The organism is Anaerotruncus rubiinfantis (genome assembly GCF_900078395.1).
Lineage (GTDB): Bacteria > Bacillota > Clostridia > Oscillospirales > Ruminococcaceae > Anaerotruncus > Anaerotruncus rubiinfantis.
The window spans coordinates 848,223-1,078,908 of the sequence record NZ_FKLA01000009.1 but is presented as its reverse complement, the minus strand read 5'-3'; the positions used below and the strand labels follow the sequence as shown (position 1 = coordinate 1,078,908).

The following is a 230,686-nucleotide window of genomic DNA, read 5'->3' as shown; positions in this document are numbered from 1 at the left end:
TGGGCAAGCACCTGATTGATTTTCTGCTGCGGGACATACCGCCTTGCATAAAAAAGCACGTTCTGCAAAGGCATATTGCGCGCGCGCGCAAGCATCGGGCTGCCCATCACCATCGGGAATTCCCGGCTCAGAAGCGTACGCGCCTGTGGATTTGCAAGGATCTCGCCCACCGTGATCTGATTGTTGCGTAAATTCATCTTGAAGCCTCCATAAACACAAACTGGGATACTCCAGTTTATGCCGCTGCGCCCCAAAAGATACCGGTCAGGCAGCCTGCCGCGCTTCCATCGCCACCGCTTCCAGATGCGCGCGCAGCTGATCCGGCGTGATGTTGTAGTTGCCGTCCAGATCGACCTTGAGGGTGACGTTGTATTTGTAGCTTACCTCGTCGATCACCTTCTGATACTCCGCGTCGCTGTAATGCCGCATACAGCCCGAAAGAGCCGCTGCCGCCAGCAGAACCGCAAATGCCGCCAATACTTTTTTCATGCTGGCTCCCTCCCACAAGTTACACTCTGCCGGAACGGGCGCATCATATCCCCCGTCACACGGCGCAGGCGTCTTTCCACAATCCAGCCGGGAAGCCCGACAATCTTCGCGATCTCCGGCACGGAACAACCCTGCACCAGTGCCAGGACAATCAGCTTGCGATCCCCGAAGGTGAGCGCCGCGAGCGACTGCACCACCTTGGCATTCCCGGAAGAAATGACCTTCTCGCTGATATAGTGCGTATCCTTCTCGATCTTACTGCATGCATCCACCAGGTTTTTGGAGAATTTCAGCGGCAGGGACGCATCCTCCTGTCCGCTTTCCTCCGAACAGCTCTTTGCAAAGGCCTGCACCACCGCTTGTTCAGCGGCCTCCTGACTTCCAAGCAGGTAAAGCGCGCTTTTATAGAGCCCCGGCACCATCCGCTCGTATAAAGCCTGATACTGCGTGTCCGCCAGCCCGGCTTTTTCCATAGCGCTCCCCTGCCTTTCCAGATTTTTATTCTATCGTGTACTAATCATAACCATACGGTTTGCCGTTTGGGGACACATTTCGCACAAAAATTCTTGAAAATTTATTTTTGTGCAATTTTCCTCCCTTTTTCCGCCACGGTTTGGTTATATAAACCATCGTGCAGGCCATCGCCCATTGTTTCAACATATAAAAAAACGAGCGTTTCCGCCCGTTTTCTTCAATAGAAGGAAATTTTATGATAAAGCTTCTGCCAATCCTGCCGACGTTTTCATTTCCTGCAGCGTTCACCGCCCGTGCATCCGCCGTCCTTTTTCTTATGCCTATTTTTCCGCCTTAGCAACTCCCGCAGCGTCTTATCCCCGGATTTTACCTGCCGGAAGCCTTCACCGGAGATTTCACCCGCGTCGCCCACAATGACGAAGGCGTTCGGATCCAGCTCCCGTACAATTGCGTTTGCCTTGCAGACCTCATACCTGCGCACCGCGCAGAGCAGCAACTCGCTTTCGCGGCCGCTGTAGGCGCCGCGGGACTTCAGATAGGTCACGCCGCGGTCGAGATCGGTGAGAATCTGCGCTGCGATCTGCTCATTTTTCTCGGAGATGATATAGAGCAGCTTGCCGGTGCCCGCGTCGGTACCGTAGAGCACCGCATCGATCAGCCGGGTGGCGACAAAGATCACAATCAGCGCGTACATCGCGCTCTCAAGGCTCTGATAGACGAACGCGGCAAAGGTCACGACCAAGGCGTCCAGACACATCATCAGCCGCGCCATCGAGATATGCGGAAAATATCTTCCCAACAGCCGCGCCACCATATCGGTGCCGCCAGTTGTGCCTCCGCGCATAAAAATGAGTGCCAGCGCGAACCCCTCGACCACGCCGCCGAACACGGCGGCCAGCATGAGGTTATTCTGGTACGGCGGGACCACAAGGCTCAGAATATCGATCGCAGCCGAAGATACCGCCGTGGCCACGATCGTCTTAATCACCAGCTTATAGCCAACCGAGAGGATTGCCCAGAGGAACAGCGGGATATTGAGCAGGAAAATCACGCCGCCGATCGGCGTGCCCCACAGAAAATTGAACACGGTCGAAAGGCCGGTGAGCCCGCCGGGCGCGATCTGGTTCGGCGCGGTGAACAGGTTGACCGACAGCCCGTAAAGTACCCCGCCGACGATAAAAAAGCCGAAGTCAGTGGCCCATTCCCTGAATTTTGCAGAATTTCCCCGCCGCATAAAAGCGCCTCCGTAGAATTATCATCCAAACTCCGAAAGGACCAGCTCCTTGTTGCGGTCGGTGGCCCACCGGATGTTCCATTCGTCTGTAAAGAGCAGCAGGTAGTTGTCCTTAAAGTCCTGCACAACCTTTGTGTCGGAGCTGAGATCGAGCGTTTTGGGGTCAAACTCTTCATTCTCGATCCAGCGGATGTATTGGTACGGCAGCCCCTCCATACGGATTTCCACGCCGTATTCATTTTGCAGCCGGTACTGCAGCACGTCAAACTGCAAGGTGCCCACCACGCCCACAATTACTTCCTCCATACCGGTGTGCGGCTCGTGGAAGATCTGGATCGCGCCTTCCTGCGCGATCTGGGTGACCCCTTTGACAAACTGCTTGCGCTTTAGGGTGTCGGTCTGCCGGACGCGAGAGAAGTGCTCCGGCGCGAAGGTCGGGATGCCCGCAAACTGGAATTTTTTGTTTGCGGCGCACAGCGTGTCGCCGATCGAGAAGATGCCGGGATCGAACACGCCGATGATGTCGCCCGCGTAGGCCTTCTCGATGATCTCGCGGTCCTGCGCCATCAGCTGCTGGGGCTGGGCGAGCTTGATCTTCTTTTGGCCCTGCACGTGCATGACCTCCATGCCCTTTGTGAATTCCCCCGAGCAGATGCGCATGAACGCGATGCGGTCTCGGTGGGCCTTGTTCATGTTCGCCTGGATTTTAAATACAAAAGCTGAAAAATCCGGCGAAAACGGATCGACAACCCCTTCGCTCGATTCGCGCGGCAGCGGCGGAGTGGTCATCTTGAGAAAATCCTCGAGGAACGGCTCGACGCCGAAGTTGGTGAGCGCCGAACCGAAAAAGACCGGTGAGAGCTTGCCGTGGCGGACCTTTTCAAGGTCAAATTCATAACTCGCGCCGTCGAGAAGCTCGATGTCGTCCGAAAGCTGCGCGTGCAGCGCCTGGCCGAGCGCCTCGTCCAGGCGCGGGTCGCCAAGCGCGTATTCGGTCGAAGCGACCGCCTTCTGGCCGTTGGCGTATTCCCCCGCCTCAAAAGCGATGATCTCCCGCTTGTGGCGGTCGTAGACCCCCTTGAATTCCCGCCCGGAACCGATCGGCCAGTTGACCGGGTAGGTCTGGATACCGAGCTCCTGCTCGATCTGTTCGCACAGATCGAAGGGGCTTCTCGCCTCGCGGTCCATTTTGTTGATAAAGGTAAAAATCGGGATATCCCGCAGAAGGCAGACCTTGAAAAGCTTGCGGGTCTGCGGCTCGACGCCCTTGGCCGCGTCGATGACCATGACGGCCGAATCCGCCGCCATCAGGGTGCGGTAGGTGTCCTCCGAGAAGTCCTGGTGTCCCGGGGTGTCCAGGATATTGATGCAGTAGCCGTCATAGTTAAACTGCATGACCGACGAGGTGACCGAGATTCCGCGCTGCTTTTCGATCTCCATCCAGTCGGAAACGGCGTGGCGGGAGTTCTTTTTGCCCTTGACCGAAACGGCGTGGCGGGAGTTCTTTTTGCCCTTGACCGCGCCCGCCAGCTGGATCGCCCCGCCGTAGAGCAGGAATTTTTCAGTCAGGGTGGTTTTACCCGCGTCCGGGTGCGAGATGATTGCAAAGGTACGGCGTTTTTCAATTTCGCTTTTTAAATTCGACAAAGATGATTCCTCCAGATGCTATTGAGACGGCCTTTCGCCGCACTGCGCGCCGTTCGCGCTCTAAGTTTTAATATTACCATTTTTGCCTGTTTGACGCAATAGATTGTAGCTTTGCGGACAAAAATTTTCTTTCCGCGCACCAAAACAACTTCTCCGGGCGGTTCCCGCCTTGCATCCCGGCTTCTGTACGGTTATAATAGAGACTGTTTGAAACAATTCGGGAGGGACATCCAATGGATCAGCTCATTGTACTCGGGACGGGCAACGCAACCGTCACCAAATGCTATAACACCTGCTTCGCCATCCGCGGGGGCGCCGGCACGCTGCTGGTGGACGCGGGCGGCGGCAACGGCATCCTTGTGCAGCTCGAAAAGGCCGGGATTGGGATCGGCGACATCCACGATCTCATCGTCACCCACAAGCATTCCGACCATGTGGTCGGGGTCATCTGGATCGTGCGGCTTGCGGCCACGCTGATGAATAAAGGTAAATACGAAGGCGACCTGCGCATCTACTGCCATGACGGCCTCATTGATCCAGTCGTCACTCTTTGCCAGCTCACATTGGACAAAAAATTCCTAAAGCACATCGGGCAGCGCATCCACTTTATCCCGGTCGCGGACGGCGAGACCCGGGAAATCTGCGGATACGAGACCACCTTCTTCGACATCCACTCCACCAAGGAAAAGCAGTACGGCTTTTCGCTGCTGCTTTCGGATGGGCAAAAGCTCTGCTGCCTGGGGGACGAGCCTTATAATCCCGCCTGTGAGCGTTATGTTTTGGGCGCGGATTGGCTGCTCTGCGAAGCATTCTGCCTCTACGCAGACCGGGAACGCTTCAAGCCCTACGAAAAGCACCACAGCACAGTCAAGGAAGCCTGTGAACTCGCCGGACAGATGAAAATTCCGAACCTGGTGCTCTGGCACACCGAGGACAAAAACTACGACCGCCGCAAGGAGCTTTACACCACCGAAGGCCAGAACTATTACCAAGGCAATCTCTTCGTGCCGTACGACCTGGAAACCATAACCCTCCGCTAAAAAAAAGCGAAAGCCATCTTGGCTTTCGCTTTTTTCGTATTATCCGCGCGGGTGGTCGAACTTTTTGAAGAGGGTCACCGCAACCGTCCGCTCTCCGATCTGCACCTCAGCCTGGTCAATCATCTGGCCGATCAGGTGGATTTCGCTGTCGCTGCCGGAACTGCTCACCCCCGCTACCTGCCAGAAAAACTCTTCAAGCCCCTCGTCCTTCTCCTTAACTGTCAAAAACCGGTTAAGATCCTCCAGCCGCTCGCGCTGACCGGGCAGATAGTTGCTGGTAATTTTCAGCTGAAATCCCTCGCTGAGCTTCCGCAGCTCCATCTGGATATCATCCGCTCCCATTCGCAGGAAGAAACCCGTCATCTCATCGATGATCTTTGACATTTTTTTCGCCGTGTAGTTCATCTCTCTAACCTCTTTTTTCCTTGTCCTTGTTAACCTGTAAAGGCGTCTTTCTTTTGCAGCGCTTCAATCAGCGGGATCAGCACGATGCACACCAGGCCAGCCGCAAACCCGTTGTTATACAGGTTCAGCCCGCCGTGCAGGAATCCCACATTGAGCACCACCGACGCATGTACGACGCCCGCTATAACGCCCCATTTCCATCCAAACTGTCCCGCGATCGGCGCGAGCCCGGTGGAAAAAAGCGCCGCCAGCAGCACATCCGGATCGCTGAGCCGCCAGACCATAAAGAAAGAGCTCAGCACTACGCCCGCCATCACCGGGATGATATTGCGCAGATGTTTTCCAAACGCGCCAAACCCGCAGATGCTCAAAATACCGCCGATGGTCGGCCCGTTAAGCGAACCGCCCACCACCAGCACATAGACGGTGGCGAATGCCCCAACAATCCCCATGTTGATCAGCGTCACCGGGTAGTCGTCCAGCAGCACAAAGTCCGCAACCGCGCGGCCGGAGTGCCGGGTGACCGCAACCACCCCTTTAAAACTGCAGCCATTGTGCGCCCAGCCGCTCACGACCATTAAAAGGAACAGGGTGAACAAAAAAATGGCGAGTATCGCGTTGTTCCCGCTGCTCCATTCAAAGCGAGTTTCGAACACCCGCCCCATCGAACGGAAGAGCGACGCCATCACCATGCCGATAAGCCCGGCCGTAAAGCCGACGTTATAAAGGTTATAGCCCTGATGCACCCGCATGGTGAAAGCCGCGATCGGCGGCAGCAAAAATCCGATCAGGATCCCCATCCCGATGGTCAGCAGAAAACTCAGGGTAGGATCGGCGGTGATGGTCCGCATTTCAGTGACAATCGGCGCGAGCGCCGTGCCAAACAGCGAAATGTAGATATACCGTCCAAAATGTTCATGCTGGTAGCGCGAATAGAGAAAACCGCCCAGGATGATGGGGAAAATATTGTACACATCCTTGCCGAAAAGCGCAAAACCTGCCATCAGGAAAAGCGCGGCCACACTGATGCCGGAAAAGGTCAGTTTACAAAGCCGCAGCAGAACAATCGAGATCAGGGTCACCAGGCCGGAATTCACAAATGCCGCCCCCAGGCCTCCGACCACGATCGAGTCGGTGATAAGCCCCGCCTGCGTCCTGACAATGGCAATCACGCCGTCAAAAATATTGCGCGGCGTATCACACACGAAACCAAATGAGATCAGCAGCAATGAAAAAATCACCATTGTCCCATAAACGAAATCTCCCTGCTTATTTTTGTCGTAGGTGAGATATCTATACAAATTTTTGCTCCCTCCTCATTTTATTCCGTTTTGCCTGTTCAGGAAACGCTTTTTATACTTGAGCCCCGCCATCCGGCCCACCTGCCCGATCATTACGCTGTTGGTCACGCCGCCGACCACGCCGACCACCGGAAGCCCCTGCACCGATTTCGCGGCCAGCATCCGGTCGGCGAGCAGCGCGGACGCTTCCCGCAGGAGGTCATCCGGCTTCTGCGGGAATACCTTTCCCGTATCGATGGCATATCCGATCCGGTCAGCGCGCGCTGACCACTGCTGTTTCTCGTCCCCTTTGCTCACGCCCGCGCAAATGACCGCCAGCACAAACGTCCGCTCCGCTTCGTCTTCATAGGAAAAGCCATAGCTCACCGCTGCTTCATAAACCGTTTTAAGGATCACCCCAATGAACACCGGGACATCCGGCAGCCCGATCCCAAGCACGCCCAGCAGCGCGCCTTCCGCCGCCGAAAGCGCCTGGTTTCCGAGCGCCGCCCGCCCCGCCGCGCAGTCAAACCGCTTAAAATTTTTGCGGCTGGGGTCCCTTTGCAGCGCAAACGCGTTCAGCTCGTAGGAGTCGCGCTTCTTTTGGGCTGCGCCCGCCTTTTCAATGACGCCGGTGCCGTTTTGGAACACAAACGCAAACCCCTTCTCAAACGCGGCCCGCATGGCGTCGAGCGCCGGCTCCGGCAGCTTCTGCTCCACCTTTTTCCCAACGGCGGAAACCTTTTTCCCCAGCGGGGATTCTTTTTTTGCAAGGAGTTTTTGTTCCTGCTTTTGCACCTTGGCAAACTGTTTGGCAATCGTTTTGTTTTCCGGTTTCATCGGTCTCATGTTTTCTTCACGAACTGGGTTCTGCAGTTCGGACAGGTGATGCTGAGTTTCCCTTTCCCGCGCGGCACGCGCAGCTTCTGCCCACAGGAAGGGCATTTGAAATGGCAGTGGGTGCGCGAATCCTTCACGGCGCTCACCGCGCTCGAAAAGCGCCGCCGCACCGGCCCAAACACCTGCAGGAAGCGCTGGTTTTCCTGGTAGCGCCGCGTGATATCACGTGAAAACATCCGCAGGTAGCAGACGGCCAGCGCCAGGAAGGAGAACAGATAGAGAAAATGCCATTCCGCCAAACGTTCCAATAACATCAGCGTCAACGCGAGCGCCAGCAGCGTGTAGTTGAGCTGATCGGTCCCATAGCGTCCCATCATAAACCTTCGCAGCCAATTCATCTTTTGAAAATCCCCTTTATACCGGTATCCTCTGTGCCGGTTTTTGTATAGATATTATTATTTTAACATACGCGCGGCAGCCTTTCATGAACGTAAAGTAAATACCATATTCTTAAGGTATCCCATTTATGCAAATTCCGAAATTCCTATTGTGTTTTTATGAAAAGTAGGTTAAATTAATGATATGGAAATGAATTCAGGGGCAAAGCGGAAAGGAGGACGTCCGATGGAACTTTTAGAAACCAGCGCTGTATCCTTCGTGCAAAAACTCTTGCACAGCTATCTGGTTTCCCGTGATATCCCGGCCGTCCTGTCCGCGTTGGATGACCGGATCACCTGGATCGGCACTGGCAAATTCGAAATCTGCCACAGTATCCAGAACGCCCGTGAGCTGTTGTTTGCCGAACGGGACGATTGGGGCGGTCGGTTTTCGATCACACGGGACTGGTATAAGGCCGTGGCTTTCGACTCGAAAATTGTGATTGTGTATGGGGAATTCTCCGCCGAACCCGATCTTCCAAATTCGGAAACCAGCGGGATCGATACCCGTTTTTCGGTTGTTCTGCGCGTTTGCGGGGATTCCTTCCGGGTTTTGCACCTGCACCATTCGGTGCCGAACCCGGAGCAGATCGCGGGGGATTATTTCTCCCGAAGCCTTGCGGGATTCAACGATCAGGATCTGCGCGAAAAAATTGAAGAAAAGGTCGGCGAGCTTGAACAGATCTATGCCCAGGCGCATGAAAATGAAGCGCGTTACCGGCTGGTACTGGAAGCAACCAACGATGTGATTTTTGAGATCGATTATGAAAAACTGCTCATCATTTGCAATGATTCCCCTTTGAGCGTCGAAATCGGCCTGCAGCCGGTCTATAAGATCACACCCGAAGACCCGTTTCCCTATCAGGCGTGCATCCATCCGGACGACCGCGAAAACTTCTACTGGACACTCTCCCGCCAGCAGATTTCCCAGATGGCCGCTGAAGACAAACGTTCGCTCACCTTTGAATGCAGGGTGCTCAATTCCCATAAGAAATATATCTGGATCAGTGTTACCATCGTCCCCATTGAAAATTCCCGTGGTCAGATCGTGAAGCTTATTGGAAAGGTCAGGGACATTGACGAACAGAAAAAGAAACTGCTTTCCATCGAGATGCAGTCAATGCGCGATCCGCTGACCGGGGTTTATAACAAGGCCTGCACCGCATCCCTGGTGGACGAATACCTGGCCGGTGAAGGCAAGGATCTGCTCGGGGCGCTTTTTATCATCGATATCGACGACTTCAAATCGATCAATGACAATTTTGGCCACCTGCTTGGCGATGCGGTGCTCAGCGACGTTGCGGCAAAAACCCAGAGCCTGTTCCGTTCCGACGATATTGTCGGGCGGATTGGCGGGGACGAATTCCTGGTCTTTATGAAGGGCCTGAAGGATGAATCGGTTATCCAGCAGAAAGCCCAGGCGCTGACCGAGATCTTCCGCCGCACTTTCACCGGGCGGCAGAGCGATTATAAAATTTCCGGCAGCATCGGCATTGCCATAAGCCCACGGGACGGCAGTTCTTACAGCATGCTCTTTGAAAACGCTGACAACGCCCTTTACCGCGCCAAAGACGGGGGAAAGAACCAGTATGCGCTTTACGACAGCCAGGTGGACCGGGAGTATGTTTACCGGGAGCGCACTCAATTGGAGCCGCCGCACAGCGGGCACAAGCTTCTGCGGGAAAATATCTCGGAATATATTTTCCACATCCTCTATGAGGCCAAGGATCTCGACAGTGCGGTCAACATGGTCCTGGAAATTATCGGGCGGTATTTCGGTGTCAGCCGGGTCTATATTCTGGAAAATTCCGATGACAACCAGCGGACCACCAACACCTTTGAGTGGTGCAACGACGGGATTTCTCCCGCCATGCCCATGCTGCAGGACATCCCGATCGCACCCGGTTATCTCGATTACTTCCGACCGGACGGCGTTTTTTACTGCGAGGACATCACCCGGCTTTCCCGAGCGGTGCGCGATGTGCTGGACCCGCAGGGAATCCATGCTATGCTCCAGTGCGCGCTCAAGGACGAAGGGGCGTTCAAGGGCTTCGTCGGATTTGACGAATGCGGCGGGCAGCGGTTCTGGACCCAGGAAGAGGTGGACACCCTTGCTTTCATTGCCAAAATCCTGAGCACCTTCCTCATCAAGCTGCGCACCCAGGCGCGGCTTCGGAAATCTTTCCAAATCGCTCAGTCAATACTCGACCACCTCAATACGCTGGCCTATGTCACCGCGCCAGGCAGCTATGAACTTCTTTTCCTCAACCGCAGACTGCTGGAACTGCTCCCCTATGCGCGGGTAGGGGATCTCTGCTACAAGGCCCTGTGGAACCGGCAAACCCCTTGTGAGCAATGTCCGATGGCTCTGATGCTCCGCGACCAAGCCGGCAATTACACGCGGGAGATGTATAATCCTTACCTGAACAAATGGGTCAATGCCACGGCGTCTCACATGCCGTGGCTTGACGGAAGCAATGTCGCACTAATCTCCTGTTACGATATTACACGTTTCCGAAAAGCATAAACGAAAAGGGCGGCTGCAAAAAATGCAGCCGCCCTTTCCTGTGTTATCCTGAAAAGAGCCTGTTTTCAGTCCGCTTTCCTCGAAAAGATAAAGTTGACAACAGTCAGCAGGAACAGGATCACCAGCGCGACCGAAATCGCCGCCATGCCCCCCGCGATGTCGGTGTGCTGAGCGATCGCGCCCACTACCATCGGCATGAGCACCGAACCAAGACTGGCCAGCGAGATGCAGGTGCCGACCGCCGCCGTGGAGGATGTGTGGCTGGGGTCCATGCAGGAAAGCGAGGTCGGATAGAGTCCCGCCATACTGATACCAAGGCCCATCAGCGTCGGAAAAATGATCCGGATATCCCGCGTGGAGATCATCAGCAGGTAAAAGCCCGCGATCGCGGCGCTCATCACGACCAGGAGCTTGTGCTTATCCACCTTGTAAGAGAAAGCCGCGCAAAGCAGACGGCCGGCAAGCATCATCATCCACAGCACAGAGGAGGTGCTCTGCGCCAGTGTCCCGCCCATAATACCGCTGTCCTTGAAATAGGTGATGAGCCAGCCCATAATGGTGGCCTCGGTACACAGGTAAGCAAACAGGATGGCGGTGACCAGCCAGAAGCGCGGCGAACGCACAAAGCTCTTACCGCCCTCTGCGGCCACCTTGGGGGAAGGCGTATCCGAGAGGGACGAACGCCCAAAAACAACAAGCATCAGAAGGCCAGCGGCCGCAACCAGCCACGCCGCGCTGCGCCAGTCAAGGCGCATGGGGCCGGTGAACAGGATGGTCAAAAACGGCGCCAGCAGCGCTCCAACCGCAAAGGTGGCATGCAGAAGGTTCAGGGAGCTGGTTTTGTTCACCGTGATCTCCGAAACGACCACATTTGCGATATTGCTCATCGTTCCGCGCCCAATCCCGGTGGCGGCGAACGCGATGAGCATCAGGAGGGGGTTTCCGGTGACGCTCATCAGCAGCATGCCCACCAGAATTCCCGCACCGAGCGAAATGGTGGATTTTTTCCGCCCGAGCAGGTACGGCAGGAACCCCGCGATAAATACCGCGGCCTGGTTGCCGATCTGGTGCGCCGACAGCACCATGCCGCCCAGCGCGTAGCTCATCTTATATTCGGCCATCATGAACGGCAGAAGCGAGCCGAGCATGGTGCTCATCATGCCATTGGTAAAAAACGCAAAGAAAATGACAAGCAATAGCTGCGGATCGCTGGTTGCATTTTGCAGTTTTTCTTTTAACAGGTTCAACGGAATTGTCCTCATTTCTCAGATTCCCAAGGGCACGGAAACGGGATGCCAAATGGCACCCCGTTTCGTAAAATTGGGAAAGGAAGTTGTCGTATTCGGGTTTAGACGGCGGCCGGCATAACCAGGTTCGGCAGCCACAGAGAAACCTGCGGGACAAAGGTGACGACCATCAGCATGAAGAGCATGCCCAGATACATTGGAATCATCGCCTTGACCGTCTTTTCCACCGAAATGCCGCCGATGCCGCAGCCCACGAACAGCGCGGAACCGACTGGCGGAGTGCAAAGCCCCACCGCCAGGTTGAAGATCAGCACTACGCCGAACTGCACCGGGTCCATGCCGAAAGACTGCACAACCGGGACCAGGATCGGGGTGACAATCAGGATGAGCGGGGCCATATCCATGATGCAGCCGAGGATCAGCAGCATCAGGTTGATCAGCAGGAACACAACAATCTTGCTCGAGCTGACCGAAAGAAGCATCCCGGTGATCATTTTCGGTACCTGCAGGTAAGCGAGAATCCATCCGAACGCGCCGGCGGCGGCAATCAGGCTGAATACCATCGCAAGCGTCTTGACGCAGTTCATCAGGATACCGGGGATCATTTTCACCTTGAGTTCCCGGTAATAGAGGAAGGAAATGATCAGCGCATAGATGCAGGCGATTGCCGCGGATTCGGTCGCGGTAAAGATGCCGGCCGAAACGCCGACCAGAATGATAATTGCGGTGAAGAGCGCCGGGATCGCGTCAAGCGACATTTTGAGCGCCTGCTGCGGGGTGAGTTTTTCCCCCTTCGGGTAGTTGCGCTTGATTGCGATAAAGCCGCAGATGATCATCAGCACAATGCCCATCAGCACGCCCGGCACCAGCCCGCCCATGAAGAGGCGGCCAACCGAAACGCCGCCCGCGGCGACCGAATAGATGATCATGTTGTGGGAAGGCGGAATCAGGACGCCCTGGCAGGACGAGGTGACCGTGATGCCGACCGAGAAGTCCTCATCGTAACCGGCTTTTTTCATCATCGGGATGAGGATGGTGCCAAGCGAGGAAACGTCCGCGACAGCCGAACCGGAAAGGTGGCCAAAGAACATCGAAGCCAGGCAGTTGACCTGCGCGAGCCCGCCGCGGAAGCGTCCCACAAATACGTTTGCAAAATTGAGCATACGGGTGGAGATGCCGCCCGCACCCATGATTTCACCCGCCAGGATGAAAAATGGGATTGCCATCAATGAAAAACTGTTGATGGCTTTTGCCATCTGCTGCACCATGGACATCAGCGGAATATCCAGATAGAGCATGGTCATCGTCGACGAGGCAGCCAGTGCAAAGGTGATCGGCAGTTTGCACAGGATCATCACGAAAAAGCTGCCCAGAAGGATTGCTATGGCAAGATTGGTATCGATCATAGGTATTTCTCCTTCATTCATCTTTTCTCAGCGTGTATCCTGCGAAGATGAACGTCTTGCCACTGACCGAAAATTCTGTTCTCTATTGGAAAACCTGCCGTCGGACCCCTATGCCGGTTACACCGCCGCAGGCATGATCCACTGCGGGATCGCCAATGAAAGCGACGGAACAAAGGTCACCAGCATCAACACAACCACCATGCCCGCATACATCGGGAGCATCGCCTTGACCACCTTTTCCACCTTGATCTTGCCGATTGAGCAGCCCACAAAGAGCGCGGAGCCGACCGGCGGGGTGCACAGTCCAATCGCAAGGTTCAGGATCAGCATGACGCCGAACTGAACCGGGTCCATGCCGAACGCGGTGACAACCGGCAGGAGGATTGGCGTGGTGATCAGGATGAGCGGGGCCATATCCATAATGCAGCCGAGGATCAGCAGCATTAGGTTGATCAGCAGAAAGACAACGACCTTGTTGTCACTGATCGTAAGCAGCATGTTGGTGATGAGCGACGGCACCTGCAGGTAGGCGAGGATCCAGCCGAACGCGCCAGCGGCGGCAATCAGGCTGAATACCATAGCGAGGGTCTTGACGCAGTTCATCAGGATCGCGGGCATCTGACTGATTTTGAGCTCCCGGTAAAAAAGAAGCGAGACCAAAAACGCATAGATGCAGGCGATCGCGGCCGATTCGGTCGCGGTGAAGATCCCGAACGAGACACCGCCCATGATGATGACCGCAGTGAAGAGCGCGAGCAGCGCGTCTTTGGTGATTTTCAGCGCTTCCCGGAAGGAAACGGCCCTTTCACGCGGATAATTTCGCTTCACCGAGATGACCGCGCAGACGATCATCAGGGAGATTCCGACCAGCACGCCCGGCAGAAAGCCTCCCAGAAAGAGTCTTCCGACCGAAACGCCGCCGGCCGCCAGCGAATACATGATCATATTGTGGCTTGGCGGGATGAGCACGCCCTGACAGGAACTGGTGACGGTGATTGCGACCGAGAAGTCGTCGTCGTATCCGGATTTTTTCATCATCGGAATGACGATCGAGCCGAGCGACGAAACGTCCGCCACGGCCGAACCGGAGATCCCCCCGAAGAACATGCTGTCCAGGCAGTTGACCTGTGCAAGCCCTCCGCGGAACCGTCCAACCAGGATATTCGCAAACGCCACCATGCGGTCGGAGATACCCCCGGCTCCCATGATCTCGCCCGCGAGAATAAAGAACGGAATTGCCATCAGTGAAAAACTGTTGATTGCCTTTGCCATCTGCTGAACCATCGCCATCAGCGGGATGTCCAGATAAAACATCGTAGACGCGGTGGCCGCGGCCAGCGCAAAGGTAATCGGCATCTTGCAGATGATTAAAATAAAGAAACTTCCAAGTAAAATTGCAATCGCTAAGTTCGTATCAACCATCGTTCTATTCGTCTCCCCCTTCAATGTTCTTATGCCGGAACTGATCCAACTTAAAGAAATCCAACAGGGTGAAATAGGAGATGAAAAGGCCGCCGACCGGCATCATCAGGTAAAGCATGCCGGCTGGCCATTTGGTGGCCGGAAGCGTCGAATTCATGGTGCTGAGCACCAGCTGCGTACCGTAATACATCAGTACAATCCCAAACAGGAAGATGATGATGTAGTTGATCTTTTCGAGGATCTTCTGCAGCTTTTTCGGGAACATGTTAAAGAACATCGAGATGGCGATGTGCAGTTTCTTCTCCACGCCGATCGCCATCGAAATGAACGCCATCCAGACCATGAGCAGCAGCGCGACTTCTTCGGACCACCGGATAGACTGGCCGATGAACTTGCGCGCAATGACCTGTGCGCTGACGATCAAAACGATGACCAGAAGCACGATCTTCGAGTATTCAAGCAGAATACGGTAGATAAAATCGAAAAATAAGGTGATCGCATTGAGTACCTTTTTCAAATTGCTTTCCTCCTCATAGATTTGTTGCTGCTGTACTGTCGCAAACCCCTTTTTGTTCGCGGCAATACAGCAGACTCAGCAATCCGGCAGCAAACTTCCGTCCGGATAAAACGGAAACGGCCGTCGGATGAAAACCGTATCATAATTTGTCAAGGATCGCCGGAGGCCCTGACGAACGGATAAAACGCCAAAGCTTCCTACTCTGAAAGCGGGAGCCGCCCGCCAGCGGGCGGCTCCCACACCGATGCTAGATTCTGTAAAGGGTTTTGCTTATTTGGTTTCGAGGATCTGGTTGACGATATCCATGTAGTCGGCCGCGAACTTCTCATAGAGCGGTTTGCAGGCATCCTGGAATTTCTGTTTCTCTTCCGCGGACAGCTCGGTGATGGTCGCGCCGCCGGCACGGACCTTTTCCTCAGAAGCTTTCTCACGCTCAGCCCAAGCTTCGCGCTCAAATTTCGCGGACTCGAGAGCCGCTTCTTTGATGATCGCCATATCTTCGTCAGACAGCTTCTCGGCGGTCTTTTTGCTCATCAGCTGCATCTCCGGAACACGGGTATGCTCGTCGAGGACGAAGTATTTCGCAACCTCATAGTGGGAGGTGGACTCATAGGAGGGCCAGTTGTTTTCAGCGCCGTCGATGGTGCCGGTCTGCAGGCCGGAGTAAACTTCACCGTAAGCCATCGGGGTCGGGTTCGCGCCAAGGGCGGAAACCATATCCATCATGAGCTCGGACTCCTGAACGCGGATGTTGAGGCCCTTCATGTCTTCGAGGGTCTTGACCTCACGCTTGGAGTTGTAGAAGGAACGGGCGCCCGCGTCGTACCAGGAAAGGCCGATCATGCCGGCTCCGTCGACCGAAGCGAGGAACTGGTCGCCAACTTCGCCTTCGAGGACTTTCCACATGTGCGCGCCGTCACGGTAGAGATACGGCAGCTGGAGCACGTTGAGGCTGTCGGCAAACTCTGCGAGCGGGGAGAGCGAAACGCGGGTGAAGTCGATGCCGCCGAAACCGAGCTGCTCGATAACCGACTTTTCGTCGCCGAGCTGCGCGCCGTGATAAACTTCGATCTGGATGCGGCCGTTTGTTTTTTCTTTTACGATGTCCGCAAATTTGTAAGCGCCCTGGGTGGTCGGATAATCCTGCGGCTGGTTCTCAGCATAACGGAAAACAAATTCCGGAGTGCCCGCCGCGTCGCCGGTGGAGGCAGCGTCACCGGTGGAAGCCGCCGGTGTGGAAGCCGCCGGCGCGGTGGAAGAGGCAGGAGCCTGGTTTCCGCCGCCGCAAGCCGCGAAGGAAGCCACCATGGCCGCTGCAAGTACGAGAGTGAAAATCTTTTTCATTTCATTTCCTCCATAACGTTCGTTCTTTAACGGGAGCGCCGAATTGCGATCCCCTTGTGAGTCTTATTATATCGGAAAAGATTTATTCAAGAAATCGTAAAATTTTGTGATTCGTAGTAAATTTTTAACCAGATTCGTTTCAATTTGCCCCGAAAAATAAAAATTATACCCAGAAGTTATTCAACTGGGTATAATTTCTTGTGCGCTATTTCCTGTCAGAACGCTTATCCGGTATTCGGACGGGCTCTTCCCAGTCGCGCGCCGGAACACCTTGGTGAAATAATTCGAGTCCTTATATCCCACCTGCGCGCCGATCTCCTTGATATTGACCGTCGGGTTTTTGAGCAGGTCCTTGGCCGCCTCGATACGCGCCTCGGTCAGGTAGGTAACAAAATTCTTGTTGAAGCACTGTTTAAAAAGCTTCGAGAAATACGCGTCCGAATAGTTCATCTCCCGCGCCACCTGCTGCAGGAAGATATCCCTTCGGTAATTTTTGCGCATGTAATCCTCAATTTCCTGCATGATCTGGGTCATCCTTCCGCCGCGGCTGCCGCTCACGTCGGCGGTCAGCTCCCGCAGAAGGCTCCCCGCCGCCGCGCGCACAGCCACGATGTCCCCCACACTGGAAAACGCCTCGTGCGGATCATACCGCTTGCGGTAATCGATTCCCGACTCATCCTGAAGGCAGGTGAGCACCCGCCGGAGCCTGCGCTCCATCTTTTCAACGATCGTACCGAAGTCGAGCTGCTGCGCACATAACCCGTCCAGCGCCATGTTGATCGTGTTTTCCGCGCCTTCCGCATCTCCCGCCAGCACATAGCGGCAGATCGTCTCGGAAAGATTTTTGCGCTGCGCGGGATGTACCTGTCCCTCTTTTTCGAATAGACTGATGCGCCTTTCGTCGCTGCACCGGCCCAAGGCTGCCTGCGCTTCAAAAAAAGACTCCTGCGCGTCGCGCAATTCATAAAACTCGCTGCCAAGCGCGAAATAAAGACGTTTTTGCAGGATCAGGCCCAGTTTTTCGGAGAATTCCCATGCGAACTCCTTCATTCTCTGGGCGCTCGACCGTTCTTTTGCAGAACTGATCATCAGGACATAAAGCCGGTCGTCATAAACATAGGGCAGCAAGTGCAGACAGTCCGGCAGTATCCGCCCTTTTAGGATCTCACGCATCCGTTCCGGGTCCAGCCCGTCCGGGCTTGTCAGGATTGTGAATACGCCGTTTGCAAATTGAATACCCAGTTCCGCCAGCTGGCCCTCCACCCATTCCGGGCGCAGATATCCGCCTATGACGGTCAGCACAAGCTGCTCCTCCAGCCATTGGGTCAGATTCTCGATCTTCTGGCTGGAAAGCTCCCGGCTGCGCTGCTCCTGGCGCTGCCGCTCGATCTGTTCAACCACCTTGCCGACCACTTGGAACAGGTCCTCATCCGAACAGGGTTTGAGCAGATAATTCACCGCGCCCATCTCGACCGCCTGCCGCGCATAGGCAAATTCCCCATAAGCGGTCAGGAAAATAATCCGGCAGTCCGGCGCCTCTGCGCGTACGGTACGGGAAGCCTCCAAGCCGTTCATACCGGGCATCTCGATATCCATGATGGCGATGTCCGCATGCAACCGCCGCACCGCCTCAAGCGCCTCGCGGCCATTGGCGGCAAGCTCAATAAAGCAATTTTCTCCGAAGAACTTCTCAAGCGCACATTTCTGCGCTTCACGTTCAAGCTCCTCGTCGTCCGCAACTACGATCCGGTACATGCCGTTCCCCCTTTCTCCGCTTTGATCGCTGTTTCATCCGGCAGTTCCATCCGGATGGCTGTGCCCATCCCGACACGGCTGAAAATCCGGAACGTGCTGCCCGGGTGCAGCGTTCCAATCCGGGTGCGCACATTCCCCACACCAATCCCGGAAAGATGTCCCCTGTGGTTCTTGCCGCCGCGCATCAGGATCGCAAGCAGCTCAGGGGGGATTCCCTGCCCGCTGTCGGTCACAGTGATGACCGTCCTGCCGCCGCGCATCCGGATGCGGATGCGGATGCGCCCGCCTTCTTCCTTTGGCGCGACGCCGTGGATCACCGCGTTTTCCACCAGCGGCTGCAGGGTGAAGGTGGGCACCATCACCTGGTCGGTATCCACATCCCGGCAGTCCACGACATATCCCAGGCGGTCGCCGAACCGCTTGCGCTGGATATACATATAGTCGCTGATGATGTTGAGCTCGCGCGTAAGCGTCACACGTTCGCTGGCAGTCTGCAAATTGTAGCGGAACAGGTTCGCAAGCCGCCGGATCAGTTCCTCGGTATCCGGGGCGTGCTCAATCTTTGCCATACGGGAGATGATGTTCAGAGTGTTGAACAGGAAATGCGGGTTGATCTGGCTTTGGAGCAGCGACATCTGGGCCGTCTTGAGCATCTGTTCGGCGTTGATGCGCTGGACCTCCTCCAGATGCAGGCGGGACTCGATTTCATTTTTCTCCCGCAGAGTGGTGATCGACTGGTACATCGAATGCTTCATCACGTTGAAGGTCTGCACCAGTTCGCCGATCTCATCCCGGTTTTGGACCCTGAGGTCCGGGACGTACATATCGTTGGCGGCAATCCGTTTGGCGGCGCCGGCAAGTTTCAAAAGCGGGTTGATGATCTGCCGCACGGTCAGCGAGCAGAGCAGCGTGGCAAGGATCACGGTGAGTAAGCTCACGCTCACCGCGAGTACCGGCAGGATGCGGAAAGTCTCAACCTTTTCATGGTAGCTCACATTTCCCTTTGCCACGGTGGTCTGCAAAAGCTCTTTCGCATATCCTTCGATATAGTTGCCGATCTTCACCACATAATAGTACTGGGTGATGTAGGAATCGGTGTCCGGAGTCATGCGCAGCAGCTTGGTGCATTCCTCCCGGTAGGTGAGGTGCGAAACCTTCAGGCCCTGGGTCTGCAGATAGCGGTGTCGGTCCATTGTCTCCAGATCGAACCGCAGGTTCTGCATGCTCTGGTTCGTTTCGGACATCGCCATTGTATAGTTCTGCCGGTTTTCGGTTGTCCGGTAATTGGCATAGGCAAAAAAACTGGTGTTCTCCGCCTCAAAGTCGCTGAGCACCGCATTGACCGCATAACTGTCCCCGAGGATCACATTGAAATCGCGCAGATAAAGGTTCACCATGCCCACACTGAACAAGGTGACAAACAGTACCATGAAGATCACGGCGCCGGTGAAGAGGAGCATCTTGCGGCGGATTGAAACCGAAAGCCACCAGTCGGCGCAGCGCCTGCAAAAACGGCGGATTGCTTTCACGGGCGACGCCCCTTCCCAATAGCTTTTTGCCGCAGCACGGCGGTATTCCTGCAATAGTTTCAGTATAGCATATTTTACAGGATTTTAAAATGGGCATGTTTATCCTCCGGCTCTTTTTCTCACCCGCCGGCGTGTTTTTGCATAGCCTAATAGTGGAAAAATGCAACCGACAGGAGGATTTTTATGCCGAATATCTACTTAAGCCCCTCCACGCAGGAGTGGAACCATTTCGTGAACGGCGGCACCGAGGAATACTGGATGAACCTCATCGCCGACGCCATGGAACCGTACTTACGTTCAAGCGGGATCCGTTTTACCCGCAACACCCCGCAGATGACCGCTGCAAGCTCAATCCGGCAGTCGAACCAAGGCAATTACGACCTGCATCTCGCGCTGCACTCAAACGCCGCGCCCGAAGGCGAAGCCGGAATGCGGCAGGGTTCCGAGGTCTACTACTACCCCACCAGCGTTCGCGGCCAACGCGCCGCGGATATCATCGCGGAAAACCTCAAAGCGATCTATCCCTACCCGTGGCTGGTCAAAACGGTGCCGACCACCTATCTTGGCGAAGTGGCAAAGACCCGCGCCCCAGGCGTGCTGATCGAGTTCGCCTATCACGACAACCCGGAGGACGCCACCTGGATCAAGGAACACATCGGGGAGATCGCTGAGAATGTCGTGCTCTCGCTCACCGAATACTTCGATATCCCATTTATTCCGGCGCAGCCCTCCAGGCAGGGTACCGTTACCCTTAACTGGGGATACCTCAACATCCGCCAGAAGCCGTCCACCGATTCCCCGGTGATTGGGCGCGCCTGGGACGGCAATCCCATCACCGTGCTAGGCCAGTGGGAAAACTGGTACGTGGTCGATTACTACGGCACCATCGGCTATGTGGACGACCGCTACGTGAAGCTCAGCCCCAAACAGTAAAAGGTAAAGGAGAACCGACAACATGTATGAACACTACCCGTTTGATCTCGCGCCCCTGCCCTACCCCTGCGACGCGCTCGCGCCCTGCATCAGCCCGGAGACTGTAAAGCTCCATCACGGCAAGCATCAGGCCGGCTATGTCGAGAAGCTGAACGCCGCGCTCGAAAACTGCCCCAAATACCACTGCTGGCCGCTCGAGCGGCTGCTCTGCGAATGTCCCCAGCTGCCGAAGAACCTCCAGCTCGCGGTGCATCGCAACGCGGGCGGCGTCTATGCGCACGAGCTCTATTTCGACGGCATGACGCCTTCACCGGTCACCTCCTGCCCGACCGGCAGGCTCGCAAAGGCCATAGACTGCTGCTTTACCTCGTTTGAATGCTTCAAAGACGTGATGACACAGACCGCCCTCGACCAGTTCGGCTCTGGCTGGTGCTGGCTGTGCTGCGAGCCGGACGGCAAACTGCGGGTGCTCTCCACCGCAAACCAGGATACGCCGCTTTCGATGGGGCTGCGGCCGGTCATTGCGCTCGACGTCTGGGAGCACGCCTATTATCTCGACTACCAGAACAAGCGCAAAGACTATGTTCAAAACTGGTGGAACCTGGTCGACTGGGAATTTGCAGAGCAAAATTATCTGCTGGTTTTTGAAAAAAACAGTTGACTTTAGCGATTTTACCTGCTAAAATAACAACAACGCTTTTAAGCAAAGCAAAAAATGGCAGTGACCGGAAACCAGTAGAAGGATCGCCGCCCGACAGAAAGCAGCCGGTCGATGAGAGGCGCAGGGACAGATCCTTTGAATACATTCCGAGAGCCGCGCACCCAAAGGGTCCGTCCCGAGTAGGCTGCGCCGGTCGCGCCCGTTACAGCGCCAGGGTATCCGCGATTCTTTCGCCTGTACCTGCTAAGGCCGTTTCCCGCGAGGGGGCGGTAAACCGAGGTGGTAACACGGGTTCATCCCCGTCCTCTGGAGAAATTCGGAGGACGGGGTTTTCTTTGTCCTCCAGCAGATTGAGGAGGCAAATTCCCATGTTCGAAAAAATCCTGATGATCGTCATTTTCTTTGCAGTCACCGTTTCGATCGGCGTCTACTGCAACCGCAAGGCCCAGAACGTCGGCGACTTCGTGCTCGGCGGGCGCAATGTCGGCCCGTGGGTCACGGCGTTCGCTTACGGCACCTCCTACTTCTCGTCGGTCGTGTTCGTTGGCTACGCCGGGCAGTTTGGCTACAATTTCGGCGTCGCCGCCACCTGGATCGGCATCGGCAACGCGCTTATCGGCAGCCTGCTCGCCTGGGTCGTGCTCGGACGCCGCACCCGCGTCATGACCAAACACTTCGAATCTGCCACCATGCCCGACTTCTTCGCAAAGCGTTACCAGTGCGACGCACTGCGGGTTGTTTCGTCGGTCATCATCTTCATCTTTCTGGTGCCATACTCCGCGTCGGTCTATAAGGGCCTTTCCGGGCTTTTCGCAATGGCGTTCGGCATCGACTTCAAGTGGTGCGTCATCGGCATCGCGGTGCTCACCGGCATCTACGTCGTGGTCGGCGGCTACATGGCGGCCGCGCTCAACGACCTGGTGCAGGGCGTCATCATGATCGGCGGCATCTGCGTGGTCATCGCCGCGATCCTCAACGGTCGCGGGGGGTTCACCGCCGCGCTCGAACAGCTTTCACAGGTGCCGGTCGAATCAGCCCCGCAGCTTTCCGGCGCGCTCGTCTCCTTCTTCGGGCCGGACCCGCTCGGGCTGCTCGGCGTCGTGATCCTCACCAGTCTGGGCACATTGGGACTTCCGCAGATGGTACATAAGTTCTATACGATCAAAAACGAAAAATCAATCAAGGCCGGCACGATCATTTCGACCGTGTTCGCGCTGATTATCGCGGGCGGCAGTTACTTTATGGGCGCGTTTGGGCGGCTTTATTACACCCTGCCCGAATCCGGCAAGCCGGTCTTTGACAACATCGTCCCGGAGATGCTCGGCAGCTGCCTGCCCGACCTGCTCATCGGCGTGGTGATGATCCTGGTGCTTTCCGCCTCGATGTCCACCCTCTCCTCGCTGGTCATCACCTCCTCGTCGACCTTCACGCTCGATTTCCTGAAGCACCTCTTCATGAAGGACATGACCCATAAAGTTCAGCTTCGCTGGATCCGGCTGCTCTGCATCTTCTTTGTGGTGCTTTCGGTCGTGCTGGCGCTCAACCCCAACAACCTCATCACCACCCTGATGTCGCTTTCGTGGGGCGCGCTCGCCGGTTCTTTCCTTGGCCCGTTCATCTATGCGCTCTTCTGGCGCGGCGCGACTAGAGCGAGCGTCTGGGCCTGCTTTGTCACCGGCATCGGCATCAATCTCTGGAACTTCTTTGCGCCGTTCGCCCCGCCGACCACCGCGGGCGCGATTGCAATTGTGGCGTCGCTTTTCGTGGCGCCGCTCGTCAGCCTCTTTACCCCGAAGCTTTCACAGGCGCATCTGGATGTCACCTTCTCCTGCTATGACCAGACCGTCCCCGCGCCGCACAAGTTCATGCTTGATCAGGTGTCCGAATAAAAACAAACAAAAAGAGGGCCGCTGCATGGCAGCGGCCCTCTTTTTGTGCCAATCAGAAATTCTGCTGGAAACCGGTCAGCTCATCCGGGCCTGAAAAGCCCATTGTAAAGGCCTTTTCACGCAGCGCGGTATAGAGCTCCGCCCAAGATGCCTGGTAATATGGATTCACGAATAGGACGCCGATCCCGCAGCAGAGTCCGCCGAGAATCCACCAGCCGATGAAGGACAGGTCGAGCACAAACATCTCCATCTTCTCACCGTCGGTCATCTGCTTGCTCAATTCGAACGCCCGCTGGTACGGCATATCCGGACGCTCCGCGAGAATGTAAGGCACCATGCGGTACTGGTATCCCTTGATGATGCCTGGCACAACCAGCAAAAGCGTCCACAGAAAAACCCACAGGTCCCGCAGAAACAGGCAGAACACGATGTTTCCATAATTCTTAGAGCCGCACTGAAACCCATGGAACAGCCGCTCGAAACGGCTCGGTGCAAGCCGGCTTTCCATAAAGAACCGGTACTGGCCGACCTCGACCACATTTTTGAGAAAGACGGTGATCGCCAGCGAGACAAGCCCCACCACTCCGGAAATCAACCCCAGAATCATCAGGGCGCCCGCCCGGACGGTCGGATCCTCAATCAGGTATTCCACATCCGATACACTGCCGCTTCCGCCGGAAGCCACCCCCATAATGATCGAGTAGCAAAGGCAAACCACAAAGCCCATCCAGTAGTAATTTCTGAGGATACGCTTCGCTTCCTCTTTGATTTGCGCACGCCGCCACATAGGTATCCCTCCTTAGTAAAACTATGGGAACAGTATAACATGTTTTCTGTGAAAAAAATATCTATTTCATTGAAATTTTACACTTGACAAACGGGAATTTCTGGTGTATCATAAAAACAAATCAGTAACGATTATCGTTATTGTTACTGAAATCGTTTTTCAAGGGTTGATCGCATGAAATATTCCAGGCAGAGGGAGCTGATCTATCAGACCGTTTTGCACAACCCCATCCACCCAAGCGCCGATACGGTCCATGCTCTGGTCCGTACGCAGGAGCCCAATATCAGCCTCGGCACCGTCTACCGCAACCTGAATCTCCTGGCTGACCAGGGAAAACTCCTCCGCATCCGTGTTCCAAACGGTTCCGATCGTTTCGACGGCTGGACCGAAGGCCATACGCACATCCTCTGCACCCACTGCGGACAGGTGTTCGATATTCCGTTTCAGGATCTGCCCGGGCTCGAGAAGCAGATCCACGGCATCCCGGATTTTACAGTGACCGGTTATCAGCTCCTTGTGGAAGGGGTCTGCGGGAACTGTATGGATAACCAAGACAAAAAAGCGTAAAGAAAGAGGTATGCAACATGAAAGAACTCAAAGGCACCAAGACAGAAGCCAACCTGCTGACCGCATTTGCCGGCGAATCCCAGGCTCGCAACAAATACACCTACTATGCTTCCAAAGCCAAGAAAGAAGGCTTTGTCCAGATCTCCAATCTGTTCCTGGAAACTGCTGCGAACGAGAAAGAGCACGCGGAAATCTGGTTCAAACTGCTCGGCGGCATCGGTGACACCGCTTCCAACCTCGCGGATGCGGCCGCTGGTGAGAACTATGAGTGGACCGATATGTATGCCAACTTTGCCAAGGACGCAAAGGAAGAGGGCTTTGATAAGATCGCTTACCTGTTTGAGATGGTCGCGAAGATCGAAAAAGAACATGAAGAGCGTTACCGCGCCCTGCTCAAAAACGTCGACACCAAGCAGGTCTTTGAAAAGACCGGCGTCGTGATCTGGCAGTGCTCCAACTGCGGGCACATCCATGTCGGCGAAAAAGCTCCGATGGTTTGCCCGGTTTGTGACCATCCGCAGGCATATTTCCAGCTTCAGGCGAAAAACTATTAATTCTTTCTGTTTCCCCATCTTGTAAATAGAACGAAAAAAGTCCGGCGCAGCGGATCATGCGCCGGGCCTTTTTTTATATGCCATGCCGCAGAAAAAGGCGGGACGCCTCATCGGACGCGCCCCGCCTTCACCTGTTTTTCCCATTTCACTGTTCGATCAGACGCAGCAGGATCTCCTCCGCTTTCGCGGCGTCAGCTTTGCCCCGGGTGGCTTTCATCACGCCACCAATAAGCGCCTTCATCGCCTTCTCCTTGCCCGCGCGGTAATCCGCGACCGCATTGGGATTCGCGGAGGCGACCTCTTCGCAGGCCTTTTGCAGCGCAGCATCATCCATCCCGGCCATGTCGCTCTCGCTGACGAGCTCCAAGACCGGTTTCCCGGTGTCCAACATCATTTCAAAGGTGGACTTCGCAAGGTTCATCCGGAGTTTTCCACTTTCGATGAGCGCGGCGAGGTCGTGCAGCATCCGGGGGGAAATACCCGGTTCACAGGCCTCCTTTTCGGCGTCGGTCGGCATCCGGCGGAACATCTGCCCGACAATCAGATTGGCTGCGGTTTTCGGGTTTTGCAGGCCTTGGGCCGCCTCGTCGAAGAATTCCGCTACCCTGCGGTATTTCACCAGCAGTGCCGCGTCAGACGCGGGCAGGCCGTATGCGTCCACATACCGCGCGGACTTCGCGCCTGGCAGCTCGGGCAAACTGGCACGCAGCCTCTCCACTTCGTCCGGATCGATCACGATGGTCACAAGATCCGGATCGCGGAAATACCGGTAGTCCTGCGCGTCCTCTTTTCCGCGCATCCCTTCGGTCGTTCCTGTGGAATCGTCATAGCGGCGGGTCTCCTGGAGGACTTTCTCCCCGCTTTCGAGGAGATCCACCTGGCGTTCGAACTCATATTCCATCGCCTTCTGCATAAAGGCAAACGAGTTCATGTTTTTAATTTCGGCGCGGGTTCCAAGCGTTTCGGAACCCTGCGGCCGCACCGAAATGTTCACGTCGCACCGCAGAGATCCCTCCTGCATTTTACAGTCGGAAACGCCGATATATTTCATGATGAGCTGCAGCTTCTCGACATATTCGCGCGCCTCATCGACGCTGCGGATATCCGGTTCGGTCACAATCTCAATGAGCGGCACGCCGCCGCGGTTGTAATCGACAAAGGTGTCCCCGCGCTGGTGCACCAGCTTGCCCGCGTCCTCCTCGATATGGATGCGGTGGATACGGATACGTTTGCCGCTATCCAGTTCGATCCAGCCGTTTTTGCAAAGGGGCTGATCGAACTGGGAAATCTGGTACGCCTTGGAAAGATCCGGATAGACGTAATTCTTGCGGTCCATTTTGGAGATATGAGAGATTTCGCAGTTGGTGGCAAGCCCCGCCCGAATCGCGTAATTTACAACCTCACGGTTAAGCTTTGGCAAGGTTCCCGGCAGCCCAATGCAGATGGGGCAGCAATGGGTATTCGGCTCGGAACCAAATGCGGTGGTACAGGAACAAAAAATCTTCGTCTTGGTCGAAAGCTCGACATGGGTTTCCAGCCCCGCTACCAGTTCGTAGTCTTTCATAACCGCACCCCCATTTCACATGGTTTCACACAGGCGGCACTCTGCTCGTAAGCGTATGCCGCCGCGAGGATTCCCGCCTCGTCAAACGCCCTGCCGATCAGCTGCATACCGATGGGCAGGCCCTTTTGGTCCTGCCCACAGGGGACGGAAACCGCCGGAAGCCCGGCGATGTTGACCGGCACGGTGCAGATGTCGGTGAGATAATCCTCGGTGGGATCACTCTGTTTTCTGCCGCGTGGGAAAGCGGTCATGGGGACAGTCGGCGCGAGGATCACGTCGCAGGTTTCGAATGCCTTTGCAAACGCCTGCACAATTGCGCCGCGCAGGTTCTGGGCCTTCTTGTAATAGGCGTCGTAGTAGCCGGACGAAAGCACATAGTTTCCCAGCAGAATACGGCGCTTGACTTCCGCGCCGAAACCCTCGCTCCTCGTTTTGCAGATCATCTCATGGATGCCGTGATAATCCTTCGTCTGGTAGCCGTAACGGATTCCATCGTACCGGCCGAGGTTCGACGCCGCTTCGGCACAGGCGATGATGTAATAGACCGGCAGCGCAAATTTAAGCTCCGGCAGCGGGAAACGCACCATTTCCGCCCCCAAGCTTTCATAAGCTTTCGCGGCATCCCCGAGCGCCGCACGCACGCTGCTGGTAAGGCCTTCGTAATATTCGTCCGGCAGGCCGATCCGCAGCCCCTTCACACCGTTTTTCAGCGCGCCGGAAACCGGCTTTCCGCCCTGCGAGGTGGAATCCATCGGGTCATAGCCACAGATCGCGTCATAGACGAGCGCGGCATCCTCCACCGACGCGGTGATCGGCCCGACCTGGTCAAGGCTCGACCCATAGGCGATCAGCCCGAACCGGCTGACCGCGCCGTAGGTGGGTTTGAGCCCCACAAGCCCGCAGAAGCTGGCCGGCTGGCGGATCGAGCCGCCGGTGTCCGAGCCGAGCCCATAGGCGGCAAGGTTACCTCCAACCGCGGCCGCGACGCCGCCCGACGAGCCGCCCGCGACATAGCTGGTGCTGCGCGGGTTGGCCGCGCCGCCGTAATAGGACGTTTCGCAGGAGGAGCCCATTGCGAATTCATCCATGTTGCTTTTGCCCAAAAGAACCGCGCCCTGTTGCCTGAGCTGTTTCCAGACGAACGCGTCATAGATGGGGCGGTAGCCGTCCAGGATTTTCGACGCGCAGGTGGTCAAAATCCCTTTGGTGGAGATGTTGTCCTTTAAGGTCATCGGGATACCTTCGAGCGGGCGCAGACTTTCGCCCGCCGCGATCCGCGCGTCCACCAACCGCGCCGCCTTTTTCGCTTCCTCCGAAGCGACAGTGATATAAGCGTTCAAATTCGCATTTTCGTTTTCGATCGCAGAAAGGTATTTCTCAGTCAGTTCAGCGCAGGAGATTTCCCTTGTTTCGAGCATCCGGTGCAGCTTTCCAATCATTCCGGCCTACCCCCTTCTGCGCACGACAAAGCAGCCGTCCTCGCCGCCGCCGGCATTTTTAAGGATTTCAGCGCGGTCGCTGGACTGGACAACTTCATCCTCGCGAAAAACATTCTGAAGGCCGCTGATGCTGTCAAAACCGGTGTCCCCCACATTGGCGGCACTGATCATGTCGGCAAAGCCAATCATCTTCTGCATATCCGCGGTGAGAGCGTCGAGTTCGTCCTCCGGGACATACAGCTTTGAGAGCAGCGCGATGTTTGCAATTTCTTCCCTGGTAACCATCTTTTGGCCTCCTTACCGCAGTTTGATATGCACCTCGCGCAGCTGCGCTTCGGTGACTTCTGCCGGGGAACCCATCATGGCATCCTGCGCGTTTGAATTCATCGGAAAGGCGACAATTTCCCGGAGGTTCTCCTCCCCGGTGAGCAGCATAACCATCCGGTCGACACCCGGCGCCATACCCGCGTGCGGCGGCGCGCCGTACTGGAATGCCTGGTAAAGCGCCGAAAATTTTGTTTTCAGGTCTCCGTCCGTGTATCCGGCCAACGCAAACGCCTTACGCATGATAGCAAGGTCGTGGTTGCGCACCGCGCCGGAGGAAAGCTCCACGCCGTTCACAACAATGTCGTACTGATAGGCGAGGATATCGAGTGGGTTCTTTGTTTCAAGCGCTTCGAGGCCGCCCTGCGGCATCGAAAACGGGTTATGGGTAAAGACGAGCGCGCCGGTCTCTTCGTCCTGCTCATACATCGGGAAATCCACGATAAAGCAGAATTTGAAACAGCTTTCGTCGATGAGGCCAAGCCGTTTGGCCGCCTCAGTGCGGATAAGCCCGGCCAGCTTCGGCGCTTCGCGGGCGGTGTCCGCGATGAAATAAAGAACGTCGCCCGGAGTAAGCCCGGCACGGGAGGCAATTTCCGCCCGCTGTTCAGGCGTGAGGAATTTATCAATCGGTCCCTGGTAGGAGGCGTCCTGTGCGACCTTCACGTAGCCGAGCCCCTTCATGCCGGCCGAAAAGGCGAATGTTTCCATCCCCTCGAAGAAACTGCGCGGCTGCTTCGCCGCGCCCGGGACATTGATCGCCCGCACGCACCGGCCACAGAACGGCTTGAAGGCGCTCTCAACGAACAGATCCGAAAGGTCGATAATTGTGAGCGGATTTCTCAGGTCCGGCTTGTCGGTACCGTACCGAAGCATCGCGTCGGCATAGGTGATGCGGGGAAACGGCGCGGCCGAAACCGCTTTGCCGGAAAATTTCGCAAAGGTCTCTGATAAAACCTCCTCCGCGACCGCGAACACATCCTCCTGTCCGGCAAAGGCCATCTCAAAATCGAGCTGGTAGAATTCGCCCGGCGAACGGTCGGCGCGGGCGTCCTCGTCCCGAAAACACGGAGCGATTTGAAAATACCGGTCGAAGCCGGAAACCATCAACAGCTGTTTAAACTGCTGCGGGGCCTGCGGCAGCGCATAGAAACGGCCCCTGTGCTTTCTTGACGGAATGAGATAGTCCCGCGCGCCCTCCGGCGACGAGACGGTGAGGATCGGGGTCTGAATCTCCAAAAAACCCAGCGCGGTCATCTTCTGCCGCAAAAATGAAATGATCTGCGAACGCAGCACGATCCTGTCGTGGACTTTGGGGTTGCGCAGGTCGAGATAGCGATATTTCAGCCGGATGTCCTCTTTGACATCGGTGGAAGAAGCAATCTCAAAGGGCAGGATATGATTCGCTTTGCCAAGCACGGTGCAGGTTCCGGCATTCACCTCGACCATACCGGTTGCAATTTTCGGATTCACGGTTTCCTCGTCACGACGGACCACCAGGCCCGCAAACGTGACAACGCTTTCCCTGGTAACGCCGGAAAGCAGGGCGTCGTCCCGCACGACCACCTGTACCACGCCGTACTGGTCACGTAGATCGACAAACTGGATTCCACCGTGGTCACGGATATTTTCCACCCATCCGGCCACGCGCACGTCCTCTCCGATATGGGATTCCCGCAATTCCCCGCAGGTATGGGTACGATAGCCATTGCTCCTTTGCATATAAACACAACCCTTCTTCAATTAAAGGGAAATATTCACACGCCTTTGGGCAAATATTTCTGCCTAAAATCTTACCACAATATTTGTGCGCATTCAATAATCATATTTTACAAGCTTCTCTTGCCCTCGCATCTCCTTTTTGCGCAATGAAACCGTTTTGTCTATTTACCGCCCCGGTTTCGGATGGTATACTGGGAAAAAGAAAAACTTAGGAGGCATCTATGAACTGGGTAACTCAGTCCATTTTCTATCATATCTATCCTCTCGGCTTCTGCGGCGCGCCGCCGCAAAATGACAATGGTGAAACTGTCAGCCGGATCGAAAAGCTCACCGAATGGATCCCGCATCTCAATGCGCTCGGAGTGAACGCCCTCTATCTCGGGCCGGTATTCGAATCGACCGCTCACGGTTATGACACCCGCGACTACTACGCGGTCGACCGGCGGCTCGGGGACAAGGCGTCTTTCAAAAGGGTTTGCGATCAACTGCATAAAAATGGCATCCGCATTGTGCTCGACGGGGTCTTTAACCACGTTGGCCGCGAATTCTGGGCGTTTCGCGACGTGCGGGAGCACGGACAGGCCTCCCGCTACTGCGGCTGGTTCCAAAATCTCAATTTCGGCGGCGGCAGCCCGATGGGCGACCCGTTCTGGTATGAAAGCTGGCAGGGCTGTTACGACCTGGTGAAGCTGAACCTCAAAAACCCGGAAGTCGTCGACCATCTGCTCGGCGCTGTCGGTATGTGGATGGATGAATTCGGCATCGACGGGCTGCGGCTGGACGCTGCCGACTGCGTCGATCCGGAATTTTTTAAGCGCCTGCGACAGTTCTGCAAGGGCAAAAACCCGGATTTCTGGCTGATGGGAGAGATCACCCACGGGGATTATAACCGCTGGGCCAATCCCGAGATGCTCGATTCGGTCACCAACTACGAATGCGCCAAGGGGCTTTATTCGTCCCACAATGACCACAATTATTTTGAAATTGCCCACTCGCTGAACCGTCAGTCCGGCCCAGGCGGCATCTATCAAAATCTCTGCCTCTATAACTTTGTGGATAACCATGACGTCAGCCGCCTTCTGTCGGTGCTGAAGGATCCGGCCCACCGCTACAACATCTATACCCTTCTCTATACGATGCCCGGGGTGCCGTCGGTCTACTATGGGAGCGAATGGGGCGTCAAGGCGCAAAAACAGAACGGGTCCGACGCGAACCTGCGCCCCTGCCTTACATTGGGACAGGTTCCGGACGCGGATGAAGCCCTCTGCGCGCATCTCGCGCGGCTTGGGAAAATACGTTCGGCTTTCCCCGCACTGCAGCATGGGCGCTACGCGCAGGCGCTCGTCAAAAATGAACAGTTCGCCTTCTGCCGCGCGGACGGTGGGCAAAAAATCTATGTCGCGCTCAACTGCGCGAATCATCCGGAGTTTGTGGAATTCCCGGTGGAGGTTCCCGCGCTTACCGACCTTTTCTCCGGCGTAACGTTTGAGACGAACGATGGGAACCTGAAAATCGAGCTGCCTGCCTGCGGCGCGCGCATCCTGGTCCCGGCAGGGGATGACCGGACGCTCGCGGATTTGGACGAGCCTGCGGACCATGCGCAGAAGTCTTCCGAAACACCGTCCCGTCCCGCGCCCGGCGTGGTCTGGCTGGGCCGTTACCGCCATTTCAAGGGCAACGAATACGAGGTTCTCGGCGTGGCCAGGCACAGCGAAACGCTGGAGGATTACGTTGTCTACCGTGCGCTTTACGGAGAGGGCGGGCTCTGGGTACGCCCAGCCAGCATGTTCACTGAAACCATTGAGCGAAATGGCAAATGTATCCCGCGCTTTGAATATATTGGCGAATAGAACAGCGAATCGAAAAAGCGGCCCGCAAGGCAATGTCTTGCGGGCCGCTTGGTTTTTTCTTTTATCTTCTGGGAGGAGCCGCGTGAATGGCACGCCCATCCGCGGCCTCGACCGCTTCGGTGAAGCTCTCGCAGAAGGTTGGATGCGGCCGTACAACCGAAATGAGCTGTCCGGTGGTCAGCCCGTTTGCAACGGCGGTGGCCGCCTCTCCAATGAGGTCGGTCGCGCGCGGACACATCATCTGCACACCGATCAGCTTTTCGCTCTGCGCATCAAAAACCGTCTTTATAAAGCTGCGTTCACACTCCTCGATCAATGCTTTTCCGGTTGCGGTCAGAAGGAACTTCCCGGTCTTGACATCCATCCCACGCATCTTCGCTTCGTCCACTGTCAGCCCCACGCTGGCAATCTCAGGGTCGGTGTAAATGCAGGCCGGAATCACATCGAGGTTGACCGAACGCGGCTTTTCAGCCAATGCGTCCGCGATATAGATCCCCTGCGCCGACGCGGCGTGTGCGAGCTGGATTTTTCCAATGACGTCCCCGATCGCATAGACACCCTCCACATTGGTTCGGAAGGCATCGTCCACCTGGATATGTCCGTGTTCGCACGCGACCGAAAAGCCTTTGGCAAAGAGATTTTCCGTGTTGGCCCGGCGGCCGACGGCACAGAGCACTGCGTCCGCCGAAATTTCCTGTGCGTTCCCCTTCGCCGTAAAACGGCAGGCAAAACCGTCCTTCTCTTTTTCGATTGCTTCCACCCTTGCTCCCGCAAAGATCCGCACGCCGCGTTTTTTGAGGATCATCCCGAGGTTTTGGGAAATCTCCCTGTCCATGGTGGGCAGGATGCGGTCCATCGCTTCAATCACGGCGACTTCGCAGCCAAACGCACTGTAAAGCGAAGCAAATTCCATCCCAATGACGCCGCCGCCGATGATCACGAGGCGTGGATAAAGCCGCGCTTCGGCAAGCAGGCTGTCGCTGGTGAGCGCAAATTCGATCCCTGGGATATGCGGCAGAGCGGGCTTCGAGCCGGATGCAATCAGGATGCTCTTGCAGCCAAGCGTTTCATCTCCAGCCCGCACCCGGCCCTGGCCCAGAATTGCGGCCCGCGCGCGGATCAGATCAATTTTATTCGCCTTCAGGAGCTGTTCAATCCCGTTTTGCAGCTGGGAAACGACCGCGTCCTTGCGCGCGTGGATTTTCGCAAGATCAAACCGGACATTGTCCGCCAGAATCCCGATGAAGGACGCGTTTTGCAGTTCCTGATAGGCTCGCGCGCTGTGCAGAAGCGCTTTTGTCGGGATGCAGCCCCGGTTGAGGCAGGTCCCGCCAACCGCATCCGCCTCGCAGACCGCAACGGCAAGGCCATTTTGCGCGGCGCGGATCGCGGCCACATAGCCGCCCGGGCCCGCGCCGATCACGATCAAATCGTATGTTTTCATAGAATCTCCTTCCTGTAACTCCGGCGAAAACTGCGCGGGACCGGTTTTCCGCCGGCGAATGCCGGCGCGCCGCTTTGCGGCGGCGGGAATGCGCAGCGTTTCCCGCGAAAACCGGCTGTCTCTGCCTAAAGCTGCTGCGCCCGGATGAGCGAACGGATATCGCACAGTTCCGGCGCGTCCCCTGTCAGGGCTGCGCAGAGCGCGTCGGTCGAGCAGACCGCGCCTTCAAGCATCCGCGGGATCGAATCTATCAGGTCGGCATCCATCGCATCGGAAAAGACTTCACAGCCTGCTACCTGTCCATTTTGCACCGCAAGCCGCAGGTCGATATTTCCCCAGCCGAACCGTTTGCCAAAAGAACAGGTGAACGGAAGCGGCTGTCCGAGCCGCCACTGCCAGGAAGCATATTTCTCCTTCAGGCCTACCCATTCATCCGGATCGAACTGCGCTGGACGAATTTTTTGCGGGATGCCGCCGTAAACTTCTCCGAATGCACGCAGCAATGCGTCACGCATCGTGTCCACGGTGATACGCCTCTCCAGTGAATGCAGGTTCACCACCCGCGACCGCACCGAATCAACCCCTTTTGCGGCAAGCTTCTCGACCGAAACAGACAGATAGTCGGACAGGTGCGCAAGATCCACGTCGATGAGCAGCGTCCCATGGTGATAGCAGCCGTGCGCAGTCCGGTAAAAAGCGTTGCCGGAAAATTTCCGCCCCGCGGCAGTCACATCGTTGCGACCGGATTTTTCCGCCCGCAAGCCAAAACTTTCCACCGCCCGCAGGATCACCGCAAGCTGCCGGTCAACATCGTAATCCGGCCGGTTCGCCAAAAAAGTGAAGTTGAGGTTCCCAAGGTCGTGGAACACCGCGCCACCGCCCGAAAGCCGCCGCGCAAGCTTGCCGCCGTCCGCTTCGAGCGCGGCGATCCGGCATTCCTTCCACGCGTTCTGGTTGCGCCCGATAACCACCGTCTTCTGGTTCTGCCAGAGATAGAGGATCACAGTGTCCCTGGGTATCCGACGCACCAACAGCTCCTCAAGCGCCAGATTTTCATACGGATCATAACCCGCCCCAATCAGATAGCAGAGCCGCTCAGCCATCGTTTTCTCCAAACCGGTACCGCAGGCGCGGATTGCGGGCAGCACCTACCTCATCCAGCCGGCGCACCGGCGTGTGCAGCGGCAATTCATGCATGCAGTCCGGATTTTTCCGCGCCTTTTGGATGCTGTCCAGGAAGATCCGGGACGCTTCATCGAGCGTTTCCGGGCTTTCAGTTTCGGTCGGTTCGACCATCAGAGCTTCATGCACGATGAGCGGGAAATACATCGTGGGCGGGTGCATTCCTGCGTCAAGCAGGCTCTTGGCGATGTCCATCGCGGTCACGCCGCATTCCTTTTTCAGTGGTTCGAGCGTCATGACGAATTCGTGCATGCAGGGGCGCCGGTAGGCCATCTCGTATTGGGACGCGAGCTTGTGCATCAGGTAATTCGCGTTGAGCACCGCGTTCTCACTCGCTTCGCGCACCCCTTCAGCGCCCAGCGTCAAAAGATAGGCAAGCGCTTTCACCACGACAAGGAAGTTCCCATAGAAAGATTTTACCTGTCCAATGCTCTGCGGCGCGTCATTCGAAAGTCCACTCGGTGCGATCTGCGGTTTTGGCAGGTACGGCGCGAGAAATTCCTTACAGCCGACCGGGCCGGCGCCCGGACCGCCGCCGCCATGCGGAGTCGAAAAGGTCTTGTGGAGGTTGAGATGCACGCAGTCGAAGCCCATGTCGCCCGGCCGCACCACGCCCATGACCGCGTTGAGGTTCGCGCCGTCATAATAGCACAGGCCGCCCGCGTCGTGGACAATTTTTGTGATCTCCAGGATATTCTGATCGAACAGGCCAACTGTGTTGGGGTTGGTGAGCATGAGCCCCGCCGTATCTTCCCCCACCGCTTCGCGCAGGTCGGAAAGGCTGACGCAGCCATCCCGGCCGGATGGGACATTCACAATCGACATACCTGCCATTGCCGCCGAGGCAGGATTGGTCCCGTGCGCTGAATCCGGCACAATGATCTTGGTGCGTTTTGTGTCGCCGCGCAACTCGTGGTATTTCTTGATGAGCAGCAGCCCGGTGAACTCGCCATGCGCGCCAGCCGCGGGCTGGAAGGTCATCGCATCCATACCGGTGATCTCACAGAGATATTTCTCCGCAAGCTGCAGAACTTCAATGCAGCCGCGCGCCGTTTCCGGCGGCTGGAGCGGATGGATCTTTGCAAAGCCCGGCAGCGCCGCCATTTCATCGTTCAGTTTGGGGTTATATTTCATGGTGCAGGAGCCGAGCGGGTAAAATCCGTCGTTCACCCCGTGGGTGCGCCGTGCGAGCGCCGAATAATGCCGCGCCAGGTCGCATTCCGCAATCTGAGGCAGACGCGGCGGGGCACTGCGCCGCATGCCCTCCGGCAGGCTGACCGCCGGGGTGCTGCTTTCGGGCAGATAGTCGTTTCGGCGTCCGGGGCGGCTCTCTTCAAACAGCAGTTTCATGCGATCGCCTCCTTTATGAGCGTTATCAGACGGTCGATATCCGCTTTGGTGTTCTGTTCAGTCGCGCACCAGAGAATGCCGGAATTTACCGGCAGCCCGCCAAGCACACCATGCGCCGCGAGTTTTTCATTCAGCAGAACCGGATCGACGGGACATTCGGTGACGAATTCGTGGAAGAACCGCCGGGCGTACCGGCGTTCAAAGCCGGGGACGCGCCCGAGCTCGCAGGCAAGATAATGGGCGTTATCCATACACTGCCGCGCGGCTTTCATAAGCCCTTCCGGACCCATCGCCGCCAGATAGACCGATGCGGTAAGCGCGCACCACGCCTGGTTCGAGCAGATGTTCGAGGAGGCCTTCTCACGGCGGATGTGCTGTTCACGCGCCTGCAGGGTGAGCACAAAGGCCCGCCTGCCGTCCACGTCGGTGGTTTCGCCCACGATGCGGCCGGGCAGTCTACGGGTCATGGCCGCCTTGCAGGCCATAAAACCGAGATACGGCCCCCCAAACGCGAGCGGAAGCCCCAGCGGCTGGCCTTCTCCCACAGCGATGTCCGCACCGCAATCAGCGGGCGTTTTGAGGATTGCCGCTGCAATGGGGTTCACATTGAGAACGAACTTCGCCCCTGCGGCGTGCGCCGCCTGCGCGGCAGCTTCCGCATCCTCCAGCACGCCGAAATAGTTCGGCTGGGAAAGGATCACACAGGCAGAGTCTTCCCCAAGCAGCCCGGAAAGCGCCTCCAGGTCGGTAGCGCCGTCCTTTTCCGGGATCACCTGTATTTCGCAGTCCGCCGCCCAGCAGTAGGTCTTGACCGTTGCAATCACATCCGGATGGCAGGCGGCCGAGATGAGCGTTCTCATGCGTTTGCGGTCGCGGCACATGGCCGCGGCTTCAGCGGTTGCGGATGCGCCGTCGTAGACCGAGGCGTTCGCGCTGTCCATGCCTGTCAGTTCGCAGATCATCGTCTGGAACTCGAAAATTGACTGCAAAATGCCCTGGGAAATCTCCGCCTGATAAGGCGTATAGGCGGTGACAAACGCTTCTTTCGCGGTGATCTGTTTCACGATTGACGGGATATAGTGGCTGTAGGCGCCCGCGCCGCGGAAGATGCTCCGGAAGGCCACGTTTTTCTCTGCGAGAGCTTCCAGTTCCCGGCGGACGTCAAATTCGCTCTTCCCGGCCGGAATACCGAGCTTCGGGTATTTCGGGACGCTTTCGGGGATCATCCCGAAAAGCGCCTCCATATTCTCACAGCCGATGCTTTCGAGCATTCTTTGACGCTCGGCGGCTGTAGACGGTACGTAACTTCCCATGGGCTTACTCCTCCGACGTGGCGATAAAGACTTCGTATTCGGACGGGCTGAGCAGCTCTTCCTTCGCCGTCACATCCGAAACCCGAAAGAGCCAGGACGCATATGCATCCTCATTGATCTTCTCGGGCGAATCCAGCAGCTCCTCATTGACCTCACAAATGGTGCCGGTCACCGGGCTGTAAATATCCGAAACCGCCTTGACGCTCTCGACATCTGCGATCGTTTCGCCCGCGACCGCTTCGTCTCCCACCTGCGGCAGATTCACAAACACCAGGTCGCCCAGCTCCTGCTGTGCGTGGTCGCTCAGCCCCACCTCAACGATTCCGCCGTCCAATTCTCTGACCCATTCATGAGATTTGGTATACATTACCTTATTATTTACCATAATTATCCTCCTTGTATAGAATCATTCTTGTTATACCGTGTTTTTCTTGTAAAAGAAAGAACCAAAAAATTCGCCTAAAGCAGGGCTGCTGCCCAAACAGGATTCCACTTTCTGTGGAAAGCGGCCAAAGGCGCTGCCTTTGGAAACCGCAAGCTTTTGAAAAAGCTTGACGAAAACTTTGACTATTTCGCGCGCTTATAGAATGGCAGTTCGACCACCTCGGCCGCGATCCGCCGTCCGCGCACGTCAACCTCCAGCGCGTCGCCAAGCTGCGCCGCCTCCGTTTCGACCAGCGCCATTGCGTAGGCACCGCCAAGATACGGGCAGTGGGTTCCAGACGTTGTAAAGCCGATGGGCTTTCCATCCTGAAAGACTTCACAGCGCTCCCGCGCGATGCCGCGCCCGGTCATTTTAAGCCCGATCCGTTTACGCGGCGGGGGATTTTGGGTTTCCAGAGCCGTCTTCCCAAGAAAATCCGCTTTCTTCAGCTTCACCGCGAAGCCAAGTCCAGTCTCGAGCGGCGTCACCGTTTCATCCATCTCATGCCCATAAAGCGGCATCGCGGCTTCCAGCCGCAGGGTATCCCGCGCTCCCAGCCCGCAGGGTATGAGACCGTCCTCCGCACCCGCCTTGAGCAGCGCGTCCCAGAGGAACACCGCGTCCTGCGCGTCGCAGTAAAGTTCATAACCATCCTCGCCGGTGTATCCGGTTTTTGAGATGATGCAGGTGACCTCGGCGGGCTTCGCCCGCTCGGATTGCCCACCGCTTGTAAATACCGCGATGGGGCCGTCTCCACCCATGCCGCCGGGAATTTTAACCGCCGCGTTTTCCACAAAGGAATAATATTTCTGTGGAATGCTGCCTGGCGCACAGAGTTTTGAAAGGATCATATGCGCATGCGGTCCCTGGAGCGCGACCTGCGCGACCTGGTCGGAGATGTCCTCCATCCGCATGTCGCCCCCGATATGCGCACGCATCCAATCGACATCTTTCTGCCGGTTTGCCGCGTTGACCACCACAAGGTATTTCTCTGCTTCCACCCGGTAGACCAGCAGGTCATCGATCACGCCGCCCGCGTCGTTGCACATCGGGCTGTATCGCACCTGGCCGTCGTACATATTGGTAAAGTCGTTGGTCATGAGGTTGTTCAGATTTTTCAGCGCGTCCGGGCCGCTGAACGTGACCTCTCCCATATGGGAAACATCGAAAAGCCCCGCCCTTTCGCGCACCGCCAGATGTTCGGCAATCACGCCGGTCGGATACTGCACCGGCAGAAGATACCCCGCGAATGGCACAATTTTGGCGTCACGCGCAACATGGGCCTCGTAGAGCGGCGTTTTTTGTTCCATTTCGATTCCTCCTCACTGATTGACAAAGAATAAACAAAAAACAGAGGCATGCTGAAAATTCAGCATGCCTCTGTTCGATAACCTGAAAGATTCGCCCCTAAGGGAGCTTGCTTCTTCGGTGCCTTGCGGCTTTCCAGAGTTTCGTCCCAATCCGGTCCTTTTGCCTGAGAGTTTCTTGCAGTACCCCTTCGGCGCCTTGCGGTCTCTCCCGGATTGATCATCCGCATATTCTTTTGTTCAGTATACCTGAAGTTTCCGTCAATGTAAAGATCTGTTAAAAAATAAACAGTTTAAAAGGTGATATCCGCGGTCTTTGCCTTCACGAGCGGCAGCAGGTCAGACGGCGCGGCCTCGATCTGGCATCCGATTCTCCCGCCGCTCACGATCACCCGCGGCAGGCTGTTTACCGCCTCGTCAAAAACTGTCACAAAGAGCTTCTTCATCCCAACCGGTGAGCAGCCGCCCCGGATATATCCGGTCGTCTTATTGATTTCATCCACATGGATCATCTCCACCGATTTTTCCCCAACCGATTTTGCGGCCTTCTTAAGATCCAGCTCCTTTGCCACCGGGATGACAAAAACATAATTCGCCCGGCTTGCGCCGCGGGTCACCAGCGTTTTATAAACCGTGTCCACATCCTGCCCAAGTTTTGCCGCGACGCTCACGCCGTCAATCTTTCCGTCGCTGTGTTCATATGTGTGAATCTGATACGGGATCTTCGCTTTATCCAGCATCCGCATCGCATTCGTTTTTTGTTCCGCCATAATAACGCTCCCCAAAGGATACCAAAAGTCCAAAGGCTTAGATCAAACTTTCGAGAAAGTTTGCAGGGGCGCGGCCCTGCCTGAATATGAAAGCTGCTTACATTCCCAAATATGCTTTGCGCACCTTGTCGTCCGCGAGCATCTCTTTGGCGTCGCCGCTCATGACGATACGCCCGGTTTCAAGCACATACGCCCGATTCGCGATCGAAAGCGCCATCTTCGCATTCTGCTCGACGAGCAGGATGGTCATGCCGGTGCGGTTGAGCTCCACAATGATGTTGAAAATCTCTTTCACCAGGAGCGGAGAAAGACCCATCGACGGCTCATCCATGAGCAGAATCTTCGGGCGGGACATGATCGCGCGGCCGATCGCCAGCATCTGCTGCTCGCCGCCCGAAAGGGTCCCTCCCGCCTGTTTGCAACGCTCCCGCAGGCGCGGGAAATGACTGTACACATTCTCGATATCCGCTTCGATCTGGGATTTATCCTTCACAATGAATGCTCCCATCTCGAGGTTCTCTTCCACCGTCATCTGTGAAAAAATCCGTCTGCCCTCCGGCACATGCGCCATCCCAAGCCCGATGATCTTCGATGGGTCGGTGGCCAACAGGTTCTGCCCGTTCAAAAGCACTTCACCCGAGGTGGCTTTCTTAAGCCCGGTGATCGTATGCAGCGTGGTCGTCTTGCCCGCGCCGTTCGCGCCGATAAGCGAAACGATCTCCCCTTCGTTTACTTCCAGGCTCACATCGTGGATGGCATGGATCGCGCCATAGGAGACGTTCAGATTTTTGACATTCAGCATTGCGTTTCCTCCTATTCTCCGCCGAGATATGCGCCGATCACCTTCGGGTTGCGCGCAATCTCCTGCGGGGTCCCGGTCGCGATGATCATGCCGTAGTCGATGACGACCAGCCGTTCGCAGATACTCATGACAAGGCTCATATCGTGCTCGATAAGCAAAATCGAGATCCCGAATTTCTTGCGGATGATCGAGATGGTCTCCATCAGCTCGGCCGTTTCGGTAGGATTCATGCCCGCCGCCGGTTCGTCGAGCAGCAGCACCTTCGGATTGGTCGCAAGCGCGCGCGCAATTTCCAATTTCCGCTGCTGGCCATACGGCAGGTTTGCCGCCACATGGTCGGCCAGATCTTCCATATGGAAAACCGCCAGCAGTTCCCGGGCCTTACGGTCGATTTCGGCCTCCTCCCGCCAAACGAGCGGCGTGCGCAGGATCGACGAGAGCACCGAATATTTCATATTGAGATTAAAAGCCACCTTGACATTGTCAAGGACCGTCATCTTCTTGAAAAGCCGGATGTTCTGGAAGGTGCGCGCAATCCCGGCCTTGGCCACCTGATGCGGCTTTTTGCCGTTCATGAGCGTCCCGTCAAGATAGACCGCGCCCTCGGTCGGCTGGTAGACGCCGGTGAGCATGTTGAAAACAGTGGTCTTTCCCGCGCCGTTCGGACCGATCAGCCCGACCAGCTCGCTTTCTCCGATCTCCAATTCGAAGCCTTCGACCGCCTTGAGGCCGCCGAACGCGATACCGAGGTTCTCTGCCTTAAGTACCGTTTTAGCCATTCTGCGCACCTCCCTTCTTCACGCGCCTGGGCTTATTGGGATTTCTGAGCCAGCACAGAAATTTGGTGAGTGAAAACTCATAGGTTCCCAGCAAACCGGATGGCTTGAAGATCATGACCGCGATCAGCGCGACCGAATAGATGAGCATCCGGTATTCGGAGAAGCCGCGCAGCGCCTCCGGCAGCACGGTGAGCCCGATCGCCGAAAGGATCGAACCGGTCAGCGAACCCAGTCCGCCGAGCACGACGATCACAAGGATATCGATCGAGCGCATGAAGTTGAAGGTTTTCGCGCCGAGCACCTGCATCTGTTGGGCGTAGACCGCGCCCGCTACACCCGCGAAGAAGGCGGACATGGTGAATGCGAGCACTTTATAGTAGGTGTTCGGGATGCCCGACGCCTCGGAAGCGATGTCGTCCTCACGGATCGCGATGATCGCACGGCCATGGCGGGAACGCCCGAACGCAAACAGAATTGCAATGGTGAGCACCGTCACCCAGTAGACAGTGTTGAAACTTGAAAGCTTCGGGATGCCGGAAAGGCCCTGCGCGCCGCCGGTGAACTCGACGTTCTCGATGATGACGCGGATGATCTCCCCAAAGCCAAGGGTAATGATCGCCAGATAGTCGCCTTTGAGCCGCAGCGCCGGGATGCCGACCACAAGGCCGAACAGCGCCGCCACAGCGCCCGCCACCATGAGCGAAGCCAAAAAGATACCGGTTCCCATTGCTGTGGGACCGTCCGCGTCAACCAGCACCATACCGCTCTCTGCGATCTTCATCGAGAAAAGCGCGGCAGCGTACGCGCCGACCGACATGAACCCCGCGTGGCCGAGCGCAATCTGCCCGAGCACACCGGTTGTCAGGTTTAAAGAGGTTGCCAGGATAATATTGATCATGACGAGCATCATGACGCCCGCCCAATACTGGTCGATAATCCCGGTCTTTATCAGTGCGGCCAATGCCGCAAACAGGAGCACCGCGGAAACGGCGTTCACCAGATAGGACTGTAAAGTTTTCTTATTTCGATCCGTTGCCACCGCGCTCACCTACACTTTCTCTCCGACGTTTTTCCCAAGGATACCGGTCGGCTTTACCAGCAGCACAATGATCAGGATGCCGAACACGACCGCGTCCGCGAGATGCGAGGAGATATACGCCTTGGTCAGGCTTTCAACCAGCCCAATCACAAAACCGCCAAGCATCGCGCCCGGGATGATGCCGATGCCGCCGAGCACCGCGGCGATGAACGCCTTGAGGCCGAGCATCGAACCCATATATGGGTTGGCGAGCGGATAGGCCGAGCAGTACATCACCGAGGCCACCGCCGCAAGGCCCGAGCCGATCGCAAAGGTCATCGAAATGGTGGTGTTGCTGTTGACCCCCATCAGCATCGCGGCGCCAGCGTCCTCGCTGACTGCCCGCATCGCCTTGCCCATCCGGGTCTTTTTGATGAAGAGCTGCAGAAGCACCATGCACACGACCGACAGCACGATGGTCAGAATGGTCACCATATTGGTCTGGATCTTCCCCAAAGAGATAGTTTCCGCGGAAAAGACCGCCGGAAACGGCTTGGACGCGGATGAGAAGAAGATCATGAAAAGATTTTCCAGGAAAAGGCTCACCGCAATCGCCGTGATGAGGACCGAAAGCGACGGAGAACCGCGCAGCGGCTTATAGGCGATCTTCTCGGTTACCACGCCCAGAAGCGAGCAGGCTGCTACCGCAATAATGATGCAAAGCCATGCGGGGATTCCCATCCCCACCAAGACGGGAATACTGAACAGGGACACATAGGCTCCCACCATGATAAAATCGCCATGTGCGAAGTTAATCAGCTTTACAATGCCGTAAACCATCGTATAGCCCAGTGCGACGAGAGCGTAGATGCTGCCAACCTGTATTCCATTAATAACCTGATTGATAAATAGAATAAGATTGTCCATTTGGCACCTGACCTTTCATTCGGAATAAACCGCATCGCCGCCGTATGCTGCCAGACACACGGCAAACGGTTCGGGCGGTCTTTTCGCCCATAGAGTCTATTTTACACGATATCTGCCGGAATTGCCAGATCTTTGTAAAAAAAAGAAAATTTCTCGGGGCCAAAAAACGCCCCCCGGATAAACGGAAAAGGGAAGGCGGGGCAAGCTTAGCCCCGCCTTCCTGTAAATCCTTCGTAAAAAAGCCCTGTCTTTGTGTATCCCGGATTATTCAGCGGTCAGAAGCGTCTCCAGAGAAGTCTGGCCATCCTGCAGCTTGATGATCGCGGCGGTTTTGACCGGATCGCCGTTTTCATCGAAGGTCATGTGGCCGGTGACGCCGGAATAATCAGTGGCTTTCATCGCTTCCACAACCGCAGCTTTGTCGGTCGAACCGGCTTTTTCCATCGCGGCCTTCATAATGTAAACCGAATCGTAACCCAGTGCGGAAAACGCGGTCGGCTCATCGTTGTAGGTGCTTCTGTAGTTCTCAACGAAGCTCTTGACGGCTTCCGCTTCGTCGTTCACAAAGTAATGGCAGGAGAAATAGCAGCCGTCCACAGCGGAGGCGTTCGCTTCGCCGAGCGAACCCAGCACGCCGTCCCAGCCGTCCGCGCCGAGCATGGTGCCCTGGAAGCCGACCTGGCGGGCCTGGGTCGCGATCAGCGCGATCTTTTCATAGTAGTCAGGCAGCATCAGGACATCCGGGCCGGCCGCATTGATCTTGGTCAGCTGGGTCTTGAAGTCCTGGTCATCAGCGCCATAACGCTCGTCTCCGACAACCTCCAGGCCGAGCTCCTGCGCCTTGGCAGCGAATGCCTTCGCAATGCCGTCCGAATAATCGTCAGAGGAGTTTGCCAGTACCGCAACCTTCTTGGCGCCCAGGTTCTTCGCGGCAAAGGTGGCCATGACTTCACCCTGGAACGGGTCGAGGAAGCAGGTGCGGAAGATGTTTTCGCCGTTTTGGGTGACCGAAGCGGCGGTCGCGGTCGGCGCCAGCATCGGGGTTCCGTCGCCCGGCGCCGCGGCAATCTTCGCAACCGCGTCGCACGGTTTTGAGGTGACGTCGCCGATCAGAAATTCCATCCCGGCGCTTTTCAGTTTGTTGTACGCGTTGACCGCGTCCTGAACTTCGCCCTTTTCATCTTCGGGCATCATCTCGATCTGACGTCCGAGCACACCGCCCGCCGCGTTGATCTCATTGACAGCCATCTCAATGCCGTTTTTGGTGGTGATTCCGTAAACCGAAACGCTGCCGGTCAGCGGCGCAAGCACGCCGAGTTTGATCGGGTCGGTGGAAGCGGCCGCGTCGCCCGCGGGGGCACTTGCGGCAGAATCGCCATCCGCAGCCGGTGCGGAAGAATTATTGCTGCCGGAGCCGCCGCACCCGGTCAGCACGCTGGCGGCGAGAGCTGCCGACAGCGCCAAAGCAAGAAACTTTTTCATTTTTCTTTCCTCCATCATACGCGAAAGCGCCCGGTTTTGGGGCGCTATCGCTTTAAAGTAACATATGGTTTCCATAAAAGTATATTGCAAATCAGCATCAAAATCCATTGCCTTTTTCGCCAATGATGCTGTGGGAATTCCTGCAAGTTTTAGAAAGAATTATGAATTTTACCTAAATTCCATACGTTTTATAGAAGTTTTCCAAAATATATCCACAAATTCAGCAGATCCGGCAACAAAATCGGCATTGTCCATAGAATTTTTTCTCCGTTTTTTTCCCTCACTCCTCCCATCGCGCACAGCCGTAGCCCTATCAAAGTTTCCGCTTCCTTGCATGCCGGGCCACGGGCGGCCGGTTCCCGCGCCGTTTGCAGGAATTTATCCAGCCTCCCTGCAAAACCGGCGGTAAAAAAACCGCCGTCCAACGGACGGCGGCCATTTTTCCAAGTGAACGAATCACGCGTGGGCAGGTACCAGGGATTTGGTCATCCCGATCACCAGATCTACACAGGCGGTCAGCGAAAAGACAAAGTCCACGCCATAGGACGGCGCGACCTGCGAATATTGCTCGTGCAGCTCGTTGATCTGCTCATAAAGCGCCAGACTGTGATCGATTTCCGCCGCGTTCGAGATCAGATCGACCGCATGTAGCATATCACGGCGGCGGTAGCCATAAAACTGCATGAAAATTTCATATTTCAGATGCCCGATCTTGCTGCCGTCAAAGTTCTCGCTGTGCGCGTAGCAGAAAAAATCGGACATGAAGTGGCAAAGGATCCCAAGCTGTTTGCTGAACTCCTCGGTCGACATGTTCTCCCCTTCCCTGGCGAGATAATCGGCCTTTTCCATCACAAGGTCATAGATATCCTTTTTAAAATGGGAAAGTTTCAGCAGGCTGGGCGCGACATCCGGCAGGAAGTTCCATCGGACGAACGTACCCTTATCCAGCTTCAGATTCATATTCTCCGTGAAATAAGCGTAAAGATACCTGCCCATTGTGATGTGGGAAAATAGGTTCATGGGACTCACCACTTTCTAAAAGATCAATTTATTCTATGCCTCTACCGGTGGCGGAGGATTCCCGCGCCTGCGCCGCCTGCCGGCCCGCAGCATACGCAGCGGATGCGCAAACCGAAAGCGGACGCGGTGGTAAGAGATGTGCAGCACCACCGCCAGCAGCACGAAATAGAGGACAAGGTTGACAAAGGAAAGGCTGCGCAGGATTTCATCGAAATGGACCATCCATGCGTGTTTTTCCGCGCCTGCGAACACCTGCTCGAACACGAGGAAATGGTTGAGGAAGGTCATGCCCGTGAGCGCGAGATAGCCCGCGAAGAGCGCTCTGCTTTTATGGCAGACGCTGGCGATCAGCGCAAAAATGAGCACCGGGATCTGATACCGCTCGTGCATCCGGGCGGTGAACAGGAAGATGGTCTGCATAAATGCGAAGCCCAGAAGCCACACGCTTTTTTCGGCGGCGGTGAAATACCACGCCACCAACGCAGCCAGCGAAGCGGCCAGCATAAACGCGGAAAGCCCGCCCGCGGTGACCGGCTGGTAAAGGACCGTGTCCACATGCAAAAAGTTCGCGCCAAGCGCTGAATAAAGGTTGAACGCATTGAGCGCCGCGCCCGGGTATTGTTCAAAACCGCCGAAATAGATTTTCCACGGCAGATTCCATCCGGAACGCACCATGAATGGGAAAAATACGGCCAGCGCGGTTCCCATCCCCGCTCCAGCCGCAAGGGCCACCCGTTTCCACGGGAACCGCATGGTCAGCAGCGCAAGGGCAAAAAGCGGCGCGAAATAGAGAGATTGAAATTTCATCAGGCAGGCCAGCGTCATTACCACGCCCGCCGGCACCGGTCTGCGTTCGGTCAGCAGCCAGAAAGCCAGCACCAGAAGAAACATCATGATGCAGTCGGTCTGCCCCCAATAGGAGGAGTTGAAGATAGCGGTCGGATTGACCGCCCAGAGCGCCGCGCATCCAAGCGCCGCCAGCCGGTCCACCTTTTTGAGTACCAGGTAAAGCAGCGGAATAATTGCGAGATCAAAGAGCATCTGCCAGCCTTTGAGCGCCAGCATGGCATAAGGATCGAAGGAGGCGACCGCATCCAGCGCCAGAAGCTTCCCCGTCAAAAAAAGCGGAAAAAGGAACAACGGGGGGTAATCGAGATTTCCAATGTTGTTGTAGGCGCCGAAGAAATCCTCCTCCACCCCCGCCGACCATCCGACATAATAGCTCAAGTCGAAGTAGTGTACGCTTGTGTAAGCGATCATCAGCCGCAGTACCAGCGCGGATGCAACCAGCGCGAAAAGAAACCAGGCCTCCTGTTTTTTGCCGAGGGTGAAGCTGTAACCGGGAATGCGACGATCCATAAAAAGCCTATACTTCCGATCATACAAATTTTATCACATTGCGCCAAAAGAGTCTGTTAGAAGTGTGATAATTATGTAAACTTTCTATATTTTCGTGGATTTTTCATAAATCGTCATGTGAAAAATAGCAGTTGATTGTGAACTCTTGCCCATTTTCTTCACGATTGACGGAAAGTTCCGTCTCACAAAAACACCCGGACGCACCCAGGCTTTCCTGAAAAGCCTTTGCCGCCTGCGGCGCGCCCCGCGCTTGCACCGACAGCATCTGCAGCCGTCCCGCCGGATCGTCGCACAGAAAGCTTTCGATTTTCACCCCTGAGGCCTCCTGCGCGGCCAGGATCGCTTCAAACTGCTTGAACTGCTCGGCCGGCGACTGCTCAAGGTTTGTAAGCACAGCCGCCATCGCGTTGACATATTTCAAAAACAGTTCGGAACTTTCCGGGTCGGCCAGAATCTGCGTGATCCTGCTCTTTTCTCCGGAGGCGGTCAGAGCCGCAACAAACTGGCTGTTTTTCAGTTCTTCCTGCATTTTGTCCACCCTGTCCGCAAGAAAAATCCCGGCTCCAACAGCCACCGCCACCGCCACAAAAGCGGCCGCAACCATTGTCGCCCCGTTCCTGCCGCCGATCAGCCGGGTGGCCTTGTTCGCAAAGGCAACCTTATCCAGCGGCGCCACCTCCTATCTGTCGAGATATTCTTCGAGGCAAATCCCCGCGTCCGTAATCTCCCGCGCGGCCGTTTCTCCCACATAGCGGAAATGCCACGGCTCATAGGCAATCCCGGTGATTTCGGTCTTATCCTTCGGGTAGCGCAGGATGAATCCGTACTCGGCCGCATGCGCGGCCATCCATTTCGCAGCTGCAGTCTCGGCAAAACCGCTGTCAAGCGTCTGGTAGGCCGGCGTCACAATGTCCGCCGCAAGCCCGGTTTGATGCTCGCTGTAGCCCGGCACCGCGATATACGCCGCTGTCATCGCGTAGGCATCTGCCTGGCTGTAGCCCTGCGCCAGATAGGTCTGGATGCTGTTATTGAAATTGCGTTCCTGCGAAGAATACGGCCGGTAGGCCGAACAGACCAGCAGATCGACCCCCTCCTCAGCTGCATCCGCGATCATCCGCTGCAAAGCCGGGACAGCCCGCACATCCATCCGGTAACCGTTCTGGACCTCGGCGAGCTCCGGTTCGTAATCCGCATCAATGCCATTCTGCGCATTGACCAAAAGCAGCATCCAGTCCTCCGTCCCTTCTTCCGGCTTTGCCGCGGACGGGACAGCTCCTTCCGGCAAGCTTCCGACCGTTTCGGAAGAATCGATCTCGGATATCCGGCTTGACGGCTCCGATCTTTCGGAAGAAGCCGCCTGCTTTTCAGGCTGCGGCGCCGAATGATTCGGCGTGCCGGCGCTGCGCGGCGTGCAGGCCGCCAACAGCGCAACCGCCAATGCCATCGAAACAATCCGTTTCATAACTATGCGTTCACCTCATCTGTTAGTATCCCGCGCGGCTGGTTAAATATCCCCCGCCTGATAAAGGATCGCGGTGACTGCCGCGAGCGGCGCAGTTTCGCACCGCAGAATCCGGCTGCCAAGCGAAAGCGAGACCAGCCCGTTTTCCTTTGCATAAGCGGCTTCGGACGGCTCAAAACCGCCCTCGCTGCCCACCAGAACCGACACGCTTTTCCCAAGCCTGCGTTCCAGCAGAGCCTTCAGCGGTTCGTCCGCATTCTCATAAAACAGGATCGCAAGCGCGTCCTGTTTCATGCGGGCAACCGCCTCGGGAAATTCACAGAGCGGCTCCACTTCCGGCACGCGGCCGCGGCCGCACTGCTTTGCGGCTTCGGCCGCGATCTTGCGGTACCGCTCCAGCTTCTTTGCCATCGATTTTCCATCCGGCCGGGAGACGCAGCGCCGGGTCAGCACCGGTACGATCTTTCCCACTCCAAGCTCGACCGCTTTCTGCACAATCGTTTCAAATTTATCGCCTTTGGGCATCGCCTGATACAGTGTGACAAACACGCCCGGCTCGCCTGCAGACGGTTCCACCGCTTCCACCGTGAGCTCCACCCGCGCCGGCTGAACCGACGCGATCCTGCACTGATAGTCCCGGCCGTCCCCGTCGCAGACGGTAAGCCTTTCTCCCACCTTCATCCGCAGCGACAACGCGATATGCCGCGCGTCCTCGCCGTCGATGACGGCATTCTGTTCATTCACCTGTCCTGTAAAAAATCTCGGCATAATTCTCACCAAATCAAAAGTTTTATGCGTTTTTTTCAAAAAAACGCAGGGAATTGCGCGGTACAGCTTCCCCGGCCCGCACGGCTATCCCCGTTGTTTGGCGGCCAGCGCCACCCATCCGCCCGATTCCCGGCGCTCGACCACTTCGTAGCCCGCGGCGGCCAGCGCGCCGGTCACATCTCCAGCGCGGGTGTCGATGATACCCGACGCGATAAAAACGCTGTCCGGCCGCAGGAACCGTTCCAGGTCGGGGATCAGCCGGATAATCACATCCGCAACGATATTCGCGGTAACAACCGCAAATTTTCCGTCCACCTTCGCGGTCAGATCCCCTGCCAGAAATTCCACCCTGTCCGCCACACCGTTGGCTTCGGCGTTCTCCTTTGCGACCCGCACCGCGACCTCGTCAATGTCGATCCCCACCGCGCTTTCAGCTCCCAGCAGCAGCGCCGCCACCGCCAGAATGCCGCTGCCGGTGCCCACATCAAGCAGATGCGCACCCGGTGAGACGTATTTTTCCAAAAGCTGCATACAGAGCCGGGTGGTGTCGTGGGTTCCGGTGCCAAAAGCCATGCCCGGGTCCATCGTGAGCACCACCTCCCCCGGTTTTGGCGCGTAAGTCTCCCACGAAGGGCAGACAACCAGCCGCTCCCCGACCTTGGTGGGGTAATAATATTTTTTCCAGGCTGTAGCCCAGTCTTCCTCATCCACCTTCTCGCTCTCCACCGAAAAACCGATCCCGGCCGCGCCGAGGCGTTCGCTCACAAACGAAACCGCTTCCATCGGGTTTTCCTCGGGCGCGATGTAAAAATGGATCACCGCGTGTTCGCGGTCGCGTTCCAGAAGCTCCTGTTCGATCAGATCGACGTGCGCGATCTGCGGCGCGAGTTCTTCGATGTCGCTGTAATCCTCGATATATAACCCGTACGGCACCACCAGGTTTGCGATCGCCGCCGCTGTTTCCGCATCCCTGGTCGCAATTTTCAGCTTGACTTCGCTGTACTGCATCCGTTTTGCCCTCTCTTTCTTTTTGTCCTTGCGCAAGCTACTTCATGATACATTATATAATAATGCGCGGGTAAAATCCACCCGTAAAATCCGGATGGATTTTATCCAGTAAAAAACCGCGTGAAACGACTGTTTCACGCGGTTTTCCATTTATTTCATCGCATCTTTGAGCTTATCGAAAAAGCTTTTGCGCTTTTCATAGTTTTTGTCGCTTGAAAGCTTTTCAAATTCCTTAAGCGCGTCTTTCTGCTTGCCGGTCAGGTTACGCGGAACCTCGATATTCACCTTGACATACTGGTCGCCGCGTCCGCGCCCGTTCACATACGGAATGCCCTTATTGCGCAGGCGGAATACCGTTCCGGACTGCGTGCCCTCCGGCACGTCATATTTCACTTTGCCGTCGATGGTGGGAACGGTGATCTCATCGCCCAGCACCGCCTGCGAGAAGGTGATCGGGATGTCGCACCAGACGTCGAATCCGTCGCGCTCAAAGAGCGGGTCGGGCCGCAGGTTTACCATGATGTTCACATCGCCCGCCGGGCCGCCGTTGAGGCCGTGGTCACCCTGTCCGCGCAGCACAAAGGTCTGCCCGTCGTCGATACCAGCCGGGACCGAAACCTCCAGCGTCCGGGTGTGGCGCACGCGCCCCATTCCGCGGCAGTCGCTGCACGGCTCCTTGACGACCTTACCCTTGCCGGAACATTTTGTACAGGTTCGGGTGGTCTGGATCACGCCGATCGGCGTACGCTGCTGGACGCGCACCTGACCGGTGCCGCCGCATTCCGGGCAGGTTTCCGGGGCGGTGCCCTTCTTGGCGCCGGTACCGTCGCAGGTATCGCACTTTTCAAGCCGCTGCACCTGCACCTGCTGCTTGCAGCCCTTGGCCGCGTCCATAAACGACAGGTTGATGGTGATATTGACATCGTTGCCGCGGATCGGCGCATTCGGGTTGCGGGTGCGCCCGCCCCCGCCAAAGCCGCCGAAGCCGCTTCCGCCAAAGAAGCTTTCGAAGATATCTCCCACGTCGAAACCGCCAAAGCCGCCTCCAAAGCCCGCCCCGCCGGCGCCCGCCCCATAGGACGGGTCGACGCCCGCGTGCCCGAACTGGTCGTAGCGCTGGCGTTTTGCCGGGTCGTTTAAGACCTCATAGGCCTCGTTAACCTCTTTGAATTTTGCCTCGGCGGTCTTATCCCCCGGATTCATGTCGGGGTGATACTGCTTTGCAAGCTTGCGGTATGCTTTTTTCAGGTCGTCCGTGGATGCGTCCTTGGACACGCCCAATACTTCATAATAGTCCCGTTTTTCAGCCATATGCCTCACCCCTGTTTATCTGCGTTCACAGGTTCAGGCGGGAGGATTACCCCCGCCTGAACGCACCTGCTTATTGTATTATTTTTTGTCGTCCTCGTCAACCTCTTTGTAATCCGCGTCGACATAATCGCCGCCGGGAGCCGCTCCAGCGCCGGCGTCCGCGCCGCCCATGTCCGGGCCGGCCGCGCCCTGGGCGCCCTGCGCCTGCTGGTACATCTTGGATGACATCTCATAGAAGTCCTTCTGCAGCTCTTCCTGTTTTGCTTTGATTTCTTCGACGTTGGTTCCCTTGAGGGCTTCCTTCAGCGCGTCGACCTTCGCCTGCACGCGGGATTTTTCGTCGGCGGAAACCTTGTCGCCCAGGTCGGTCAGCGCCTTCTCGCACTGATAAACCATCTGATCCGCACCGTTTCGCACGTCGATCTCCTCGCGGCGTTTCTTGTCCTCTTCCGCAAATGCTTCCGCATCTTTAACCGCTTTGTCAATGTCGTCCTTGGACATATTGGTCGAAGCGGTGATGGTGACGTTCTGCTCCTTACCGGTGCCGAGGTCCTTCGCGGTCACGTGCACGATGCCGTTGGCGTCGATGTCGAAGGTGACTTCGATCTGCGGCACGCCGCGCGGAGCCGCCGGGATACCGTCGAGCCGGAACATGCCGAGGGTCTTGTTATCCTTGGCCATCTCGCGCTCGCCCTGCAGGACGTGGATCTCGACCGAAGTCTGGCCGTCCGCGGCGGTGGAGAAGATCTGCGATTTCTTGGTCGGGATGGTGGTGTTGCGCTCGATGATCTTGGTGCAGACGCCGCCAAGGGTCTCAAGGCCCAGGGAAAGCGGGGTGACATCGAGCAGCAGCAGGCCTTTTACATCGCCGCCGAGCACGCCGCCCTGGATCGCCGCGCCGACCGCGACGCACTCATCCGGATTGATGCCCTTGAACGGGTCTTTTCCGCAGAACGCCTTGACCGCTTCCTGCACAGCCGGGATACGGGTCGAACCGCCGACCAGCAGCACCTTGTCGAGGTCGGAAACCTTGAGGCCGGAGTCGGCCATCGCCTTGCGCACCGGCACCATGGTCGCTTCGACCAGGTCGGCGGTCAATTCATTGAATTTCGCGCGGGACAGGGTCACATCGAGATGTTTCGGGCCGGTCGCGTCCGCCGTGATGAACGGCAGGTTGATGTTCGCCTGGGTCATGCCGGAAAGCTCGATCTTCGCCTTTTCCGCTGCTTCTTTCAGGCGCTGCATGGCCATCTTGTCGCCGCGCAGATCGATGCCGTTTTCTTTCTTAAAGGAATCTGCCAGGAAATCGATGACGCGCTGGTCGAAGTCGTCGCCGCCCAGGCGGGTGTTGCCGTTGGTGGCGAGCACCTCCTGCACGCCGTCGCCCATCTCGATGATCGAAACATCAAAGGTACCGCCGCCGAGGTCATAAACCATGACCTTCTGATCGGCTTCCTTATCGATGCCGTAGGCGAGCGCCGCGGCGGTCGGTTCGTTGATGATGCGCTTTACATCAAGTCCCGCGATGCGGCCCGCGTCCTTGGTTGCCTGGCGCTGCGCGTCGGAGAAATACGCCGGGACCGTGATGACCGCTTCGGTGACCTTCTCGCCGAGGTAAGCTTCCGCGTCATCACGCAGTTTCTGCAGGACCATCGCGGAGATTTCCTGCGGAGTGTAGTTTTTGCCGTCGATCGACACCTTAAAATCGGTGCCCATGTGGCGCTTAATCGAAGAAATCGTGCGGTCCGGGTTGGTGATCGCCTGGCGTTTTGCAACCTGGCCGACCATACGCTCGCCGGTTTTCGAGAATGCAACGACCGAAGGGGTCGTGCGATTGCCTTCCGCGCTCGCGATGACGACCGGCTCGCCGCCTTCCATAACCGCTACACAGCTATTTGTAGTACCAAGGTCAATACCGATGATTTTTCCCATAATGAATGCCCTCCATATATATTGGAATAAATTTTAACGTGGTGAATGCCTGCTTTCTTTTCCTTGAAAAAGCAGCAAAAAAACCGCCTGAAGCAGGGCCCGCGGGAAAGGCCGGCCCCCATGTCCCCAGCCTTTAAAAAGGTCGACAAAACACTTTAAGATCTTCGCGGCGCGGCAGGACCGAAAGCCCCGAGGGGCTTCAAAGGGGACTTTTCAAAAGCGCCCCCTGGTCAGTTTGCGACCTTGACCATCGCGTGCCGGATGATCCGGTCGCCGATTTTATATCCCTTCTGAAACACATCGGTGATGATGTTCGTCTCAAGCGATTCATCGTCAATGTGCATCACAGCGTTGTGCAGATCCGGATTGAACTGCTCGCCCGCAGCGCCGAACGCTTCGACTCCGAGCTTTTCGAGCACATCCTTAAAGTTCTGCAGGATCATCTCCACGCCCTTTTTAAACTCCGCGTCCGCGCATTCCACCGCGAGCGCACGTTCAAACGTATCGATGATCGGAACGAACTGCGCCACCGCATTTGCGGTTGCCTGCGGGTAAATCGCTTCCTTCTCCTTCTGGCTGCGCTTACGGAAGTTGTCATACTCGGCCATCGTGCGCAGCAGCTTGTCACCCAGCTGCGAAACCTGCTCTTCCAGCAGTTCCGTCTCGGTCTTTTCAGGCTCTTTGCGCTCCGCTTCCGGCTGTTTTTCTTCCCCGGTTTCCTCGGACGCTTCCGGAGTCTTTTCTTCCGGCTGCGTCTGTTCCTGGACCTCGTCCGCCTCGCCTATGGGCTGCTCATGCTTATGCTTCTGAGACAATCTGTTCCCTACCTTCTATGTGTTTTTATTACGCATCCTGTTCAAAAGTCTCCGCCAATAATTTCCCTAATGTCTGCGAAAAATATTCAAGATGCGGGATAATCTTTGCGTAATCCATCCGGACCGGGCCGATTACGCCAATCGCGCCCGCGTTCTGCTTTCCGATGGAGTAACGGGTGACCACCACAGACGTGTCGGCCAGCTCGCTTCGGCTGTTTTCCTTGCCGATGGTGATGAAAACGGCGTCGTCCTTCGAGCCGATAACGCCAAGCAGATGGTCGCGGTTCTGCATGGTGAGCAGCAAATCGTGCGCCACATCGGAAAACTCCTTATATCCCAGCAGGTTGGTCCCGCCGGAAGTATAGAACTGGCCTTCATCGATCTCTTTGCAGAGCTCGTAAACGGTGGCCAGAATCGGGGTAAACAGCCGGGAATATTCGCCCAGCGTGACCGCAACCGAATTGATGTACCACTGGGAGATGTCGTTGACCGATTTGTCGACCAGACGGCCGTTGATAAACTTATTGATAAATTCGAGCAGCTCCGCGGTGATGCCGAAATCCACCCGGCAGACCTTGTCGCGGATGACGCCGTTCGAGGCGATGACCAGGATGACCACCGTGCGCACGCCCGCCGGAACAATTTCGATATGCTTGACGCGCACTGTTTTCGGTGTGATCGTGGTGGAAACGGTCGCGCAGTTGGTGTAATCCGCGAGCGCCTGCGCGGCATCCTCCAAAAGCCGGTCCGGGTCGGGGTTATGCACATTGAAAAGCGCGTCAATCTCGCCGCGCTCCTCATCAGACAGCGGTTTGCAGTGCATCAGCTGATCGACATAAATCCGATAACCCAGGTGGGAGGGGACGCGTCCGGCGGAAGTGTGCGGCTGCTCAAGGAATCCCATATCAAAAAGCGCCGCCATGTCGTTGCGGATGGTCGCGGGCGAGACGTTGATATCAAGTTTCTGCGCCAGCATCTTGGAGCTGACAGGCTCGCCGGTATCGATGTAAGTCTCGACGATCGCGGTCAGGATTTTCAGTTTTCTCAAGTCGAGCTTCATCGCATACACCTCACATTCCACAACTGAGCAAAGTCCGCTTAGCACTCATAATCTCCGAGTGCCAACAACTATAATGTACCACATTTTTTCAGGATGTCAAGAAAGGGAGATCGGAATTCATGAATTGTTTACAGAATTTTTAGCACTCATATATTTCGAGTGCTAATTTTATCTATTTTGCGCAAATTCAATTTTGTTAATTGTGTATATTGACATTTTAATCCCGATGGTGTTTAATGATATCAAGAAATTGATAAATATTTAACAGCTTTGACGCAAAAGGAGGCTATCAAAATGACCACAAAAGAAGTAATGCTCCAATCCGCGGAGGACCTGCGCCAGTTCATGTTCCTAGCGATGCAGTCCGCACAGGATATTGGCGTGCACACTGTTGACGGCAGCATCGCAGATGCAAAATCCGTGCTCGGTCTCATGGCGCTCGATTACAGCAAGCCGGTCAAAGTCGTCACAGACGACCGCACCTTCCTGCGGGAACTGCGCAAATGGGCCGTGGCGTAACCCGCCCAGCAGATCCGGACCTTCGCCCCGCCATTGGCGGGGCTTTCCTGTTGTCATATAATTTTCCGTTTTTCTTACAATCCCCGTACAATCTTTTCACACGCTCCCGAAGCGAATTGCCGGGGCCGTTTTTCTTTGTTCAAAATCGACAAATTTCGACAAAATTTTCCTTCTGTTCCCAATTTCAGAAGCAATTGGGAATATGGGAAATCGACAGCAGCGCGGCGCTTTTCTATACTGATCTGGACAATATCACAAGGGGGATTTTATTATGGTCCGGCTCAGACAGCATCCTTTCTTCCGCGGCCTGCTCATGCTTGCCGCCATTTCCTGTATTTTCACAGGCGCTTTCAGCCTTGCCGTTGCCGCCGCGGCAAGCTACCATCCTGGCGGCCTCTCAGCCGGGCAGATTTTGCAGCCCGGCGATACGGTTGAAATCGGCGCGGGCGGTTCCATCTCCTACTATTACCGCGACGATATCATCGGCGACCCGATAGCAGACCGCACGCTTTATACCCTTGCGCAGGTTGAGCAGCTCGGTTCCTGCGACCGGGTGGAAGACGAAACGGACTTTGACGGCTGGGAAGTTATGTCGGTGAACGGCCTGGGCGGCGGAAACTATGAGGTTTCCGTCCGGGAGCATTTTTCCGTTTCCGGACCGGGGCCCGAACCTGTCCCGGATACCGCCGAAGCGAAACTGCGCGCATATCTTGCGCCGACCTCGGACGCGTCCAGCCTGTTCGTGGACAAAACGTCCAAGCTCCTTTCCGCCGCGTCCGGCAACGACGCGGTTCGTTCGGACAACAAAGTGTACTATTATCCGTTCTCGGCCACGCTGAACGATGCGTTTTTCTCGGTCAGGATTGCCAAAGAGAAAGGCGGCAAACAGGTTCTCTCCGCCAAATGGCTTGAGAAGAAACTCGATAACGCCTACAGTGTTTTTTCGGGGGCGCAGGAGTCCGCGCTGAGCGGCACACGCAAATCCTTTGCGGAAATCTCTCTGCGGGAAACGAACGACGACAGCGAAACCAAAATTCAGATAAAGGTGACGGTTAAGGCCAAAAAGGAAATTCGGGAAAACGGGGCGGTGATCGTGCCAAAAGGCGCCGAAGCCACCTTTCTTTCCCCCGCTTTCTACCTCACAAATGAAACGCTTCGCGGGGACCGGGACTTTTCAGCGGGCGACGGCGGCATGGTTGCAAAACCTGTGAAAAATGAAGACAACGAAGTCACCTGGACGGATGAAAACAACACCCTCGCGGTACTGTACTTTACCGCAGACAGCAATGTAAAGATCTACTATCCGAAGCTTTCCACCAGATGGAACCATTCCGATTACGCCGGCCGGTTCGCGGGCCAGGACGCTTTTATCCGCAGTTTTGTGGGCAATCCGGAGATTTCCGCTGTGTCCCGCGCGACGCTCGATCTGAACGTCCCCTATCTCAATGAGGACGGAGATCCGTCCATTGAAACGGAGGCCATCGCCGTCTACGAAGAGATTGATGGAATCCTCACCGACATCACAGGCAAAGGCAAATTTTGTGAAAATGAAAACGACGAGCTTGTCTTTCGCCTCAAGGTGCGCCAGCTCGGCACCTATATCTTCGCCAGCGCACCAGCGGCCAAAACAGCCGTGGAAAACACCTAAAACACCGGCACATCTAACGCGCCATTCCCAAAACGGGAATGGCGCGTTTTTCTTTTTCCTTTCGTATTCAAAATATTTATGGAAACGACACAATTTATTCATAATTTTTTGTACTTTCGCCCACATTCAAGCTCAAAAATAGGTGAAGTGATTTTCGCCGGGAGGTGATATGCATCAGGATTCTGATCTTTGAAAGCCATATGGCGCTTTGCCGCCCGCTTGCGGTATGTCTCTGGCGGCAGGGCTTCTTCCCCGTCTTCGCACAGGGGCTCGGTCAGATCCCGCAGGCGCTATCCCCGCCGCCCGCCGCAGTCGTATTCGGCGCCTCGCTCGGGTTGCGCCCTTCGTTTGACGCCAGTCGCGGTATCCGAAGGTTTCTGGAAGTTCCCACGATCATTGTCGTTTCCCCTGCGGAAAACAAGCGATGGATCCGCGACCTGCGCAACCGTTCCGGCGTCTACTTCATTGAAAGCGGCAAACCGGGCCTGCTCGCGGCAAAACTTTCCGCACTGCTCGAACGTGCCGGGCGGGGGGAAGCCGCTCTGTGCGCTGGCGGATTGTGCCTTTTCCCGGATGAGAGGCGCGCCCTGTGCGACGGCAAACCGCTCGCCCTGACGCCGCTCGAATTCGGCCTGCTTTGCTGCCTTGTCAAAAACCAAAACCGGCCAGTGAGCTGTGAACAGCTGATGCAGGCCGTTTGGGGACGGTCGGACGAAACGCTGCTGCACACCCTGCGCGCTCACATCACCGCTCTGCGCGCAAAGCTTGGACCCTATCGCACATCCATCGCCGCGGTACGCAAAACGGGATATCTGTTCCGCTGGGACGGGGAGTATCCCCGGCAGACCGTCCCGCGGGCAATCTGAGAAACCCTACATCATCTGGAGATTGGAGCGTTTAACATGAAAATATCGTTGAGCAAAAAGAAACTTGCCTCCGGCATCGCGATTCTCACACTCGGCGCGGTCGCTGTATCCACGGTCGTTTTCGCTGCGGGCGGCGGCCCCGGCGGCGGGATGGGCGGTCCCGGCGGAGGAAATATGGGGCAAGTCGAGCTCTCCGAAAGCGTCATCAGCGTAAAATTGCAGACGCCCACCACCGGCGGCCTCACCCGGAGCACCGAGTTCATCGGTAAGATCGAGCCAGCTGAAAGCGTCAGCGTCTACCCCGAGACCAGCGGCAAGGTGACCGAAATCTATTTTGAAGCTGGCCAAACCGTGCAGAAGGGAGAACTTCTCTTCACAATCGACGACACCGACGCGCAGCTCGCCTATCAGATCGCGCAGGCCAGCTATGAACAGAAACAGATCAGCGCCGATACCACCCTCGGCAGCAACTACGAATCGAAGGTTGCTTCCGCAAAGTCGCAGCTCGAATCGGCGCAGCAGAACCTCAATAATGCCCGTCTGAAACTGAAGGACTATAACGATGGCTATGACGACAGCCTGCTCTCGGCCGAACGCGCCGCGCAGAAAGCGCAGGACAATATGCAGGCCTACGACAAGACGATCGACGAGCTGAAGGATAAGCTCGCCGGAGCGGGGGAGGCTGAAAAGGAGGCCATCGAAAAAGAAATCGCCGATTATGAAGAAAAATACAGCCAGGCGTACCAGGATTATTCGATGTATTACAACGCTGTCAAGGATCTCGAGGCAGATGAGGACAGCGAGGCCCGTGATCTGCGCAACTCCTATAACACCGCCAAAACCAACTACCAGCAGGCGCTCGACAACTACAATCTCGTGACCGGCGGCTCGTATGAGGACACCGAGAAGGCCACCGAGGCGGAGCTCAAATCCGCGCAGCTCTCGCTCGAGCAGAGCGCCTCCTCGCTCGATAAATACAAGGTCTACGCGCCGATCTCCGGCGTAATCGAATCAAAAAACATCACTGCCAACGAACCCGCCTCCACCCAAAACGCGGCCTTCGTCATCTCCAACAAGGACACCCTCACCGTCAAGTTTAACGCGTCGGCCGACGCCGCCACCGCCCTTTCGATCGGCGACGAAGTCACCGTGACCAAGGGCAGTAAGGAATATACGGCCACCATCATCGAGATCGATTCCAAAGCGGACGATTCCACCGGCCTGTTCCCCATCAAGGCCCGTATTGAGGATGGTGACGGCAGCTTGCTCACCGGCGTTTCGGTCAAGGTGGCCGCGGCCACCCAGAAGGTGGAGGACGCCATCCTCGTCCCGATCGACCTGGTCTATTATGACGACGGCCAGGCTTACGTCTTTACATATGCGGACGGCAAAGCCCACCGCACGGATTTTGAAACCGGCATGTCCAACTCTGAAACGGTTGTTGCCGTGTCCGGGCTTTCGCTTGACAGCGAGATCATCACCACCTGGCATCCCGACCTGAAGGACGGGGCGGCTGTGGAACTTGCAGAAGGCCAGGAAGCCCCCGCCGCCGCGCCCGACAGCGCCCCTGGAGCCGAGCCGACTGAAAGCCGGTCCGCGAAAGGCACTGATGCGCCGGACGCCGCCGCAGCCCCCAACGCTCCCGAAATGCCCGCACAGGAGGATTAACCGCCCATGACACTTCCAAAATTATCCGTCACGCGGCCGGTTTCGGTCCTGATGTGCGTGATGTGCCTGCTCTTCTTTGGGATTTCCTCGGTTTTTGACATGGAGATGGAATCCACTCCGGAAATGTCAATGCCTGTCTTTATGGTAATGACCCGCTATGAGGGCGCTTCCCCGGAGGAGGTGGACAGCCTCGTCACCGACGTCGTCGAATCCGCCCTTTCCACTGTCAGCGACGTGGACAGCATGACCTCCCGTTCTTCCGAGGGCTCTTCCATGACCATGCTGGAATTCGGCTACAGCACCGACATGGACGAAAAATACGACGAGATCAACGAAGCACTCCAGCGGCTGCGGCTGCCGGACAGCTGCGACGATCCCACCATTATGGAGATGAGCATGGACTCCTCTTCCATCATGGATCTTTCGATCTCCACCAATGCAAGCGACAATATCTATACTTATATTGAAAACACCGTTGTCCCAGAGATTGAGAAGATCTCCGGCGTATCGGAAGTCAGCATGCGCGGCGGTAAGCGCGAATATGTCCAGGTGCTCCTGCGCGAGGAGGAAATGAACCAGTACGGCCTTTCAATGACCGACGTTTCCTCCGCCATTGCCAGCGCGGATTTCAACACCACCGCCGGCACGATCAACCGCGGCCAGATCGAGCTGACATTGCAGGGCGGCGTCAGCTACGACACCTATGAAAGCCTTGAAACCATCCCGATTTCCCTTCCCTCCGGCGACATCATCCATGTATCGGATGTGGCAACCATCTCTATGGCGGAAGAAACCAGGTCCTCCATCAGCCGTTATAACGGCATGGACAACATCTCCCTTTCGGTCTCGAAAAACCAGAGCGCCAACACAATCGAAGTCTGCGACGAGATCGTGGAGGTGGTTGACGAGCTGAACCAGCAGGGCCTGGGCCTTGCGGTCACCATCACGAACAACTCCGGTGAAACCATCTTCGAAAACATCATGAACGTTGTGCAGACGCTCGTCCTGGGCCTTACGCTTGCCATGCTCGTCCTGGTGCTCTTCCTCGGCGACTGGCGCGCGGCGCTCATCGTCGCCACCTCGATGCCGCTTTCGGTTTTCGCGGCGCTTGTGCTCATGGCCTGCTTCGGCATGACCATCAACATCATGTCGCTCGGCGGCCTGGTCGTCGGCATCGGCATGATGGTGGATAACTCAATCGTTGTGCTCGACAGCTGTTTTCGGGCGCGCGACGGTGTCCGCTCGTTTGAGGAGAGCGCCATCCAGGGCGCAAACCTTGTCAATTCCGCCGTCATCGCTTCCACCCTCACCACCATCGTCGTTTTCCTGCCGATCTCGCTGATGGAAGGCATGTCCGGCCAGCTCTTCAAGGAGGTTGGCTTCACCATCGTCTTCTCGATGACCGCTTCGCTCATTTCGGCGCTCACCATGGTGCCGCTCCTGTTCGTACGGATGAAGCCGGTCGAAAAGGAACATTCCTTCGTCAACACACAGCTGCATCAGCTCGAGCGGGTTTACGCAGCATTCCTTGGGCGTGCGCTCAGCCACAAGATCGTCGTTATCATCGTCGCGATCGCATTGCTCGCGAGCACGGCTGTGATGTTTACCCAGATCGATATGGAGCTCATGCCATCGAGCGATGAAGGCTCGATCAGTATTTCAGTCACGACCAAAACAGGGCTCAACATCGACGCGACCGACGAAATCATGACCCAGGTCGAAGAGATTGTCTCTGGACAGCCGGATGTCGAAAGTTATTCGATGCGCGGCAATGGCGGTTCGGCAAGCCTCACCGTCTATCTGAAAGACGACCGCTCGATGAGCACTGCCGATTTTATCACCCAGATGCGAAAACTCACCTCGGATATCGACAACGCCTCGGTCGAGGTGGAGGAACGCAGTTCCATGTCCTTTGGCTCCAGCGGCGTCACCATCAACCTGAGCGGTTCAAACCTCGACGTACTGGAGGAAACCTCCAATCAGGTGAAAGCCCTGATGCAGGCAACCGAGGGGATCGATTCGGCCTCCACCAGCCTGTCGGACGGCAGCCCGCGCGCCGAGATCGTGGTCGACCCGGTGCAGGCCGCGGCAATCGGCACCACCCCATCGGCCGTCGTATCAACCGTCAAAAACATGCTCTCCGGCATCGAGGCGACCGATCTGCAGACCAGCGACGAGGAGTACTCCGTCAAGGTCATGTACCCGGAAGACCGTTTCCAGGACGTGAGCGACCTTTCCGGCCTCATGATCGACACCCGTTCGGGAGGCCAGGTCCCGCTCACCGACGTGGCACAGATCGTCTATAACAACTCCCCCGCCCAGATCCAGCGCTACGACGGGGATTATCAGGTTTCGGTCACCGGCCAGACCGCGCAGGGGGCTTCCGCCACCCAGCTGTCGAACCAGATTGTGGCGCGCGTGCAGCAGATGGACCTGCCGGACGGCGTGACGGTGGAAGCCGGGGGCAGCATGCGCACGATGAACGAGGAGTTTGGCAACATCTACGGCGCGCTTGCCACCGCGATCTTCCTGGTGTTCGTGGTCATGGCCATGCAGTTTGAATCGATGAAATTCTCGCTTGTGGTTATGCTGAGCGTCCCGTTCTCAATGACCGGCGCGTTCCTGGCGCTGATCCTCACCGGCATGTCGATCTCGATGACCAGCCTCATCGGCCTCATCATGCTGGTCGGTATTGTGGTCAACAACGCCATCGTGCTGATCGACTATACCAATACGCTGCGCCGTGAGCAGGGTATGCCCGCGCGCGACGCGCTCATCTTCTCGGGACGCACAAGGCTGCGCCCGATCCTTATGACCACCACAACGACCGTCCTCGGCCTCCTGCCAACCGCGGTCGGCATCGGCGGCGAGGTGGAGATGATGCAGAGTATGGCGGTGGTCGTCATTGGAGGCCTGACCGTTTCCACCCTGCTCACCCTCATCCTTATCCCGACCATGTATCTGCTGTTCGACGGCGAGGACCGCCGCCGCAAAGGAAAAAAGACCGGCCGCAAATCGCTTTTCAAGCGCAACCTGCGCGAACAGCCCCAGGTGAGCGGCACCGATGAAATCCCCGAGGAATTCCGCTGACGGCGATTCTCCTCCAACCGGGAATGCGTTCCATAAAATCCCGCCTGCATTTTGCAGGCGGGATTTTTGTGTATGATTTGAAGTCATACGGTCTGCTGGATCGTTCTATTGACAGGGAACGCTTCCCCTTGAAAGAAAGTTTAGATTTCCTTGATGCACGCTTTACCCATTGCGGGTAAACTGGTTTATGAGATCGGATACGGTTCGACCGGAAAGGAGCGGTTTATCATGACAAATACCGGAAAATATATTATAAACGTACGCTCGCACGCCGACATGGTGGAAGGGCACGGCGTCCTCTCCGCCGGCAAAGAGCAAATCCGACTGGTCCAGGAGGGCCTCGCAGACCGGTTCACAGTGATCGATAACTGCAAAAAAGGCGGGGATATCACCCATTACCACACTGTAAACCTTGGTTATTTCCTCACCCTGCCGCTTGCAAAACTGCACGGCAGGACAGTGGGATATGTCCATTTCCTGCCCGAAACAATCGACGGCAGCCTGCAGCTGCCCCGGGCGGCCAAAGCGGTCTTTTACCGCTATTTGATCGCTTTTTATAAGAGCATGGACGCGCTCGTGGTGGTAAACCCCGTGTTTATTGAGAAGCTCGCCGCCTACGGCATCCCGCGCGAGAAGATCACCTACATTCCAAATTACGTCGACGACCGGGAATTCCATCCCGTTTCCGCGGACGAAAAACGGACGCTTCGCAAAAGCTATGGGCTTGATCCGGATCGGTTTACAGTAGTCTGCGCCGGTCAGCTGCAGACCCGTAAGGGCGTGCTCGAATTCGCGGATCTGGCCGCAAAAATGCCGGACATCCAGTTCCTCTGGGCAGGCGGTTTCTCGTTCGGGAAGATGACCGACGGATATGAGGAAATTTCCAAACTCCTGGAACAGCACCCCAGCAACCTCATTTTCACCGGTATCGTCCCGCGCGGCGCGATGAACGGCATCTATAACCTGGGGGACGTGATGTTCCTGCCGAGCTATGACGAACTGTTCCCGATGACGATTCTGGAAGCAATGAGCTGCCAGATTCCCCTCCTGCTGCGGGATATCGAAGTCTACCCGGACATCCTGTTTGACTTCTACTGCAAGGGCAAAACGCAGAATGAGTTTGAAAGCCTGCTGCGCCGCCTGCAAAATGATCCCGCCTTTTACGCCGCTGCCAAAGACGGTGCAAAACGCGGACATGCCTTCTATGGCAAGGCGCATGTTCTTTCGATGTGGGACAGCTTTTACACCGCGCTCGCCACCGCCCCGGTCCTGCATCCTGCCCGGCACGGAAAGAGGGTCCCGGCATGAAAAAGCAAACCCGCAATATTTTGGTGATCATCGGCCTTTCCGCGCTGGTATTTATCTATATGCTCAAAACCGACGGCGCCGCAAATCTCTGGAGCGCGCTGCGGTCAGCGCGCCCGGCCTGGCTCATTGCGGCCTGTGGCCTGATGGCCGCTTACTGGCTGCTCGAATCACAGATTCTGCATCTGGCGGTACAGAAATTCCACCCCGGTCAGAAATTCGCCTGCACCCTGCAAACTTCCATGATCGGACAGCTTTTTAACTGCATCACCCCATTTGCAAGCGGCGGCCAGCCGGTGCAGGCCTATCATCTTGTAAAATCCGGCGTGCCGTTTGGCACCGCCTCCTGCGCGCTGATGATCAAATTCATCGTCTATCAAAGCGTACTCACCCTCTATTCGCTCGTCACGCTCCTGTTGCGTTACAAAATGTTCTCGGCGCAGGTGCGCGGGCTGGGCCTCCTGGTGCTCCTGGGCTTCGGGGTGAACGCCGCGGTCATCGCGGGGCTTCTGTCCCTCTGCTGCTTCCCGAAAGCGACCCGGCGGTTTCTCCTCTGGGGCGTTCAAGTGCTTACGAAACTGCGGGTCCTCAAGGACCCGGACCGTGCCCGCGAACAGCTCGAAAAAGAGCTCGCCGGTTTTTATGAGGGCTTTGCCGCGATGCGCCACCACGCGGCGCTCATCTTCCAGATGGCGGCGCTCACCGTCGTGCAGCTCACCGTGTTCTTTCTGATCCCGCTTGTCCTCTACCATTCATTCGGGCTCACCGGCGCGCCTGCTTTTTCCATCCTCGCGGCCGGCGCGTTTGTTTTAAACCTCACCTCATTCATTCCGCTGCCCGGCGCGGCGGGCGGCGCCGAACTCGGCTTTCACCTGCTCTTCGCCATGTTTTTCCCCGCACGGTTCCTGGCGGCCTCGGTGCTGCTCTGGCGCGCCGCGACCTTCTACCTGCCAATCTGCGCGGGTTCCCTTTTCACCGCAAATTTTACCTCCGGCGCCGGGCGGCACGGCGGCTGTGACGCCGCCTGACCCGCGCCTGGCCAAAGAGAACCGGCCCCATAAAAACGGGGCCGGTTCTCTTTTTTTATGTTTGCTTGGCGGGTTGATTCAGGTAATCGGAGCCAAACATCTGGTCGTATTGCAGCAGCCAGTGGTCGTTGAACCACTGTTCCTGCTCCGCGGTCATCTCCTGGGCGGTGGAACCGTCTGGATTGATGGTGACGCCGCGGGTGCGGGCGCGGAATACCTTCATCTCCTGCAGGAGAAAATCGAACATCGGCGGCTTTTTGATGCCGTAGAGGTCCATCATCACCGGGGTGATATTATAGGAAGCGACGGTGCCGATATCGACCGGCTTCTGGTAATAGTTGCTCCAGATGACCAGCGGCGTGGCGTGCAGCTTTGGGGATTTGGTATCGCCCGGCTCAATGAATCCGGTTTTTTCATAGAGCTCGTAGCCTTTGCCGACCGTGTTGTAATGGTCGCCCCAGAAAACGAGGATGGTCGGCTCCTCCACCTGGGAGAAATAATCCACCAACGTGCCGAGCATCGCGTCGTTTTCCCTGATGCCGGTTGCGAAATCACGCAGCTGGGATAGGGTGTCCTCCGAGATGCCCTCCGGCGCGCTCACAATATTCACAAGCTCCTCTTCCGGATAGTTTTCCGCGTTGTAGCTCGAATGGTTCTGCATGGTCACCGCGTGGATGAAGAGCTTCTCCCCTTCGCCCTTATTTTCAAACTGATCGATGATCATCCGGCCCATTTCCGCATCGGAAATGAGGCCACCTTTCCAGTAATGGCTTCGCTTCTTTTCCGGATTTACGAAGTCGTCCGCCGCGATAAAGGTGTCGATGCCAAGATGCGGATAAGCCTTGTCGCGGCTCCAGTATTTGCGGTAGTAGCCGTGAATCGCGACGGTGCGGTAACCCTGATCCTTGAGGTAGGAAGGCAGCGCAAACATGTCGCGGGTGACGTGCTGCTGATAGGGCTTGCAGCCCGCCGGCAGATGTTCGACCGAATAACCGGTCAGCGCCTCAAATTCCACGTCGCAGGTGCCGCCGCCAAAGCTTGGGGAATAGGATTTTCCGGTCGCGGCGGTTTCTTTCATCCGCTGCAGATTTGGGGTGACCGGCTGGTCAAAGACGATGCCGGGCAGTTCCTCCACATCATAGAACGCCTCGTTCATGATGTAGATGATGTTCGGTTCCCTCTCTTTTTTGCCGAGCGTGGCGGCATAACTGTCAAAGAAAAGCGGGCGGTCCGGTTTGTTTGTTTCTATCCGGGTTTTCAGCGACTGGACCGCGCCCGCGCTGTAGCCTTCCGGCTTCGCGATATTGAGCGACTGCAGGTTCGACATGAAGCCAGTGATCACGCCGTAATTGCGGTAGTAACGGTTCTGCATCCACATGTCAGGGATAATGTTCAGCTTTTCGGTTGCCACGGGCCGCAGGTAAATTCCAAAGACCACAAACGCGAGCGCCGCCGTGGCGCCCGCACCGGCCGCCATCCGCCTCCAAAAAGCACGGGGAGCCTCGCTGCGTCGCGGAGCGCGGACAAAAAAGCTCATGGCGGTCAACAGCACGAATATCACGATCGTCCAGGCCATCGAGGGCTGCATCTCTAGGTTTGCCTTGCCCATGACGTTCGAGGCTTCCGCCGCTTGGGAAATGTCCCATGGCAGAAACGGCTCACCGCGCAGCTGAAGTTTGAACCAGGTCACAGCCGCGGGCAGATTGCCCAGCAGGCAGACGGTCAGTGTCGCGAGCGGATAACGCCCGGTGAGCCGGCTGACCGCGATATAGAGGAGCAGCAGGAACAGCCACGCGAGCAGGAAGCTCTCGGGATGCTTTTCGAAAATGGTGAAGAACCCGGAAAGGGTTCCCCGGTGGATCCATTCCACGGTAAAGAGGGTAATGGTCGGGATCAGCAGCGTTGCTGCGAGCCGCAGGACCAAATTGAGCGAAAACACACGGGACTTTTCCGCCGTTCGAGTGTACTTCAGGCTCTTGGCAGTGGTATCTATCACGGTTATTTCCTCCGGTTTATACAGTTGGTTTCACAGGTCTCATCACATGAAAATTACAGGCTCTTTACAGCCAGTTGCCATTTTACCTTGTTTCCTTGCACGAATTGTGAACAACCGTGAAAATCCTAAGGAATTTTACAAATTCGTTACAATTGCGCATTATTTTCCTTCATTTTCACCTGTGCTTTTTCCAGATCTGTACGATTTATGCAGCAGTTTATTCATCCCGCAGGTTCTTTGCGGCAGCAGGATTATGACAGGGGAATCCCGTTCTTTTTTTGCCGCTCCCATATGTACCCGGCCACGCGCCCAATTTATTCCGCCGTTATTCCTGCAAAATCTTTTTTGCAAAAAAGCGCTTCAATCCAGCATAAACAGCTGGTTTTTTAGCCTTCCAGCAAAATCCCGCGAATCCAGAAGGGCTTATTTAGACGGATTTCTTTCATCAAATTGTTATTTCATTTTCAAAATGAGATATTTTTATCCCACCCCAAACGGCAATTCGGATTTTGGAAGGATTCTGTTTGATTCCGGGTTTTAGGTGTGCTAGCATGAGAACTGGAAACGGGGGCTGGCACCCCTTTCCGAAAAAAGCGGCGATAAAAGCGGCGGACGGTTCCGGCCTGGTGCGTCCCTGCTTTCACAAAAGAAGGAAAAGAATTTAGATCAGGAGGAGTTTGTCATGGCAAAAGCATATAACCCATATGAAAACATGCTGGAGGTCCTGGACGAAGCGGCAAAAATGCTGGGACTGGAGGAAAATGACTACATCGCGCTCAAACATCCGGAACGGGAACTGAAGGTGTCGATCCCGGTCAAGATGGACGACGGATCGGTGGAGGTTTTCGACGGCTACCGTGTCCAGCACAGCAGTTCCCGCGGCCCGTGCAAGGGCGGCATCCGGTACCATCAGGAAGTGGACATGGACGAAGTCAAGGCGCTGGCGGCCTGGATGAGCTTCAAGTGCGCGGTGGTGAACATCCCCTACGGCGGCGCGAAGGGCGCGGTCAAGGTCGATCCCCGCAAACTCTCGAAGGCGGAGCTTGAGCGCCTGACCCGCCGCTACACCGCGATGATCCTGCCGATCATCGGACCGGAACGCGACATTCCCGCTCCGGACGTCAACACCAACGCCGAAATCATGGGCTGGATCATGGACACCTACAGCATGTTCAACGGCCGGGCGGTACCTGGCGTTGTCACGGGCAAGCCGATCGAGATCGGCGGCGCGCTGGGCAGAAGCGAAGCGACCGGCCGGGGCGTCATGATCATTGTAAACGAGGCGATCAAATACCTGGGCATGCACGACGGAGGCGACGTACGCGTGGCAGTACAGGGCATGGGCAACGTGGGCGGCGTGGCCGCGCAGCTGCTGCATGACTGCGGACGCAAGATCGTGGCGGTCAGCGATATCTCGGGCGGCTACTACAACCCCGAGGGGCTCGACATCACCGCGATGCGCAAATACATTGCCGAAAGCGATTCCCACACCCTCGAGGGATACACCGCTCCTGGCTGCAGGAAGATTTCGAACGCCGAGCTGATCGCCTGCGACTGCGACGTGCTGGTTCCCTGCGCGCTGCAGAACCAGATCACGGGCGACAACGCGGACACGGTCAAGGCGAAGCTTGTGGTCGAAGGCGCGAACGGCCCGACGACGGTTGAGGGCGACGAGATCCTGAACAAACGCGGCATTCCGGTTGTGCCGGACATCCTGGCGAACGCGGGCGGCGTGGTTGTTTCCTACTTCGAGTGGGTCCAGAACATCCAGCGGCTGATCTGGGACGAAAGCCAGACCAACGAGATGCTCGAGGGCATCATGCTCCGGGCCTTCAAGGAAGTTGCCGAAGCCAAGGAGAGCAAGAATACCACCTTCCGCATGGGCGCGCACATGGTTGCCATCAAGCGCCTGGTCGCCGCCAAGAAGATCCGCGGCATCTTCCCCAACTGATTATCCAGAGCAATTGCCTTTCATACATGGTTCCGGTGTTTTTCACACTTTCGCCGGAACCCCCTGCCCCTTATCAAGCGGGCGGTGCGATCTCTCCCGAGTCGCGCCGCCCGCTTTTTCTCCGTTTTTCCGGAAAATGACACCGCCCCGGAAATATTCAGAATTGTTTCTCGATCCGCACACCATTTTGTCACAAAGACCGGCGAAAATAGAAGCATCAACTGAAAAGGAGTGACGAAACGTGTGCAAACCAAACTTTCGGCACGAATACAAGCATTATATCAATTATGCCGATTATCTTTCCCTGCGCCAGCGGCTGCGGCAGGTTGCCGCCCGTGACCGCCACGCCGGGCCGAACGGCTCCTATACGGTGCACAGCCTCTATTTCGACAATCTTGACAACAAAGCGCTTCGTGAAAAACTGGATGGGGTCAACCACCGGGAGAAGTTCCGTATCCGGTATTATAACAGCGACACCTCCTTTCTGCGGCTCGAAAAGAAGAGCAAACACAACAGCCTGGGCTGTAAGCAGTCTGCCGTCATCACCCCGGAAGAGTGCGGACGCATTCTTTCCAGAGACATCGAATGGATGCAAAGCGACCGCCGCGAACTGGTGATGGAACTTTACCGCAAGATCCGCTGCCAGCTTCTGCGCCCCAAAACGCCCGTCGTCTACGATCGGGAAGCCTACCTTTATCCGGCCGGAAATGTGCGGATCACGGTTGACAGCCGGATCCGCATGGGGCTCTCCTGCGCGGATTTCCTTTTTCCGGACGCTCCCTGCATCCTCGCGAAAAGCCCGATGATCCTCGAGGTAAAATATGACGCTTTCCTGCCCGATCTCATCGGCAGCATCGTACAGGAACGCAACCGTCAATCCTCCGCTTTCTCCAAGTACGCCGCCTGCCGTGCCGCCGGCGGTTACCTTTGAGCCTGTAAAAAAATAGAAAGGGGTCGATTTCCATGACCTTCAACGATATTTTTAAATCCAGTTTTCTTGAAAAAACCGCCTCTTTTTCGATCCTCGACATGTCATTGGCCTTGCTGCTTGCCTTCGCGCTCGGGCTTTTTATCTTCGCGGTCTACCGAAAGACCTTCAACGGCGTGATGTATTCCGCCTCGTTCGGCGTCTCGCTGATGGCCATGACCCTCATCACCACCCTCATCATCCTTGCGGTCACCTCAAACGTCATCCTTTCACTCGGTATGGTCGGTGCGCTGTCGATCGTGCGTTTCCGCACGGCCATCAAGGAACCTATGGATATCGCCTTCCTTTTCTGGTCGATTTCCGCGGGTATTGTCACCGGCGCGGGGCTTCTGCCGCTCGCGGTGCTCGGCTCGCTCTTCATCGGGCTTATCCTCGTGCTCTTTGTCAATAAAAAAAGTTCTGATAACCCCTATATTCTGGTGGTCAGCTGCGAAAATGATGAAGCGGAAGCCGAAGTCAATCGTTTTATCAATGAAGCGGTGAAAAAGTCCCTGCTCAAATCGAAAACCGTTTCGGCAGGCGGCATCGAACTGACTGTGGAAGTGCGTCTTCGCCAGATGGCCACCCATTTTGTCAATGAGCTGAGCGCTCTGCCCAATGTGACCAGCGCCGTACTCGTCAGTTACAACGGCGAGTACATGTCCTGATGGTGACGCAATGATGACCGAAAAACGGTTCTGGGTCCTGTCCGCGGCTGTGACGGCGCTGGCGGTTCTGCTGGTGCTGCTGATGTTTTTTGCGCCGCGGGAGATGACAGAGCGGCTTTCCACCGGCCAGCCCGCCTATGTGGAAAAACTTTTCGGGCAGGATATCCTGACGGTGGATATCCGGATGGACCCAAACGAATGGGAGGCGATGCTCGAAAACGCCCGCGCGGAAGAATATACGGCCTGCGATGTAACCGTGAACGGCACGCTTTATACTTCCGCGGCGATCCGTCCCAAAGGCAACACAAGCCTCACCGGTGTTTCAAACATGGATTCCGACCGGTACAGCTTCAAGATCAAATTTGACGAGTATGTTGATGGCCAGACCTGCCAGGGGCTTTCCAAACTGGTGCTCAACAATCTTTACGCAGACGCAACCTATATGAAGGAATTTCTCTCCTACGATCTGCTCGGCTGGATTGGGGTGCCTTCCCCTTGCTTCACCTACGCTGAGATCACCCTCAACGGCGAGCCCTTCGGCCTGTATCTGGCGCTCGAACCTCTGGAGGAGGAATTTGCCGAGCGTAGTTTTGGAAGCGATTACGGCGCGCTCTACAAGCCGGAGAGCGAAGGCGGGGGTAGCGGACTCGGCGGAAGCGGAAATGACCTTGTCTACACCGACAATGACCCCAACAGTTATTCCGCAATCTTCAAAAACGCCGTTTTTAAAACGCGTGAAGAAGATGAGATTCGCGTGATCGAAGCACTCGAACATCTTGACAAAGGCGAAGATTTGGCGCAGTATATTGATGTTGATGAAGTGCTTCGGTATTTTGCCGCGAACGTCTTCCTGGTCAATCTGGACAGCTACCTGAGCAACCTCAAGCATAACTATTACCTCTATGAGCAGGATGGGCGGCTTTCGATGCTTCCGTGGGACTACAATCTCTCGTTCGGCGCGCACCAGATCCATTCGGCATCGGACGCGGTCAATTTTCCCATCGACACCCCTTATTCCGGCACTTCGGCGGAGAAATCCCCGATCCTGGCCAAATTGCTCGAGGTGGAGGAATACCGGGGACTTTATCACCAGCATCTGAAAAAGATCGCCAACGAATACTTCCTGGGCGGCCGGTTCACCGATCAAATCAGCCGGATTGACAAGCTGATCGCCCCGTATGTGCAGACCGACGCAACCGCTTTCTACTCCTATACGGAATACCAAAAGGCGGCCGACACCCTCAAAGCTTACGGCCTTTTGCGCGCGCAGAGCGTATCGGGCCAGCTGGACGGATCGATCCCCTCCACCACCGAAGGCCAGCAGGCGGATTCTTCCGGTCTTGTGGACGCTTCGGCCATCACGCTGTCCGATATGGGCCAGATGAATATGGGCGGCAGGGGCGGCGCACAGAATCCAGACTGGCGCGGGGAAGCAAAAAAGCCTTCCGATGCGCAGCCGCCATCCCCCGATGAAACCGCGGACAGGCAAGCTCCGCCGGATGGCGGCGCGGCAGGCTTGGAGTTTCCGGGCATGCCGCCCAAAAGTATGCCGGAAGGCGTTATGGGCGGGCAAAGCGGTAAAAACGGCGTTCTGCCGGACTTTTCCGCGGCGGATGCGCGGGCGTTCGCAGATAAGGGCGGTGTCCGCCGGATGGAAGAAGGCCCGCAGAATGGCTGGCCGCCGGACGGCGGAGGCTTTCCCGGCGATCCGGAAGCATCGCGCGGACAGCCTGAAGCTGCCCTTTCCCGGGAAACGCTCATGCAGGCAGGCCTCTGCCTGGGCATTCTGCTCATCGGTCTCTGTTTTGTCTCGTGCTTCCGGCGCAGGAAACTGGGCCGGCTGAATTAAACCTTTGGAAAACTGGAGGAAAACACCCATGTGGAAAAAGCTTGTTTCATGCACCTGCGCGCTGATGTGCGCCTGCCTGATTCCGACGGTATCCTTTGCCGCGGACGGCACGCCGGTCCTGTCCGGTGAAAGCGAAGCTTGCGCGCTCACCAAGATCTATTACTACCAGCCGCTTTCTGACGGAGGCAGCGGGAACTATTCGATCCGCAGCGATTCGGTCTATTGCACCGTGACCGAACGGATCACCGATGACGGAGGGGACTGCTACCGCGTGGCGGACAGCACCCCGCTTTCAGACACTTCGCTTTTCCGCCGCAAGAGTGAAATCAACATCGGCGCAAACTATGTCCGGCAGATCTCCGCAACCGACCGCGAAAACGAAAATGCCACCGGCAGCAATTTCTGCTTGAAGCTCACAAAGGATTATTCCGGGCAGGACACGGTTATCGAGTTTCAGAACACCTATACCGCGCTGCAGGATGCAACGCTGCAGGTCTATTCCGCCGCCAATCCCAAAGACCTGCGGGAGATGACCATCCGCAAAGGCGCACAGTTTACGGCAGTCAGCCGGATTTCCCTCAACGACCGCACCACATCGGTCAGCAACTACCCGGTGGAAACGCTCAAGGACGCCCGCGGCACAAAATAATAAAACAGACAAAAGGAGCTTCCCGATCCGTGGGAAGCTCCTTTTTTTACTTGACCGCGCGCCGCCGCGGCCCTACAATAGGGTCAGAACCTTTTATGGAGGCGCCGATATGAAAAATTCCACCTTGTGTTATATCGAACGGGACGGCCAATACCTGATGCTGCACCGCGTGAAGAAAGAAAACGATGAGAACCACGATAAATGGATCGGCATCGGCGGGAAATTTGAGGATGGGGAAAGCCCCGAGGATTGCGTCCTGCGCGAGGTGAAGGAGGAAACCGGCCTCACCCTGTCCGCGTGGGAATACCGCGGCATCGTGACCTTTGTTTCCGACCGCTACGAAACCGAATATATGCACCTGTTCACGTCCGGCGCCTTCACAGGGGAGCTCATCACCTGCGACGAAGGGGAGCTCGCCTGGATTGCAAAGGAAAGGCTGGCCGAGCTCCCTCTTTGGGAAGGCGACAAAATCTTCCTGCGGCTCATCTCCGGGCCAGGGCCGTTCTTTTCTTTAAAGCTCGTCTATGAAGGGGATCGGCTGCTTTCCGCCACGCTCAATGGAAAGCCCATCTGAACAGCGCGCTCACCCCTGCATTTTCGCCTGGTATGCCGCCTTGAGCGCCTCGATACGCACGTCAATTTCCTCCTTTGAGACCTTGTCCCACAGGCTTCCATCCGGCTCTGTGGAGGCCAGCTCGCCTTCCAGCACAAACGGCGCGGATTCCGTGAGCCTCTCCCCGGCAAAATACCAGCCATATTCGGAAGTCTCGGCTGCTTCCCGCGTTTCAAAGGTATCCATCGTTTCATCGTTGCAAAGCACAGCAACCTCTGTTGAGGACGTTTGCCGGTCCTGGGAAAAGCATTCGGTCCAGCGCTGCTCCCATACTGTAAACTCACCGTCTTGGCCGTATTGGAAGCTGAGGCGGATTTCGTAATTTTCGAATCCGTGCCCGCCGGCGCCCTCCATCCCAAGGAGCGTTTCACCGGTCGCCCCGGTGAACAGGAAGAATTCGTTCGGTCCGTTTGCCGTTTCATAGCCGCCGAGAATTTCCGAGCAGTCACCGGAAAGGCCCAACACCGTATGGCTACCGCCCCAGTTGCCCATACTTTCCACCACCAGTTCGGGCATACCGTCAAGATTGTAATCCGCCAGTCCGAGCTCATACTGCATCAGCGGGAACTGCCCGCTGTTGAGAAACGCAAAGGCCGCCGCGGACGCGCGTGCAAAAGGATCTGTGATGCCGCGCAGATCGGCGGTCATGCCGTCGGGAGCCGCCGCGCCGGCCTCCTCTGGCGGCTCTGGATCGATGCTGTCCGGCTGTGAAACTTCCAGGTCCGCCGATTTCAAGCCGCTCGCTGCGCTTTGCACCTGCACATAGGTTTCGGGAGGCCTGGTTTTCACGCTGCAGCCGAATGAAACCAGCGCCGCCAGCAGCGCCAAAAATCCCGCGATCCACCTTTTTCCCATGACGGGTCCTCCTCATCCAGTTCTTTTTCGTTCAATCAGTGCCGGTTTGAAACGGTTTTCATGCACGATAAAAAACAGGACTCATTTTTATCCAAAAATGAGTCCTGTTTCGTGGAGGCGCCACCCGGAATCGGACCGGGGAATGGGAGTTTTGCAGACTCCTGCCTTACCGCTTGGCTATGGCGCCAGATTCCATATACTATAGTATATGGAAAAAGAGACATTGTGATACACAATCGCCTCTTTTTGTTGGAGCGGGTTACGAGGTTCGAACTCGCTACCTCCACCTTGGCAAGGTGGCGCTCTACCAAATGAGCTAAACCCGCGAATGGTGCCTTCGGTCGGAATCGAACCAACGACACGAGGATTTTCAGTCCTCTGCTCTACCAACTGAGCTACAAAGGCACATCCCAAAAAGGGAAAATGGCGACCCGGATGGAATAGGCTCTACCCGCGATCTAAAAACATGCCCCCGGCATGTTTTTGCTGCTTTCGCAGCCGACCTGTTCTCGCCCCATTCGGGTCGAAAACAGTGGAAGCACCTGCGGTGCAAAGAAAATGGCGACCCGGATGGGGCTCGAACCCACGACCTCTAGCGTGACAGGCTAGCGTTCTAACCAACTGAACTACCGGGCCATAAAACATCTGAAACGGCTGGTGGGAACTACAGGGCTCGAACCTGTGACCCCCTGCTTGTAAGGCAGGTGCTCTCCCAGCTGAGCTAAGCTCCCGTACGTCTTTCCGAACAGTGCGTTATTTATTATAAATGCTGGGGGCATATTTGTCAATAGTGTTTTGCATCTTTTGTAAAATTCTGCCCCAATTTTTCCATATATGGGGGATGAGTTCAAGCCCCATCCCCCATATTCAGCTCAGTCTCCGAAAGAAATCCCCAAATTGCGTGCGGTGGCAACCATTTGATTATCAACCGGCACCAGTTTGGTTTTGCCCGCTACCTCCTCCAGAGGGTTATGCATCACCATATTGTGCTGTTCGGCAACCGTTACGCCGAAAATTCCGTCAGCCACCAACCCCGCCGCATAGACGCCGAATTGGGAGGCCAGCACCCGGTCGTAGGCGCTCGGCGCTCCGCCGCGTATGAAATGTCCCGGAACCACCATCCGGGTCTCAAAACCCGCTTGTGCTTCGATGGTGCGGGCAATCCGGTTGGAGGCGGTCACCTCCCCCGCCGCCGCGCGGCGTTCGGCCCGTTCCTTCTTTTTCAGTTTCGCCTCTTCCACATCAAACGCGCCTTCCGCTACCGCCAGGATCGAGAACCCGCGTCCCCGCTCCGCGCGGCGCTCAACCGCCTTGATGACCTTGTTGATGTCATAGGGGATCTCTGGGATCAGGATCACATCCGCGCCGCCCGCGATCCCGGTATAAAGGGTCAGCCAGCCCGCCTTGTTGCCCATCAGCTCAATGACCATCACCCGTTTGTGGCTGCTCGCGGTCGTGTGCACCCGGTCGACCACCTCGGTGCCCAGATCGACCGCTGTATGGAAGCCGAAGGTCACATCGGTGCCCCAGATGTCGTTGTCGATTGTTTTGGGCAAGCCGATCACATTGAGCCCTTCCAGATGCAGAAGATTCGCCGTCTTGTGTGTGCCGTTGCCGCCCAGCGTCAGAAGGCAGTCAAGCTTCATCTTTTTATAGTTGCCCTTCATCCGGGCAACCTTGTCCACATCATCTTCGACAACCTTCATCATCTTGTAAGGCGTGCGTGCGGTGCCCAGGATCGTGCCGCCCTGCGTCAAAATCCCGGAAAAATCCGACTGCTTCATCTCATGATATTCGCCCTCGATCAGCCCCTTGAAACCGTCCACGATCCCCACAATCTCCACATCGTCCAGCTTCTGATAAAGCGCCTTGGCAACGCCCCGGATCGTTGCATTCAATCCGGGGCAGTCCCCGCCCGCCGTCAAAATACCCACTCTCATTGCCACTTTGTTATTCCTCCTTGTATTACGCCCTGTTCCAGGAAAGCCAGAAAAGCAGCCCGTATTCCGCCACGGTAATGAACGGGATACCCCAGACGAAATACCAGTGTTTCGTCTTGTGACGGAACAGATACATCCCCGCCCATACGCCAGGGCCACCCCCCAAAAGCGCCGCGGTAAAAAAGGTTTTCTCCGCGACCCGCCAGGCATGATGTTTTGCTTTCCATTTATCGATCCCCACTAAGATCAGGACGGCCACGTTTACGATTGCCAGATAATAAAACAAATATGTCTGCATAGTGTTCCCTTTCTTTGTCTTTTTATCTGCATTCATTATAGCACCAGGTTTTTTCAATTACTATCCTTTTTTATGGATGCAAAAAGGAAGCGGCCAGCTGGGGCCGCTTCCCTGGATTTCAAAAACGTCTTTCAATAACGGTTGTCGAAGATGCGGGTGGACTTCTTTTCGCTGCGCGGCAGATCACCGACGCCCACCGGCTTCGGAACAATTGTGATGCCGATCTTCACTTTAAAAGTATCGCGCAAAAGGTCTGCAAACGACGCGCGGTCTACGCCGGTTTCGGTTTCCACAAACAGGGTCATGATGTCCTTGCCGTTCAAGTGGTCGATCATCACCTGGTACTCGCTCGACGCGCCCGGAATATCGCGCAGAAGTTCGTCGATCTGGCTGGGGAAGATATTGACCCCTTTGACCTTGACCATATCGTCGGTGCGGCCGACCAGCGTGTCGATGCGCGGATAGTCAAGTCCGCATTTGCAGTCGCCCGGCAGGAAGCGGGTGAGGTCGTGGGTGCGGTAACGGATGAGCGGCGCGCCCTCCTTTTTGAGGGTGGTGATGACCAGTTCGCCAACCTGTCCATCTGGAACGACTTCGCCGGTCTTGGGGTCGATGATCTCAAAATAAAGGTAATCGTCCCAGTAGTGCATCCCGCATTCGTAATCGCAGCTCATGCCGATGCCCGGGCCATAGACCTCGGTCAGGCCGTAGATGTCGTAAAGCTGCACGCCCAGCTCGGACGCAATCCGTTTGCGCATCTTTTCGCCCCAGCGCTCGGACCCGATGATCCCCTTCTTCAGATGAATCTGATCCGCAATCCCGCGCCGGGCAATCTCCTCAGCCAGCAGCAGCGCATAGGAGGAGGTCGCGGTCAGAACCGTGGACTTTAAGTCCACCATCATCCGCAGCTGCTTGTCGGTATTGCCCGGTCCCATCGGCACGACCATCGCGCCCAGAAGCTCCGCGCCCGCCTGAAAACCGATTCCCGCCGTCCAGAGTCCATATCCCGGCGTGATCTGGATGCGGTCGAGACGGGTCACGCCAGCCGTCTCATAGCAGCGCTTAAACATGATTGCCCAGTCTTCGACATCCTTCCGGGTATATGGGATAATGACCGGGGTTCCCGTCGTGCCGGAAGAGGAATGGATGCGCACGATCTCCTCATCCGGGACCGCCTGCAATCCGAGCGGATACGCTTCGCGCAGGTCGCCCTTCCAGGTAAACGGGAGCTTCTCAAAATCTTCCTGCGACTGGATGGCGTCGATATCGACCCCCTCCAGCTTGTTTTTATAAAAGCCCTCCTGGCCGGTCAGCTTTTTGAGCTGCGCCTTGATCAGGTCGAACTGCTGCTGCTTCATCTTCATAACAAACAACTCCTGTCATATTAAAAACTGCTGGATAAAAACAAAAACACCTGTCCTTTTGCAAGGACAGGTGTAAAACCTGCGGTACCACCTTGATTGATGTCAGAGACATCCACCTCATCAGAACGCCAACACGCTCCTCGCCCTGTAACGTGGGCCAACGTCGCGGGATACTCAGGTTTGAACCTTTTCATCGCGCCCTCGGGAGTCCATTTGTCCGCCCCGCGTTCCGTCCGGGCTCTCAGCATTCCCGGCTCTCTGTGCGTGCGCCTGCGGTTTTATCTCTCCGTCAACGGTTTTGTTTTCTCTATTAAAGCACCAACTTTGCCGGTTGTCAAGAGGTAAAATGCAGATTGCGCCCTGCGAGCGTCCCGCTTTTGCGCCTGTCGGCGCGGGGTTGCTCCGCAGGGGCAGTTTCTTGTGCGCACAAGAAACCGCCAAAAGAATGCGCGCAAGGGGACTAGCCATCCCCTTGCGAAACCCCGGCAGATGCCTTGTCAAGTCCCGCTCCGCAAGCGCACCCCACAGGCAGTCAGCTCAAGGCTGAATCCGACGTTTCATGCCCCCTGCGCCGCAAAGGTGCAAGCAGCGTGGTGCGCGGCATGGATTTCCCGTTCATTTTGCGGGCACCGCCCGCGCGCCGAGCGAAAGCGCCTTACGGTTTAATTCCAGGTATTTTGCGGGCACGCGCGCCTCGACCGTCTTTTGCATCTCATCCATCGTCACGCCCAGCTTTCCGGAGGCGACAGCCGCGCCAAGCAGCGCGACGTTCAGCACCTTTGGCGAGCCGCACGCGGCGCAGATCGCCTCCCCGTCGACCAGGATGACGCCCGGAACATTTTCCCTGAGGTAGTCGAGCATTGCGGCCCCGTCGTATGCCGCGCCGCCGAGCGACGCTGTCACCGGCATGATCGCCTTTTGCGCGGCGATGACCGTGCCGCCATTTTTTAGATACGGCAGACAGCGCACCGCTTCGCCCGGTTCAAACCCGATGAGCAGGTCCGCCGTGCCGAGCGGGATGAGCGGGGAATATACTTCCTCCCCGACGCGCACATGGCTCACGACACAACCGCCGCGCTGCGCCATGCCGATCGTCTCGGCGGTGCGTGCAAAAAAGCCTTTGTCCATCGCGGCCTGGGCAATCAGGCGGGAGGCGAGCACCGTCCCCTGTCCGCCCACGCCGGCAAGCAATACATTCAGCTCCATCATCTTGCACCTCCCACAGCGATCGCGCCGGCCGGGCAGACCTGCGCGCAAATGGTACAGCCGTAGCACATCGACGGCTCAATCACCGCTTTGCCGTTCTCCATTGAGATTGCCGGGCAGCCGAGCTCCCGGATACATTTTTTGCACCCGATGCAGCGATCCGCGTCCACCGTATGTAAAGTCAGAGGCTTTGCCACCGCGATACAGGGCGATTCAAAGATGACTGCCGACACCCCATCCACTGCGGCTGCTTCCCTTACGGCCTTCACCGCCGCGTCGAGATCGAGCGGGTTCACCCGTGTGACAGACTTCACGCCGATTGCCCCGAGCACCTTCGGGATGCTCACCTTTTCCACCACGTTGCCCATCATTGTGCGCCCGGTGCCCGGGTGCGGCTGGTGTCCGGTCATCGCGGTGGTCGAATTGTCAAGTACAATCAGGACGATATTTGTTTCATTATACACAGCGTTGATAACGCCGGTGATTCCAGAGGCAAAGAAGGTCGAATCCCCGATAAAAGCAAAATTGACCGTATCCGGTTCGGCGCGGTGCAGTCCCTGGGCGATGGTCACGTCCGCGCCCATGCACAGGCAGGTGTCCACCATATCGAGCGGCATGGCGTTTCCAAGCGTATAGCAGCCGATATCGCCGGAGAATGCTGCTTTCCTGCCCTTCATCGCCTGCTTGACCGCATAGAACGAAGCCCGGTGCGGACAGCCCGCGCAGAGCACCGGCGGGCGCACTGGCAGCGGAGGCGTTTTGCACGGCTGCTGCGCCGGAAGTGGGATTCCAAGATAAGCAGCAAGCGAAATTTTTGCCAGTTCTGTGGAAAGCTCGCCCGCATTCGGCGCATCGCCGGTCAGCTTGCCGCGGATTTTCACATTGAGATGGTGCTTGCCGCACAGATAGATCAGTTCCCGTTCGATGACCGGATCAAGCTCCTCCAGCACCAGCACCTCGTCAAGCCCCGACAGGAATTCGAGCGCCAGCCGTTCCGGGAACGGATATGGGGTGGCCACCCGCAAAAGCTTCGGGTCAATTCCGAGAAGCTTTGCGGCCTCACGGGTATAGCTGTAGCTCACGCCGCCCGCGGCCACCCCTTTCCGACCGCTCCCCGTGACCGTGTTGTAGTGGTAGTCGGAAAATTCATCGCAGAGCGCGGCGTTGCGCGCCTCAATCTTTTTATGGTTCTCGAACGCGAGCCGCGGGAAGATCACCCAGCGCGGGTCCTTCACAAAGCCTTCCGGATTCACACCGCGGCGCTGTTCCTCCACTTCGACCGCGGCACAGCCATGACAGACGCGGGTAGTTGGGCGGAACAGCACCGGTGTGCCCAGCCGCTCGGAAAGCTCGAACGCGTCTGCAATCATCAGGTAGGCTTCTTCCGGCGAGGCCGGGTCAAACACAGGCAGCTTTGAAAACTGCGCGAAGTGGCGGGTATCCTGTTCGGTCTGCGACGAGATCGGTCCCGGGTCGTCCGCAACCAGCACAACCATACCGCCCTTAACCCCGACATAAGCAAGGCTCATTAGCGGGTCGGACGCGACATTCAGCCCGACCTGTTTCATGGTGACCATCGTGCGCACGCCCGCGTAAGCCGCGCCCGCCGCGACTTCCATCGCGGCTTTTTCGTTGACCGACCATTCGACATAGATCCCATCCGGTTTATATTTGGCGACCGTCTCGAGCGTTTCGGTCGATGGAGTGCCGGGATAGCCCGCCACCAGGCCGACCCCCGCACGGATCGCCCCCAGGGCAATCGCTTCGTTGCCCATCAGTAGTTTTTTCACTGGATCGTCCTCCCCGATTCATTATATGGATGATATTATACTCCTTTTTACAGTTGTTTGCAAAGGACTGGCACAAAATCCCCGCAAAACAATATATATAAATAGTACCGGGTAACCCATACCCGGTACTATTATTTTGCCGGGCAACGCACGCACCGGCAGAGGAGGTCCCTTATGCTGTCAATGTTTGTCTGCCTGTGCAATCTCATCTATTTCGCCCTGCACGTCACCGGCTCCGGTTCCTTTCCGCGTCCGCTCACCGCAAAAGAGGAGCGCGAATGTCTCGAGGCGATTGCCGCGGGCGATCCCGATGCGAAGGCAAAACTCATCGAACACAATCTGCGGCTGGTCGCACATATTATTAATAACGATTGATGCGGAAGGAGGAATTTTCCCGGTCAAAAACGGCCCTATAAGGACCGCCAAATTTCAGATAGATATCCAGATATACTTCTTCGCGGGTAGATCCTTTTTTGACCACCATGTGGTCTAAAATGGTGGTCACCAGTTCGGAATTGATGCCATTGGCGAATGATAACTCCTGTTCGAGGACGGTTTTGATTTTATCCAGCTGCTCCACGGAGCTCTTGCTCTTTTGCTCCTCAGTTTTTATGTGCTCCAGCCGTTCCTCCAGCTCTCGAATTTGCTCATTGAAGCCGTCGTTGCGGTGCTTGAACTCCTCGATGGAAATTGCCTCCGCCATGCTCATTTCCAGCAGACGGTCTTTTTTTGCGTTGATCGCGGACAGGTCTTCCTCAATGCGCAGTACATCCCGGCCATAGTCGTGCTCATCAGGAACCGATTTGATCACCTTCACCACCGCGTCCACAATGGCTTGCTTATTTTGGGCCAGTTGGTCAAAGATTTGAGCCATGATCTGATCCAGCGCGGCGGTGCGCAGCTGGGGCGCGGAGCAGGCCGCCCGGCCCCGGTTGCGGTAGACCCGGCACTGCCAGACCTCCTTTTCCCCCCTGGCGCTTTTGAGCACCTGCCGGTGGAAGCTGGTTCCGTGCTCCTCACAAATGATCTTGCCGCTGTAGGGGTAGCGGTTGTGGAATTCGGCCGCGCTCTGGTGGGCCATCATCTGCTGGCTGCGCCGCTTATAGAGGGCGTTGGCCCGGTCCCACAGCTCCTCCGATACGATGGCTGGAACGGCCGAGTCGGGGTACATCACCCACTCGCTCTCATCCAAAAAGATCTTGCGCTTGCTGCGGTAGTCCACCGTCTGGGACTTGTTGGCGCAGTACCAGCCCTTGTATTTGGGATTTTGCAGGATGTTGCGGATGGTCAGCACATTGAAGGGGTTGCCCTTGCGGCTGGTGAAGCCCTCATCGAATAATGTCTGTGAGATGCGCCGTATCCCCATCTGCTGGTTGGCGTAGAGATCGAAGATGCGGCGGACCACTTGTGCTTCCCCCTCATTGATGGTCAGCGCACAGTCCTTTTTGTCATAGCCCCACAATCTGTCGTTACCCAGCACGTGGCCGTTTTTGATAGCCTGCCGGAATCCGAATTTGAGCCGCTCGGAGAGTTTTCGCACCTCATCCTGGGCCACGCCGGCCATGACTACCAGCCGGAATTCGCTGTCCGAGTCGAGGGTATTGATATTGTCGTTCTGGAACAGCACCCCGACGCCGTGCTCCAGCAGTTCCTGCGTATACCGGATGCTGTCCAGGGTGGAACGGGAAAAGCGGGATATCTCCTTCGTGATGATAAAGTCAAAGCGCCCCGCTTTGGCATCCGCGATCATCCGATTAAAGCTGTCCCGCCTTTTGGTACTCGTCCCGCTGATCCCCTCGTCAATATATCCCTCAACGTAGGTCCAGTTTGGCTTCGACTGAATCAGTTCGGTGTAATACTGCACCTGGTTTTCCAGGCTGTTCAATTGTTCGTCCCTGTCGGTGGAAACTCTTGCGTAAAAGGTCACCCGCAATGGGAGGTCGAAAACCGGCCTTCCCAGCCGCATCTCACCGCGCGCCCTGCGTATATCCATCCCCGCCGGCCTCCTTTTCCTGGCGCACAGGCCCCAGCAGCTCCGGCAGGCCTTTTCCGGAATACAAACCGTCCTCGGCGTTTAGATAGGTCGTTTTTGAGATCAGGCCGAGCGAATGGATCTTCCCCAGCAGGACGCTCATGAGTTCGCGCTGTACGCTTTCCAAAATTCATCACCTCTTTTCATGGATATGCGTGGGACAGGGACAAAAATGCCGGACGGCTGAAACCGTCCGGCACACGGGGGCTATGGGATCCGACTGAAATCAGTAGTATTTTTCGACCTCACGGAACGCTTTGTCAAAGACCTCCTTGTCCTTGATATTATACTTAAGCCAGATCACATTCCGGAGCGCTTTTTTGACCTCCTGCTTCCCGGTGAGCGTCTCCTGCCAGCCGTCAAACCGCACCGTTTTCACAAAGCTGTCGATATCGGCTGCAATATGATCCACGGCGACCGGCGTACCGCGGGCCTTCAGCCCCTCGAACAGCTGCGCCAGTGACCGCCGTCCCCGACCAGGATCTTCCCTGGGGGCCTCTTTCTTTTCCACCCGCGCAGTCTCCTGGGACAAATCCAAAAGCTGCTTCAGGAATTCGATGCTGGTGATGATCCCCTGTTCATACTGCATGCGCAGATTCTCCAGTTTTTCTCCGAGCTTGACATATCCCGCTTCCTTGCTGTGCTCCAAAATCGTTGCGGCCAGATGGATTTCCACCTGTTTGGCAGCCCGTTTCACATCCTTCTGCTTCGCAATGAAGTCATCGATCATACCGGCGTCCAGCGACAGGATTTCCGTGTCGTCATGGATCTGGCCGACCGACAGGTTCTCATGTACCAGTTCCATTGTTTTGGCACCCAGCGCCGCCCAGATCAAAGCGCCGCTGCCGTCGGCCGGTTTGACCGACTCATAGACACGGGAAAGCCACCGGTAATCCGCCCGGTACGGGCGCAGGAACAGATCCGGTGACAGCGCGTCCCAGGCGCGGTTGAGCACGCGGTAATCGGCGGCGAAGGCGTCTTTTTCTCTGCTGGCCGGCAAGCATTCCTGCGCCGCCATCAGGCCTTCCCAGCCTTCGGTCGTCCGGTCGACACCCATAAAATAGCTGAGGCATTTTTTCAGCAGGGCCGGGAACTGTTTTTTGACCTCTTCAAGGTTGGTGATAATCCGCTTCATGCTGCTTTCGTCGAAATCCAGCGTCTTTGCAGCGTTATCAAAGATCCCGATATAATCGACGACCAGCCCATAGGTTTTTCCCATGTCATAGGTACGGTTGGTGCGGCAGACTGCCTGGAGCAGACTGTGATCCTTCATGGGTTTATCAAGGTACATCGCCTGCAGGATCGGCGCGTCAAACCCGGTCAGCAGCTTTGCGGTCACAATAACCAGCTTGAGCGGGCTGGATGGTTCCCGGAAGTAGTCCAGCAGCTTTCCTTCGCCTTCCCGGTCGCGGCGGTAGGCTTTATATTTATCCCCTTTGTCGTTGTTGGTGTCCATGACGATGGTGGTCGTGTCAGGCCCCAGCAGCCGGTCCAGTTCCTGTTTATAAAGCAGGCAGCAGTCCCGGTCATAGCAGACGACCTGCCCTTTGTAACCGTTCGGTTCTATTTTGGTCTTATAATGGTTTGCAATATGTTCACAGACCTTGCGCACACGATCCGGGTTATACATGATCGCCTTCATATTGACCCGTTTTGAAAGCTCGGCGCGCTGCGCGTCGGACAAATCGGCGGTCATTGCTTCAAATTCCGCGTCCAGCTTGTCCCGGTCAATATGCAGGTCCACCGGCACCGGCTCAAAATGCAACGGCAGAGTCGCTTTGTCCCGGATCGAATCGGAGAAGGAATAACGGCTCATATACCCGCTCTCATCCTCGTTTGCGCCGAATGTCTGGAACGTGTTCCGGTCGGACCGGTTGATCGGGGTGCCGGTCAAGCCGAAGAAAAAGGCATTCGGCAGGGCGGTGCGCATTTTTTCGCCCAGGTTGCCTTCCTGGGTCCGGTGGGCTTCATCAACCATGACGATGATATTTTCCCGTGGGTTGAGCACGCAGTCGACCTCGCCGAACTTAAAGATGGTGGTGATCAGGATTTTGCGCATATCCCCCCGGAAGAAATCCATCAATTCCTCCTTGGAGGACGCGCTGGCCAGGTTCGGGATATCCGAAGCGTTGAAGGTGGCTGTGATCTGGGTTTCCAGATCGATCCTGTCGTCGACAATCACAACGGTCGGATTTTTCAGCCGCGGGATCATGCGCAGTTTCTGCGCCGCAAAAACCATGAGCAGCGATTTCCCCGAGCCCTGGAAATGCCAGAGCAGCCCTTTCTTTGGATACCCGGCGACAACGCGTTCCACGATCAGGTTTGCCCCTTCGTACTGCTGATAGCGGCAGATGATCTTATATTTCCGATGTTTTTTATCGGCGGCAAAAAGGGTAAAAAACTGGAAGATATCCATCACCTTGGCCGGTGTGATCATATCCTCCAGGCTGATTTTCACATCGGACAGGCTGCCTTCAGCCTTATGGCCCAAAGCATGCCATGGCCCCCACAGGTTTGCCGGCATATTGACGGCGCCGTACCGGTAACATTTGCCCTCGGACGCGAAATTGAAGATATTCGTAACAAACATCTGCGGGATGCTTTTTTCATACGCCAGGATATCCTCCGCAGCGTCCAGCCAGGTGATGGCGTTGCGGACGGGCGTTTTCAGTTCGCCGGCCGCCACAGGAAAGCCGTTTATCAAAAGGACGATATCCAGCCGTTTGCCGCCCTCTTTTTTCGGGAATACCCATTGATTGGTTACCACATATTCATTCTGAGCCAGCTCTTCCGGACTCATGGTGCCGAAAAATCGGATTGGAACCATCCTGCCGTTCTTGCCGAACGGAAAAGTATTCTCTTCAAAGACCAGCTTCTTGAACTGTTCATTCTTTGGCACCAGACTATTCGGCTGTACGGAAGAAATCAGCCTGCGCAGCCGGTAAATAACCTCGTTTGCACGGGAAGGTTCCTCTGCAATCTCCGGGTTCAGGCGAATCAGCGCCGCTTTCACCATCGGCTCCACCATGACATCCGAATACTGCCGTTCAAGCCGCTCCGCGGGTATGTAGTTCCATCCGTTCCCCTGCAGGGCGGACAGGGTCATCTGTTCAATGGTATTTTCTTCGTTAAACATTTAAACGCCTCCATTCCATCCAGCTTTGCCGCTCAGCCAAGATTTTCCGCGAGAAGCCTCCGGTATGCCACGTCCAGATCCGAAGCCGCCTGCTGCAGTTCGGCTTTCGACCGGACGCTCTGCCGCATAAAATCTGCGAACCGCTCCTGCAGATCAATCGGCGGCAGGGTGATCGCATAGTCCGCGAGGTATGAGATGGGAACCCTCCGCTGGCCCCCGGTCCCGGTCATGACCTTCTCCGCGTCCCGCCTGAATTTTTCAAAAATAGTGATTGCGTACAGCCAGTACGGGTCCGAAACCCCCGGGATGGGCCGCAGCACATGAAATTCCGTGGAACCGAAGCCCAGCCTGTTGCAGAGCCCCTTTGCCACAGCGCCCTTCCCATTTTCCATACAGGGAGTGATCTTTGCGAACAGGACGTCGTTTTCCGCAAAATAGGTGAACCCTTTGCAGACTTCACTGTACGGTCTTATGATTGAGGCGTCCAGCTCCCCTTTTTCTCCGACCGACGGCATCGCCACAAAGGAGCACCGCGTTTCGGGCGGGATCTTTTTGAACTTTTTGGGCTTTTGAGGGTTCAGCAGGCAGCAGTCCTTCAGCGTTTTGAGCCCCCAGCCGTGCGTGTCGCTCCCCGGGACGCCAAACAGCTCGATGAAGCGGGCCTTGACCAGTTCATCGGTGCTTTGCAGCAGCCTTTTATAAGCTTTCCTGACGCGGTCGACCGACCAGAACATCTGCGCCAGCCTCTTTTGTTTTTCCATCTCCGGCAGCTCGAACCGGTAGTTTTGCAGATGTTCCCATTTCACCCTTGGCGAAAGGGACCCCGCCGATCCCCCGACTGCAAAGTCAAACAGCGCGTCGTTCTGAATAACAAACGGCAGCAAATCCGGATCGATTCTCCCTGGGATCGCTTCGATGACCGTGATATCCCCGGAACAGATCCCGTCGAACGGCGCGACCGCGGCCTTTTTCAAATAGGCGCGCCGTCGTCCGAAGAGGATGTCCCCCTTGCGGAACATTTTGGTGAAGGTGTTTTCCGTTCCTTCTTCCCAGGCGGCCAGCGTGACTTCCCCAGGCGCCAGATGTTCCAGCCCCACGCGCGCAAGGCCCTCCCCGCCTGTCCGGCAGGTCTCTCTGCGTTCTCTGGCAACATCCCCCAGAAATACCTTACCCATCGCCTTCAGCCCCTTTATCCAGCAGCTGATTCAGCTGCGCGTAGCTTTCCCGCATACGTTTTGCCGAGCCGAGCCAGCATTCATAATGCTCCTGCGCCGGGCGCGTATCCAATGCGGCCCCTTCCGCCGGCGCTTTGACGTACAGCGGGATACTCAGTGAAAATTTGTTCGCCTCAATTTCCGGGATCGTTGCCAGCTTTGCAAAACCTTCCTGGTCCGTATAATCCTGGTAGGCGCCGGAAATCCGCTCGATATGCCCATCCTCCAGAAAGCTCTGGGCATTTTTGCGTTTTACCTCCCGCACCGCATTGATAAATAAAATCCTCCCGCGCCGTTTTTTCTTTTTGTTCGTACGGCAGATCACGATACAAGCTTCCATGGGGGAATTGTAAAACAGGTTTGGTCCCAGCCCGATCACACACTCCAGCAGGTCGCTACGGACAAGCTGCTCACGCATCTCTTTTTCTTCTTTGCGAAACAGGACGCCGTGCGGGAACAGGACGGCGCATCTGCCAGTCTTTGGGTCCAGGCTTTTGAGGATATGCTGCAGAAACGCATAATCCGCGCGGCCCTGCGGGGGCAGGCCCAGAAAATTCCTTCCATATTTGTCCTTGCGGAAAGCCTCCCGGTCCCATTGATTGATGGAATAGGGGGGATTTGCAAGAATCAGGTCAAAGCATTTGAGCTCTTCGCCTTCCAGAAAAGCCGGTGCGGCCAGGGTATCGCCGTTTACGATTTCAAAGTCCTTTATGCCGTGCAAAAACAGGTTCATCCTGCCGATGGCGGAGGTCAGCGCGTTGATCTCCTGGCCGTACACGGCCACGCTGCGCCATTCCTTCTTCTGTTCCTTGAGATAAGCGATTGCGGAAATCAGCATCCCCGCGCTCCCACAGGTCGGGTCGTAGATCGATTCGCCGGGGGCGGGCCTGAGCATTTCGGTCATCAGGTGCACAACGGTACGGTTCGTATAGAATTCCTGCGCCGTGTGTCCGCTGTCATCCGCGAATTTTTTGATGAGATATTCGTACCCCTGCCCGAGTTCATCCTCCGGGCAGTTCTGGAGCGAAAGCGTCCGGGAGCTGAAATGCTCCATCAGCTCTTTGAGCAGGCGGTCCGGCAGGCGCTGTTTATTGGTCCATGCGCCGTCTCCAAAGATCCCCTGTAATTTAGCCGGGTTGGCCTCCTCCACCCGCCGGAACGCCTCGGTGATCGCTACGCCCACATTTTCCGAAACCACGCGGACATCTCTCCAGTGGGCGCCCTCCGGCACAAAAAAGGTGTGGATCTCCTTTTGTTCCGGCGCCTGTTTTTTGGATTTCCTGCGAGCGGCCCGCGCGCACTCCTCATCATACACGTCACAGATCCGCTTAAAAAAAAGCAGCGGAAAGATATACTGTTTGTAGGCTCCTGCGTCGATGTTTGAGCGCAGGAGCACAGCGGAATTCCACAGGTAGGTCTGCAGCTGTTCAAGCGTGATCCGCTGGTTCATGCACATATCCCCCTTCCACCAGGAGCTTTTTCAACGCGTCCTCCGCCGCGCGGACCTCTTCAAATGCCGCAAAATACTGCTCGCGCACCTCTTCGGGAGGGACTGTCTCCGGTTCCTTCCGGTCAATATAGGTCTGGATTGCCAGAGTGTATCCTTTGGAACGGATCTTATCCAATTCCACCACTTTCACTCGCTCTACCACGTCCGTATAGCTGGTATACAGCGAAAAGATTTCCTGAATATCCGTTTGAGACATGACGTTCTGCGCCCGCTGCGGGGTGTAGATTCCGGAGGCATCGATCATGCAGATTTTTCCACGGTGCGCGGGAACTTTTTGATTATTCAAAAGCAGGATGCACGCGGAGACGTTGGTGGAATAAAAAATCCCGCCCACCAGCGTGATGATGCATTCAAGCTTGTCGGATTCCACCATCTGCTTTCTGATTTCCGCCTCCTTGCCGCCGCGGAAAAGGATTCCCTGCGGAAGCACAACGGCACAGCGCCCTGTATCGGGGTCCATGGATTTTACCATGTGCTGAAGCCAGGCAAAATCGCCACTGGCATCGGTCGGGCAACCCCAGATGTTGCGGCCGTACAGATCCGAAGCAAACTGCTGCGCGCCCCAGTTTTTCAGCGAAAACGGAGGATTCGCAAGTACGCAGTCGAAGGTTTTCAGGCAGCCGTCCTCCAGGTAGCCCGGGGCGCGCAGCGTATCCCCCTGGGTGATATGGAAATCCCGCGCGCCGTGCAGGAACAGGTTCATCCGCGCCATGGCGGAGGTGGCAAGGTTTTTTTCCTGGCCGAAGATTTTCCCATAGGTGCGTTTATCGTCCTTCATATAGTGGATCGCACCGATGAGCATTCCGCCCGTCCCCGCGGCCGGGTCGTATACCGACTCCCCAATTTGGGGAGCCAGCAGCATAACCATCAGCTTTACAATGGGGCGGGGGGTATAGAATTCCCCGGCATTTTTTTTGGACAGGTCCGCGAACTTCTTGATCAGGTATTCATAGCTGTCGCCCATAACATCGGCGGGATAAGCCTTGTTGCTGACCTTGATTTTTGACATGTGTTCCACCAGGTCTTTCAGGCGCTCATCGGACAATTTTTCCTGATCCGTCCAGTTGGCGTCGTCAAAACTGCTGAATACTCCGCTCAGCGTGTCGGGGTTCGCCCGCTCTATGCCGTTCATCGCCTTTACGATGGCCTGTCCAATATCCGCAGACTTAACCTGAACGTCTTTCCAATGGCATCCGTCCGGAATGATAAAATCGTGGTTTTCAGCGAATCTGGCATATTCTTCGTCTCCGCCGGAATGTTTCAGCAAGGCCTCCATTTCTTCATCATACACATCGGACAACCGTTTGAAGAATAAAATGGGGGTGACATAGCTTTTATACTCGTCCTGGTTGATCGGACCCCGCAGGATATTGCACGCCTCGAACAGGTGCGCGAACAGCTTTTGGCTTGTCGTTTCTTCCGGCTGTTTTTTCCCAATCCCGTCCGCGCCGGGGCCATCCGTGTTTTCAATATTGGTATCCCGCATCGAATCACTTCACATCCTTTATCTCAGTCTTTCCACTTTTTTCAGTAAATTTTTGCCCGGAGCCCGGACTGCGCGTTTTGCCAGGCTTCCTCCGCTGCCGCTACGGTTTTCTGGTACAGCGACAGCCCGGCATTGTATTCCCGGACGATCCCGTCCTGTGTTTCCAGTGGCGGAACCGGCACCGTAAGCCCGTACAGATCGTTAAAATTGATGTTCATAATCCCCGATCCGCGCTGTAGGCCCCGGAGCATTTTTTCGCCGGCCGGCGTATCCAGGAAGAGCTTCAGATATTCGCCGCGCAGGCCCTTGTGGGGGCGGATCACATTTAAATTCGCGGAAGGGATACAGATAAACGGCTGCCGCTCGAACACGGCCGCTTTGATGGTGGTCCCGCGCGATGTGACCAGCACGTCCCCGTCCTCCAGGATATACCGCGCCACTTTCCGTTCTTCCTCATCGATAAAATCAAGCGCCGCGTAGTCAATGCCGGTATCGGTGATATTGGATATATTGATGACGCCAATTTTCCCGGTTTCAGACTTCCCTTTGACCGCTTTGCCGCGGAACACAGCGGCGACATCCCTGAGCGACGCTTTTCTGACCGGGGAAGCCCTAAAAAGGCGCAGGTCGTCGTCATCTTCGGAAAACGCCATATCAAGATTCCAGCCGTTCAACTCGTCGAATTCATCCCGAAACAGGAGGACTTCCTTATCCAGAATCAGTTCTCCGCAGGACGAACCCTTCCGGACAGGCTTATCAGAGATATACCGCTTTAAAACGACATCGTCTGTCACACCGGTTGAAAAGGTAAAGAGAAACGCGTTCATCGTGGTGTATGGAAAAAACAGCCCCGAGGGCAGTTCTGCGATTTCTTTGATCCTGTAGTTGTTCTCGATATAGGTCCGCAATATTTCCGTATTGCCGCCCGCGAAGGTGATCCTTGCGGGAAGGGAAATGACCAGTTCGCCCTCAAAATTCAGATGATAAAGCAGATTCTGTGTGGCGGCCAGATCCAGTTCCCGGCAGATGAAATCCTGGCCATCCGCTAAATCGCGGACACCGAACGCGGGGACGGCAAAGATCAGGTCGAATTTCTGATCTGTGAAACCATCGGAATAAATATCGGCGGTGAGGAAGGAAACATTGAAAAAGGCTTCATAGGCGCAGCGCAGGACCCGGGAGATCTGCTCATCCTGACAGGACAATGTAAAATGGATGTCGCTGTGTTTGCGTATCATATCAAAGATGGCGTCCCCATACTTTTCACACTCTGCAATCAGGACGCGGCGCACCATATGGCGATCGAGATGTTTTTGGAATTCAGCCGACAGCACCTTCGGCACATACAGTTCCTTCCCATTGGAAATATTTTTCAAATAAGCGGGTATTTCTTCCGCCCGGATGTCCCGCAGCGCCTGATATAGACGATAAAACAACGCGGCATCTCCAGGAAAGCGGCGATCCAGATCAGCGGTCACCGACTGCATCGTTTCATAGATGGTATCCGGGTCCGCCTCCCGTCCTTTCAAAGCCGCCTTTGTTTTCCACACCCGGTACAGGTTGGCGTAGGACTCGCCGGAACTTGCATAGTCAAACGCCTGCGCTTCCTGGAAGCCTCTGTTCATAGCCGCGTCTCCTTTTAAAGTTTCCTCAGAATAATGATATTATATCATCTATATTTTAGTATTTCAATACTAAAATTATATTTTTAAAAACCATCTCTAAAAATCATTATACCATCCGAACACTGAGGCCTCTTTCCGTTTCAGCTTTCCTCTGCATATGCGAACCGACCGGCCTGTTCCGAAAAAGTCCGAAGGCAGCCTGTCCCCCCAACCTCTAAAATCTTTCCTTTTGCTTGCTTCAATAAAGAAATATTACTCCGCCTTCAAGGATCAGGATGACCTCATCTCGATCGGCACCATTGGGCTGATCAAGGCTGTCTCAACCTTCAAATCCGAAAAAGGGACCCGCTTTGCCACCTATGCTTCCAGATGCATTGAAAACGAAGTCCTGATGCATTTCCGCAACAAGAAAAAATCCGCTCAGGACGTATACATAAGCGACCCCATCGACACCGATAAAGACGGCAATTCTCTCACTTTGCAGGACATCATGGCCGAGGACGACAATATCATTGACTGCATTGATTTGCATATCAAATCCGAACAGCTCCACACCTTCATCGCTGACGCGCTCGATGAAAGGGAACAGCAAATCATCATTATGCGTTATGGGCTTGGCGGCACCTGTCCGCTTACCCAGCGTGAAGTTGCCAAAAAATTGGATATCTCCCGTTCCTATGTATCGCGCATTGAAAAAAAAGCCATCAACGTTCTGCGCACCAAATTTGAAAAGGAAGGCGCATTCTCCTGAACAGCCCTGATTTCCGGGCGTCAAGAATTGATGGAAACACAAAATAAAAAGGGGCCGCCGTTGGCAGCCCCTTTCATCTATTCCTTGAATGACCAGTTCTCGCTCCCGTTCTATTGCGTCCGTTTCCTTCCTGTCAGCCCAACCGGGAAAGCCACCCGACAACTGACTGATATTCTTTGCTGATTCGCGCAAAATTCTCCTGCACCGCCTGGTCGCGGTCGGCACGCAGATCTTCCACCATTTTGGAGCAGTCTGCGTAAAGCATTTGAAGGCCGAGGTTTGCGGTAACCCCTTTTAGCGTGTGAGCGGCCCGCAGAATTTCTTCCGCATCATTGGCATCCACCGCCGCGCACAGTTCCATATAAGTCTTATCTTCCGGAAACTTTCGGATAAACCGCTCCATCAGCGCGCGGTTTCCCGAAAAGCGCTCCAATACCGCATTTTCATCTAGGTTGATGTGTCCGATAACCTCTTTAAACTCCATGGATCGGATCACTCCTTATCTATTTTTCAGTTTTGTCTATTATATCCCCCACGCCGGCAAAAAGCAATGCGTCCCGCCCAATTTCGTGGTTGCCCCATGGAACTCCCAATCATTTTCCTCTCCAAAAACAGCGGCCTTTCTTTTGCGAAAGGCCGCTGTTTTTATCTGCCCGCCCCAAGCCGTATTGCCGCGCCCAAAGCCGCGGCTGAAAGAATTCCCCAAGCCGCCTGGCCCGTAAACCGCAGCAAAATCAGATCCTGCCTGGTCTTTTGCGCCGCCAGAAATTCCACTGCCTGAACCCGTATGACGGAGACGGTCTCGCTCCAAAAGGAAAAATCCGACCAGCGTGAAGGAATCCATTCAACCGGAAGCACCTGAAAAATTCCCAGCATCAGGAGCGTCACCGCCGCTGCGGATAAGAAAAACAAAAGCGCCCAGCGCGCCGGATAGTCCCGCTGCCGCCGGACTGTGCGCAAAAGTCCCTGGAGCGTCCAAGCCGCCAGCAGCACAACCGGCGTAAGGCACAGAAATTTCGCGGCATAAGCATAAACCTTATGTGAAATCCAAAGATCCGGCGACAGGCCGTGCCGCGTCAAAAAAGCCTGCCTTTGCGCGCCGTCCGCAATGGTCAGGCTGGTAAGCGCCGTGCTGTCCGGCGCACGCAGAATCATCGTCCCAGCCGGGGCTCCGAACACCCCACGCACCATATAGTTTTTCTGTGCGTAGGCGATTTCATTCCCCACAGCGTTTTCGCTGCCAAAAAGCTGACGAGCTGTCTCGCGGTCAATGAGGCAGCCCGTCTGGTCATCATCAGAAAGCGCCTGCGCCACCGGAAGCGCCTGCCGGGAATCCCCGCGAAAAAAGAGCACCGCAGCTTTGCTTTCCCGTCCGGTGAGCGGGCTCTGCACCCGCTGGCCGTTCAGTTGGCTCCACGCGGCAAGCACAGCCGGGTTTTCAGCGCGCTGTTCAAGCTTTTGAAACGCCGGGAAATCCTCCGCCAAAAGCGGCGCGCTTTCGCAGCTAAATGTTGCGCCGCCGCCCAGCAGCGCCGCCTGCCGGTATCCGTCCGCGCCGAGAAGCCCACAGAACAGCGAAACCAGAAGCAACGCCAGCGTCACTCCCCGGCGAAAGCCGCTGCGCAGACCTTTGCAAAAAACCCGCGCGTTCATGCCGTCCCCTGCGGGCGGACACGATCGCCCGACGAAAGCGGTTTATCCGTATCGGTTACGACAAGGTCATCGGACGAAACCGCGCCTGATACCGCCGCCTGCGATTCATTTTGTTCAAGTACAGTTACATCCACCCGTTCGGCGGTCTGTTCAAGCCCCAGTGCCGTTTCCCGCTCCCGCACCAAAAGGAGGTAGGTCTGCGGACCGTCGGCATAGAGGGCCGACAGCGGCACCAGCAGATCATAGTTCTGCGATTTCTGGCGCACCTTGGCCGAACCGGCCATATCGAGCGCACCCTGCCCATCCGGCAGATCCACCGTGAAGGAAAACCGCCCGTTGTTTTCACCGCTCAGCGGCTTCACCGCCGAAACCTTGAGTCCGTCCAGCGGCTGGCGCAGATCTGGCAGGCTCAAGATCACGGGGTCCCCTTTGGACAGGTATTTTTTCTCGTCTGCGGAGATTTCCCCGCAAAAACGCAGTCCGCCCGTACCGGTGAGATAGACGGCCGCTTCGCCGGTGGCACGCTTTCCGACGGCGGCAGAAAGCCCGCTGACAATCCCATCCGCCGGGGAAAGCACCTCTCCGTTCGCCGCGAGCGACTCCTGGATATCCGAAATTTCCAGCTGCTTTAGCTGGCAGTCGAGCGCGAGCTGGCGCGCCTGGGTGTCGGGCTCGGCCCTTTCCGCGTCCTCCAGAGCGCGCTGCGCCGTGAGGAGCAGCTCCTCCTTGTCGTGGCGGGCCTGATCGTACTGGCGCTTCTTCTCACGGTAACTGTCACGCAAGGCGATGTAGGTCGGGTCCTCATCCTCATCATATTCGTCCTCGTCATAGTCCGCATCATCCTCGACTGAGCCGTTATAGTCCCGCAGCTCCTTGCGCGCACGACGCATCTCCTCCGCCGTCTGCCGCACGTTGAGGTCCGCTTTCTCCTGCGCGAGTTTCAAATCCTCTTCAGCCCGTTCGCGTTTCGTTTCGCCTTCCGTTTCAGCCAGTGCATCCTTCTCCTGCTGCTCTTGCAGCCCAAGCTGCAATTTTTGCAGTTCAAGGCGCTTTTGCGCGAGTTGTTTTTCAAGCTCCGCAGTGTCGAACGTGAAAAGCAAATCGCCCGTTTTGACCCGGTCGCCCTCGGCCACCGCCACGCTTTTTACAAGCGCCTCCGGCGCTGTCACAGCGAGCTGGTTCGCCGCCTCGAGCCTCCCGTCAGCCTCTACCGTATGGGTGATCGCGCCGCGGCTGGGTTTTTGCGCCTGCACCCGCGCGACGGTCATCGAATCCGCCGCGCGCGAAACAACGGTACAGCAGAGCATCACCGTAAAGAAAACGAAAAGCGACCGCAGCGACCGCGCCTTGACCGTTTTCATGCTGTCCGGCGAGGGGCGGTGGTTCCAGATGCGTTTGAGAAATTCCATAAATTCAATCTCCCTGTGGGTTTACTCTTTGACCGACGCCGCGATGATCCCCTGCTCAAGATAGCTCTGCCCATAGAGGAACACCAGGATCGCGGGCAGCAGCGTCACCACCGAAGCCGCCAGCGCGAGTCCCGCCTTTCCCGCCGTGATCTGCGGCAGGTAGAGCGAAAGCGGCCAAAGGCTTTTCGTCTCAAGGAAGGTCATCGGCTGTTCGATCAGGTTCCAGAGCTCGAGAAAACCGAGCACCAACGCCGACGCGATCCCCGCTTTGCCAAGCGGCAGCCCAATATGCCAAAATACCTGGAAGGCGTTCGCGCCGTCGATTTCGGCGGATTCAATCACTGCGCGCGGGATCGCTCTGAAAAAACGGTAGATGAGAAAGACCGGAAAGGTCGAGAACGCCGCGGGCAGCAGAATACTCCAGTGCGTGTCCAAAAGCCCCACCGCGTTCAGCACAAGGTAGCTCGAAACCATCGTCACCTGGAACGGCATCAGCATCAGCACGATATAGACGGTGAACAGCCCCCGGTTCACGCGGCCGCGGTACTGTGCAAACCACCATGCGGCCGGCACGGCGGTCACAAGCTGCCCGAGCAGCGCGCCGCATGCGAGCTTGACCGAATTCCAGAACATCACGAAGAACTGCGGCGAATCGAACAGCAGCTCGACATAAGGCCGCAAAGTCGGATAACGCGGAAGAAGATCCCATGCGGCGTACCCTTCCCCGTCCGAAAGCACCGGCGCGAGGTTTTCCGAAAGCTCCAGCGAACCCATCAGCGACCCGCCCGCCAGAAATACAAGCGGCAGCCACACCGCCAGCGAAAGCGCAAGCGGCAGGGAAAGCGGCAGATATCTTCGAAGCTTCGCCATCACGCGTCCTCCTCCCAGGCCCTCTGCAAAAGCAGGATGAGTATGAGCACCGCGGCCGCCACCAGCACGGCGGCGGCCGCCAGCTTATCCATCGACAGTTCCCGAAACCAGTTGTTGAAAAGGTGCTGCAGCAGATAGATCGTGTCCGCCGGGTAGTCGCCCGCCACAAGGTAAGCTTCCCGAAAAACCTTGAAGGCGTTTAAAAGCGACAGTACCAGAATGGTGTAAAGCGACGGCAGAAGGTTCGGCAGCGTGATCCGCCAAAAGACGGTGAAACTGCCCGCTCCATCCACCCGCGCAGCCTCGAACAGAGACGGGTTGATCCCCGCAAGCCCCGCCATCCACAGCACCACATCATAACCGAGGTTTTTCCAGATATAACTGCCAACCAGCACCCAGAAGGCCCGCATGTCCTGCATCCAGTCGGCCGGAAGCCCGCCCAGGGAAACAATCCAGCCGTTGAGCAGCCCGTGCCGGTCGAACAGCACCTGCCAGAGCAGCGCCACCGAAGCCACCGGCACTGCCATCGGGATGAGAAACGCTGTCTTGAACGGCCCGGCCTTCTCCGGCGCGCCGTAGAGGATGAGCGCCACCAGAAGCGAAAGTCCCAGCAGCAGCGGCATGCAGACCGCCAGGAATTTCGCGGTGTTGCCCGCCGCGAGCAAAAACGCCTTGTTCCCGAACACAGTGCGGTAGTTTTGCAGTCCGACGAAATTGCCGCCGAGCGCAGAGGTAAACGAGCGCCGCACAACATCCATAAATGGGATTAATACAAATATCATTACGCCCAGAAGGCTTGGCAGCAGAAAGAGGACCCCACAGCGCCTGCGGATACTGCAAAAGCTTTTAGAGTTCCTTTCGCGCGGTTTCATTCGGCCAAGTAAAGGCTTACCTTCTGTTCGAAGGCCGAAACCGCCTCATCAAGGGTCATTTCCCCGGTAAAATAAGGCGCGGTCTCATCGATCAGGATCTGCCGTATCACCAGGTTCACGGGAGAAGCGGTTTCGATCGCCGCGAACTGTGCGAGCATCCCATCCATAAAATTCTCCTCCGGCCAGAGTACCCGCATCTCAACCATCACTTGTTCGGTTTCAATCCCGTCCTCATTGGTGGTCGAGGTGACTGTGGAATAATACATCCCATCGTCCATTTCGGAATAGGGGTTCTCGGCGTTCTTTTTGAGCGCCGCCGCATTCACCGGTATTCCATCGTCGAAATTGAAGCTGAGCACCTCTTCCGAAAGGACAAACCGCAAAAAGTCCTGCGCCAGTTCAGGCTGCTTGCCCGCCGCGTTCACCCCGAGCACGGTGCGCGGCATGAATACCGGCCCATTTTCGCTTGGGAAAAGCCCAATTCCGCCCTCCCCACGCTCTTTAATCGCTGCGTCGGGCGGCGCCAGATCCTTGACCGCGTTCAGTGTGCCGACATTGAGCGAAAGCATCTTCGCTTTCCACCAGATTGCACTGAACACCAGGTCGTCCGTATAACTTTCGTCGTACTGCATTCGTTCGTTCCACGCGCCTGGGATCTTCGAAAGCCGCCCCAGCGCTTCGAGATCGCGGGAGAAGGCCGCCGTGTCAAGCGTGCCGTCTTGGCCGAACCATCCCGGCGCGAGCTGCGGATAATACTGGCGGAGCAAAAACTGCGGCACGGTGCATTCGAGCTGCCGGTTCTCCTGCTTTTCCACCCAATCCACCATATCCACAAAGTTCTTCACCGAGGCCATCGCGCCGTCGTCCCCCTGCAGCATCAGCGTAGAAAACCGCGCCGGCACCGCATAGAGCCCGCTGTCCTGGCGGTAGGTTTCCGCCACATTGCGAAGCAGGCTGCCGTCCGCGATGAGCGGGTCCGCGAGCGCGGAAAGGTCGGCCAGCACGCCTTTTTCAATATAGCTTGTGACCGGGATGCCATCGAGCACCAGCAGATCGGGCCCATCCCCGGCGAGCAGGGCATTTGAAAGTGTGCGCAGCGCGTCGGAAACAGCGATCCCTTCGCCGCCGGAAAGCCCTATCTGGTAATTTACGCGCACATCCGGGTTCCTGCGCTGGAACATGCCGATCGCCTGCCGGATTGTTTTGTTATCCTCAAGTGAATAGACCTTGAGTTCTGTCGACGGGACCGTGGGAATTTCCGCGTCAAAACGGTAGTGCAGCAGTAAATTCTCGCCGCTGTCATCTCCCGCCCAGATGAGGAAGCTTTCGTCCGCGTTGCGGAAAATCCCCCTCGCCCAGACCGACGGCATTCCGAGCGAGAGCAGCTCGCCGTCAGCCAGCCGTTCCACCGAGCTTCCGTCCACAAACGCGCGGTAGATGCCGCCTCGGTCGCAATAATAAAAGGTTTCACCATCCGGTGCCGCGGTCAGTACCCGCGCCGGGCGGCTCCAGTTGAGATCGCTGTCCTCCACGCCGCTTTCTTTCGGCGCGGAAAGCTCCGACAGCCGCTCCCCGGTCGCAAGGTCGTATGCCTGCACCTTATCCGCGCCGGCAATCAGCAACTTTTCACCCGCGATGGCAAAATTGCCCTCCGCGACCACGCCCAGCCCCTCGTAAACGTTCTTCACTTCACCGGTCGCGGCGTCCGCCTGGTGGATCGAAAAATAGGTGCCGAACAGCAGGTCGCCATCCGGCGTGACCTTGACCGCGTTGGTACCTGAACCGTTTTCATCGGCTGGCAGCGGGATATCAAGCCGGGTGGGCTCGGCCGCATCCGGATCGGCATAGGCAAAAATCTCCTCCGGATATTCGGTGATGGATTCCGGATCGTTTATCGCCTGTTCCATGAATTCCGGCGTGATGATCGAATAGCTCGCATAGAGCCGTCCGTCCGGCGCAAAATAGGCAAAGCTGATTGATGCCTGTTCAAACGCCGCGAGATACGGCGCATCCACCGGCTGCCAGCTTGCGCCATTATCGGCGCTGCACCAGATTTTCCATGGGCCGAGATTGTTGTCTGCGTTCTCGTTTGCAACCATACGATAGCTTCCATCCGCAAGCTGATTGATCGTACGGATGGTCCCCACACCTTCCGGAAGCGCGATCTGCTCCTCGATATATCTCCCTTTGGCTGTTTGCGCCGCGTCCCCGCCGCTTTCCGGAGCAGAGCCAGACGGGTCTGCGGTTCCCCCGCAGGCAGTAAGCGCGAGCATGGCGCAGGCGAGCATCCCGGACGCCAGGCGTTTCAGAATCTGTTTCATTGTCGTTACCTCCAAAAATCAGGCTGGCGCAAGTTTCCGCGCCCGCCCTGTTTTAACGATACCACGCGAATCTCTAAACTTTCTGGAAAAAAGATTTCCGGTTTCGGGGATGCTTTAAAGAAACTTTCCAGAAAGCTGTGGTATACTTACCTTTAGAATGCAATGGAATTTCTGGAGGACGGCATGCGGATTTTACTGATTGAAGACGACGAAAAGCTCTGCGAGGCTGTTTCATTCGCACTGACGGCGGACGGCTATACGGTGGATGCCTGCCGCGAAGGGGACGACGGCCTCAGATGGATGCGCGAACGCGCCCATGACCTTGTGCTACTCGACCGGATGCTGCCGAAGCTCGACGGCGTGTCGCTTCTGAAAAAGGCGCGCGCCGAAGGCATCGGCACGCCGGTGCTGCTCGTGACCGCGCTGGGCGGCGTGGGCGAGCGGGTCGAAGGACTCGACGCGGGTGCGGACGACTATCTCGTCAAGCCGTTCGCCATCGAAGAGCTGCGCGCGCGGGTACGGGCAATGTGCCGGCGCCCGCGCGGATGGGAGCAGAGCGGGACGCTCTCTTACGCGGGCGTAGACTTTGACCCAATGCAGAAGCTCCTGCGCGGTCGGGAGGGCGAATGTTCCCTCTCGAAGCGCGAAAGCGACCTGCTGGAAACATTTTTTAAAAATCCCGGGCAGACGCTGCCGCGCGGCGTGCTGCTGGCCCGTGTCTGGGGTCCTGACGCGGGTGTGGAGGAAGGCAACCTCGACAATTATATCCATTTCCTGCGCCGCCGCCTGCGCTCGGTTGGCAGCGGGCTTCAGATCGCAACCGTGCGCGGTGTCGGATACCGTTTGGAGGAAGACGATGTTTGAAAAACTGCGGCGGCGGCTCACCCTTGTCTGCACCGCTGTGACCGGGCTGGTGCTGCTCGTCATGGCGCTGGCCTCACTGCATTTCTCAGTACAGCAGCTCTCCCAGCGTGCCGACGAGGCGTTCCAGGGCAACCTGAACGCGATCTTTTTCTATCTGCGAGGCCAGACCGCCATCGACCACACCTGGCTTTCCCAAACCGAAGCAGCGGGCGGCCTGTTGATCCGTGTGGAAGATAACGGCCGTCCCTTCCTTTATACCTACCAGAACCCGCAGCGCGAAGCGCTCACCAGCCTGGCGCAGCAACAGGCGCTTGCGCTTTACGGCTTCGACTGCACAAAGCCCCCTTCCACAAGCCTCATGCCGGACAAGGTGCTTTTCACACTCGATACGGGCGGGGTCCGTTACCATGCGGCGGTCTGTACCGTACCCGTGGCAAAAGGCTGGCTCGGCGTGACGGTGCTCAAATCCGCAACACAGGAACAGCTTCAGATCCAAAACCTCTGCTGGATTTTCGCCGGCTTCACCGCGGCCGCAATCCTTTGCCTCGGCCTGTTCGCCTGGGTATTCACCGCCCGGGCGATCCGACCGGTGGAGGAGAACCGCCGCAGGCAGGACGAATTTGTTTCCGCCGCCTCGCACGAGCTGCGCTCTCCGCTCGCGGTGATGCAGGCGAGCGCAGGCGCGATCCAGTCGGCGCCGCTCGAGGAAGCGCGCCGGTTTGCGCGCACCATCGAAAGCGAATGCACTCGCCTCTCCCGGCTGACCGGCGACCTGCTCACCCTGGCGGGAGCGGATATCCATCGCTGGACGATTGAGACCGCCCCTGTCGAACCGGAAACCCTGCTGCTTTCGGTGAGCGAACGGTTCGAGCCCGTCGCGCGGCAGCACGGGCTCTCAATTACCGCCATGCTGCCGGACGAACCGCTCCCACGCTGCCGGTGGGACGCCAGCCGGATTGAACAGGTGCTGTCGATCCTCATAGACAACGCCGTCAGCTATACCCCGTCAGGCGGGAAAATTCAGCTTGCGGCCGTGCGCTGCGGGCGGGCAGTCTGCCTGACCGTCACCGACAATGGGCCGGGCATCCCGGATGAACAGAAAGCGCGGGTCTTTGAACGGTTCTACCGGGCGGATGCGTCGCGCAGCAAACGGGAGCACTATGGGCTTGGGCTTTCGATCGCAAAAGAGATCGCGCATCTGCACAAGGGCAGTCTCATCTTAGAGGATGCGCCCGGAGGCGGCGCGCGTTTCGTCCTGACGCTGCCGCAGCGGATTCTTTAAGGAACTCTTTTTCACAGTTCGCGGCAGCGCTGATCCGCCCTTGGCGTATGCACAACACTTATTCCACCATGCAGGAGGACAAATCCAATGGCAGGCGTTACACTGCAAAATATCTGCAAGGTCTATCCCGGAGGGGTGGCCGCTGTGCAGGACTTTAATCTTGATATCGAAGACCGGGAGTTCATCATCCTGGTCGGGCCGTCCGGCTGCGGCAAATCCACCACCCTGCGGATGATCGCCGGACTGGAGGAGATCTCGGGCGGCGAGCTTGCAATCGGTGGCAGACGGATGAATGAAACGCCGCCGCGCGACCGGGATATTGCCATGGTCTTTCAAAATTACGCACTCTATCCGCACATGACTGTCTATGACAATATGGCCTTTGGTCTCAAAATGCGTAAAATCCCCAAAGCCGAGATCCACAGGCGGGTCGAGGATGCCGCGCGCCAGCTTGAGATCACGGAACTGCTCCCGCGCAAACCAAAGGCGCTTTCCGGCGGCCAGCGCCAGCGGGTCGCGCTTGGGCGCGCGATGGTGCGCGACCCAGCGGTCTTTTTGCTTGACGAACCGCTCAGCAACCTCGATGCGAAACTGCGCGCCGCGATGCGCGCGGAGATCTCACGGCTGCACCAGCGGCTGGGAAGCACTTTCGTCTACGTCACCCACGACCAGACCGAAGCGATGACCATGGGCGACCGGATTGTCGTGATGAAGGACGGCTTCATCCAGCAGGTCGATTCTCCGCAGGCGCTTTACGACCATCCCTGTAACCTGTTTGTAGCGGGCTTCATCGGTTCGCCCCAGATGAATTTCCTTCCCGCGGCGCTCGAACAGCGGGAAGGAGAATTCTACGCAGTCTTTGGGGAAAACGCTCTCCCGATCCCTGCAAAACGCTTTTCACCACACGTACTGGAAAACGCCGGATGCAGAAAACTTATCCTTGGCATCCGGCCGGAAGATTTACATAGCAGCGCGGCGTTTCCGGGCGAAAGCGCGCCACATCCGGTAAACGCGGTCATCGAGCTGGTTGAACCGATGGGAAGCGAAAAACATCTGCACCTCTCCTGCGGCGGCGAAAAGCTGGTCGCCCGGGTGTCTCCGCGCGAAGCCGCCCAGCCGGGCGATTTCTTCCGCATCTTTTTCGACTGTGTCAAACTGCATCTTTTCGACCCTGAAACCGGCTGCGCACTCCCGTCCGGCATCTGAACCGGGCGGGTATTTTTTTGTTGCTGTCGCGATTCCCGCGGTTGCGATCCCAGTCGAAAAATGGTATCCTTAAACCAGGAAAGCTAAAGGAGGGATTCCATGCCTGATATGCCCGCCGGTTCAGCGGATCTTCTGCTTGAATCCGCCGCAATGCTCGAATCGGTGCATGCGGTCATCAGCCGGATGATCCATCGGAGCGACTCCGATTTTATGCTCACCACCGCCGGACTGCTCCAGACGCCGCCCGGCACACAGCGGCTGAACCCCGTTCCGGGGAGAACGGACGAGACGTTCGTCCCCTTCCCGATCACCTGTGTGACCGGGACCTCCCGCTTCGCGGCCGACGCTGCCCTCCTGAGCCCGCCGTTCGGTCCAATCTCCGGATTTGAGAATCCTCCGGCCAACCCTTACGGCGCGAAACGCCTGGAGTCCCTCTTTCTTTACGACACGATTTCACGGCTTCCCATTGGGGGGCGCTGCGCGGCCATCGTGCCGGATGGTCTGCTCTCCCGCGCAATGGATAAAGCCCTGCGCCGCGAACTGGTCGAACACCAACGGCTCGAAGCGGTCATCCTGCTGCCGCTGCACACCTATCAGCCGTATGCCAACGTCTACACCGCCGTCCTGTCCTTTGTCAAAACCGGCGAGGGGACGTCCGGCCCGGTTTGGATGTATGACGCGCGTTCCCTTCCGCTCGACGATCGGTTTACCCAGACCGTCCTCCGGGCGTTTGCAGCACGGCTCCTGGAGGATACCGCCGATCCGAACGCGCTGTGGCTTTCGTCCGAAACGCTTGCGAAAAAACAGTTCTGCCTTGACCCGGCGCGTTATATCCGCCAGGGGAAACCGGCCGGCGCAATCTCAGAAACAGAGCTGTACGCGCAAATCCGTGCATTGCAGCAGATATCTCCCCAAGCGGCGCAGCAGGACAATGTCCAGCTCAGCTTTTTTGGCGATCCGCCCGCGCCCGATAAGCATCTCAAGGAACGGCGCGCGCAGCTGCGGAAGCTCTGCCGCGACTGCCAGGCGCTGATGGAACAGATCTTCTGTGAAATGTTTGAAGGCAAAACCGAATGGCCCACCGCCGAGGGGCATATGCTGTTCAGCCTGCGTTCCGGCCGCCGCCTGCCCAAAGACAGCCCCGGCAGGGATTTTCCGGTCTATGGTGGAAACGGTGTCAAAGGCTGGACCGGCAGCGCTTTCGCGGGACCCGAATCCGCCCTGTTCATCATCGGACGGGTCGGCACCTACTGCGGGTCGGTGCGCCGGGTCAGCGAGCCCTGCTGGATCGATGAAAACGCCTTTTATCTTGATACGCTCAAGCAGGAGATCGATCGGACTTTCCTGCTCTGCCTGATGCGGCATATGGATTTTAACAGCCTCAAGTACGGTTCCTGTTCGCCGCAGATTTCCCAGGCCGATCTGCTTGAACTCTCCTATATTCTTCCGCCGCTCAAATTGCAGCGGGAATTTGCAGAACGTGTGCGTGGTCTGCTCGCCAGTCAGGAGGAGCTTGAATACGCGCTGCGCCCGGAACGAAAATAACATGAAATTCCCCATACATCTGTTATTTACGCAACAAAAAATACCATCTGTAAAAAACAGATGGTATTTTTTAAGTTTTATTCAGTTTCTTCGACCGGCTCCACATGGATCTCTTTGAGCAACGGCGACCGCGCCTGAGAAACGGTGATGAGCAGGATACCCAGAATGATCAGGATACACCCCGCCAGCTTTGCCCAGGAGAGTTCCTCATGCAGGATCAAAACCCCCAGGATCACGCTGGTGATCGGCTCTAAAGTGGAAAGGATTCCCGCGGTCGAGGCCCCGATATACCGGATACCCAACTGGAAAAGCGCCAACGCGCCGATCGATACGAAAATGGACACCAAAAAGCTGTAAAACCAGGCAAGCGGCGTCATCTCGAACAGGGTCAGGCTGCCGGTTGCCAAGCCGAACAGTCCCGCGCTGGCGCCGGTACAGATGCACAGATAAAATGACAGCTTAAAATAATACATGTCCTTGAGGCCGGTCTTATCAACCCCCACGACATAAAAGGCATAGGCAAAACCGGAAACCACTGCCAAAACGATCCCAATAAACGCGGCGGAGGACGAGCGGTCCATGAAGAAAAGTACGCCGGCCGTGGCCAGTATAAGCGCCAACGCCTTCCATTTGTCGATCCGCTCTTTGAAAAACAGAATGCAGCTCAATGCGGTCAGCACCGGGTAGATGAAATGGATGGTGGTGGCCATTCCGACCGAAATGAAGCTGTAGGAAGCGTAAAGGGTGATCGTCGTGAGCGCGGAACCGAGTATCCCCACTAGCGCAAGGCTTTTGAACTCCCGCTCATTCACCGCGACCGGTACCTTCTTCATGCGCAGGATCACATACAGGATCGGCAGCGACAGGGCCGCCCGCAGGAAGGTCACAGTGATGCCGTTCGCGCCGCCGTCGTAAGCAAGCCTGGCAAAAATCGGTGTGAAACCAAAAATAATTGCGGAAAGCGCCGTATAGACTGCACCTTTATATCGATCCATTCGTTCAATCTCCCATGATTCATTCAGCTGGAATCCGCATACCGGTCCCTTCCCCTGGGCTTTTATAAACTATTTTGCCAGTTCCGGCAGCCCCTTCTGCGGCTGCGGATAGAACAGAACCTTCGGATCTTCCTTGCCGCAGAGCTGATAGGCTGTTTCCATCAGCTTTTCGGGGTCCTTGCAGGGAACCATATACATCTTCGAGATAACATCGTCCGAAACATTCGGGGAGTAGACCACAATCTTCACATGCTTTTTGAAGATCTTGGAAAGCAGCAGTGCGTGATCCATCTGAATCTCGTAATTCTCCAGCAGATATTTTTCCATATCCGCCAGGTTATCGGTGTTCTCAAATGGACGCAGCATATCCACCGACTGCACGCCTTCCGGGCAGTCACTATAAAGCACAACGGTGATATCCTCATCCAGTACGTCTGTCAGCGCGATGAGCGGCTTCATAGACTGATAAAAATCGAGGTTCAGAGGCACTCCCGGCGTGGTGACAATGATGTCCGGCTTTGTCTCGAGCCGCACGTTGCAGAACTGCCGGATATAGGCCACCGCAGCCGCGTGTGATTCCTCCAGACCGCCCGCAAACCCCGCGGAGGGCTCAAGCTTGTCGTTTACAACAAAGTTGACGGTGAAATCCATCCGGAACATCTTGGCCGTTTCCAGCATATCGAGATGGGTCGGATTGCCTTCCAGCACGCCCGGCACCGCGCATTCGGAATAGAGGTGCTCCGGCTTGTGGTTGATGACGATGGTGCGTTCGGACGAGATCCCTGGCAGCACCGATTTACGCCCGCCGGAAAAACCCGCGAATTCATGCGGTTCACATTTACCGACCGAGATATGCAGGTCACATTCATAAGCGCGGCGATTCACCTCCACAGGGGTGCCGTAGGAAGTGTCCCCCAGATAGACGAAACTGTCCTTGTCAAACGGCGTATGGTTCTCAATGCGCACCTTGCCATAGAATTCCTCACCCACGAAGGAGCGCATCTCCGCCTCGGTCGCCGGGCGGTGCACACCGATTGCAACGATAAAAAGAATCCCCTCAAGCGGGACACCCGCCTCCGTCAGCTCCCGGATGAGATGCCCGGAAACCTTATCGGTTGGGACGCGGCGGGAGGAATCCGATACGATGATGCAGGCGCTTTTGGCGCCCCGCTCCCGGGCAATCTCCGAAAGCCGTTTTCCGGAAACCGGGTTCTGGATAATCTGTTCATAGACCGCCGGGTCGGTGATGGGCGGAATCGGCTTGATGGCTGCCATCCCAAGGCAGTTCTTTGCGGGAACCGAAAGCGAAATCCCCTCCACATCGTCCAGATAACGGGCCATTCCATCCTTCACTTGAATCTCATACATAGTTGATCTCCTCCTTGCATTTCAATCTGTCGCAGACGACTTCCCACTTTCATTTTATCAGAGCTGTCCGCCGTCTGCAATGAAATGCTCTGGAAACCCGCGAATCGCACCAGGCCGCTTTCCAATTTGTTCTCACTTCGCTTCAATCGAATCATTTTGAGAAAACACGTGAATCTTTCAACCCGCCCTCCTGTTTCATTCTATCATAAATTAAAAGAAAAATCCTCCCAAAGCGAAATTCGCTTTGGGAGGATTTTATGTTGGTTTTGTCAGGCTTCCGCTTTTTTGCTCTTGATGTCCGCCCAGAGGTTGCGAACCTCATAGAAAGCCATCAGTCCAAAGGAAATCGGGACGGCGGAATAGCCAATGCCGATCGGCCAACGCAAAGCCGGGGTGGTCTGTCCTGCGGTTTTAATCAGCAGGACGATTCCCACAATGCAAACCAGAATCGAGGCGGCCAGCATTAAAAACTGGGAGAAATATTCACACATTTTCTGGATCTTTTTCGGCATCATTTCCTTAAAGATAACGATTCCGATATGTTCCCTGCTCTGGGAAATAACGGTCGCGCTCAGCATGCAGAACCACACCAGCGTGATCTTCAGGAACTCCTCCGACCAGGTCAGCGAGCTTCCAAGCACATACCGGCAAAAAACGTGTGTCCAGGAAACCACCAGCATAACACAGCCGATCGCTGTGATAATGGCAAGGATGAACTTGCCAATCTTGTTGACAATAGGATCTAATTTCGTCACCATACAAACCCCTCCTATCCGCGCGGGAGTACCGAAATTGGTCTTCCTTGCGATTAATTATTCAACGCCCAGCAGGATTTCCGCTTTCGCGGCATTCATGGCATCCATGAACTTGTTGACATAATCCTCACCGATTTCCGCTTTGACCTTATCCGAAACGGTGGTCTGGGAGATCGAAACCATCTCAGCTTTCGCTTCCGGAGAGAGCTCATTGAATTCCATGCCAAGATCAGTCAGCTTCGCAATGATCGCTTCTTCACGGGCAGCATTGACAAAGCGGCTGTAGTTCTGGCCCAACAGAGCGCCTTCGGAAATAACAGTCTGATATTCGCTCGGCAGCTTGTTGTACCACTCAAGGTTGGTAACCAGCGGCATCGAGTCATACAGATGTTTGGAAAGAGTGACATACTTCTGGACTTCGTTCATCTTGAGGTCCCAGATGTTGGCGAGCGGGTTCTCCTGGCCGTCAACGATCTTCTGGCTCATCGCCATGTAGAGTTCGGAGAACGGAACCGGAGTCGGGTTTGCGCCGAGCGCCTGGAAGTTGGCCATGTGCATCGGAGCTTCCATGGTACGGATCTTCAGGCCTTTGAAATCTGCGACCGAGTTGATCGGTTTCACCGAGTTGGTGACATGGCGGAAGCCGTTTTCCATCCAGGCAAGGCCCTTCAGGTTTTCAGCCTCAAGCTGATTGAACAGATCCCAGCCAGCCTGGCTGTCAAGAACCATCCAAGCTTCTTCATAGCTGTCGAACATGAACGGGATATCCAGAACCATGAACTTATCGCAGAAAGTCGTGATCGGGCCGATCGAAGCGGTCGCCATTTCCAGCGTGCCGTTCTTAACCTGCTCAACAGACTCGCGCTCCGCGCCCAGCTGAGAGTTCGGGAAAACTTCAACCGAAACGTTGCCGCCGGTCTTGGATTCAACATAATCTTTCATAACCAGCAGGCCCAGGGTCTGGGGATGCTCGAGGGAGTTACACGCAGAAATACGGATGCTGACCTTTCCAAGGTCCGGAGTGGTGGAAGGAGCAGCGGAATCACCCGCAGGAGCAGCCGACGACGCATTCTCACTGCCGCCGCAGCCGGCCAGGAGCGCCAGCGCAAGGCACATGGTCAGGCAGAGAACCCGAACGAACATTTTTTTACCCTTCAACATGAAGCAACCTCCTTAAATTTACATCGGAATTTGGTGGACTCTTGAATATTGGGGGTTTATGCATACCCTGTCAGGCGCGGCAGGAAGAGGCAGATATCCGGAACGAACGTGACCAAGAGCAATGATCCGATCGTTACGACCAGGAAAGGAATCGCTTCCTTTACCGTCTCCTCCAGTTTTACGCCCGCAATCGGGCTGGTGACAAAGAGCGTGATGCCGAACGGCGGCGTCGCAAGACCAACCACCAGGTTGATGCAGACGATGACCGCAATGTGCAGCGGGTGGATGCCAAGCTGCCATGCAACCGGCGCAATGATCGGGGCCAGGATGACGATGGACGCATAGTCATCCATAAAGCATCCGCAGATCAAAAGCACAACGTTGACCAGCAGCAGGAATACCCACGGAGGCATCTGGGAAAGCGGTCCAATGATGTAATCGAGCACGCGCTCGCTCGCGATTGCCCAGGACATAACGCTTCCGGCGCCCGCCAAAAGCAGGACCAGGCCGGAGGTGAGCGCCGCCTCGCGGAAAATTTCCGGGATATCATGAAGCTTTGCAGCTTTGTTGACGAAGAACGCCAAGAAACCACTGTACAGCGCCGCAACCGCCGAAGCTTCGGTGATGCTGAACACGCCGCCGAAGATACCGCCAAGGATGATAACCGGCAGCAGCAGCGAAGGCAGCGCTTTCCAGGTTGCCTGCATCTTCTCTTTGCCGGTGGTCTTGTGGTAGCTCGGGTAATTACGTTTCTTGGAAATGAACCATGCGATGATCATTTCGCCGCCGGCAATCATGATCGCCGGGACGATCGCGGTCATAAAGACGCCTGCGATGGACGTTCTTCCGACCGCCATGCAGTACATGATCATCAAAACGCTCGGCGGCATGATCGGGCCGAGCAGGGAAGCTGAGGACATGACCGCAGCGGAGAACGCGGGGCTGTATTTTTCCTTGATCATCATCGGGATCAGGAAAACACCCAGCGAAGCTGCCGACGCAACTGCAAGTCCAACGATCGAACCCATCAGCAGGCTCGCGCCGATGGTGACGATCGCAATCGCGCCTTTGGCGCGTCCGAAAAACACATTGACGAAATCAATCAGCGCTTCCAGCAGCCTGCCCTTCAGCATAAACTGCCCGGTCAAAACAAAGAACGGGACAGCCAGGAAAGAGAAGCTGCTCATACCCTCGTACATACGCTGGACGATCAGGATGATCGGCAGGTTTGATACGAGCAGGTACGCAAGACAGCTGATAATCAGGTTGTAAGCGATTGGAAGTCCAATGATCATGAGGAAAAAGAAGCAACAAATCAGGACGGTCAATTCCATGAAAACACCTCCATATTTTTTCTACACCCCGTAATTGCCGGTACGCCCTCGGAAGCACAAGCCCCTCCGGTTTCCGGCCAAGCACGCGAACCTGCACCTAATTTCAGACTTCAGGCCCAAGCGGCCTTCCGCCTTCCTGTGCGTTCGCGCGGCAAGGAGCGGCCGCATACCGTCGGCCAGATTTTTTGGATGCACTGCGCGCCCATCCCCGTTCGCTTTATTGGCGTTCCGCTCCCGAACTGCCGGGCCGGCGGACACAAAAACGAATTGAAATCTAGTCCCTCCTCTCCGGAATTGGATGGGATCTCCCGACGGGCGTAGCCGCCGGACGCGCAAGATCTTAAGCGGATGCTGATATCGGAAAACCGCCGCCCCACGCCGGTACGTTATTGGGGGACGGGGATTTCTTCGGAAATCAAGGATACCGTTTCGTTGCCATCAGCAGCTGTGGATTCGTGCATGGTTTCCTACAGTTTTGTATTTTTGTATCATACGCTACAAAACAAACCTGCATTCCTCACAAAAAACTTTCCGCTTTCAACAACGATATTATATAAAATGCAGCCAGCCATTTGCAATCGTCAATCCTAAATCTGGCAAAATTCCAATTTACCCTTCTGAAATCTTTCGGATTTGAAATGACCATATCATTTTGATACAACCGTGCACAGCGACCTGTACAAATCCATATGCCCAATGCAGGCACTATATACAAAGAAAGGCGTTATGATAAAATTCCCCCATCATAGCGCCTTTGCCAATCCATTTCATTTTCTCTGTACAATTGTTTTCATCAGGCCCACCCTTGAGAGTCAACAAGACTCCCAGACATTGTATCGGTTCCTGCTTTTGGATTTAGCTAAATTATAATACAAATGTGATGAAAAAGCAACCAGCATCTTACATTTTTGCTAAAAGACTGCGGTTTTCATAAAATGGCTCCACACCGCTTTCCCCAAATTGTTTCATACAGAGGATTTCATGAAAGAACAGATGTCCTCCATCCGCGCTCACTTTTTGAGGAAATTGGTCGCCACCACAAACCGCAGCTGCTCCGGAAGATGACTGTCGTCCCCGCAGTAAAGCAGCTCCGGTTCCCCCGGCCGCTCATAGCAAAGCTTGCTCACCGCCGTGTTGCCCACAATAAACCGGCGGAAAGTTTCAAACGGTTCCCTGCGGGCGTAGCTGATATAGGTCTGGATGACAAACCCGTGCGCAACCACCGCCAATGTTCCGCCCGGGTTCTCCGCCACGATCCCAGTGATTGCGGCGACCACCCGGTCATAGACCTGCCGCGCGCTTTCCCCCTGCGGCGCCGCGAAGCGCGACGGCCGGTCGCGCAGCGCGGCCATCTCCAGTGGGAAGCGCCGAAGATTCTCCTCGCCGGTACGGCCCTCAAGCAAACCGCCGTCGATCTCCCTGAGTCCCTCGCACAGGATTGGGGAAAGGGCGTGGTGCGCACAGATTCCTTCCGCCGTCCGCAGCGCCCGGCAAAGCGGGCTCGAATAAACCGCGTCGAGCGGAACCTCCCGGAAGCGAACGCCCAGGTACCGGGCCTGTTCGAGCCCCAACGCGTTGAGCGGCACATCCATCGAGCCCTGGAATTTCCCGTATACATTGAAGTCCGTCGTCCCATGGCGAACCAGATAAACCGTTGTCAATCGTCGTTCCCCCGATAAAATGGATTCCCGCTATTCAAACAGTGTGTTCTGCTGGATGCGGTACTGCTTGAGCTTGCGGTAAAGGGTCGCGTTGGAAATACCCAGCTCCTTGGCCACCCGTGATTTTGAGCGTGAGGAGTTTCCGAAGTCGTTGAGCGCTTTGAGGATCAGTTCCTTCTCTGCGTTTGCAAGGTTGTAGGCGTCTTTCTTGTCGTCGCGCAGCCGCTGCAGGATCAGTGGCGGCATATTCTCCGCCGTCACTTCGGTGGCCTGGCTGTCCATCTGTTCCACGACATAGGACACCACGTTTTCGATCTCACGGATATTCCCTTTCCAGGAGTAATCGAGGAACATCCCGCGCACTTCCTTGGAAAAGGTGATCCGCTTGTTCGCGTCCGCATTGCATTTTTCAAGATAGTAGTCCACAAACAGCAGGATATCCCGGCCGCGGGTGCGCATCGGCGGGATCTGGACGGTGTAAACCTCCAGCGCGTAAAAAAGTTCTGGCTTGAATTCGCCCTTTTGGGACATCTGCCGCAGATCCTTAGAGGAGCCGCAGATGACCTTGGTGTTGTTGAATTTGCTGTTCTGGATAACGGTGAGCAGGATCACCTGATTGGCAAGGCTCAGGTCTCCGACCTCATCTATATATAAGGTATTGCCCTCAAGCAATTCATTTTTCACCTGCACGTCGCCCGCCTGAACCTGTTCCCGGTCAAAGACCGCTTTCTCAATCAGCTCCTCGACCGCCGATCCATGCGTCAGACGGATAAACTGGTTGTTGCGGCGGATGCTTTCATTGTGGATGGCGCGGGCGTACATCTCCTTGCCGGACCCCGGCTCGCCCATCAGCAGCACCGGATTCGGGCTGTAGGCGGTCGCCTTGCAGGCGGAAACCGCTTCGAGGAAGGACGGACTTTCCCCGATCAGGTAATCAAAATTATACTGCTGCTGCATATCGCTCTGAGTAAGGTTTTCATGCAGCGTCTTGATATCTGTGAAGATGAATACCTTATTGATCTCCCCTTCGTTCACACCGTTTACATTATGTATGACGCCGGTCAGACGGATCCGTTTTGCACGGATACGCACCATGAAATCAGCCGAATCGGTTTTGTGTCCGCTTTTTTCGACAATCGCAAACTGCTTGATCTTGGTCAGGTACTGAATCTGCGCCAGATTGCAGTCGAGGATCTTCTCACAGCGGTTGTTCATATATAAAATCTTATTCTTGTCGTTTAAAATCATGACACCGTCACTGATGAGGTTGATCAGTTTCTCCCGCAGTTTGGTGTTGTAGACCTGCAGCCGCTGATCCTGGTATTCCCGCGCTTTCAGGGCAATCAGGTCGGTGATATTCTCCATGAAAAGGGTCAGCTTGTCGGCGCTGCGCATGATCGTCTCATACTGATCCGGGGAGGAGGACGCGATGCTGATCACGCCGAGCACTTCGCCGTCAAGCTTGATTGGGAAGCCCATTTCACACTGCCCCTTGCAGACCGGGCGGTTGATGCAGTCGCGGCAGATCTGGTCGGTTTCCGGGTCCTTGACAAAGATCCGTTCGCCGGTCTCCATGCATTTGGTGAAAAGGTTGCCATTATGCAGCATCGGGCTGCCGATCATGCGGTTGAAACGTCCGGTGCCCGCCACGCGCAGCAGGCGGTTGTCCGAGATATCCACATGCACATCGAACACAGTGGTGACCATTTCCACATATTTCGAGACATGTTCCTGAATGCTCATCAGCAATGATTCCATGGCTTCCTCCTTTTTTGGCACATCAGTTTCCGGGATGGGCCGGTCCTTTGCGCATCCCGCCAATCATATTTATTTTACCATCAGGAATTTAAAAATTGATTCCCTGCCGGAAAAATGACATTCAAAATGACATCATGGTTTCATTTTGATATTTTCCCACAGAGCGAAAAATGTGCTCGGCACACGTATCAAGCGGGCGATCCCGGGCAAAATTTTCTTGAAGCATTAAAAACTGGAGGAATTTTCATGAAACTTTCATTCCGGTGGTACGGCGCGGACGACCCGGTGAAAATCGAATACATCCGCCAGATCCCCACTATGCACAGCATCGTCACCGCAATTTACGACGTGCCGGTCGGCGAGGCCTGGCCGGCTGCGAAGATTCGGGCGCTTAAAGCGGAGGTCGAGAATGCCGGCCTTCATTTTGAAGTTATAGAAAGTGTGCCCGTGCATGAGGATATCAAGCTCGGCAAGCCCTCCCGCGACAGGTACATCGAAGCCTACCGGGAAAACATCCGCCAACTTGGGAAGGCAGGCGTCCGGTGCATCTGCTATAACTTTATGCCGGTCTTTGACTGGACCCGTTCCCGCCTTGACCAGCAGCTTGCGGACGGTTCGAACGCCCTGGTCTACTATAAGGAGGATGTGGATAAAATGGACCCCACAAAACTGGCCCTGCCCGGCTGGGATTCCTCCTATTCCACCGGCGAGATGAGCGGGCTTATCGCCGCCTACCAGGCGCTCGGCGAGGAAGGGCTCTGGGCCAACCTGAAGTATTTCCTCGAGGCAATTATCCCGGTTGCCGCCGAATGCGGCGTCAATATGGCGATCCATCCGGATGACCCGCCGTGGCCGATTTTCGGCCTGCCGCGCATCATCACCGGCGAAGCGGGGCTCGACCGCTTCCTCAAACTGGCCGACAGGCCTCAGAACGGGCTGACTCTCTGCACCGGTTCGCTCGGATCTTCCCCACAAAACGATGTGGTCCGCCTGGTGGATAAATATTCCTCCATGGGCCGCATCCACTTCATGCATGTGCGGAATGTAAAACTGGTCGGCGAAGGAAGCTTTGAGGAATCCGCCCACTATACCGAAGCTGGTTCACTGGACATCTACGGGGTCATGAAGGCGCTGCACAAAAACCGGTTTGACGGCTATCTGCGGCCCGACCACGGGCGTATGATCTGGGGCGAAACCGGCCGCCCGGGCTACGGGCTTTATGACCGTGCGCTGGGCGCGAGCTATCTGACCGGTATCTGGGAAGCGCTCGAAAAAGGCTGAAAGCAGTGATGTTCCGCTTCCATCCCCGAAAAAGGGCCTCTTGAAGGAGGCCCTTTTTCTCTGCCCAGAAATGCGCCGTCCCCTTCAGCACATTGCCCTATTTAAATGCAGAAATCTTTTCTTCCGTTCTGATTTCAGGCTGTTTTCATGAAAATAATGTTAATATTGTGCAAACACCAGCATGTATTTTAGTCAATTTATCAATTTATTTGAAAATACCTCAAAAATAAATCGTAAAAATCGCCACAAGTTTTGAAATGTGCAGTGTGCACATGATTTTCAAAAAATTCCTTGCCCAGTGAATATGGAAAAATCGCAAGCGAACGTGTAAGATTAATTTAAAGATTTTGAGATGTCCCCGGCCGGACAGCATCCCTTGAAATGGAGGAATCAAAATTTGGTCCTGGAAGAAAGCCCAGAAACCTATACTGTACTGGAAACGCCGGATATCAAACGAAAGTTTTTGGATATCCGCTACGCCGACCGAAACGAAGACGAGGCCTTGGATCTTTACCTTCCCGAGGAAGGCGACGGGCCGTTCCCGGTCATCATCGATCTGCATGGCGGCGGCTGGTATTACGGTGTGAAAAGTTCGCTCAAGGTCGCGCCTGTTCTCACCGGGCTGAAACGCGGTTACGCGGTTGTTTCCCTCGCTTACACCCTGAGCGTCCACGCGCCCTTCCCAGCGCAGATCTATGACGTCAAAGCCGCGATCCGCTTTCTGCGGGCGCACGCAAAAGAATATCACCTCAATCCCCAGCGGATCGGCCTGTGGGGGCTCTCCGCAGGCGCGCACCTCGCCGCGCTGGCTGGCACCTCTGCAAACGTCCGGGAGCTGGAGGATCTCACAATGGGCAACGCCCAATACACCTCGGACGTCCAGTGCGTGGTTGCCCTCTACGGCATCATGGATATCGGTAAGCTGGAGCGCCAGCACGCCGAATACGGCGTGGATCCCAACGAAGCCTGCAGCAACGACCGGTCGATGGGCGGCATGCTGCTTGGCAAGGCTCCCTGCAAAGTGCCGGAGCTGGTGCGCTTCGCAAACCCCGAGACTTACATAACCGCCAAGGCCCCTCCCTTTTTCCTGCAGCATGGGCTCGCCGACACCGTTGTCCCATTCCAGCAGAGCATCCTGTTTGCAGACAAGCTGGAGCAGGCCATCGGCACTGAAAAGGTAACCCTGGAACTCTGCCCCGGCATCAATCATGCGGAAAGCTTTTTCCGCACTCCGGAAAACACCGAAAAGATTTTCGCATTCCTTGATCAGTATCTGAAACAATAAACCAAAAAAGAATTAGGAGGCATTCCCTGTGAAAAAAACTCATTCGGTTAAACGCTGTGCAATCGCACTCCTTCTCACCGCCGCAATGCTCGCAACCGGCTGCTCTTCCGGTTCCTCCGCTCCGTCCTCCTCCGCGCCTGCCGCGCCCGCCGCGGATTCTTCCGCGCCCGCCGCTGACGAACAGGAGGAAGTCACCCTCCAGTACAGCACCACCTCCACCCCCGGCACCACCTTTGTGGAAGCTTTCGAAATGATGGGCAAGCTCATGGAGGAGCGCACCGGCGGCAAGGTTCATATCGAAGTGTTCCACTCGAGCCAGCTCGGCAACGAAACCGATGTGACCAGCAATGTCATCGACGGCGCGATCGATATGTGCAACTCCGGTTCCGGCGAGCTCGGAAAGCGGATGGAAAGCTTCAACGTTTTCCAGACCCCATACCTGTTCCGGGATTATGACCACTTCTCGAAATTCGTCGGCAGCGACGCGGAGGCCGGCCTGTTTGCAAAGGCGCAGGACGAGCTTGGCGCCGTGGTGGCCGGCACCCAGACGATGGGCGCCCGTTATGTGATCAACACCAAAGCCGCCGCTTCCAATCCGGAAGAAATGAAGGGTCTCAAGATCCGCTGCCCGGACATGCCCGCGATCATCTCGATCATCCGCGGCCTTGGCGCGGAACCCGCCCCGATGGCCCCGACCGAGCAGTACCTTGCGATGCAGCAGGGCGTCATCGACGGCGCGGAGCACACACCGTCCGGCATGGCAGCCTGGAATATCCAGGAGGTCTGCAAATACTTCTCCCTCACCGGCCACGCCCGTGAAGTCACCTTCACTGTCATTTCCCAGGCCGCGCTCGACAAGCTCACCCCGGAAAACCAGAAGATCCTCCTCGAAGTTGTAAACGAAGCCGCCGCATGGGGCAATCAGAAGACTGAAGACGACGAAGCGAAACTCATCCAGAGCTTCCATGACGACTTTGGTATCGAGCTGGTCGACGTGGATGCGGACGCCTTCCGCGCTTCCCTGCAGAGCGTCATCGATGAGCTCAGCGCCGCAGACCCCGATCTTTACGCTGCCGTCCAGGGGATCTGATCCCCTGGGGCCCGGCATGGCATCTATTATCCGGGTAGTACCGGACTGGAGGTTTTTATGTGAATCGTTTGATACAAGGGCTCGAACGGGTCGAACGCTGGGTGCTCATCGTCCTGTTCTCCACCATGCTCATTATGCTGACCATCCAGATCATTCTGCGCTACTTTTTCAATACCCCCTTGGTGTGGAGTGAGGAATTCTCCCGTTATATCTATGTGTGGCTTGTCTTTCTGGGGATGGGCTACTGCGTGACGCAGGATAAACACGTCGCGGTGACGCTCGCGGTTGACCGCATGCCGCCGGCTGTGCAGAAAATCCTGAAAGTGGCCGGAAACCTCCTGGTGATTGCGGCGATGCTCTACCTGCTGCCTCACTCTTTTCGGTACGCGCTTTCCCAGCACAAGCTGCTTTCGGGCTGCATGGAGATGCCCATGAGCTTTCTTTTCCTTGCCATGCCGGTCTGCTGTCTGCTGACCAGCATACATATGGCGCTTTCCACCGCTTGTATGCTGAGAGGCACCAATAGGGATGTTCCCGGAGAGGAGGCGCTGTCATGATCGCAATGGTCGTTTCCCTTGTGATTCTCATTTTCTGCGGCATGCCGATCGCGTTTTCCCTCTTCCTCAGCTGCCTTTCGTATTTCTTAACGACCGGTGTCTCGCTCAACATCGTCACCCAACGGATGATCATGTCGATCGGCGACTCCTTCACCCTGCTGGCGGTGCCGTTCTTCATGTTCGCTGGCGCGGTCATGAATTCCGGCGGCATCACCCAGCGTATCTTCAAATTCGCCGATATGCTCGTCGGACACATCACCGGCGGTATGGGCCACGCCAACATCCTTGCCAGCGTTATCTTCTCCGGCATGTCCGGCAGCGCGATCGCCGACACCGGCGGCCTCGGCGCAATCGAACTCAAAGCGATGAAGGACGCGGGCTATGACGACGACTTCTCGCTCGCTGTCACCGGCGCGTCCTCCTGCATCGGCCCGGTCATTCCGCCGAGCGTCCCGTTCGTCATGTACGGCGTCATCGCGGGCGTCTCGATCGGCAAGCTATTTCTGGCGGGCGTAGTCCCCGGACTTGTCATGGCGTTTGCCATGGCCATTGTGGTCTATGTGCAGGCCAAGCGGCGCGGTTACGTTAAAAAACCGCGCGCGAAGCTTTCCGCCATGTGGAAATGCTTCAAGGAATCCTTCTTTGCGCTGCTCGCGCCGGTCATCCTGATCGGCGGCATTGTGGGCGGCGTGTTCACCCCGACCGAAGCGGCCATCGTGGCGTCGGTTTACGCGCTCATCCTGGCGTTTGCCACCCGTTCGATCAAGGTAGCGGAACTGCCGGCTCTCATTGACGACACGGTGAAAACCACCGCGATGGTCATGGCGATCGCTGCCTCCTCGGTGCTGTTCGGCTGGATTCTCACCAAAGAGCAGATCCCCAAAATGGCGGCGGAGTTCATCTCCTCGGTCGTGCCGAACAAGATCTTCGCAATCCTGCTGGTGAACCTGCTGTTTCTGATCGTCGGGATGTTCATGGACGGCACCGCCTCGCTCATCATCCTGACTCCGATTCTTGTGCCGCTGATGGCAAGCTACGGCATGGATCTGGTCCATTTCGGCGTGCTCATGACCATCAACCTGATGATCGGCCTGCTGACCCCGCCGGTCGGGATGGTGCTGTATGTCCTTTCCGGCATCTCCGGCGTCAGTGTTGAGCGAATATCCAAGTGTATGGTACCTTATATATTCACGCTGATCGCGGTTGTGTTGTTTTTGTCCTTTGTCCCGCAGATCACCTTATTCCTGCCCAGCCTGCTCAGCGCATAGGAACTCATAAACGGATGCACGCACGGGGAAACCCGTGCGTGCATCCGTTTTCAATCCTCGGTGTTCTTGTAATAGTAAAGCAGCTGCTGGAAAAATTCCCGGCCGATCTCATCGTTCACCGGATCGATACAAAACAGTTCCTTCATCCGGTTAATCCAGGCAATCAAGGTGTTCCTGTGCTGAAAAAGGGCCTTTGCGCTTGCGGAAACATTCATGTTCCGCTGGTAGAGCATCCCCATATTATCAAGGAAACGCTGCCGTTCCCCGCCCTTGAGCACATCCTTGAAAACGTTGAAGATCATGCTGAACTCCTCCATCGGCACCTGGCTTTGCAGGTATGGAAGGACGCTGTCATAAAAATAATAGATCCGCGTTTCGTCGTCGCCGATAACATCCGCCGAATTGTTCGAAACCCACAGGCTGTGATGGTATCCTTTCTGATAGTTGATCAGCTTGTTCTGCAAAGTCCCCACGTTGCAGATAAACGGGCGCCCGCCGTTGATATTGAGGGCCTGCATCCCTTCGACATACTGCTCAACCACCTCGCGGTAGCGGCCGACCGCCTCCGCAGGGTTTGTTGAAACCGCTTTGAACACGACCGCATTCTGCCCGCGGGTGATGCAGATGATATCCTGCTTGTCATGGTAGGGGTTGCGTTCAAACTCGGAAATCTGCCGGTCCTCCCGGTAGTAGCTGTACCGCAGGATAAACAATAGCGGTATCCGCACCATGTCGGTGTCGTATCCGTATTTGTCCGCGATGTTGTAGGCCTCCGCCGGATAGGGATCCTCCGAATAGTAGAGCAGCACCTTGGTGAAGATGTTGCGCTGATCGAGCTTGCCCCAGTAGGAGGCTTTGTAGCTCTCGAGGTCATAAACCGACTGGGCGGTCAGCGCAGCCATGCCCGCATATTTTGCGAGAAGTTCCGGGTCTCCGACCAGCAGGATCACCCCGACCGCTTCTTTTTCATGAAAAAAAGGCACATACACCCCCTGCTGGCTTGCCACAAACAGGAATTCGTTTGTCCTGTCCACCACAACCGGGCGTCCGGTCTGAATCGCCTTATAGGCCGGTTCGGAAAATTTCCCCGCGCTGGAAGGATCGGTGAAAATCACCACAATCCCCTGATTGTCGGCGATCCCCACCTTCACCGTTTCATGTCCCAGGACCGCTTCCAGCTTTTCCTGTACCGCCTTTACCGTGGCAAACGATTCGTTTGTGTTTTTATCCAACCATACCACCCCTTTCCGTCCGGAGGGCCCCGCCGCCCGCGCCGGTTTGTTTTTGTGTAGTATAGCACAGTTTTTCCCGTCTGAAAAGCGGCAAAAAGGGCCGCGCTTTTAGCGCGGCCCTTTCCATGGAAACACCATTTTACGCGTTCACGTATTTTTGCAGGGTCGTGCGCACCGCGCCCGGACCCGCAATGAGCTCCTTGAACATGCCTTCGACCTTCCCGCCGAGACCTGCCTCATAAAGATCCACGGCGAAGAGCGCCGGATTCGAGAGGATTGGCTGAAGCGCGCTGCCGACGCTTGCGGGCTCGCCGACCTTAACCCCAGCGAGCATCTTCTGCAGATCCGCCAGCATCGGGTCGCTGCTCACCTGCATCGGTTCGCATTTGTCGTCCACGCCGAGCAGATAGCGGCACCAGCCGGCCAGTGCCAGCGGAATGCAGACGAGATCCTGCACATCGAGATCCGGACGCGAGAGATAGGATTTGATCGTTTCGCCAAAGCGGATCGGCAGCTTTTGGCTCGTGTCGGTAGCGATACGCTGCGGCGCATCCGGGATGAACGGATTGGGCAGGCGCTGATCGATGACCTCGTGGATGAAGTCCATCGGGCTCAGGATTTTCGGGTCCACCACGACCGGCATGCCTTCATCGTAGCCGATGCGTTCAACCAGCTTTTTGAGGTCGGCGTCCTGCATCTCAGCCGCAATGCTCGTGTAGCCGAGCAGACAGCCGTAAACCGCCAGCGCGGTGTGCAGCGGGTTGAGGCAGGTGGTGACCTTCATGCGCTCGGTGTTGTTGACCGTGTCGCGGTCGGTGAAGTAGACGCCCGCTTCCTCAAGAGGCGGGCGGCCGTTCGGGAAGCGATCCTCCACAACAAGGTACTGCGGGACCTCGGCGTTGACAAACGGCGCGATAAAGGTATTCTTCGCGGTGACGACCGGCGCCATATCTTCAATGCCGGCCGCGGCGAGCTGTTTTTCCACGATTTCAGATGGGCGCGGGGTGATCTTGTCAATCATGCTCCACGGGAAGGATACCTTCGACGCGTCCTTGAGGTAGGCGACAAATCCCTCGTCCACAAAGCCGTTTTTCTGCCAGGCTTCGGCGACCGTGAGAACCGAATCCTGCAGCTTCTGGCCGTTGTGGCTGCAGTTATCCATGCTGCAAAGCGCGAAGGGATAGCCGCCCGCCTGATAGCGGCGCAGCATCAGCGCGGTTACAATGCTCATTGCATGGCGCGCATGGTCCGGGCCGTTTTTCATGTCCTCCTGCACGACCGGGAAGAAATTTCCCGCAAGGTCGGTTAGGGCATAGCCTTTTTCGGTGATGGTGAAGCTGGCCATCTGCAATTCCGGATTGGTGAAAAGCTCGTTGAGGCGCGCCATCTGTTTTTCATCCGCGCCGTCCGCTTTGATGCCTTCCGCGATGCTTGCGACGATCTCCTTGTCGGTGGAGCCGTCCGGCTTCAGGCTGACAAGCATGGTGAGGTTGTCATGCGGGGCATAGATCTGGTCAATGATCCCGAAATCAAAGGTATCTGCGGCAATCACGCCGCTCTTGGCCTTGCCGGAGTTCAGCAGCTCCTGCTGCAGGCGGGCGATGAACCCGCGGAAAATGTTGCCCGCGCCGAAGTGCACCCAGACAGGATGCTCCTTGGTGTGCGCACACATGGCGGCGTAATCGAATCCGGGCAGCTTGACGCCGGCGGCTTCCCACGCCTTGCGGTCCTGTAGGCTTTGTGCTGTCAGTTTTAACACCAGAATCCCTCTTTCCTGTTTTCTTTTCCGTACCGCCGCGCAGCTTTTTAAATGGGCGCCGCGGTTTATTGTCAGCAGTTTTCCAAAGTCCCAGAAGATAGTTTGCCCCGCGCCGCACAGCCATATAAGCGGGCGAAACGCGGGCAGATCTTTCCCACGCGGGATTTTACCGGAGGGAATCGATCCTATGCCTAAATTTTACCACTGGCATGCTAGCGTGTCAACAGAAGAAATGGCTAAATTTCCACTTTTCCCACCCGTTTTGCGGCAAATGGTGTTTTCACGAACATTGACAAACTTTTCCGCCTGTGTTAAAATCTGAACGAATTGAATAGCACGGGGAGCTTGTGACGCAGGCTGAGAGGAAGTCATCCAACTTCGACCCGCACACCTGATTTGGATAATGCCAACGTAGGGATCGTATGCAGAAATGAAAGTTTCAGCGGGACGCGCCGGTTGGCGCGTCCCGCTGTTTTTTATTCCATCAAGAAAGAAGTTGTCAAGTATGAACCAAAATGTCAAAAAACTCACCACCGCAGGCCTGCTGATTGCGTTGGGCGTCGTCTGTTCCGCCTTTTACATCCCGATCGGCGCCTCCAAATGCTTCCCGATCCAACACATGGTCAACGTCATCGCGGGTGTGCTGCTCGGGCCGGGCTACGCGGTCAGCATGGCTTTCGGCACCTCGCTCATCCGCAACCTCATGGGCACCGGCAGCCTGCTCGCCTTCCCGGGCAGCATGATCGGCGCGTTCTGCTGTGGCATGCTCTACAAACACACCCGCCGCCTGCCGCTGGCCTATCTCGGCGAAGTGGCTGGCACCGGAATCCTCGGCGGCCTCGCCTGCTATCCGGTCGCGACTCTGCTGATGGGCAAGGAGGCGGCGCTGTTCGCCTATGTGCTGCCGTTCCTGGTCAGCACGCTCGGCGGCGCGACCATCTCGGTGCTCGCGCTCGGCGCGTTGCAGAAGACCCATGTCTTCGGCGATGTCAAGGTTGCGCTCGGCAGCAAATAAGCTTTACAACAAACTGGAAAAACGATAGAATGGAGAAAGATTATGGATAACAAGACTTCCAGCCTTGGACAAGGCCTGCTCTGGTTCGGCGCGGCGGTGTCGATCGCGGAAATCCTCACCGGCGCGCTGCTCGCGCCGCTCGGCTTCTGGAGGGCGGTGTGGGCCATCCTCATTGGGCACCTGATCGGCTGTGCTGTGCTCTTCTTCACCGGCTTTATCGGCGCGAAGAGCGGCCTCTCCGCCATCGAATCCACCCGCATCTCGTTCGGAAAATACGGCTCCTTCTGGTTTTCGCTGCTGAATGTCGTCCAGCTGCTCGGCTGGACCGCCGTCATGATCATAAACGGCGCCAAGGCGCTGAACGTTGTCACCCCGAATATCCAGAATGAAGCCATTTGGTGCCTGGTGATCGGCGGGCTCATCTGCGTCTGGATCCTGGTCGGGCTCAAAAATCTCTCGAAGCTGAACGCCTTCGTCGTCTCCGCGCTTTTCCTCTTTACGCTGGTGCTCGGCTGGGTGGTCTTTCGAAATTTCTCGTTCGGCGCGCCGGGCGATCCAAACGCCATGCGTTTCGGCGCAGCGGTGGAACTCAGCGTCACCATGCCGCTCTCCTGGCTGCCGCTCATTTCCGATTACACCCGCAGCGCGAAGAACCCCAAAATGGGCACTGTCATGAGCGCGGCGGGGTATTTCCTGGGCAGCTGCCTGATGTATGTGATCGGGCTGGGCGCGGCGATCTACACCGGCACCGACGACATCGCGCAGATCCTGGTCGCGGCGGGGCTGGGCGCGGTCGCTCTTTTGATCGTCATCCTCTCGACCGTCACCACAACCTTTCTTGACGCGTGGTCGGGCGGCGTGAGCATCGTCAACCTCAACCACAAATGGAACGAAAAAGCCGCGGCGCTTGTCGTCTGCGCGGCGGGCACCCTGATGGCCATCTTCATCAACATCAACCAGTATGAAAACTTCCTCTATTTCATCGGCTCGGTCTTTGCCCCGCTCTTCGCCGTGCTGATCACCGATTATTTCATCCTCAGGAACACCAGGGTGGAAGAAGCGCAGCTTCTGAACGTCAAAAACATCCTCATCTGGGCGGTCGGCTTCGCCGGCTACCGTCTGCTGATGCGGATTGATTTCCCGCTCGGCACCTCCCTGCCGATCATGCTGTTTACCGGCCTTCTCTGTGTCGTAGTCCACAAGGTCACCTGCAAACACCCCGCGCCGCAGGGCGCAAACTGACAGGAGTGATCCCTATGTTTGAAAAAATCCTCTCGAACGTCGCGGCAAAAACGCCGCTCGTCCACTGCATCACCAACTACGTCACGGTCAACGACGTGGCGAACATCCTGCTCGCCTGCGGCGGCAGCCCGATCATGGCGGATGATGAAAACGAAGCGGAGGAGATCACCTCCATCTGCGATGCGCTCGCCCTCAACATCGGGACGCTCAACAGCCGCACCGTCCAGTCGATGTTAAAAGCCGGGCGCCGGGCGAACGCGCTCGGGCACCCGGTCGTGCTCGACCCGGTTGGCGCGGGCGCGTCGAAGCTGCGCACCGACACCACCGTCCAGTTGCTGCGGCAGGTAAAATTCACCGTTATCCGCGGCAATTCCTCCGAGATCAAAACGGTCGCCGCGGGCAGCGGCGAAACCCGCGGCGTCGACGCGAATGCCGCCGACGCCACCACCGATGAAAATCTGCCGTCGGTCATTTCTTACGCGAAAGCGCTCTCCGAAAAGACCGGCGCAATCATCGCAATCACCGGCGCGATCGACGTGGCAGCGGACGCGAAAGACGCTTACGTTATCCGAAACGGACATCCGATGATGTCCCGCATCACCGGCACAGGCTGCATGCTCACCGGCGTGATCGCCGCCTTTGTTGCCGCGAATCCGCAAAACCCGCTTGACGCGGCAGCCGCTGCCGTCTGCGCGATGGGGATCTGCGGGGAAACTGCTTATACCCGGATGCGCAAAGACGGCGGCGGTACCGCTTCCCTGCGCATGGGGCTCATCGACGCAATGAGCCGGCTCGATGCCAAAACCTTGAAGGAGGCCGCAAAGCTTGAACATTTCTAAAAAGGACATGCTCCTTTATGTCGTGACCGACCGTTCCTGGCTCGGGAAAAACGACCTGGCCGCGCAGGTGGAGGACACCCTGCGCGCGGGAGCGACTTTTGTGCAGCTGCGGGAAAAACAGCTCGATGACGCGGCTTTCCTGGCCGAAGCCCGCCGCATCAAGGCGGTCACCGACCGTTACGGGGTTCCGTTCGTCATCAACGACAATGTGCGTGTGGCGCTCGCCTGCGGCGCGGACGGCGTGCACGTCGGACAGGAGGACATGGAGGCCGGCGATGTGCGAAAACTGCTCGGCCCGGACAAGATCCTCGGCGTTTCCGCGCACACAATGGAGGAGGCCAGGCTTGCCGAGGCGCGCGGCGCGGACTATCTCGGCGTCGGGGCGGTTTTTTCCACCTCCACCAAGCTGGACGTGAATACCCTCCCGTTTGAAACGCTGCGGGAGATCTGCGGGGCTGTTTCGATCCCGGTGGTAGCCATCGGCGGCATCAGCCGGGACAATATCAGAAAGCTCAAGGGCTCCGGCATCGGCGGTGTGGCGGTGATTTCCGCGATCTTCGCCCAGCCGGATATCTATGCTGCGGCCAGGGAGCTTTACAATCTTTCGAAAGAGGTTACAACAGCATGATAAAAGGCGCGATCTTTGACCTGGACGGCACCCTGACCGACTCGATGTGGATCTGGGACACGGTGGCTATCGACTTTATGAAGCAGCATGGATTCCCGGTGCCTTCCGGCCTGCGGGAAGCTGTCAAGCCGCTCAGCTTTCTGCAGATGGTCGCCTATTATCAGCACGACCTTGGGATTCCCCTTTCCGCCGAGGAGATCATGAATGGCACCAACCAGCTTGTCGAGCACCGGTATTTTTATGAGGTTCCGCTCAAGGCGCACGCCGGAGAATTTCTCCAAAAGCTGCGCGAGGCGGGCGTTCGATGCGGCGTGGCGACCGCTTCGGAAAAATACATGGTCGAAGCCGCGCTCACGCGGCTCGGCATACGGGATTATTTCGAATTCGTCCTCACCTGCACCGAGCTCGGTTCGGGCAAGGATGAGCCTGTCATTTTTGAGGAGGCGCTGCGAAGGCTCGGCACCGCGAAGGATGAAACCGTGGTATTCGAGGATGCTGTCCATGCCATCCGCACCGCCAAGAAAGCGGGTTTTCGGGTGGTCGCGCTGTATGACGACTCCGCCGCCGAGGACGCGGAGGAGATCAAAGAAATCGCGGACCGGTATTGCCGCTCGTTCGCGGAATGTGAGGTAGAATCGTTATGAAAAAATGTCTGACCATCGCCGGCAGTGACTGCAGCGGCGGCGCGGGAATCCAGGCGGATCTCAAAACTTTTTCAGCACACGGCGTTTTTGGCATGAGCGCGATCGTTTCGGTCGTGGCGGAAAACACCGCCCGCGTGATCGATATCATGGACGTGACCCCGGACATGATCAGAAAACAGATCGACGCGGTCTTTGAGGACATTGTGCCGGACGCGGTCAAGGTGGGGATGCTCTCCCAGCCGGAATGCATGGCCGCTGTGGCGGAGAAGCTGCGGGAATATCATCCGGCCAATGTTGTCATTGACCCGGTCATGTACGCCAAAAACGGCTGCCCGCTGATGGACCCCGGTTCAATCGGCGCACTCATTGAAACGGTCATCCCGCTGGCCGATCTGCTCACCCCGAATATCCCTGAGGCGGAAAAAATTTCGGGCGTGGCGATCCATGACATTCACGATATGGAGGAGGCCGCGAAAAAAATCCACGCCATGGGCTGCAAAAATGTGCTGGTCAAGGGCGGGCATGCAATCGGAGACGCAGTGGACGTACTCTACGACGGCAAACAGTTCCACCGCTTTGCCACCGAACGGATCAATACCAAAAACACCCATGGCACCGGATGTACCTATTCCTCCGCGATCGCCTCGAACCTGGCGTTGGGACTCGCCATGCCTGAAGCGGTCAAAAAAGCGAAGGATTACGTCACCACCGCCATCCGGCATTCGCTTGCTATTGGCAACGGCTGCGGCCCAACCCATCATTTCTGGGATCTCTATCGGAATGGTCTTGCGGGAGACGTGGATCTGCTCGATTGACGGCTCCCGGCACGGCTTGCTTTTTGCGCGCTTCGCCGTCAGGCGAGCAGGCTGCCAAACGCGGCGTCCCGCGCTCCTTATCCCAAATCCACCGCCAAAGGCGGCGGGTCGTCGCAGACGACTCTTTTCCGGGGGGCACGGGGGCGGAAAGCCCCCGTGAGCAGCCGTCGCGCGTATGCGCGCTTCGCCGTCAGGCGAGCAGGCTGCCAAACACGGGACATATTTTCGCAATCTTGCGAAAATGCGCTGCGCGCAAAACGGACAAACCAATAAAAAACACGCGGCCCTGCGGGCCGCGCGTTTTCTTTTCTTCCGTTCTCACCCGACGGTATTTTTCAGCGTGCCGATTCCATCGATCTCACATTCGACCACATCGCCCGGTTTCAGGTATTTGGGCGGATCGAAACCCATACCGACGCCCGCTGGGGTCCCCATCGAGATAACCGTCCCAGCACGCAGGGTCATCCCCTGCGAAAGCTCATGGATCACATGGGCCACGTCGAAGATGAGAAGTCCGGTGCTGCTCTGCTGGCGCAATTCGCCGTTCACACGGGAACGGATGCCGAGCTCCGGCGGCGCTTCGATCTCGTCCGCGGTCACGATCCACGGACCCATGGGACAAAAGCCGTCCATGCTTTTGCCAAAATACCATTGTTTGTGGCGGTTTTGGATGGTACGCGCGCTCACATCATTGAATATGGTATAGCCGAATACATAGTCGAACGCACACTCCCGCGAAACGTTCTTCGCGTCCCTGCCGATGATAACGGCCAGTTCCGCCTCATAATCGAGGCTGTCGACGATATCGCTGTGGCTGGGGATCACCCCGCCGCAGGGAACCGCTTCGTCCACACGCTTTGAGAAATAGACCGCATATGGACGTTCGCCGTCGAATTTTTCCTTTTTGAAGCGGGCCGATTCCGCCGCATGGTCCATATAATTCACACCCAGGCAGATGATATCCTGCTTGGGATGCGGGATGGGCGCGAGCAGCTTTACCGCCTCGAACGGGATCCCGCCCATTTTAGCTTCAGCCACGCGCCCCAGCTCGTTCATCGAAACGGTATCGATCACCTGGTTCATGTCGTCATAGCCTTCCACTGGATAAACGGTTTTTCCATCCTCTGAAAGCACGCCCACCTGGGTGCCGGTGTAATACTGATAGGTCAGCAGTTTCAATTGTCATCCCTCCGTTTGTTCCAGTATAAAGCGTCCGGGAAATCCCGTCAAGGGACCGGTTCACAGGTTTTTAAAAAAATCCGGCCTGAAAAATCCGGATTTCCCGATTTCCCGGTATCGGTTCGGAAAGTTATGCCCATACTGAAATCTGCGGGGCGGCTGCGTCGTTTTATAAACAGGACGGCTCTTGCAGGAATTTTCTTCCACAGAAAGCCCGGATGCATGTTGACACTGTGACGGCTGTCCTTTACAATGGATACGGGCCTTTCGGCGCTATCCGCTTTTGGCCGGCGGCCTTATTCGCCCGGACATCTCATGAAAGAGGGAAAAACTTTGACAACCGAACGCAAACGCGCCTTTATTATCAACTGCATGTTCTTCGCGTGCCTCGTTGCGATTGCCTACATTGCCTTTAAGTATCTGCTTGCGTGGATGCTGCCCTTCGTAATCGGTCTCATCGCGGCCGCCTGCCTGCAGCCGCCAATCAATTGGATTTGCAAAAAAACAAAACTCAAAAAAAAGCTCATTTCGCCGATCCTTGCTTTCATTCTGGTTTCGGTGGTGGCCTGTTTTGTGGTCATGGGCACCTACAATGCGATCGGTGAACTCGGCGATCTGATTTCGCGCCTGCCCAGCTGGTACAAAAACTCCGCCCCGGTGGTCAGCGAGGCGATCAACACCCAATTTGAATCGCTGCTTGCCAATCTCCCGGATGAGGTGGAACAGCAGGTCATTTCGATTTCCAACGACCTGATCCAGTACATCCAGTCAAAGCTCATCTCTTTCTCCTCCACGGCGCTTTCGTGGGTCGCCAACAAGGCCTCCCAGCTTCCGTCGCTGCTCATTTCGATCATCATCACTGTGGTCGCCACCTTCTTTATGAGCGTGGAGTTCGACAATATCAAGAAATTTATCAAGCTGCAGATCCCGGAAAAGTACCGGGTCCTGGTGCTCAACTCCTGGGAAACCTTTGGCCGGACGGTGGTGCGGATGCTCACCTCCTACCTGTTCATCATGTTTTGCACCTTCTGCGAGCTGGCCCTTGGCCTGACCTTCCTGCAGGTGAACTATTCTGTTCTGATCGCGGCGCTCATCTCGGTGGTCGATATCCTGCCGGTCCTCGGAACCGGAACCATCCTGATCCCCTGGGGCCTCATCTGCCTGCTCATCGGCAGGACCGGGCTCGGCGCCGGGATTCTGGCGCTTTATGTCCTCATCACCATCATCCGCAACATCCTCGAACCGAAGATCATCGGCAACCGTATCGGGCTGCATCCGCTGGTCACGCTGGTCTTTATGTATCTTGGCCTGCACATCATGGGGATTTTCGGCATGTTCCTTTTCCCGCTGACCCTCATCCTCATCAAAGAGCTACAGGACCGCGGGCTGATCAAAATCTGGAATTCCTGATCCCGCCAAATCAGCAAGGCCGCCGGAAAATTTTCCGGCGGCCTTTTTTTCTTTCAGTGCAGGTTGCGGGTGAAGATGTCGCTTTGCTCCAGGAGCTGCTCGACCGTATCAATCCCCAGCCGGTGCAGAAGCTCGATCACATAGGGATTGTCGATCGGGGTAGGCGCGGCAGCCGCCTCACCGTAGGCGTCGACATTGCGCGTGCCCTCCTCCACCGGGATCAGCCGTTTCGGCCCGCCGACGCAGCCGCCGGCGCAGCCCATGCCTTCAAAAAAGTTGGCGTCGGCCTTTCCCGCAATAAGTTCGTTCAGCATCGCTTTGCAGGCGGGCACGCCATCCGCCTGCCTCGCACGGATTTCGACCTTCCGGTGTGGGTTCAGGCGTTCGACCGTACTGCGCACCGCCTCGCTCACGCCGCCGGTACGGGCGTATAGCCTTCCGGCGCGGGAGGAATGATCCTTTTGCCTGTCCTCCTGTTTTGTAAGGTCAATCCCGGCGGCCTCAAAGATATCGCGCATCTCCTGAAAGGTGAGCACATAGTCGATCGCGCCGAGCAGGTCGGTTTCACGCGCTTCCGCTTTTTTGGCCAGGCACGGGCCGATAAATACGGTTACCGCGTCCGGATGCAGTTCCTTGACCGCGCGGCCGCAGGCCACCATTGGGGAAACTGAGCCAGGCACGTGCGGCATGAGCTGGCTGTAGATTTTGCGGATCATGGCGATCCACATCGGGCAGCAGCAGCTTGTGAGCTGATAGTCGTCCGCATGCTGGATGTTCTGATCAAATTCAAAGGCTTCCTTCAGAGTGAGGATGTCCGCGAAGAGCGCCACTTCGACCATGCCGTCGAATCCAAGCTGTGAAAAGGCGCTTCGCAGCATGCCCGGCGTGACCGCATCACTGAACTGCCCCTGGAACGCGGGGGCGATCAGCGCATAGACCAGTCCCTTGTGGTTGCGGAGCATCTCGGTGACCGGCAGCACATCCTTGCTGGCGATCAATTTATGGCCGCGGCAGGCCTCGATGCAGGCCGAACAGCCGACGCACCGGGTCAGGTCAATCGCGACCCGCTTGCCCTGGGCATCCGGGCCGATCGCGCCGAATTCACAGGCGTCGGCGCAAGCGCCTTTGCCGTCCGGGCAGTCGCATTCCGCAATCCGCCAGACAACCGGATATTTCTTTGGATTGAGCAGGCAGTCAAGCTGCTTCGGATCGTAGTCCTCCTGCGAACGGATCATTTTGACCGCTTCGGGCAGATTGCGGCGCACCGACGCCGCTAGCAGAGTCTGATAGAGTTCCTCAAAGGTCGCCATCGTTCGTCCATCCTTTACACTGGCATTATCAAATTCTAGCATTCCCATTTTCAGCGGAGTTAAAAGCCTGATAAAAAAATACCCGCGGCTTTTCTGGCGTTTTGCGGCTCATCGGATTTTGATCTTTCCCGTTTGGAAATCCTCCCGGTTCAGCTCCCGACCGCCGGGCAGGGAAATGATAAGGATGTTCCATTCATTTTTGTTCTTTTTACGGTTGACCGTTTCGTGCGAATAACCCGCCCGCACCCGCTCGATCTCGCAGAGCGGGTGCAGCTCGCTCCAGGCGGCGAGCGCCCGGTCCGCCAGCTTTTCCCTCATTTCGGCCTGCGATGGAAGCGGCGTGTCCGCGCTCTCCAAAAGATCCACGTGCAGGGTGCTTTTCAGCGTGCCGAAATCGGATAGGTGCGCGCAATGGTAAAGTCCGATCCAGTTTCCCGCATTCCGCGCGTTCAGCATCCTCAATTTATCGGAGAGCCCGGTCTGCGCCTCGTAAGCCTCCGACCGTTTCGGGTCCTGGATCGTCCCGTCGATCAGGTCAAATTCCAGATTGACCGATTCCCCGGAAACGGCAAACACAGCGCCGTACCGCCCGCTGACCGGGTTATAGTTTGCCAGCCAGCCGCTTTGGCGCGTTGCGCCGGGATAGATTTCGTCGGCATAGCGGCCCAGCGCCACCGACGCCGCCAGGTTCCCGGCAAGCGGCAGGAGAAGCAGCAGAGGCAAAAGGAACAGCACCCGCTTCCAAAGCTTTGTCCGCCGGGCATTCGCTTTTTTCTTGTCCATGGCTCAGTCTTTTGCCCAGCCGAGGCTCCTGCCAACCGCCTTGCGCCAGCCGTCTAAAAGCTGTCCGCGGCGATCTTCGTCCATATCCGGCTGAAACGAAGTGTCGCAGCTCCAGAGTTTCCGGATCTCGTCCTGGCTTTTCCAAACGCCGGTCGCGAGCCCCGCGAGATATGCCGCGCCAAGCGCCGTCGTTTCACGGATCATCGGGCGGCGCACCCGTTTCCCCAGGATATCCGCCTGGAACTGCATCAGAAACCGGTCGCGGCTCGCTCCGCCGTCCACCTTGAGCTCCTGCATCGGAATGCCGGTATCCTTCTCCATCGCCTCCACAAGTTCGAGGCTCTGATAGGCGATCGATTCCTGCGCCGCGCGGATGATATGCTCCCGGCGGGTCCCACGGGTGATCCCCACAATGCAGCCGCGCGCATACATATCCCAGTGCGGCGCGCCAAGGCCGGTAAACGCCGGAACCAGATAGACTCCGCCGGTGCCGTCCACCTTTTGGGCGTAGTATTCCGCGTCGCGGCTTTCAGTGATGAAGCGCATTTCGTCGCGCAGCCATTGGATCACCGCGCCGCCCACAAACACACTACCCTCAAGCGCATACTGCACCTTGCCGCCAAGCCCGACCGCAATGGTGGTGAGCAGGCCGTTCTTGCTTTCACAGGGCGTTTGGCCGGTATTCATGAGCAGAAAACAGCCAGTGCCGTAAGTATTCTTCGCCTCGCCTTTTTCAAAGCAGCACTGCCCGAACAGCGCCGCCTGCTGGTCGCCCGCGATCCCCGCGATTGGGATCTGCACGTCCTGCACGGTGGCATAGCCGTAAACCTCGCTCGAATCGCGCACCGCGGGCAGCATTTGCGCCGGGATATCGAGCGCCCGAAGCAGCGTTTCGTCCCAGCAGAGCTTTTTGATATTGTAGAGCATGGTGCGCGACGCGTTCGTGTAGTCGGTGACATGCGCCCGCCCGCCTGTCAGCTTCCAGATCAGCCAGCTGTCCACCGTGCCGAACAGCACCTCTCCGCGCGCGGCGCGTTCCCGCGCCCCGGGCACCTTGTCCAGAATCCATTTGATCTTGGTCGCGGAAAAGTACGCGTCCGGAACCAGGCCGGTCGCTTCCCGGATATAATCCCCGAGCCCGTCCTTTACGAGCGCGTCCACAAGATCGGCCGTACGGCGGCACTGCCAGACGATCGCATTGTGGATCGGGCGGCCGGTTTCGCGATCCCACAGGACGGTCGTTTCCCGCTGGTTGGTCACGCCGATCGCCGCGATTTCCCGCACGTTTACACCGCTTTTCGCAATCACTTCCATCATGACCGCGTACTGCGACGAATAGATCTCCATCGGGTCATGTTCGACCCATCCTTCCTTCGGATAGATCTGCGTAAATTCCTTCTGCGCCATCTCCACGATGTTCTGTTCCCGGTCAAACAGGATCGCCCGCGAGCTGGTCGTCCCCTGGTCGAGCGCCAGGACATATTCCGCCATCTGCAACACTCCTTTTTCCCATTTTAACATGTCCTTTACTTGCGGACAAGGCGCAATTATGTTAAGATATCATCAGGGAAACAATTTGTCCGAAAGGCGGGTCTTTATGCAGGAATCCGGTGAGAATTATCTCGAAACAATCCTCTTGCTCGAGGATAAAAACGGCACCGTCCGTTCGATCGATATCGCAAACGAGCTGGACTACACCAAGCCGAGCGTCAGCCGCGCCATGCGCATCCTGCGGGAAAGCGGCTTGATCACAATGGACGAAAACGGCCGGATCCTGCTGACCGCCGCGGGACGGGAAAAAGCAAACGCCATCTACGAACGGCACCGCTGTCTCACCCGCTACCTCACCATCACCCTCGGCATCGATGAGGCGCTCGCCGCGCGGGATGCCTGCCGGATTGAGCATGTGATCAGCGAGGAAACCTTCGCCAAAGTCAAAGAATTTGTGAAAAATGCAATTTAAGAAATAGAAAAGGGCCGGGATGCGTCAGCCTGACGCGCCCCGGCCTTTTTTCGCTCTATACAAAGCTCTGTTCCACGCGGATAACCGCGTAATATTTCTCACTGAGGAACTGCACGCCGTCGCGCACCCTGTCTGCCACCTGCTTATCCGAGAGATGGAAACGGTGCGGCACCGACACATCAAAAATGAGATTTGTGTGGGTCATCCCCTGCACCATCCGGAAATCGTGAATGGAAAGCGCCGGGTCGATCCGCTTGACCATCTCCTCAACCTGACCGCGCACCGCAGCCGTGACCTTGTCGTCGGTCGCAACCGGGTCCATGTGGATGGTGACGTCACAGTTGAATTTGTGGCGCAATTCCAGTTCAATCAAGTCGATCGCGTCGTGCATGGCGAGGATATCCATATTGCAGGGCACCTCCGCATGCAGCGAAACGATCCGCCGGCCCGGGCCATAGTCATGGATGATCAGGTCGTGCACACCGATCACCTCCGGATGAGAGCGGACCGTGTCTTCAATTTCCCGTACCAAAGCGGTGTCCGGCGCCTGCCCCAGAAGCGGCGACAGGCTGTCGCGCGCGGTGGTAAAACCAGAATAGAGAATGAAAGCCGCCACCAGCATGCCGATCCAGCCATCAATATTGATGCCGGTGAAGCGGGTGAACAGTACGCCGAGCGCAACGGCTGCGGTCGCGACCGCGTCGGTGAGGCTGTCGGCGGAGGTGGCCTTCATCGCGGTGGAATTGATCATATTGCCGAGCGTGCGGTTAAAATAACACATCCAGACTTTCACCAGGATCGACACAACGAGGATTGCGAACGAAAGCGGCCGGAACAGCACTTCTTCCGACCGCAGGATCTTGCCAAACGAACTGCGCAGCAGCTCGAACCCGACCAGCAGAATGGCCATTGAGATCGCAAGGCCGGTCAGGTATTCGATCCGTCCGTGGCCGAACGGATGCTCGCTGTCAGCCGGCATTCCCGCCATTTTAAGGCCGACCAGCGTCACCACCGATGAGCCCGCGTCCGAAAGGTTATTGAACGCGTCGGCCATGATTGCAATCGACGCGGTCAGCATGCCCGCGGCAAATTTCGCGCCAAACAGGCACAGGTTTAAAAAAATCCCCACGCCGCCGGCCAACACGCCGAACGCCCCCCGCACAGCGGGGTCCTCCGTCCTGTTGGAATCCTTGATAAAAAGCCGTACCAATAATCGAATCATCTGCAGCGTCCCTATCTTCCAAAATCAGTCTTCCCAGAGGCTTTCGAGCTTCTTTTCAATCCGCTCACGGCGGGCGGCGGTCTCATCCTCGTCGATCCGCCACATGCCGTATTCGAGGATCAGCACGTCGCCCTCGCGCACCTCCTCCGGGAGCAGCAAAAGCGGCACCTCCCGCTGGACGTTCTCCTCGTTCAGGCAGACCGCGAATCCGCCCTCAAAACGGTCAACCGTGTACCGGTTTGCAAAATCGCCTGTGATCATATTTCTCCACGCTCCATAAAATCCGGGGCGAGGCAAGGCCACGTCCCGGACTGATTTTCAAGCTTTCTCTTCTTCAACGGGCGTCCTGGCGCATCCCGGCAAACTGTTTGATCAGTTCAACCGCGTTGTCCCCACCGATTACGCTGCTGTCGATGGCAAGATGGTAGTTGGCCGTTTCACCCCATTTTTTGTCCGAATAGGCATTGTAATAGGCCGCGCGCTTTTTGTCTGTTTTGACAATGAGATCCTTCGCCTCGTTCGAAGAAAGCTCGTGCAGCTCTTTGATCCGCGCCACCCGGTATCCCAGCGGCGCATGGATGAACACGTTGATGCAGTCCGGGTCACCGCGCAGAGCATAGTCGGCGCACCGGCCCACGATGACGCAGTCGGATTTCTTCGCCAGCTTCTGGATTGTTTCGAACTGGGCGAGGAACAGTTTCTGGGTAAGCGGGATGTTGGACGCACCCGCGATGTTTCCGACCGAATAGGGATTGACCGACAACGAGTAGAGCAGGCTGCTGACCGGTTTTTCATCGTTGCTTTCAAACAGTTCCCTGCAGATGCCGCTTTCCTGCGCGGCGATTTCCAGCAGCTCCTTGTCATAGAACGCGATTCCCAGCTCATCCGCCAGCTTTTTGCCGATCTCGCGGCCGCCGCTGCCGAACTCCCTTCCGATGGTGATGACCGTCCGTTTTGCCATGATAACCGCTCCTTTCGTATTGGCCGTTCAATGGCTCCCCTGTGATATAATTATACATCAAACTTTTCACTTTGTATAGTCGGATTCATCCGATCCCCTGATAGATGACGCTGAACGCCACCACCGCCGCCGCGAGCAAAACATACAGATATTTCGCACAGAAATCGAACGCTTTCCCGAGGGGCTTACTACGCCCGCGCATCAGTTCCGCCCGAATTTTCGGCAGGCCCAGCACCCAGTAGATCATCACCGCGCCGAGTACCGCGCCCGCGGGCACCACATAGATCGTGATCATATCCATCCATCTGCCCATGTACGGCTCATATTCAATAAAGACGCCGACCGCGAAGGCCACCGCGCCCACCAGCAGCATCGCCGGGACACGCGCCAAACGCAGATGACGCTGCACCGCTTCCCCGACCACCTCGAACATATTGACGAGCGAAGTGATCCCCGCGAACAGCACCGACAAAAAGAACAGCACCGCGAACAGCCGCCCCGCAGGCATCTGTGCAAACACTTTGGGAAGGGTGATGAAGAGCAGCGGCGGTCCCTTCTGCGGGTCGAGCCCAAACGCAAAAACCGCCGGAATGATCGCAAATCCCGCAATCAGCGCCGCGACCGTGTCGAGCGCCGCCGTAAGGCCGGACGAATGGACAATGTCCTCCTTTTTGGAAAGGTAGCTGCCGTAGATGATCATGCCGGAACCGGTGATCGAAAGGGAGAAGAACGCCTGCCCCATCGCCATGATCCAGGTCTCAGGCCGCAGCAGTTGTTCCCAGTGCGGGATGAGCAGATAGGCGTAGCCCTCCGCCGCGCCGGGCAGGAACGCCACCCGTACCGCGATGATCAAAAACAGGATGAAGAAGGAAGGCATCATGACCTTGTTGACCTTTTCGATCCCCTCCACCGCGCCGCAGGCAAGCACCAGCACGGTGATCACGATCACCGCCAGATGCCACGGGACACTGCCAAAAGGGCCGGTCATCTGGGCAAAAAATTCACCCGCGTCGGAATCGAGCATCGCGCCGGTCAGCGATCCGAACATCGAACGCAGGACCCAGCCTACCACGATCGAATACCCGATCGCGATACCGAGCGAGCCGAACAGTGGAATCGCCCCTAAAAATTTGCCGCCGCGCTTGCCGCGGGACTTCATCGCATAGTCGTACGAACCGATCGGTCCGGTTCCCGTGAGCCGTCCAAGGCCGAATTCGCCCGAGAGCCCCACCCAGCCGAACAGCGCCACAAACAGAAAATAGGGAATCAGAAACGCCGCGCCGCCATACTGCCCGACCCGGTATGGGAACATCCAGATGTTGCCCATGCCGACTGCCGACCCCACCGATGCCATGACAAAGCCGATCTTGGTTGCAAATTCACCGCTGTTTTTCATTTCCGCCATTGTCCTTCTCCTCGCCACACGCTTTTCAGATAACCATATCATACAGGATTCCCCAGGAAAAGTCCAATCAAACATAAAAACCTCCGGACCGGCAAATACCGTTTGCCGGTCCGGAGGCCGCTTTTTTTACACGTCCGCGCTTTCTTCATCCGCCTCTTCGGCATCTTCCTCATCGTCGAAATCCGCCAGTTCCAACTCAAACCAGAACCGGACCCCGGTTTCGGTGTTCTCCACGCCGTAGGCCTGATGATGCGCTTCCATAATCACTTTAACGATCGCAAGCCCCAGCCCGTAGCTGTCGCCCGTCGTGCGGGACTTGTCCGCGCGGTAGAAACTGTCGAACAGGCTGCCGATATCCTCCTCACTGATCGGATTCCCACTGTTTTCCACCGCGACGCGGCAGCGGTTTTCGATTCTTTTTGCCGTCACCAGGACCCGGCCGCCGTCCGGCACGTATTTGGCCGCATTTTCAAACAGGTTGGTCACCACCTGTTCGATTTTAGCAAAGTCCGCCGTGACAATGAAGGCGTCCTCCAGTTCCTGCCGGACTTCGATGCCGCGCTTTTCGGTGAGAATCGTGTGGTTATAGATGACCGCATCCACCACTTCGCTCAGGCAGAAAAAGGAATATTCCACCTTATCGATGCCGCTTTCAAGTTTCGACAGCCCAAGCAGTTTGCCCACCATCCGCGAGAGCTTGTTGCCTTCACTGACGATGATCTCACAGTATTCCCGGTCGGCATCCGAAAGGTTCTCATCCTCCCGCAGCGCCTCCGCATAGCTGATCATCAGGGTGAGCGGGGTCTTGAAATCGTGAGAGACGTTCGCCACAAACTGCTGGCGCATCCGGTCTGTCTGCTGCTGGCGGACAAGGTCGCTTTGCAGCACCGCGTTTGCTTCCCGCATCTGGTCGACCGCCTGCTGCAAGTCGTCCGACATCCGGTTGATGCTCGCCGCGAGCATGGAAATCTCATCTCCGCCGCGCGCTTCGCATTTCTGGGAGAAATCGAGTTTGGAAATCTGGCCCGCAACCTCCTGAATCCGGCTGAGCGGCTTTGTAATCCGCCCAACTACAAAATAGATCACCACCGAACCGCACAGCAGAATCGCAATCGAAAGCAGCGCGGTATATTTCACCGCGAGGTCGGCGGTCGATTTGATATATCCGCGCGGCGTCTGGATGTAAAGAAAAACATTGTCGTCCAGTCTGACCGACAAACTCAGTGAATCCTCTTTATATTTGTCATCCTGGCCTTCTGTTTTTTTCCCTTCCCAGCCCGTTCTCTTACCGTTTTCACCGCCCGTTTCGATCAGAAAATCCATCCCGGTGCGCTTGATCCGTTCGAGCAGCATCGTTTCCCGCTCCTGGATCTTTTTTTCAATCTCCGGCGGCAACGGCACGCCAAGCGGCGGATTGTCCCACTGGTTGCGGGAATGGTAATCGATCTGAAGCTTGCCGTCCCCACTGAGCGAAAGCAACATCACCTCGGTGTTTTTGCTTTCCGTCCGGCTGAGCACCTCATAAATTTCATCGCTGTTCTTCTGATAAGCCGTCTGGATATCCCGTGCATTCTCCCGCAGCTCATAGAGCTTGTTGGTCTGGTAAAACCCTTCAAACAGCGAAGACCCCATCACAAGAAGAATGATAACATTTAAAATCAAAATAAGCAAAATGACCGAGAAAAGCTTACGTTTGACGCTCCATTTATTCCAGCCACTCAAATTTGTAACCAACCTTTCGTACGGTCACGATATTTTTGGCGTACTTTCCGAGCTTTGCGCGCAGGCATTTGATATGTGTGTCAACCGTGCGGTCGTCTCCGTTGTAATCCATATCCCATACTGTACACAGGATCTGATCCCGCGTAAGGACAATATTCACATTTTTCAGCAGGTAATAAAGCAGGTCAAATTCCTTCGGTGTGGTGATAATTTTCTCCCCGTCGACCGTCACAGTACGTTCCCGGTACAGGATCTTTACCCCGCCGGCCTCCACATCGCTCATGTCGTTGACCGTGGTGCGCTTTAACAGGTTTTTTACCCTTGTCACCAGAATGGTCGGGGAAAACGGCTTGGAGATATATTCATCCGCACCCATCCGGAAACCCTGTACTTCGTCATGTTCGCTGTCACGGGCAGTCAGCATGAGGATCGGCACGTCCGACCGGCCCCGAATCTCCCGGCAGGCGTCATAGCCGTCCTTTTTCGGCATCATAACGTCCAGCATGACCAGCACAACATCCTCATTGTTCTCGAACTTTTCAATCGCCTGTTCCCCGTCCGCGGCTTCAATTACCTTGAAACCCTCCCGCACCAGGTAGCTCGCCACGAGCTGGCGGATTTTCGCTTCGTCTTCTGCAATCAAAATTTTGCTGTCCATACGCGCACCTCATCTTTTTTGTTTCTGTTTTTCAGTATGCGATGGAAATGTGTTCCCAATGTGTGCAAATTTCGGCTTTTCTGAAAAACCTGCAAACATTCACGCGTGTCGCCGCGCGGGCGGGAATCAAGCGGCTTTGCCGCTTGAGAATCACGAGCGCCCTCCGCGCGCCCGGGCCCCATTTCTTGCCCGTGCAAGAAGCGGGAATCAAGCGGCTTTGCCGCTTGAGAATCACTGGCGCCCTCCGCGCGCCCGGGCCCCATTTCTTGCCCGTGCAAGAAATGGGGGAAAGAACACGCCAAGGGGAAACCCCTTGGAACCCCACCGCCGCTGATTGCTTCGCAAAGGCGGCGGCCGCGTCCTTAGACTTCGAGACTTGCATCGCAAGCGCTCCCAATGAAACGGTCAGCTCAGGACTGATGGCAACGTATTGTGCTCCCAGGTTATGGGCAGGCTGCAAAATCCGGGCGGATCACGCGATCAATCGATGCCGCCGCAGGGCGGCGATTTCTTAATCAGCGCTTATCTGTACGTCCTACCAAATAATCCAATGAAACCTTGTAAAAGTCACAAATTCGGATCAACTGCTCAATTGGCACATTGATATTTCCATTCTCGTAATCAGAATATGTGCTCTGCGTTACGTTCAAATACTCCGCAAGCTCTTTTTGTTTCATGTCTGAATCGACTCGTAAGTCTTTGATTCGTCTAATTAGCATAATTATCACCTCAACTTTAGTATAAAATATCGGCATTACCCATATTTACAAATATAGGTACTGCCGATATAATTATTTTAGAGGTGATTGTCATGATTTATCCACGAGTCAAAGAATTACGATTGGAGAAAGGGCTGACGCAAAGGCAGGCTGCCAGCGCGGCCGGCGTTTCGCTGTCCGCGTACCGCAGAATGGAAACCACGGGGCACATTTACGACTATGAGCTGGTGCAGCTTTCGATTTTTTACGATGTTCCCACAGATTACATCCTTAACAGAACCGACCAACGGGAAATTCATCGAGCGCGGAGCGCAATTTAAAATCGGCTTGTCCGCTTTGCGCGCAGCGCATTTTTGCGCCGGGCGCAAAAATATGTCCCGCGTGCTTTTCATCACGCGGGACACAACGTTTTGTCTCAGCAGATTGCGCGCGATCTTTGCCGCAGGCAACGAAATCGCGCGCACGGGGCCGCGGGGTGTCCCCGCGTGTCTTCTTTCGTCCATTTCTTGGACAAGCAAGAAATGGACCCCGGGCGCGCGGAGGGCGCGATATCCCAGGCGCGCGGAGGGCGCAATGCCAACGCTCACAGAGCGCAAAGCCGCGGCGCATGCAAGGCGCCAATTATCTTACGACTTCGCCCCAGACTTCGCCAGCGCAGCCAGCGGCATTGGCCTCGTCGGTATCGATGTGCATTGCCGGAGAGAATTTCTCGCTGACGCGCACGACGACATCTCCGAAAACGAGCGGGCGGGAAGCCGGATCAACCTTGACCGAAACGATCTCCTTGTCCTTGACGCCAAGTTCGGCGGCAGCTTCCGGGGTAAGGTGGATATGGCGTTTGGCCGCGATCAGGCCCTCTTTGAGCTCGACCTCGCCGCACGGGCCGACCAACTTGCAGCCAGCGCTTCCGGCAATATCGCCCGATTCACGAACCGGCGCGCTCACGCCGAGGGTTCTGGCATCGGTGAGGGAAACTTCGATCTGGGTTGCCGGGCGGGTCGGTCCGAGGATCGAAACGCCGGAGATGGTTTTCTTGGGGCCAACCACATCAACGCGCTCGACGCACGCATACTGTCCAGGCTGGGAAAGATCCTTTTTCGGGGTCAATTTGGCTCCTTTGCCGAACAGAGTTTCCAGATCCTGCTCTGTCACGTGAACATGCCGCGCGGAAGTTTCAACAATAAATTTTCCTGCCATTTAGGTATTCCTCCATATGATAAAATTTGCTAGGTTTCTTTGTTTATTTTACGATGTTGCGCCGGTATTTGCAAGTATTGTTAAAACATTATCAATGCTTTATTCCTATTTTATCTATGATATAATAAAATACAACGAATCCAGCTATGGATAAAGGAGCGCGTTATGATCGAAGATTTTGAAGCCCTGCGACAGACCGTTCTTTCCTGCAAAAACTGCAAGCTCTGCGAGACCCGTCACAACGTCGTCTTTGGCGTGGGCAATCCGCAGTCAAAGGTGATGTTCATTGGGGAAGGCCCGGGCGAAAATGAGGATTTGCAGGGCGAGCCGTTTGTCGGCCGCGGCGGACAGCTGCTCGACAAGATGCTCACCCATGTCGGCCTCTCACGCAATGAAAACGTCTATATTGCCAACATGGTCAAATGCCGCCCGCCCAAAAACCGCGACCCGGAAAAGGACGAGCTCGAAGCCTGCATCGGCTATCTGCGCAACCAGGTGCATCTGATCCGCCCAAAAATCATCGTCTGCCTGGGCCGGATCGCGGCCTGCGCGATCATCGACCCAGGCTTCAAGGTCACCAAGCAGCACGGCGAGTTCTACGACCGAAACGGTACTCTGATGATGGGCACCTTCCACCCGGCGGCCCTGCTGCGAAACCCGGGCAGCAAGCCCGCCGCACTTGAAGATTTTCTGAAACTGCGCGAAAAACTGGACAGCCTGCCAGACTGAGCTTTCTAAAAAAACGCCGGATTCCTTATGGTTTAGGCAGTTTTTCAATTCTTTTCACCAAACGCCTCCCAAACGAATACCATGTGGTAACAATCGTTTTGGGAGGATTTTTCTATGAATAACAGCGCAAAACCTTACCACTTCTTCCTGGGCGCGAATACGCCGCAGGGATTTGTCTCCCGCTTTGACCAGCTTGCCGATGCGAATGACGGCTGGCGTGAATTTGTCATCAAAGGCGGGCCCGGCACCGGCAAATCTTCCTTGATGAAAAAGGTCGCCGAACATGCCGGCGGACGCTGTTCCCATGTGGAACTCATCCACTGCTCCTCCGACGTTGATTCGCTTGACGGCGTGATCCTCGGAGATATCAAAACCTCAATTGCGGATGGTACCGCGCCCCATGACGGGAGGACCGTTCTCAAAAACCCGCATACGCGGGATTGTCCAGCGCATAAGGATACGCTGAGGTGATCCAGCATGAAACAACCAGACTTGATCCTCCGGGAAGAATTCCGTTCCGAGAAAGAAGCCGAACGCGCCCAGAATTTACAGCAGCTCCTGGAGACCTGCCTCGTCCTGATGCTTGAAGCCCAGTCGGATGCGGAAAGCAGGCGGGACAGATGACCTGCGCCGTCTATTGCCGCCTGAGCCGCGAGGACGAGGGGCGCGGCGCGGCGGAAAGCGAAAGCATTCAGAACCAGAAGGCCCTGCTCATCGCCTATGCCGAAAAGCAGGGCTGGGAGATCTGCCGGATTTACAGCGACGAGGACTATTCCGGCGCGGACCGCGCCCGGCCCGCTTTCAACGAACTGCTCCGGGATGCCCAAGCGGGAAAATTCCAAGTGGTGCTCTGCAAAAACCAATCCCGTTTCACCCGTGACATGGAACTGGTGGAAAAATATCTGCACGGTCTGTTCCCGCTCTGGGGCGTCCGGTTCGTCGCGGTGGTGGACAACGCGGACACCGCGGCGCGCGGCAACAAAAAAGCCCGCCAGATCAACGGGCTGGTCAACGAATGGTACCTGGAAGACCTTTCAGAAAACATCCGGGCAGTCCTTGACCAGAAGCGCCGGGATGGACAGTACATCGGCAGTTTCCCGCTTTACGGCTACCAGAAAGACCCCGCAGACCGGCACCATCTCATCCCGGACCCGACGGCGGCCGCCATCGTGCGGGAGATCTTTTCGCACTGTCTCTCCGGCATGGGCAAGCAGCGGATCGCCGATCTGCTCAACAGCCGCGGCGTCCCGAACCCCACCGCTTATAAGCGGCAGGCCGGGCTCGCCTATCAGAATGGCGCCGATTCCGGCAGCGGACGCTGGAACCGCACCACTGTGGGCCGGATTTTACATAATGAGGTCTACTGCGGCACGCTGGTGCAGGGGGTCAAACGCAAGCCAAGCTACAAATCCGACCGGTGCTCCGCTGTTCCAAAAGAGGAATGGGTCCGGGTCCCCGGAACGCACGAACCGCTCATTGCGCCGGAAACCTTCGCAGCGGTACAGCGGCTGCTCTGCGCGCGTACCCGCTCGGATGGCAGCGGATCGGTCCATCTGCTGGCAGGACGGGTATTCTGCGCTGATTGCGGCGCGCCGATGATCAAGGTTTCCCATGTCTACAAGGGCCAAAAACACAGCTATCTGCAATGCTCCGCCTATGCAGCGAATCGGGCAATCCCCCACTGCACACGGCATTCGATCCGGCTTGACCGGCTGGAGGACGCGGTGGCAGCACGCATCCGCGGGTATGCCCATTCACTTTGCCGGATGCCGGATGGGCGCCGTCTTTCGCATGTGCGGGACGGGGAAGCGCTGATACTGGAGCGGAACGCCAAATCCCTGCGCGGGCAGATTGCGCGGCGGGATGCGGCGGTGCGTTCTCTCTATCTCGACCATGCGCAGGGGCTTGTTCCCCCGGAAACCTTCCGCGAGCTCCTCGGACAGTTCTGTGCCGAACGCGAAACGCTGCAAGCGCGTCTGACGGCGCTTGAATCCCAACGACGCGAACAGCAAAACGCGCCCGGCATCGCCGGGCGCATCGAAAAGCTGTGGGGATTTGATCCCATCCCGCGCGCAGTTATCGGGCTGGTGGTAGGACGGATCGAAATTGGGGAACGCCAAACGGACGCAAGCCAGGAGATCCGCATCCAGTGGAATTTCTAAACCGCTTAAAAATGCAGGTGCGGAACAATTTTTTCGGCATAGCCCGCCGCGTCCCGCAAAAGCTGTTCGGCGCAGCGCTTCTTTCGGTCGTCATAACGAAAGACCGGCATCGCCACGCTGAGCGCGGCGGACACCCGCCCGCCCGATTCGACCGGGACGGCAATGCAGCGGACCGATTCGTTCGACTCCTCATTTTCATATGCAAAACCGGTGGCTTTAATCTCCTGAAGCTGCCGGTAAAGTTCCGAAAAGTCGGTAACTGTATGGGCGGTCAGGGGCCTGAGCCCGTCCGGATAGGTCTCACGAAGCTGCCCAAGGGTAAAATCGCGCAGAAGCGCCTTGCCGATTCCCGTGCCATAGGCCGCCAGCCGCCGCCCGATCATTGAATACATCCGGATGGGTTGCTGCTTGGGATCGACCTTCGCCAGATAAAGCACATCCCCTCTGTCAAGAATCCCAAAATGGCAGGTCTCTCCGCAGCCATCCACAATCTTCCACATCATCTCCACAAGGCTTTCGTAAGCGTTGGTATTTTGGATGCGGCTACCGATTTCAAAAAGGCGGTATCCCAGCGAATATGTCTGGGCCGCCTGGTCGTAATCGAGATATTGATGTTCCCGCAGGGTGCGCACGATTGGAAAAAGGGTGCTCACCGGGATATCCAGGCTTCGGGAAAGCTCGGACAGGGTATATTTTCCCGTGCCCGCCGACACCTGCTCCAGCACCGAAAGTACCCGGAGAGTGGGTTTATGTTCACTGGCCATATGTTCGCAGCCTTTCTCATATACAAATATAGTTTCATATTGTGAGATCATTATAGCCCGCCTGGTTTGGCCTTGTCAATTGCGCCCAATCAAAATTTTTCCGGGAGTCCGTCCAAAAGCGCATTGACAACTGCTGAAAACGCTGGTACAATGCGTTTGTAAATGTTATTCGTAAATACGTTCTATTTTCTTATATGCGAAAACGGAGGAACTGTTATGCTGGACCTGGTTACCATTGGCGAAACGATGGTGGTCTTTATTCCAAGGGAAAGCGGCTATCTGCGCTATGTTTCGGAATTTACCAAAAAGACGGCCGGCGCGGAAAGCAACGTAGCGATCGGCCTTGCCAAGCTCGGGCATTCGAGCGGCTGGATCAGCAAGATCGGCAACGACGAATTCGGGGAATTTTTACTGCGTGAACTGCGCGGCGAGGGGGTGGATACCTCCCGGGTGCTCCGCTCGGGCACCAATCCCACTGGCCTCATGTTTAAGCAGTTTCGTTCCGGCGGCGAGACCAGCGTCTTTTATTACCGCCGCGATTCCGCCGCGAGCACCCTCTGTCCGGAGGATCTCGACGCAGATTACATCCGTTCTGCGCGGATCGTCCATCTGAGCGGCATCACCCCAGCGCTTTCCGCATCCTGCGCCGAAACCGTGCCGCACATCATGCGGATTGCCAGGGAGGCAGGCGCGCTGGTCAGCTTCGACCCCAATATCCGTCTGCGGCTCTGGGACGCCGCGCGCGCAAAACAAACCCTCGCGCCGCTGTTCGCCCAAAGCGACATCGTACTCATCGGGCAGGACGAAGGCGAAATGCTGGTGGGGGAAAGGGAACCGGAGGGGATCATCGCGGCGCTGCGCGCGCAAGGCGCGCGGTGGATCGCTGTGAAGATGGGCAAACGCGGCGCGATGGTCGCGGACCAGTCCGAAAGTTTTATGATCCCGATTGTAGACGGGCCGGTCGTCGACAATGTCGGCGCGGGGGACGCGTTTGACGCCGGTTTCCTGTGCGGCATCCTCGAAGGCTGCGGCGTGCGGGAATGCGGCGAAATGGGTTCCATCATGGGCGGCGCGGCGGTTTCCGCCAACGGCGACGTGGAGGGGCTCCCCAACCGGGAGCAGTTTGACCGCATCCGGCAAAAAGCAACCGTGATCTATCGATAAAGGAGGAGATATTTATGGGACAGACGGCATTTGAGCAGATACGCGAAACCGGCGTCGTTTCGATCCTGCGCGGCATCGCGGAAAAGGATCTGGAAGGAACGCTCGCGGCACTTTACGAAGGAGGCGTGCGCGCCGTCGAAATTACGCTGAACACCCCCGGCGCGCTGCGGATGATCGAACGCAGCCGGGAGCTTTATGGCGATCGGATGGCGGTCGGCGCGGGCACCGTGCTCGAAGCGGCCAGCGCACGCGCCGCAATCATCGCGGGCGCGGACTTTGTGCTGGCGCCTACCCTTTCGCTCCCAATGATCGAAATGTGCCTCACCTACGGCTGTCTCGCCATCCCAGGCGCTTTCTCCCCAACCGAAGTGCTCACCGCCTGGCAGGCGGGCGCGCAGATTGTCAAAGTGTTCCCATGCGGCAGCGTTGGGCCTGCCTATATCAAGGATCTGCGCGGACCGCTGCCGCAGATCCGCATGATGCCGGTCGGCGGCGTGACGCTCGATACCACACCCGCATTTTTTGCGGCGGGCGCCTGCTCGGTCGGCGTCGGCTCGAGCCTTTTTGATCCGAAGCTTGCGGCCGAGGGGCGTTTCGACGAGCTGCGGGACCGGGCAGCCAGTTATATCGGACTTGCCAAAGCACGCAAAGTGCGCTAGGTTTTCCAAAAAGCATAAGAGGCGTGCAGCCCAATGGGCTGCACGCCTCTTGTTTCGTTTTACGGATTTACAACATTGACCGGTCTGCCCACGAGGAACTGCCGGAAGTTGTCGACGGCGATATCCATCAGACGCTGGCGGCTCTCCTTGGGCGCCCAGCTGATGTGCGGCGTGATGATGCAGTTCTTCGCCCCCAAAAGCGGGTTGTCCCCCTTGATCGGCTCGGTCGATACCACATCCAGCCCCGCCGCGTAAACCTTCCCGCTGTTTAACGCGTCCGCCAGGTCCTGCTCCACGATGAGCGGACCCCGCGAGTTGTTCAGGATGATCACCCCATCCTTCATCTTCGCGATGTTTTCCCTGCTGATGATCCCTTCGGTCTCCGGGAACAGCGGGCAGTGCAGCGCGATCACATCCGAGGTTTTCAGCACCGTTTCCAGATCCACATATTCCGCCAGCGCTTTTCCGCTCTCATTCGGATACGAATCGTACGCGATCACCTTCATCCCCAGCGCCTTCGCGATCCGTCCCGTCGCCTGACCGATCCGCCCAAACCCGATGATCCCCATCGTTTTGCCCGCAAGCTCGATCAGCGGGTAATCCCAGAAGCACCAGTCGTCGTTATGCTCCCATCTGCCCTCGTGCACCGCCTTGTTGTGGTGCCCGATGTGGTGGCAGATTTCCAGAAGCAGCGCGATCGCGAACTGTCCCACCGCGTCGGTCCCGTAGGTCGGGATGTTGCACACCGGTATCCCGCGTTCTTTCGCCGCCCCAACATCCACGATGTTGTAGCCGGTCGCCAGCACCCCGATGAACTTCACATGCGGGCATTTCTCCAGCGTCTCCCGGCTGATCGGGGTTTTGTTCGTGTAAACCGCGTCCGCGTCCCCAATCCGCTCCGCGATCTTCTCCGCCGGCGTCCGGTCATAGACCGTCAGTTCTCCGAGCGCTTCCAGTTCCCCCCATGAAAGGTCGCCCGGATTCTCGGTGTAGCCGTCCAATATCACGATTTTCATAAAAGTTCCTCCTTATCCGGCAAACGCCTCAGTCTTCCACCATTGCCCACGCGCGGTTGATCACACGCTTCGTGTTCGCAAGGATGATATCCGCGTCCTCGTCCCCAAACGGCGACACCTCAAACGACAGCACATACGGGTCGGCCGGGTTGAAGAAGCCTTCTTCCTTCAGCACCGTGAAGAAATCCACCAGCTCCTCCGTGTCGTTCGCGCTGTTCGGGAATCCGAACCGCGGATGCTTGTCTCCGTATGCCGGGCATCCTTCCTTCACCACCGCGTTCCCTATGTGGAAATGCGTGATGTACGGCCGCAGCGTGCGCACCACGAATTTGCTCGTCTCGTAGGTGGTCGGGAAATGGCTCAGGTCCACCATCAGGCCGAAGTTGCTGTGCGTCAGCCGCATATCCGCCGCGAACCGCGCCGCCAGCGGCGCCGGCCCGATCAGCGCGGCTTTGTCCATGTCGTAATCGAACACCTCGAGCTCCACCATCATGCCTTTTGCCTTCGCGTAATCGCACACCGCGCGGGTCGTTTTCAGAAGCTGCGCATACGCTTCCTCCTTATGCGCCGCCTCCCATTTGCCCGCCAGGAACGCGATGCCTTTCGCACCCAGGTATTCCGCTTCGTCCACCGCTTCAATCAGGGTGGCCTCCGCCTTTTTGCGCCCCTCTTCGTCCAGGTCGTTCGGGTTCAGCTTCGGCCCCAGCAGCCGCGGCTGCGCTCCATAGCACACCTTCAGGTGGCTCTGCTCCAAAAGCGCCTTCGCTTTCGCGCGCGTCTCGTCGTCCCCGACTTTGCACACTTCCACCGCATCGAAAAATTCGTCGCATGCGATCGTCTTCAGGCTTTCCAGAAGCTCACGCCCAGGGTGGCTCATCCACTGGATCGTTCCTACTTTGAAATATTTGTGAATGCTTTCTCGCAAAATTACAATCCCCCCTTTTGATCATTTTCTATTTGGGGCCGCCCTTGCTTTTGGCAATGGCAGGGCCGTCAAACCGGTATTCCGCAGGCGACAGGCCATTTTTCGCGGCAAAGCCGCCCTCCGCCTGCTTCAATTTCACTGCGCGCCCAGCAGGTTATCGGTTGAGCTGCGCCGTCATCTGAATGGTGTTGTTGATATGTTCCTCCATCAAACGCTTGGCCTGTGCGACATCGCGGCGCTCCACCGCGCGGATCATCTTTTCATGATAAACCGCTCCGTACGCTCCCATGACCGCGACATTCTGATCCAGCATGGGACGCAGGTAGGTGTCCTGAATAATTTCAAAGACCCGAAGGATCACCGGATTATTGGTCGCAACCGCAATCAGATGATGAAACTGCATATCATACCTGCTGATGAGTTCATCGCTTTTCGCCATGGCCATTGCTTCATACGCCGCCTGCATCTGGTCGATCTGCCCAATATCGGCCCGCATCGCCGCAAGGCCGATGCTCTCCACTTCGATGATCTTACGGAATTCAAACATACTGACCCGGTCCGCCCGTCCGGAAAGCATATAAGGGATCATCGGTTCAAACTGATCCGGACAGCTGCAGGTACGGATGTAGGTACCGCCGCCCTGCCTGCGCTCCACAAGCCCCTGCCCCATCAGCCGGCTGATAGCCGCGCGCGCAGATACCCGGCTGACGCTCATCATTTCGCAGATCTTGCTCTCCGATGGAATTCGTTCGCCGGGCTTCCATTCGCCGGAATAGATCGAGTTACGCAACCGTTCATAGACCATATCACTGACGTTTGGTTTGCCCTTCGCCTGAGTGGCACGATTTTCTATTTCCATAAATCGCTCTCATTTCTATCCCCATCTTGGGCAAATTTGTAATACAACTTTTTATAATCATATTACTTTTATTTCAGTATATTGCTCTTTGATGATAAAGTCAATAATAATCTATGATTTGTCACACGAAAAACGAATTTTTTCGCACATAAAGTCCTCTCATTCACCTCGATTTTCATTCAGGTCTCAATTTGTAATACAATACGAAGAATCTGGATGCACCCCGCCGACTCCGGCGGCTTATCCCCGTTTTTTATCGTCCGCAACCCCAGCCCATGTCATCGACCCCAAATATCCCGGCGCGTTTGAACAGCTGATCGACCTGTCCTCCTGCTGGGATGAACACAAGCTCTTTGAATCCCGTCAGGACATCATGGCGCTGGCCGCAAAGATCAGCCGCTGTCACGAGCATTCCTGCCGCTTCCTTGGCGCGGCGCAGAGTCTCATCGGGGATACATACCGGATTGCGCTCGACGCCACCTCGGTCATCAAAACGGTCAAAGCGGCCGGGCGGATCGCCATGGCTGAATTCAAGGGGGGCCCGGACGGCAGAGGCCACGAGTCGGTCCGCTTCCTTTCCGCTGTTACAAACAAGGGGCTTACCATATTTGATGAAACCGCACGCACCATCTGTGAGCGCGTCTATCTGATCGAAGATCCATACGGCGCGGCCTCCCGGCTGCTGCTCACCTCCCTGCGCAGTCAAGCGCTGGAAGCTGGCTGGAACATCATCACCTGCTACTGTCCGCTCTCCCCGTTTGAAAAGCTGGAACATCTGTTCATCCCGGAACTGAAACTCGGCTTCATGACTGCGAATGATTACCACAAGCCGGATATCGAGCCTTACAAAATTATCCGCTCCCGCCGCTTCACCGATCCGGAACAGCTCAAAAAATCCCGTAAACGGATCGCATTCAACAAGAAAGCCGCCGCGCAGATGCTCGACCAGGCGGCCCGGCTGCTTGCCGAAGCGAAAAAACTCCATGACCAGCTCGAAGATTATTATGTGGACGCCATGGATTTTGACAAGGTGAACGCCGTCTGTGAACGGGTCATTGCCCGCTACGATCACATCCTTTCGCAGTACGGCCTTTGAATCACCTCCTTTCCCGCCCCCGGGACAGCGTTTCCCCTCCCCTTGAGAAATCTGCCCGGGACGATAAAAGGCGGGGCCTGTGAAACGTCAAGTTTCACAGGCCCCGCCGCTTTTGTTTTTCGCTCAGCGGTTCGCCGCCAGGACGAGCTCCCGTTCGCTCGCCTCTTGTGCCGCTTCGGGGGAGAGGTAGCCCTGGTTCACCATCTCATAAAGCACATCTTTTCGCCGCTGCGCATTTTGTTCCGGATGCACATAGAGGCTGTAGCGCTGCGGATACTGCGGAATCACCACAAGCGCCGTCAGTTCGGTGAGGTTCAGTTCCGACAGCGGCCTCCCAAAGTAAACCAGGGCCGCGTTGCCGATCCCATAGGTATTTTCGCCGTAGTAGACCTGGTTGAGATACGCCTCCAGAATTTCATTTTTGCTGTAAGCGCGTTCCACCAGCTGTGCGGTGTTGATCTCCCGCAGCTTGCGCTTGATGGACACTTCGTTGTCGCCGGTCGCGATCTTGACCAGCTGTTGGGTGATGGTCGAGCCGCCTGAAGGTCCCCAGTAGACCGGCACGAACAAATTGATGGCTGCGCCGGTGGTCCGTTTCCAGTCCACGCCGCCGTGCTCCCAGAACCGCCTGTCCTCCACCGCGACCACTGCGTTGACAAGGTCCTTTGGCAGTTCCTCATAGGGCACCCAGACCGGCTGTTCCGGGCGCGACATCTGGTCGTAAAGCCCTTCCACCACGATGGAGGGCGCCTGCCCGGCGGCAAACACCAGCGCCGGATTGCTCAGCGCGCAAAGCATCACGCAGGCCACCAGCAGGACCGAAAGCAGGCTCACCCACAGTGGGCTGCGCCGGTAGCGTACGATCGAAACCACACGGCTCTTGACCGCGCTTTCGCCAAAAGCGGGCAGACCGAACCGGCGAAGCGCAGTGTCCGCCACCGCCATCTCGTAAAGCGTGCCCGCATAGGATTTACGGATGTCCTCCTTTGCGCCGCGCAGCACCCGCTCGTCGCAGGCAAGCTCCATATCCCGCACCGCCAGGAAGAAACAGAGCCACGCCATGGGGTTAAACCAGTGCAGGCAGGCCACCGCGAGCATCAGCGGCTTCGTGAAGCAGTCCCGCCGCCGGATGTGTGCCATCTCATGGGCGAGCACCATCCGCAGCGTCTGCTCGTCCGCCGTTTCAACGAGTGTGGCGGGCAGGATGACCTTTGGGAAGACAGTCCCACAGACGACCGGCGACTCCACATTCGCCGACCGGAACACCTTCGGACAGCGCCGCAGGCCCGCGGCCGCCGCACATTCCTGCACAAGTACATCCCCGGGATACCGGGAGGCGTCCCGCAGCTTTGCGCAGGCGCGCAGATAGAATGCCGTGAAGAACACGAGCAGCGCCGCCGCAACCATAGCCCAGACCGCCGCCGCTATCCACACCGGGCCCGCGGCCTGCGCGGCCCCCTGTACCTCCGGCAGATAGTCCACCTTCACGAGCGGCAGATATCGGGAGGCCTGCTCGATACGGGGCCCCACCTGCGCGGCGGCCGGCCCGGCGACCGACAGGTTGAAAAAGCTGAAACCGGCCGAAAAGTAGGCCGGGACCGCCATCCGCACAAAGACCGCCGCCCACAGCCAACAGATAAACCGGCGCGGGATGTGCTTTTGCAACAGCAATCGCAGCAGCAGGACCGGCAGCGCGAGCAGGGCTGCCGCAAGCGACATATTGAGAACGCCGAGAAAAATCCCTTCCATTTCAGTCCTCCTCCGTGCAGCTGTCGATCAGCCGCTTGAGTTCCGCCGCTTCGCCGGGCGAGAGCTTCCCCCGCCCGATGAACGAGGCCAGGAACATCTGGAGCGAACCGCCGTAGACCCGGTCGATCAGCTCCTCGGTCTCGTTCTTCTGCACCTGTTCGCGTGCGACGAGCACCGAAACGAGGGCGTTCTCGTTCTTGACGATGCCCCGCGCCGCCAGCCGCCGGATGACCGTGTAGGTGGTCGACTTCTTCCAGCCCAGATGTTTTTCACAGAGCCGAACCAGCTCGGTGGAATTGACCGGTTCATATTCCCAGAGCAGGTTCAAAAATCGCAGTTCGGAATCATTGATCTTGACCATGTTGACTCCCCCTTCGAGAGGTTTACAGGTTTAAACCTTATGTCAAGTCTACAACAGTAAACCTCGTTTGTCAAGCATCTTTTTGCACGAAACGCAAAAAGAGCCCGGAGGATCACCTCCGGGCTCTGCGAAGCCAGACGCTGCTATGCAGTTTTCAGGGTGGATTTTTTCACCGAAAGCACCTGCGTAAGCCCAATGACGCCGATCAGCGCGATTCCGGCCACGTCGGTGACCAAGCCGGGATAGATCAGCAAAAGCCCGCCCACAATCGCAACCATTCGTTCCCATGCAGGCATGTCACACAGCATATAACCCTCGAGCCCCGCCGAAATGCCGAAGATTCCAAGGAACGAGGTGATGATGATGCCGATGACCTCCCAGAAGGAAGTGTTGATGAAAAGCATCGCCGGATTGAGCGCGAAGATATATGGCACGATGAATGCCGCAATCGCAAGCCGCGAAGCGTTCACGCCGGTTTTCATCGGGTTGGAACGGGCGATTGCGCTGCCCGCGTAGGCGGCGAGCGCCACCGGCGGGGTGATATCCGCCACGATACCAAAATAGAATACAAACATATGCGCCGCGATCGGCTCGATCCCCATGCCGGTGACGAGGATCGGCGCGCAGGTCGTCGCCATGATGATATAGTTTGCGGTCGTCGGGACGCCCATGCCCAGCACAATGCAGGTGAGCATGGTGAGCAGCAGCGCCACGATGGTCACATCGCCCGCGATGGCCACAATCGACGAAATCAGGATCTGACCAAGGCCGGTCATCGTGACCACGCCTGCGATGATGCCCGCAATCGCGCAGGCAATCGCCACCGTGAGGGTGCTCTTCGCGCCGGTCTCGAGCGCGTCAACAAAGGTGGCCGGGGTCATGCGGGTATCCTTGCGGAACATGCTGACCACAATCGCGGTCAGCGTCGCATAGACCGCCGAACGGGACATGGTGAACCCCTGGATGATCATATAGACAAGCATCACGAGCGGCAGCAGCAGGTAACCGCGGGTGACGAGCAGCTTTCCAAATTTGGGCAGCTCCTCTTTGGAGAGGCCCTTGAGCCCGAGCTTTTTCGCCTCTAAATGCACCATAATGAAGATACCGGAGAAGTAGAGGATCGCCGGCAGGATCGCCTTGAGGGCAATGGTGCCATATGGCACGCCGACCATCTCCGCCATCAGGAAGGCTGCGGCGCCCATGATCGGCGGCATGATCTGGCCGCCGGTTGATGCAGCGGCCTCAACCGCGCCCGCGAACTCGCCGCGGTAGCCGGTCTTTTTCATCAGCGGGATGGTGACGCTGCCGGTCGTGACCGTATTGGCCACCGAACTTCCCGAAACCATACCGCACAGCGCGGACGAGATGACAGCGACCTTGGCCGGGCCGCCGGTCGAAGCGCCCGCCAGCGAATTGGCCGTCTGGATAAAGAAGTCGGAAATACCGGTTTTCTCCAAAAAGGAGCCAAACAGGATGAACAGCACGATAAAGGTCGAGCAGACGCCGATCGGCACGCCGATGACGCCGCTGGTGGTATAAAAGAGATTGTAGACGATCGTTTTAAGCGAGTTGCCAGATGCAAAGGCATAAACCACAAAACTTCCCGCCACGATCAGAATCGGGATGCCGACCACCCGGCGGCAGGCCTCCACCAGCACCAGGATGCCAATGACCCCGATGATCACCTGGAACTGGGTGATGCGGGTCGCGCGCTGGATAATCGCCTGAAAGTTCACGACAAAGTAGAAAAAGCTCCCCGCGCCCAGCACGCCGAGCACCACATCGTACCACGGGATGTAATCGTATTTATGCCCGGTGCCTTTGCGCGCCGGAAAGATGATAAAGATCAGCGCGATCACCAGCCCGACAAACGCGGCGCGGCGCAGCCGCTCCTCCCAGTTTGCGAACAGGTTCATATATACCGCAAACAGCGAAAAGGCCGCCATCAGGTAGCGTACCACCTTTTTGGGGACCCCCTTGAAGTGACGGACGTTCGACTCCCGGTCATATTTTTCCATAATCGCCTGGACGTCCGCCGCGCTCCCGGTCAGTTCTTCCCCCGGAACCGCTTCCTGCCGCACTTCTTGCGGCTCCTCGTCCGGTTTCTTTTTGAATAAGGACATACCCTATCCCCCTTCATGATTAAAATAGCCTCCATGCGCAGGAAAAACGCACCGCTGCGTTTTTCCCGCAAAGCGCCCGCAGGCTCACCTGCCGGCCGCCGATCGTGAGCGTGTGGTCCGAGACGGTTCCCACCCGGTATTGCAGATCGTCCATCCGCTGCGCAAAGCCCGAAACGATCATCGCCCCGTCTTCACCGTAACGCAGAGTCTGGCCTTCCGCAAGCTCGGTCTGTACCCCGGCCCCAAAGCTGTAATACACCGTTTCCACCACATAGATGCCTCCGCCGCGGATTTCGTAGATGTCGGTGAGCGGGGTCTTGTTCACCGAGTGAACAAACCCCACCGAAAACCGCTCCCCTTCCGCGACGGGATACCGCGCATAGACCCGCCCGGTGTCCGGATCCTGCAGGGTGAGGCAGTAACCGCCTCCGAGCCAGCCGATCAGAAGAATTACAGCCGCAATAACAAAAATTATCGCGGCTGTAATCTGAAACTGTTTACGCCTGCCGGTTATGACAGCGCGCCCACTTCTTTAAAATACTTTTCCGCGCCGGGATGGAATGGAACCGAGATGCCCGCCACCGCATAGGCCGGATCGAGTTCCGCGCCCTTTGCATGGCCGTCGGTAATGGCATCCTTGTTGTCAAAAATACCCTTTGTCAGATGATATACCGCGTCTTCGGAAAGCTTGTCCGAAGCAATCAGCGTCGCTTTGACCGCCACAGTCATCACATCCTGATCCACACCGTTGTAGGAGCCGCCCGGGATGGCGTACTGGGTATAGAACGGATAGCTCTCGATCAGCTTGGCCGCGTGGGCGTCATCGATCTCGAGAAGATTGATCTTGTTAGTAGTGGAAAGCTCAACCACCGCAGTGGTCGGCGCGCCCGCCGTACAGAAGAACGCGTCAATCTTGCCGTCCTTGAGCGCGTCAGCGCTGTCACCAAAGCCAAGGTTCTGCACGGTAATATCGTCAAACGAAATACCATAGGACTCCAGAATCTGGCGGGCATTAAATTCCACGCCGGAGCCCGCGTCACCCACCGAAACACGTTTGCCCTTGAGATCCTCGATCGAGGTGATGCCCTCCGCGCTGATGATCTGGCAGACCTCCGCGTAAAGCGCTGCGACCGCTGTAAAACTCTTGACTGCGCCATCCTCCTCAAACAGGTCGGTGCCGTTATAAGCATAGTCCATGACATCATTCTGGACGATTGCCAGCTCGGCCTCGCCGTCATCAATCAGGAAGATGTTCGCTTTGGAAGCGCCGGTCGACTGCACCGTGATATTCATATTTTCAACCTTATCGTTGAGCACGTTGGCCAGCACGCCGCCAAACGCATAATAGGTGCCGGTCGTCCCGCCGGTACCGAGTTTCATATCGGACGAATCCGACTTGCCGCCGCATCCGGCAAGCAGGAGCGCGCAGGCCAATGCCAAAGCCAACGCGCGCACAATGGTTTTTTTCATGGTTACCCTCTCTTTCCTTTGTTGTCTTTCAGACAATCTGTAAGATTTATTATAGCACGTCCACCCGAAGTCTTTCAAGCCGCCCCGGGAATCCCCGCCTGGATAAAAAGCCTGCGATAAATTGGGCATTCTGCCAATTTCAGTAAGTTTTTGGTATTCAATCCGCAAAATGAAACAAAAAAATGCCGGTTTGTCTTGATTTTTCCGCCGAAAAATGAAAAAGTGTATTTTCGGGCAAAAGGAAAAGCCGCATGACGGCCTCTAAAGTGGCTATCATGCGGCTTTTGGCGGAGATGAAGGGATTTGAACCCTTGCGCCAGTTTCCCGACCTACTCCCTTAGCAGGGGAGCCCCTTCACCAACTTGGGTACATCTCCAAATAGGTGGTAACGCCTCTTAATTCTATTTGCCTCGTAAGGAGAATTGGCGGAGAGAGTGGGATTCGAACCCACGGCTCTTGCGAGTCACTGGTTTTCAAGACCAGCTCCTTAAACCGCTCGGACATCTCTCCGTACGTGACGGAGATTATAATACCACAAAATGCCTGCGAAGTCAAGCATCCGGCGAACCTTTCCCGCCTCTTTTGGGGCGGGATTTTTTCCGCGCGGGTTTCTTGCGGACCGAAAAACCAAACGTGCCGATCTGTCTGCCGAGTTCGAAATATTCTCCATGCGCATAGGCCGCAAGCCCCGCCGCGCCCAGATTGAGCCTGCCCGCTTTATCCACAAGCTTCGGATCTACATCGATCGCCACGATCTTCGCCAGGAACATATGATGGGTGCCCAGCTCGAGCATCCGCTCCACCCGGCATTCCAGCGAAAGCGGACTTTCCGCAATGAGCGGCGCTGAAATCTCCGCGGCGGCCTCCGGAGTGAGCTTGCAGGCCGCGAACTTATCCAAGTCGCGGCCGGAACGCACGCCACAGAAATCCGCCGCACGCACCAGTGCCGTGGTGGTGAGATTCACCGCGAATTCGCCGCTCTCCCGAATGAGCCCATAGGAATACCGCTCCGGCCGGACAGAAATATAGGTCATTGCCGGATTGGTATTGACAATACCGGTCCAGGCAACTGTAAAGGTGTTCGGCTTTTCCAACGTCCCACAGCTGACCAGCGCAGGCGGGACCGGTGCGAGCAGCGTCCCAGGTTTCCAAACTAATTTTGGCATGGCGGCAATTGCACCTTCCTTATCATCTGCATTCTGAGGCTAATCATACCATATTTCGGAGGCATGATGCAACAAAACTAATCTGGAACCGACACTATTTGATAGACAGGCATCCTGCGAATGGGTATAATATAGTAAAGAATCATAACCATACGTAATAACCACGCAGCATAATTACTATATGGATAGGAGCACAGAATGAAAAATCGATTTCTTGCCAAAATCCTTGCCGCTGTGTTGACCCTCGCGCTCTGCCTGTTGTCCTCCCCTGTCGCGTACGCCGCCGGTTCCCCTTCCATTCCGGATCCGAAAAACATTGCGGCCGAGGACCTTTTAATGCGCGACTACATCCGCATTTACGAAAACGCGCTGCTTGGCGCGCAATTTGAACCAGGAAAAGCCGATCCTGAAGCTGCTGTGGCGTTCTCATTCGCGTTCCTGCGGGAAACCGGCGGGCTTGCGCCTTATGCCGTTTATCAGGACAGCAGAACCATTCTGCATTATTCGATCCCCGCGGCGGAGATCGATGAGCTCTGTTCCTTATTTTTCGGCTGCCATGCGCCGGAAAGCGGCTCGGACGAAGGCTTTCTCTTCCCTTCGGAAACGCCCGCGTCCCCGCCGTCTCCGGAGCTTTCACTTTTGGCCTGTGAAATGGATCCGGCCGGCAGGCTTTCTTTAACGATTGAACGGACAATGGACAGCCGCGCCTGGCGCACCGCGCGGTACGTCTTCGCCCCGTCGGCCGCGCCTGTTCCAGCCGTGCTTGCCGGGATCATTCCCGCCGGGCGGCAGCTCTACCGGTTCGTATCGGTCGAAAACCTCCCTCTTCCCGCGGCGCATGGCCGGGAGATCCCGATCAGCACGCCGCGGGAACTTGCAAAGCTCGCGGATCTGGTCAACTCCGGCGACAGCGCCTATGCCGCGAATACCTACCGACTTACAGCCGACCTCGACCTTGGCGGGATCTCAATCGACCCGATCGGCTGTTATCTGCCCACTGACCCGCGCGACCCGGCCCCAGCCGGTTTTTCCGCGGTTTTCGATGGCGGCGGTCACACCATCCGGAACCTTTCGATGGTCGTTTCCGGCTCGCCCGCCGGGTTATTTTCCTGCGTCGGCAGGGACGGACGCGTCACCGGGCTTTCGCTTTGGGGTGGGCTGGTTCGTCTTGAAACGGAATCCGGGGATGACTGCGCACCCGCCGGCGGGCTCGCGGGCGCCTGTTACGGCGTCATAGAGGACTGCTGCTTTTCCGGTCAGGTACAGGGCGGCAAAGAAACCGGTGGGCTCATCGGGAAACTTGTGGGCGGGACGGTCCGCGGCTGCCGGGCTGACGTACAGGTGTCCGGCACAGCATCGACCGGCGGACTCATTGGCCGCACGCTGGACGCCGGGGTCTATACCTGCACCGCAACCGGAAACGTGACCGCGGACGCGGAAGATAACCAGCTTCCAATTGACATTGGCGGGTTCATCGGGCATAATGAAAACACTTATATCAGCCGCGGAATCGTGTCGGTCCGCGTCACCGCTCCCGCTAAATACCGGCGGATCGGTTGCGTGGCCGGTTATAATTACGGCGCGTTCACCGACAGCTTTTACAATGCTGACCTCGCCGCGGGAGGCGCGCCTATCGGCTACGCCTACACCGGAGCGGATTACACGGTCGACCTCACCGGCCTTCCATCCGCGCAGCTGACAGAAATGGGGGTACTTGGTTCATGAGCATCAGTCCTTTCGGATTCGGGTTTGACCTGATGTCGACTCTCTTTCCAATTTTTTTCTTTGTCGTTTTCGCCATCATCATCGGCATTTTTATCCGCAACGCGGTCGTCGGCGCCCGGCAGTACAGCCGGAATAATGCTTCACCGGTCCTCACGGTGGACGCCACGCTCGTCTCGAAGCGCACCGACGTGCACCATCATCAGCATATGAATGCCGGTGATGCGACCGGTGCGCACGGGATGCACACCACCTCCTCCACCGATTACTATGTCACCTTTGAGGTAGAAAGCGGCGACCGGCTGGAATTCTGGGTGTCCGGCCGGGAATACGGGATGCTCGCTGAGGGGGACCACGGAAAACTCACCTTCCAGGGGACCCGTTACAAAGGATTTGAACGAACCCGTTGAGATAGATCATACAGGATAAAAAAATAGCCGTTATACGGCTATTTTTTGTTGGTTGTCTGCGCAATAATGTAGTATAATAATTTGGTAAATATGTGGAAACGCCATTCCAGGTTTCGGAGGGATTTTTTCAATGAAGGATGGATTTATCAGGGTCGCCTGCGGCACGCCGGACATCCGCGTGGCCGACTGTGCCCATAATGCTGATTCGATCATCGCGCTTGCGAAAAAAGCGCGGGAGGCCGGGGTGCAGCTGCTTGCGCTTCCCGAACTGTGTATCACCGGTTACACCTGCGGCGACCTTTTCTTGCAGCAGACGCTCCTGGAAGGAGCGCTCGAAGCGCTGAAAAAAATCGCAAAGGAGACTGCAAAGCTGGACATGCTCCTCTTTGCGGGCCTTCCGGTCATCCACCGCAGTAAGCTCTATAACTGCGCGGCCGCGATCTGCGGCGGCGAGATTCTCGGTTTCGTACCGAAAACACATCTGCCGAACTATGGCGAGTTTTACGAAAAGCGTTGGTTTGCGCCCGCGCCGGACGAATATGATTATCACGACCTCTGGGACGACGCGGTCCCCTTCTGTCAAAACCAGCTCTTCTCCTGCGATACGCTGCCCGGCCTCACTGTGGCGGCTGAAATCTGCGAGGACCTCTGGGCCCCCAATCCGCCTTCCACCGCGCACGCCGCCGCGGGCGCGACGGTCATCGTGAATCTCTCTGCCAGCGACGAGACGGTCGGCAAGGACGCCTACCGGCGCGCGCTCGTCTCTGGGCAGTCGGCAAGGCTCGTCTGCGGCTACCTCTACGCCGATGCGGGCGAGGGCGAATCCACCACCGACATGGTCTTTGCCGGACACAACCTGATCTGCGAAAACGGCGTGCCGCTCGCTGAGAGCCGCCGCTTTGAAAATGGGTTCATCTTCTCGGAAATCGATGCGCAGCGGCTCGTCTACGAGCGGCGCAGGCTCACCACCTATCCGGAGAGAAAAGACAAAGGCTATCTGCATTCGACCTTTTCCCTCCCGGCACGCGAGACGCCGCTCTCCCGCCCGGTGCCCGCGAAACCATTCATTCCGTCCGATAAGTCCGCCCGGGAAAGCTGCTGCGAGGACATCCTGCGCATCCAGTCCTATGGCCTAAAAAAGCGGATCGAACATTCCCGCGCGAACACCTGCGTGGTCGGTATCTCGGGCGGGCTCGATTCGGCGCTGGCGCTTCTTGTCGCGGTGCGCGCGGCAGACCTCTGCGCCCGCAGCCGCAAGGATGTGGTCGCTGTGACCATGCCCTGTTTCGGCACCACCGCCCGCACCAAGGGCAACGCCGAACTTCTCTGCGAACGGCTCGGCGTGACCCTGCATCACATCGATATCAAGAAGGCGGTCGACCTGCACTTCGCGGACATCGGCCACGACCCACAAAAACGTGACGTGACCTACGAAAATGCCCAGGCACGGGAACGAACCCAGGTGCTGATGGATCTGGCAAATGAAACGAACGGTCTGGTGGTCGGCACCGGCGACCTCTCCGAGCTGGCGCTTGGCTGGGCGACCTACAACGGCGATCACATGTCGATGTACGGGGTCAACGCCTCGATTCCCAAAACGCTGGTACGCCATCTGGTTGCCTACGAGGCACAGCGCGCGGACGATGAAAAGCTGCGGGAGGTGCTCTATGACATTCTCGCAACGCCGGTCAGCCCTGAGCTTCTGCCGCCGCGCGAGGGTGAAATCGAGCAAAAAACCGAGGACCTCGTCGGCCCGTACGAATTGCACGACTTCTTCCTCTACTATATGATGCGCTGGGGATTCGCACCGCGCAAGATCTTCCGGCTCGCACTTTACGCCTTTGGGGAGGACTATCCCCGCGAAACCATCCTCAAATGGCTCAGAAACTTCTACCGCCGTTTCTTCGCGCAGCAGTTCAAGCGTTCCTGCCTGCCGGACGGCCCGAAAGTCGGTTCGGTTTCGCTTTCGCCGCGCGGCGACTGGCGGATGCCCAGCGACGCGGTGGCTTCGCTCTGGCTTGCCGAAGTGGACAGCCTCTGATTTCTCATGAACAGTACAATGGAGTAACAAAACGTGAATAATAAAACAGCATTCATAAAGGGGCTCAAGGATGGTGTGCCAATCTGCCTCGGATACCTTTCGGTCTCATTCACTTTCGGTATGATGTGCACCGAAAACGGCCTGCCATTCTGGATCTCCCTGCTCATCTCGATGACAAATCTCACCTCCGCCGGACAGTTCGCCGGAACGGCGCTGCTGCTCTCCGGCGGCGCCTACATAGAGATTGCCGTCACGACCTTCGTCATCAATATCCGCTACATGCTGATGAGCCTGTCGCTTGCGCAGAAGGCGGACCCCGCGATGCCAACCTGGCAGCGGGCGATTCTCTCGTTCGGTGTGACCGACGAAATCTTCGCGGTGGGCATGCAGCAGAAAGGGCCGGTCACCGCCGCCTATCTGGCCGGGCTGATCTTCACCCCGTACTGGGGGTGGGCGCTCGGAACCCTGTTCGGCGCGACGGCAACCAGCCTTCTGCCCGCCGTCCTGCGCAGCGCGCTCGGCGTGGCCATCTACGGTATGTTTATCGCAATCATCGTGCCGCCTGCCCGCAAGGTGAAGCCGGTTGCGGTCGTCATCGCGATTGCGGTTGTGCTGAGCTGTGTCCTGCGCTTCACGCCGATACTCAAAAACCTTTCGAGCGGCTGGGCAATCATCCTCTGCGCAATCGCCGCTTCCGCTTACGCCGCTCTGCGCTATCCCGCGGGTGACGAGGATGAACCGGAGGTGGCCGCCGAATGAATTATCCACGTATTTTCACCGGGATTTTTATCATGGCGCTGGTCACCTACATCCCGCGCATGGTGCCGCTCGTCTTTATGAAACGGAAGATTGAAAACCGGTTCGTCAAATCGTTTTTGCAGTATGTCCCCTACGCCGTGCTCGCCGCGATGACCTTCCCGGACATCCTCTTCGCCACTTCCAGCATCGCATCCGCAGCCATCGGGCTGCTGGCCGCGCTGGTGCTCGCCTATCTGGGACGCGGGCTCCTCACGGTGGCGCTCGGCTCGACCGCCGCTGTCTTTCTGGCCGAACAAGTCATGCGTCTGTTCCTTTGAAAAGCGCCCAAAAAGGCCGCTGCATTTTGCAGCGGCCTTTTTCTTTGGCTTTTAGATCTTTTTCCACATGGACGGCGCAAACAAGAGAAGAATCGGAAAAATCTCGAGCCTGCCAATCAGCATATTCGCGGTGAGGATCACCTTGCTGAAATCGGAAAACACGGAATAGTTCTCGATCGGCCCCACCACGCCGAGGCCCGGCCCGATGTTATTGAGACAGGCAAGCACAGCGGTCAGGTTCGATTCAAACGAAAAATTGTCGAGCGCGATCAGCAGGATCGACACAACCGCAATCGCGCAGTAAACGGTCATATACGCGTGCACCCCGCGCAGGGTGGCATCGTCGATCATTTCGCCGTCCATCCGCACCGTCTTGACCGCGCGCGGGCGCAGCATCTTCTGCAGATCCCGTTTTGCGGACTTTAAGAGCAGCAGAAGCCTTGAGACCTTGATGCCGCCGCCGGTCGAACCGGCCGACGCGCCCACGATCATCAGCACCACCAGGATCACCCGGGAAAGCTCCGGCCAAACGTTAAAGTCGGTGGTGGCAAAGCCGGTGGTCGTCATGATCGAGGAAACCTGGAACGCCGCATGCCGCAGCGCTTCACCGAAGCGGTTGCCGAACATCGGCATGATGTCGACAGTGATGATCATAATCGATCCGAGCATAATCCCAAGGTAAGCGCGCAGTTCTTCGTTGTGGAACGCCTTGGAAAACTCACGGATGAGCAGCAGATAAAAGATATTGAAATTGACGCCGAACAACGCCATAAAGACAGTGACGACCACCTGCAGATAGGGGCTGTAGCCGGCGATGCTGTCGTTTTTCACGCCGAAGCCGCCGGTGCCGGCCGTACCGAACATGGTGGTGATGCTGTCAAAGAGCGACATCCCGCCCGCCAGCAGGAAGATGACCTCGATGAGCGACAGCACGATATAGATACCGTAGAGGATGGTGGCGGTGTCGCGCATCTTCGGGACCAGTTTGCCGACCTGCGGCCCCGGGCTTTCCGCGCGCAGAAGGTGCAGCGAGTTGCCCGAGCCCTTCGCAAGCGGTACGATTGCCAGCAGGAACACCAGCACGCCCATGCCGCCCAGCCAGTGGGTAAAGCTGCGCCAGTAAAGCATTCCGAACGGCAGCCCCTCCACGTTGGTCAGGATACTCGCGCCGGTGGTGGTGAAGCCGGAAACGGTTTCAAAGATGCAGTCGACAAAACTGGGGATCGACCCACTGAGGAAAAACGGCAGCGCGCCGAAGAACGACACCGCGATCCATGCCAGCGCAACCGTGAACATCCCGTCGCGCACATAGAGGGTCCTTTTCTCTGGACGGACAAAAACCGTCAGCATGCTCACCGCCAGAAGAATCAAAATGGTGATGAAAAAGCCGCTGACCGAGGCCTGCTCGTGATAGAGCAGCGCAACCGCGAGCGCGGGAACCATGAAGGCCGCCTCGACCCGCAGGATATAACCGATCAGGAACAGGATCATCCGATAATTCATAATCTTTTTACTCCCGAAAAAACAATCCCGTTATACGATATACTGGTCATTGATGGTGTATTCGTAATCGGACGCTTCAATTTTATCATCAAAAATGTCGTTGAGGTCATAGATGGTCTGGTCGGCCGTTGTGACCACAATCACCGTGTCATTGAGTTCAATGGTGTCCTCGCCCTTTGGGATGATGATCTTCCCATAGCGATTGATGCAGGCCAGCAGGATATTCGGCTTCAGGGTGATCTGCAAAAGCGTCTCTCCCAGGTGGCGGGTGGTCTCGGTCACGCGGAATTCAAGCGCCTCGACCTTGTTGTCCACGATGCGGTGCAGGGTCAGCACCGATCCGCCGGTTGTGTTCTGCATGGCGCGCACATAACGCACGATATCGTTTGCCGTCAGCAGCTTGGGGCTGATCACGCAATCGATCCCTTTATCCCGGAAGACCTCACTGTACTCGGTACGGTTGATCTTGGTGACCACCTTGGGCACGCCAATGTGGTTTGCGTACATCGAGATGAGGAGGTTTTCCTCGTCCATATTGGTCAGCGTAACCACCGCGTCGGTCTTTTCGATCCCTTCGGAAAGAAGAACCGCCTGGCTTGATCCGTCCGCGTTGATGATCTCCGCCTTCGGCAGCTTTTCTGCCAGCGTCCGGCAGCGTTCAGGCTTGGTTTCGATCAGTTTCACGTCCACGCCGATATCGAGCAGGTCGGCCGCCAGATAATAGGCGATTGTGCTGCCGCCGATGATCATGATATCGCGCACCCGGCGGCTCTCGATATGCAGATTGCGGATAAGCGTCGCCAGATCGGCTGCCGAAGCGGTGACATAAATTTTGTCGCCCTGCTTGAGCTGGAAGTTTCCGTCCGGGATGAAAACCCCGTCTCCCCGCTCAACCGCACAGACCAGCACCCGCACGCCGGCAATCTTATACATTTCAGAAAGATGTTTATCGTTGAGGATGTTCCCTTCGCGCAGAACAATCTCCACAATTTCCACACGGCCTTTGGCGAACGAATCCCGCTTGAGGAAGGAGGGGAACTGCAACAGGCGGAAAATCTCGCTCGCTGCCGTTCGTTCAGGATTGATGGTCATACTGAGCCCCAGCTCCTCCTTTAAAAAGAAAAGCTGCTCGGCATATTCAGGGTTGCGCATGCGGGCAATGGTATGCGCGCAGCCAAGCTTGCGCGCGATGATGCAGCAAAGGATGTTGATCTCATCCGCGCTTGTCGCCGCGATCACCAGGTCACAGTCGCCGACATCCGCCTGCTTCTGCACCTTGAGGCTCGCGCCGTTTCCATGCACCACCATCACGTCGAGCGTCTCGACCGACTCCTGCAGCACCTGTTTGTTAGAGTCAATCACCACGATGTCATGGCCTTCCTTGCTGAGCTGCTCGGTCAGGGTATAACCGACCTTGCCGTCGCCCACAATCACGATCTTCATATTCCGTATCTCCTCTTGCCGTTTTCCCCCGGCATCTTTGCAAAACTTTAACCAAAATGCGCGAAATATTATTATAGTCTTTATATCCGAACAATGCAATACTATCACAGAAATTCCCCGGATACAAGGGGTTGTCCCGTAATAATAATCCCCCGGCATAGCCGGGGGTATTTCATATGCGGGCAAAGCCCTATGATGCCAGCCGCACCTTAAGGTGCATATACGGTCTGCCATTTGCATGAGATTATTATCTACTACCCGTAAACGGGTCGTTATATTCTTTGAGTGTCATCTGGTCTTCAACTTGATCTTCTTTAAGTTGATTTTGTATGTACTCTGCTATTCTTGCGGCATTCTTACCGGCTGTATCAACGTAATACCCTCTACACCAAAATGTTCTATTCCCATACTTATACTTCAAATTGGCATGCCGCTCGAATATGATTAAGCTGCTTTTACCTTTGAGGAACCCTACAAACCCCGCTACACTCATTTTGGGTGGTATTTCTATCAGCATGTGTATGTGGTCGAGGCATACCTCTGCTTCTATAATGTTAATTTCTTTCCATCTGCATAATTCTCGCAATATCTTCCCTATCTCAGCTCTATTCTCTCCATAGAACGCCTTCCTACGATACTTTGGCGCAAACACTATATGATATTTGCAGTTCCACTTTGTATGTGCTAAACTATTCGTGTCCTTCATTGGACTTCCTCCTTTTGATATTTTGACTTGCAGTTGGCAGACCGCAGTTTCATTATATCAAAAGGAGTTCTTTTTTCTCGCCCCTCGCTAAAGCTTTTTCTCTACCACCGGCACAGCCGGTGGTTTCTCTACAAAAAAAGCGCCCGCGGACTTCCGTCCGCGGGCGCTTCTCGCATTCCTTCCTACTGCCCGATTGCCGCCAGGGTGGTGCCTGGATAATAATGCGCGAGGATCTCATCAAAGGTGGCGCCCTGGCGCGCCATATAATCCGCTCCATACTGCGAAAGGCCGACACCATGCCCATAGCCGGTGACTGTGAAGATGAATTTTGCGCCGTCCCAGCTGATTGCAAAGTCGGAAGAACGCAGGTCAAGCAGCGAACGCAGCTCCTTGCCGTGCATCTGCTGATCCCCAGCCGAAAGTTTTGTCACATAACCGCCCTGCGAGCGTTCGAGCACCGAAAACCATCCGGACGGGTCGGCCCCGAGCTGGATATCCGGACAGGCGCCGCGCAGGGCCGCGGCGACCTCATCGGCGGAGAAGGTTTCGGTCGTGACGAAATCGGGCGCGAGCGTATCTCCGAAACTCTCGACCGGCACGAGGTAGGGCTTTCCGCCGATCCAGACATTGGCGGCGTCCTCGGTGGTTCCGGAGGACATCGAATGATAGGCCGCCACAATCGGCTCTCCCTCATAGGTCAGAAGGTAAGCGCTCACCGAATCCGCCGCGTCGCAGATGGTTTTCCAGTAGGCGTCTGCCAGTTCACCGTAACGTTCACGGAAGACCGCTTCGGTGGTGTAACTCTTCCAGTTGAGCGGGTCGGCCGAAAGGTCGGCGCCATTCAGCCGTTCTTCTCCGAGGCCTTCGGCGTTGAGCCGCTTTAGATTCAGAGCGTATGTATGCGCCGCCACCGCCTGCGCTTTGAGCGCTTCGGGATGAAAGGTCGGCGGCAATTCAGCTGCAAGCGCGCCGCGCACATAATCCCGCGCGCTCACCGAAAAAAGTTCGCCGGTGCGCTCGTCCAGGATTTGAAAGCCGTCGTCCTGCAGTTCCACCGTCTGATGCGGCGCGGCCGGTTCTGCAGGATCCCCTTCCTGCGGCTGCGAATTTGCAGGAACCCGGTTCTCATTATTCGTCTGTGCGCTTTGAGCCGGCTCCCGCACTGGGAGAAGCTGGAGATTTCCAGCATCCTGGTTCAGCGCCAGGAGTGGGATCAAAAACATAACCAGGGCAAACACGAGGGTGTTTATCAGTTTCATCTGTCTTTTACTTCCTCTCATTATGAAAGATTTTTCACGAACGCCTTCATATTATTTCTATTTTCAGAATGTATTTGCTTGACTTCACCCCATAGCTACAGTACAATTATATCTGTCATCCGGCGATGTCAAACGCATCCAACCGACGAAAGGAGCCACCGAATCATGCATATGAAGGAACTCGACCTGCCCAGCGAACAGCTGCAGCAGGATATTAAAAGTTTATGCAGCGAGTACGCGCAGTATAACAATATCAATCCGGAACTCTTCTCCAAATACAACGTAAAGCGTGGCTTGCGCAATGCGGACGGCACCGGTGTGATGGCTGGCATCACCCAGATCTGTAACGTCCACGGTTACCTCATCAACGAGGGGGAAAAGGTTCCCATCGACGGCGAGCTGACCTATCGGGGCGTCAATATCAACGACATTATCGCTGGCTGCGCCGCTGACAACCGGTTCTGTTTCGAGGAAACCGCCTGGCTCCTGCTGCTTGGCAATCTTCCCACCGGTCAGCAGCTCGCCAAATTCCAGGAGATGCTCGCTGAATCGCGCAATCTGCCCGACAACTTTACAGAAGATATGATTATGAAGGTCGCAAGCCCCAATATCATGAACATGCTCGCCAGGTCGGTCCTGGCGCTCTATACCTATGACTACCGCCCCGATGACACTTCAATCGAAAATGTCCTGCGCCAGTCGATCCAGCTGATTGCGCGGATGCCTTCGATCATGGTCAATTCCTATCAGGTGAAAAAGCGCGTCTACGACGGACGCAGCATGTACCTGCACAACCCCGATCCCGAGCTCTCCACCGCGCAGAACATTCTGCGCCTGCTGCGCTCGGACAAACGCTTTACCGAAGAGGAAGCGAATCTGCTTGACCTATGCCTGATGCTGCACAGCGAGCATGGCGGCGGCAACAACTCCACGTTTTCCGTGCGGGTGCTCACCTCCTCCGGCACCGACACCTATTCGGCCATCTCCGCAGGCATTGGTGCGCTCAAAGGCCCAAGGCATGGCGGCGCCAACTTTAAAGTCATAGAACAGCTCGAATATCTCAAGGCAAATGTCCAAAATTGGGATGACGACAACGAAATCCGCGACTATCTGCGCAAGGTCGTCAACCGGGAGGCAGGAGACCGGTCGGGGCTCATCTACGGCATTGGGCACGCGGTCTATACCAAAAGCGATCCGCGTGCCGCCGTGCTCAAAAAGAACGCGTTCCGCCTCGCGCACGGCACCGATTTTGAAGGGGAATTCCGCCTGCTCAATGCGGTGGAACGTCTCGCGCCCAATATCCTGCGTGAAAAATGGAAAACCGACCGCTCGATCTCCAACAATGTCGACCTCTATTCCGGGCTGGTCTACCGGATGCTCGGCATCCCGGACGAGCTGCATACGCCGCTCTTTGCCATCGCGCGCACGGTCGGTTGGTGCGCCCACCGGCTCGAGGAGATCTGCACCAGCAATAAGATCATGCGCCCCGCCTACAAGCCTGTCATTGGCGACCGGCCGTATATCCCCCTTGCGGAGCGCAAATAATCCAAATCCAAAAAAAGATACCTCTTGCCATCCCCGATGGCAAGAGGTATAATTATTAGGTTAATAATATGCAAATTTCAAGAATCCATACAATACGGAGGATTTCGATGCCTTATAAAACTTCCAAATTCATCTTTTTCTTTTCTATGGTTGCCTGCGTCGGCCTGCGCATCTATCTGAAGCTATCCTATATCGACCCGGATACCGGTTTTTACACCGACGAAGGCCAGCTTTTCGCCATCGCTTACGGCGTAATCCTTGGCGCGTCCTGCATCGCAATCATTGTAAGCGCACTGTTTTCCAGAAAGAACACATCCACGGTCTACGCGGCCTATCCAAACCAGGTGCGCGGGATGGCCGCCCTTGCGGGTATCGTGGCGCTGCCAGTCGCGGGGCTTTCCGCTTTCGCGCAGTTTTCATATATGGCCGACCTCGATTTTCCGGGCCCTGTCGTGGTGGGCGCCCTGATGCTCCTTTTGCGGCTCATCTGTCTTGCCGCCGCGCCGGTTGTCTCGGCTGTGCTGTTCATCTATATCGGTTTTAAAGGCACGGGCGATTCCCGTACCTTCCGGATCAACGGCCTACTGATGCTGGTGCCGCTCATTTGGCAGGTTGCCAATCTGCTGACCTCCTATATGTCCTATACTGCGATCCGCAGCGTTTCCGACCAGCGTTACACCGTTGTGATGCTGATCCTGCTGGTGCCGTTCCTGCTCGCGTACGGCCGGGTGATGGGCGGCGTGAACCCGGAAAAAGGCATGCGGCAGATGACCGCGTTCGGGCTTTCCTTCGCAATTGTGGCGCTCAGCGTTTCGGCGGGCATCCTGGCCACGCCGTTCTTTGGAAAGGCTACCGACATTGCAATCAGCCTTTCCGAAGCGGGCTTCTACTTCTGCCTGGGGCTTTACGCCGCGGCGCTCTGTATGAACACCGAATCAGAATAAATAAAAGCGGATAAAAACACAAGGGGCCCCATACCGATGGTATGGGGCCCCTTGCTGATTAAAAGAAGGAAAAACGCTTAGAAATCGATCCGGAAGGTCTTGTCCTGGATCTCCCGCATCGACATATCGGCGCAGCAAAGGCTCTCATACAGCCGCCACTGCTCATCGACTGTGGGCGCGACCGCGTTGAAGTAATCCTTGACCACGTCGCGGGCATAATCGTGCGCCACAAAATGTCCGTCATCCGCGGCAAGGCGGCTCACGCAGGAGTCCTCCGCGTCCTTGCCGATGACCGCATACTTTTTCAGGAACGCCGCCGCTTCCGCTTCGCTCCAGCGGTTCTCCCACAGATTACGGGTGACCTCGAGCTTCGCATAGCCCGCAATCTCGACGTACTTGTGCCAGAGCGGCATCAATTCGACCAGCCCGGTATCCAGGCCGGCGTTTTTAAAGATCGTTTCACGCTCAAAGTCGAGCTGCTTTTCCATCGACAGGTCAAAGCACATGGGGATAACATACCGCGCCGAACCTTCAGTGAAGGCTGAAGATGAAGAAAACTGCGAAACGACCGCCATCTCCGGCCAGCAGGTATCGATAAAGGTCTGGGTGCGCTTCTCATAGTAGGTGATGTGGCCGGGTTCCATCTCATGTCCGATGCATTCCACCACATTATCCACTGTCCAGGGGAAGTTCAGATTGAAGTTGCGTTCATATTCGAGGTGGTTGTAGTCATAACCGAACAGGATCGACAAAAACGCCATGCCCGGATCGGCATATTCGCGCACCCGTACCCGCGGCATGCTGTTGCCGGTGAGGGTCATCCTACGCATCGAGATATCGTGGAATACCTGGGTGGTCTCCTTGAGAACCCGCAGGACCCTGTCCTTTGGAATGGAGATTTTTTCACGGAACACCCAGGCCTTCTCCTGCGCGGAACCCGCGCCGGGCAGCGCCTGGCCGAGCTCCGCGAGGATATCGTCGAATTTTTTGTAGTCATAGGCGGGTGCCACCAGGCTGTAAAGCTCGTCGGTCATCGTATCGAACGGGATCTTTTCACCCAGCAGCATCCGGGTGCGGGTGCGCACATGGCCCACGTGGTCGATCAGGTAATTGACCCGGTGGATTTCTTCCGGGCGGGCGGTTTTTTTGTAGAGCGCGAGGTTGTCAAGCAGGTGGGTCGACTCGTCCAGAATGTCGCGCAGGGTGCGCCCGTGTTTCGCGTCCGCGATCTCATAGTCGGGCAGGATCTTGTATTCGCGGGAATACCGCATATCGGTCCTTCTCCAGAAAGGGCCTTCGGTATACCACTGGATATCGATATCGTCGTACCGGCTTTTGCATAAGGTCATTTCCTCATACTGTTTTGCCATTGCATTAAGTGCGGTTTCTGACATGACGGGAGACTCCTTTGTTCTGATTTTCTGTTATGGGGCGGTTATGCCTTCCCGCAGCGCGCGGCAATCTCCTCGCCGGTGGCGATCCAGACGTCGCCCGCGCGCTGCATCTCGTCGAGCAGCTTTTCCAGCATGAAGATGCGTCCCTGCTCGCCGACCGCCTGCGGGTCGAGCTGGAGGTTCAGCAAGGTGCCCCAGCGGCGCGCGCCCTCAAGCTCATAGCGCCAGTTTTGCAGCACGTCGTCCATCGAAGCGCTGCGCGCCTGTCCCGGCGGGATCGGCGGATCGAACGCAAAGGTGAAATACGGCAGATCGAAAAGCGCCCAATGAATCGGCAGTTCCAGCAGGCCCGCCGGTTCGCGGATATACGGCAGGTCACTGTCCGAAAGCGAGCTCGAATAGGCAAAGCCCAATTCCTTTGCGACACAGAGGGTTTCCTCGGTGATCTCCCCTTCCGGCATCCGAAAGCCCACCGGGTCTTTTCCGACCGTCTCCCTGAGGATCGACCGGGCCTCGCGCAGCCGAGCTTCCTGCTCCGCGCGGGGAAGATGTGCGAAGATCTCATGCTTTAGTCCGTGGCAGCCGATCTCATGGCCGCGCGCGGCAATTTCTTTCACCTTTTCCGGATAACGGCGCGCCACTTCTCCCGGCACAAAAAAAGTGGCCTTCACGCCGTAATTGTCGAGCGCATCCAGCAGATGCGGCAGTCCAAATTCCATACCGGTGCGGCCGAGGCGCAGGATATCCCCTTCGTCCACGTCCACCTCCGGATAGAAAATCCGCCCATAGAATTCCGCGTCAAGGTTCACGCTGATCAGAGCGGCGCATCTTTTCCCTTCCGGCCATACTGCTTTTTCATTCCTCATGACCTTTGCCCTCCATGACCGATTTAAAGTGGTTTGCAATTTCAATGCAGGGGACGCTCCAGACATCGGGATTTTCCGCAAGATATTTGCAGAACTTCTCCAGCATAATTGCGCGGCCCGGGGTTCCCGCGATCTGCGGATGAAACGCGGTGGAACCGGAATTTCCGAAACGCGCCGCGCCTTCCACTTCACGAATCCAGTTTTGGTAAACGCAGTCGTAGGAGGCAAGCCGCGGCATCCCTTCGAGCACCGCAGGGTAGTTGTGCAGGACCGTCTGAACATAGTCGTCGGTCTGTTCGTCACGGCAGGGGATGTTGACGCCCTTTGTCGGCGTCCCCTCGACCTTGTACCAGCCGCATTCCTCGCCGCTGGTGCCCGCACTGGAATAGACAAAGCCGCCGTCGCTGTAAAGCCAGCGCTCGGTCTCGGGCAGCAGCGAACCGGTCGGACGGATGCCGAGCGCCTTCACACCGGCATATTTTAAGAAGATCTCTTGGCAGCGTTCGAACCGCTCGACCTGCTCCGTAAAGGTTTTTCCGTATGCGCCGGTGTGGTCAAGCCCATGGTGGGCGATCTCGTGGCCCTTGGCTAGGATCTTTTCCACCACGTCCGCATATTCCCGCACCATGTCCGCCGGTATGAACCAGGTCGCCCGAAGATCATACTCCTCCAGAATTTCAAGGATGCGCTGAGCGCCTCTGCGCGGTCCATACTGACCGATCGACGGCCCTTTGATATAGGCGGAACCGTTCGGCAGATGCCGGATCTTGTTGCGCCAGATGGTGTCGCCGTCCATGTCAAAGCCCAGGGAAAACGCGCATTTGGCTTTGTTTGGCCAAACCATAATGATTGCTCCTTTTCGTTGGTATTCTTGCCGCGCCAGCCGCGGCCGCAAATCTGCAAAAGCCTAAAAAGGCGGCCGGGAACCATATTCTGACTCCCGGCCGCCCCGTATTTCTTAACCGGGCGCCCTTACACCAGCATCCGTTTGCCGCCGTTGGGCGCGACAATCTGGCCGGTCACATAGTCCGCCGCTTCGGAAACAAGGAACAGCACCGTGTTCGCAACGTCCTTCGGCACCGCGATGCGTCCCATCGGGATGAGCGGGATCTCGTCCGCGACCAGCTCGAAGTCCGCTTCCCGCAGTCCGGGGGTGTCGGTCGTCGGGACCGGGATGACGTTCACGTTGATGTTGTACGGCGCGGCTTCCTTCGCAATCGAAGTGGTGAGCCCGATGATGCCCGCCTTCGCGGAAGCATAGTGGGCGCACTGGTCGCCGCCGCCGATCGCATAACCGGAACTGATGTTCACGATCTTGCCGCTCTTCTGGGCGCGCATATACGGGAACACTTCCCGGATCATGAAGAACGCGCTGTAGAGGTTGAAGCGAATGTAGTGGTCCCAACGCTCATCGGTGATGGTGAAGAAATCGCACGGAGGCTCGCCGCCGCCGCCATTGTTGACCAGAATGTCAACTGTACCGAACACCCGGACCGTCTCGGCAACCAGATTCTTGATGTCCTCGATTTTCATGATATCACAGTGACAGTATTCGGCAATGCCACCCGCTTCGATGATCCCTTCCTTGACTTTCTTCCCGTTTTCATCGTTGATATCGCTGACCATGACCTTCACGCCGTAGGCGGCGAGCTCCTCCGCCACGCCACGGCCGATGCCCCGGCCCGAACCGGTGACGATCGCTACTTTTCCGCCGATCTGCAGATAATCTTTCATGACTGCTGCCCTCTTTCTCCTTCATTTTTCCGTTTGCCAAGATAAGCGGAGACCACGCTCTCGCTTTTGGCAATTTCATCGCCGGTGCCGAATTTGACAATTCTGCCCTGTTCGATAACACAGGCGTGATGTGCAATTTTAAGTGCTTTGCGCGCATTCTGTTCGACGAGCAGGACGCTCACACCCTGTTTGTTGATCTCGTCGATGATGTTGATGACATCGTTGACGATGAGCGGCGCAAGTCCGAGCGAAGGCTCGTCAAGCAGCAGCACCTTCGGGTTCGACATCAGCCCGCGCGCGATCGCGAGCATCTGCTGCTCCCCGCCCGAAAGGGTGCCCGCGCGCTGGCTGCGGCGTTCCTTTAAACGCTCGAACAGCTCGTAAGAACGCTCCAGGCCGGGCTGCCGGTTCTTTACCAGGTAGCCGCCCATCAGAAGGTTTTCCTCCACCGTGAGGTTTGGGAAAATCCAGCGTCCTTCCGGCACCAGCGCGATTCCCCGCGCCACCACCGCGTGCGCGGCCGATGTGAGCGGTTTCTCATCGTAAAGGATTCTGCCGCCCTGCGGTTTCAAGAGCCCCGCGATGCAGCGCATCAGGGTCGATTTGCCCGCGCCGTTCGCGCCGACGATGGACATGATCTCTCCCTGCCGCATCTCAAAGCTGACGCCGTTGAGCGCCTGGATTTTGCCGTAACTGTAAGTCAGGTTTTCTATCCGCAGCATCTTAGTCACCCACCCCCAAATAAGCGTCGATTACTTCCTGGTTCTGCTGGATCTCATCCGGCGTGCCTGTGGCCAGCTGTTTGCCAAAGTTGATGACCGTGATGGCGTCGCAGACATCCATGATGACGTCCATATGATGGTCGATGACCAGGATTGTGATGTCCCTGTGCGTGTCGCGGATATTTTTGATGATTTCGGAGAGCCGTTCCGACTCCTCCTCGTTCATACCGGCGGCCGGTTCGTCCAGAAGCAGGACTTTCGGCGAAGTGGCCAGCGCGCGTACGATTTCCAGACGGCGCTGCATGCCGTACGGCAGGTTGCTTGCGATGTGGTCGCGCATCTCCCAGAGGCCCACGCTCCTCAGTGACGTCTCGCAGGCTTCGGCGCACTGCCGCTCCTGCTCCCGGTATTTCTTTGTCTTTAAAACGCCTTCCACCAGGTTATAGGTCATATTCTTCTGATAGGCGATATGGACGTTTTCATACACGCTCAGGTCGTTGAAAAGGCGGATGTTCTGGAAGGTGCGCGCAATCCCCTCGCGCGCGATCTGATAGGGCATCTTCCCCGCGATGGATTCGCCTTCCAGGAAGATATCTCCCTCGGTGGGCCGATAAACGCCCGTGATCATATTGAACAGCGTGGTTTTTCCGGCGCCATTCGGGCCGATGATCCCAAAGATCTGGCCGCGCTGTGCTTTGATATTGACATGGTCGGTGGCCACGATGCCGCCGAACCGCTTGCAGGCATCCCTGATCTCCAGTGAATAGGTACTTGTTCCCATAGCTGTATCCCTTTCCCGATCTCTCGTATCGTTACTTTTGACTTTGTGCATCTGCCGGGCGTTTTCTAAATTTGCCGGTCACCCAGTGAAAAGCATTCTTAAAGTCCTTGAGACACAGCTCGCGCGTACCCATCAGGCCGGATGGGCGGAACAGGATGACAAAGACCACCAGCAGGCCGTAAAGCACCATGCGCCACTGTTCGGCGGAGCCGAAGCGCAGAAGTTCCGGAAGCGGCAATAGCAGGAGGCTTGCAAGGATAGTGCCGGTGAGGCTTCCGCGGCCGCCCAGAATGACGATAATGACCAACTCATCCGATTTGACCATTGTGAACATATTGGGCTGCAGGTAGTGCATATAGTGGCCCAGCAGCGCGCCCGCGCATCCGCACAGCGCACAGCTGATGACCATCGCTTCCATTTTATATTTGAAAATATTGATGCCAACCGACTGGGCCGCGAGTTCCTCTTCACGCACCGCAATACAGTTGCGCCCATGTTTCGAATTGATATAGAGCCGCAGGACAATGATCGTGACGATTACAATGATCCACACGGTGCCAAAGCTCGCGCCCTTCGGGATGTCCGAAAGGCCGCGCGCGCCGCCCGTGATCGAAGTCGCGTTCTGGATGATCAGCTTGATTGCCTCGCCGATCCCCAGCGTCACAATGATGAAATAGTCGTCCCGCAGTTTCAATGTGGGATAACTGACGATGGCGCCGACAATAGAGGCCGTGATCATCCCCGCGATGACGCCAAGGAAAATCGGGATTCCAAACTGCTTTGTCAAAAGCGCCGACGTGTAGGCGCCGACCGCCATGAAGCCCGCGTGTCCCATTGAGAACATGCCCGTAAAACCGCATAGGATCGACACGCCCAGGACAGCGATCATATAGATACCGACAAGAGTCGCTACACCCAACCAATATTCCATCTCATAACCCTCCTTCAGGCCTTGTCTTCGCTGGATTTCCCCATAAGGCCGGAGGGGCGGATCAGCAGAATACCAATGAGCAGTATGTATGCGAACAGGTCACGCAGGGTGGTGGAGACATAAGCGGAAATCATCGCTTCCGACACGCCCAGCACCAATGCGCCGACCACGGCTCCAGGAAGGCTTCCCAGGCCGCCGAACACCGCGCAGATGAACGCCTTGTTCGTATAGAAGGTGCCCAGCGACGGATAGGTCGTGTATTTCGCGCCGAGCAGCGCGCCCGCGACCCCCGCCAAAGCGCCCGCAATCAAAAAGATCGCCAGAATCAGCCGGTAGGTGTCCACCCCCATGAGGGAGGTGGTCTCCAGGCTGTAGGAGGCGCCGCGGATCGCAAGGCCCAGCCGGGTTTTACGGATGATAAGCTCCACCACCAGAAGGGACAGCATGCTCACCACAAAGATAACGACGTCCACCACGCCGACGCTCGCCCCAAAAATCTCAAGGCTCTGGGAGGAGAAGTTGACCGGATAGATCCGGAACCTTCCCGAAAACGCAATGATGATCAGATTGTCGCCCATGACCGAAATACCAAGCCCGATGATCATGAGGTAAACACGCCGGGCGTTGCGCTTTAAGAGCGGGCGGTAGGCGACGAACTGGATGAACGCCGCCAGAGCCGCCGCCGCCACGATCCCCATGATCACACCCGCGAGCAGATCCTGCATCGCGTAGGTCAGGAAAAAGAATGTTGCGAACGCGCCGATGGTAACAGAGATACTGTGCGCGAAGTTGGTAAAGTTGAGTAGACTGTAAATGAGTGCGTAACCAACTGCCATCAATGCATACACACTGCCAACTGATAACCCGTTTATCAATTGCTGAATAAACAAATGAAGGCACCCTCCTTTTTTAAGAGCCCGCGCACAGTAACTATAGGTTCATTACAACCGCACGTACTCGTTATGGTTTTTTAATCTCTGCTCATGCAGTCTTTTCAGGCATAAACAGGCCCAGGGTTTTAAAATCGCCGTTTTCGATCTGGCAGATCGGCACTTCACGGTAAACCAGATGGGTTTCAGGGTCAAAGGTGATCTTACTGGTCAGACCCTCGATTTCGGTGGTGTTTTCCAGCTCGTCGCGGATCTTCTTCGAATCCGCCGCACCGGCCTTCTCGATCGCTCCGGTCAGGATCTTGAATGCGTCGTAAGCCAGGTAGCAGTCCGGGCCGACGTTGACGCTCGGGTCATACTCCCATCTCTCGATAAAGTCTTCCAGCAGGGTGTGCACCTTGTCGGATCCGGTATCGACCGCAACGTTATAGATCATGCCCTCGACCGAATCGCCCGCGATGTTGAACAGGTCGCTGGACATCGCGCCCTCGGTGGTCAAAAACGGCTGCTCGATGCCGAGCTCGCGCGCCTGGTTGGCAATGAGTCCGATCTGCTTATAGTATCCCGCCGCGATGTAAAGCGCGTCGAAGTCACCGGAATTCTTGATGCGGGTGAGCACCGCGCGGTAATCCACATCGCCGGTGTTGTAAGCTTCGCTGCAGACGATCTTGCCGCCGGAAGCTTCCACATTCTTGGTGAATTCATTGGTGACGCCGATCGAGAAGTCGGAACCGATCTCGTAGATGATCGCAATGTTCTTATAGCCGCATTCCTTGACCGCGTACTGGCCGAGGATGGCGCCGCTCTGCGGGTCGTTGAGGCAGGCGCGGAACGCCCACGGGCGCACCTGGCCGTCGTCGGTCATGGTGACCTTCGAGTTGGTCGCGATGCTGGTGAGGACCGGGATTTCATATTCGCTGGCAACCTCCACAAGCGCGATGGTGCTGGCGGAGGAATCGGTGCCGATGAAGGCCACAACCTTGTCGTTCAGAATCGCTTTGCGCGCCGCGTTGGTCGTTTCCACCGCGTCGTCACGGTTATCGTACACCTTGATCTCGATCTGTTTGCCCAGCAGGCCGCCCTCCGCGTTTTTCTGTTCCGCCAGCAGCTGAATGGTCTGGGAAAGCACATCGCCGTAGATCGAGCTTTCGCCGGTCAGCGGGCAGACCACACCGATACGGATGGTCTCCGGCTCGGCGGCCTCCGCGTCTCCGGACGCGCCGGAGGGAGCCGAAGAACTTCCGCAGGCCGCCATGGAAAGGGACAATGCCATTGCGAGGAGTATCGAAATAATTTTTTTCACGTTTTTTCCTTCCTTCTTTTAAAGCCCGGACGTAGCGATAACTGGGCTGTTTTGATCTGCTGTCCGCCGCGTTTGGGCCAGTATCATCTGATTACATTTTCTCAGGCATAAACAGTGTCTGGATTTTAAGCGTCTGGTCTTCCACCTTATAGATGGGAACTTCACGGTAGACCAGATGGGTTTCAGGGTCAAAGGTGATCGTGCAGGTCAGGCCCTCGATTTCGGTGGTGTTTTCCAGCTCGTCGCGGATCTTCTTCGAGTCCGCCGCACCGGCCTTCTCGATTGCATTGGCCATCAGCTTGAAGGCATCGTGCGCTAGATAGCAGTCCGGCCCAACGTTGACGCTCGGGTCGTATTCCCACTTTTCGATAAAGTCCTCGAGCAGCGCATGCACCTTGTCCGACTCGGTGTTGACAGTGCCGTTAAAGACGAGCCCCTCAACCGCGTCGCCCGCGATGTTGAACAGGTCGTTCGACGTCGCGCCCTCAGTGGTAAGCAGCGGCTCTGTAATGCCGAGCTCACGCGCCTGATTGGCAATGAGGCCGATCTGCTTGTAGTATCCCGCCGCGATATAAAGCGCGTCGAAGTCACCGGAATTCTTAATGCGGGTGAGCACCGCGCGGTAATCCACATCGCCGGTGTTGTAAGCTTCGCTGCAGACGATCTTGCCGCCGGCCGCCTCCACATTCTTGGTGAATTCATTCATGACGCCGATCGAGAAATCGCTGCCAATTTCATAGATGATCGCAATATTCTTGTGTCCCAGTTCCTTGACCGCGTACTGACCGAGGATGGCGCCGCTCTGTGGATCGGACAGGCAGGCACGGAACGCCCAAGGCCGCACCTGGCCGTCGTCGGTCATGGTGATCTTCGAGTTGGTCGCGATGCTGGTGAGGACCGGGATTTCATATTCGCTGGCCACCTCCACAAGCGCTATGGTACTGGCGGAAGAATCGGTCCCGATGAAGGCCACGACATTGTCGTTGAGGATCGCCTTGCGCGCCGCGTTTGTTGTTTCCACCGCGTCGTCGCGATTGTCGTACACCTTGATCTCGATCTGTTTGCCCAGCAGGCCGCCCTCCGCGTTTTTCTGTTCCGCCAGCAGCATGATAGTCTGAGAAAGCACGTCGCCGAAGATAGCGCTTTCTCCGGTCAGCGGACAGACCACGCCGATGCGGATGGTTTCCGCTTCGGCCGCCTGCCCTCCGACGGCGGAATCACCGGAAGCGGCTGGTGCCGAATCCGAACCGCCGCAGGCGGCCATTGCCAACATCAATGCCAATGCCAAAAGAATAGCTGTCACTCTTTTCACACTTTTTCCTTCTTTCCGTATAAACTAGAGCTTATTTTGCCGCATCAGGCGGTTCATTGCCGTCTCATGAGAAAACAGCGCTTTTTTCGCACGTTGAAGCAGTTTTTCCCCCTCGATGTTCGCTTGCTCAACCACCTTCCTTTCGTCCAGTGTCAGCAGTTTCCGGTCCTCCATGACAAGTTTGCCATCGATCATCGAAAGGACCACTTCGCTGCCGTTTGCCGCATAAACAAGGTTTGGGATGAGATTGCGCAGGGGAGCAAAGAGCTGTGGCGCCATATGCGGCACCTGCAGATCCAACAGAATGAGGTCGGCTTTTTTTCCCACTTCCAGCGAACCGATCTCATGGCCCATTCCGATTGCCCGCGCGCCGTCGATGGTCGCCAGCCGCAGCATCTTCCACGCTGGCCAGATTTCCGGGTCGTGGAACTTGCATTTGTTGAGCAGCGCGCCCACCTTCATCTCATAAAAAAGGTTGCTCGTATTTCCGCCCGAGGTCTGGTCCGAACCGATTGCAAGCTTTGGGCTGTAGGAATTGAACTCATAGGCTGGCGGGATATTCCCGTCCACAATGGCCTCGCTGCCGGAGCAGAGCACCATCGCCGCCCCGGACTGCGCGAACCGGCGCAGTTCCGCGTCGGTGGCAACCGACAGATGGATGCCCACCAGCCGCTCATTCAAAAGCCCCAGCTCATCGAGCAGCGGGATGCTGCGTTTGTGGTAGCGCCGCTCCATCTGGTCGGTTTCCCGCTCGCCGCAGGCGAGATGCATATGGATCGCAAGCTCATTTTTCCGGGCGTATTCCCCCACTTCCAGCAACATCTCTTTTGAAACGCGGTCCGGCCCCAGAGGGCTCATCGCGCAGGTGAGCCTGCCGCCAGCCTGCATGTGACAGGTTTCCACCAGTTTGCGGCTTTGTGCAAACAGCCGTTCTTCTACCGCTGGGTCAAGCGGGTAAAGCTCCCCCTTCGCGATCAGCGCGGTCCCAGGCGGCAGCCCGTGCACCTGCTGCGCAAGCAGGGCGCGTGTCCCTGCCTGGAGATGGTTTTCCGCGAGCAGGCACATATCCTCATTCTGATCCACAAAGGTGGTGGTCCCGGCTTTGAGCGCTTCCGCGATCATCACCATCGACCCCGCCCTGCCCGATGGGCCATCCAGCGCTTCCCGGTAGGGGATCGAACAGTCAGCCAGCCAGTTTTGAGAGTCCTGCGCCAGGCCTTTCCAAAGGCTCGCGCGGGTGTGCATGTGAGCATCAACAAGTCCCGGCATCAAAAGCTTCCCCGATGCGTCGATTTCCCGATGCGCGGGGTAAAGCTTCTCCAGCCGCTTTGTCTCGCCCACCGCGACAATCCGGTCCGCCTTCACCGCCACAGCCCCATCTTCAATGAGGCCGCAGCCCCCGGCGTCCGCCATGGTCACCACGACGGCGTGGCGGAACAGGTAATCCACCGTCACCGCATTCACACTCTTTTCCTTACTGCATCCACGCTCCGCCGTTCGGAGAGATCACCTGCCCGGTGAGGTAATCGCTTGCCGAAGACGCCAGGTACGCCACCGCATACGCGATGTCCTCCGGCTGTCCGACCCGGTGCCACAGGGTGTCGGCGATTTCATCCTCCCACGGGCGGATGCGCGCCATCCGGGTATCCACAAGGCCCGGCGCAACGCTGTTGACGTTGATGCGGTCCTTTGCGACCTCATGGGCGATCTCCTTGGTGAATGCGATTACGCCGCCCTTGGCGGCCGCATAATGCGGGTCGGAGAAATCTCCGGTGATACCCGCGCCTGAGCTGATATTGATGATTTTCCCGCTCTTCTTCGCGCGCATCAGCGGCAGGACGGAAATTGTAAAACGGTATACGCTGTTGAGGTTCAGTTCGATGAGGCGCATCCACTCTTCCTCGTTGATCGTATCCACCGTCACACCGCCGCCGCACCCGGCGGCGTCGTTGACCAGGATGTCCACCGTACCAAATTTGTCGATGGCGGTCTGGATCACCTTTTGGATGTCCTCATATTTGCGCACGTCACAGTACATGCCGATGCAGGCGCCGCCCGCCTGGGTGATGCCATCGGCCGTGCCTTTTACACTGTCTTCCTCAATGTCACAGGCCACAACGTTCACGCCGAGCCCGGCGAGTACCTTGGCAATGCCCTGGCCGATCCCATTGCCCGCACCGGTGACGATCGCGGTTTTACCGACCAGTTTAAAATAGTCGTACATTGCCTTTTCAATCAGTTTTGCTTCCATTATTCTCCTCCTCATTTATTTGCAACGATACAAAAGTTATGGAAATAACTGGATTCCCGCTTTTGCAGGTCACTATATTATTATAAACTGCATAAATATTTTTTCAATACAAAATCCCAAGTTATTCGACATTCCTTGACCTTTTATCCCCATCTATTGTGTCAGCAGGGAGTATCAGTCCGCAATTTCCGTGTGCGGATTGTGAAAGGCACCTCTGAGATCAGCACCGATGCAAAGATAAAGACGAATCCCAGCACCAGTTTTGCCGTGAGGATCTCGCCCATAAAGACGACCGAGAAAATCACCCCGAAGATCGATTCGGTACTCATCAGGATCGACGCGCTCGACGGGTCCGCATATTTCTGCCCGACGTTCTGCAAAAGCAGCGCCAGCGCCGTGCAGGCAAGGGCCAGATAGAGCACCCCGCCGGTCGCGCCTGGATGCCACTGTGGATGGAATCCTTCGAGCGTAAAGGTCGCGATCCAGGCGAATGCGGCGCAGAACCCGAACTGCAGAATGGTGATGAGCACCGGATCCTTCCCATCCCCGTATTTTCCGACCGCCGCGATATGCACCGCGAAGAACAGTCCGCTCGAAAGTGCCAGCAGATCTCCCGGCAGGATCGAAAAACCGCTTGTGACCGAGGAGAGCAGGATGCCCGTCACACATAAAAACGCCGCGATCAGATTGTGCGGCGCGGGCCGTTTGCCGCCGATCATCCAGAATACAAACGGCACAAGCACGCAGTAGATGGAGGAAAGGAATGCGCTTTTCCCGGGCATGGCGAGCGTGACACCCAGCGTCTGCAGCCAGTAGGCCGCGAACAGGCACGCGCCGATAATCGCGCCGCTGATGAGCGAATCCCGGTCAAGTTTCTTGAATTTTTTGAAAAAGATGATTGACAGTACGATACATGCCAGTGAAAAACGGCTCGCGATCAGCAGGTTCGGCTGGATCAGTTCCGCCGAGGATTTGACCACCACCAGCGAACTGCCCCAGATGATCCCCACCAAAAGCAGCGCCGCGCGCGAGCCGAGCCAAATCCAACTCTTCCGTTTCGTTTCCACGCTTTCCCCTCTCCTTTATGCCGACGCCGCCTGCGCGCGCGGAGCCGGTAAAATCACCGTGCCGGACTGGCCGCGCACCGCCTCGAGCGCCCGGTCAAGCGATGCGATCACCGCTTTTTTCCCGCATTGTGCAAATTCGACCGCGGCCTGAATTTTCGGCAGCATACTCCCCGGCGCAAACTGTCCCTGCGCGCAGAAGCAGACCGCTTCGTCCGCTGTGATCCGGTGCAGCGCGATCTGATTCGGCTTGCCCCAGTTGATGACCACATGCTCCACCGCTGTCAGGATGAGCAGCATATCCGCGTCCAGAAATTTTGCGAGCTTCGCGGCAGCCAGGTCCTTGTCGATCACAGCCGGCACGCCGACATACCGTCCGTCCCGCCGTACCACCGGGATTCCGCCGCCGCCCGCGGCAATAACCACATTTCCCTGTTCCACAAGTGAGCGGATAACCTTTTTCTCGAGGATATCCACCGGCTGCGGGCTGGCTACCATCCGCCGCCAGCCGCGGCCCGCGTCCTGCCGCATGCAGTAGCCCTTGTCCGTGGCAAGCGCCTGCGCCTGTTCATAGGTATAAAACGCGCCCACCGGTTTGGACGGGCTGCGGAAAGCCGGGTCGTCCCGGTCTACCACCACCTGTGTGACGACCGCGGCCACCTCTTTATGGATGCCGCGCGCATGCAGCTCGTTTGCGATGCTGTTCTGGAGATGGTATCCGATGTATCCCTGGCTCATTGCCCCGCATTCCGCGAACGGCATTTCTGCCGGAATCACGCCGCTTTGGGCGGAAGCACCCATCCCAAGGTTGATCATCCCAACCTGCGGGCCATTGCCGTGTGTGATAACAACCTCGCCGCCCGCCTCGATCAGATCCACAATCGATTTGGCCGCGCCTCGGGCCAGCCGGAGCTGTTCGTCCGGCGTTTTGCCCAGGGCATTGCCGCCCAATGCAATTACAATCCGTTTTCTGTCCATAGCCCTCATTCCGTTCAAATTACTGCAGCGTCGCATACATGACCGCTTTGATGGTGTGCATGCGGTTCTCCGCTTCGTCGAACACCACCGACTGCGGACCGTCAAACACCTCGTCGGATACTTCCATCTCGGTGATACCGAATTTTTCCGCGATCTCTTTGCCGGTGGTGGTGTTGGTGTCGTGGAAGGACGGCAGGCAGTGCATAAAAAGCGCGTCCTGCTTGGCAAGTCCCATAACCTTCGCATTCACCTGGTATGGGGTCAGCAGCTTGATGCGGGTTTCCCACACGCTGTCCGGCTCCCCCATCGAGACCCAGATGTCGGTGTAGATGATGTCGGCGCCGCGCGCGCCTTCCGCGATGTCCTCGGTGAGGGAAACGCTGCCGCCGCTTTGGGCCGCAAGCTTTTTGCAGGTATCCACCAGCTCCTGCGCGGGGAAAAGCTCCTTGGGCGCGCAGGCGGTAAAATGCAGCCCCATCTTCGCGCAGGCGACCATCAGGGAGTTGCCCATGTTGTTCCTGGCGTCGCCGAAGAAGGTAAAGCGCAGCCCTTTGAGCGCGCCCTTTTTCTCCTCGATGGTCATAAGGTCTGCAAGCATCTGGGTGGGATGAAATTCATCCGTGAGCCCGTTCCAGACCGGCACGCCCGCGTTTTCCGAAAGCTCTTCGACCAGATTCTGGCTGAACCCGCGGTATTCGATCCCGTCGTACATGCGCCCCAGCACATGGGCTGTGTCCGCGATGCTCTCCTTTTTTCCCATCTGACTGCTGCCTGGATCGAGGTAGGTCACGCCCATTCCCAAGTCCATACCGGCCACCTCAAACGAACAGCGGGTACGGGTGGAGGTCTTTTCAAACAAAAGCACGATGTTCTTGCCAGCAAGCCAGCGATGCGGTACGCCCGCGCGCTTCATGCTTTTAAAATCCTTTGAAAGATCCAGCAGGTAACGGATCTCCTGCGCTGAAAAGTCCAAAAGTTTCAGGAAACTTCTCCCTCTGAGGTTGATTGCCATGATTTTTACGCTCCTTTATTCCAATTTGGTTTGTCCGGCCCTGTTTCAGAGCCTTTGCAGCGGCATGCTCATGCAGCGCGGGCCGCCGCGGCCCCGTGAAAGCTCTGCGCTGGGGAGTTTAAGCACCTTGACGCCGGAGGCCTCCAATATCTCGTTGGTCACATAGTTGCGGTCGTAAACCACCACTACGCCGGGCGAGATGCAAAGCGTGTTCGAGCCGTCGTTCCACTGTTCGCGTTCGGAGGCAATCTGGTTCTTCCCGCCGCAGTGGATCAGTTTGACGCTGTCGATGCGCAGATACCTGCCGAGCACCTGTGCAAGGCTTCCGGAGACTTCACGTGTATGGATTTCGGGTTTTCCTTTGCCGGTCAGCTCAAAAATCCGCAGCGTGTCGAGGATGCCGGGATGGACGGTAAATTTATCCACATCAATCTGGGTAAACACCGTGTCCAAGTGCATGAACGCCCGGGTGCGGGGGATGTCGAATGCCAGCACCGTATCAATCTCAGCCGTTTCGTCCCGGAATATATTTTGGGCAAGCAGCTCGACCGCCTCCGGCTGGGTGCGTTGAGAAATCCCAACCGCAAGCACGTTGGAGCTCAGATTCAGGATGTCGCCGCCTTCGATGCTGAGGTGTTCGTCCGGTGTATAGTAGAGCGGTACCCTGCCCGCGTAGTCCGGATGGTAATTCAGGATGTATTTTCCATAGATGGTTTCCCGGTTGCGGGTAAACGAGCTCATATGGTTTAAGCTGACTCCGTTTCCGATACAGGCGAATGGGTCGCGGGTAAAGTACAGGTTCGGGATGGGGTCCATCACAAAATGGGTGTCAGGCTGGGTGAGGCTGGCTAGCCGGTCTTTTTTATGGGATGGAATCTCATTAAGGCAGATGCCTTCCATCGTTTTGAGCACCAGTTTCCTGGGATCTGAAAAACTGAGCAGGTAATCGTACAGCTCCTCCTGATAGTTGACCGCCAGGCTGTCCGCCTGTTCAATCACCTCCCGGACAAAGGCCTTCTTCAGGCGTTCATCCTGAGATATCGTTTCCACCACAAGATCCTCCAGATACAGGACCTCCACCCCGTTTTCACGCAGGGTGTCTGCGAAACGGTCATGTTCGAGCTGCGCGCCATACAGATATGGAATATCGTCAAACAGCAACTGTCCCATTGTATTTGGGCTGAGATGCTCCAACTCCTTGCCCGGCCGCTGTAAAAGGATCTTTTTCAGGGGGCCGATTTCGCTTTTTACGCAAATGGGCAATTCGTTTCCTCCTTTCAAACGGATTATCACTGCCCTCTATTTTAACAGACCCTTAACAGGTTTTCCGGACAGTAAAAAACGGTGTTTTTGTATTATAAGCAGAACTTTCCACACGCATTTCCCTTCAGATATGGGATATACCGCCGAAAAACAATTCGGCAACTTATCTAAAATCCACTTTTAAATACAATAGATTTCATGCGAAATGTCTGTGCAAAGCAAAAATGAAAGTGAAATCAAATCCGGAATATGGTATAATTTTTTACAGACAGTCAGCGGAGGGATTTGGATCGCTATGAAAAAACTCATTGAAATGCAGTCGTTCGCCCGTTCCCAATTTGATCAGGGCCGCCTTTTCAGCTTTGATCAGGAAGTTATCGACCGGCCGACCACCCCGCTCATCCACCAGGAGGCCCGGTTCCTTTACGTCAAAAACGGAAGCGGCGAGATCTCCCTGCAGGGAAAATCCTATTCCCTCACAAGCGGCAGCCTGGTCGCGATCCTGCCCTGGCAGGTCAGTGACATCATCCAGGTGGACAGCCCTCTGCAATATGTCCTGATCGCGTACCATTTCGATACGGTCGAACGCATCGCGAAGCTGTTCCGCGGGGTGGACGGGCAGCCGCTGCCCATCCAGCCGCTGATTGAGGAGAAGCCGGTTGTCCAATGTGATCCCAACCGGTTACCGGAAGTGGAATTTATTCTGGATACGCTGCGCTGTGAGCTCGGCATGGAATCCACCCTTCAGCTTTCGGAGGAAAAACCGTTCTCCAGCATCATGACCGCCAGCATGCTGGTGCAGCTGCTTGTCCTCTACTGCCGCAGCGCCATGGAACAGTCCCAGACAAAGCGCGACGCGATGATTGATTACACCGAGATCCTGCGTTACATGTATCTGCACTGCAATGAAAAGCTGACCCTGAAACTGCTCGCAAGCGTCTTTTTCTGCAGCGAATCCACCGTGAGCGCCAACATCACCCAGATGACCGGGCTCTCCTTCTTCGATCTTCTCAACGAGATGCGTATCGGCAAAACGGTCAACTTCCTGCTCTACACCGACTTCACCCTGAAGGAAATGGCGGAATTTCTCGGCTATGTGGACGAATCGCACATCTCCAAAGTCTTTGCCGCGCGGATGGGGGTCAAAATCGGCGAATACCGCAACACCTACCAGAAAGTCCAGAACATCTGCCAGATCGAGGAAAGCCGCGTTTCCTACACGCTTGTAAATTACATCTACCGCAACTACGAAAAGAAACTTTCCGCAAAATCCGTCGCGCACAATTTCGGCATCTCGGTCGAGCAGCTCCATCGCATCATGCTCTGCCAGGTAGAACGCAATTTTGAGGACTTTTTAAATCTGGTGCGGGTGAACCGGGCCTGCGAGCTGCTCGCCGCAACCAAAAAGAGCGTCCTCGAAATTGCGCTCGATGTCGGCTACCACAACCCCAAAACCCTCACGCGCAATTTTTTAAAGCTCATGGTGATGACCCCCAGCGCTTACCGTACGAAAGCGCAGCACAGCCGTGTTGCGCATCTGAACGGTTAAAAAATAAAACAAGGCGGAATATCCGAAATGGATATTCCGCCTTGTTTTATTTTGCTGTTCCGTTTTGTCCCCTGTAATCAGTCGCCGGCCCGTTGCTGCTCAGTGACAAGCTGGTTCGGGATGCCCTGGCCGGCATGGCTCTGGCCATCGGCCGAAGGCAGGTCGCGGATCGCGGTGAGCTGGTAATGGTCCCTCACCTTCAGCAGCTCATAGTTCATAAACTTGATGGGTTTCGGCTTTTCGTCGGTGCCGATGCGCTGGGTCCAGGCGTTTGCGGGCGGCACATAGCCGACTGTCACAGTGAACTGGTCGCCCTTCTTGACGACCGATTCGACACTCGGGGTATAGAGTCCGACCTGGCCCGTGACCGGGACGTAATAAGTCTTGGTTTCCTCATCGTAATAGTAGGTGGTCTCGTAATCGCCGAAGCTCTGATGTTCGAGCTTGACATCCGGCCCAAACAGCCGCGCGCAGGCCACGTCCACGTCGGAGGAAGGCACAATCAGCCGCTCCATTGCATCGAACTGGTAGCTGTCCCGTTTTTCTCCGAGCAGCGTGCTCCAGAGCGACGACTGCAGCAGGAACAGCGGGTCCGCGTCGGTGGCTTTTTCAAACGGCACCGGGTCGAACATCAGCACAGGGTAGATGATCTGTTCAAACTGCTGCTTCTCGCGGGAGTTATCAAGCATCCCGCGGGTGAAATTGACGCAGAAGATGGTCAGCCCAATAAGCCCGACAATCGACAGGAAAATGAAAATTCCCCCGATCGGCGCGGCATATTTGTTTTTACGGTAGTGAATCCGGTCCGCCGGCAGATTCTGCCGGCCGGCCGGCTTTTCGGAACGCTTCTTTTTTCCCATGCCTTTTCCTTTCCAATGTAGGTTTATCTGGTTTGGCCGTCTCCGGTCACAATGTATTTGCAGGAGCAGAGCGCCTCAAGGCCCATCGGGCCGCGCGCGTGCAGTTTCTGGGTGGAGATGCCGATCTCCGCGCCGAAGCCGAATTCCCCGCCGTCGGTAAAACGGGTGGACGCGTTGACATAAACCGCAGCCGAATCAATCCGTGCGGTGAAGGCCTGCGCATTGCGGTAATCATTTGTGAGAATCGCTTCCGAATGGCCGGTCGAATAGGCTTGGATATGTTCGATCGCCTCATCGAGCGTATCGACCACCCGCAAAGCAAGGATATAGTCGTCGTATTCGGTGGCGTAGTCCTCCTCGCTGGCCGGGACAACGCCGGGAATGAGAGCGGCTGTGCGCGCACAGCCGCGCAGCTCCACACGATGTTCGTCAAGCGCCTCTTTCAGCTTCGGCAGAAACAGCGGCGCGATCTCGCGGTGGACCAGCACCGTCTCGACCGCGTTGCAGACCGAAGGACGGGAGGTCTTTGCATTGTCGCAGACCCGTACCGCCATCTCGAGGTCGGCAGAGGCATCCACAAAGATGTGGCAGTTGCCCGCGCCGGTCTCGATGACCGGGACGCTGGCGTTTTTCACCACGCTCTGGATGAGTCCCTTGCCGCCGCGCGGGAAAAGCACGTCGATATATCCATCGAGCGTCATCAGGTCGGCAGCCGACTGGCGGGTGGTATCGGTCACCAGCAGGATGCAGTCGGCGGGAAGCCCCGCGGACTGTACCGCTTCGCGCATCAGCTCCACCAGCATGGTGTTGGAATGAATCGCTTCCTTGCCGCCGCGCAGGATGCAGACGTTTGAGGATTTGAGGCAGAGCGCGGCCGCGTCAACCGTCACATTCGGGCGCGCCTCATAGATCATGCCCACCACGCCGAGCGGCACCGTAACCTTTTCGATCTTAAGGCCGTTCGGACGGCTGCCGCCGCCGGTCACCCGGCCGATCGGGTCCTCCTGTCCCACAATCTCCAGCACGGCCTTTGCAATTCCCGCGATCCGGTCCTCAGTCAGCCGCAGGCGGTCCTGCAGCGACTGGGTCATACCGTTTTCCTGTGCCGCGGTGAGATCCTTTTCATTGGCGGCGATGACCTCCTGCGTCCGCGCGCAAAGCGTGTCCGCTATGGCGGAAAGCGCCCGGTTCTTCTGCGCGGTCGTCACACAGGAAAGTATGCGCGACGCGGCTTTTGCGCGTTTGCCAAGCTCTGTCAGACTGTTCATCAAAACACCTTGCCTTTCCAGCTTGTTCTATGTGTGGTCAGGCTTTCCGGGGCACAAAGTAAGTCCCGATCGCCTTGTTTTCAAACAGGTCGTACAGCCGTTTCGGGTTCTGGCCATTCATGATGACCATGCCGATCCCCTTTTCGGTTGCAATTTGCGCCGCGTGCACCTTGGTGATCATGCCGCCGGTGCCGCGCGCACTGCCCGCGCCCGCCGCCGCCGCTTCGATCTCCGGGGTGATCACGTCCACCTCCGGGATCAGCTTCGCGCCCGGGTTGGTACGGGGATTCGCGTCGTAAAGTCCGTCGATGTCGCTCAAAACCACCAGCAGTTCCGCGTTCGCAAGTACCGCGACGATGGCGGACAGGGTATCGTTGTCCCCAAAGGTCCCGCCGTATTCGATCTCCTCGGTGCAGACCGAGTCGTTTTCATTCACAATCGGGATTGCGCCCATGTCGATCAGGCGGTTGAAGGTGTTCTGGACGTTCTGCTTGCGTACCCCGTCGTCCACCACGTCCCGCGTGAGCAGGATCTGGCCGGTCACATGGTTATATTCCGAAAAATGTTTGTCGTATATGTACATCAGCTCGCACTGGCCGACAGCGGCGACCGCCTGCTTGCCGGGCATGTCGCCCGGTTTTTTCGCAAGCCCCAGCTTGCCCACGCCGACGGCCATCGCGCCGGAACTGACCAGGATGATCTGTTTTCCGCTGTTTTTGAGGTCGGCAAGCACCTTCACAAGCTGTTCGACCCGGCGGATATTGAGAAGCCCGCTCTCATGGGTCAGTGTGGAGGAACCCACCTTTACAACCACCCGTCTGACATTTTGAAAATTACGATCCATCTTCTATCGTCCCTTTATTTCGTTTTCCATATCCTGCAGAGTCGGGATGCGTTCCACCCGCAGGGAAAGAATCCGCTGCTCCTCGACCACCAGGATGGTGATTACCAGATCTTTATACTGGTACTTTTCACCCACCTCGGGGATGTGGCCAAGCATTTCCATCGCCCAGCCGCCCACGGTGTTATAATCGCTGTCAAAATCCCTGGCATCTTCGTCCAGATCCTCCAGCAGAGAAAAGACATTCATATCGCCGCTCACAACATAGGTGTTATCGCCCGTCTTGACCAGATCGGGCACCACTTCGTCGCTTTCGTCCCAGATGTCGCCGACAAGCTGCTCGAGCACATCCTCCATCGTGACGATGCCCATTGTGCCGCCATAGTCGTCGGTTACGACTGCCAGATGCAGTTTCTTTGCCTTGAGTTCGGCCAAGAGCGCGGAAATCTTCATTGTCTTATGCACATAGACGCAGTCGGTCAGCAGGTGCGCCACGCGGGTCTCCTCCCCGGTGACCACCGCCTTGAGCAGGTCGCGCACCTGCAAAACGCCAATAATGTTGTCCACCGTCCCACGGTAGACCGGGATACGGGAGAAATGCGCCTCCAGCACCGTACGCAGCGCCTCTTCGAGCGGGTCCTCCACATCGATGGTCACCAGGTCAACGCGTGGGGTGAGAATCTCCTGGACGCTGATCTCGTCGAATTCAAGCGCCGACTGGACCAGCTCGCTTTCGGATTCTTCCAGCACGCCTTCCTGTTCGATCGATTCGACAATGTATTTGAGTTCCTCCTCGGTCACCGACGGCTGCGCGTCGGTACCTTTGAGCATGCGCAGAGCGAATTCCTTGATCTTGACGAAGATGAATACGACCGGCGTGAGCAGCCTGATGAAAAACCAGAGCAGCCCGCCCGTCTTCATTGCAATCGATTCGCTGTTTTCCTTGGCCAGCGTTTTTGGCAGGATTTCCCCGAAGATCAGCACCAGCACGGTCATGACAGCGGTTGCGATCGCCGCGCCCGACGCGCCGAACAGGCTGGTAGCCAGCACTGTCGCCACCGATGCGCAGGTCATGTTGACCACGTTGTTGCCCACGAGGATGGTGGATAGCAGACGGTCAAAATCGTCCGCGACCTTCAATGCGCGCTGTGCCTTTTTGTTGCCCTCCTGCGCGTAATTTTTCATGCGGATCTTGTTGAGCGAAGAATAGGCCGTTTCACTGGCCGAGAAAAACGCTGAAAAGCAAAGCAGGACCATCAGCGCGATATAAAGGATACCGCTTGTACTGTCCAAGAAAAATCGAACCTCCAGATTTACATTAAGTATAATTTCGAGCGGATATACAATTGCAAGGATGCAACTGTTAGTATCATAGCAAATTCCGCGTCGATTAACAATCTATTCTATCATAAGTTTACTGAAAATTCAAATCCGCAAAATAAAAATCCCTTTTATCCCAGCGCTTAGGCGAAAAGCCCATCGTTTTCACCAGTATCCCTGATTGAAAGCGGTTTAATCGTGTGATAGAATGGACCCGGCAAATCGAATTTTAGAAAGGGATTAATTATGGATCTTGAACGAATCACAAATCCACTGCACCCCATGTATAAGCGAGCTTTAGAACTGTATCAAATCAGTTTTCCACTTCATGAACAACGAGAGGAGTTTTCTCAAGCTGCAATTTTGAATGATGATACCTATCACTTCGAATTGATTTACGATGTGGGCGTTTTCGTAGGGCTTGTTTTATATTGGAAAAATTTAAATGACATCTATATAGAACATTTTTGTATTTTGCCGGAGATGCGAAACAAGCAATATGGAAAGAGAGTACTTTCCCTTTTGCAGAAACAGAAGAAAACTCTTATACTTGAAATTGATCCTCCCATCGATGCAGTATCTATAAGAAGAAAAGGATTCTATGAACGATGTGAATTTGTTGAGAATCCGTATTTCCATATTCACCCTCCTTACCATAAAGGAGACAAGGGACATGAACTTGTTGTCATGAGCAGCCCTAGGCCGATTTCACAAGCGGAATACGATGCCTTTTATGCTCATTTACAAAACAAGATCATGAATCATGCTTTTTTATAAATTTTCGTTTGCCGGACAGCCGCTATCTTTCAAGCGGCTGCCTGCTCTTGTCTATCCTGACGAATCATTGAGAGGAGCAGCCTTCGGCAGCACAAAAGAGAAACCAAAAACGCCCCCGGCCAGTGGCCGGGGGCGTTTTGTTATCTGATGAAGCAGCTTTTAGTTTCCTTTGGCGGCGTTCTTCTTCGCCTCCATCGCGATGAGCGCGTCGCGGCGGGAGAGGTTGATGCGGCCCTGCTGATCGATCTCGGTGACCTTGACAATCACTTCGTCGCCCACGGCGACAACATCCTCCACCTTCTCGACGCGGCCCATATCGAGTTTCGAGATGTGCACAAGGCCCTCCTTGCCGGGGGCGAGCTCGACAAACGCGCCGAAGTTCATCAGGCGGGTGACCTTGCCCTTGTAGATCGCGCCGACCTCCGGGTCGTTGACGATCGTTTCGATGATCGAGATGGCGCGGCGGATGCCGTCCGCGTCGGTCGAGGCAACAACCACAGTACCGTCATCGTCGATGTCGATCTTGACGCCGCAGTCGGCGGTGATCTTCTGGATCACCTTTCCGCCCGAACCGATGACCTCACGGATCTTGTCCGGATGGATGTGGATCGATTTTACCTTGGGCGCGTATTTGGAAAGCTCCTCGCGCGGCGCGGGGATGACCGGCAGCATGATGTCGTTGAGGATATACATCCGGGCCTTATAGGTCTTTTCGAAGGCCTCCTTGATGATGTCGTAGGTCAGGCCGTCGATTTTGAGGTCCATCTGGATCGCGGTGATACCCTTTTCGGTGCCGCCGACCTTAAAGTCCATGTCGCCGAAGAAGTCCTCAAGCCCCTGGATATCGACCATGGTCATCCAGCGGTCGCCTTCGGTGATGAGTCCGCAGGAGATGCCCGCGACCGGCCGTTTGATCGGCACGCCCGCGTCCATCAGGGCGAGCGTAGAGCCGCAGATCGAGCCCTGGGAGGTGGAACCGTTCGAGGAGAGCACCTCGGAAACCAGGCGGATGGTGTACGGGAACTCCTCCACCGACGGGATCACCGGCTCAAGCGCACGCTCCGCGAGCGCGCCGTGGCCGATCTCGCGGCGACCGGGGCCGCGGCTCGGACGGGTCTCACCGACCGAGTAGGAGGGGAAGTTGTAGTGGTGGATGTAGCGTTTCTGCTCCTGGTCGTCGATGCCGTCGAGCTTCTGCGCTTCGCTGACCGTTCCGAGGGTGCAGACGGTCAGCACCTGGGTCTGGCCGCGGGTGAACATGCCGGAACCGTGGACGCGGGGCAGCAGGCTGACTTCGGCAGCCAGCGGGCGGATCTCGTCCATCTTGCGGCCGTCGACCCGCTTCTGCTCATCGAGCAGCCAGCGGCGGACGATCTTTTTCTGGAGCTTATACATCACTTCGTCGAGAATGGCCGGGTTTTCCAGGCCGTCGTCGAATTTTTCATGCACACGGTCGACGATCGGCGCGAGCCGTTCGTCGCGGACCACCTTGTTGTCGGTGTCGAGCGCAACCTTCACATCTTCGGCGCAGAAGGATTCCACAGCGTCGAACAGGTCGTGCGGGACTTCCATCGACTCAAAGGAGAACTTCGGCTTGCCGATTTCAGCCTGCACTTCCTTGATAAAGCGAACCATCTTTTTAATTTCAGTGTGGCCCTTGATAATCGCGTCGAGCATGACTTCGTTGCTGACCTCATTCGCGCCGGCCTCGATCATGCAGATGACGTCCTCGTTGGCGGCGACGGTGAGGTTGAGATCACTCTTCTCACGCTGCTCGGCATTCGGGCAAACGACGACTTCGCCGTCGACCAGGCCGATGTTCGCGCCCGCGATGGGGCCTTTCCACGGGATGTCCGAGATGGACAGCGCGAAGGAGGTTCCGATCATGCCGGCGATTTCCGGCAGGCAGTCGGGATCGACCGACATAACGGTCATGACAACCGAACAGTCGTTGCGCATATCCTTCGGGAAAAGCGGGCGGATCGGGCGGTCCACCAGACGGGAAGCCAGAATCGCCTTATCGCTCGGGCGGCTTTCGCGCTTGATGAACGAGCCGGGGATCTTGCCGACCGAGTAAAGTTTTTCCTCAAAGTCGACCGACAGCGGGAAAAAGTCGATGCCCTCGCGGGGTTTCTGGGAAGCTGTTACGTTGCAGAGCACCACCGTCTCGCCCCAGCGCACCAGCACCGAGCCGTTCGACAGGCAGCACATTTTCCCGGTTTCGAAGGTCATCTTGCGGCCGCCGAATTCGGTTTCGAATACCTTGTAATTTTCGAACATTGTTGTTCCTCCGTTTCAAAGAAAATAAAGCGTTTATTTTCACGGAGCCGTGTCCTTTTTAGCAAGTATCGCAGCCTCCGAAACGGTCGTTTCGGGCGCTCCGGTAACTGCTAAAAGTGCGCTCACGGCCCCATGGCGAACCACTGGAATACGCAGGTGAAGGCAGACGGCATATCCGCCGTCTGCCTCCACAGCAGGCTGCTTACTTGCGCAGGCCCAGTTTGGCGATCAGCTCGCGGTAGCGGTTGATGTCTTTCTTGGCCAGGTAGTTGAGCATGTTTCTTCTCTTACCAACCATTTGCAGCAGGCCACGGCGGGAATGATGATCCTTCTTGTGGACCTTCAGGTGCTCGGTCAGGTCGTTGATCCGTTTGGAAAGGATTGCGATCTGCACCTCCGGGGAACCGGTGTCTCCCTCGTGGGTTTTGTTCTGCTGAATGATTTCCTGTTTCTCTTCTTTGCGCATCATGATAAAATCACCTCATAAAATTTTCCGTCCTGAATCTCAGGGACAGGCGGGTGATAACCCCCGTGTAAAACGGGCGTGAATCCCTGTCTCCGGGAAAAAGGCCGCTTGAATTGAAATTATAGCATAGTATGGGCGGTTTGTAAAGGCTCCATACCGGGATCAAAAAACTTTTTGCGAAAAAATGCTACAGCGCCGTAATATAAGTGCGCGCGTAGGGCAGCGCATCCTGCGTGTCCCGCTGGATCTGCTCCTTGAGCTGGTCCACCGAAGCAAACCGCTGCTCATCGCGCAGGAACTTCAAGAGCCGCACCTGTACCTTTTTCCCGTAAAGGTCGCCCGAAAAGCCGTACAGGTAGGTTTCCGAGTTGACCGCCCGGCTGTCCTCCACCGTGGGGCGCACTCCGACGTTGGTCACCGATGGGTACCATTTGCCCTCAGCCATCGAAGCCGAAGCGTAGACGCCGTGACGCATCGCGACAAACCCGTTTGGCAGCCGCTGGTTGATGGTCGGGGAATCGATCGTGCGCCCCAGTTTTTTGCCGGGCACGACCGTGAAGTCATAGCCGAACGCCCTGCCCAAAAGCTTCGCGGCGGTGTCCACCTCGCCGCGGCCGATCAATTCGCGAATCCAGGTCGAACTGATCCGTTTGCCCTCATATTTTACCGCCGGGACAATGTCGATTTCGATGCCGCGCGCGTCGCACAGCGCCGCCAGTTCAATGACGCCCGCGCTCGCATGGCGCCCGAACCGGAAATCGTGCCCGCAGCAGATCGCTTTCGCATGCAGCCGCTTCACCAGCACCTCGTCCACATATTCCTCGGGGCTCATATCCCTGAATTCAGAAAAGTCCGGCGCCAGCACCAGGCTCACGCCCCACTGCTCCAGGATGCGGTACTTCTCTTCCTCGGTGACAAGGTCGCTTCCCTCCTGTTTTGCCTGCGGATGCGCCGTATGCATCGTGAAGGTGAATACGCACGCGCACATGCCTTCCTTCGCACGGGCGATCGCCCGTCCGATGACCGCGGCATGGCCGATGTGCAGTCCATCAAAATACCCCAGCGCGACCGCGGCCGAAGCGCAGGCCGGGCTGGTTTCCCGGATGGTCGCATATCGCTTCAAACGGCACGCCTCCCCTCTCGTTCATAGTCTAACCGGCGCTCTCCGGCAGGATGAAAAGCTTTTTCATTCGGAATTCTCCGCCTTCAGTCTGGGCCAGCCCCAGAAAAACCTTTCCCGGGCCGTATACCGCGAGCATCCCGTCCGTGTCCGGACAGTTCACCCGCGCGCGGTCAAGCCGGACGCCGTTTTGAAACATCCGCGCCTGCTTTTCACTGAGTTCTGCCTGCGGCAGCCCGCCAAACGCCTCGGCCACCGGCAGACAGCGGCGCGAAAGCTCCCCCGCCTGGGCGAGCCGCTGCGCCTCATCGAGCGTGACGCACTGCGCTTCTGTAAAGCCCGCCGCTTCGGTACGCCGCAGCGCGGTGAGCACCGCGCCGCAGCCGAGTGCCTCGCCGATATCGGCGGCAAGCGAGCGGATATAGGTGCCTTTCGAACAGCGAACGTCGATCGTATAAGTATGCGCGGCCTCATCGGCCGCGAGAAACACAAGTTTTTTGACGCAGACCTTCCGCGCCGCGCGTTCGATTTCTTTTCCTTCCCGCGCGAGGTCGTAAAGCCGCCGGCCGTTCACCTGCACCGCCGAATACATCGGCGGTACCTGCATAAATTCCCCTGTAAATTTTTCCGCCGCCGCGCGCACCTGCGCTTCGGCGGCGTTGACCGGCTGTTCGGAAAGCACCTTGCCGGTGATGTCGAGCGTGTCGGTCGTGATCCCCAGCCGGAATATAGCCGTGTAGCGCTTGTCCTGATCCGGCAGCAGGTCGCAGGCTTTGGTGGCGCGCCCGAAAAAAAGCGGCAGCACGCCGGTCGCCATCGGGTCGAGCGTACCCGCATGACCGATCCTGCGCGTGGCCGCGATGCCCCGCATCTTTGCCACCACATCGAACGAAGTGAACCCCTGAGGCTTGTCGATGCAGAGGATGCCGTTTAACTCCTGCAAGCTGAACCCCTTCCTTTGCAAAGCGGTTCGATATCCTCCCGGATCGCCTCAACAAGCTGTTTTTTCACGCTTTCGAGATCCCCTTCCAGCATACAGCCCGCTGCGCGGGCATGTCCACCGCCGCCGAGCCGCCCGCAGACCTTCGAGGAGTTGATCTTCTCGCCCGAGCGCATCGAAACCCGGTATTTTTCCGGTCCCTTCTGGCGCAGGGTCGCCGAAGCTTCCACCCCTTCAATCTGACGCGGCACCGAAGAGATCCCTTCCAGATCCTCCTCCGGCACACCGGTGCGTTCGACCGCGTCCTGGGAGATGACGATCACCGCAAATTTATTGCCGTAGTAATATTCGAGCGTATCCATGACCATCCGCTCAAGCTCCATGCGCGCCACCGATTTGGTCTCGAACATGAGCTTGTCGATCCTGTAGTGGTCGGCGCCGGCTTCAATCATCTTCGCCGCAAGCAGATGCGCCCCGGCCGTGGTGTTCGAATAACGAAAGCAGCCCGTGTCGGTCGAAAGACCGGTGTAGATGCAGGTTGCGATCCGCTTGTCCGGCGCGACGCCAAGCGCCCCGATCACGTCATAGACCCGCTGTACCGTCGCGCAGGCGCGCGGGTCAAGCAGCAGACGCCTGGCATACCGGCTGTTGGACGGATGATGGTCGATGCACAGGTCGATCCGGTCTTTGTAGGATTCGGTTTTCTCCCCCAACAGCTGAGTATCCGCGATGTCCACCGCAAGAATGAACTCAGGGGGGAACTGCGGCTGCGATTCCGGGTCGAACCCCTCGAACAGGAACGAATAACGCGCGGGAAAACCGTCCGAATTTTCAATCCGTACCGTTTTCCCAAGCATTTGCAGGGCGTAGAACATGGCAAAGCCGCTGCCCAGCGTGTCGCCATCCGGCTTCATATGGGTCAGGATCAGGATATGGTCGCTTTCTGCAAGCAGTTTCGCGGCCTCCCCGGCTGTGACATCCCGGCATTCTTCCATGCAGATTCCTCCTGTCCCTTTACTTCAGGTCTTCCAGCATGCGGGTGATATCCGCGCTGTGGGCGATCGAATCGTCCGCGATAAACTTAAAGTCCGGCAGCCGCCGCAGCTTCATCCGGGAATTCAGTTCCCGCTTGATGAAGCCGGACGCGCTCTCAAGGCCCTTCACGGCGCTTTTTGCCGCGTCAAGGCCGTCCATGGAGGAAACATACACCCTGCAGTGCGAAAGGTCGGACGCGAGGTCCATCTTCACAATCGAAATGAGGCCGGTGATCCGCGGATCCTTGAGCGAACGCATGATGTCGCTCAGTTCCCGCTTCATATCCTCCTCGGTTCTGGATGCTCTATAAGATCCCATGATTTACTCCTTTATTATTCCCGGTATTCCTCGACTTCATAGGCTTCAAATACGTCGCCTTCCTTGATGTCGTTGAATTTCACGAGGCTCATGCCGCACTCATAGCCCTTGGCGACCTCTTTGACGTCGTCCTTGAAGCGTTTGAGGCTGTCGAGCTTATCGTCCGCCACGATGATGCCGTCACGCACGATGCGGATATTTGCCGAGCGGGTGATCTTGCCCTCGAGCACATAGCAGCCCGCGACTGTCCCGACGCTCGTGATCTTGTAGACCTGACGCACTTCCGCGCGCCCGAGGTCAACGTCGCGGTATTTCGGTGCGAGCATGCCCTTCATGGCGGTTTCCACGTCGTTGATCGCGTCGTAGATGATCCGATAGAGCCGCAGCTCCACTCCGTCACGTTCAGCGTTCTCCTTGGCGACCGGATCGGGGCGCACATTGAAGCCGACGATGATCGCGTTCGAAGCGTTCGCGAGCATGACGTCACTTTCGCTGACCGCGCCGACCGCGCCGTGGATGACCTTGACGCGCACTTCATCGTTTGAAATCTTCTCAAGCGACTGTTTGACCGCCTCGACTGATCCCTGTACGTCCGCCTTGACAATGATCGGCAGTTCCTTGATGTCGCCCTGCGAAATGTGGCTAAAGAGGTTATCCAGCGTGACCTTTTCGTAGGAGGAGAACTGCTCCTGCTTATTCTCAAATTTGCGCTGGTCGACCAGCTCCTTGGCAAGCCGTTCATCCTCAACCGCGTTGAACATGTCGCCTGCCTCCGGCACCGAGTCAAGGCCGGTGATCTCAACCGGCGTCGACGGTCCGGCCTCATCGACCTTCTCGCCCTTGTCGTTTAACATCACGCGTACGCGGCCGACCGCCGTACCGGCGATGACCACGTCTCCGGTGTGCAGGGTGCCGTTCTGGACAAGCACCGTCGCGACCGGCCCGCGGCCCTTGTCGAGCTTCGCCTCAATGACCGAGCCTTTCGCCATCTTATCCGGATTGGCTTTCAGCTCGCTGGTGTCCGCGACCAGCTGGATCATTTCCAGCAGGTCGGAGATGCCCTCCCTGCTCTTTGCGGAGACCGGGATGCACGGCACGTCGCCGCCCCATTCTTCGGGCACCAGTTCATATTCTGTGAGTTCCTGCTTCACCTTATCCGGGTTTGCAGCAGGTTTATCCATCTTGTTGATTGCGACGATGATCGAAACGCCCGCCGCTTTGGCATGGTTGATCGCTTCGACCGTCTGCGGCATGATGCCGTCGTCGGCCGCGACCACCAGCACCGCGATATCGGTGACCTGCGCACCGCGCGCGCGCATCGAGGTGAACGCCGCGTGTCCGGGCGTGTCGAGGAAGGTGATCGGGCGGTCGTTCACCAGGACCTGATAAGCGCCAATATGCTGGGTGATGCCGCCGGCCTCGCCTTCGGTGACATTGGCGTGGCGGATGGCGTCAAGCAGGGAGGTCTTGCCGTGGTCGACGTGTCCCATGACCACAACGATCGGCGGACGTTCGACCATACCTTCGTCATTCTCGTCCTCGACCTCGAACAGGCGGTCCTCAATCGTGAGGACGACTTCTTTCTCGACCTTCGCGCCGATCTCCATCGCAACCATCGAAGCGGTGTCGAAATCGAGCGTCTCGTTGACGGTCGCCATGACGCCAAGCCCCATCAGGCGCTTGATGATCTCAGCGGCCGTAATATGCAGCCGCGCGGCCAGATCGCCGACCGTGATTTCCTCCGGAAGGGTGATCTCCAGGTTTTTGCGGCGCTGGCGCTCCAGCTCCAGGCGGCGCATCTTCGCGTCTTCCTTCTCCTTGCGGCTCATAGCGGGCTTGCCCTGGCGGCGCTGCGCCGAACGCTGGTTGAGCTTCTGTTTCTGCGCGGCGGTGTCCTTGTTTCCGAGTTTAGATTGCGCAAGGTTATCGTACTTCTCGTTATATTTATCGATGTTGATCTGCACCGAACCGGCGCGGGTATCCACCGTCATCGCCGGGCCGCGGGTGCGCGGCTTCTGAGGCGCCGCGGGCTGGGTACCGTTTTGCGGCTGGGTTTGCTGCGGCGCGGGCCGGTTCTGCTGCGGCGGGCGGTTCTGCTGGCCCTGCTGCGGACGGTTGCCATTCTGGTTGTTAAAGGCCGGTCGGTTGCCGTTTTGCGGACGGTTTCCCTGCTGCCCGTTAAAGGGCGGACGGTTTCCGTTCTGCTGCGGGCGGCTGCCCTGCTGCCCATTAAAGGCAGGGCGGTTGCCATTCTGCGGACGGCTGCCCTGCTGCCCGTTGAAGGCCGGACGGCCGCCGTTTTGCTGCGCCTGCGGCTGTCCAGCCGGCGCGGCGGGACGCGCGGCGCGCTGCTGCGCGGCAAATGCCGCCTGCTGCTGGGCCTTGGCCTGTTCGGAGGCAGCTTTTGCCGCGGCAGCGGCGGCTTCCTTCTTCGCATGCCCGGCGGAAAAATATTCCTCAAAATTTTCGACCTGATTCTGGTTCGTATAATGGTTGAGCACCACGCTCAGTTCTGTTTCGTTCAGAGCTGTCATGCTCTTGCGTTCGCCGGGGACGCGGCTGCCCAGCAGGTCAACCACCTCTTTGGTCGGAACGCCGAGGTCCTTGGCGACCTCATGTACCCGGTATTTCTCCAGCATATTTACATTACCTCCTATTTTCCTGTCGTACGTGATTGCCGTAACGTCCAACAACCACAGTCGAACCGCAGGAGTCAGAACGTATTCTCTATCTTAAAATCAAACATGATTTCCGTATCAACTGCCGAGCAGCTTTTCGATCATTCGGGAAAAGCTCCCGTCGCAGATTGCAAGAATCCCATAAGCTTTTCCCGTGACGCGTGAGAGTTCCTCCATCGTGTAGGGGAGCTTCGCCACCCGCACTCCGCAGTCCCCGCAGGCAAAGCGCGCCTGCCGTTCACTGCGTTCGGAAACGTCCGAGGCGAGCAGCACCAGCTTTGCTTCGCCCGAAAAGGCCTTCTCCTTCACCACGTCCATCCCCATGCAGAGCTTTCCGGCCTTGCGGCAGAGCGAAATCGCAGAAAAGAGCTTGTCATTCATGCGGGGCCTCCCGCATCTCGGCTTCCATCCGCTCGTAAACCTCGTCCGGGATCGCACAGTCGAGCGCGCGTTCGATCCGCCGCGCCTTGCGGGCTTTTTTGAGGCAGGTTTCGTTCGGGCAGACATATGCCCCGCGCCCGGATTTCTTTCCGGTCAGGTCGAGCAGGATTTCACCTTCCGGCGTACGCACCACCCGCACCAGTTCCTTTTTCGGCTTATGTTCCGAACAGCCCGCGCACATACGCAGCGGGATCTTTTTTTGTGGCATCTTCTCACCCTCATTTCTGTTGCCGCCCCGCGGCTATCTGATCCGAATCCGGGCCGCGGGCAAGCCGCAGCCGCACCATCCGGCGACAGGCGTTATTCTTCCCCGTAGAAACCGGATTCCGGCTTGATGTCGATCTTCCATCCGGTGAGCTTGGCGGCGAGGCGGGCGTTCTGTCCCTTGTTGCCGATCGCGAGAGAAAGCTGATGGTCCGGGACGGTGACCTTGCAGGCCTTGGGGTTTTCCGACTCGATCTCTACCGAAAGCACGTCGGCCGGCGAAAGCGCCGCCGCGATAAACGCGGCCGGGTCGGCGGAATACTTGACCACGTCGATCTTTTCCCCGCCCAGTTCGTCCACAATGGCCGAAACGCGCTGGCCTTTCGGGCCGATGCAGGCGCCAACCGGGTCGACGTTCTCGTCATTCGACCAGACCGCGATCTTGGTGCGGCTGCCCGCCTCGCGGGAGATCGATTTGACCTCGATGGTGCCGTCAAAAATCTCCGGGACCTCCATCTCGAAGAGCCGTTTGACCAACCCCGGATGGGTGCGCGAAATCATGATGCGCGGGCCTTTTTCGCCGTTGATCACGTCGACGACGTAAACCTTCACGCGGGAATTATCCGCAAACTCCTCGCCCGGAACCTGTTCGCTTTTGGGAAGGATGGCTTCGCTCTTGCCGATTTCCAGCGTGACGTTGCCCTTGCGGGGATCGGTCTTGATGACCGTGGCGGTCACGATGTCATGCTGTCTGGAGGAATACTCCGCGAACAGCTGTCCGCGTTCCACCTCCCGGATGCCCTGGCGGATGACGTGCTTGGCGGTCTGGGCCGCGATGCGTCCAAACTGCTTGGTGTCCAGCGGAATCTCAACCACGTCGCCCAGGATGGCGGCGCTGTTATACTTGACCGCCTCCTCCGGCAGGATTTCCTGCGCCGGGTCATAGACCTCGTCGACGACCGTCTTGCGCATCGCCACATAAAAACGGCCGGTCTCCGGGTTGATATCCACGACGCTGTCCTCCGAAGCGCCCATGTCGCGCCGGATCGCATTGCCGATGGCGGTGGCGATCTTTTCCGCGAGCAGCTCCTTCGGGATTCCCTTCTCCTTTTCCAGAAGCGCCAGAGCTTCAAAAAATTCGCTGTTGCTGGTTGTAATCATTTTCCGGACTCCTCCATTATCATTCATTGCCGCATCCGCGTTTACGTCAAAATTCTTCATAAAGCCGCACATAGGCCGTCTCGTCAAGCGTGAAAGACATTTCACTCTCTTCGTCGAGCGCAAGGTCGATCGTGCCATCCTCATGGTAGGCCGCCAGTTCCCCTACAAAGTCCCGGACCCCTTCCACCGGCCGGATCAGGCGCACCAGAACCGGTTCGCCCAGATACTTCTGGAAATGCCAGTCCTTTGTGAGTTTGCGCTCCACGCCCGGCGAGCCGACCTCCAGCGTGTAGCTCTGCGGGATCGGGTCCGCTTCGTCAAGCAGGTCGCTCATCCGGCGGGAGAACTCCTCGCAGGTATCGATGTCCACGCCGCCCTCCTGATCTTTGTCGATAAAGTAGCGCAGGTACCATCCGGCGCCTTCTTTTTCAAACGCCACGTCCCACAGGTAAACGCCCAATTCTTCCGCCACAGGCGCCGCCAGTTCGGCGCAGACCGCTGCGGTGTTCGGCCTTTTCCCCTTCTGCTGGGCCAACCAAATCCCTCCATACACAAAGGAAAGAGTGAGGTCAACCTCACTCTTTCACATTCGTTTCTATTCTTACTTTAAGGTATTGTACCATAATTTTATGCCGAATGCAAGCCTTTATCCCGCCGCGCCCGCCAAAAAAGCGCAAAATCAGGTGCACTGGATGAGGTCCGCGTGATAAAGCCGTATCATCCTGTGCCCGCAGGCGAGGGTCATGGTCACATAAGCCACCGTCAGAGCGCCGGCAATCACATACGCAATGCTCAGCGGCAGATTGAATCCGATGTGGGCGTTCAGAATATAGCTGAAAATCACAAAGGCATAAAAAGTTCCGGGACACATGGCCATCAGATAGTTCTTTCCGCGCACCATCAGATAAACCGCGACCACCGAAAAGGCAAACAGCGCGATCGTCTGGTTGCTCCACGCGAAATACCGCCACAGGGTATTGAATCCATCTCCCGCCAGTTTGGTGGGCACCAGGATCGCCGCCACCGGCAGGAAGGTCGCCGCCGTCAGCATCAGGCGCTTTTTCATCGGCTTCTGGTCGATCTGCAGAAAGTCCGCAAGCATCACGCGCGCCGAACGCAGCGCAGTGTCGCCCGAGGTGAGCGGCAGAATGATCACGCCGAGGATGGCGATCAGTCCGCCGATTGGGCCGAGCAGATCGTTCGCGACCAGCCCGATCACCGAAGGCGTGCCGACGACAGACGCGTCGATCCCCTTGTTATAGAGCCCCATCGCGGCAGCCGCCCAAACCATAGCGATGGCCCCTTCACAGATCATCATATTATAAAAGGTGGTTTTGCCCTCCCTTTCCTCCCGCACCGTCCGGGAAAGCATGGTGCTCTGGGTGGAATGGAATCCGGAAACAAGCCCGCAGGCCACCGTCACGAAGAATGCCGGTACGAGCGGCTGCCCGCCAGAGTGGCTGCCAAGCAGCCCGCCCCAGGTGAGGTTCTGCAGTTCATATCCGCTGCTGAAAAGCCCAAAAAAGATTCCGACCGTTGAAATCAGCATGACCCCGCCGAATATTGGATAGATTTTTCCGATGAGCTTGTCAATCGGCACCAGCGTCGCAAAAACATAATAGACGAAGATCACGCCGAACACGATCCAGATGAGCGGGGTGTCCGCATCGGCCGGCCGGCGCATCACCTGCGTGACCAGCAGCTCGCCCGGCGTATAGATGTAGAGCGCCGCCACCAGCAGCATCAAAAGGCCCAAAAAGACGTTGTAGATACCGTAAACTCCGCGCCCCAGATATTTGCGTACCAGAAGCGGCATCTGCTCGCCGCCCTCGCGCATGGCGATCATACCGGTGAAATAGTCGTGCAGCGCGCCGCCGAAAATGCACCCGACAGGGATCAGCAAAAAAGCTACCGGCCCGAACAGGATACCCTGGATCGGTCCCAGGATCGGCCCGATCCCCGCGATGTTTAGCAGCTCGATCAGGCTGTTTTTCCATTTGTTCATCGGCACATAATCCACGCCGTCATCCAGCGTCACCGCAGGCGTCGGCCGGTCGTCCGGCCCGAATTCCCGCTCACATACACGCCCGTACCAAAACCCTCCGGCCGCCAGAACAGCGAGGCCAATCAAGAATGTCACCAACGTGTCTCTCTCCCTTCCCAATTCGCATCCCGAAAGCCTCCCAATTACCGCTTTCCAAAGATACTGTCCCTCATTCTACATCCAATTCCCCGAAGTTTCAACCTTTTTTGTGGGAGATTGTGCAAAACACAAGAAATGCGGACGGCATTTTCATACCGTCCGCTCATTTTGCGAATCTTTTCTGTCACGCCTTATTCTGATCATCAATGCGGATCTGTTTGCGTTTGATCTTTCCGCTGATCGTTTTGGGCAGCTCCTCCACGAACTCGACGATGCGCGGGTATTTATAAGGCGCAGTCTCCTTTTTCACATGGTTCTGCAATTCCTTTTTGAGCGCGTCGGACGGCTCGTAGCCCTTCGCCAGCACGATGGTCGCCTTGACCACCTGCCCGCGCACCGGGTCGGGCGCCGCGGTAATGGCGCATTCGAGCACCGATGGATGGGTCATGAGCGCGCTTTCAACTTCAAACGGCCCGATGCGGTAGCCGGAACACTTGATCACGTCGTCATTGCGCCCCACAAACCAGATGTAGCCATCGCTGTCCCGCCACGCGGTATCACCGGTCGAATACATATTGTCAAAGAAACTTTCGGCATTTGCCTTCGCTTCGCGGTAATATTCCACCAGAAGGCCTGCCGGGCGGTTTTTATCAAGGTTTTTGACCACGATGGTGCCCACGATGCCGTCCTCGCAGGAATGCCCCTCCTCGTCCACAATATCCAAATCGTAAAGCGGCGAGAACTTGCCGGTGGAGCCCGGTTTGATCGGGAACCACGGGAAGTTCGCAATGATGACCGTCGTTTCCGACTGTCCAAAGCCTTCGGTCAATTCGAGGCCGGTCGCAGCTTTAAATTTATTATAGACCTCAGGGTTCAAAGGTTCGCCCGCGATGGTCGCCTTTTTGATCGAGGAAAGGTCGTAGCCGGACAGGTCCTCCTTGATGAGGAACCGGTAAACGGTCGGCGGCGCGCAGAAAGTGACCGGCCGCAGCTTTTCGATGGTGGTGAGCATATGGTGCGCGTCGAACTTGCCCTCGGTGTCGTAGGCCACGATGACCGCGCCGCAGATCCACTGCCCGTAAATTTTGCCCCAGCCGAACTTGGCCCAGCCGGAATCTGACGCGACCAGGTGCAGTCCGCCGTCGCGCACCTGATGCCAGTAATTGGCGGTGGTGATATGGCCGAGCGGATAGGCGTAATTATGTACAATCAGCTTGGGCATACCGGTGGTGCCGGAGGTGAAATAGCCGAGCATCAGATCGTGGACGTTGGTGCCCTCCGCGCCGGACGGACGCGGGAACTGCTTCGGATAGGCTTTGACTTCCCCGCGGAAATCGAGAAAACCTTCCGGGATATGTTCCCCCACAACCGCCACATGCCGCAGCGCGCGGCACTGGGGACGCACCGATTCGATGTTCGCGAGCAGCTCCGGCTCGTCGACGGTGCAGATCATCTTGATGTCCGCTTTGTTGCACCGGTATTCGATGTCGTGCGGCATCAGCTGGAAGGTGCCGGGGATGACGATAGCGCCAATTTTATGCAGCGCGACCATGCAGACCCAGGTTTCGATCCTCTGCTTGAGGATGAGCAGGACAAAATCGCCCTTTTTAATCCCCTTGGCCTTAAAGAAATTGGCGGCCTGGTTGGAACGTTCCTTGATGTCGGTGAAGGTAAGGCGTTCCTCGTCGAAATTGTCGTTGATCCAGACGAGCGCGGGCTTTTCCGGGTCCTGGCGGGCCCACTCGTCGATGATGTCGAACCCGAAGTTGAAATCCTCCGGGATGTTCAGTTTATAGTTCGCTTTAAAATCCTCGTACGAATCAAATTCCGTACGGGGCAGAAACTTTTCAATCATTGGATATTACACCGTTCTTTCTTCTCATTCGTTAATTATGGCGCGGCACGGGACGGAAAGTTCAGTCTCTCACTCGTTGATGATGGTGAGGAACTTTACAGGGCCGCCTACCGCGCGCTGTCCGTGCGGGGTCATGGGGTTGAAGAACGCGCTGTCGCCAGGACCAAGGAGAAACTCCTTGCTGCCGATGACGAGCTGTACGGTGCCTTCCAATACATAGTTGAATTCCTGTCCGCCGTGGACGACCAGCTCCGGGCCCTTCTCCATCGGCAGAAGGTCGACGAGCATCGGGTCGAAGGTGCGTCCGATATAGTTGAATGCAAGCGAAGCAAATTTGTAGCCCTTGTAGCGCTCGACCGAAATGCCCTTGCCGGCGCGCACAATGGTATAATCCTCCATACGGGGCGCTTCGCCCGTGAGGAGCACGGTAGGATCGACGTTCAGTACGTCCGCTACACCATAAATGACTCCTATGGGAATGTCGGCTTCGGCGTTTTCGTATTTTTCATACTCTTCTACAGATACGTTCACCTGCTTGGCAAGCGTCGCTACATCCACTTCAAGGATGCTGCGCAGCTCTTTGATTCGTTCGGCAATCTGTTTAATCTGGTCGTTCATACTGCTCCTCCTTTTTCCAAGTTTTATCTCCCCTTCAAGGGGTAGTCTTTATTTTACAATTTAACGGGCTAAATTACAAGCGCCGATTTGTGGAACTTTCCTTTTTTTCAGGGATCTAAATTGTCGAAGTTGCCGCAAAACATGGCCTTGGAGGACATGTTTCTAAATTTATTTTTACATACCTTACAATTTTTTAGTTTGTTTTTTGTTAATATGGACAAACCCCTTCCTTTACTTTCTCCGGTTTTTTTGCATATTGCCCCATTGAAGAAATTGTAAATTTACGTTAAACTGTTCCTATAGCAACAATGCGTGGCCGGGGTCCGGACAAGCATATGCCAAAACGGAGGGAGACTCTCAATGGAACTGCTGAAACAACGGATCCTCAAAGACGGGCATGTCAAGGCCGGGAATGTCCTCAAGGTGGACAGTTTCCTGAATCATCAGATGGATATTTCCCTGTTTATGGAGATCGGCAAAGAATTTAAAAGGCTATTCGGCGACTGCGGTGTGACCAAAATCCTAACCATAGAAGCATCTGGGATCGGGATTGCGTGTGTAACAGCGCAGTTTTTTGACGTGCCCGTGGTTTTCGCGAAGAAATCCCAGAGCAAAAACATCGACGGTGAAGTCTTCACCTCCCGCGTTGAATCCTTCACCCATGGGCGGGTTTACGACATCATCGTCTCAAAAAAATTCCTCACCCCCAGCGACCGGGTTCTCATTATCGACGATTTTCTCGCCAAGGGCAGCGCCCTGCAGGGACTCTGCAAACTGGTGATCGATTCCGGCGCCGCGCTCGTCGGCGCGGGCATCGTGATCGAAAAGGGCTTCCAGGAGGGCGGAAAGTTGATCCGTTCACAGGGCGTGCGGGTTGAATCGCTCGCCATTGTCGACGGGATGGACGATCAGACCGGCAAAATCCTTTTCCGCAACTGATTTTGATGTTGTCAGCATCCGGCCGGCCAAACCCGCCGCCCGGATGTTTGCAAGATAAATTCGTATTTTTTACGAAAATTGGGAGGAAATGAAAAATGAACAAAAAGATTTTGGCTCTGCTGATGGCATTCGCGATGATCTTCGCGACCGCCTGCGGCAGCTCCACCGCCCCCGCGAGCAGCGCTGCTCCGGCGTCTTCCGCCGCCCCGGCATCGTCCGCTCCGGCCGATGCTTCCGAACCCGCGTCATCCGAAGCTGCTGAAGCGCCGGCCCAGGGTCTTTACCCGCCCGTCGCCAAAGAGGACCTGAAGGTCGGCGTCATCCACATCACCGACCCGGCGGAAGGTTCCGGCTACACTTACACCCATGACCAGGGCATTGTCGGCATGCAGCAGAAGCTCGGCCTTTCCGACGACCAGATCGTCCGCAAGAACAATGTCAACGACCAGGATGCCTCCGCGATCGAAACCGCGATCCTCGAGTGCATTGAGGAAGGCTGCCAGGTCATCTTTGCGACCAGCTGGGGCTACATGGACACCTGCGAAGCGATTGCCGCCGAGTATCCGGAGGTCATCATCTCGCACGGCACCGGCTACAAGTCGAACGGCGCGAATTTCAACAACTACTTCGGCCGCATCTATCAGTCCCGTTACCTGACCGGCATCGCGGCGGGCCTCAAGACCAAGACCAACAAGATCGGCTACGTCGCCGCGCAGAACAAGGAAAACGCGGAAGTCACCGGAGGATGCGATGCGTTCGCGATGGGCGTTGCCTCGGTCAACCCGGACGCGGAAGTTTACGTGAAGGTCACCGGCAGCTGGTTTGATCCGGAAGGCGAAAAACAGGCTGCTGAAGCGCTGATCGCCGAAGGCTGCGACGTCATCGGCCAGCACTGCGACACTCCGAACCCGGCGCTTGCCGCTGAAGAAAAAGGCGTTTGGGCGGTCGGCTATAACTCCGATATGAGTAAGGACGCCCCGAAAGCGGTCCTGACCTCCACCATGTGGGATTGGTCGGCTTACTACACCAAGGCTGTCGAAGATGTCATCAACGGCACCTGGGACGGCAGCAACTACTTCGGTGGCATGGCGGACGGCCTTGTCACCATGGCTCCGCTTTCCGACCTCTGTGAGGAAGGCACCCAGGAGAAGGTTGACGAAGCCGAAGCCAAGATCCTGTCCGGCGAATGGGACGTCTTCACCGGCCCGATCGAGGACAACGAAGGCAACGTCGTCTGCGCGGAAGGCGAGAAGCTTTCCGACGCCGATATCACCGGCGGAATCCACTGGTACTACAAGAACGTCGTCCTGAAATAACCGGATCGATAAGCGTTTGACAAAAGGGCGGTCTTTCAAAAAAGGCCGCCCTTTTTCAAAATTTATACACCGGCGGGTTTTCTGCGCAAAGCATACGGAATAGGCGCGTCTTTTGCGGAGCAAACCCACCTGGAAAACAAAGTTTGGGGTGATAACGTGTCACAGACTGCAAATGAAACCTACGCGATCGAATGCAAGCAGATCACGAAAACCTTCGGCAGCGTGGTGGCCAATGACAAAATCGACCTGAAGGTCCGTTATGGGGAGATCCTTGCCCTGCTTGGGGAAAACGGCTCGGGCAAAACGACCCTCATGAATATGCTGTCCGGTATTTACCATCCGGACAGCGGGTCGATCGCAATCGCGGGGCGCGAGGTGGCGATCAATTCGCCGGTCGACGCCATGAATCTCGGCATCGGCATGATTCATCAGCATTTTAAGCTGGTGGATGTCTTTTCCGCGATGGACAACATCGTGCTCGGCACCAAGGAAAAGAAGATCCCGCCCAAGGTCCTGAAAGAGCGGATTCTTGAAATCAGCCGTTCGGTTGGGCTGGAGATCGATCCGGAGAAGCGGGTCTATGAGATGAGCGTCAGTGAAAAGCAGACGGTCGAGATCCTCAAGGTGCTCTACCGCAACGCCCAGATCCTGATTCTGGACGAACCCACGGCCGTGCTCACCCCGCAGGAGACCGAAAAACTTTTCGCCATCCTGCGCAGGATGCGTGAACAGGGCTGTGCGATCATCATCATCACCCATAAGCTCCAGGAGGTGCTGGAGCTTAGCGACCGGGTGACCATCCTCTGGAAGGGAAAAAGCATGGACACGGTGAATACCGCTGAAACCGACGCCCGAAAGCTCACTGAGCTGATGGTCGGGCGCCCGATCAGCCTTTCGATCAGCCGGCCGGACCCCGTTGACCCCCAGACGGTCATGGAAATCAAGGATCTGCAGGTTAAAAAGCCGGACGGCTCCCGCGCCATCGACAAGATCTCCTTTGCGGTGCGCACCGGGGAAATTCTCGGCGTGGCAGGCGTGGCAGGCAGCGGACAGAAAGAGCTTTGCGAGACGATCGCCGGGCTCATCAGCGCCGAGAGCGGGCACATCACCTTCAAAGGTGAGGAGATTCTCGGTAAAACACCGGCCGAAATCATCAAGCTTGGCATCCGCATGGGCTTTGTTCCGGAGGACCGGCTTGGGATGGGGCTGGTCGCCTCGATGGGCATGGTGGACAACATGCTCTTAAAATCCTATCAGAACAGCTCCGGCCCGTTTGTCGACCGGGGGCCCGCCCGGGCGCTCGCCGAAAAACTGGTGGAGGATCTCGAGATCGTTACGCCGGGCGTGGATACGCCTGTGCGCCTGCTTTCCGGTGGAAACGTCCAGAAGGTGTTGATCGGCCGCGAGATCGAATCGAACCCCGCCATGCTGGTCACCGCCTACCCGGTGCGCGGGCTTGATATCAACTCGAGCTACACGATTTATGACCTGCTCAACGAGCAGAAGAAAAACGGCGTGGCTGTGGTGTTCGTGGGCGAAGACCTCGACGTGCTGCTCGAGCTTTCCGACCGGATCCTGGTGCTCTGCCATGGCCGGATCACTGGGCTTGTGGACGCGCGCACCGCGACCAAGGAACAGATCGGCCTTTTGATGACCGATTCCCACACCGATTCTGGGGAGGTGAGCGCATGAACCAGGAAAAAACGATCCGCGAGCCATTTCTGCGGGTGGTCAAGCGCGCTGAACGTTCTCCGCGGCAGGTCATGCTGCTGCGCGCCGAAGCGCTGGTGCTGTCAATCATCGCGGGCGGCGTGTTCATCCTGATGCTCGGCCACAATCCGTTTGAAATCTACGGAACCATCCTTTCGGGGGCCTTCCGTTCCAAGATGGCCATTCAGGCCACCGTCAAGATCATGATCCCGCTGCTCATCTCGTCGCTTGGCGTAACGCTGGCGTTCAAAATGCGCTTTTGGAATATCGGCGCCGAGGGGCAGATCATCGCCGGCGCGATCTGCGCGTCCTATTTCGCCCTCTTCCACAGCGGCTGGAACCATTGGGTGCTGATCCTTGTGATGTTCGCGGCCGGTGTCATCGGCGGCGGGCTCTGGGGACTCATTCCCGCGATCTTCAAGGTGAAGTGGGGCACCAACGAAACCCTGTTTACCCTGATGCTCAACTATATCGCATTACATATGGTCAACTTCCTGCGCGACGGTCCGTGGAAGGACCCCGGCTCGCAGGGCTTCCCAAAGATCGCGCGGTTCGACGCGAACGCCGCGCTCGACAAGGTGCTGGGCGTGCAGTTCGGCTGGATCATCGCGCTGGTGCTGGTTGCGCTGGTTTACATCTATCTAAAGTATACCAAGCAGGGCTATGAGATCAGCGTCGTTGGGGAAAGCAACCACACCGCCCAGTACGCTGGGATGAAGGTTAAAACGATCATGCTGCGCACGATGTTCCTTTCGGGCGCAGTCGCGGGCGTCGCCGGCATGGTACAGGCCACCGGCAGCGACATCACCCTGACCAACGCGGTGGCGGGCGGGGTCGGCTTCACCGCGATCATCGTGGCCTGGCTCGGACAGCTCAACCCCATTTCAATCACCATCATCTCGTTTCTTTTCTCGGTGCTCGAAAAAGGCAGCAGCGTCATCCAGTCCACCTATGGGCTTTCGATCGACTGCGCCGATGTGCTGCAGGCGGTCATCCTGTTTTTCGTGCTCGGATGTGAATTCTTTATCCGGTATAACTTTGTGATGCGCAAAAAAGGAGGGGCGTCTTAATGGATCTGTTCATCAAATTTCTGGTCGCGGCGGTGCTCGCCGGGACGCCGCTCCTCTTTGGCACGGTCGGCGAGATCGTTTCCGAAAAGGTCGGCCATCTGAATCTCGGCGTCGAAGGCATGATGTCGATCGGCGCCTGCGCGGGCTTCATGGCCGGTTATTACAGCGACAGCTTCACGGTCGCGCTGCTTGCCGCTTTTGCCGCCGGCGTGCTTTCGGCCCTCATCTATGCCGTTCTGACAGTCACCTTTATGGCCAATCAGAACGTCACCGGGCTTACGCTCACCATCTTTGGCGTGGGGCTTGCAAACTTTTTGGGGCTCTATGCCCTTGGTTTCTCCGAAACCGGCACCCTCAAGCTCCCCGATGGGATCACGGCAAACATGCGCAGCGTCCATATCCCGGGACTCAGCGATCTGCCGGTTGTGGGCGAGCTGTTCTTCTCGTATAACCCGTTCGTCTATCTCGGCATCGTCATTGCGCTCATTATGGGCTTTTACCTTTCACGCACCAAAACCGGCCTCAATGTTTCGGCCATCGGGGAAAATCCTGCCGCGGCCGACGCGGCAGGCATCAAGGTCATCCAATGGAAATACCTGAACATCCTGCTGGGCGGCGGTATCTGCGGCATCGGCGGCGCGTACTGCTCGATGATCATCAACGGCGGCGTCTGGATCAGCGACAATGTCGGCGGGCTTGGCTGGATTTCGGTCGCGCTGGTCATCTTCGCGGGTTGGAAACCGGCCTATGCGATCGGCGGGTCATTTGTATTCGGCGCGCTTCGGGTGCTCAAGTATTATATGCCCAAGAGCGTCATTGACATCCCGGTCGCCTTCTATGACATGCTCCCGTTTATTATCACCGCGCTGGTGCTGATCGTTTCTTCGATGAACAAATCGAAGGGTGTCAATATCCCGGCCTACCTCGGCAACAACTACTACCGCGAAGAAAGGTAGCGGCGGCGCCCGAATCGAAGGGTGCGGTTTTCAATGGCTGCTTTCCGCAAAAAGCGGCCCTCCATTTTCACAAATTCCAATTAGCCCGCCCGCAATCCGGGCGGGCTGATTTTACGAGGTGAAACAAATGAATCTTGACTATATCCAAAACAACGCTGTGACCGTGAACGGATTCGTCTACCGCCCGGCCGTCGTTCCAGTCGATTACTGCGGCACAATCGTCTATAACGCCGCGCTGCACCTCATCGACGGCACCCCGGTCAACCACAGCTCGCTCGAGCTTGCCGAAACCGACGGTGAGGACGCGCGTTTCGCCGGCACGGTCGCGCTGATGCAGCGCAGCGTCGACGCGGCCGGCCTGCGCCCGCGCTGCGACTATCTCGACGCGGCGCTCACAAAAGCCTACCGGGAGCTCTGCGGCCTGCCGCAGCCATCGGTCGCGGTGAGCGGCTGCCTCGCCGGAGAATGCTGCCGCTACGACGGCGGAGCAAACCTTGTGGCCGCCGTTCAAAAGCTTGTCGAAGCCGGAGAAGCGGTCCCCATCTGCCCCGAAGCGCAGGCCGGGCTTCCCACGCCGCGCACCCCCTGCGAGCGGCGCGGAGGGGCGGTCCTTTCCCACGACGGCGACGACCTGACCAAGGCTTTCGCGCGCGGCGCGAAACTTGCCCTGAAAACCGTACGGATTTTCGATGTCCACCGGGCAATCCTCAAGGAAAAAAGCCCCTCCTGCGGCTCCCATCTGGTTTATGACGGAACCTTCTCCGGAAAAGTGATCCCCGGCGAGGGCCTTACGGCCGCGTTGCTGCGCGAAGCGGCCGTGGAAATACAAACCGAGGAGGATTTCCGATGAGCGCGACCGCCGGAGTGCTGAACGCCCAACAGTCGCTCGCCGCCGAAAACAAAACCGACCACATCCTGCTGCTCGCGGGCGCGGGCACCGGCAAAACCTCCACTCTCGCCTGGAGAGTGGCAAACCTGCTCACCGCAAACGCCGCAAAGCCGGAAGAGATCCTCTGTCTCACCTTCACCAACCGCGCCTGCAAGGAGATGGTCGAAAGGATCGAAAAGATCGCGGGCGCCCCTGCGCGCGCGGTCACGGTGCGCACCATCCACAGCTTCTGCGCCTGGCTGCTGCGCCAGACGCCGGGAAGCTTCACCGATATTGGCTGCGATTTCACCGTTTGCGACACCGACGACGCGCGCGAGGTGATCCGGGAGGTGGTCTACACCGTGACCGGTCGGGAACTGGCCGACCGGCCCGCAACGATCCTGCAAAACTTCATCGGGCTTGTGAAGGACTGCCAGCTCGCGCATCCGGCGGGCGGGATTTCCGGCGCGGCGGTCGAGGCGCTCACCGTGCGGCGCGCCGAAACAGAGCGCATCTGCGTCGACGCGCAGTACCAGTTCGACCCGAAATTTTATGCTTTTCTCGCCAAATATGGGGCATCGATTGTTCGGCTTTATAATGAAAAGCTCCTGCAAAACAACACCCTCGACTTTTCCGACCTGCTTATCCGCGCCAGCCTGACCCTTTCTGATCCACAGACGAAGGTTCTTTGGCGCGGGCGTTATCGGTACATCCATATCGACGAAGTGCAGGATGTGAGTATTGCGGAATATGAGCTGCTCCAGAAGCTCTGCGGCAATGCCGTTATCCTGCTTGCGGGAGACTTCAACCAGACGATCTATCAATGGCGCGGCTCGAATCCCGACGCGCTCCTGAACCGCTTCACCGCTGAATATCACCCGCTTGTGATCGAATTTACCGTCAACTACCGCAGCAGCGGGCAGCTGCTCGCCGTCGCGCAGAATTTCCTCTACACCGCCTTCGGCAAAGGGATTCCCGGCGGGCCGGGGATTTCCTCCCCCACCTGCACCGATGTGACGGTCCGGTCGTTCGACACGCTGCCCGAAGAGGTCGACTGGATCTACAGGGAACTGCAAAAGCTCGATTTGACCGACTATTCCCGTGCCGCGATCATCACCCGCACCAACAAAGCCTGCAACGAGGTCTGCAACCTTCTCAAAACCGGCCGGCCTGGCGAAGGCAAACCGGTCCCGTTCATGCTGGCGGACGAATTCCGCCTTTTTAAGCGCGCCGAAAGCAAAGACGCGCTCGCCTGCCTGTCGGTCATTGCGAACCCGCGTGACAGCGAAAGCCTCAAGCGGATACTTGTCCGTCTGCTGCCGGGCGTCGGCGCCGCAACGGTAAACGCGGTTATCTCCCGCTACAAGGAGGGGCTCGGCGTGGCGCTGGCCGATTTCGTCGATCCGCGCACCCAGCGCACCGGGGATTTCTTCGCGCCGCTCATCGAAGCGCTCGACGCAGGGAAGGTCGTCGTATTCGACGTGGAGTCGACCGGCACCGACGTGTATGCGGATGATATCGTCCAGATGGCGGCGGTGCGCCTCGCGCCGGACGGTGCGGTCGCGGCGCGGTTCGAGCGCTACCTGCGCCCCTCCCGGCCGGTGGGGGAATCCGAACGGGTGCACGGCTTCTCGGACGCCTTTCTGGCAGAACGCGGCGACGACCCCGCCGACGCGCTTGGGGCCTTTCTCGACTTTACCGACGGCTGTGTGATCGTCGGGCATAACGTAGGTTTCGACATGGCGATCACCCAAAATAACCTGCGCCGCCGCGCGGTAAGACGGCCGTTCGCAAACGTCTGGTACGATACCCTCGACCTTTCGCGGCGGTTTCTCAAGGATCTGCCCGACCATAAGCTCGCAACCGTGTCGGCGGCGCTCGGCGCGGCGCACGACCCCACGCACGATGCGATGGATGACATTCTCGCCACCGCCGATGTGCTGACCGCGCTTATATTGCGTTATCTCATCCCGCGCACTGAGGCCCGCCGCGCCTGCTACGCGCAGTACATCGGCCGCTTCGCACAGGCTTTCGCCATCTTCCGGGAGGTAGCGGAAAAACTGGACGGCCTGGACCTGCCCGGGCTTTTTTTCCTGGTGCGGGAACGTTTCGGTCTTGACAAAGCCTATGCCGACGACCCAGAAAAACGATCGAGCCTCGAACTGCTCGCTGACTACGCCGCCGACTGTGTTCAACCCGGCGTACCGCTGCCGCAGCAGATCGCAAACCTGCTGGAACTGTCGGCGCTCACCGCCGGGGAGCTGAGTCAGCGTTCCCGCACCGGAAACAAGGTTCCGGTCATCACCGCACATCAGTCGAAGGGCTGCGAATTTGACTACGTCTTTTTGCCAGTGCTGCAGGAAGGGGTATTCCCCACCTTCCAGGCAGTGCGTTCGGGCGATGTAACCGAGGAAAAGCGGGTGTTCTACGTCTCGATCACCCGCGCAAAAAGGAAGCTGTTCCTCTCCTATGCCCGTTATGGGTTGGGCAATTCCCCCGCAAAGCCAAGCCGGTTTTTGGAGATGCTGGGATAGCAGCCCAAAGCCCCTGCGTCTCCCAATTACCCTTTGGACTGATTCGGGATCTAAATAACCTCCCTTCGTCATTTCGACGAAGGGAGGTTATTTAGAAGATAACTGCTTGACAAACAAGTTGAAATCCCCATTATTTTACAATTCTTTCAATATAACTGTAATCAATGTTTCCCTTTGTGACCGAATAGAAAAACGGGTCTTTTCTAATTGTATCATCTGAATTGATAATAAAATTGTTCCAATCGTCTGCTTCATTTCCATCAGACAGATAAATAGTTACTTTGAAACTATACCCAGAATATCCAATAGATGGTTTTGACCTCTTTACTTCAACATCATTCAAATTTTCGACAATATGTTGAATCTGCTCTTTGTCGGTAATATGTGTTGCATTTCCGCTGTTACCATTGAAAACAACGATTTCCAAGACCTCATTAGGGTCTAAATCCATCAAGTTGAGTGGGATATTAAACCACACAATAATGCCAGTCAAAAAAATTACTACAACAGATAGCAATATGATGATTTTCTTTTTTATATCAGTTCAACTCCTTTTATTTACTCTATCATCTTTTTCTGCTTTATTCAACACGTAGTGAAATTAACGGAGTTGAAAATCATCAGTCCCAAGATAAATAGGGAGCTCTGCGTTTCCCCCTTGACAAAGCCGTCCGGGTTTGCTAAGATGGCAGGGAACTGAATCAGCCGGATCGCCGCGGCCGCCGGGCCGCGCGATACAAAACCCGGAAAACTTTTGAAACATATCGTCAGGCCTGTGGATATGACAGGCCTGACGATTTTTCTTTTCCCCGGCGATCCGGCCCGCACCAAAAAAGCCAAACCGCCATAGTCTGGTTTGAGGTGGATTTTCGTAGTAAAGGAGCCGTACCTATGTATTCGATTTTTGCAATCGCAATTGCGGCCGCCGTCGTGGACAGCCTGAACCCGGTGGCGATCGCACAACAGTTTGTGCTGCAGGGACTGGCCCGCCGCCGGCAGCATATCTGGTTTTACATCAGCGCCACCTTCTTTACAAATCTTCTGGGAGGCCTGCTCGTCTATTTCGGCGCCGCGGCGCTGCTGAGAAGCTTCCTCGCCGACTTCTTCACCCGGCATCTCGCGCTTCTGCTTACGGCGGAGCTGCTTTTGGGCATCGTCCTCATTGTCGCCACCAGCCATATCTTCACCAGCGAAAAAATTCGCGCGCTCGAGGACGATCTGGCCGCGCTTAAAGGTTCCCCACCCCCTGAAAAGCAGAACCGGGAACATCATGTCGGGCCGGCGTCCCTGTTTGTGCTCGGCAGCGTGGCCACCCTCTGCGAACTGCCTTCGGCGCTTCCCTACTTTGCTTTTCTGGCCGTGCTGCTCACCCACGCCCTCCCCATCTGGCTGATCGTGACGATCCTTGTGGTCTATAACCTCATCTATTCCGCGCCGCTCATGCTCATGTATCTGCTCTATGTCCGGTGCCAGGACCGTTTTGACAGTCTTTACCGGTGGTTCACCTGCAAAACCAACCGCCTTCTGAAAATCCTCACGCCGCTCGTCACTGGCGGCGCCGGGGTATTCCTCATCTCCCATGCAATCACCGGCATGCTGGTATGAAGTAAAAAGGCGGCTTCCCTTTGGGAAGCCGCCTTTTTACTTTTACCTGTCTATTGCAGCGGGATGCGCGCCGTAACCGTGGTGCCCGCGTCCTGCGCGCTCACGAGCGAAATGGTCCCGCCGTGCCGCTCTACGATATGCTTCACGATCGAAAGCCCCAACCCGGTGCCGCCGGTCTGTTTCGAGCGGGATTTATCCACCCGGTAGAAACGCTCAAAAATCCGCTCCTGATGTTCCTTCGGAATTCCGATTCCGGTGTCCGACACGGTGAGCACCGCACAGTCCCCCTCCCGGCGCACGCCGATATCCACCCGGCCGCCCGGCCGATTATATTTGACGGCATTTTCCGCGAGGTTATAAACGAGCTCCTCAAGCATGCGCGCATTGCCCTGCACGGTAAGCGGCCCGCCTCCGGCGGCAATCGCCACCTGTTTTTGCTCCGCGGTAAAAGCGAGGGTATTTACCACACTGTCCGCCACCGCTTTGAGATCGACCGGCTCCATATCCGCCCGGCCGTCCTCCTCGATCCGTGCGAGACGGATGATGTCGTCGGTGAGGGTGATCAGACGGCTTGCCTCGCGATAGATGCGGCCGGCAAATTTTTTCACGTCCGCCTCCTGCCCCACCATGCCGTTTTCGATCATCTCCGCAAAGCCAGATATCGAGGTGAGCGGGGTTTTGAGCTCATGGGAAACGTTCGCGGTAAAATCGCGGCGTATCTTCTCCGCCTTCTGCTGCTCGGTCACGTCCATGATGAGCACGATCGCGCCGCAGACCTCCCCGGCGTTCAGCACAGGGCTTGCAAAAATGTGGCAGGCGCGCCCGTCGCAGTCGACAACCACATCGGCGCTGGCCCCGGCAAGCGCCCTTCCGACACATTCGTCCATTTCCACGCCGCGCGAAAGATTGAGCAGGTTCTTTCCGGTGTAATCTGCGCTTTTGGCCCCAAGCAGGGAGATTGCGCTGCGGTTGACCGAAAGGATCGAACGGCCTCTGTCCAGAAGCACCAGTCCCTCCTTCATGTTTGAGGTAATCGTCCGGATGGTGTCCCGCTCCTCGCGCAGATGCTCCATCTGCTGGCTGATCAACCGGTTTTGTTCCCGGATTTTTACGAAAAACGGCTCGAGTTCCTCATAGCCTTCGAGGGTATCGGTGTTCCCGATGTTCTTCGCGAGCTCTTCGATCGGGCGGAGCATCCGCCGGGTCAGCCGCGACGCAATCGCCATACCCGCCACCAGGATAACCAGCACGATCCCCGCAATCAGCGGGATGATGCTCACAAATACGGCGCCGATGCTGCGCGTCTGGTTCGAGACGCGCAGCACGCTGCCGTCCGGAAGCTTTTCCGCATAGTAGAACGAATCCAGCCCCATCGTTTCGGACCGGCGGATGTCTTCACCCTTTCCGGTTTCAAGCGCCGAGGCAATCTCCGGACGGGACAGGTGGTTTTCCATCTTATTGGAATTGTTGTCGGTGTCAAAGAGCACCGTGCCGTCCGGCGCGATCATTGTGACGCGGAAGCTCTCAAGACGCAGATCCAGACTGTCCAGGTAATCAGCTGCGTTTGGCGCGGCATAGGTGATAGATCTTGCAATCAGGTTATATTCCTGCCGCAGATCGGTCTTTGCCTGCCGGACAAGCAGCCCATAGACCGACCAGAGGGTCAGCGCCATGGTGAGCAGCACAAGCAAAATCGAGGTGGCGCACAGACTCCAATACATTCTTCTTTTCACGGGTGATCCCCCTGTCTTTCTTAAACCGAAACCTTATAACCCACGCCGCGCACGGTTTGGATCAGCGCGCCGCATGCGCCGAGCTTCTGCCGCAGCGATTTGATATGCATATCCACCGTGCGGCTTTCGCCTTCATAATCAAATCCCCACACCCGTTCCATGATCTTTTCCCGGGTGAGCACAATCCCCTCATTGCGCAGAAGGTAACTGAGCAGCTCAAATTCCTTATAGGTCAGCGTAACCGGCTCCCCCTGTGAGGTGACGGTGCGCCGCTCCTCATCGAGGGTGATCCCCCCGCAGGAAACAAGCGCGATATTCTCCTCGGGTTTCACGCGGCGCAGCACCGCCCGAATGCGTGAGATCAGTTCCATAACCCCGAACGGTTTGGTTATGTAATCGTCCGCACCGAGGTCAAGCCCCTTCACCTTGTCGTATTCGGTGGCCTTTGCGGTCAGCATGATCACTGGCACCTGCGACGTGCCGCCGGACTCCTTCAAGCGGCGCAGGATGGCAAGGCCGTCATCGCCCGGCAACATGATGTCCAGCAGCACCAGTCCCGGGGAGCGCTGTTTCACCGCCACCCAAAAGGGTTCGGCACAGTCAAAGCCCTGCGCTTCAAACCCGCTGCTCGTGAGGGCGTACAGGATCAGTTCCCGGATGCTCTCGTCGTCTTCCACCAGATAAATGCGTGTCCCTGCCATACCGCATAAACTCCTTTGCTCATGTGATCCGCCCGCTCCGCGGGCTTCCAGCGCCATCTGCCGCCAAAGGCGGCCATCCGGGTTTAATCGACCGGATGGTCCCCGACATGCTCGCCGGTGATCGAAAAGACCACCCATTCGGCAATATTCGTCGCATGATCGCCGATCCGCTCAAAATATTTCGCCACCATGATGAGGTCGATCGCCTGTTCGCCATTCGCCGGGTCCTGGCGGATGAGGCGGATCAGGTCGTCCTTCACCTCGATGAAGAGATTATCCACCACATCGTCATATTCGATGACCGCCTGTGCGAGCGCCATGTCGCGGCTGACGAAGGCGTCGATCGCTTCTGTGACCATTTTGATGGTCGCCTCGGCCATCTGCGGGATGTGCTCGAGCGAGTCGATATATTCCTCATTGATGAGCCGGATGGTGATTTCCGAGATATCCTGCGCCTGGTCACCGATGCGTTCCATATCGGTGATCATTTTGAGCGCGGTGGAGATGAGCCGCAGGTCGGCGGCGACCGGCTGCTGCTGCAAAAGCAGTTTCATGCAGCGGTGTTCAATCTCCTTTTCCTTTTCATCCACTTCGGAATCGAACTGAATCGCTTTTTTCGCAAGCGCGAGATCCTTTTCCAGAAGCGCTTTGACCGCGTCACGGATGGCGCTTTCCACAAGCTGGCCCATCTTAATCAGTTCGGTATTTAAAAGTTCCAGTTCCTTGTCAAAACGGTTTCTCATGGCTTTTCCCCTTTTCCAGTTTTCTCATCCGAACCGGCCGGTGATGTAATCTTCGGTTCGCTTGTCTCCCGGCATCGAGAACATCCGCTCGGTGTCGCAGAACTCAACCACCTCGCCGAGCAGGAAGAACGCCGTCTCGTCCGAGATGCGCGTGGCCTGCTGCATATTGTGGGTCACGATAATGATCGTGTATTTCTGCTTCAATTCTAACACAAGGTCCTCGATTTTAGAAGTGGAAATCGGATCGAGCGCGCTGGTCGGTTCGTCCATCAAAAGAACCTCCGGGTCGACCGCCAGCGCGCGGGCGATGCAAAGCCGCTGCTGCTGGCCGCCCGAAAGCCCGAGCGCCGATTTTTTGAGCCGGTCCTTGAGTTCGTCCCAAATCGCGGCGGAACGCAGGCTCTGTTCGACGATCTCGTCGAGCTTGCCCTTTGAGCGGATTCCATGGGTGCGCGGGCCATATGCGATATTGTCGTAGACGCTCATCGGGAACGGGTTTGGCTTCTGAAAGACCATGCCGACCCGCTTGCGCAGCGTATTGATGTCCATATCTCCATAGATATCCTCCCCGTCAAGCGTCACCTTCCCGGTGATCCGGCAGCCCTCCACCAGATCGTTCATCCGGTTAAGGGATTTGAGCAGGGTGGACTTCCCGCAGCCGGAAGGCCCGATAAAAGCGGTGATCGTCTTTTCCCGAAGCCGCAGGTTGATATCCTTGAGCGCCTTAAAATCGCCGTAATAAAGGTCGAGATCCTCGATTGCAAATTTGATACCGTTCATGGATATTACCCCTTTGTCAGTCGTTTCGCGATTACCGCGGACAGCGTGTTGATCAGCAGGACGGTCACCAGCAGAACGACCGCCGTGGCGTAAGCCTCGTTTGTGTGGAGCCCTTCGCTTGAGAGCACGTACATATGGATGGCCAGCGTGCGTCCGGACGCCATCAGCGATCCGGGGATCTGCGCCACCGTGCCGGCTGTGTAGATGAGCGCGGCGGTCTCGCCGACAATGCGCCCGATAGCCAAGATGATACCCGCCAGGATACCCGGCACTGCGGACGGCAGTACAATTTTAAAGACCGTGCGAAGTTTCCCCGCGCCAAGCCCGAAGCTGGCCTCGCGGAAGGAATCGGGCACCGATTTGAGCGCTTCCTCGGTGGTGCGCATGATGAGCGGCAGGATCATGATTGCCAGCGTGCAGGCGCCCGCGATGAGCGAGAAACTCCAGTGCAGCGCTGTGACGAAAAAGAGCATGCCAAAAAGCCCATAGACGATCGAAGGGATTCCGGAGAGGGTTTCGGAGGTGATCCGCACCAGTTCGACCACCTTGTTGCCGCGTTTGGCATATTCCACCAGGTAAACGGCCGTGAAGATCCCAAGCGGCGCGGCAATGAGCAGCGAAAGAAAGGTCATCTGCACCGTTGTGACGATCGCAGGAAAGAGTGAAACGTTCTCCGAGGTGTAGGTGAGCTCAAAAAGGGAGGGCGTTAGGTAAGGGACGCCCTTGGCCAGGATATAAACGATGATGTAAAAGAGGACGAATACCGTGATGACCGCCGCAAGCGTCACCAGCAAAAAGAGGAGCAGCGAGAGCGGATGCGCCAGATAGTCCTTGCATTTTCGGGCAATGCCGACCCGGTTGATCCCCCGGACCGCGTCTTTCTGTCCCGCCATTTATCCCATCCTCCTTTTGAGCACCGAGAAAGTCAGATTGATGAGCAGGATGAATACAAACAGCACTACGCCGGTCGCAATCAGCGCTTCCCGGTGCAGCTCGGCGGCGTAGCCCATCTCCAGCACGATGTTCGCCGTCAGAGTGCGCACCCCCTGAAAAATATTCTGCGGTATGCGCGGCTGGTTGCCCGCGATCATCACGACCGCCATCGTTTCGCCAATCGCCCGGCCGATGCCCAGCACGATACCCGCCAGGATACCGGATTTTGCCGCTGGAAGAACCGCGAAGAAAGCGGCGCGCTCATGGGTCGCGCCAAGCGCCAGCGCGCCTTCATAATAACTGCCCGGCACAGCGCGCAGGGCGGATTCTGACACGCCGATGATGGTGGGCAGGATCATGATACCCAGCAGGATCGAAGCGGTCAGGATGCTGCCTCCGTTATCCACCTTCCGAAAGACGCCCGCCTGCTGGAGCGCCCGTCCAATGGTGCGGATTTCCGGCACCAGTACGACCATTCCAAAGAAGCCGTAGACGATCGAAGGGATGCCCGCCATCAGTTCCACCGCGGGTTTTAAAACCGCATGCAGCTTTTTGGGACAGAAATATGCGAGATAGATGGCTGTGAGGATTCCAACCGGCACGCCGATCAGGATTGCTCCGGCGGTCACATAGATGCTGCCCAGGATCATTGGGAAGATCCCAAAAGATGCGGGCACATCGGACGGCGCCCATTTTTCTCCGAGCAGGAAGTCGAACACGCCGATCTTTGCCATCGCGGGCAGGCCGTTCGCAAAAAGGAACAGACAGATCAGCAGCACCGCGATGATCGAAGCCAGTGCACAGATCAAAAAGAGGATCTCCATCGCTTTTTCTTTGAATTTGTTCATTGTAACACCCTTTCCGGATTTTGGCCGCCGCTTTGGGAAAAGGGGCGGATTTTTGTCCGCCCCTTTTCGGAAGGAAAGAAAAGAAAAAAAGCGCTCGCTTTCAGAGGAATTCTTTCGAGGGTGTCCGGCCGCCGTCGCTCCCACGGCGGCCGGACACAGGAGGTTGGTCCTGTTTACTGGGCGTCGGCCCAGTCGATGATTTCGCCGGTGAAGATGCCTTTGATCTGCTCACTGGTCAGGTTCTCAACCGGATTTTCCGGAGAAACCACAACCGCGATGCCATCGTTTGCAATCGCCAGGCCGACAAGCTCGGCGGATTCGGTATCTTTGAGCCCGCGGGAAGCCATGCCGATGTCGCAGGTGCCGTCGATCGCGGCGGTCATGCCCGCAGTGGAGTCACTGGTCTGCAGTTCGATCTCAGCGCCGGCATTGACCGCTTTGTAGGCTTCGGCCAGCTTTTCCATAACCGGGGAAACCGAGGAGGATCCAGCGATGACCAGACGGCCCTGGGGCTTGTCACCCGCATAGGCGGCGGCGTCATCCGCAACCGCGATGTAGCCGGCGTCAACTACGATCTGCTGGCCTTCTTTTGACATGATGAAGTCGATGAAATCCTTCGCAAGGCCAGTGGGCTCGCCTTTGGTGGCGATGTTAAAGGGACGCGCGACCTTATAGGTGCCGGCTTTGACATTTTCGGCGTTCGCTTCCACGCCGTCAACATTGACCGCTTTCACGGTGTCATTGAGCGAACCGAGGGAGATGTAACCGATCGCGTTCGGGTCGCCCGCGACGTTGGTCATAACCACGTTGGTCTGGCTGGCAATAACCGCATCCTGAGTGGTGTGGTCGGTCTTTGTACCGTCCGCGCCCTTCTCCTCAATGCCCATCAATTCGATAAACGCGCCGCGGGTACCGGAACCGGGTTCCCGGGAGACAACGGTGATCGGGCCTTCCATACCTTTGGGCGCTTCGGAAGAAGCCGGGGCTGCGGAGGAAGCGGGCGCCGCGGGGGCGGTGCTCGAAGAAGGCTCATCGGAGCCGCCGCATCCGGCGAGCAGCGAAAGGGACATCATTGCCGCAAGTGTTATGCCAAGAATTCTTTTCATAGTTTTTCACCTTTCTTATTTCATGTAAAATTCATTGCTGTTTTGTCGTACAGATTCTCTTTTGTACGAGTGCTATTATAGTTTTACATTGTAAAGTCACAAGCTCAGCTCTGTAAAATCCACGTAAAATTCGTCAAAGCGATGAATATTTCTCTTTATATTTGGGCAATCCGTCCAACGTTCAATTTTACGAAACAGTTTAGTCAGATTTTTCCCCGTTAAAAGTCAAAAATTCTTCAAACGGGCTTCATAGAGTCCCGCTATACTGTAATCACACCAAAGGAAAGGGCCGGTGATGCCGATGCAGCAATAACCCTGAAAACTCTCTTTTTTAAGCGTGATACCATTTTATCCCTCTCATCACAACCATCATTTGCCGCCAAACATGCGGATACAATCCTTGGCTGTCCGCAAAAGCCATGGATTTATGATTATCACTGTTCATCCGCCGGATGGTCGGAATACCGGTCCGGCGGGTTGGACAGGCCAAAAAGTCAACGGCGCGGATTACACGCGCTTTCTATAAAAAGCGGCCCGCTTCAGATTAGATCTCCGAAGCGGGCCGCTCCTCATTTCTGTGACCTGGTCACAGAAATGAGGGCATAGGCTGTGGTATGCTGGTTTCAGCATAAAGAAAAGGGGAGTCATCTCATGGCAAAACGGCTGGCCAATATCAATCCGGATCGGTGCGTAGCCTGCGGCGCCTGCATCAAAATCTGCCCGTGCGCGTCCCTTTCGGTTCCGCGCGGCATCGTCGCCACAATCAGTGAAGCGCTCTGTATCGGGTGCGGCAGGTGCGCCAAAATCTGTCCTGCCGGGGCAATCGCTGTCAAGGAGGTGGAAACCGCGTGAAAAAATCCAAAAAATGGTACGATTTTCTCTGGGTCGCATCTGCCGTTTATCTGGCGCTCGGGTTTTTCAACATCCTGTTCGCGTGGCTGGGAATGATCTGTTTTCTGGTGCCGCTTGGCTTCGCGGTTTTCGGCGGTTCAAAAGGGTACTGCAATCGTTACTGCGGGCGCGGCCAGCTCTTCGAACTGCTTGGCAGCCGCCTGTCCCGCAACCGCCCCACCCCCGGCTGGATCGGAGCCAAATGGTGGCGCTACGGCTTTTTGACTTTTTTCCTTTTGATGTTTATCAACATGCTTTTTTCCACCTGGCTGGTATTTTCAGGCAGCCGGAACCTGCATGAAACGGTCACCCTGCTCTGGACCTTCCGGCTGCCCTGGCATTTTGCCTACCAGGGAACTGCGGTCACACCGTGGGTGGCGCAGTTCGCTTTTGGTTTTTACAGCTTGATGCTCACCTCCACCATCCTCGGGATGGTAAGCATGCTGCTCTGGAAACCGCGCTCCTGGTGCGTCTGGTGTCCGATGGGCACGATGACGCAGGCCATCTGCAAGCTGAAAAGACACTGAAGCGGCTGAATAACCGCAACCTGCAAAGCGTCTTGGGAAACGGCTGTCCCGCCGTTTCCCAAGACGCTTTTTCGGCCCATCGATCCCGCGGTCAGGGGCCCTTGTATCCCTCCGGCAGCTCCCGGTGCCGGTCGATCCCCAGATCGTTGCCGAGTACCCCGGCCCGGCTGATCGCGCTCTTACCGAATTTGTCACGGATACCATCCACCGCGTTCTCCAGCTTTTCCTGCTTTTCGCGTGCCTGCTCATCCTGCTGCGGAGTGAAAAAGCTCAGCTGTTCGGTTTCCAACCCATCCTCCACCAGATTTGCGGCGGTGATGGTCAGCATCCGGATCGGTCTGCGCAGATCCCACGACTCCCGGACAATCGCAAGCGCCGCGTCGGACAGTTCTTTGCCCAGATGACTTGCCTTTTCAAGCGGACGCTGCCGGGTGATTGTTTTAAAATCCGGGTCGCGGATGGTCACCACCACCGTCCTGCATTTCATGCCGTGGCGCCGCAGCCGGGCGGCAACCTCATCTGCCAGCGTGAGTACGCCAAGCCGGATATCTGCCATCCCGTGCAGGTTGCGCTTATAAGTCATGCCGTTTCCGACCGATTTCATCTCCCGCGCTTCATCCGCCGGGCGCACCGGGCTGTCCTCCAACCCACAGGCATAGTCGTGCAGTGTCTCACCCATCTTCCCAAGGCGTTTTGAAAGCGCCTCCCGGTCGGCTTTCGCCAGTTCCCCAATTGTGGTGATGCCAACCTGCCGGAGGATCTGCGCCGCAGCTTTTCCCACATAGAGCAGATCGGTCACTGGCAGCGGCCAAACGATCTCCCGGAAATTCTCCCGGCTGATAATGGTGGTGGCGTCCGGCTTTTTGTAATCGCTGCCGAGTTTGGCGAATATCTTATTGAAGCTGACCCCGACCGACACCGTGAGACCAAGTTCGGCGCGCACCACCCGCCGGATCTCATCCGCGATGGTTTTGCCGTCCCCGAAAAGCCCGCGGCTGCCGGTCACATCCAGCCAGCTCTCATCAATGCCGAACGGCTCGATCTGATCGGTATAGCGCGCATAGATCGCGTTGACCAGCCGTGAATATTTCTGATACTGATCCCGATGAGGCGCCACCAGCGTAAGGCCTGGACATTTGCGCCTGGCCTGCCAGACCGTTTCGGCGGTTTGAATCTGATAACGCTTGGCCAGCTCGTTTTTGGCCAGGATGATCCCATGGCGGCTTTCCGGGTCTCCGCAGACCGCCATCGGGGTCTCGCGCAATTCGGGACGCAGGATACATTCCACCGATGCGTAAAAGCCGTTGCAGTCGCAGTGCAAAATGGTCCGATCCATCCCGCGCCTCCTTTCCATCCGTTTGACATTCGCAATTTCATTAAAATTTTTTCGGTTTTTTTGGTCATTATTTCGTTGCTATTTTCTGCTTTGGCGTGGTAAAATAAAGACGGACAAGTTTAATAAAAATATTTTTTAGAGATAA

209 protein-coding genes, 7 tRNA genes and 3 riboswitches (1 of these 219 running past the window's edge) are annotated in these 230,686 nt (G+C 56.7%); of the genes, 68 read left to right on the top strand and 148 right to left on the bottom strand.

The window, feature by feature from the left end:
- From BN4275_RS10730 to BN4275_RS10705, 5 genes are all read right to left on the bottom strand, one after another.
- Nucleotides 1-197 carry the 5' portion of a hypothetical protein gene (locus BN4275_RS10730; protein ID WP_066457904.1) on the bottom strand. 16 nt of this gene lie to the left of the window's left edge, so 197 of the gene's 213 nt are visible here — the first part of the coding sequence; it begins with the start codon at nt 195-197; its stop codon lies beyond the left edge, outside the window.
- A gap of 67 nt (nt 198-264) precedes the next feature.
- On the bottom strand, nt 265-489 hold the full coding sequence (locus BN4275_RS10725) for a hypothetical protein (RefSeq protein WP_066457903.1): 225 nt from the start codon (nt 487-489) through the stop codon (nt 265-267).
- A complete protein-coding gene (locus tag BN4275_RS10720; protein ID WP_066457893.1) occupies nt 486-962 on the bottom strand; it encodes an RNA polymerase sigma factor in 477 nt (158 codons plus the stop codon). Before BN4275_RS10720 ends, BN4275_RS10725 begins: the two co-directional genes overlap by 4 nt.
- 269 nt (nt 963-1,231) lie before the next feature.
- Complete coding sequence (locus BN4275_RS10710; RefSeq protein WP_066457891.1) at nt 1,232-2,197, bottom strand: YitT family protein; 966 nt, start codon at nt 2,195-2,197, stop codon at nt 1,232-1,234.
- 21 nt (nt 2,198-2,218) lie between these two features.
- Entirely contained in the window at nt 2,219-3,844 is a 1,626-nt protein-coding gene (locus tag BN4275_RS10705) for a peptide chain release factor 3 (RefSeq protein ID WP_066457889.1), read from the bottom strand.
- 233 nt (nt 3,845-4,077) lie between these two features.
- On the opposite strand from BN4275_RS10705, the gene BN4275_RS10700 reads away from it, so the two are divergent.
- Nucleotides 4,078-4,884 (top strand): MBL fold metallo-hydrolase, encoded by an 807-nt coding sequence (locus BN4275_RS10700; protein ID WP_066457886.1) that lies wholly within the window; start codon nt 4,078-4,080, stop codon nt 4,882-4,884.
- Between the two features lie 39 nt (nt 4,885-4,923).
- Here the strand turns inward: BN4275_RS10700 and BN4275_RS10695 are convergent, their stop codons facing one another.
- The 4 genes from BN4275_RS10695 to BN4275_RS10680 are packed head-to-tail and all read right to left on the bottom strand — an operon-like array spanning nt 4,924 to nt 7,807.
- Nucleotides 4,924-5,289 (bottom strand): hypothetical protein, encoded by a 366-nt coding sequence (locus BN4275_RS10695; protein ID WP_066457884.1) that lies wholly within the window; start codon nt 5,287-5,289, stop codon nt 4,924-4,926.
- A 29-nt stretch (nt 5,290-5,318) separates the two neighbouring features.
- Entirely contained in the window at nt 5,319-6,590 is a 1,272-nt protein-coding gene (locus tag BN4275_RS10690) for a DUF1576 domain-containing protein (protein WP_066457882.1), read from the bottom strand.
- A gap of 15 nt (nt 6,591-6,605) precedes the next feature.
- Complete coding sequence (locus tag BN4275_RS10685) at nt 6,606-7,418, bottom strand: EcsC family protein (RefSeq protein WP_066457880.1); 813 nt, start codon at nt 7,416-7,418, stop codon at nt 6,606-6,608.
- Nucleotides 7,415-7,807, bottom strand: a complete 393-nt coding sequence (locus BN4275_RS10680) for a hypothetical protein (RefSeq protein WP_066457878.1) — start codon at nt 7,805-7,807, stop codon at nt 7,415-7,417. Before BN4275_RS10680 ends, BN4275_RS10685 begins: the two co-directional genes overlap by 4 nt.
- A 226-nt stretch (nt 7,808-8,033) precedes the next feature.
- Between BN4275_RS10680 and BN4275_RS10675 the strand changes: the two genes are divergently transcribed.
- The gene (locus BN4275_RS10675; protein WP_066457876.1) at nt 8,034-10,373 is read left to right on the top strand and encodes a diguanylate cyclase domain-containing protein; all 2,340 of its coding nucleotides are present in this window, start codon (nt 8,034-8,036) and stop codon (nt 10,371-10,373) included.
- A gap of 65 nt (nt 10,374-10,438) precedes the next feature.
- Here BN4275_RS10675 and BN4275_RS10670 read toward each other — a convergent pair whose 3' ends face one another.
- The 7 genes from BN4275_RS10670 to BN4275_RS10640 form a co-directional block, all read right to left on the bottom strand.
- On the bottom strand, nt 10,439-11,620 hold the full coding sequence (locus tag BN4275_RS10670; protein WP_202614989.1) for an MFS transporter: 1,182 nt from the start codon (nt 11,618-11,620) through the stop codon (nt 10,439-10,441).
- Between the two features lie 101 nt (nt 11,621-11,721).
- A complete protein-coding gene (locus tag BN4275_RS10665) occupies nt 11,722-13,026 on the bottom strand; it encodes a TRAP transporter large permease (protein ID WP_066457872.1) in 1,305 nt (434 codons plus the stop codon).
- A gap of 117 nt (nt 13,027-13,143) precedes the next feature.
- Nucleotides 13,144-14,448, bottom strand: a complete 1,305-nt coding sequence (locus BN4275_RS10660; RefSeq protein ID WP_066457864.1) for a TRAP transporter large permease — start codon at nt 14,446-14,448, stop codon at nt 13,144-13,146.
- A 4-nt stretch (nt 14,449-14,452) separates the two neighbouring features.
- Nucleotides 14,453-14,965, bottom strand: coding sequence for a TRAP transporter small permease (locus BN4275_RS10655; protein ID WP_066457863.1), 513 nt, complete (start codon nt 14,963-14,965; stop codon nt 14,453-14,455).
- A gap of 270 nt (nt 14,966-15,235) precedes the next feature.
- Nucleotides 15,236-16,309 carry a TRAP transporter substrate-binding protein gene (locus BN4275_RS10650; RefSeq protein ID WP_079988216.1) on the bottom strand — a complete coding sequence of 358 codons (1,074 nt, stop codon included), beginning with the start codon at nt 16,307-16,309 and terminating at the stop codon, nt 15,236-15,238.
- Nucleotides 16,310-16,489: 180 nt separating this feature from the next.
- Nucleotides 16,490-18,064 carry a response regulator transcription factor gene (locus BN4275_RS10645; RefSeq protein WP_066457861.1) on the bottom strand — a complete coding sequence of 525 codons (1,575 nt, stop codon included), beginning with the start codon at nt 18,062-18,064 and terminating at the stop codon, nt 16,490-16,492.
- Nucleotides 18,049-19,593, bottom strand: a complete 1,545-nt coding sequence (locus BN4275_RS10640) for a sensor histidine kinase (RefSeq protein WP_079988215.1) — start codon at nt 19,591-19,593, stop codon at nt 18,049-18,051. The genes BN4275_RS10645 and BN4275_RS10640 overlap by 16 nt, the downstream gene beginning before the upstream one ends.
- A gap of 183 nt (nt 19,594-19,776) precedes the next feature.
- Here BN4275_RS10640 and BN4275_RS10635 point away from each other — a divergent pair, with 183 nt between their 5' ends.
- From BN4275_RS10635 to BN4275_RS10625, 3 genes are all read left to right on the top strand, one after another.
- Entirely contained in the window at nt 19,777-20,526 is a 750-nt protein-coding gene (locus tag BN4275_RS10635; protein WP_066457858.1) for an N-acetylmuramoyl-L-alanine amidase, read from the top strand.
- A 22-nt stretch (nt 20,527-20,548) separates the two neighbouring features.
- Complete coding sequence (locus tag BN4275_RS10630) at nt 20,549-21,187, top strand: superoxide dismutase (RefSeq protein ID WP_066457856.1); 639 nt, start codon at nt 20,549-20,551, stop codon at nt 21,185-21,187.
- 368 nt (nt 21,188-21,555) lie between these two features.
- Nucleotides 21,556-23,076: a sodium/proline symporter gene (locus BN4275_RS10625; RefSeq protein ID WP_066457854.1), complete on the top strand. Its 1,521-nt coding sequence runs from the start codon at nt 21,556-21,558 to the stop codon at nt 23,074-23,076.
- Between the two features lie 52 nt (nt 23,077-23,128).
- Here the strand turns inward: BN4275_RS10625 and BN4275_RS10620 are convergent, their stop codons facing one another.
- Complete coding sequence (locus tag BN4275_RS10620) at nt 23,129-23,863, bottom strand: DUF975 family protein (RefSeq protein ID WP_066457844.1); 735 nt, start codon at nt 23,861-23,863, stop codon at nt 23,129-23,131.
- A gap of 174 nt (nt 23,864-24,037) precedes the next feature.
- On the opposite strand from BN4275_RS10620, the gene BN4275_RS10615 reads away from it, so the two are divergent.
- Complete coding sequence (locus tag BN4275_RS10615; protein ID WP_066457842.1) at nt 24,038-24,430, top strand: Fur family transcriptional regulator; 393 nt, start codon at nt 24,038-24,040, stop codon at nt 24,428-24,430.
- 17 nt (nt 24,431-24,447) lie between these two features.
- Complete coding sequence (gene rbr, locus BN4275_RS10610; protein WP_066457840.1) at nt 24,448-24,984, top strand: rubrerythrin; 537 nt, start codon at nt 24,448-24,450, stop codon at nt 24,982-24,984.
- A gap of 145 nt (nt 24,985-25,129) precedes the next feature.
- Here the strand turns inward: rbr and gatB are convergent, their stop codons facing one another.
- Genes gatB through aspS form a run of 4 tightly spaced genes read right to left on the bottom strand, consistent with a single transcriptional unit; the run spans nt 25,130 to nt 30,033 of the window.
- Entirely contained in the window at nt 25,130-26,548 is a 1,419-nt protein-coding gene (gene gatB / locus BN4275_RS10605) for an Asp-tRNA(Asn)/Glu-tRNA(Gln) amidotransferase subunit GatB (protein ID WP_066457838.1), read from the bottom strand.
- Nucleotides 26,545-27,987, bottom strand: coding sequence for an Asp-tRNA(Asn)/Glu-tRNA(Gln) amidotransferase subunit GatA (gene gatA, locus BN4275_RS10600; RefSeq protein WP_066457835.1), 1,443 nt, complete (start codon nt 27,985-27,987; stop codon nt 26,545-26,547). Before gatA ends, gatB begins: the two co-directional genes overlap by 4 nt.
- Before the next feature lie 6 nt (nt 27,988-27,993).
- A complete protein-coding gene (locus BN4275_RS10595; protein ID WP_066457834.1) occupies nt 27,994-28,272 on the bottom strand; it encodes an Asp-tRNA(Asn)/Glu-tRNA(Gln) amidotransferase subunit GatC in 279 nt (92 codons plus the stop codon).
- Nucleotides 28,273-28,284: 12 nt separating this feature from the next.
- A complete protein-coding gene (aspS, locus tag BN4275_RS10590) occupies nt 28,285-30,033 on the bottom strand; it encodes an aspartate--tRNA ligase (protein WP_066457832.1) in 1,749 nt (582 codons plus the stop codon).
- A gap of 221 nt (nt 30,034-30,254) precedes the next feature.
- Between aspS and BN4275_RS10585 the strand changes: the two genes are divergently transcribed.
- Nucleotides 30,255-31,883: a DUF1653 domain-containing protein gene (locus tag BN4275_RS10585; RefSeq protein ID WP_066457830.1), complete on the top strand. Its 1,629-nt coding sequence runs from the start codon at nt 30,255-30,257 to the stop codon at nt 31,881-31,883.
- Nucleotides 31,884-31,944: 61 nt separating this feature from the next.
- On the opposite strand, the gene lpdA is transcribed toward BN4275_RS10585, so the two are convergent.
- The 22 genes from lpdA to hrcA form a co-directional block, all read right to left on the bottom strand.
- Nucleotides 31,945-33,327 (bottom strand): dihydrolipoyl dehydrogenase, encoded by a 1,383-nt coding sequence (gene lpdA, locus BN4275_RS10580; protein WP_066457827.1) that lies wholly within the window; start codon nt 33,325-33,327, stop codon nt 31,945-31,947.
- A gap of 125 nt (nt 33,328-33,452) precedes the next feature.
- Nucleotides 33,453-34,430 carry a lipoate--protein ligase gene (lplA, locus tag BN4275_RS10575; RefSeq protein ID WP_066457824.1) on the bottom strand — a complete coding sequence of 326 codons (978 nt, stop codon included), beginning with the start codon at nt 34,428-34,430 and terminating at the stop codon, nt 33,453-33,455.
- Nucleotides 34,423-35,859, bottom strand: a complete 1,437-nt coding sequence (gene gcvPB / locus BN4275_RS10570) for an aminomethyl-transferring glycine dehydrogenase subunit GcvPB (protein ID WP_066457821.1) — start codon at nt 35,857-35,859, stop codon at nt 34,423-34,425. Before gcvPB ends, lplA begins: the two co-directional genes overlap by 8 nt.
- Nucleotides 35,856-37,172 carry an aminomethyl-transferring glycine dehydrogenase subunit GcvPA gene (gcvPA, locus tag BN4275_RS10565; RefSeq protein WP_066457818.1) on the bottom strand — a complete coding sequence of 439 codons (1,317 nt, stop codon included), beginning with the start codon at nt 37,170-37,172 and terminating at the stop codon, nt 35,856-35,858. The genes gcvPB and gcvPA overlap by 4 nt, the downstream gene beginning before the upstream one ends.
- A 4-nt stretch (nt 37,173-37,176) precedes the next feature.
- The gene (gene gcvH / locus BN4275_RS10560) at nt 37,177-37,557 is read right to left on the bottom strand and encodes a glycine cleavage system protein GcvH (RefSeq protein ID WP_066457816.1); all 381 of its coding nucleotides are present in this window, start codon (nt 37,555-37,557) and stop codon (nt 37,177-37,179) included.
- A gap of 182 nt (nt 37,558-37,739) precedes the next feature.
- Nucleotides 37,740-38,906 carry an aminomethyl transferase family protein gene (locus BN4275_RS10555; RefSeq protein WP_066457814.1) on the bottom strand — a complete coding sequence of 389 codons (1,167 nt, stop codon included), beginning with the start codon at nt 38,904-38,906 and terminating at the stop codon, nt 37,740-37,742.
- Between the two features lie 68 nt (nt 38,907-38,974).
- A riboswitch (glycine riboswitch) is annotated at nt 38,975-39,045 on the bottom strand.
- A 3-nt stretch (nt 39,046-39,048) separates the two neighbouring features.
- A riboswitch (glycine riboswitch) is annotated at nt 39,049-39,127 on the bottom strand.
- 69 nt (nt 39,128-39,196) lie between these two features.
- A complete protein-coding gene (gene ybaK / locus BN4275_RS10550) occupies nt 39,197-39,673 on the bottom strand; it encodes a Cys-tRNA(Pro) deacylase (RefSeq protein ID WP_066457811.1) in 477 nt (158 codons plus the stop codon).
- A gap of 97 nt (nt 39,674-39,770) precedes the next feature.
- The gene (locus BN4275_RS10545) at nt 39,771-40,475 is read right to left on the bottom strand and encodes an ABC transporter ATP-binding protein (RefSeq protein WP_066457809.1); all 705 of its coding nucleotides are present in this window, start codon (nt 40,473-40,475) and stop codon (nt 39,771-39,773) included.
- 11 nt (nt 40,476-40,486) lie between these two features.
- Entirely contained in the window at nt 40,487-41,254 is a 768-nt protein-coding gene (locus BN4275_RS10540) for an ABC transporter ATP-binding protein (RefSeq protein ID WP_066457807.1), read from the bottom strand.
- Nucleotides 41,247-42,293: an ABC transporter permease subunit gene (locus tag BN4275_RS10535; protein WP_066460365.1), complete on the bottom strand. Its 1,047-nt coding sequence runs from the start codon at nt 42,291-42,293 to the stop codon at nt 41,247-41,249. The genes BN4275_RS10540 and BN4275_RS10535 overlap by 8 nt, the downstream gene beginning before the upstream one ends.
- A gap of 9 nt (nt 42,294-42,302) precedes the next feature.
- Nucleotides 42,303-43,199: a branched-chain amino acid ABC transporter permease gene (locus BN4275_RS10530; RefSeq protein ID WP_118478917.1), complete on the bottom strand. Its 897-nt coding sequence runs from the start codon at nt 43,197-43,199 to the stop codon at nt 42,303-42,305.
- Between the two features lie 264 nt (nt 43,200-43,463).
- Entirely contained in the window at nt 43,464-44,681 is a 1,218-nt protein-coding gene (locus BN4275_RS10525) for an ABC transporter substrate-binding protein (protein ID WP_066460362.1), read from the bottom strand.
- 456 nt (nt 44,682-45,137) lie between these two features.
- A complete protein-coding gene (locus BN4275_RS10515; RefSeq protein WP_066457802.1) occupies nt 45,138-45,701 on the bottom strand; it encodes a zinc dependent phospholipase C family protein in 564 nt (187 codons plus the stop codon).
- A 33-nt stretch (nt 45,702-45,734) separates the two neighbouring features.
- A complete protein-coding gene (locus BN4275_RS10510; RefSeq protein WP_066457799.1) occupies nt 45,735-47,060 on the bottom strand; it encodes a glycosyltransferase 87 family protein in 1,326 nt (441 codons plus the stop codon).
- A gap of 103 nt (nt 47,061-47,163) precedes the next feature.
- Nucleotides 47,164-47,736, bottom strand: a complete 573-nt coding sequence (locus BN4275_RS10505; RefSeq protein WP_066457797.1) for a hypothetical protein — start codon at nt 47,734-47,736, stop codon at nt 47,164-47,166.
- 3 nt (nt 47,737-47,739) lie between these two features.
- Complete coding sequence (locus tag BN4275_RS10500; protein ID WP_066457794.1) at nt 47,740-48,522, bottom strand: M15 family metallopeptidase; 783 nt, start codon at nt 48,520-48,522, stop codon at nt 47,740-47,742.
- Between the two features lie 42 nt (nt 48,523-48,564).
- Nucleotides 48,565-49,290, bottom strand: a complete 726-nt coding sequence (locus BN4275_RS10495; RefSeq protein ID WP_066460361.1) for a 16S rRNA (uracil(1498)-N(3))-methyltransferase — start codon at nt 49,288-49,290, stop codon at nt 48,565-48,567.
- 84 nt (nt 49,291-49,374) lie between these two features.
- Nucleotides 49,375-50,298, bottom strand: a complete 924-nt coding sequence (gene prmA, locus BN4275_RS10490) for a 50S ribosomal protein L11 methyltransferase (RefSeq protein ID WP_066460360.1) — start codon at nt 50,296-50,298, stop codon at nt 49,375-49,377.
- Between the two features lie 150 nt (nt 50,299-50,448).
- Nucleotides 50,449-51,609 carry a molecular chaperone DnaJ gene (dnaJ, locus tag BN4275_RS10485; protein ID WP_066457791.1) on the bottom strand — a complete coding sequence of 387 codons (1,161 nt, stop codon included), beginning with the start codon at nt 51,607-51,609 and terminating at the stop codon, nt 50,449-50,451.
- A gap of 78 nt (nt 51,610-51,687) precedes the next feature.
- Entirely contained in the window at nt 51,688-53,541 is a 1,854-nt protein-coding gene (gene dnaK / locus BN4275_RS10480; protein ID WP_066457788.1) for a molecular chaperone DnaK, read from the bottom strand.
- A 230-nt stretch (nt 53,542-53,771) separates the two neighbouring features.
- Complete coding sequence (gene grpE, locus BN4275_RS10475; protein ID WP_066457786.1) at nt 53,772-54,356, bottom strand: nucleotide exchange factor GrpE; 585 nt, start codon at nt 54,354-54,356, stop codon at nt 53,772-53,774.
- Nucleotides 54,357-54,384: 28 nt separating this feature from the next.
- On the bottom strand, nt 54,385-55,461 hold the full coding sequence (hrcA, locus tag BN4275_RS10470; protein WP_147349453.1) for a heat-inducible transcriptional repressor HrcA: 1,077 nt from the start codon (nt 55,459-55,461) through the stop codon (nt 54,385-54,387).
- Nucleotides 55,462-55,710: 249 nt separating this feature from the next.
- On the opposite strand from hrcA, the gene BN4275_RS10465 reads away from it, so the two are divergent.
- The 7 genes from BN4275_RS10465 (at nt 55,711) to BN4275_RS10435 (ending at nt 65,540) form a co-directional block, all read left to right on the top strand.
- Nucleotides 55,711-55,935 carry a hypothetical protein gene (locus tag BN4275_RS10465; RefSeq protein WP_066457782.1) on the top strand — a complete coding sequence of 75 codons (225 nt, stop codon included), beginning with the start codon at nt 55,711-55,713 and terminating at the stop codon, nt 55,933-55,935.
- A 271-nt stretch (nt 55,936-56,206) separates the two neighbouring features.
- Nucleotides 56,207-57,583, top strand: coding sequence for a hypothetical protein (locus BN4275_RS10460; protein ID WP_066457779.1), 1,377 nt, complete (start codon nt 56,207-56,209; stop codon nt 57,581-57,583).
- Between the two features lie 164 nt (nt 57,584-57,747).
- Nucleotides 57,748-58,449, top strand: coding sequence for a winged helix-turn-helix transcriptional regulator (locus tag BN4275_RS10455; protein ID WP_161940197.1), 702 nt, complete (start codon nt 57,748-57,750; stop codon nt 58,447-58,449).
- A gap of 36 nt (nt 58,450-58,485) precedes the next feature.
- On the top strand, nt 58,486-60,117 hold the full coding sequence (locus BN4275_RS10450; RefSeq protein ID WP_066457773.1) for an efflux RND transporter periplasmic adaptor subunit: 1,632 nt from the start codon (nt 58,486-58,488) through the stop codon (nt 60,115-60,117).
- A gap of 6 nt (nt 60,118-60,123) precedes the next feature.
- Nucleotides 60,124-63,207, top strand: coding sequence for an efflux RND transporter permease subunit (locus tag BN4275_RS10445; RefSeq protein WP_066457769.1), 3,084 nt, complete (start codon nt 60,124-60,126; stop codon nt 63,205-63,207).
- A 228-nt stretch (nt 63,208-63,435) separates the two neighbouring features.
- A complete protein-coding gene (locus BN4275_RS10440) occupies nt 63,436-64,515 on the top strand; it encodes a glycosyltransferase family 4 protein (RefSeq protein ID WP_066460356.1) in 1,080 nt (359 codons plus the stop codon).
- Nucleotides 64,512-65,540: a lysylphosphatidylglycerol synthase transmembrane domain-containing protein gene (locus BN4275_RS10435; RefSeq protein ID WP_066457767.1), complete on the top strand. Its 1,029-nt coding sequence runs from the start codon at nt 64,512-64,514 to the stop codon at nt 65,538-65,540. Before BN4275_RS10440 ends, BN4275_RS10435 begins: the two co-directional genes overlap by 4 nt.
- Nucleotides 65,541-65,595: 55 nt before the next feature.
- Here BN4275_RS10435 and BN4275_RS10430 read toward each other — a convergent pair whose 3' ends face one another.
- A complete protein-coding gene (locus tag BN4275_RS10430; RefSeq protein WP_242863634.1) occupies nt 65,596-67,536 on the bottom strand; it encodes an LTA synthase family protein in 1,941 nt (646 codons plus the stop codon).
- A gap of 46 nt (nt 67,537-67,582) precedes the next feature.
- Between BN4275_RS10430 and BN4275_RS17320 the strand changes: the two genes are divergently transcribed.
- The 7 genes from BN4275_RS17320 to BN4275_RS10400 all read left to right on the top strand — a co-directional run bounded on the left by BN4275_RS17320 (nt 67,583) and on the right by BN4275_RS10400 (nt 74,194).
- Nucleotides 67,583-68,077 (top strand): hypothetical protein, encoded by a 495-nt coding sequence (locus BN4275_RS17320; protein WP_154018873.1) that lies wholly within the window; start codon nt 67,583-67,585, stop codon nt 68,075-68,077.
- 141 nt (nt 68,078-68,218) lie between these two features.
- On the top strand, nt 68,219-69,487 hold the full coding sequence (locus BN4275_RS10425) for a Glu/Leu/Phe/Val family dehydrogenase (RefSeq protein ID WP_066456418.1): 1,269 nt from the start codon (nt 68,219-68,221) through the stop codon (nt 69,485-69,487).
- 241 nt (nt 69,488-69,728) lie between these two features.
- Entirely contained in the window at nt 69,729-70,418 is a 690-nt protein-coding gene (locus BN4275_RS10420; protein WP_066457765.1) for a polyphosphate polymerase domain-containing protein, read from the top strand.
- A 32-nt stretch (nt 70,419-70,450) separates the two neighbouring features.
- Nucleotides 70,451-71,122 carry a DUF4956 domain-containing protein gene (locus tag BN4275_RS10415; RefSeq protein ID WP_066457762.1) on the top strand — a complete coding sequence of 224 codons (672 nt, stop codon included), beginning with the start codon at nt 70,451-70,453 and terminating at the stop codon, nt 71,120-71,122.
- A gap of 10 nt (nt 71,123-71,132) precedes the next feature.
- Entirely contained in the window at nt 71,133-72,971 is a 1,839-nt protein-coding gene (locus BN4275_RS10410; protein WP_079988213.1) for a CotH kinase family protein, read from the top strand.
- Between the two features lie 28 nt (nt 72,972-72,999).
- Entirely contained in the window at nt 73,000-73,620 is a 621-nt protein-coding gene (locus BN4275_RS10405; RefSeq protein ID WP_066457756.1) for a hypothetical protein, read from the top strand.
- 109 nt (nt 73,621-73,729) lie between these two features.
- Nucleotides 73,730-74,194 (top strand): NUDIX hydrolase, encoded by a 465-nt coding sequence (locus BN4275_RS10400; RefSeq protein ID WP_066457753.1) that lies wholly within the window; start codon nt 73,730-73,732, stop codon nt 74,192-74,194.
- 9 nt (nt 74,195-74,203) lie between these two features.
- Here BN4275_RS10400 and BN4275_RS10395 read toward each other — a convergent pair whose 3' ends face one another.
- From BN4275_RS10395 to iorA, 11 genes are all read right to left on the bottom strand, one after another.
- Nucleotides 74,204-75,088 (bottom strand): hypothetical protein, encoded by an 885-nt coding sequence (locus BN4275_RS10395; RefSeq protein ID WP_066457751.1) that lies wholly within the window; start codon nt 75,086-75,088, stop codon nt 74,204-74,206.
- Nucleotides 75,089-75,200: 112 nt separating this feature from the next.
- A tRNA-Cys gene (locus BN4275_RS10390) sits at nt 75,201-75,275 on the bottom strand.
- Nucleotides 75,276-75,338: 63 nt separating this feature from the next.
- Nucleotides 75,339-75,414: transfer RNA gene (locus BN4275_RS10385), tRNA-Gly, on the bottom strand.
- A gap of 3 nt (nt 75,415-75,417) precedes the next feature.
- Nucleotides 75,418-75,493: transfer RNA gene (locus BN4275_RS10380), tRNA-Phe, on the bottom strand.
- 154 nt (nt 75,494-75,647) lie between these two features.
- Nucleotides 75,648-75,724 (bottom strand) — tRNA-Asp (locus BN4275_RS10375).
- A 19-nt stretch (nt 75,725-75,743) separates the two neighbouring features.
- Nucleotides 75,744-75,819, bottom strand: a tRNA-Val gene (locus tag BN4275_RS10370).
- A 141-nt stretch (nt 75,820-75,960) separates the two neighbouring features.
- The gene (locus BN4275_RS10365; protein WP_187116812.1) at nt 75,961-77,034 is read right to left on the bottom strand and encodes a 6-phosphofructokinase; all 1,074 of its coding nucleotides are present in this window, start codon (nt 77,032-77,034) and stop codon (nt 75,961-75,963) included.
- 19 nt (nt 77,035-77,053) lie between these two features.
- Nucleotides 77,054-77,326, bottom strand: a complete 273-nt coding sequence (locus tag BN4275_RS10360) for a DUF1294 domain-containing protein (RefSeq protein ID WP_066460352.1) — start codon at nt 77,324-77,326, stop codon at nt 77,054-77,056.
- A 131-nt stretch (nt 77,327-77,457) separates the two neighbouring features.
- Nucleotides 77,458-78,690, bottom strand: coding sequence for a phenylacetate--CoA ligase family protein (locus BN4275_RS10355; RefSeq protein WP_066457746.1), 1,233 nt, complete (start codon nt 78,688-78,690; stop codon nt 77,458-77,460).
- Between the two features lie 615 nt (nt 78,691-79,305).
- Nucleotides 79,306-79,896 carry an indolepyruvate oxidoreductase subunit beta gene (locus tag BN4275_RS10350; RefSeq protein WP_066460350.1) on the bottom strand — a complete coding sequence of 197 codons (591 nt, stop codon included), beginning with the start codon at nt 79,894-79,896 and terminating at the stop codon, nt 79,306-79,308.
- Nucleotides 79,896-81,671 carry an indolepyruvate ferredoxin oxidoreductase subunit alpha gene (gene iorA / locus BN4275_RS10345; RefSeq protein WP_066460348.1) on the bottom strand — a complete coding sequence of 592 codons (1,776 nt, stop codon included), beginning with the start codon at nt 81,669-81,671 and terminating at the stop codon, nt 79,896-79,898. Before iorA ends, BN4275_RS10350 begins: the two co-directional genes overlap by 1 nt.
- A 189-nt stretch (nt 81,672-81,860) precedes the next feature.
- On the opposite strand from iorA, the gene BN4275_RS10340 reads away from it, so the two are divergent.
- Nucleotides 81,861-82,061 carry a sporulation sigma factor SigK gene (locus BN4275_RS10340; RefSeq protein ID WP_066457743.1) on the top strand — a complete coding sequence of 67 codons (201 nt, stop codon included), beginning with the start codon at nt 81,861-81,863 and terminating at the stop codon, nt 82,059-82,061.
- Here the strand turns inward: BN4275_RS10340 and BN4275_RS10335 are convergent.
- The 7 genes from BN4275_RS10335 to BN4275_RS10305 form a co-directional block, all read right to left on the bottom strand.
- Nucleotides 82,048-83,679: a recombinase family protein gene (locus tag BN4275_RS10335; protein ID WP_066457740.1), complete on the bottom strand. Its 1,632-nt coding sequence runs from the start codon at nt 83,677-83,679 to the stop codon at nt 82,048-82,050. The genes BN4275_RS10340 and BN4275_RS10335 overlap by 14 nt on opposite strands.
- Nucleotides 83,654-83,845, bottom strand: a complete 192-nt coding sequence (locus tag BN4275_RS10330; protein WP_066457737.1) for a hypothetical protein — start codon at nt 83,843-83,845, stop codon at nt 83,654-83,656. The genes BN4275_RS10335 and BN4275_RS10330 overlap by 26 nt, the downstream gene beginning before the upstream one ends.
- Before the next feature lie 99 nt (nt 83,846-83,944).
- A complete protein-coding gene (locus BN4275_RS10325; protein ID WP_066457734.1) occupies nt 83,945-86,854 on the bottom strand; it encodes a type I restriction endonuclease subunit R in 2,910 nt (969 codons plus the stop codon).
- 32 nt (nt 86,855-86,886) lie between these two features.
- Nucleotides 86,887-88,029: a restriction endonuclease subunit S gene (locus BN4275_RS10320; RefSeq protein WP_066457731.1), complete on the bottom strand. Its 1,143-nt coding sequence runs from the start codon at nt 88,027-88,029 to the stop codon at nt 86,887-86,889.
- Nucleotides 88,022-89,518, bottom strand: coding sequence for a type I restriction-modification system subunit M (locus BN4275_RS10315; protein WP_066457728.1), 1,497 nt, complete (start codon nt 89,516-89,518; stop codon nt 88,022-88,024). Before BN4275_RS10315 ends, BN4275_RS10320 begins: the two co-directional genes overlap by 8 nt.
- Complete coding sequence (locus tag BN4275_RS10310) at nt 89,496-91,064, bottom strand: type I restriction-modification system subunit M (protein WP_079988212.1); 1,569 nt, start codon at nt 91,062-91,064, stop codon at nt 89,496-89,498. The genes BN4275_RS10315 and BN4275_RS10310 overlap by 23 nt, the downstream gene beginning before the upstream one ends.
- 41 nt (nt 91,065-91,105) lie before the next feature.
- Nucleotides 91,106-92,689 (bottom strand): restriction endonuclease subunit S, encoded by a 1,584-nt coding sequence (locus tag BN4275_RS10305; RefSeq protein ID WP_066457726.1) that lies wholly within the window; start codon nt 92,687-92,689, stop codon nt 91,106-91,108.
- 229 nt (nt 92,690-92,918) lie between these two features.
- Between BN4275_RS10305 and BN4275_RS10300 the strand changes: the two genes are divergently transcribed.
- The gene (locus BN4275_RS10300) at nt 92,919-93,440 is read left to right on the top strand and encodes a sigma-70 family RNA polymerase sigma factor (RefSeq protein ID WP_341423433.1); all 522 of its coding nucleotides are present in this window, start codon (nt 92,919-92,921) and stop codon (nt 93,438-93,440) included.
- Nucleotides 93,441-93,573: 133 nt separating this feature from the next.
- Here BN4275_RS10300 and BN4275_RS10295 read toward each other — a convergent pair whose 3' ends face one another.
- The 6 genes from BN4275_RS10295 to BN4275_RS10270 form a co-directional block, all read right to left on the bottom strand.
- The gene (locus tag BN4275_RS10295; protein WP_066457724.1) at nt 93,574-93,924 is read right to left on the bottom strand and encodes an Hpt domain-containing protein; all 351 of its coding nucleotides are present in this window, start codon (nt 93,922-93,924) and stop codon (nt 93,574-93,576) included.
- 161 nt (nt 93,925-94,085) lie between these two features.
- On the bottom strand, nt 94,086-95,093 hold the full coding sequence (locus BN4275_RS10290; protein WP_066457722.1) for an ABC transporter permease: 1,008 nt from the start codon (nt 95,091-95,093) through the stop codon (nt 94,086-94,088).
- A complete protein-coding gene (locus BN4275_RS10285) occupies nt 95,090-96,502 on the bottom strand; it encodes an efflux RND transporter periplasmic adaptor subunit (protein ID WP_066457719.1) in 1,413 nt (470 codons plus the stop codon). Before BN4275_RS10285 ends, BN4275_RS10290 begins: the two co-directional genes overlap by 4 nt.
- 21 nt (nt 96,503-96,523) lie before the next feature.
- Complete coding sequence (locus tag BN4275_RS10280; RefSeq protein ID WP_066457718.1) at nt 96,524-97,372, bottom strand: carbohydrate ABC transporter permease; 849 nt, start codon at nt 97,370-97,372, stop codon at nt 96,524-96,526.
- Entirely contained in the window at nt 97,372-98,154 is a 783-nt protein-coding gene (locus BN4275_RS10275; RefSeq protein WP_341423432.1) for a carbohydrate ABC transporter permease, read from the bottom strand. Before BN4275_RS10275 ends, BN4275_RS10280 begins: the two co-directional genes overlap by 1 nt.
- An 86-nt stretch (nt 98,155-98,240) precedes the next feature.
- Nucleotides 98,241-100,565: an ABC transporter substrate-binding protein gene (locus tag BN4275_RS10270; RefSeq protein ID WP_066457714.1), complete on the bottom strand. Its 2,325-nt coding sequence runs from the start codon at nt 100,563-100,565 to the stop codon at nt 98,241-98,243.
- Nucleotides 100,566-100,748: 183 nt separating this feature from the next.
- Between BN4275_RS10270 and BN4275_RS10265 the strand changes: the two genes are divergently transcribed.
- The 4 genes from BN4275_RS10265 (at nt 100,749) to BN4275_RS10250 (ending at nt 105,462) form a co-directional block, all read left to right on the top strand.
- Entirely contained in the window at nt 100,749-101,429 is a 681-nt protein-coding gene (locus BN4275_RS10265) for a response regulator transcription factor (protein ID WP_066457712.1), read from the top strand.
- Complete coding sequence (locus BN4275_RS10260) at nt 101,422-102,711, top strand: sensor histidine kinase (protein ID WP_066457708.1); 1,290 nt, start codon at nt 101,422-101,424, stop codon at nt 102,709-102,711. The genes BN4275_RS10265 and BN4275_RS10260 overlap by 8 nt, the downstream gene beginning before the upstream one ends.
- Nucleotides 102,712-102,798: 87 nt before the next feature.
- On the top strand, nt 102,799-103,917 hold the full coding sequence (locus BN4275_RS10255) for an ABC transporter ATP-binding protein (RefSeq protein ID WP_066457705.1): 1,119 nt from the start codon (nt 102,799-102,801) through the stop codon (nt 103,915-103,917).
- Nucleotides 103,918-104,016: 99 nt separating this feature from the next.
- Nucleotides 104,017-105,462: an N-6 DNA methylase gene (locus BN4275_RS10250; RefSeq protein ID WP_066457702.1), complete on the top strand. Its 1,446-nt coding sequence runs from the start codon at nt 104,017-104,019 to the stop codon at nt 105,460-105,462.
- A gap of 77 nt (nt 105,463-105,539) precedes the next feature.
- Here the strand turns inward: BN4275_RS10250 and BN4275_RS10245 are convergent, their stop codons facing one another.
- From BN4275_RS10245 to BN4275_RS10215, 7 genes are all read right to left on the bottom strand, one after another.
- A complete protein-coding gene (locus BN4275_RS10245) occupies nt 105,540-106,457 on the bottom strand; it encodes a DMT family transporter (protein ID WP_066457692.1) in 918 nt (305 codons plus the stop codon).
- A 69-nt stretch (nt 106,458-106,526) separates the two neighbouring features.
- Nucleotides 106,527-107,825 carry a nickel-dependent lactate racemase family protein gene (locus BN4275_RS10240; protein ID WP_066457690.1) on the bottom strand — a complete coding sequence of 433 codons (1,299 nt, stop codon included), beginning with the start codon at nt 107,823-107,825 and terminating at the stop codon, nt 106,527-106,529.
- Between the two features lie 269 nt (nt 107,826-108,094).
- Nucleotides 108,095-108,583: a TRAP transporter small permease gene (locus BN4275_RS10235; protein WP_066457688.1), complete on the bottom strand. Its 489-nt coding sequence runs from the start codon at nt 108,581-108,583 to the stop codon at nt 108,095-108,097.
- A 54-nt stretch (nt 108,584-108,637) separates the two neighbouring features.
- A complete protein-coding gene (locus BN4275_RS10230) occupies nt 108,638-109,741 on the bottom strand; it encodes a TRAP transporter substrate-binding protein (protein WP_079988211.1) in 1,104 nt (367 codons plus the stop codon).
- Nucleotides 109,742-109,797: 56 nt separating this feature from the next.
- Entirely contained in the window at nt 109,798-111,075 is a 1,278-nt protein-coding gene (locus BN4275_RS10225; protein ID WP_066457686.1) for a TRAP transporter large permease, read from the bottom strand.
- A gap of 1,010 nt (nt 111,076-112,085) precedes the next feature.
- The gene (locus BN4275_RS10220) at nt 112,086-112,736 is read right to left on the bottom strand and encodes a histidine phosphatase family protein (protein WP_161940196.1); all 651 of its coding nucleotides are present in this window, start codon (nt 112,734-112,736) and stop codon (nt 112,086-112,088) included.
- A gap of 30 nt (nt 112,737-112,766) precedes the next feature.
- Nucleotides 112,767-114,494 carry a sigma 54-interacting transcriptional regulator gene (locus BN4275_RS10215; RefSeq protein ID WP_079988210.1) on the bottom strand — a complete coding sequence of 576 codons (1,728 nt, stop codon included), beginning with the start codon at nt 114,492-114,494 and terminating at the stop codon, nt 112,767-112,769.
- A gap of 246 nt (nt 114,495-114,740) precedes the next feature.
- On the opposite strand from BN4275_RS10215, the gene uxuA reads away from it, so the two are divergent.
- The 5 genes from uxuA to BN4275_RS10190 all read left to right on the top strand — a co-directional run bounded on the left by uxuA (nt 114,741) and on the right by BN4275_RS10190 (nt 119,975).
- The gene (uxuA, locus tag BN4275_RS10210) at nt 114,741-115,775 is read left to right on the top strand and encodes a mannonate dehydratase (RefSeq protein WP_066457674.1); all 1,035 of its coding nucleotides are present in this window, start codon (nt 114,741-114,743) and stop codon (nt 115,773-115,775) included.
- Nucleotides 115,776-116,172: 397 nt separating this feature from the next.
- Nucleotides 116,173-117,060, top strand: coding sequence for an alpha/beta hydrolase (locus tag BN4275_RS10205; protein WP_158572891.1), 888 nt, complete (start codon nt 116,173-116,175; stop codon nt 117,058-117,060).
- 28 nt (nt 117,061-117,088) lie between these two features.
- Nucleotides 117,089-118,150, top strand: coding sequence for a DctP family TRAP transporter solute-binding subunit (locus BN4275_RS10200; RefSeq protein ID WP_066457672.1), 1,062 nt, complete (start codon nt 117,089-117,091; stop codon nt 118,148-118,150).
- Nucleotides 118,151-118,209: 59 nt separating this feature from the next.
- Entirely contained in the window at nt 118,210-118,707 is a 498-nt protein-coding gene (locus tag BN4275_RS10195; RefSeq protein ID WP_066457671.1) for a TRAP transporter small permease, read from the top strand.
- Complete coding sequence (locus BN4275_RS10190; RefSeq protein ID WP_066457668.1) at nt 118,704-119,975, top strand: TRAP transporter large permease; 1,272 nt, start codon at nt 118,704-118,706, stop codon at nt 119,973-119,975. The genes BN4275_RS10195 and BN4275_RS10190 overlap by 4 nt, the downstream gene beginning before the upstream one ends.
- Before the next feature lie 50 nt (nt 119,976-120,025).
- Here BN4275_RS10190 and BN4275_RS10185 read toward each other — a convergent pair whose 3' ends face one another.
- Nucleotides 120,026-121,207, bottom strand: a complete 1,182-nt coding sequence (locus BN4275_RS10185; RefSeq protein WP_066457666.1) for a sugar diacid recognition domain-containing protein — start codon at nt 121,205-121,207, stop codon at nt 120,026-120,028.
- Nucleotides 121,208-121,346: 139 nt separating this feature from the next.
- Nucleotides 121,347-122,966 carry a mannitol dehydrogenase family protein gene (locus tag BN4275_RS10180; protein ID WP_066457664.1) on the bottom strand — a complete coding sequence of 540 codons (1,620 nt, stop codon included), beginning with the start codon at nt 122,964-122,966 and terminating at the stop codon, nt 121,347-121,349.
- A gap of 327 nt (nt 122,967-123,293) precedes the next feature.
- Nucleotides 123,294-123,401, top strand: a riboswitch (TPP riboswitch).
- 70 nt (nt 123,402-123,471) lie between these two features.
- On the opposite strand from BN4275_RS10180, the gene thiW reads away from it, so the two are divergent.
- The 6 genes from thiW to thiD are packed head-to-tail and all read left to right on the top strand — an operon-like array spanning nt 123,472 to nt 128,149.
- A complete protein-coding gene (gene thiW / locus BN4275_RS10175; RefSeq protein ID WP_066457663.1) occupies nt 123,472-123,981 on the top strand; it encodes an energy coupling factor transporter S component ThiW in 510 nt (169 codons plus the stop codon).
- A gap of 42 nt (nt 123,982-124,023) precedes the next feature.
- Nucleotides 124,024-125,223 (top strand): putative hydroxymethylpyrimidine transporter CytX, encoded by a 1,200-nt coding sequence (cytX, locus tag BN4275_RS10170; RefSeq protein WP_066457660.1) that lies wholly within the window; start codon nt 124,024-124,026, stop codon nt 125,221-125,223.
- A 14-nt stretch (nt 125,224-125,237) separates the two neighbouring features.
- Nucleotides 125,238-126,062: a hydroxyethylthiazole kinase gene (thiM, locus tag BN4275_RS10165; RefSeq protein WP_154018872.1), complete on the top strand. Its 825-nt coding sequence runs from the start codon at nt 125,238-125,240 to the stop codon at nt 126,060-126,062.
- Nucleotides 126,049-126,690, top strand: a complete 642-nt coding sequence (thiE, locus tag BN4275_RS10160; protein WP_118479721.1) for a thiamine phosphate synthase — start codon at nt 126,049-126,051, stop codon at nt 126,688-126,690. The genes thiM and thiE overlap by 14 nt, the downstream gene beginning before the upstream one ends.
- Nucleotides 126,687-127,334 carry an HAD family hydrolase gene (locus BN4275_RS10155; RefSeq protein ID WP_066457658.1) on the top strand — a complete coding sequence of 216 codons (648 nt, stop codon included), beginning with the start codon at nt 126,687-126,689 and terminating at the stop codon, nt 127,332-127,334. The genes thiE and BN4275_RS10155 overlap by 4 nt, the downstream gene beginning before the upstream one ends.
- Nucleotides 127,331-128,149, top strand: a complete 819-nt coding sequence (thiD, locus tag BN4275_RS10150; RefSeq protein WP_066457654.1) for a bifunctional hydroxymethylpyrimidine kinase/phosphomethylpyrimidine kinase — start codon at nt 127,331-127,333, stop codon at nt 128,147-128,149. The genes BN4275_RS10155 and thiD overlap by 4 nt, the downstream gene beginning before the upstream one ends.
- A gap of 318 nt (nt 128,150-128,467) precedes the next feature.
- Here thiD and BN4275_RS10145 read toward each other — a convergent pair whose 3' ends face one another.
- Nucleotides 128,468-129,328, bottom strand: coding sequence for a fumarylacetoacetate hydrolase family protein (locus tag BN4275_RS10145; RefSeq protein WP_066457652.1), 861 nt, complete (start codon nt 129,326-129,328; stop codon nt 128,468-128,470).
- A 333-nt stretch (nt 129,329-129,661) separates the two neighbouring features.
- On the opposite strand from BN4275_RS10145, the gene ytvI reads away from it, so the two are divergent.
- On the top strand, nt 129,662-130,738 hold the full coding sequence (gene ytvI, locus BN4275_RS10140; RefSeq protein WP_158572889.1) for a sporulation integral membrane protein YtvI: 1,077 nt from the start codon (nt 129,662-129,664) through the stop codon (nt 130,736-130,738).
- 53 nt (nt 130,739-130,791) lie between these two features.
- On the opposite strand, the gene BN4275_RS10135 is transcribed toward ytvI, so the two are convergent.
- From BN4275_RS10135 to glpK, 3 genes are all read right to left on the bottom strand, one after another.
- Nucleotides 130,792-132,048, bottom strand: coding sequence for a [Fe-Fe] hydrogenase large subunit C-terminal domain-containing protein (locus tag BN4275_RS10135; protein WP_066457646.1), 1,257 nt, complete (start codon nt 132,046-132,048; stop codon nt 130,792-130,794).
- A 108-nt stretch (nt 132,049-132,156) separates the two neighbouring features.
- A complete protein-coding gene (locus BN4275_RS10130; RefSeq protein WP_066457643.1) occupies nt 132,157-132,831 on the bottom strand; it encodes a hypothetical protein in 675 nt (224 codons plus the stop codon).
- Between the two features lie 3 nt (nt 132,832-132,834).
- A complete protein-coding gene (gene glpK, locus BN4275_RS10125; protein WP_066457640.1) occupies nt 132,835-134,322 on the bottom strand; it encodes a glycerol kinase GlpK in 1,488 nt (495 codons plus the stop codon).
- A 106-nt stretch (nt 134,323-134,428) separates the two neighbouring features.
- Here glpK and BN4275_RS10120 point away from each other — a divergent pair, with 106 nt between their 5' ends.
- On the top strand, nt 134,429-134,794 hold the full coding sequence (locus BN4275_RS10120; protein ID WP_066457629.1) for a metal-dependent transcriptional regulator: 366 nt from the start codon (nt 134,429-134,431) through the stop codon (nt 134,792-134,794).
- Nucleotides 134,795-134,849: 55 nt separating this feature from the next.
- Here the strand turns inward: BN4275_RS10120 and BN4275_RS10115 are convergent, their stop codons facing one another.
- From BN4275_RS10115 to BN4275_RS10080, 7 genes are all read right to left on the bottom strand, one after another.
- Entirely contained in the window at nt 134,850-136,016 is a 1,167-nt protein-coding gene (locus BN4275_RS10115; RefSeq protein WP_066457626.1) for a cation diffusion facilitator family transporter, read from the bottom strand.
- 24 nt (nt 136,017-136,040) lie between these two features.
- On the bottom strand, nt 136,041-136,277 hold the full coding sequence (locus BN4275_RS10110; protein ID WP_066457624.1) for a DUF3006 domain-containing protein: 237 nt from the start codon (nt 136,275-136,277) through the stop codon (nt 136,041-136,043).
- Between the two features lie 73 nt (nt 136,278-136,350).
- On the bottom strand, nt 136,351-136,977 hold the full coding sequence (locus tag BN4275_RS10105) for a cytidylate kinase-like family protein (RefSeq protein WP_066457621.1): 627 nt from the start codon (nt 136,975-136,977) through the stop codon (nt 136,351-136,353).
- 85 nt (nt 136,978-137,062) lie between these two features.
- Nucleotides 137,063-138,382: a sodium-dependent transporter gene (locus tag BN4275_RS10100; RefSeq protein WP_066457618.1), complete on the bottom strand. Its 1,320-nt coding sequence runs from the start codon at nt 138,380-138,382 to the stop codon at nt 137,063-137,065.
- 126 nt (nt 138,383-138,508) lie between these two features.
- The gene (locus BN4275_RS10095) at nt 138,509-140,104 is read right to left on the bottom strand and encodes a sensor histidine kinase (RefSeq protein ID WP_066457616.1); all 1,596 of its coding nucleotides are present in this window, start codon (nt 140,102-140,104) and stop codon (nt 138,509-138,511) included.
- Complete coding sequence (locus BN4275_RS10090; RefSeq protein ID WP_066457614.1) at nt 140,088-140,762, bottom strand: response regulator transcription factor; 675 nt, start codon at nt 140,760-140,762, stop codon at nt 140,088-140,090. The genes BN4275_RS10095 and BN4275_RS10090 overlap by 17 nt, the downstream gene beginning before the upstream one ends.
- A gap of 515 nt (nt 140,763-141,277) precedes the next feature.
- Complete coding sequence (locus BN4275_RS10080; protein ID WP_066457610.1) at nt 141,278-141,481, bottom strand: helix-turn-helix domain-containing protein; 204 nt, start codon at nt 141,479-141,481, stop codon at nt 141,278-141,280.
- A gap of 92 nt (nt 141,482-141,573) precedes the next feature.
- Here BN4275_RS10080 and BN4275_RS10075 point away from each other — a divergent pair, with 92 nt between their 5' ends.
- Nucleotides 141,574-141,801 (top strand): helix-turn-helix domain-containing protein, encoded by a 228-nt coding sequence (locus BN4275_RS10075; protein WP_066457608.1) that lies wholly within the window; start codon nt 141,574-141,576, stop codon nt 141,799-141,801.
- 301 nt (nt 141,802-142,102) lie between these two features.
- Here the strand turns inward: BN4275_RS10075 and pduL are convergent, their stop codons facing one another.
- The gene (pduL, locus tag BN4275_RS10070) at nt 142,103-142,678 is read right to left on the bottom strand and encodes a phosphate propanoyltransferase (protein ID WP_066457606.1); all 576 of its coding nucleotides are present in this window, start codon (nt 142,676-142,678) and stop codon (nt 142,103-142,105) included.
- Between the two features lie 165 nt (nt 142,679-142,843).
- Between pduL and BN4275_RS10065 the strand changes: the two genes are divergently transcribed.
- The 4 genes from BN4275_RS10065 (at nt 142,844) to BN4275_RS10055 (ending at nt 145,569) form a co-directional block, all read left to right on the top strand.
- Entirely contained in the window at nt 142,844-143,407 is a 564-nt protein-coding gene (locus BN4275_RS10065) for a uracil-DNA glycosylase (protein WP_066457603.1), read from the top strand.
- Between the two features lie 114 nt (nt 143,408-143,521).
- The gene (locus BN4275_RS10060) at nt 143,522-143,878 is read left to right on the top strand and encodes a hypothetical protein (protein WP_066457601.1); all 357 of its coding nucleotides are present in this window, start codon (nt 143,522-143,524) and stop codon (nt 143,876-143,878) included.
- Between the two features lie 6 nt (nt 143,879-143,884).
- Nucleotides 143,885-144,031 (top strand): hypothetical protein, encoded by a 147-nt coding sequence (locus tag BN4275_RS17315; RefSeq protein ID WP_154018870.1) that lies wholly within the window; start codon nt 143,885-143,887, stop codon nt 144,029-144,031.
- The gene (locus tag BN4275_RS10055; protein ID WP_079988207.1) at nt 144,028-145,569 is read left to right on the top strand and encodes a recombinase family protein; all 1,542 of its coding nucleotides are present in this window, start codon (nt 144,028-144,030) and stop codon (nt 145,567-145,569) included. The genes BN4275_RS17315 and BN4275_RS10055 overlap by 4 nt, the downstream gene beginning before the upstream one ends.
- Nucleotides 145,570-145,574: 5 nt before the next feature.
- On the opposite strand, the gene BN4275_RS10050 is transcribed toward BN4275_RS10055, so the two are convergent.
- A complete protein-coding gene (locus BN4275_RS10050) occupies nt 145,575-146,333 on the bottom strand; it encodes an IclR family transcriptional regulator (RefSeq protein ID WP_066460332.1) in 759 nt (252 codons plus the stop codon).
- A 216-nt stretch (nt 146,334-146,549) separates the two neighbouring features.
- On the opposite strand from BN4275_RS10050, the gene BN4275_RS10045 reads away from it, so the two are divergent.
- On the top strand, nt 146,550-147,497 hold the full coding sequence (locus BN4275_RS10045) for a sugar kinase (protein WP_066457598.1): 948 nt from the start codon (nt 146,550-146,552) through the stop codon (nt 147,495-147,497).
- Between the two features lie 14 nt (nt 147,498-147,511).
- On the top strand, nt 147,512-148,156 hold the full coding sequence (locus BN4275_RS10040; protein ID WP_066457589.1) for a bifunctional 4-hydroxy-2-oxoglutarate aldolase/2-dehydro-3-deoxy-phosphogluconate aldolase: 645 nt from the start codon (nt 147,512-147,514) through the stop codon (nt 148,154-148,156).
- Nucleotides 148,157-148,215: 59 nt separating this feature from the next.
- Here BN4275_RS10040 and BN4275_RS10035 read toward each other — a convergent pair whose 3' ends face one another.
- The 3 genes from BN4275_RS10035 to BN4275_RS10025 form a co-directional block, all read right to left on the bottom strand.
- On the bottom strand, nt 148,216-149,172 hold the full coding sequence (locus BN4275_RS10035) for a D-2-hydroxyacid dehydrogenase (protein WP_066457586.1): 957 nt from the start codon (nt 149,170-149,172) through the stop codon (nt 148,216-148,218).
- 28 nt (nt 149,173-149,200) lie between these two features.
- Complete coding sequence (locus tag BN4275_RS10030) at nt 149,201-150,097, bottom strand: sugar phosphate isomerase/epimerase family protein (protein WP_066457581.1); 897 nt, start codon at nt 150,095-150,097, stop codon at nt 149,201-149,203.
- Nucleotides 150,098-150,251: 154 nt separating this feature from the next.
- Nucleotides 150,252-150,956 (bottom strand): FadR/GntR family transcriptional regulator, encoded by a 705-nt coding sequence (locus tag BN4275_RS10025; protein ID WP_066457580.1) that lies wholly within the window; start codon nt 150,954-150,956, stop codon nt 150,252-150,254.
- 373 nt (nt 150,957-151,329) lie between these two features.
- Here BN4275_RS10025 and BN4275_RS10020 point away from each other — a divergent pair, with 373 nt between their 5' ends.
- Nucleotides 151,330-152,052 carry a hypothetical protein gene (locus BN4275_RS10020; protein WP_066457577.1) on the top strand — a complete coding sequence of 241 codons (723 nt, stop codon included), beginning with the start codon at nt 151,330-151,332 and terminating at the stop codon, nt 152,050-152,052.
- 123 nt (nt 152,053-152,175) lie between these two features.
- Here the strand turns inward: BN4275_RS10020 and BN4275_RS10015 are convergent, their stop codons facing one another.
- The 8 genes from BN4275_RS10015 to BN4275_RS09980 form a co-directional block, all read right to left on the bottom strand.
- Nucleotides 152,176-153,801 carry a transglycosylase domain-containing protein gene (locus tag BN4275_RS10015; RefSeq protein ID WP_066457573.1) on the bottom strand — a complete coding sequence of 542 codons (1,626 nt, stop codon included), beginning with the start codon at nt 153,799-153,801 and terminating at the stop codon, nt 152,176-152,178.
- Between the two features lies 1 nt (nt 153,802).
- Nucleotides 153,803-154,162 carry a BlaI/MecI/CopY family transcriptional regulator gene (locus BN4275_RS10010; RefSeq protein ID WP_066457571.1) on the bottom strand — a complete coding sequence of 120 codons (360 nt, stop codon included), beginning with the start codon at nt 154,160-154,162 and terminating at the stop codon, nt 153,803-153,805.
- A gap of 143 nt (nt 154,163-154,305) precedes the next feature.
- Nucleotides 154,306-156,285 carry a TRAP transporter fused permease subunit gene (locus BN4275_RS10005; protein WP_066457568.1) on the bottom strand — a complete coding sequence of 660 codons (1,980 nt, stop codon included), beginning with the start codon at nt 156,283-156,285 and terminating at the stop codon, nt 154,306-154,308.
- A 19-nt stretch (nt 156,286-156,304) separates the two neighbouring features.
- Nucleotides 156,305-156,628, bottom strand: a complete 324-nt coding sequence (locus BN4275_RS10000) for a DUF1850 domain-containing protein (RefSeq protein ID WP_066457565.1) — start codon at nt 156,626-156,628, stop codon at nt 156,305-156,307.
- Nucleotides 156,629-156,795: 167 nt separating this feature from the next.
- On the bottom strand, nt 156,796-157,755 hold the full coding sequence (locus BN4275_RS09995; RefSeq protein WP_066457562.1) for a TAXI family TRAP transporter solute-binding subunit: 960 nt from the start codon (nt 157,753-157,755) through the stop codon (nt 156,796-156,798).
- 285 nt (nt 157,756-158,040) lie between these two features.
- A tRNA-Ser gene (locus tag BN4275_RS09990) sits at nt 158,041-158,131 on the bottom strand.
- A 47-nt stretch (nt 158,132-158,178) separates the two neighbouring features.
- Nucleotides 158,179-158,265 (bottom strand) — tRNA-Ser (locus tag BN4275_RS09985).
- 41 nt (nt 158,266-158,306) lie between these two features.
- Entirely contained in the window at nt 158,307-158,921 is a 615-nt protein-coding gene (locus BN4275_RS09980; protein ID WP_066457560.1) for a flavin reductase family protein, read from the bottom strand.
- Nucleotides 158,922-159,119: 198 nt separating this feature from the next.
- Between BN4275_RS09980 and BN4275_RS09975 the strand changes: the two genes are divergently transcribed.
- From BN4275_RS09975 to BN4275_RS09955, 5 genes are all read left to right on the top strand, one after another.
- Nucleotides 159,120-160,646 carry a hypothetical protein gene (locus BN4275_RS09975; RefSeq protein ID WP_066457559.1) on the top strand — a complete coding sequence of 509 codons (1,527 nt, stop codon included), beginning with the start codon at nt 159,120-159,122 and terminating at the stop codon, nt 160,644-160,646.
- The gene (locus BN4275_RS09970) at nt 160,643-161,053 is read left to right on the top strand and encodes a DUF2500 domain-containing protein (protein WP_066457557.1); all 411 of its coding nucleotides are present in this window, start codon (nt 160,643-160,645) and stop codon (nt 161,051-161,053) included. The genes BN4275_RS09975 and BN4275_RS09970 overlap by 4 nt, the downstream gene beginning before the upstream one ends.
- A gap of 130 nt (nt 161,054-161,183) precedes the next feature.
- Complete coding sequence (locus BN4275_RS09965) at nt 161,184-163,094, top strand: NAD(+) synthase (protein WP_066457554.1); 1,911 nt, start codon at nt 161,184-161,186, stop codon at nt 163,092-163,094.
- 33 nt (nt 163,095-163,127) lie between these two features.
- Complete coding sequence (locus tag BN4275_RS09960; RefSeq protein WP_066457552.1) at nt 163,128-163,853, top strand: AzlC family ABC transporter permease; 726 nt, start codon at nt 163,128-163,130, stop codon at nt 163,851-163,853.
- The gene (locus BN4275_RS09955; RefSeq protein WP_066457551.1) at nt 163,850-164,170 is read left to right on the top strand and encodes an AzlD domain-containing protein; all 321 of its coding nucleotides are present in this window, start codon (nt 163,850-163,852) and stop codon (nt 164,168-164,170) included. The genes BN4275_RS09960 and BN4275_RS09955 overlap by 4 nt, the downstream gene beginning before the upstream one ends.
- A gap of 51 nt (nt 164,171-164,221) precedes the next feature.
- On the opposite strand, the gene BN4275_RS09950 is transcribed toward BN4275_RS09955, so the two are convergent.
- The 4 genes from BN4275_RS09950 to spoIID form a co-directional block, all read right to left on the bottom strand.
- Complete coding sequence (locus BN4275_RS09950; protein ID WP_066457549.1) at nt 164,222-165,673, bottom strand: TrkH family potassium uptake protein; 1,452 nt, start codon at nt 165,671-165,673, stop codon at nt 164,222-164,224.
- Between the two features lie 30 nt (nt 165,674-165,703).
- The gene (gene trkA, locus BN4275_RS09945) at nt 165,704-167,116 is read right to left on the bottom strand and encodes a Trk system potassium transporter TrkA (RefSeq protein ID WP_066457546.1); all 1,413 of its coding nucleotides are present in this window, start codon (nt 167,114-167,116) and stop codon (nt 165,704-165,706) included.
- Between the two features lie 247 nt (nt 167,117-167,363).
- Nucleotides 167,364-167,822 (bottom strand): IS200/IS605 family transposase, encoded by a 459-nt coding sequence (gene tnpA / locus BN4275_RS09940; RefSeq protein ID WP_066457543.1) that lies wholly within the window; start codon nt 167,820-167,822, stop codon nt 167,364-167,366.
- Between the two features lie 182 nt (nt 167,823-168,004).
- Complete coding sequence (spoIID, locus tag BN4275_RS09935; protein WP_066457541.1) at nt 168,005-169,081, bottom strand: stage II sporulation protein D; 1,077 nt, start codon at nt 169,079-169,081, stop codon at nt 168,005-168,007.
- Nucleotides 169,082-169,246: 165 nt separating this feature from the next.
- Here spoIID and BN4275_RS09930 point away from each other — a divergent pair, with 165 nt between their 5' ends.
- A complete protein-coding gene (locus BN4275_RS09930) occupies nt 169,247-170,626 on the top strand; it encodes a citrate synthase (RefSeq protein WP_066457536.1) in 1,380 nt (459 codons plus the stop codon).
- Between the two features lie 107 nt (nt 170,627-170,733).
- Complete coding sequence (locus BN4275_RS09925) at nt 170,734-171,570, top strand: hypothetical protein (protein ID WP_066457533.1); 837 nt, start codon at nt 170,734-170,736, stop codon at nt 171,568-171,570.
- Nucleotides 171,571-171,647: 77 nt separating this feature from the next.
- Here BN4275_RS09925 and BN4275_RS09920 read toward each other — a convergent pair whose 3' ends face one another.
- The 16 genes from BN4275_RS09920 to arcA all read right to left on the bottom strand — a co-directional run bounded on the left by BN4275_RS09920 (nt 171,648) and on the right by arcA (nt 188,071).
- A complete protein-coding gene (locus tag BN4275_RS09920; protein WP_066457526.1) occupies nt 171,648-172,964 on the bottom strand; it encodes a hypothetical protein in 1,317 nt (438 codons plus the stop codon).
- Between the two features lie 41 nt (nt 172,965-173,005).
- Nucleotides 173,006-173,830, bottom strand: coding sequence for a polysaccharide deacetylase family protein (locus tag BN4275_RS09915; protein ID WP_066457524.1), 825 nt, complete (start codon nt 173,828-173,830; stop codon nt 173,006-173,008).
- Nucleotides 173,820-174,674, bottom strand: coding sequence for a polysaccharide deacetylase family protein (locus tag BN4275_RS09910; protein ID WP_066457522.1), 855 nt, complete (start codon nt 174,672-174,674; stop codon nt 173,820-173,822). Before BN4275_RS09910 ends, BN4275_RS09915 begins: the two co-directional genes overlap by 11 nt.
- Before the next feature lie 128 nt (nt 174,675-174,802).
- Entirely contained in the window at nt 174,803-175,564 is a 762-nt protein-coding gene (locus BN4275_RS09905; RefSeq protein WP_066457518.1) for an SDR family NAD(P)-dependent oxidoreductase, read from the bottom strand.
- Complete coding sequence (locus BN4275_RS09900; protein ID WP_066457514.1) at nt 175,561-176,286, bottom strand: ABC transporter ATP-binding protein; 726 nt, start codon at nt 176,284-176,286, stop codon at nt 175,561-175,563. The genes BN4275_RS09905 and BN4275_RS09900 overlap by 4 nt, the downstream gene beginning before the upstream one ends.
- A 1-nt stretch (nt 176,287) precedes the next feature.
- Nucleotides 176,288-177,067 carry an ABC transporter ATP-binding protein gene (locus BN4275_RS09895; protein ID WP_066457511.1) on the bottom strand — a complete coding sequence of 260 codons (780 nt, stop codon included), beginning with the start codon at nt 177,065-177,067 and terminating at the stop codon, nt 176,288-176,290.
- A gap of 31 nt (nt 177,068-177,098) precedes the next feature.
- A complete protein-coding gene (locus BN4275_RS09890) occupies nt 177,099-177,998 on the bottom strand; it encodes a branched-chain amino acid ABC transporter permease (RefSeq protein ID WP_066457509.1) in 900 nt (299 codons plus the stop codon).
- Between the two features lie 14 nt (nt 177,999-178,012).
- Nucleotides 178,013-178,888, bottom strand: a complete 876-nt coding sequence (locus BN4275_RS09885; RefSeq protein WP_066457504.1) for a branched-chain amino acid ABC transporter permease — start codon at nt 178,886-178,888, stop codon at nt 178,013-178,015.
- 91 nt (nt 178,889-178,979) lie between these two features.
- Entirely contained in the window at nt 178,980-180,191 is a 1,212-nt protein-coding gene (locus tag BN4275_RS09880) for an ABC transporter substrate-binding protein (RefSeq protein ID WP_066457501.1), read from the bottom strand.
- 91 nt (nt 180,192-180,282) lie between these two features.
- Nucleotides 180,283-181,503 carry an ABC transporter substrate-binding protein gene (locus tag BN4275_RS09875; protein WP_066457498.1) on the bottom strand — a complete coding sequence of 407 codons (1,221 nt, stop codon included), beginning with the start codon at nt 181,501-181,503 and terminating at the stop codon, nt 180,283-180,285.
- 24 nt (nt 181,504-181,527) lie between these two features.
- Nucleotides 181,528-182,967 (bottom strand): amidohydrolase family protein, encoded by a 1,440-nt coding sequence (locus BN4275_RS09870; RefSeq protein WP_079988203.1) that lies wholly within the window; start codon nt 182,965-182,967, stop codon nt 181,528-181,530.
- 10 nt (nt 182,968-182,977) lie between these two features.
- On the bottom strand, nt 182,978-183,754 hold the full coding sequence (locus BN4275_RS09865; RefSeq protein ID WP_079988202.1) for an SDR family NAD(P)-dependent oxidoreductase: 777 nt from the start codon (nt 183,752-183,754) through the stop codon (nt 182,978-182,980).
- A 161-nt stretch (nt 183,755-183,915) separates the two neighbouring features.
- A complete protein-coding gene (locus BN4275_RS09860) occupies nt 183,916-184,821 on the bottom strand; it encodes a DMT family transporter (RefSeq protein WP_079988201.1) in 906 nt (301 codons plus the stop codon).
- 15 nt (nt 184,822-184,836) lie between these two features.
- A complete protein-coding gene (gene arcC / locus BN4275_RS09855) occupies nt 184,837-185,796 on the bottom strand; it encodes a carbamate kinase (RefSeq protein ID WP_066457493.1) in 960 nt (319 codons plus the stop codon).
- Nucleotides 185,797-185,815: 19 nt separating this feature from the next.
- Nucleotides 185,816-186,808, bottom strand: coding sequence for an ornithine carbamoyltransferase (gene argF, locus BN4275_RS09850; RefSeq protein ID WP_066457490.1), 993 nt, complete (start codon nt 186,806-186,808; stop codon nt 185,816-185,818).
- 45 nt (nt 186,809-186,853) lie between these two features.
- Nucleotides 186,854-188,071 carry an arginine deiminase gene (gene arcA / locus BN4275_RS09845; protein ID WP_066457487.1) on the bottom strand — a complete coding sequence of 406 codons (1,218 nt, stop codon included), beginning with the start codon at nt 188,069-188,071 and terminating at the stop codon, nt 186,854-186,856.
- A 295-nt stretch (nt 188,072-188,366) separates the two neighbouring features.
- Between arcA and BN4275_RS09840 the strand changes: the two genes are divergently transcribed.
- Nucleotides 188,367-189,620 carry a helix-turn-helix domain-containing protein gene (locus BN4275_RS09840; protein ID WP_066457484.1) on the top strand — a complete coding sequence of 418 codons (1,254 nt, stop codon included), beginning with the start codon at nt 188,367-188,369 and terminating at the stop codon, nt 189,618-189,620.
- Nucleotides 189,621-189,697: 77 nt separating this feature from the next.
- Here the strand turns inward: BN4275_RS09840 and BN4275_RS09835 are convergent, their stop codons facing one another.
- From BN4275_RS09835 to BN4275_RS09820, 4 genes are read right to left on the bottom strand one after another with little or no spacing between them, the layout of a single operon-like run.
- A complete protein-coding gene (locus BN4275_RS09835) occupies nt 189,698-190,480 on the bottom strand; it encodes a hypothetical protein (RefSeq protein WP_066457482.1) in 783 nt (260 codons plus the stop codon).
- Between the two features lie 23 nt (nt 190,481-190,503).
- Entirely contained in the window at nt 190,504-191,748 is a 1,245-nt protein-coding gene (locus BN4275_RS09830; protein WP_066457481.1) for a glutamate-5-semialdehyde dehydrogenase, read from the bottom strand.
- A 37-nt stretch (nt 191,749-191,785) separates the two neighbouring features.
- Nucleotides 191,786-192,592: a glutamate 5-kinase gene (gene proB / locus BN4275_RS09825; RefSeq protein WP_066457478.1), complete on the bottom strand. Its 807-nt coding sequence runs from the start codon at nt 192,590-192,592 to the stop codon at nt 191,786-191,788.
- Between the two features lie 3 nt (nt 192,593-192,595).
- Nucleotides 192,596-193,882: a hemolysin family protein gene (locus BN4275_RS09820; RefSeq protein ID WP_242863631.1), complete on the bottom strand. Its 1,287-nt coding sequence runs from the start codon at nt 193,880-193,882 to the stop codon at nt 192,596-192,598.
- 273 nt (nt 193,883-194,155) lie between these two features.
- On the opposite strand from BN4275_RS09820, the gene BN4275_RS09815 reads away from it, so the two are divergent.
- Entirely contained in the window at nt 194,156-194,686 is a 531-nt protein-coding gene (locus tag BN4275_RS09815) for a GNAT family N-acetyltransferase (RefSeq protein WP_066457475.1), read from the top strand.
- A gap of 159 nt (nt 194,687-194,845) precedes the next feature.
- Here BN4275_RS09815 and BN4275_RS09810 read toward each other — a convergent pair whose 3' ends face one another.
- The 14 genes from BN4275_RS09810 to BN4275_RS09745 all read right to left on the bottom strand — a co-directional run bounded on the left by BN4275_RS09810 (nt 194,846) and on the right by BN4275_RS09745 (nt 209,945).
- Nucleotides 194,846-196,966, bottom strand: coding sequence for a polyribonucleotide nucleotidyltransferase (locus BN4275_RS09810; RefSeq protein ID WP_066457473.1), 2,121 nt, complete (start codon nt 196,964-196,966; stop codon nt 194,846-194,848).
- A gap of 202 nt (nt 196,967-197,168) precedes the next feature.
- On the bottom strand, nt 197,169-197,435 hold the full coding sequence (gene rpsO, locus BN4275_RS09805) for a 30S ribosomal protein S15 (protein WP_207734290.1): 267 nt from the start codon (nt 197,433-197,435) through the stop codon (nt 197,169-197,171).
- Between the two features lie 184 nt (nt 197,436-197,619).
- A complete protein-coding gene (ribF, locus tag BN4275_RS09800) occupies nt 197,620-198,555 on the bottom strand; it encodes a riboflavin biosynthesis protein RibF (RefSeq protein WP_066457467.1) in 936 nt (311 codons plus the stop codon).
- A gap of 28 nt (nt 198,556-198,583) precedes the next feature.
- Nucleotides 198,584-199,495, bottom strand: coding sequence for a tRNA pseudouridine(55) synthase TruB (gene truB / locus BN4275_RS09795; RefSeq protein ID WP_066457464.1), 912 nt, complete (start codon nt 199,493-199,495; stop codon nt 198,584-198,586).
- Nucleotides 199,483-200,487, bottom strand: coding sequence for a DHH family phosphoesterase (locus BN4275_RS09790; protein WP_066457452.1), 1,005 nt, complete (start codon nt 200,485-200,487; stop codon nt 199,483-199,485). The genes truB and BN4275_RS09790 overlap by 13 nt, the downstream gene beginning before the upstream one ends.
- Before the next feature lie 19 nt (nt 200,488-200,506).
- Nucleotides 200,507-200,845, bottom strand: coding sequence for a 30S ribosome-binding factor RbfA (rbfA, locus tag BN4275_RS09785; RefSeq protein ID WP_066457449.1), 339 nt, complete (start codon nt 200,843-200,845; stop codon nt 200,507-200,509).
- 14 nt (nt 200,846-200,859) lie between these two features.
- The gene (gene infB / locus BN4275_RS09780; protein ID WP_079988200.1) at nt 200,860-203,484 is read right to left on the bottom strand and encodes a translation initiation factor IF-2; all 2,625 of its coding nucleotides are present in this window, start codon (nt 203,482-203,484) and stop codon (nt 200,860-200,862) included.
- Between the two features lie 117 nt (nt 203,485-203,601).
- The gene (locus tag BN4275_RS09775; RefSeq protein WP_066457448.1) at nt 203,602-203,904 is read right to left on the bottom strand and encodes a L7Ae/L30e/S12e/Gadd45 family ribosomal protein; all 303 of its coding nucleotides are present in this window, start codon (nt 203,902-203,904) and stop codon (nt 203,602-203,604) included.
- The gene (gene rnpM, locus BN4275_RS09770) at nt 203,897-204,172 is read right to left on the bottom strand and encodes an RNase P modulator RnpM (RefSeq protein WP_066457445.1); all 276 of its coding nucleotides are present in this window, start codon (nt 204,170-204,172) and stop codon (nt 203,897-203,899) included. The genes BN4275_RS09775 and rnpM overlap by 8 nt, the downstream gene beginning before the upstream one ends.
- Nucleotides 204,173-204,264: 92 nt before the next feature.
- Nucleotides 204,265-205,329 (bottom strand): transcription termination factor NusA, encoded by a 1,065-nt coding sequence (nusA, locus tag BN4275_RS09765; protein WP_187116772.1) that lies wholly within the window; start codon nt 205,327-205,329, stop codon nt 204,265-204,267.
- Nucleotides 205,330-205,375: 46 nt separating this feature from the next.
- Entirely contained in the window at nt 205,376-205,864 is a 489-nt protein-coding gene (locus BN4275_RS09760; RefSeq protein ID WP_066457442.1) for a ribosome maturation factor RimP, read from the bottom strand.
- 144 nt (nt 205,865-206,008) lie between these two features.
- Nucleotides 206,009-207,469 carry a carbon starvation CstA family protein gene (locus tag BN4275_RS09755; protein ID WP_341423463.1) on the bottom strand — a complete coding sequence of 487 codons (1,461 nt, stop codon included), beginning with the start codon at nt 207,467-207,469 and terminating at the stop codon, nt 206,009-206,011.
- Between the two features lie 187 nt (nt 207,470-207,656).
- A complete protein-coding gene (locus BN4275_RS09750) occupies nt 207,657-209,327 on the bottom strand; it encodes an AMP-binding protein (protein WP_066457436.1) in 1,671 nt (556 codons plus the stop codon).
- A 69-nt stretch (nt 209,328-209,396) separates the two neighbouring features.
- Complete coding sequence (locus tag BN4275_RS09745) at nt 209,397-209,945, bottom strand: helix-turn-helix domain-containing protein (RefSeq protein ID WP_066457433.1); 549 nt, start codon at nt 209,943-209,945, stop codon at nt 209,397-209,399.
- Between the two features lie 360 nt (nt 209,946-210,305).
- Here BN4275_RS09745 and BN4275_RS09740 point away from each other — a divergent pair, with 360 nt between their 5' ends.
- The 7 genes from BN4275_RS09740 (at nt 210,306) to BN4275_RS09710 (ending at nt 219,338) form a co-directional block, all read left to right on the top strand.
- Nucleotides 210,306-210,884 (top strand): xanthine phosphoribosyltransferase, encoded by a 579-nt coding sequence (locus BN4275_RS09740; RefSeq protein WP_066457431.1) that lies wholly within the window; start codon nt 210,306-210,308, stop codon nt 210,882-210,884.
- Nucleotides 210,885-210,979: 95 nt separating this feature from the next.
- Nucleotides 210,980-212,200, top strand: coding sequence for a BMP family ABC transporter substrate-binding protein (locus BN4275_RS09735; RefSeq protein WP_066457424.1), 1,221 nt, complete (start codon nt 210,980-210,982; stop codon nt 212,198-212,200).
- Nucleotides 212,201-212,356: 156 nt separating this feature from the next.
- The gene (locus BN4275_RS09730) at nt 212,357-213,892 is read left to right on the top strand and encodes an ABC transporter ATP-binding protein (protein ID WP_066457421.1); all 1,536 of its coding nucleotides are present in this window, start codon (nt 212,357-212,359) and stop codon (nt 213,890-213,892) included.
- Complete coding sequence (locus tag BN4275_RS09725) at nt 213,889-214,980, top strand: ABC transporter permease (protein WP_066457418.1); 1,092 nt, start codon at nt 213,889-213,891, stop codon at nt 214,978-214,980. The genes BN4275_RS09730 and BN4275_RS09725 overlap by 4 nt, the downstream gene beginning before the upstream one ends.
- Entirely contained in the window at nt 214,980-215,936 is a 957-nt protein-coding gene (locus BN4275_RS09720; protein WP_066457408.1) for an ABC transporter permease, read from the top strand. The genes BN4275_RS09725 and BN4275_RS09720 overlap by 1 nt, the downstream gene beginning before the upstream one ends.
- 127 nt (nt 215,937-216,063) lie before the next feature.
- Nucleotides 216,064-216,786 (top strand): 2-thiouracil desulfurase family protein, encoded by a 723-nt coding sequence (locus tag BN4275_RS09715; protein WP_242863630.1) that lies wholly within the window; start codon nt 216,064-216,066, stop codon nt 216,784-216,786.
- Nucleotides 216,783-219,338 carry a 3'-5' exonuclease gene (locus BN4275_RS09710; protein ID WP_066457400.1) on the top strand — a complete coding sequence of 852 codons (2,556 nt, stop codon included), beginning with the start codon at nt 216,783-216,785 and terminating at the stop codon, nt 219,336-219,338. Before BN4275_RS09715 ends, BN4275_RS09710 begins: the two co-directional genes overlap by 4 nt.
- A gap of 130 nt (nt 219,339-219,468) precedes the next feature.
- Here BN4275_RS09710 and BN4275_RS09705 read toward each other — a convergent pair whose 3' ends face one another.
- Nucleotides 219,469-219,855, bottom strand: coding sequence for a hypothetical protein (locus BN4275_RS09705; protein ID WP_242863628.1), 387 nt, complete (start codon nt 219,853-219,855; stop codon nt 219,469-219,471).
- A 374-nt stretch (nt 219,856-220,229) separates the two neighbouring features.
- On the opposite strand from BN4275_RS09705, the gene BN4275_RS09695 reads away from it, so the two are divergent.
- Nucleotides 220,230-220,943, top strand: coding sequence for a GAP family protein (locus BN4275_RS09695; RefSeq protein WP_066457385.1), 714 nt, complete (start codon nt 220,230-220,232; stop codon nt 220,941-220,943).
- Between the two features lie 50 nt (nt 220,944-220,993).
- Here the strand turns inward: BN4275_RS09695 and BN4275_RS09690 are convergent, their stop codons facing one another.
- The 7 genes from BN4275_RS09690 to BN4275_RS09660 form a co-directional block, all read right to left on the bottom strand.
- The gene (locus BN4275_RS09690; RefSeq protein WP_066457381.1) at nt 220,994-222,676 is read right to left on the bottom strand and encodes a sensor histidine kinase; all 1,683 of its coding nucleotides are present in this window, start codon (nt 222,674-222,676) and stop codon (nt 220,994-220,996) included.
- Between the two features lie 20 nt (nt 222,677-222,696).
- Complete coding sequence (locus tag BN4275_RS09685) at nt 222,697-223,377, bottom strand: response regulator transcription factor (RefSeq protein ID WP_066457379.1); 681 nt, start codon at nt 223,375-223,377, stop codon at nt 222,697-222,699.
- A gap of 83 nt (nt 223,378-223,460) precedes the next feature.
- The gene (phoU, locus tag BN4275_RS09680; RefSeq protein WP_066457374.1) at nt 223,461-224,120 is read right to left on the bottom strand and encodes a phosphate signaling complex protein PhoU; all 660 of its coding nucleotides are present in this window, start codon (nt 224,118-224,120) and stop codon (nt 223,461-223,463) included.
- A 24-nt stretch (nt 224,121-224,144) separates the two neighbouring features.
- Entirely contained in the window at nt 224,145-224,900 is a 756-nt protein-coding gene (gene pstB / locus BN4275_RS09675; protein ID WP_066457372.1) for a phosphate ABC transporter ATP-binding protein PstB, read from the bottom strand.
- 5 nt (nt 224,901-224,905) lie between these two features.
- Entirely contained in the window at nt 224,906-225,793 is an 888-nt protein-coding gene (gene pstA / locus BN4275_RS09670; RefSeq protein ID WP_066457370.1) for a phosphate ABC transporter permease PstA, read from the bottom strand.
- Nucleotides 225,794-226,681, bottom strand: a complete 888-nt coding sequence (pstC, locus tag BN4275_RS09665; protein WP_066457364.1) for a phosphate ABC transporter permease subunit PstC — start codon at nt 226,679-226,681, stop codon at nt 225,794-225,796. It lies immediately after the preceding gene.
- Nucleotides 226,682-226,854: 173 nt separating this feature from the next.
- Nucleotides 226,855-227,787 carry a substrate-binding domain-containing protein gene (locus BN4275_RS09660; protein ID WP_066457362.1) on the bottom strand — a complete coding sequence of 311 codons (933 nt, stop codon included), beginning with the start codon at nt 227,785-227,787 and terminating at the stop codon, nt 226,855-226,857.
- Between the two features lie 651 nt (nt 227,788-228,438).
- Here BN4275_RS09660 and BN4275_RS09655 point away from each other — a divergent pair.
- The gene (locus tag BN4275_RS09655; RefSeq protein ID WP_066457360.1) at nt 228,439-228,639 is read left to right on the top strand and encodes a 4Fe-4S binding protein; all 201 of its coding nucleotides are present in this window, start codon (nt 228,439-228,441) and stop codon (nt 228,637-228,639) included.
- Nucleotides 228,636-229,205 carry a hypothetical protein gene (locus BN4275_RS09650; protein WP_066457358.1) on the top strand — a complete coding sequence of 190 codons (570 nt, stop codon included), beginning with the start codon at nt 228,636-228,638 and terminating at the stop codon, nt 229,203-229,205. The genes BN4275_RS09655 and BN4275_RS09650 overlap by 4 nt, the downstream gene beginning before the upstream one ends.
- 91 nt (nt 229,206-229,296) lie before the next feature.
- Here the strand turns inward: BN4275_RS09650 and dinB are convergent, their stop codons facing one another.
- Nucleotides 229,297-230,541, bottom strand: coding sequence for a DNA polymerase IV (gene dinB / locus BN4275_RS09645; RefSeq protein ID WP_066457356.1), 1,245 nt, complete (start codon nt 230,539-230,541; stop codon nt 229,297-229,299).
- Nucleotides 230,542-230,686 lie beyond the last annotated feature (145 nt).

Coding starts and splice junctions, on each gene's coding strand:
- BN4275_RS09975 (WP_066457559.1), top strand. CDS start 159,120: ATGAAAAATCGATTTCTTGCCAAAATCCTTGCCGCTGTGTTGACCCTC.
- pduL (WP_066457606.1), bottom strand. CDS start 142,678: ATGGCAGGAAAATTTATTGTTGAAACTTCCGCGCGGCATGTTCACGTG.
- BN4275_RS10090 (WP_066457614.1), bottom strand. CDS start 140,762: ATGGACAGCAAAATTTTGATTGCAGAAGACGAAGCGAAAATCCGCCAG.
- BN4275_RS10360 (WP_066460352.1), bottom strand. CDS start 77,326: ATGCAGACATATTTGTTTTATTATCTGGCAATCGTAAACGTGGCCGTC.
- BN4275_RS10635 (WP_066457858.1), top strand. CDS start 19,777: ATGCCGAATATCTACTTAAGCCCCTCCACGCAGGAGTGGAACCATTTC.
- uxuA (WP_066457674.1), top strand. CDS start 114,741: ATGAAACTTTCATTCCGGTGGTACGGCGCGGACGACCCGGTGAAAATC.
- lplA (WP_066457824.1), bottom strand. CDS start 34,430: ATGGCTGAGCGGCTCTGCTATCTGATTGGGGCGGGTTATGATCCGTAT.
- BN4275_RS10235 (WP_066457688.1), bottom strand. CDS start 108,583: ATGGTGACGAAATTAGATCCTATTGTCAACAAGATTGGCAAGTTCATC.
- BN4275_RS10135 (WP_066457646.1), bottom strand. CDS start 132,048: ATGGCGACCTTTGAGGAACTCTATCAGACTCTGCTAGCGGCGTCGGTG.
- pstA (WP_066457370.1), bottom strand. CDS start 225,793: ATGGCGGGACAGAAAGACGCGGTCCGGGGGATCAACCGGGTCGGCATT.
- BN4275_RS10280 (WP_066457718.1), bottom strand. CDS start 97,372: ATGGCGAAGCTTCGAAGATATCTGCCGCTTTCCCTGCCGCTTGCGCTT.
- BN4275_RS10035 (WP_066457586.1), bottom strand. CDS start 149,172: ATGAAAATCGTGATATTGGACGGCTACACCGAGAATCCGGGCGACCTT.
- BN4275_RS10110 (WP_066457624.1), bottom strand. CDS start 136,277: ATGATCACAGGCGATTTTGCAAACCGGTACACGGTTGACCGTTTTGAG.
- thiM (WP_154018872.1), top strand. CDS start 125,238: ATGTTTGAAAAAATCCTCTCGAACGTCGCGGCAAAAACGCCGCTCGTC.
- BN4275_RS10350 (WP_066460350.1), bottom strand. CDS start 79,896: ATGGAGCTGAATGTATTGCTTGCCGGCGTGGGCGGACAGGGGACGGTG.
- BN4275_RS09930 (WP_066457536.1), top strand. CDS start 169,247: ATGCATATGAAGGAACTCGACCTGCCCAGCGAACAGCTGCAGCAGGAT.
- BN4275_RS10700 (WP_066457886.1), top strand. CDS start 4,078: ATGGATCAGCTCATTGTACTCGGGACGGGCAACGCAACCGTCACCAAA.
- argF (WP_066457490.1), bottom strand. CDS start 186,808: ATGGCAATCAACCTCAGAGGGAGAAGTTTCCTGAAACTTTTGGACTTT.
- BN4275_RS09745 (WP_066457433.1), bottom strand. CDS start 209,945: ATGAACGACCAGATTAAACAGATTGCCGAACGAATCAAAGAGCTGCGC.
- BN4275_RS10615 (WP_066457842.1), top strand. CDS start 24,038: ATGAAATATTCCAGGCAGAGGGAGCTGATCTATCAGACCGTTTTGCAC.
- BN4275_RS10400 (WP_066457753.1), top strand. CDS start 73,730: ATGAAAAATTCCACCTTGTGTTATATCGAACGGGACGGCCAATACCTG.
- BN4275_RS09725 (WP_066457418.1), top strand. CDS start 213,889: ATGAACCAGGAAAAAACGATCCGCGAGCCATTTCTGCGGGTGGTCAAG.
- BN4275_RS10405 (WP_066457756.1), top strand. CDS start 73,000: ATGTGGAAAAAGCTTGTTTCATGCACCTGCGCGCTGATGTGCGCCTGC.
- BN4275_RS10045 (WP_066457598.1), top strand. CDS start 146,550: ATGCTGGACCTGGTTACCATTGGCGAAACGATGGTGGTCTTTATTCCA.
- BN4275_RS10080 (WP_066457610.1), bottom strand. CDS start 141,481: ATGCTAATTAGACGAATCAAAGACTTACGAGTCGATTCAGACATGAAA.
- BN4275_RS10075 (WP_066457608.1), top strand. CDS start 141,574: ATGATTTATCCACGAGTCAAAGAATTACGATTGGAGAAAGGGCTGACG.
- BN4275_RS10100 (WP_066457618.1), bottom strand. CDS start 138,382: ATGGCGGAAATGAAAAACAGCGGTGAATTTGCAACCAAGATCGGCTTT.
- BN4275_RS09815 (WP_066457475.1), top strand. CDS start 194,156: ATGGATCTTGAACGAATCACAAATCCACTGCACCCCATGTATAAGCGA.
- BN4275_RS17320 (WP_154018873.1), top strand. CDS start 67,583: ATGAAAATTACAGGCTCTTTACAGCCAGTTGCCATTTTACCTTGTTTC.
- BN4275_RS09915 (WP_066457524.1), bottom strand. CDS start 173,830: ATGAGGAATGAAAAAGCAGTATGGCCGGAAGGGAAAAGATGCGCCGCT.
- BN4275_RS09995 (WP_066457562.1), bottom strand. CDS start 157,755: ATGAAAAAAACCATTGTGCGCGCGTTGGCTTTGGCATTGGCCTGCGCG.
- gatA (WP_066457835.1), bottom strand. CDS start 27,987: ATGATTGGAAAGCTGCACCGGATGCTCGAAACAAGGGAAATCTCCTGC.
- BN4275_RS10645 (WP_066457861.1), bottom strand. CDS start 18,064: ATGTACCGGATCGTAGTTGCGGACGACGAGGAGCTTGAACGTGAAGCG.
- BN4275_RS10660 (WP_066457864.1), bottom strand. CDS start 14,448: ATGGTTGATACGAACTTAGCGATTGCAATTTTACTTGGAAGTTTCTTT.
- BN4275_RS17315 (WP_154018870.1), top strand. CDS start 143,885: ATGAAACAACCAGACTTGATCCTCCGGGAAGAATTCCGTTCCGAGAAA.
- BN4275_RS09905 (WP_066457518.1), bottom strand. CDS start 175,564: ATGAAAGATTATCTGCAGATCGGCGGAAAAGTAGCGATCGTCACCGGT.
- gcvPA (WP_066457818.1), bottom strand. CDS start 37,172: ATGGGAAGTTACGTACCGTCTACAGCCGCCGAGCGTCAAAGAATGCTC.
- BN4275_RS10725 (WP_066457903.1), bottom strand. CDS start 489: ATGAAAAAAGTATTGGCGGCATTTGCGGTTCTGCTGGCGGCAGCGGCT.
- cytX (WP_066457660.1), top strand. CDS start 124,024: ATGGATAACAAGACTTCCAGCCTTGGACAAGGCCTGCTCTGGTTCGGC.
- BN4275_RS10515 (WP_066457802.1), bottom strand. CDS start 45,701: ATGAACCTATTTTCCCACATCACAATGGGCAGGTATCTTTACGCTTAT.
- proB (WP_066457478.1), bottom strand. CDS start 192,592: ATGGATCGTAATTTTCAAAATGTCAGACGGGTGGTTGTAAAGGTGGGT.
- BN4275_RS10265 (WP_066457712.1), top strand. CDS start 100,749: ATGCGGATTTTACTGATTGAAGACGACGAAAAGCTCTGCGAGGCTGTT.
- BN4275_RS10620 (WP_066457844.1), bottom strand. CDS start 23,863: ATGTGGCGGCGTGCGCAAATCAAAGAGGAAGCGAAGCGTATCCTCAGA.
- BN4275_RS10130 (WP_066457643.1), bottom strand. CDS start 132,831: ATGGACAAGAAAAAAGCGAATGCCCGGCGGACAAAGCTTTGGAAGCGG.
- BN4275_RS10255 (WP_066457705.1), top strand. CDS start 102,799: ATGGCAGGCGTTACACTGCAAAATATCTGCAAGGTCTATCCCGGAGGG.
- BN4275_RS10340 (WP_066457743.1), top strand. CDS start 81,861: ATGCTGTCAATGTTTGTCTGCCTGTGCAATCTCATCTATTTCGCCCTG.
- BN4275_RS09695 (WP_066457385.1), top strand. CDS start 220,230: ATGTATTCGATTTTTGCAATCGCAATTGCGGCCGCCGTCGTGGACAGC.
- ybaK (WP_066457811.1), bottom strand. CDS start 39,673: ATGGCGGAACAAAAAACGAATGCGATGCGGATGCTGGATAAAGCGAAG.
- BN4275_RS10010 (WP_066457571.1), bottom strand. CDS start 154,162: ATGGTCAAGATCAATGATTCCGAACTGCGATTTTTGAACCTGCTCTGG.
- BN4275_RS10230 (WP_079988211.1), bottom strand. CDS start 109,741: ATGTTGAAGGGTAAAAAAATGTTCGTTCGGGTTCTCTGCCTGACCATG.
- BN4275_RS10270 (WP_066457714.1), bottom strand. CDS start 100,565: ATGAAACAGATTCTGAAACGCCTGGCGTCCGGGATGCTCGCCTGCGCC.
- BN4275_RS10290 (WP_066457722.1), bottom strand. CDS start 95,093: ATGAACGCGCGGGTTTTTTGCAAAGGTCTGCGCAGCGGCTTTCGCCGG.
- BN4275_RS10530 (WP_118478917.1), bottom strand. CDS start 43,199: ATGGACAATCTTATTCTATTTATCAATCAGGTTATTAATGGAATACAG.
- BN4275_RS10440 (WP_066460356.1), top strand. CDS start 63,436: ATGACAAATACCGGAAAATATATTATAAACGTACGCTCGCACGCCGAC.
- BN4275_RS10500 (WP_066457794.1), bottom strand. CDS start 48,522: ATGAAACGGATTGTTTCGATGGCATTGGCGGTTGCGCTGTTGGCGGCC.
- BN4275_RS09830 (WP_066457481.1), bottom strand. CDS start 191,748: ATGAACAGTCTGACAGAGCTTGGCAAACGCGCAAAAGCCGCGTCGCGC.
- BN4275_RS10005 (WP_066457568.1), bottom strand. CDS start 156,285: ATGTCCTTATTCAAAAAGAAACCGGACGAGGAGCCGCAAGAAGTGCGG.
- BN4275_RS09790 (WP_066457452.1), bottom strand. CDS start 200,487: ATGGAAGAATGCCGGGATGTCACAGCCGGGGAGGCCGCGAAACTGCTT.
- BN4275_RS10260 (WP_066457708.1), top strand. CDS start 101,422: ATGTTTGAAAAACTGCGGCGGCGGCTCACCCTTGTCTGCACCGCTGTG.
- dnaJ (WP_066457791.1), bottom strand. CDS start 51,609: ATGGCTGAAAAACGGGACTATTATGAAGTATTGGGCGTGTCCAAGGAC.
- BN4275_RS09890 (WP_066457509.1), bottom strand. CDS start 177,998: ATGGAATATTGGTTGGGTGTAGCGACTCTTGTCGGTATCTATATGATC.
- BN4275_RS10555 (WP_066457814.1), bottom strand. CDS start 38,906: ATGGAACAAAAAACGCCGCTCTACGAGGCCCATGTTGCGCGTGACGCC.
- BN4275_RS10020 (WP_066457577.1), top strand. CDS start 151,330: ATGGCGCTGGCCGCAAAGATCAGCCGCTGTCACGAGCATTCCTGCCGC.
- BN4275_RS10710 (WP_066457891.1), bottom strand. CDS start 2,197: ATGCGGCGGGGAAATTCTGCAAAATTCAGGGAATGGGCCACTGACTTC.
- BN4275_RS10410 (WP_079988213.1), top strand. CDS start 71,133: ATGATGACCGAAAAACGGTTCTGGGTCCTGTCCGCGGCTGTGACGGCG.
- lpdA (WP_066457827.1), bottom strand. CDS start 33,327: ATGAAAACATACGATTTGATCGTGATCGGCGCGGGCCCGGGCGGCTAT.
- BN4275_RS10015 (WP_066457573.1), bottom strand. CDS start 153,801: ATGGAAGGGATTTTTCTCGGCGTTCTCAATATGTCGCTTGCGGCAGCC.
- BN4275_RS09775 (WP_066457448.1), bottom strand. CDS start 203,904: ATGAATGACAAGCTCTTTTCTGCGATTTCGCTCTGCCGCAAGGCCGGA.
- BN4275_RS09865 (WP_079988202.1), bottom strand. CDS start 183,754: ATGGAAGCAAAACTGATTGAAAAGGCAATGTACGACTATTTTAAACTG.
- BN4275_RS09965 (WP_066457554.1), top strand. CDS start 161,184: ATGAAGGATGGATTTATCAGGGTCGCCTGCGGCACGCCGGACATCCGC.
- rbfA (WP_066457449.1), bottom strand. CDS start 200,845: ATGGGATCTTATAGAGCATCCAGAACCGAGGAGGATATGAAGCGGGAA.
- BN4275_RS10510 (WP_066457799.1), bottom strand. CDS start 47,060: ATGGATCGTCGCATTCCCGGTTACAGCTTCACCCTCGGCAAAAAACAG.
- BN4275_RS10040 (WP_066457589.1), top strand. CDS start 147,512: ATGGGACAGACGGCATTTGAGCAGATACGCGAAACCGGCGTCGTTTCG.
- BN4275_RS10225 (WP_066457686.1), bottom strand. CDS start 111,075: ATGGAATTGACCGTCCTGATTTGTTGCTTCTTTTTCCTCATGATCATT.
- BN4275_RS09655 (WP_066457360.1), top strand. CDS start 228,439: ATGGCAAAACGGCTGGCCAATATCAATCCGGATCGGTGCGTAGCCTGC.
- BN4275_RS09840 (WP_066457484.1), top strand. CDS start 188,367: ATGAAAAAACTCATTGAAATGCAGTCGTTCGCCCGTTCCCAATTTGAT.
- BN4275_RS10625 (WP_066457854.1), top strand. CDS start 21,556: ATGTTCGAAAAAATCCTGATGATCGTCATTTTCTTTGCAGTCACCGTT.
- BN4275_RS09750 (WP_066457436.1), bottom strand. CDS start 209,327: ATGATTGAAAAGTTTCTGCCCCGTACGGAATTTGATTCGTACGAGGAT.
- BN4275_RS10545 (WP_066457809.1), bottom strand. CDS start 40,475: ATGCTGAATGTCAAAAATCTGAACGTCTCCTATGGCGCGATCCATGCC.
- BN4275_RS10325 (WP_066457734.1), bottom strand. CDS start 86,854: ATGTTTAACGAAGAAAATACCATTGAACAGATGACCCTGTCCGCCCTG.
- BN4275_RS09810 (WP_066457473.1), bottom strand. CDS start 196,966: ATGTTCGAAAATTACAAGGTATTCGAAACCGAATTCGGCGGCCGCAAG.
- BN4275_RS10630 (WP_066457856.1), top strand. CDS start 20,549: ATGTATGAACACTACCCGTTTGATCTCGCGCCCCTGCCCTACCCCTGC.
- aspS (WP_066457832.1), bottom strand. CDS start 30,033: ATGCAAAGGAGCAATGGCTATCGTACCCATACCTGCGGGGAATTGCGG.
- BN4275_RS09980 (WP_066457560.1), bottom strand. CDS start 158,921: ATGCCAAAATTAGTTTGGAAACCTGGGACGCTGCTCGCACCGGTCCCG.
- BN4275_RS10245 (WP_066457692.1), bottom strand. CDS start 106,457: ATGGATCGATATAAAGGTGCAGTCTATACGGCGCTTTCCGCAATTATT.
- BN4275_RS10240 (WP_066457690.1), bottom strand. CDS start 107,825: ATGTATGAGATTCAAGTGAAGGATGGAATGGCCCGTTATCTGGACGAT.
- gatB (WP_066457838.1), bottom strand. CDS start 26,548: ATGAAAGACTACGAACTGGTAGCGGGGCTGGAAACCCATGTCGAGCTT.
- BN4275_RS09835 (WP_066457482.1), bottom strand. CDS start 190,480: ATGGGAAAAAAGAAGCGTTCCGAAAAGCCGGCCGGCCGGCAGAATCTG.
- iorA (WP_066460348.1), bottom strand. CDS start 81,671: ATGGGCAACGAAGCGATTGCCCTGGGGGCGATCCGTGCGGGGGTCGGC.
- BN4275_RS09715 (WP_242863630.1), top strand. CDS start 216,064: ATGAATCTTGACTATATCCAAAACAACGCTGTGACCGTGAACGGATTC.
- gcvPB (WP_066457821.1), bottom strand. CDS start 35,859: ATGAAACTGCTGTTTGAAGAGAGCCGCCCCGGACGCCGAAACGACTAT.
- BN4275_RS10025 (WP_066457580.1), bottom strand. CDS start 150,956: ATGGAAATAGAAAATCGTGCCACTCAGGCGAAGGGCAAACCAAACGTC.
- BN4275_RS10120 (WP_066457629.1), top strand. CDS start 134,429: ATGCAGGAATCCGGTGAGAATTATCTCGAAACAATCCTCTTGCTCGAG.
- BN4275_RS10115 (WP_066457626.1), bottom strand. CDS start 136,016: ATGATTCGATTATTGGTACGGCTTTTTATCAAGGATTCCAACAGGACG.
- BN4275_RS10310 (WP_079988212.1), bottom strand. CDS start 91,064: ATGCGGGATACCAATATTGAAAACACGGATGGCCCCGGCGCGGACGGG.
- BN4275_RS10680 (WP_066457878.1), bottom strand. CDS start 7,807: ATGAATTGGCTGCGAAGGTTTATGATGGGACGCTATGGGACCGATCAG.
- BN4275_RS10215 (WP_079988210.1), bottom strand. CDS start 114,494: ATGGAATCATTGCTGATGAGCATTCAGGAACATGTCTCGAAATATGTG.
- thiD (WP_066457654.1), top strand. CDS start 127,331: ATGAAAAAATGTCTGACCATCGCCGGCAGTGACTGCAGCGGCGGCGCG.
- rbr (WP_066457840.1), top strand. CDS start 24,448: ATGAAAGAACTCAAAGGCACCAAGACAGAAGCCAACCTGCTGACCGCA.
- BN4275_RS10585 (WP_066457830.1), top strand. CDS start 30,255: ATGAACTGGGTAACTCAGTCCATTTTCTATCATATCTATCCTCTCGGC.
- BN4275_RS10320 (WP_066457731.1), bottom strand. CDS start 88,029: ATGGGTAAGGTATTTCTGGGGGATGTTGCCAGAGAACGCAGAGAGACC.
- infB (WP_079988200.1), bottom strand. CDS start 203,484: ATGCTGGAGAAATACCGGGTACATGAGGTCGCCAAGGACCTCGGCGTT.
- pstB (WP_066457372.1), bottom strand. CDS start 224,900: ATGAACGGTATCAAATTTGCAATCGAGGATCTCGACCTTTATTACGGC.
- BN4275_RS10425 (WP_066456418.1), top strand. CDS start 68,219: ATGGCAAAAGCATATAACCCATATGAAAACATGCTGGAGGTCCTGGAC.
- BN4275_RS10675 (WP_066457876.1), top strand. CDS start 8,034: ATGGAACTTTTAGAAACCAGCGCTGTATCCTTCGTGCAAAAACTCTTG.
- BN4275_RS09720 (WP_066457408.1), top strand. CDS start 214,980: ATGGATCTGTTCATCAAATTTCTGGTCGCGGCGGTGCTCGCCGGGACG.
- BN4275_RS10460 (WP_066457779.1), top strand. CDS start 56,207: ATGGTCCGGCTCAGACAGCATCCTTTCTTCCGCGGCCTGCTCATGCTT.
- BN4275_RS09685 (WP_066457379.1), bottom strand. CDS start 223,377: ATGGCAGGGACACGCATTTATCTGGTGGAAGACGACGAGAGCATCCGG.
- spoIID (WP_066457541.1), bottom strand. CDS start 169,081: ATGAAACTGATAAACACCCTCGTGTTTGCCCTGGTTATGTTTTTGATC.
- BN4275_RS10450 (WP_066457773.1), top strand. CDS start 58,486: ATGAAAATATCGTTGAGCAAAAAGAAACTTGCCTCCGGCATCGCGATT.
- BN4275_RS10525 (WP_066460362.1), bottom strand. CDS start 44,681: ATGAAAAAGTTTCTTGCTTTGGCGCTGTCGGCAGCTCTCGCCGCCAGC.
- BN4275_RS10105 (WP_066457621.1), bottom strand. CDS start 136,977: ATGGCAAAACGGACGGTCATCACCATCGGAAGGGAGTTCGGCAGCGGC.
- BN4275_RS09660 (WP_066457362.1), bottom strand. CDS start 227,787: ATGAAAAGAATTCTTGGCATAACACTTGCGGCAATGATGTCCCTTTCG.
- rnpM (WP_066457445.1), bottom strand. CDS start 204,172: ATGCCACAAAAAAAGATCCCGCTGCGTATGTGCGCGGGCTGTTCGGAA.
- BN4275_RS10595 (WP_066457834.1), bottom strand. CDS start 28,272: ATGGTTACCAGGGAAGAAATTGCAAACATCGCGCTGCTCTCAAAGCTG.
- BN4275_RS09735 (WP_066457424.1), top strand. CDS start 210,980: ATGAACAAAAAGATTTTGGCTCTGCTGATGGCATTCGCGATGATCTTC.
- BN4275_RS10665 (WP_066457872.1), bottom strand. CDS start 13,026: ATGATCGATACCAATCTTGCCATAGCAATCCTTCTGGGCAGCTTTTTC.
- gcvH (WP_066457816.1), bottom strand. CDS start 37,557: ATGGTAAATAATAAGGTAATGTATACCAAATCTCATGAATGGGTCAGA.
- BN4275_RS09910 (WP_066457522.1), bottom strand. CDS start 174,674: ATGGTTTGGCCAAACAAAGCCAAATGCGCGTTTTCCCTGGGCTTTGAC.
- BN4275_RS09950 (WP_066457549.1), bottom strand. CDS start 165,673: ATGAATTATCGGATGATCCTGTTCCTGATCGGTTATATCCTGCGGGTC.
- BN4275_RS10435 (WP_066457767.1), top strand. CDS start 64,512: ATGAAAAAGCAAACCCGCAATATTTTGGTGATCATCGGCCTTTCCGCG.
- BN4275_RS10495 (WP_066460361.1), bottom strand. CDS start 49,290: ATGCCGAGATTTTTTACAGGACAGGTGAATGAACAGAATGCCGTCATC.
- BN4275_RS09955 (WP_066457551.1), top strand. CDS start 163,850: ATGAATTATCCACGTATTTTCACCGGGATTTTTATCATGGCGCTGGTC.
- BN4275_RS10315 (WP_066457728.1), bottom strand. CDS start 89,518: ATGAACCAGCGGATCACGCTTGAACAGCTGCAGACCTACCTGTGGAAT.
- glpK (WP_066457640.1), bottom strand. CDS start 134,322: ATGGCGGAATATGTCCTGGCGCTCGACCAGGGGACGACCAGCTCGCGG.
- BN4275_RS10305 (WP_066457726.1), bottom strand. CDS start 92,689: ATGAACAGAGGCTTCCAGGAAGCGCAGGCGTTTGACTATGCAAGTTCC.
- phoU (WP_066457374.1), bottom strand. CDS start 224,120: ATGAGAAACCGTTTTGACAAGGAACTGGAACTTTTAAATACCGAACTG.
- thiW (WP_066457663.1), top strand. CDS start 123,472: ATGAACCAAAATGTCAAAAAACTCACCACCGCAGGCCTGCTGATTGCG.
- BN4275_RS09740 (WP_066457431.1), top strand. CDS start 210,306: ATGGAACTGCTGAAACAACGGATCCTCAAAGACGGGCATGTCAAGGCC.
- nusA (WP_187116772.1), bottom strand. CDS start 205,329: ATGATTACAACCAGCAACAGCGAATTTTTTGAAGCTCTGGCGCTTCTG.
- dinB (WP_066457356.1), bottom strand. CDS start 230,541: ATGGATCGGACCATTTTGCACTGCGACTGCAACGGCTTTTACGCATCG.
- BN4275_RS10445 (WP_066457769.1), top strand. CDS start 60,124: ATGACACTTCCAAAATTATCCGTCACGCGGCCGGTTTCGGTCCTGATG.
- BN4275_RS10720 (WP_066457893.1), bottom strand. CDS start 962: ATGGAAAAAGCCGGGCTGGCGGACACGCAGTATCAGGCTTTATACGAG.
- BN4275_RS10685 (WP_066457880.1), bottom strand. CDS start 7,418: ATGAGACCGATGAAACCGGAAAACAAAACGATTGCCAAACAGTTTGCC.
- BN4275_RS10065 (WP_066457603.1), top strand. CDS start 142,844: ATGATCGAAGATTTTGAAGCCCTGCGACAGACCGTTCTTTCCTGCAAA.
- BN4275_RS10285 (WP_066457719.1), bottom strand. CDS start 96,502: ATGGAATTTCTCAAACGCATCTGGAACCACCGCCCCTCGCCGGACAGC.
- trkA (WP_066457546.1), bottom strand. CDS start 167,116: ATGAAGATCGTGATTGTGGGCGACGGCAAGGTCGGTTATACCCTGACC.
- BN4275_RS09970 (WP_066457557.1), top strand. CDS start 160,643: ATGAGCATCAGTCCTTTCGGATTCGGGTTTGACCTGATGTCGACTCTC.
- BN4275_RS10055 (WP_079988207.1), top strand. CDS start 144,028: ATGACCTGCGCCGTCTATTGCCGCCTGAGCCGCGAGGACGAGGGGCGC.
- BN4275_RS10355 (WP_066457746.1), bottom strand. CDS start 78,690: ATGAAGATGAAGCAGCAGCAGTTCGACCTGATCAAGGCGCAGCTCAAA.
- BN4275_RS10395 (WP_066457751.1), bottom strand. CDS start 75,088: ATGGGAAAAAGGTGGATCGCGGGATTTTTGGCGCTGCTGGCGGCGCTG.
- BN4275_RS10695 (WP_066457884.1), bottom strand. CDS start 5,289: ATGAACTACACGGCGAAAAAAATGTCAAAGATCATCGATGAGATGACG.
- BN4275_RS10540 (WP_066457807.1), bottom strand. CDS start 41,254: ATGGCTAAAACGGTACTTAAGGCAGAGAACCTCGGTATCGCGTTCGGC.
- BN4275_RS10050 (WP_066460332.1), bottom strand. CDS start 146,333: ATGGCCAGTGAACATAAACCCACTCTCCGGGTACTTTCGGTGCTGGAG.
- BN4275_RS10155 (WP_066457658.1), top strand. CDS start 126,687: ATGATAAAAGGCGCGATCTTTGACCTGGACGGCACCCTGACCGACTCG.
- dnaK (WP_066457788.1), bottom strand. CDS start 53,541: ATGGGAAAAATCATCGGTATTGACCTTGGTACTACAAATAGCTGTGTA.
- BN4275_RS10335 (WP_066457740.1), bottom strand. CDS start 83,679: ATGGATATACGCAGGGCGCGCGGTGAGATGCGGCTGGGAAGGCCGGTT.
- BN4275_RS09710 (WP_066457400.1), top strand. CDS start 216,783: ATGAGCGCGACCGCCGGAGTGCTGAACGCCCAACAGTCGCTCGCCGCC.
- BN4275_RS10250 (WP_066457702.1), top strand. CDS start 104,017: ATGCCTGATATGCCCGCCGGTTCAGCGGATCTTCTGCTTGAATCCGCC.
- BN4275_RS10415 (WP_066457762.1), top strand. CDS start 70,451: ATGACCTTCAACGATATTTTTAAATCCAGTTTTCTTGAAAAAACCGCC.
- prmA (WP_066460360.1), bottom strand. CDS start 50,298: ATGCAGTACAGCGAAGTCAAGCTGAAAATTGCGACCAGGGATGCGGAA.
- BN4275_RS10650 (WP_079988216.1), bottom strand. CDS start 16,309: ATGAAAAAGATTTTCACTCTCGTACTTGCAGCGGCCATGGTGGCTTCC.
- BN4275_RS09895 (WP_066457511.1), bottom strand. CDS start 177,067: ATGGGAACAAGTACCTATTCACTGGAGATCAGGGATGCCTGCAAGCGG.
- arcC (WP_066457493.1), bottom strand. CDS start 185,796: ATGGACAGAAAACGGATTGTAATTGCATTGGGCGGCAATGCCCTGGGC.
- BN4275_RS10465 (WP_066457782.1), top strand. CDS start 55,711: ATGACCACAAAAGAAGTAATGCTCCAATCCGCGGAGGACCTGCGCCAG.
- BN4275_RS10275 (WP_341423432.1), bottom strand. CDS start 98,154: ATGATATTTGTATTAATCCCATTTATGGATGTTGTGCGGCGCTCGTTT.
- BN4275_RS10060 (WP_066457601.1), top strand. CDS start 143,522: ATGAATAACAGCGCAAAACCTTACCACTTCTTCCTGGGCGCGAATACG.
- BN4275_RS09920 (WP_066457526.1), bottom strand. CDS start 172,964: ATGTCAGAAACCGCACTTAATGCAATGGCAAAACAGTATGAGGAAATG.
- tnpA (WP_066457543.1), bottom strand. CDS start 167,822: ATGAAGGACACGAATAGTTTAGCACATACAAAGTGGAACTGCAAATAT.
- BN4275_RS10190 (WP_066457668.1), top strand. CDS start 118,704: ATGATCGCAATGGTCGTTTCCCTTGTGATTCTCATTTTCTGCGGCATG.
- pstC (WP_066457364.1), bottom strand. CDS start 226,681: ATGAACAAATTCAAAGAAAAAGCGATGGAGATCCTCTTTTTGATCTGT.
- rpsO (WP_207734290.1), bottom strand. CDS start 197,435: ATGATGCGCAAAGAAGAGAAACAGGAAATCATTCAGCAGAACAAAACC.
- BN4275_RS09900 (WP_066457514.1), bottom strand. CDS start 176,286: ATGCTGCGGATAGAAAACCTGACTTACAGTTACGGCAAAATCCAGGCG.
- BN4275_RS09925 (WP_066457533.1), top strand. CDS start 170,734: ATGCCTTATAAAACTTCCAAATTCATCTTTTTCTTTTCTATGGTTGCC.
- BN4275_RS10295 (WP_066457724.1), bottom strand. CDS start 93,924: ATGGAGTTTAAAGAGGTTATCGGACACATCAACCTAGATGAAAATGCG.